The 230,686-nt window shown below is 41.7% G+C and carries 176 protein-coding genes, 1 tRNA gene and 2 pseudogenes (1 of these 179 running past the window's edge); 104 read left to right on the top strand and 75 right to left on the bottom strand.

The features are described 5' to 3' along the window. The first annotated feature begins 1 nt into the window (after window position 1). The 3 genes and pseudogenes from Q0465_RS05215 (at window position 2) to Q0465_RS05205 (ending at window position 3,544) form a co-directional block, all read left to right on the top strand. Window positions 2–814: a sulfide/dihydroorotate dehydrogenase-like FAD/NAD-binding protein gene (locus tag Q0465_RS05215; protein WP_367274301.1), complete on the top strand. Its 813-nt coding sequence runs from the start codon at window positions 2–4 to the stop codon at window positions 812–814. A gap of 163 nt (window positions 815–977) precedes the next feature. Further along, window positions 978–2,438: pseudogene (gene gltA / locus Q0465_RS05210) on the top strand (NADPH-dependent glutamate synthase); the annotation flags it as partial. A gap of 461 nt (window positions 2,439–2,899) precedes the next feature. After that, window positions 2,900–3,544 carry a porin family protein gene (locus tag Q0465_RS05205; RefSeq protein ID WP_298613734.1) on the top strand — a complete coding sequence of 215 codons (645 nt, stop codon included), beginning with the start codon at window positions 2,900–2,902 and terminating at the stop codon, window positions 3,542–3,544. 78 nt (window positions 3,545–3,622) lie between these two features. Here the strand turns inward: Q0465_RS05205 and Q0465_RS05200 are convergent, their stop codons facing one another. The 6 genes from Q0465_RS05200 to Q0465_RS05175 all read right to left on the bottom strand — a co-directional run bounded on the left by Q0465_RS05200 (window position 3,623) and on the right by Q0465_RS05175 (window position 13,498). Beyond that, window positions 3,623–4,813, bottom strand: coding sequence for an FprA family A-type flavoprotein (locus Q0465_RS05200; RefSeq protein WP_298613732.1), 1,191 nt, complete (start codon window positions 4,811–4,813; stop codon window positions 3,623–3,625). A gap of 206 nt (window positions 4,814–5,019) precedes the next feature. Further along, window positions 5,020–6,225 carry a C1 family peptidase gene (locus Q0465_RS05195; RefSeq protein WP_298613730.1) on the bottom strand — a complete coding sequence of 402 codons (1,206 nt, stop codon included), beginning with the start codon at window positions 6,223–6,225 and terminating at the stop codon, window positions 5,020–5,022. A 51-nt stretch (window positions 6,226–6,276) separates the two neighbouring features. Next, a complete protein-coding gene (locus Q0465_RS05190; RefSeq protein WP_298613728.1) occupies window positions 6,277–7,170 on the bottom strand; it encodes a CPBP family intramembrane glutamic endopeptidase in 894 nt (297 codons plus the stop codon). A gap of 18 nt (window positions 7,171–7,188) precedes the next feature. Further along, window positions 7,189–9,744, bottom strand: coding sequence for a DNA translocase FtsK (locus Q0465_RS05185; protein WP_298613726.1), 2,556 nt, complete (start codon window positions 9,742–9,744; stop codon window positions 7,189–7,191). Between the two features lie 270 nt (window positions 9,745–10,014). After that, on the bottom strand, window positions 10,015–11,661 hold the full coding sequence (locus Q0465_RS05180; protein WP_298613724.1) for an AMP-binding protein: 1,647 nt from the start codon (window positions 11,659–11,661) through the stop codon (window positions 10,015–10,017). 190 nt (window positions 11,662–11,851) lie between these two features. Next, window positions 11,852–13,498: an AMP-binding protein gene (locus Q0465_RS05175; RefSeq protein WP_298613722.1), complete on the bottom strand. Its 1,647-nt coding sequence runs from the start codon at window positions 13,496–13,498 to the stop codon at window positions 11,852–11,854. Between the two features lie 208 nt (window positions 13,499–13,706). On the opposite strand from Q0465_RS05175, the gene Q0465_RS05170 reads away from it, so the two are divergent. Both Q0465_RS05170 and Q0465_RS05165 read left to right on the top strand, forming a co-directional pair. Further along, a complete protein-coding gene (locus Q0465_RS05170) occupies window positions 13,707–15,107 on the top strand; it encodes a glutamate decarboxylase (protein ID WP_298613720.1) in 1,401 nt (466 codons plus the stop codon). A 542-nt stretch (window positions 15,108–15,649) separates the two neighbouring features. Continuing rightward, window positions 15,650–16,534: a carbohydrate kinase gene (locus Q0465_RS05165; protein WP_298613718.1), complete on the top strand. Its 885-nt coding sequence runs from the start codon at window positions 15,650–15,652 to the stop codon at window positions 16,532–16,534. A 544-nt stretch (window positions 16,535–17,078) separates the two neighbouring features. On the opposite strand, the gene Q0465_RS05160 is transcribed toward Q0465_RS05165, so the two are convergent. The 3 genes from Q0465_RS05160 to Q0465_RS05150 all read right to left on the bottom strand — a co-directional run bounded on the left by Q0465_RS05160 (window position 17,079) and on the right by Q0465_RS05150 (window position 19,939). Next, complete coding sequence (locus Q0465_RS05160; RefSeq protein WP_298613981.1) at window positions 17,079–17,699, bottom strand: CatB-related O-acetyltransferase; 621 nt, start codon at window positions 17,697–17,699, stop codon at window positions 17,079–17,081. Next, window positions 17,693–18,988, bottom strand: coding sequence for an MATE family efflux transporter (locus tag Q0465_RS05155; protein WP_298613717.1), 1,296 nt, complete (start codon window positions 18,986–18,988; stop codon window positions 17,693–17,695). The genes Q0465_RS05160 and Q0465_RS05155 overlap by 7 nt, the downstream gene beginning before the upstream one ends. A 279-nt stretch (window positions 18,989–19,267) precedes the next feature. After that, window positions 19,268–19,939 carry a hypothetical protein gene (locus Q0465_RS05150; protein ID WP_298613715.1) on the bottom strand — a complete coding sequence of 224 codons (672 nt, stop codon included), beginning with the start codon at window positions 19,937–19,939 and terminating at the stop codon, window positions 19,268–19,270. A 605-nt stretch (window positions 19,940–20,544) separates the two neighbouring features. Between Q0465_RS05150 and Q0465_RS05145 the strand changes: the two genes are divergently transcribed. The 5 genes from Q0465_RS05145 (at window position 20,545) to Q0465_RS05125 (ending at window position 24,216) form a co-directional block, all read left to right on the top strand. Then, complete coding sequence (locus tag Q0465_RS05145) at window positions 20,545–20,844, top strand: RNA-binding protein (protein WP_298613713.1); 300 nt, start codon at window positions 20,545–20,547, stop codon at window positions 20,842–20,844. 327 nt (window positions 20,845–21,171) lie between these two features. Beyond that, entirely contained in the window at window positions 21,172–22,242 is a 1,071-nt protein-coding gene (locus tag Q0465_RS05140) for a nitronate monooxygenase family protein (RefSeq protein ID WP_298613711.1), read from the top strand. 53 nt (window positions 22,243–22,295) lie between these two features. Next, window positions 22,296–23,420, top strand: a complete 1,125-nt coding sequence (locus Q0465_RS05135) for a DEAD/DEAH box helicase (protein WP_298613709.1) — start codon at window positions 22,296–22,298, stop codon at window positions 23,418–23,420. A 73-nt stretch (window positions 23,421–23,493) separates the two neighbouring features. After that, a complete protein-coding gene (locus tag Q0465_RS05130) occupies window positions 23,494–23,946 on the top strand; it encodes a cold-shock protein (RefSeq protein ID WP_298613707.1) in 453 nt (150 codons plus the stop codon). A gap of 60 nt (window positions 23,947–24,006) precedes the next feature. Further along, window positions 24,007–24,216: a hypothetical protein gene (locus tag Q0465_RS05125; protein ID WP_298613706.1), complete on the top strand. Its 210-nt coding sequence runs from the start codon at window positions 24,007–24,009 to the stop codon at window positions 24,214–24,216. A gap of 157 nt (window positions 24,217–24,373) precedes the next feature. Here Q0465_RS05125 and Q0465_RS05120 read toward each other — a convergent pair whose 3' ends face one another. Both Q0465_RS05120 and Q0465_RS05115 read right to left on the bottom strand, forming a co-directional pair. Beyond that, window positions 24,374–26,089: an alginate export family protein gene (locus Q0465_RS05120; protein ID WP_298613705.1), complete on the bottom strand. Its 1,716-nt coding sequence runs from the start codon at window positions 26,087–26,089 to the stop codon at window positions 24,374–24,376. Window positions 26,090–26,167: 78 nt separating this feature from the next. Beyond that, a complete protein-coding gene (locus Q0465_RS05115) occupies window positions 26,168–27,154 on the bottom strand; it encodes an SDR family NAD(P)-dependent oxidoreductase (protein ID WP_298613703.1) in 987 nt (328 codons plus the stop codon). A gap of 427 nt (window positions 27,155–27,581) precedes the next feature. On the opposite strand from Q0465_RS05115, the gene Q0465_RS05110 reads away from it, so the two are divergent. The 6 genes from Q0465_RS05110 to Q0465_RS05085 all read left to right on the top strand — a co-directional run bounded on the left by Q0465_RS05110 (window position 27,582) and on the right by Q0465_RS05085 (window position 33,826). Then, window positions 27,582–28,094, top strand: coding sequence for a ferritin-like domain-containing protein (locus Q0465_RS05110; RefSeq protein ID WP_298613701.1), 513 nt, complete (start codon window positions 27,582–27,584; stop codon window positions 28,092–28,094). Between the two features lie 685 nt (window positions 28,095–28,779). Continuing rightward, on the top strand, window positions 28,780–29,904 hold the full coding sequence (locus tag Q0465_RS05105; RefSeq protein WP_298613699.1) for a helix-turn-helix domain-containing protein: 1,125 nt from the start codon (window positions 28,780–28,782) through the stop codon (window positions 29,902–29,904). A gap of 129 nt (window positions 29,905–30,033) precedes the next feature. After that, window positions 30,034–30,489 carry a hypothetical protein gene (locus Q0465_RS05100; RefSeq protein WP_298613697.1) on the top strand — a complete coding sequence of 152 codons (456 nt, stop codon included), beginning with the start codon at window positions 30,034–30,036 and terminating at the stop codon, window positions 30,487–30,489. A 153-nt stretch (window positions 30,490–30,642) separates the two neighbouring features. Next, window positions 30,643–32,127: a radical SAM protein gene (locus Q0465_RS05095; protein ID WP_298613695.1), complete on the top strand. Its 1,485-nt coding sequence runs from the start codon at window positions 30,643–30,645 to the stop codon at window positions 32,125–32,127. A 12-nt stretch (window positions 32,128–32,139) separates the two neighbouring features. Then, window positions 32,140–33,420, top strand: a complete 1,281-nt coding sequence (locus Q0465_RS05090; RefSeq protein ID WP_298613693.1) for a radical SAM protein — start codon at window positions 32,140–32,142, stop codon at window positions 33,418–33,420. A gap of 259 nt (window positions 33,421–33,679) precedes the next feature. Then, on the top strand, window positions 33,680–33,826 hold the full coding sequence (locus Q0465_RS05085) for a hypothetical protein (protein ID WP_298613691.1): 147 nt from the start codon (window positions 33,680–33,682) through the stop codon (window positions 33,824–33,826). A 1-nt stretch (window position 33,827) separates the two neighbouring features. Here the strand turns inward: Q0465_RS05085 and Q0465_RS05080 are convergent, their stop codons facing one another. From Q0465_RS05080 to Q0465_RS05065, 4 genes are all read right to left on the bottom strand, one after another. After that, window positions 33,828–34,514: an ion channel gene (locus Q0465_RS05080; protein ID WP_298613689.1), complete on the bottom strand. Its 687-nt coding sequence runs from the start codon at window positions 34,512–34,514 to the stop codon at window positions 33,828–33,830. A 146-nt stretch (window positions 34,515–34,660) separates the two neighbouring features. Then, window positions 34,661–35,623, bottom strand: coding sequence for a glutaminase A (glsA, locus tag Q0465_RS05075; RefSeq protein ID WP_298613687.1), 963 nt, complete (start codon window positions 35,621–35,623; stop codon window positions 34,661–34,663). 5 nt (window positions 35,624–35,628) lie between these two features. Further along, window positions 35,629–37,398, bottom strand: coding sequence for a putative glutamine/gamma-aminobutyrate antiporter GadC (gene gadC / locus Q0465_RS05070; RefSeq protein ID WP_298613685.1), 1,770 nt, complete (start codon window positions 37,396–37,398; stop codon window positions 35,629–35,631). A 106-nt stretch (window positions 37,399–37,504) separates the two neighbouring features. Next, entirely contained in the window at window positions 37,505–38,707 is a 1,203-nt protein-coding gene (locus tag Q0465_RS05065) for an MFS transporter (RefSeq protein WP_298613684.1), read from the bottom strand. Window positions 38,708–38,920: 213 nt separating this feature from the next. On the opposite strand from Q0465_RS05065, the gene Q0465_RS05060 reads away from it, so the two are divergent. Together Q0465_RS05060 and Q0465_RS05055 are read left to right on the top strand one after the other, a co-directional pair. Next, window positions 38,921–40,387 (top strand): bifunctional UDP-sugar hydrolase/5'-nucleotidase, encoded by a 1,467-nt coding sequence (locus Q0465_RS05060; protein WP_298613682.1) that lies wholly within the window; start codon window positions 38,921–38,923, stop codon window positions 40,385–40,387. Between the two features lie 349 nt (window positions 40,388–40,736). After that, window positions 40,737–42,239 (top strand): radical SAM protein, encoded by a 1,503-nt coding sequence (locus tag Q0465_RS05055; RefSeq protein ID WP_298613680.1) that lies wholly within the window; start codon window positions 40,737–40,739, stop codon window positions 42,237–42,239. Here Q0465_RS05055 and Q0465_RS05050 read toward each other — a convergent pair. After that, the gene (locus Q0465_RS05050; protein WP_298613678.1) at window positions 42,236–43,450 is read right to left on the bottom strand and encodes an SAM-dependent methyltransferase; all 1,215 of its coding nucleotides are present in this window, start codon (window positions 43,448–43,450) and stop codon (window positions 42,236–42,238) included. The two genes, Q0465_RS05055 and Q0465_RS05050, sit on opposite strands and share 4 nt — an antisense overlap. A gap of 74 nt (window positions 43,451–43,524) precedes the next feature. Continuing rightward, entirely contained in the window at window positions 43,525–44,940 is a 1,416-nt protein-coding gene (gene nhaD / locus Q0465_RS05045; RefSeq protein WP_298613676.1) for a sodium:proton antiporter NhaD, read from the bottom strand. Window positions 44,941–45,064: 124 nt separating this feature from the next. Here nhaD and Q0465_RS05040 point away from each other — a divergent pair, with 124 nt between their 5' ends. Both Q0465_RS05040 and Q0465_RS05035 read left to right on the top strand, forming a co-directional pair. Further along, on the top strand, window positions 45,065–45,457 hold the full coding sequence (locus Q0465_RS05040; RefSeq protein ID WP_298613674.1) for a hypothetical protein: 393 nt from the start codon (window positions 45,065–45,067) through the stop codon (window positions 45,455–45,457). Window positions 45,458–45,580: 123 nt separating this feature from the next. Continuing rightward, window positions 45,581–46,111, top strand: a complete 531-nt coding sequence (locus Q0465_RS05035; RefSeq protein WP_298613673.1) for a hypothetical protein — start codon at window positions 45,581–45,583, stop codon at window positions 46,109–46,111. Between the two features lie 92 nt (window positions 46,112–46,203). Here Q0465_RS05035 and Q0465_RS05030 read toward each other — a convergent pair whose 3' ends face one another. Beyond that, a complete protein-coding gene (locus Q0465_RS05030) occupies window positions 46,204–46,584 on the bottom strand; it encodes a helix-turn-helix transcriptional regulator (RefSeq protein ID WP_298613671.1) in 381 nt (126 codons plus the stop codon). A 553-nt stretch (window positions 46,585–47,137) separates the two neighbouring features. Between Q0465_RS05030 and trxB the strand changes: the two genes are divergently transcribed. Beyond that, window positions 47,138–48,106, top strand: coding sequence for a thioredoxin-disulfide reductase (gene trxB / locus Q0465_RS05025; protein ID WP_298613669.1), 969 nt, complete (start codon window positions 47,138–47,140; stop codon window positions 48,104–48,106). A 547-nt stretch (window positions 48,107–48,653) separates the two neighbouring features. After that, window positions 48,654–50,432, top strand: a complete 1,779-nt coding sequence (locus Q0465_RS05020; protein ID WP_298613667.1) for a BACON domain-containing carbohydrate-binding protein — start codon at window positions 48,654–48,656, stop codon at window positions 50,430–50,432. 77 nt (window positions 50,433–50,509) lie between these two features. Here Q0465_RS05020 and Q0465_RS05015 read toward each other — a convergent pair whose 3' ends face one another. Beyond that, entirely contained in the window at window positions 50,510–51,496 is a 987-nt protein-coding gene (locus tag Q0465_RS05015) for a DUF2027 domain-containing protein (protein ID WP_298613665.1), read from the bottom strand. A 141-nt stretch (window positions 51,497–51,637) separates the two neighbouring features. Between Q0465_RS05015 and Q0465_RS05010 the strand changes: the two genes are divergently transcribed. Together Q0465_RS05010 and Q0465_RS05005 are read left to right on the top strand one after the other, a co-directional pair. Beyond that, entirely contained in the window at window positions 51,638–52,486 is an 849-nt protein-coding gene (locus Q0465_RS05010) for a phospholipase A (RefSeq protein ID WP_298613663.1), read from the top strand. A gap of 331 nt (window positions 52,487–52,817) precedes the next feature. Continuing rightward, the gene (locus Q0465_RS05005) at window positions 52,818–54,827 is read left to right on the top strand and encodes a urocanate hydratase (protein WP_298613661.1); all 2,010 of its coding nucleotides are present in this window, start codon (window positions 52,818–52,820) and stop codon (window positions 54,825–54,827) included. Window positions 54,828–54,988: 161 nt separating this feature from the next. On the opposite strand, the gene Q0465_RS05000 is transcribed toward Q0465_RS05005, so the two are convergent. From Q0465_RS05000 to Q0465_RS04975, 6 genes are all read right to left on the bottom strand, one after another. After that, entirely contained in the window at window positions 54,989–55,516 is a 528-nt protein-coding gene (locus Q0465_RS05000; protein WP_298613978.1) for a DUF4113 domain-containing protein, read from the bottom strand. Between the two features lie 57 nt (window positions 55,517–55,573). Then, complete coding sequence (locus Q0465_RS04995) at window positions 55,574–55,759, bottom strand: hypothetical protein (protein ID WP_298613659.1); 186 nt, start codon at window positions 55,757–55,759, stop codon at window positions 55,574–55,576. Between the two features lie 242 nt (window positions 55,760–56,001). Beyond that, a tRNA-Gln gene (locus tag Q0465_RS04990) sits at window positions 56,002–56,072 on the bottom strand. Window positions 56,073–56,162: 90 nt separating this feature from the next. Next, a complete protein-coding gene (locus tag Q0465_RS04985; protein WP_298613657.1) occupies window positions 56,163–58,109 on the bottom strand; it encodes a SpoIIE family protein phosphatase in 1,947 nt (648 codons plus the stop codon). Between the two features lie 100 nt (window positions 58,110–58,209). Next, window positions 58,210–58,998 carry a creatininase family protein gene (locus Q0465_RS04980; RefSeq protein ID WP_298613655.1) on the bottom strand — a complete coding sequence of 263 codons (789 nt, stop codon included), beginning with the start codon at window positions 58,996–58,998 and terminating at the stop codon, window positions 58,210–58,212. Window positions 58,999–59,309: 311 nt separating this feature from the next. Continuing rightward, window positions 59,310–61,070 carry a peptide MFS transporter gene (locus Q0465_RS04975; protein WP_298613653.1) on the bottom strand — a complete coding sequence of 587 codons (1,761 nt, stop codon included), beginning with the start codon at window positions 61,068–61,070 and terminating at the stop codon, window positions 59,310–59,312. A 91-nt stretch (window positions 61,071–61,161) separates the two neighbouring features. On the opposite strand from Q0465_RS04975, the gene Q0465_RS04970 reads away from it, so the two are divergent. From Q0465_RS04970 to Q0465_RS04950, 5 genes are all read left to right on the top strand, one after another. Next, entirely contained in the window at window positions 61,162–62,670 is a 1,509-nt protein-coding gene (locus Q0465_RS04970; protein WP_298613651.1) for an NAD(P)H-hydrate dehydratase, read from the top strand. Between the two features lie 91 nt (window positions 62,671–62,761). Beyond that, complete coding sequence (locus Q0465_RS04965) at window positions 62,762–63,898, top strand: DUF4831 family protein (RefSeq protein WP_298613649.1); 1,137 nt, start codon at window positions 62,762–62,764, stop codon at window positions 63,896–63,898. 65 nt (window positions 63,899–63,963) lie between these two features. Beyond that, window positions 63,964–65,742, top strand: coding sequence for a chloride channel protein (locus tag Q0465_RS04960; protein ID WP_298613648.1), 1,779 nt, complete (start codon window positions 63,964–63,966; stop codon window positions 65,740–65,742). A 62-nt stretch (window positions 65,743–65,804) separates the two neighbouring features. Next, the gene (locus Q0465_RS04955; RefSeq protein ID WP_298613646.1) at window positions 65,805–66,665 is read left to right on the top strand and encodes a cation diffusion facilitator family transporter; all 861 of its coding nucleotides are present in this window, start codon (window positions 65,805–65,807) and stop codon (window positions 66,663–66,665) included. A 127-nt stretch (window positions 66,666–66,792) separates the two neighbouring features. Then, the gene (locus Q0465_RS04950) at window positions 66,793–67,014 is read left to right on the top strand and encodes a DUF2795 domain-containing protein (RefSeq protein WP_009135471.1); all 222 of its coding nucleotides are present in this window, start codon (window positions 66,793–66,795) and stop codon (window positions 67,012–67,014) included. A 389-nt stretch (window positions 67,015–67,403) separates the two neighbouring features. Here Q0465_RS04950 and Q0465_RS04945 read toward each other — a convergent pair whose 3' ends face one another. Next, the gene (locus tag Q0465_RS04945; RefSeq protein ID WP_298613642.1) at window positions 67,404–68,195 is read right to left on the bottom strand and encodes a DUF5106 domain-containing protein; all 792 of its coding nucleotides are present in this window, start codon (window positions 68,193–68,195) and stop codon (window positions 67,404–67,406) included. A 472-nt stretch (window positions 68,196–68,667) separates the two neighbouring features. Here Q0465_RS04945 and Q0465_RS04940 point away from each other — a divergent pair, with 472 nt between their 5' ends. The 9 genes from Q0465_RS04940 (at window position 68,668) to Q0465_RS04900 (ending at window position 88,483) form a co-directional block, all read left to right on the top strand. After that, window positions 68,668–69,153, top strand: a complete 486-nt coding sequence (locus Q0465_RS04940) for a hypothetical protein (protein ID WP_298613639.1) — start codon at window positions 68,668–68,670, stop codon at window positions 69,151–69,153. Between the two features lie 285 nt (window positions 69,154–69,438). Then, a complete protein-coding gene (locus tag Q0465_RS04935) occupies window positions 69,439–71,655 on the top strand; it encodes a TonB-dependent receptor (protein ID WP_298613635.1) in 2,217 nt (738 codons plus the stop codon). A gap of 24 nt (window positions 71,656–71,679) precedes the next feature. Then, complete coding sequence (locus Q0465_RS04930; protein WP_298613632.1) at window positions 71,680–72,483, top strand: heavy-metal-associated domain-containing protein; 804 nt, start codon at window positions 71,680–71,682, stop codon at window positions 72,481–72,483. A gap of 154 nt (window positions 72,484–72,637) precedes the next feature. Next, entirely contained in the window at window positions 72,638–75,775 is a 3,138-nt protein-coding gene (locus Q0465_RS04925) for a TonB-dependent receptor (RefSeq protein WP_298613629.1), read from the top strand. Between the two features lie 11 nt (window positions 75,776–75,786). Next, window positions 75,787–77,259 carry a RagB/SusD family nutrient uptake outer membrane protein gene (locus tag Q0465_RS04920; RefSeq protein ID WP_298613626.1) on the top strand — a complete coding sequence of 491 codons (1,473 nt, stop codon included), beginning with the start codon at window positions 75,787–75,789 and terminating at the stop codon, window positions 77,257–77,259. Window positions 77,260–77,281: 22 nt separating this feature from the next. After that, window positions 77,282–79,705, top strand: coding sequence for a zinc-dependent metalloprotease (locus Q0465_RS04915; protein WP_298613623.1), 2,424 nt, complete (start codon window positions 77,282–77,284; stop codon window positions 79,703–79,705). A gap of 820 nt (window positions 79,706–80,525) precedes the next feature. Further along, a complete protein-coding gene (locus Q0465_RS04910) occupies window positions 80,526–83,279 on the top strand; it encodes a M64 family metallopeptidase (protein ID WP_298613621.1) in 2,754 nt (917 codons plus the stop codon). Window positions 83,280–83,727: 448 nt separating this feature from the next. Next, entirely contained in the window at window positions 83,728–86,481 is a 2,754-nt protein-coding gene (locus Q0465_RS04905; protein WP_298613618.1) for a M64 family metallopeptidase, read from the top strand. Window positions 86,482–86,542: 61 nt separating this feature from the next. Beyond that, the gene (locus Q0465_RS04900) at window positions 86,543–88,483 is read left to right on the top strand and encodes a hypothetical protein (protein WP_298613615.1); all 1,941 of its coding nucleotides are present in this window, start codon (window positions 86,543–86,545) and stop codon (window positions 88,481–88,483) included. A gap of 70 nt (window positions 88,484–88,553) precedes the next feature. On the opposite strand, the gene Q0465_RS04895 is transcribed toward Q0465_RS04900, so the two are convergent. Continuing rightward, window positions 88,554–91,373 (bottom strand): PD-(D/E)XK nuclease family protein, encoded by a 2,820-nt coding sequence (locus Q0465_RS04895; protein ID WP_298613612.1) that lies wholly within the window; start codon window positions 91,371–91,373, stop codon window positions 88,554–88,556. A gap of 149 nt (window positions 91,374–91,522) precedes the next feature. On the opposite strand from Q0465_RS04895, the gene Q0465_RS04890 reads away from it, so the two are divergent. Beyond that, complete coding sequence (locus Q0465_RS04890; protein ID WP_298613610.1) at window positions 91,523–92,086, top strand: nitroreductase family protein; 564 nt, start codon at window positions 91,523–91,525, stop codon at window positions 92,084–92,086. Window positions 92,087–92,101: 15 nt separating this feature from the next. After that, window positions 92,102–92,668, top strand: coding sequence for a fumarylacetoacetate hydrolase (locus tag Q0465_RS04885; RefSeq protein WP_298613607.1), 567 nt, complete (start codon window positions 92,102–92,104; stop codon window positions 92,666–92,668). Between the two features lie 179 nt (window positions 92,669–92,847). Here Q0465_RS04885 and Q0465_RS04880 read toward each other — a convergent pair whose 3' ends face one another. The 4 genes from Q0465_RS04880 to Q0465_RS04865 form a co-directional block, all read right to left on the bottom strand. Then, the gene (locus Q0465_RS04880) at window positions 92,848–94,530 is read right to left on the bottom strand and encodes an AMP-binding protein (RefSeq protein WP_298613604.1); all 1,683 of its coding nucleotides are present in this window, start codon (window positions 94,528–94,530) and stop codon (window positions 92,848–92,850) included. A gap of 241 nt (window positions 94,531–94,771) precedes the next feature. After that, a complete protein-coding gene (locus tag Q0465_RS04875; protein ID WP_298613601.1) occupies window positions 94,772–96,232 on the bottom strand; it encodes an aminoacyl-histidine dipeptidase in 1,461 nt (486 codons plus the stop codon). A 19-nt stretch (window positions 96,233–96,251) separates the two neighbouring features. Then, complete coding sequence (locus Q0465_RS04870; RefSeq protein WP_298613598.1) at window positions 96,252–96,653, bottom strand: four helix bundle protein; 402 nt, start codon at window positions 96,651–96,653, stop codon at window positions 96,252–96,254. 95 nt (window positions 96,654–96,748) lie between these two features. Then, window positions 96,749–98,959: a S9 family peptidase gene (locus tag Q0465_RS04865; RefSeq protein WP_298613595.1), complete on the bottom strand. Its 2,211-nt coding sequence runs from the start codon at window positions 98,957–98,959 to the stop codon at window positions 96,749–96,751. Window positions 98,960–99,173: 214 nt separating this feature from the next. Between Q0465_RS04865 and tgt the strand changes: the two genes are divergently transcribed. The 10 genes from tgt (at window position 99,174) to Q0465_RS04815 (ending at window position 112,781) form a co-directional block, all read left to right on the top strand. Next, window positions 99,174–100,304 carry a tRNA guanosine(34) transglycosylase Tgt gene (tgt, locus tag Q0465_RS04860; RefSeq protein ID WP_298613593.1) on the top strand — a complete coding sequence of 377 codons (1,131 nt, stop codon included), beginning with the start codon at window positions 99,174–99,176 and terminating at the stop codon, window positions 100,302–100,304. A 78-nt stretch (window positions 100,305–100,382) separates the two neighbouring features. Further along, window positions 100,383–101,462, top strand: a complete 1,080-nt coding sequence (locus tag Q0465_RS04855) for an LptF/LptG family permease (protein ID WP_298613588.1) — start codon at window positions 100,383–100,385, stop codon at window positions 101,460–101,462. A gap of 187 nt (window positions 101,463–101,649) precedes the next feature. Next, complete coding sequence (locus Q0465_RS04850) at window positions 101,650–102,939, top strand: pseudouridine synthase (RefSeq protein ID WP_298613585.1); 1,290 nt, start codon at window positions 101,650–101,652, stop codon at window positions 102,937–102,939. A 297-nt stretch (window positions 102,940–103,236) separates the two neighbouring features. Next, window positions 103,237–104,112 carry a glucose-1-phosphate thymidylyltransferase RfbA gene (rfbA, locus tag Q0465_RS04845; protein WP_298613582.1) on the top strand — a complete coding sequence of 292 codons (876 nt, stop codon included), beginning with the start codon at window positions 103,237–103,239 and terminating at the stop codon, window positions 104,110–104,112. 84 nt (window positions 104,113–104,196) lie between these two features. After that, window positions 104,197–104,742 (top strand): dTDP-4-dehydrorhamnose 3,5-epimerase, encoded by a 546-nt coding sequence (gene rfbC / locus Q0465_RS04840; RefSeq protein ID WP_298613579.1) that lies wholly within the window; start codon window positions 104,197–104,199, stop codon window positions 104,740–104,742. Between the two features lie 90 nt (window positions 104,743–104,832). Then, window positions 104,833–105,897: a dTDP-glucose 4,6-dehydratase gene (gene rfbB / locus Q0465_RS04835; RefSeq protein ID WP_298613576.1), complete on the top strand. Its 1,065-nt coding sequence runs from the start codon at window positions 104,833–104,835 to the stop codon at window positions 105,895–105,897. A gap of 36 nt (window positions 105,898–105,933) precedes the next feature. Continuing rightward, window positions 105,934–106,806, top strand: coding sequence for a dTDP-4-dehydrorhamnose reductase (gene rfbD / locus Q0465_RS04830; protein ID WP_298613573.1), 873 nt, complete (start codon window positions 105,934–105,936; stop codon window positions 106,804–106,806). 118 nt (window positions 106,807–106,924) lie between these two features. After that, entirely contained in the window at window positions 106,925–108,541 is a 1,617-nt protein-coding gene (locus tag Q0465_RS04825) for an ABC-F family ATP-binding cassette domain-containing protein (protein WP_298613570.1), read from the top strand. Window positions 108,542–108,892: 351 nt separating this feature from the next. Then, window positions 108,893–110,344 carry a putative Ig domain-containing protein gene (locus Q0465_RS04820; protein WP_298613976.1) on the top strand — a complete coding sequence of 484 codons (1,452 nt, stop codon included), beginning with the start codon at window positions 108,893–108,895 and terminating at the stop codon, window positions 110,342–110,344. 130 nt (window positions 110,345–110,474) lie between these two features. After that, a complete protein-coding gene (locus Q0465_RS04815; RefSeq protein WP_298613567.1) occupies window positions 110,475–112,781 on the top strand; it encodes an ATP-binding cassette domain-containing protein in 2,307 nt (768 codons plus the stop codon). 7 nt (window positions 112,782–112,788) lie between these two features. Here Q0465_RS04815 and Q0465_RS04810 read toward each other — a convergent pair whose 3' ends face one another. Further along, window positions 112,789–113,361, bottom strand: coding sequence for a Crp/Fnr family transcriptional regulator (locus Q0465_RS04810; RefSeq protein WP_298613564.1), 573 nt, complete (start codon window positions 113,359–113,361; stop codon window positions 112,789–112,791). A gap of 37 nt (window positions 113,362–113,398) precedes the next feature. Beyond that, window positions 113,399–114,751, bottom strand: a complete 1,353-nt coding sequence (locus Q0465_RS04805; protein ID WP_298613974.1) for an MATE family efflux transporter — start codon at window positions 114,749–114,751, stop codon at window positions 113,399–113,401. Between the two features lie 426 nt (window positions 114,752–115,177). On the opposite strand from Q0465_RS04805, the gene Q0465_RS04800 reads away from it, so the two are divergent. The 3 genes from Q0465_RS04800 to Q0465_RS04790 all read left to right on the top strand — a co-directional run bounded on the left by Q0465_RS04800 (window position 115,178) and on the right by Q0465_RS04790 (window position 117,213). Further along, a complete protein-coding gene (locus Q0465_RS04800; RefSeq protein ID WP_298613561.1) occupies window positions 115,178–116,245 on the top strand; it encodes a winged helix DNA-binding domain-containing protein in 1,068 nt (355 codons plus the stop codon). 53 nt (window positions 116,246–116,298) lie between these two features. Further along, complete coding sequence (locus Q0465_RS04795) at window positions 116,299–116,598, top strand: nitrous oxide-stimulated promoter family protein (RefSeq protein WP_298613558.1); 300 nt, start codon at window positions 116,299–116,301, stop codon at window positions 116,596–116,598. 267 nt (window positions 116,599–116,865) lie between these two features. Continuing rightward, the gene (locus Q0465_RS04790) at window positions 116,866–117,213 is read left to right on the top strand and encodes a Spx/MgsR family RNA polymerase-binding regulatory protein (RefSeq protein WP_298613555.1); all 348 of its coding nucleotides are present in this window, start codon (window positions 116,866–116,868) and stop codon (window positions 117,211–117,213) included. A gap of 76 nt (window positions 117,214–117,289) precedes the next feature. On the opposite strand, the gene Q0465_RS04785 is transcribed toward Q0465_RS04790, so the two are convergent. Further along, the gene (locus tag Q0465_RS04785; RefSeq protein ID WP_298613552.1) at window positions 117,290–117,817 is read right to left on the bottom strand and encodes a DJ-1/PfpI family protein; all 528 of its coding nucleotides are present in this window, start codon (window positions 117,815–117,817) and stop codon (window positions 117,290–117,292) included. Between the two features lie 167 nt (window positions 117,818–117,984). Between Q0465_RS04785 and Q0465_RS04780 the strand changes: the two genes are divergently transcribed. From Q0465_RS04780 to Q0465_RS04770, 3 genes are all read left to right on the top strand, one after another. Then, the gene (locus tag Q0465_RS04780; protein WP_298613550.1) at window positions 117,985–118,341 is read left to right on the top strand and encodes a helix-turn-helix domain-containing protein; all 357 of its coding nucleotides are present in this window, start codon (window positions 117,985–117,987) and stop codon (window positions 118,339–118,341) included. Window positions 118,342–118,401: 60 nt separating this feature from the next. After that, complete coding sequence (locus Q0465_RS04775; RefSeq protein ID WP_298613548.1) at window positions 118,402–118,860, top strand: GNAT family N-acetyltransferase; 459 nt, start codon at window positions 118,402–118,404, stop codon at window positions 118,858–118,860. Between the two features lie 207 nt (window positions 118,861–119,067). Next, window positions 119,068–119,931: a nitroreductase family protein gene (locus tag Q0465_RS04770; protein WP_298613972.1), complete on the top strand. Its 864-nt coding sequence runs from the start codon at window positions 119,068–119,070 to the stop codon at window positions 119,929–119,931. Window positions 119,932–119,989: 58 nt separating this feature from the next. Here Q0465_RS04770 and Q0465_RS04765 read toward each other — a convergent pair whose 3' ends face one another. From Q0465_RS04765 to Q0465_RS04745, 5 genes are read right to left on the bottom strand one after another with little or no spacing between them, the layout of a single operon-like run. Next, entirely contained in the window at window positions 119,990–121,468 is a 1,479-nt protein-coding gene (locus Q0465_RS04765) for an NAD(P)/FAD-dependent oxidoreductase (protein WP_298613545.1), read from the bottom strand. Further along, complete coding sequence (locus Q0465_RS04760; RefSeq protein ID WP_298613542.1) at window positions 121,465–122,574, bottom strand: glycosyltransferase family 2 protein; 1,110 nt, start codon at window positions 122,572–122,574, stop codon at window positions 121,465–121,467. The genes Q0465_RS04765 and Q0465_RS04760 overlap by 4 nt, the downstream gene beginning before the upstream one ends. Before the next feature lie 3 nt (window positions 122,575–122,577). Then, the gene (locus Q0465_RS04755; protein WP_298613539.1) at window positions 122,578–123,240 is read right to left on the bottom strand and encodes a carotenoid biosynthesis protein; all 663 of its coding nucleotides are present in this window, start codon (window positions 123,238–123,240) and stop codon (window positions 122,578–122,580) included. 13 nt (window positions 123,241–123,253) lie between these two features. Next, window positions 123,254–123,781, bottom strand: coding sequence for an isopentenyl-diphosphate Delta-isomerase (gene idi / locus Q0465_RS04750; RefSeq protein WP_298613535.1), 528 nt, complete (start codon window positions 123,779–123,781; stop codon window positions 123,254–123,256). A gap of 1 nt (window position 123,782) precedes the next feature. Next, entirely contained in the window at window positions 123,783–124,622 is an 840-nt protein-coding gene (locus Q0465_RS04745) for a phytoene/squalene synthase family protein (protein ID WP_298613533.1), read from the bottom strand. A 790-nt stretch (window positions 124,623–125,412) separates the two neighbouring features. Here Q0465_RS04745 and Q0465_RS04740 point away from each other — a divergent pair. Further along, the gene (locus tag Q0465_RS04740) at window positions 125,413–125,994 is read left to right on the top strand and encodes a GNAT family N-acetyltransferase (RefSeq protein WP_298613531.1); all 582 of its coding nucleotides are present in this window, start codon (window positions 125,413–125,415) and stop codon (window positions 125,992–125,994) included. A gap of 577 nt (window positions 125,995–126,571) precedes the next feature. On the opposite strand, the gene ung is transcribed toward Q0465_RS04740, so the two are convergent. Further along, complete coding sequence (gene ung / locus Q0465_RS04735) at window positions 126,572–127,234, bottom strand: uracil-DNA glycosylase (RefSeq protein ID WP_298613528.1); 663 nt, start codon at window positions 127,232–127,234, stop codon at window positions 126,572–126,574. A gap of 31 nt (window positions 127,235–127,265) precedes the next feature. Beyond that, window positions 127,266–127,868 (bottom strand): GNAT family protein, encoded by a 603-nt coding sequence (locus tag Q0465_RS04730; RefSeq protein WP_298613525.1) that lies wholly within the window; start codon window positions 127,866–127,868, stop codon window positions 127,266–127,268. A gap of 482 nt (window positions 127,869–128,350) precedes the next feature. On the opposite strand from Q0465_RS04730, the gene Q0465_RS04725 reads away from it, so the two are divergent. Next, window positions 128,351–129,592, top strand: coding sequence for an LruC domain-containing protein (locus tag Q0465_RS04725; protein WP_298613522.1), 1,242 nt, complete (start codon window positions 128,351–128,353; stop codon window positions 129,590–129,592). Window positions 129,593–129,666: 74 nt separating this feature from the next. On the opposite strand, the gene Q0465_RS04720 is transcribed toward Q0465_RS04725, so the two are convergent. Next, window positions 129,667–130,572, bottom strand: coding sequence for a helix-turn-helix domain-containing protein (locus tag Q0465_RS04720; protein ID WP_298613519.1), 906 nt, complete (start codon window positions 130,570–130,572; stop codon window positions 129,667–129,669). A 152-nt stretch (window positions 130,573–130,724) separates the two neighbouring features. Between Q0465_RS04720 and Q0465_RS04715 the strand changes: the two genes are divergently transcribed. Beyond that, window positions 130,725–131,966 carry a multidrug effflux MFS transporter gene (locus tag Q0465_RS04715; RefSeq protein WP_298613516.1) on the top strand — a complete coding sequence of 414 codons (1,242 nt, stop codon included), beginning with the start codon at window positions 130,725–130,727 and terminating at the stop codon, window positions 131,964–131,966. 46 nt (window positions 131,967–132,012) lie between these two features. Here the strand turns inward: Q0465_RS04715 and Q0465_RS04710 are convergent. Continuing rightward, window positions 132,013–132,854 (bottom strand): annotated as a pseudogene (locus Q0465_RS04710) (endonuclease VIII). Between the two features lie 370 nt (window positions 132,855–133,224). Between Q0465_RS04710 and purL the strand changes: the two are divergent. From purL to xpt, 4 genes are all read left to right on the top strand, one after another. Further along, window positions 133,225–136,923, top strand: coding sequence for a phosphoribosylformylglycinamidine synthase (purL, locus tag Q0465_RS04705; RefSeq protein WP_298613513.1), 3,699 nt, complete (start codon window positions 133,225–133,227; stop codon window positions 136,921–136,923). A 120-nt stretch (window positions 136,924–137,043) separates the two neighbouring features. Then, on the top strand, window positions 137,044–137,556 hold the full coding sequence (locus Q0465_RS04700; protein WP_298613510.1) for a GNAT family N-acetyltransferase: 513 nt from the start codon (window positions 137,044–137,046) through the stop codon (window positions 137,554–137,556). Between the two features lie 168 nt (window positions 137,557–137,724). Next, window positions 137,725–138,426, top strand: coding sequence for an SIMPL domain-containing protein (locus Q0465_RS04695; RefSeq protein ID WP_298613507.1), 702 nt, complete (start codon window positions 137,725–137,727; stop codon window positions 138,424–138,426). A gap of 55 nt (window positions 138,427–138,481) precedes the next feature. Then, window positions 138,482–139,051, top strand: coding sequence for a xanthine phosphoribosyltransferase (xpt, locus tag Q0465_RS04690; RefSeq protein ID WP_298613504.1), 570 nt, complete (start codon window positions 138,482–138,484; stop codon window positions 139,049–139,051). A gap of 1 nt (window position 139,052) precedes the next feature. Here xpt and Q0465_RS04685 read toward each other — a convergent pair whose 3' ends face one another. Continuing rightward, a complete protein-coding gene (locus tag Q0465_RS04685; RefSeq protein WP_298613501.1) occupies window positions 139,053–140,084 on the bottom strand; it encodes an HPP family protein in 1,032 nt (343 codons plus the stop codon). A gap of 249 nt (window positions 140,085–140,333) precedes the next feature. Between Q0465_RS04685 and Q0465_RS04680 the strand changes: the two genes are divergently transcribed. The 8 genes from Q0465_RS04680 (at window position 140,334) to Q0465_RS04645 (ending at window position 146,605) form a co-directional block, all read left to right on the top strand. Next, on the top strand, window positions 140,334–140,792 hold the full coding sequence (locus tag Q0465_RS04680; RefSeq protein WP_298613498.1) for a DUF302 domain-containing protein: 459 nt from the start codon (window positions 140,334–140,336) through the stop codon (window positions 140,790–140,792). A 115-nt stretch (window positions 140,793–140,907) separates the two neighbouring features. Further along, window positions 140,908–141,357: a thioredoxin gene (gene trxA / locus Q0465_RS04675; protein WP_298613495.1), complete on the top strand. Its 450-nt coding sequence runs from the start codon at window positions 140,908–140,910 to the stop codon at window positions 141,355–141,357. 68 nt (window positions 141,358–141,425) lie between these two features. Then, a complete protein-coding gene (locus tag Q0465_RS04670) occupies window positions 141,426–142,265 on the top strand; it encodes a helix-turn-helix domain-containing protein (RefSeq protein WP_298613492.1) in 840 nt (279 codons plus the stop codon). A gap of 86 nt (window positions 142,266–142,351) precedes the next feature. After that, the gene (locus Q0465_RS04665) at window positions 142,352–142,933 is read left to right on the top strand and encodes a DUF417 family protein (RefSeq protein ID WP_298613489.1); all 582 of its coding nucleotides are present in this window, start codon (window positions 142,352–142,354) and stop codon (window positions 142,931–142,933) included. Between the two features lie 63 nt (window positions 142,934–142,996). Continuing rightward, on the top strand, window positions 142,997–144,367 hold the full coding sequence (locus Q0465_RS04660) for an FAD-dependent oxidoreductase (RefSeq protein ID WP_298613486.1): 1,371 nt from the start codon (window positions 142,997–142,999) through the stop codon (window positions 144,365–144,367). 230 nt (window positions 144,368–144,597) lie between these two features. After that, window positions 144,598–145,506: a J domain-containing protein gene (locus tag Q0465_RS04655; RefSeq protein WP_298613483.1), complete on the top strand. Its 909-nt coding sequence runs from the start codon at window positions 144,598–144,600 to the stop codon at window positions 145,504–145,506. Between the two features lie 11 nt (window positions 145,507–145,517). After that, window positions 145,518–145,835 (top strand): chaperone modulator CbpM, encoded by a 318-nt coding sequence (locus tag Q0465_RS04650; RefSeq protein WP_298613481.1) that lies wholly within the window; start codon window positions 145,518–145,520, stop codon window positions 145,833–145,835. A 218-nt stretch (window positions 145,836–146,053) separates the two neighbouring features. Further along, window positions 146,054–146,605, top strand: coding sequence for a DJ-1 family glyoxalase III (locus tag Q0465_RS04645; protein WP_298613478.1), 552 nt, complete (start codon window positions 146,054–146,056; stop codon window positions 146,603–146,605). Window positions 146,606–146,775: 170 nt separating this feature from the next. On the opposite strand, the gene Q0465_RS04640 is transcribed toward Q0465_RS04645, so the two are convergent. Further along, window positions 146,776–149,970, bottom strand: coding sequence for an ATP-binding protein (locus tag Q0465_RS04640; RefSeq protein WP_298613475.1), 3,195 nt, complete (start codon window positions 149,968–149,970; stop codon window positions 146,776–146,778). A 253-nt stretch (window positions 149,971–150,223) separates the two neighbouring features. Beyond that, window positions 150,224–150,928: a peroxiredoxin gene (locus tag Q0465_RS04635; RefSeq protein ID WP_298613472.1), complete on the bottom strand. Its 705-nt coding sequence runs from the start codon at window positions 150,926–150,928 to the stop codon at window positions 150,224–150,226. Between the two features lie 285 nt (window positions 150,929–151,213). Between Q0465_RS04635 and Q0465_RS04630 the strand changes: the two genes are divergently transcribed. Beyond that, complete coding sequence (locus Q0465_RS04630) at window positions 151,214–151,819, top strand: MarC family protein (protein ID WP_298613470.1); 606 nt, start codon at window positions 151,214–151,216, stop codon at window positions 151,817–151,819. A gap of 60 nt (window positions 151,820–151,879) precedes the next feature. Beyond that, the gene (locus tag Q0465_RS04625; RefSeq protein ID WP_298613468.1) at window positions 151,880–153,037 is read left to right on the top strand and encodes a M20 family metallopeptidase; all 1,158 of its coding nucleotides are present in this window, start codon (window positions 151,880–151,882) and stop codon (window positions 153,035–153,037) included. Window positions 153,038–153,049: 12 nt separating this feature from the next. Here the strand turns inward: Q0465_RS04625 and Q0465_RS04620 are convergent, their stop codons facing one another. After that, entirely contained in the window at window positions 153,050–155,830 is a 2,781-nt protein-coding gene (locus Q0465_RS04620; RefSeq protein WP_298613465.1) for a SusC/RagA family TonB-linked outer membrane protein, read from the bottom strand. 393 nt (window positions 155,831–156,223) lie between these two features. Here Q0465_RS04620 and Q0465_RS04615 point away from each other — a divergent pair, with 393 nt between their 5' ends. The 3 genes from Q0465_RS04615 to Q0465_RS04605 all read left to right on the top strand — a co-directional run bounded on the left by Q0465_RS04615 (window position 156,224) and on the right by Q0465_RS04605 (window position 161,679). Next, window positions 156,224–158,257, top strand: a complete 2,034-nt coding sequence (locus tag Q0465_RS04615; protein ID WP_298613462.1) for a M13 family metallopeptidase — start codon at window positions 156,224–156,226, stop codon at window positions 158,255–158,257. 386 nt (window positions 158,258–158,643) lie between these two features. Continuing rightward, window positions 158,644–159,999 (top strand): MATE family efflux transporter, encoded by a 1,356-nt coding sequence (locus Q0465_RS04610; protein ID WP_298613459.1) that lies wholly within the window; start codon window positions 158,644–158,646, stop codon window positions 159,997–159,999. A 489-nt stretch (window positions 160,000–160,488) separates the two neighbouring features. Then, window positions 160,489–161,679 (top strand): OmpA family protein, encoded by a 1,191-nt coding sequence (locus tag Q0465_RS04605; RefSeq protein ID WP_298613456.1) that lies wholly within the window; start codon window positions 160,489–160,491, stop codon window positions 161,677–161,679. Window positions 161,680–161,788: 109 nt separating this feature from the next. Here Q0465_RS04605 and Q0465_RS04600 read toward each other — a convergent pair whose 3' ends face one another. From Q0465_RS04600 to Q0465_RS04580, 5 genes are all read right to left on the bottom strand, one after another. Further along, window positions 161,789–162,781 carry a PCMD domain-containing protein gene (locus tag Q0465_RS04600; RefSeq protein WP_298613454.1) on the bottom strand — a complete coding sequence of 331 codons (993 nt, stop codon included), beginning with the start codon at window positions 162,779–162,781 and terminating at the stop codon, window positions 161,789–161,791. Between the two features lie 79 nt (window positions 162,782–162,860). Then, entirely contained in the window at window positions 162,861–164,057 is a 1,197-nt protein-coding gene (locus Q0465_RS04595) for a dicarboxylate/amino acid:cation symporter (RefSeq protein ID WP_298613451.1), read from the bottom strand. A 117-nt stretch (window positions 164,058–164,174) separates the two neighbouring features. Beyond that, window positions 164,175–166,313: a S41 family peptidase gene (locus Q0465_RS04590; protein ID WP_298613448.1), complete on the bottom strand. Its 2,139-nt coding sequence runs from the start codon at window positions 166,311–166,313 to the stop codon at window positions 164,175–164,177. A gap of 494 nt (window positions 166,314–166,807) precedes the next feature. After that, window positions 166,808–167,011, bottom strand: a complete 204-nt coding sequence (locus tag Q0465_RS04585) for a hypothetical protein (RefSeq protein WP_298613446.1) — start codon at window positions 167,009–167,011, stop codon at window positions 166,808–166,810. An 8-nt stretch (window positions 167,012–167,019) separates the two neighbouring features. Further along, window positions 167,020–167,334: a cupin domain-containing protein gene (locus Q0465_RS04580; RefSeq protein ID WP_298613443.1), complete on the bottom strand. Its 315-nt coding sequence runs from the start codon at window positions 167,332–167,334 to the stop codon at window positions 167,020–167,022. A 247-nt stretch (window positions 167,335–167,581) separates the two neighbouring features. On the opposite strand from Q0465_RS04580, the gene Q0465_RS04575 reads away from it, so the two are divergent. From Q0465_RS04575 to Q0465_RS04475, 21 genes are all read left to right on the top strand, one after another. Then, the gene (locus Q0465_RS04575) at window positions 167,582–168,196 is read left to right on the top strand and encodes a TetR/AcrR family transcriptional regulator (protein WP_298613440.1); all 615 of its coding nucleotides are present in this window, start codon (window positions 167,582–167,584) and stop codon (window positions 168,194–168,196) included. 41 nt (window positions 168,197–168,237) lie between these two features. After that, on the top strand, window positions 168,238–169,287 hold the full coding sequence (locus tag Q0465_RS04570) for an efflux RND transporter periplasmic adaptor subunit (protein ID WP_298613970.1): 1,050 nt from the start codon (window positions 168,238–168,240) through the stop codon (window positions 169,285–169,287). 9 nt (window positions 169,288–169,296) lie between these two features. Continuing rightward, window positions 169,297–172,341, top strand: coding sequence for an efflux RND transporter permease subunit (locus tag Q0465_RS04565; RefSeq protein WP_298613437.1), 3,045 nt, complete (start codon window positions 169,297–169,299; stop codon window positions 172,339–172,341). 63 nt (window positions 172,342–172,404) lie between these two features. After that, on the top strand, window positions 172,405–173,679 hold the full coding sequence (locus tag Q0465_RS04560) for a TolC family protein (RefSeq protein WP_298613434.1): 1,275 nt from the start codon (window positions 172,405–172,407) through the stop codon (window positions 173,677–173,679). 118 nt (window positions 173,680–173,797) lie between these two features. Beyond that, window positions 173,798–175,981, top strand: coding sequence for a patatin-like phospholipase family protein (locus tag Q0465_RS04555; protein WP_298613432.1), 2,184 nt, complete (start codon window positions 173,798–173,800; stop codon window positions 175,979–175,981). Between the two features lie 788 nt (window positions 175,982–176,769). Continuing rightward, a complete protein-coding gene (locus Q0465_RS04550) occupies window positions 176,770–177,180 on the top strand; it encodes a type II secretion system protein (RefSeq protein WP_298613429.1) in 411 nt (136 codons plus the stop codon). Window positions 177,181–177,183: 3 nt separating this feature from the next. Continuing rightward, window positions 177,184–177,648 carry a hypothetical protein gene (locus Q0465_RS04545; RefSeq protein WP_298613426.1) on the top strand — a complete coding sequence of 155 codons (465 nt, stop codon included), beginning with the start codon at window positions 177,184–177,186 and terminating at the stop codon, window positions 177,646–177,648. After that, window positions 177,641–179,068: a GspE/PulE family protein gene (locus Q0465_RS04540; protein ID WP_298613423.1), complete on the top strand. Its 1,428-nt coding sequence runs from the start codon at window positions 177,641–177,643 to the stop codon at window positions 179,066–179,068. Before Q0465_RS04545 ends, Q0465_RS04540 begins: the two co-directional genes overlap by 8 nt. Window positions 179,069–179,195: 127 nt before the next feature. Further along, a complete protein-coding gene (locus Q0465_RS04535) occupies window positions 179,196–181,082 on the top strand; it encodes a type II secretion system protein GspD (protein WP_298613421.1) in 1,887 nt (628 codons plus the stop codon). 43 nt (window positions 181,083–181,125) lie between these two features. Next, window positions 181,126–182,124: a hypothetical protein gene (locus tag Q0465_RS04530; RefSeq protein ID WP_298613418.1), complete on the top strand. Its 999-nt coding sequence runs from the start codon at window positions 181,126–181,128 to the stop codon at window positions 182,122–182,124. Beyond that, the gene (locus tag Q0465_RS04525; protein WP_298613415.1) at window positions 182,117–182,617 is read left to right on the top strand and encodes a hypothetical protein; all 501 of its coding nucleotides are present in this window, start codon (window positions 182,117–182,119) and stop codon (window positions 182,615–182,617) included. Before Q0465_RS04530 ends, Q0465_RS04525 begins: the two co-directional genes overlap by 8 nt. Window positions 182,618–182,650: 33 nt before the next feature. After that, window positions 182,651–183,028 carry a hypothetical protein gene (locus Q0465_RS04520; RefSeq protein WP_298613412.1) on the top strand — a complete coding sequence of 126 codons (378 nt, stop codon included), beginning with the start codon at window positions 182,651–182,653 and terminating at the stop codon, window positions 183,026–183,028. Continuing rightward, window positions 183,025–183,489: a hypothetical protein gene (locus tag Q0465_RS04515; protein ID WP_298613410.1), complete on the top strand. Its 465-nt coding sequence runs from the start codon at window positions 183,025–183,027 to the stop codon at window positions 183,487–183,489. Before Q0465_RS04520 ends, Q0465_RS04515 begins: the two co-directional genes overlap by 4 nt. Further along, window positions 183,473–184,741: a hypothetical protein gene (locus Q0465_RS04510; protein ID WP_298613407.1), complete on the top strand. Its 1,269-nt coding sequence runs from the start codon at window positions 183,473–183,475 to the stop codon at window positions 184,739–184,741. Before Q0465_RS04515 ends, Q0465_RS04510 begins: the two co-directional genes overlap by 17 nt. Next, window positions 184,729–185,076, top strand: a complete 348-nt coding sequence (locus Q0465_RS04505; protein WP_298613405.1) for a hypothetical protein — start codon at window positions 184,729–184,731, stop codon at window positions 185,074–185,076. Before Q0465_RS04510 ends, Q0465_RS04505 begins: the two co-directional genes overlap by 13 nt. Further along, window positions 185,073–185,594 (top strand): hypothetical protein, encoded by a 522-nt coding sequence (locus Q0465_RS04500; protein WP_298613402.1) that lies wholly within the window; start codon window positions 185,073–185,075, stop codon window positions 185,592–185,594. Before Q0465_RS04505 ends, Q0465_RS04500 begins: the two co-directional genes overlap by 4 nt. A gap of 46 nt (window positions 185,595–185,640) precedes the next feature. Then, window positions 185,641–186,687, top strand: a complete 1,047-nt coding sequence (locus Q0465_RS04495; protein WP_298613399.1) for a type II secretion system F family protein — start codon at window positions 185,641–185,643, stop codon at window positions 186,685–186,687. Between the two features lie 115 nt (window positions 186,688–186,802). Then, on the top strand, window positions 186,803–189,724 hold the full coding sequence (locus tag Q0465_RS04490) for an RHS repeat domain-containing protein (protein WP_298613396.1): 2,922 nt from the start codon (window positions 186,803–186,805) through the stop codon (window positions 189,722–189,724). Window positions 189,725–189,735: 11 nt separating this feature from the next. Further along, entirely contained in the window at window positions 189,736–193,917 is a 4,182-nt protein-coding gene (locus tag Q0465_RS04485; protein ID WP_298613393.1) for a DUF6443 domain-containing protein, read from the top strand. Further along, window positions 193,914–194,174 carry a hypothetical protein gene (locus Q0465_RS04480; protein WP_298613390.1) on the top strand — a complete coding sequence of 87 codons (261 nt, stop codon included), beginning with the start codon at window positions 193,914–193,916 and terminating at the stop codon, window positions 194,172–194,174. Before Q0465_RS04485 ends, Q0465_RS04480 begins: the two co-directional genes overlap by 4 nt. A 540-nt stretch (window positions 194,175–194,714) precedes the next feature. Next, window positions 194,715–195,071, top strand: a complete 357-nt coding sequence (locus Q0465_RS04475) for a hypothetical protein (protein WP_298613388.1) — start codon at window positions 194,715–194,717, stop codon at window positions 195,069–195,071. A 212-nt stretch (window positions 195,072–195,283) separates the two neighbouring features. Here the strand turns inward: Q0465_RS04475 and tpiA are convergent, their stop codons facing one another. From tpiA to Q0465_RS04460, 3 genes are all read right to left on the bottom strand, one after another. After that, window positions 195,284–196,051 (bottom strand): triose-phosphate isomerase, encoded by a 768-nt coding sequence (gene tpiA, locus Q0465_RS04470; protein WP_298613386.1) that lies wholly within the window; start codon window positions 196,049–196,051, stop codon window positions 195,284–195,286. A gap of 39 nt (window positions 196,052–196,090) precedes the next feature. Then, window positions 196,091–197,338: a BT_3928 family protein gene (locus tag Q0465_RS04465; RefSeq protein ID WP_298613383.1), complete on the bottom strand. Its 1,248-nt coding sequence runs from the start codon at window positions 197,336–197,338 to the stop codon at window positions 196,091–196,093. 106 nt (window positions 197,339–197,444) lie between these two features. After that, entirely contained in the window at window positions 197,445–198,017 is a 573-nt protein-coding gene (locus Q0465_RS04460; RefSeq protein ID WP_298613381.1) for a DUF1599 domain-containing protein, read from the bottom strand. 114 nt (window positions 198,018–198,131) lie between these two features. Here Q0465_RS04460 and folP point away from each other — a divergent pair, with 114 nt between their 5' ends. Beyond that, window positions 198,132–198,968: a dihydropteroate synthase gene (gene folP, locus Q0465_RS04455; protein WP_298613378.1), complete on the top strand. Its 837-nt coding sequence runs from the start codon at window positions 198,132–198,134 to the stop codon at window positions 198,966–198,968. Between the two features lie 170 nt (window positions 198,969–199,138). On the opposite strand, the gene Q0465_RS04450 is transcribed toward folP, so the two are convergent. The 4 genes from Q0465_RS04450 to Q0465_RS04435 all read right to left on the bottom strand — a co-directional run bounded on the left by Q0465_RS04450 (window position 199,139) and on the right by Q0465_RS04435 (window position 204,196). Then, entirely contained in the window at window positions 199,139–199,699 is a 561-nt protein-coding gene (locus tag Q0465_RS04450) for an RNA methyltransferase (RefSeq protein ID WP_298613375.1), read from the bottom strand. Between the two features lie 10 nt (window positions 199,700–199,709). After that, entirely contained in the window at window positions 199,710–201,032 is a 1,323-nt protein-coding gene (miaB, locus tag Q0465_RS04445) for a tRNA (N6-isopentenyl adenosine(37)-C2)-methylthiotransferase MiaB (protein ID WP_298613372.1), read from the bottom strand. A gap of 156 nt (window positions 201,033–201,188) precedes the next feature. Next, entirely contained in the window at window positions 201,189–202,700 is a 1,512-nt protein-coding gene (locus tag Q0465_RS04440; RefSeq protein WP_298613370.1) for an OmpP1/FadL family transporter, read from the bottom strand. Between the two features lie 29 nt (window positions 202,701–202,729). Then, on the bottom strand, window positions 202,730–204,196 hold the full coding sequence (locus Q0465_RS04435) for a hypothetical protein (protein WP_298613367.1): 1,467 nt from the start codon (window positions 204,194–204,196) through the stop codon (window positions 202,730–202,732). 378 nt (window positions 204,197–204,574) lie between these two features. On the opposite strand from Q0465_RS04435, the gene proS reads away from it, so the two are divergent. The 4 genes from proS to Q0465_RS04415 all read left to right on the top strand — a co-directional run bounded on the left by proS (window position 204,575) and on the right by Q0465_RS04415 (window position 210,949). After that, complete coding sequence (gene proS / locus Q0465_RS04430) at window positions 204,575–206,050, top strand: proline--tRNA ligase (protein WP_298613364.1); 1,476 nt, start codon at window positions 204,575–204,577, stop codon at window positions 206,048–206,050. 120 nt (window positions 206,051–206,170) lie between these two features. Continuing rightward, window positions 206,171–207,391 (top strand): peptidase T, encoded by a 1,221-nt coding sequence (pepT, locus tag Q0465_RS04425; protein WP_298613361.1) that lies wholly within the window; start codon window positions 206,171–206,173, stop codon window positions 207,389–207,391. 23 nt (window positions 207,392–207,414) lie between these two features. Beyond that, entirely contained in the window at window positions 207,415–208,497 is a 1,083-nt protein-coding gene (gene mutY, locus Q0465_RS04420) for an A/G-specific adenine glycosylase (RefSeq protein WP_298613968.1), read from the top strand. A gap of 289 nt (window positions 208,498–208,786) precedes the next feature. Continuing rightward, window positions 208,787–210,949, top strand: coding sequence for a bifunctional alpha,alpha-trehalose-phosphate synthase (UDP-forming)/trehalose-phosphatase (locus Q0465_RS04415; RefSeq protein ID WP_298613358.1), 2,163 nt, complete (start codon window positions 208,787–208,789; stop codon window positions 210,947–210,949). Window positions 210,950–210,971: 22 nt separating this feature from the next. On the opposite strand, the gene Q0465_RS04410 is transcribed toward Q0465_RS04415, so the two are convergent. Further along, window positions 210,972–212,765 carry a glycoside hydrolase family 15 protein gene (locus tag Q0465_RS04410; RefSeq protein WP_298613355.1) on the bottom strand — a complete coding sequence of 598 codons (1,794 nt, stop codon included), beginning with the start codon at window positions 212,763–212,765 and terminating at the stop codon, window positions 210,972–210,974. 175 nt (window positions 212,766–212,940) lie between these two features. Here Q0465_RS04410 and Q0465_RS04405 point away from each other — a divergent pair, with 175 nt between their 5' ends. Together Q0465_RS04405 and Q0465_RS04400 are read left to right on the top strand one after the other, a co-directional pair. After that, window positions 212,941–214,524 carry a sulfatase gene (locus Q0465_RS04405; RefSeq protein WP_298613352.1) on the top strand — a complete coding sequence of 528 codons (1,584 nt, stop codon included), beginning with the start codon at window positions 212,941–212,943 and terminating at the stop codon, window positions 214,522–214,524. A gap of 200 nt (window positions 214,525–214,724) precedes the next feature. Beyond that, the gene (locus Q0465_RS04400; RefSeq protein ID WP_298613350.1) at window positions 214,725–216,266 is read left to right on the top strand and encodes a sulfatase; all 1,542 of its coding nucleotides are present in this window, start codon (window positions 214,725–214,727) and stop codon (window positions 216,264–216,266) included. A 114-nt stretch (window positions 216,267–216,380) separates the two neighbouring features. Here the strand turns inward: Q0465_RS04400 and Q0465_RS04395 are convergent, their stop codons facing one another. The 15 genes from Q0465_RS04395 to Q0465_RS04325 form a co-directional block, all read right to left on the bottom strand. Then, window positions 216,381–217,316: an alpha/beta fold hydrolase gene (locus Q0465_RS04395; RefSeq protein ID WP_298613348.1), complete on the bottom strand. Its 936-nt coding sequence runs from the start codon at window positions 217,314–217,316 to the stop codon at window positions 216,381–216,383. A 44-nt stretch (window positions 217,317–217,360) separates the two neighbouring features. Further along, window positions 217,361–217,957 carry a hypothetical protein gene (locus Q0465_RS04390; protein ID WP_298613345.1) on the bottom strand — a complete coding sequence of 199 codons (597 nt, stop codon included), beginning with the start codon at window positions 217,955–217,957 and terminating at the stop codon, window positions 217,361–217,363. Between the two features lie 10 nt (window positions 217,958–217,967). Continuing rightward, window positions 217,968–218,225, bottom strand: a complete 258-nt coding sequence (locus Q0465_RS04385) for a DUF2089 family protein (protein ID WP_298613342.1) — start codon at window positions 218,223–218,225, stop codon at window positions 217,968–217,970. Between the two features lie 139 nt (window positions 218,226–218,364). Next, complete coding sequence (locus tag Q0465_RS04380; protein WP_298613340.1) at window positions 218,365–219,222, bottom strand: ion channel; 858 nt, start codon at window positions 219,220–219,222, stop codon at window positions 218,365–218,367. Window positions 219,223–219,233: 11 nt separating this feature from the next. Further along, a complete protein-coding gene (locus Q0465_RS04375) occupies window positions 219,234–220,013 on the bottom strand; it encodes a hypothetical protein (RefSeq protein ID WP_298613337.1) in 780 nt (259 codons plus the stop codon). Between the two features lie 283 nt (window positions 220,014–220,296). Beyond that, on the bottom strand, window positions 220,297–222,342 hold the full coding sequence (locus Q0465_RS04370; protein ID WP_298613334.1) for an LruC domain-containing protein: 2,046 nt from the start codon (window positions 222,340–222,342) through the stop codon (window positions 220,297–220,299). Window positions 222,343–222,682: 340 nt separating this feature from the next. Then, window positions 222,683–223,399 carry an SOS response-associated peptidase gene (locus Q0465_RS04365; RefSeq protein ID WP_298613332.1) on the bottom strand — a complete coding sequence of 239 codons (717 nt, stop codon included), beginning with the start codon at window positions 223,397–223,399 and terminating at the stop codon, window positions 222,683–222,685. Between the two features lie 274 nt (window positions 223,400–223,673). Next, window positions 223,674–224,150, bottom strand: coding sequence for an NADH-quinone oxidoreductase subunit NuoE (gene nuoE / locus Q0465_RS04360; RefSeq protein ID WP_298613329.1), 477 nt, complete (start codon window positions 224,148–224,150; stop codon window positions 223,674–223,676). 64 nt (window positions 224,151–224,214) lie between these two features. Continuing rightward, window positions 224,215–225,975, bottom strand: coding sequence for an NADH-dependent [FeFe] hydrogenase, group A6 (locus tag Q0465_RS04355; protein ID WP_298613966.1), 1,761 nt, complete (start codon window positions 225,973–225,975; stop codon window positions 224,215–224,217). Between the two features lie 57 nt (window positions 225,976–226,032). Further along, on the bottom strand, window positions 226,033–227,823 hold the full coding sequence (gene nuoF / locus Q0465_RS04350; protein WP_298613326.1) for an NADH-quinone oxidoreductase subunit NuoF: 1,791 nt from the start codon (window positions 227,821–227,823) through the stop codon (window positions 226,033–226,035). A gap of 45 nt (window positions 227,824–227,868) precedes the next feature. Next, window positions 227,869–228,264, bottom strand: a complete 396-nt coding sequence (locus Q0465_RS04345; RefSeq protein ID WP_298613323.1) for a (2Fe-2S) ferredoxin domain-containing protein — start codon at window positions 228,262–228,264, stop codon at window positions 227,869–227,871. A gap of 207 nt (window positions 228,265–228,471) precedes the next feature. Next, window positions 228,472–229,017, bottom strand: coding sequence for an ATP-binding protein (locus tag Q0465_RS04340; RefSeq protein WP_298613320.1), 546 nt, complete (start codon window positions 229,015–229,017; stop codon window positions 228,472–228,474). 138 nt (window positions 229,018–229,155) lie between these two features. Beyond that, window positions 229,156–229,881, bottom strand: coding sequence for a PHP domain-containing protein (locus tag Q0465_RS04335; protein ID WP_298613317.1), 726 nt, complete (start codon window positions 229,879–229,881; stop codon window positions 229,156–229,158). Between the two features lie 6 nt (window positions 229,882–229,887). Next, a complete protein-coding gene (locus Q0465_RS04330) occupies window positions 229,888–230,229 on the bottom strand; it encodes a DRTGG domain-containing protein (protein ID WP_298613314.1) in 342 nt (113 codons plus the stop codon). A gap of 49 nt (window positions 230,230–230,278) precedes the next feature. Continuing rightward, window positions 230,279–230,686: the 3' end of a [Fe-Fe] hydrogenase large subunit C-terminal domain-containing protein gene (locus tag Q0465_RS04325; protein WP_298613311.1), read on the bottom strand. 942 nt of this gene lie beyond the right edge of the window; 408 of the gene's 1,350 nt are visible here — the last part of the coding sequence; its start codon lies beyond the right edge, outside the window; the stop codon is at window positions 230,279–230,281.

The following is a 230,686-nucleotide window of genomic DNA, read 5'->3' as shown; positions in this document are numbered from 1 at the left end:
TATGAATAAAATACTGAAGAAAAGGTATTTTTCGGACAGGGTGGTGCAAATGGAAGTAGAAGCTCCTTTAATTGCGAAGGCCCGTAAACCGGGGAATTTTGTAATCGTAAGGGTTGGAGAGAAAGGAGAGCGGATTCCATTGACGATTTCTGAAGCCGATATTCGCAGGGGAAGTATTACTTTGGTTATTCAGAAAATGGGGGTTTCTTCCACAAAATTGTGTGAGTTGGAAGAAGGTGATTACATTACGGATTTGGTTGGTCCTTTGGGAAAGGCAACGCATATAGAAAAGGTGGGTACTGTACTGGCTTGTGGGGGAGGGGTCGGAGTAGCGCCTTTATTGCCTATTGTGCAGGGTTTTAAAGAAGCGGGGAATAGAGTTGTTTCGGTAATTGCTGCCCGGACGAAGGAGTTGGTTATTCTGGAAAAAGAGATAAGCCGGTATTCTGATGAGGTGATCGTTATGACGGACGATGGCAGTTACGGGCGGAAAGGCTTGGTGACAGAAGGTATGGAAGAAGTGATTGGACGTGAAAAAATAGATATGGCTGTGACGATCGGGCCTGCTGTCATGATGAAATTTTGTTCGCTGTTGACAAAGAAATATGCTATTCCCACTATTGCAAGTTTAAATGCTATTATGGTAGACGGTACGGGTATGTGCGGGGCTTGCCGGGTGACAGTAGGAGGGAAGACGCGCTTTACTTGTATAGACGGACCGGAATTTGATGCGCATCAAATAGATTTCGATGAGATGATGTCGCGGTTAAGCGGGTATAAAAATATAGAAACGGAGAAAATGAGTCATCTGTAACTTTCTCCTGTACGGGAATAGGGAAGAAGTACAGAAGGAAGGAAATTTGGAAAGGAATTAAAGAGACCTCTTATTTCCGAAAAGATAGAAAGAATGGAAGGCCGGAATGAGGGGAGCAATAAAATAGAAGTTAGTAATAAATTGAGATATGGCTGTAAGTGACAGGAATACAGATTGGAGAAAAAAACTCCGGGAAGAAGTGAAGGGAAAAGAAAGGACAGGTATCGGACGGGTGAAGATGCCGGAATTGGAACCGGCAGAAAGGATAAAGAGCCAGCGTTTGGAAGTGAATACGGGACTTACGCGGGAAATGGCTTTGTTGGAAGCTAAGAGGTGTATGGATTGCGTAAATCCGACCTGTATGGAAGGGTGTCCGGTTGGAATTGATATTCCGGGTTTTATCAAGCATATTGAAAGGGGAGCATTTGGAGAAGCTGCAGCTATCTTAAAACAGACCAGTGCTCTGCCGGCTGTTTGCGGAAGAGTATGTCCCCAGGAAAAGCAGTGTGAAGCGAAGTGTTTTTATATACAAAAACTGAAGAAAGAACCGGTAGCTATCGGTTATTTGGAAAGGTTTGCCGCCGATTATGAGCGGGAATCCGGGCAAATAGCTGTACCGGCGGTAGCTGCTTCAAATGGTATACGGGTGGCTGCAATCGGGTCGGGACCTTCGGGTTTATCTTTTGCCGGGGATATGGTGAAATTGGGTTATGATGTTACTGTCTTTGAGGCTTTACATGAAATAGGAGGCGTATTAAAATATGGGATCCCTGAATTCCGTTTACCGAATAAAGTAGTAGATGTGGAGGTGGACAATTTACGGAAAATGGGGGTGAAGTTTGTGACTAACTTTATTGTGGGACTGACTGAGTCGATAGAAGGTTTAAAAGCGGAAGGCTTTAAGGGATTTTACGTCGGTTCCGGAGCAGGATTACCCCGTTTTATGAATATACCGGGGGAAAATGCGAACGGAATATTATCTTCGAATGAATACCTGACGCGGGTAAATTTGATGGGAGCTGATCAGGAAGATGCAGATACGCCGGTTTTCCGCGGGAAAAACGTAGTAGTGGTAGGAGGCGGAAACACGGCTATGGATTCTGTACGTACAGCGAAACGTTTAGGGGCAGAAAGGGCCATTATCGTTTACAGGCGTAGCGAAGCGGAAATGCCTGCCCGTATTGAAGAGGTAAAACATGCGAAAGAGGAAGGATGTGAGTTTATTACTTTGACGAATCCGGTTGAATATATTGTCAATGAACAAGGGAGAGTCAGGCAGGTAAAAGTGCAGAAAATGGCTTTGGGGGAACCGGATGAAAGCGGAAGAAGGAGCCCCGTACCGGTAGAGGGGTCCGATTATCGGATAGATGCGGACGTTGTAGTGGTGGCAGTAGGAGTATCTCCAAATCCGATTATTCCGCATTCCGTATCCGGATTGGAAGTTTCCAGGAGAGGGACGATTATTGTGAATGAAAATACGATGCAATCTAATATTCCTGGATTATATGCCGGAGGAGATATTGTAAGGGGAGGAGCCACCGTTATCCTGGCAATGGGAGATGGACGACGGGCCGCCCGTTATATGGATGAATATTTGAAAAATGCCGGAACCGGGCAGGAATGAGGCCCCCATGATTCGGTTTTTTAGGTGTATGCAACTGTCTGAAAGGAAAGCCGGAAAGTATTATTTTGTATATTTCTGTTGATAGGCTGATAGTTGAATCCTGTACTTGTGTAAATAAAACGAATTTGTCATTTTAAATTAGGGGAACAGTAAAATGTTCAGTCCTTTCGAGGGATAAGACGTTTGGCCGTTGCCCCGGAAGGGAAGTTGTATGCTTTTTTAGCATCCCCTTACCGGATGTTTTCTCTGGAATAATTTCCGAGATTGAAACATCAGCCGTTTTTTGTAAAATTTATTTTTTAAACTATATTAAAAATATTGTATAAATTTAAATAATTTTTTATGTTTGTACACGACTGCTTGCAGACGGATACAATCGGATTCGCTCGTGTGTGGTAACAGGAATGCAGGTGTGAGCTGTAAATCAATTTTTATAAAAGGAAAAATAAATTTTGTATGTTATGAGAAGGTTTTTATTTTTTATTTTGATTCTTATCGGTATTTCCGGAGAAGTGTTGGCACAGGAAAATTTCTATTGGGGATTCCGCGGGGGATTAAACATATCCCATGCAGTACAGAAGTCAGATGCCGGAGCTGATTTGGATTATAAAAGTAAACCGGGTTTCCGGGTTGGAATGGTGTTGGGAACGGGAATTGTAAAAAACTTATCGCTGGAGACGGGTTTGTATTTTACTACACTGGGGATGAAAAATAAGTTAATAACGGATGAAGTCAAATTCAATATCAATTATATACAACTTCCCATTCAGTTTGCTTTCCGGCCGGAGTTGGGAAAAAAGCTTCGGTTGCATGTCGGAGCAGGACCTTATGTTGCCTGCGGGGTAGGGGGCAAAATAGAGAATAGGTCGGAAAATATAGATGTATACGGAGACAAGGATTATTTTAAGAGATTTGATGCAGGAATGTCTGTATCCGGGGGATTGTGCATCGGTAAATTTTTTATCGGTTTAGGGTATGATTGGGGGTTGATTGATATATTCACTACCCAATTTAAGACGGATATCGGAATGATTGGGGGAGGAGGTTCTGAGGGACGAAAACTACATAACCGGAATTTTTGGGTAGGAATAGGTATTAATATTTGATAATTCTTTTATATCCATTAATCAATCAGAGGGAGCCGGAAAGCTCCCTCTCATTATTTTTCCGTATCCCGGTAGAAGTTATTCTTTTAATTTTTCGGCCATGGCATAAGCTATTTTCCGGCAATCTTCTACATCCTGAAATTTGGGAGAGCCGGAAGCATCGGCATGCGGAGCTACGATTTCCCATTTCATTTTGTCTGCAAATTGAGTAAAACGGGGAAGTGCACCTCCTGCCCAGGTTTTATTGGCAAAGAACGCCAGATAATGATTTTTGACACCTATATTTTCCAGTTCACTTAAAAGGGTTTCCATGGTTGGGAAAATTCCCCCGTTATAGGAACAGCTTCCTAAAATAACTCCTTTGTAACGGAAAATATCATTGATCATATAAGAAGGATGGGTCTTGGACGTATCGTGTATTCTGATCTTTTTGACCCCTTTTTCTGCCAGGAAACGCCCGATCAGATCGGCCATTTTTTCAGTATGTCCGTACATACTGCTAAAAGCGATGACGACGCCTTCGTCGGTTTCGTATTTACTCCATTTATCGTATTTCGCTATGATTTCAGGAATATGACTCCGCCAGATGGGACCGTGTGTGGCACAAATTGTACTGACCGCGAGACCTCCTAGTTTTTTCAGTGCAGATTGTGCGGGCATGCCGTATTTCCCTACGATATTGGAATAATAACGGCTGATCTCTTCTTCCAGATAATCCAGGTCTAACTGATCGTCGAAAATTCCGCCGTCTAAGGTACCAAAAGCTCCAAATACGTCCCCACTGAACAGTAATTGTGCTTTCGGCAAATAGGTAACCATTGTTTCCGGCCAGTGGAGCATAGGTACCATATAAAAATTCAGTTGTTGTTCTCCGAGATCCAGGCAACTTCCTTCTTTTGCTTCCAGTAAGTTCGTGTGAATGCCGTAATAATTTTCCAGCATGGGAAAAGTTTTACTGTTGCCCACCAGGGTCAGCTCCGGATAATGACAGAGGAGGGCTTTTATTGCTCCGGAATGATCCGGTTCCATATGGTTGATAATCAAATAATCTACTTTTCTTCCGTTTAAGGTTGCCTCTAGGCTTTCCAGATAGTCGTCCATACGACTTCTTTCGACAGTATCGATGACAGCTACTTTTTCGTCTACGATGACATAAGAATTATAAGCTACGCCTTTGGGAAGAGGCCAATAATTTTCAAATAGGTGGGTTCTGCGATCGTTTACCCCGATCCAGAAAATGTTTTTTTTAATCTCAATTGCCTGATTCATATAAATTGTATTTATAATTAGATTTATTATTTTCTTACTTCGTTTATTTTCAAAGGACCGAAGAACAGCATATTCCTGAAACAGGAAATATTTTCAGGCATCTGATAGCAGTTCTGAAAACTACAATTCTCCTTTATCGGTATGCAAAGGTAAAAAAAAGTCGTCATATAACGTATGACGACCTTTTTAAACTCATATGCTGTAAATTATTTAATGCCTAATTTATCTTTCAATGCCTGAGGAAGAGCATCTTTATGAATCATAATGGAAGTCGTTTTGTAAGCTACAAAAGGATAAGAAGCATATAAATAACCGTGATATTGGTTATAATCTCCCCAGGAATTTTTTACGATAAAATATTTATTTCCATTTTGGTCTACGGCTTTTCCTACGGCATGCATACCATGATCATCCGTGGTTTGAAAATTGTCAAAAGCCTCCTGGCGCATTTCCTGCGTAATGGTTTTTTCTTTTCCCGGTTTCTCCAATAATTTAGCTTGTTTGTCTTCTTTTTTCATTTTTACCCATTTTGCAATTTCTGCATCACTGGTCTCTGTGTTTTCAATATCCGGGATAATCGCAATGCCGTCTCTCAAAAATCCGACTTCAGAAACATCTGATCCCCAGGAAAAAGTATATCCCTTGTCGATAGCTTTGTCCAGAACATCCATCAATTCATCCAGGGGAAGATTGTAACTTTCCTCTCCGATCCAATTGTCGGGAACTTCCAAAGCAAATTTTGTGTAGAAAGGATGATGAGTGAAAGAAGTGAGACTTATATAGTCGTCCATATTCAGGCCGGTAGACTGATAAAAGGACATGGGGGTATATTCCTGTCCCCGGAAGGTGAATTTTTCCGGTTTTGCACCCAGATAGGCATCTAAAATACCGTCGAATCCTTTTTTCCAGGCTGTACTGAGTTTTTTGTTCGGATTGGATACGATAACTCTTAAATAAGCACCGAGTACACCATCCAATTCAGCATGAACATGTACATTTTCTCCGTAATTTAATCCGCTGTAGATTTCCAGAGGAACAATACCGTAGTTTTTGATTGCCCAGGTTACATCGGCAGAAGCTCCTCCCTGTGCGAAATTCATACAACCCTGCATGCGGACGTATTTATCGGCTTTTTCATTATAAGTATTCCACACAATATACATGGGTGCTAAACTGACACTGTCTTTACCGAGGCGCATCATTTCTGATTCCAGTAAGGAAATGGTCGACCAGGACCAGCAAGTACCTGCTCTGTCCTGAGATTTTACGGAAGTTGCAGGCAAACGTCTGAGTTCTGTAAACTGATAACCTTGTTTTTCTTCTTCTTTTTTCTTTTTCTTGCTGTTACCTGCTGTTGCAACGGTTGCGAAAGCCAGCAACAGGCTAAACATTAAAAGTACGGTTTTTCTCATTTCAAAATTATTTTAAGTTTTAGATTAAATTTGCGGGTAAAGATAATGATTTTATTCAATAGGATGAATTTCGTCTTTAAGAAACCGGTATTTCCAGTTGCAAATAGCAATAAAAATGACACCGGCTATTAACATAATCAATGTATCCAGATAGGAAGCTGACGGATGCAGATCTTTGAATAAAGCATGGGTTTGCAGGGCAGAAGCGTCCGAAGTAAACATCACGGCTGCTAGAAAATTATTTGCCAGGTGTAATCCGATAGCTAATTCCAGTCCGTCGTCTTTTATGGCAACAAAACCCAGTATCAGTCCCATAGTAAGGTATTGGGGAAGGGCTACTTCTACACCGAAAGCTTTGATTTCGGGATTACTGATATGCATTAACGCGAAAAGGATAGCGATTAAAAGAAAAGCCATCCATTTGGATTTAATAAGGAGAGTCGTTCCTTGCATCAGATAGCCCCGGAAAAGAATTTCTTCAAAGGCTGTTTGTATAGGAAGGAAAATCAGGGAAATAATGACGAGTATAAAGAAATTCACCGGATCGAACTGAAACAGGATATCCGAATTGTCCGAAGATAAAATGGTGATTGCAAAAGTAATCAGCGTGAGTACACCCCATATCGCCGCTCCGAAACCCAGGCGTTTCCAGTCAAATTTCGAACGACCGGTGACAATGTCCAGATAATTTTTTTTTTGCAGGAACCGAATGCAGGCGAACAAAGCTACAAAGCCACCTGCAAAAGTGAATAAAGTAAGGGCAAGACCGGTATTTGTGGACGTCAGGGGACCGATATTTCCTTGCATGGCTGCTTCCGGGTTTTGTATCAGCAGATACAGAGCCAGCGGCAGACTTGCTATTTGTATGGCAACGAAGACAATGAGAAGGGTAAGGACATACAATGTCCAGTTATTCCTTCCTTTATAAGCTTTTTCCAGAAACATGGTATTGGATTTAAAAAGTTAAAATTTATCTCCTAAGTTTTTTAATAATAATTCCAGGCTATATTCGTCTGCTACCAGCACCTGGCGGGCTTTACTTCCTTCGAAAGGACCGACAATTCCGGCGGCTTCCAGCTGGTCTACAATACGTCCGGCCCGGTTATAACCGATGGAAAAGCGGCGCTGGATAGAAGAAGTGGAGCCTTGCTGAGAATTGACAACTAGTTTGGCTGCTTCTTCAAATAAAGGGTCTTTTACGCCCAGATCAGCTTCCTGAATACTCGTGTTACCCTCATTTTCGGGGATATATTCCGGTAATGCAAACGCAGAAGGATAGGATTGCTGGGAAGCTATAAAATGAGTGACAGCGTCGATCTCGGGAGTATCGACAAAGGCACATTGTACACGCGTCATTTCGTTTCCTACAGAGATTAACAAATCTCCGCGCCCGATCAGTTGGTTGGCTCCGGGGGAATCCAGAATAGTACGGGAGTCGATCATAGAAGCTACTTTAAAAGCAATACGGGCCGGAAAGTTTGCTTTAATGACACCTGTAATAATATTGGTGGAAGGGCGTTGTGTAGCAATGATCATGTGTATTCCTACGGCCCGTGCTAATTGGGCTATCCGGGCGATAGGCTGCTCTACATCTTTCCCTGCAGTCATAATCAGGTCGGCGAATTCATCCACGACGACAACAATATAAGGCAGGTATTTATGCCCTTTGGAAGGGTTAAGCTGACGTTTTATAAATTTCTCATTGTATTCTTTAATATTCCGGACCTGGGCCTCTTTTAACAGATCATACCGGTTGTCCATTTCGATACAAAGAGAATTGAGGGTATTGATCACTTTAGTGGTTTCCGTAATAATTGCATCTTCTTCGTCGGGCAGTTTTGCCAGAAAATGTTTTTCAATGATCGAATAGATACTCAGTTCTACTTTTTTAGGGTCGACCATCACAAATTTTAACTGGGAAGGATGCTTCTTATACAGGAGAGAAGTGATGATGGCATTTAATCCCACGGATTTACCTTGACCGGTTGCTCCGGCTACTAACAAATGAGGCATTTTAGCCAGATCGAAAGTATAGGTTTCGTTTGAGATGGTACGTCCTAAAGCTACCGGCAGGGCATATTTGGATTCCTGGAATTTTTTGGATGCCAGTATTCCCCGCATGGAAACGATTTCCGGATTTTGGTTCGGGACTTCTATACCGATCGTGCCTGCACCGGGAATGGGGGCTATAATACGGATACCTAAAGCAGCAAGACTTAATGCGATATCGTCTTCCAAATTTTTGATCTTGGAAATTTTAACGCCTGGAGCCGGAATAATTTCGTAAAGGGTGACAGTCGGACCAATCGTAGCTTTTATTTTGACAATTTCAATCTTGTAATTTCTGAGTGTTTCGACAATTTTATTTTTATTTTCGTCCAATTCATTTTGAGTTACCTTTGGGTTTCCGCTAGAGTGTTCTTCCAGCAGGTCGAGGGTCGGGTAACAATAATGTGATAAGTCGAGAGTGGGGTCATAGTCCTCTTCCGGTTGCAGGTTCTTATTGACCGTTTCCTCTTTCTTTTCGTTGTTAATAGTGAGTTCTACATTTTCTTTTTCTCCGTTTTTTCCCGGGTCGTTAAAAGATAAGTCTTCCGGTTGTTCTTCCGTAGGAACAGTTTTGTGAAACATATTCAGTTCTGTCGGGAATTCTATATCTATGGTAGAAAGGGAAGAGGACGGTATATCCTCCGTTGTTTCTTCCTTTATCCGGATAAAGTCTTTACCGGGATTGAACTCCTCCTCTATAGTAATGACCGGCGGGAAGATATTGTTTTCTTCGTTTTTTTCTTTAGGGTCAGTTGTGTTCTGCTTTTCATTGTTGTCATCGGTTTCCGTATTTTCGCCGGCTTTAGCAATTTCTGAAACCTTTTCCGGTTTTCGGGGGATAAGGTTTTTGATACAAAGGACACATTTAGCGAAGGCTTTTTCAAATCCGAAGAACAGAAGAATGGCAAAAGTCAGTATAAGCAGGAAAAATGTTCCGATTCCGCCGATCAGGGAATTAAGCCATTGAGTGACAAAATATCCGTGTGCTCCCCCCGGATAGAGATAAGATCTTTTTAAATCCAGCAGCGAATAAAATAAATCGGAAATATAACCTAAAAATAAAGAGAGCCATATTATGAACACAATGCCGAAAAAAATCTTTTTCGGATAAGCGGTAATTTTTTTCCCTGCAATTTGAATACCAGATAGAATCAGCAGATAACAAAAGATAAAAGAAGATATGCCAAACCATCGGTTGATCAGCAGGTCCGACCACCAGGCTCCCAGCGTACCGGCCGGATTTCCGGCTGTGATTTCCGGGTTACTGACTATTTGCCGGAGTCCTTTATCAATAAGGCTTTGATCGATTCCTCCGGTAAAAAAGAAGCCGATAAAAGAAAATAATAGATAAAGGGAAAATAATATTAAAGCCATCCCCATAATAAAACGGGTACGGGGTTCTTTTAAAAATGACAAGGCGGATTCGGACTGTTTTTTTTCATAAGCCCGTCGATTTATACTTTTTTTCATTCGTAAACGCTTCTCTAAGGTAAAGGTAATAATATAAATATCTTATACTAAAATACTTAATAAAATGGAATAAGAATTTGCCAGATTTCAATTTTGCCTTTGCAAGATACAAATTAATTGAAAACTGAAAATTGAAAACTGAAAATTATTTTGTGAAAGGGGAGAAGAATCTTAAAATTATACCCAGGTATTTCTTTGTTCTGGCATTTACCGAAAAAGAAAATTCTTTTTCAGTAAATGGAGGAAGCTTACTTGGGTAAAATATAAGAATTATTGGTAGAGAAATCGCTTTATACTTCTTTTCGGTGTTTTTTCAAATTCTTCATTGTAAATTTTGATTTTAGAGATTTGGCTGTAGGCCGGTAATTGCTGGTTTAACTGTTTGAGATTTTCATCCATGATTTTCTGTAAATCATTTTCATGGATGCGATCGTTACCGGCAGCTTCAAAATCGGGATAAACAAGTGCTATCAATTTTCCTTCTTGTTCGATGACAATGGATTCTGTAACATAGATCATATTATTCAGTTTATCTTCGATTTCTTCCGGGTATATGTTTTGTCCGCTGGGACCTAATAACATATTTTTACTGCGTCCTTTAATGAAAAGGTTACCTTCTGTATCAATCAAACCGAGATCGCCCGTATGCAACCAACCGTCCTCGTCGATGGCTGCAGCTGTCGCTTCCGGATTTTTATAATACCCTTTCATAACACAATCCCCTTTTGCCATAATTTCTCCTACGATATGCTGGGGATCTTCAGAATCGATTTTTAATTGTACCCGGTTAACTGCTTTCCCGCAGGAACCCTGACGAAAATATTTCCAGTCTTCATAACTTAAAAGAGGCCCGCATTCCGTCATTCCGTATCCTACCGTATAGGGAAAATGAATGGATCTCAGGAAATTTTCCACTTCTTTATTCAAGGCTGCACCTCCGATAATCAGTTGCTTGAATTTACCGCCCAAAGCGTCCATGAGTTTTTGGCGGATGGTATCCCTGATTTTATCATTGATAACCGGTATATTCATTAACAGGCGGATATGCGGCTTTTCAATGGCCGGAAATATTTTTTTCCGTATAATTTTTTCGATGATTAACGGTACGGTAATAATTAAATCCGGTTTTACCTCTGCAAAAGCATCTGCGATGATTTTGGGGGAGGGAGTGCGGGAAAGGAAATGAATATGCGTTCCGTTTACAAACTGATAGATAAATTCGAAGGCCAGTCCGTACATGTGTGCCATCGGTAACATGCATACGATTTGTTCACCCGGATTATAACCCAATACTTCAATACCGAATTTCATATTCGTCCACAGACTCCGGTAGGGAAGCATGACCCCTTTTGAAAAACTGGTTGTACCGGATGTGTAATTGATAACTGCCAGGTCTTCCAGACAATCGTATTCATATTTTACGTTTTCAGCCTGGAAGCGTTCAGGGTATTTTTTGCCGAACAATTCATTTAAACGTTCCCGGGCTTCTGTCAGGGATTTTTTATTCGAATGCCGTAAAGAATAGTCTTCAATACGTAGGATACCATCCAAACCGGGCATTGCATTTTCGTCTAAATTTTCCCATACAATATCCCCGGCAAAGAGAAGACGGGCTTCTGAATGATTGACAATATGGTGAATATTGTCCGGTTTGAATTCATTTAAAATGGGAACAGCCACAGCCCCATAAGTCAGGGTGGCTAAAAAAGCGATTCCCCAGCTTGACATATTGCGGCTGCATAAAGCAATTTTATCGCCTTTTTTAATACCGCTATGTTCAAAAAGAATATGTAATTTTTCGATTTTCCGGGCGACATCTTTATAGGAAGAAGTAGCCCCCTTAAAGTCGGTAAGAGAAGGTCTGTCCCAATTCTTTTTTATACTTTCTTCAATGTATTGTATAAAGTTTTCTTCCATGATGATTTATTTAGCGGTCTCAAATATAACTCTTTATACATTAATATGGAAGGAAAACAGGAAATTTAGGTTTTATACAGGAAGGATAAAGAAAAGTGAGGAAAGTAAATAAAAATTATAGAATTAAAGTAAAGTCAGACGAGAATACTGAATCTTTTGTTGACTTTACTTATTTATCTGTATTTCAGAATTATTGATATAAATATCGTTTTATGCTTCTTTTCGGTGTTTTTTCAAATTCTTCATGCCGGATGCGGATTCTGCTGATCTGGCTGTATCCGGGGAGAATTTCATTGAGTTGTTTCCGGTTGTGGTCCAATTGTTTTGTCAGTGCTTCGTCTGAAAGTTTCGCAGCTTTCGCGGCCTCGAAGTCCGGGTAAATGAGGGCAACTAACTTTCCGTCTTGTTCAATGACCAGGGATTCGGCCACAAAAGGCATGACATTTAATTTGTCTTCGATTTCTTCCGGATATATGTTTTGTCCACTGGGACCTAATATCATATTTTTATTCCTGCCTTTGATATACAAGTAATTGTCTTTGTCCAGAATACCTAGGTCTCCTGTATGCAACCAGCCGTCTTCATCCAAAGCAGCAGCAGTTGCTTCCGGATTTTTGTAATATCCTTTCATTACATTGGTGCCTCGCACCAGGATTTCCCCTACGATCCGGTGAGGATCGGAAGAATCGATCTGTATCTCTATACGATCGACAGCTTTTCCGCAGGAACCGAGACGGAAAGTCAGCCAATCGTCGAAAGAAATTCCGGGTCCGCATTCCGTCATTCCGTAACCTACTGTATAGGGGAAACGGATGTCTGCCAGAAAAGCTTCTACTTCATGATTTAAAGCAGCTCCTCCAACGGCTAATAGTTTAAACTGTCCTCCGAAAGCGTCCAGTACTTTCTGGCGGATAGAAGCCTTTATCCGTTTGTTTACATAAGGAATCCGGAGGAAAAGGCGGATGGAAGGACGGTTAATTTGGGGAAAAACTCCCTTCCGGATAATTTTCTCAATAATTAACGGAACGGCTACGATCAAATTCGGACGAATACTGGTGAATACTTCACTGATTACACGCGGAGAAGGAATCTTGGAGAGGAAAAATACTTGTGTACCACTGGCGAAAGGATAAATAAATTCGAAAGCTAATCCATACATATGAGCCATGGTAAGTATACTCACCAGTTTTTCTCCCGGATGGTAACCCATTTTATCTAAGGCGAAACGTAAATTCGACCACATGCTCCGGTAAGGCAGTAATACACCTTTGGAAGCACTGGTTGTGCCCGAAGTATAATTGATAAGAGCAATGTCTTCCGGATGGTCGGGAGCATATTTTACATCTTCAACTGTGAATCGGTCCGGATATTTTTGTCCGAAAAGTTCATTGACTTTTTTACGTGCTTCTGTCAACAGGGAATTATTGGCATGCCGGATGGAGTAGTCTTCCATGCGGATCACCCCGTCCAGATAAGGCATATGATTGTGATCCAGGTTTTCCCAGACCGAATCCCCTACAAACAATAGTTTGCATTCCGAATGATTGATAATGTGATGGATATTGTCGGGTTTAAATTCGTGTAAGATCGGGACAGCAATTGCTCCGTAGGTGACTATTGCCAAAAAAGCGATTCCCCAGTGAGAAGCATTCCGGCTGCATAAAGCAATTTTATCTGCTTTTTTTATCCCACTGTTTTCAAATAGCAAATGGAGTTTTTCAATTTTCCGGGCAATATCTTTGTAAGTATAAGTTACTCCTTTATAATCCGTTAATGCGGGTAATTCCCAATGTTCCTTAATACTGTATTCAAGTAAATATATAAAACTGTTTTCCATATTTGTCAGATTATCCTTATTCGTATTTATACTATGAATACCTTTAAAAAGTTAAAGTAGAAGCTGTTAAAAGAGGGTTATAGGTTGTCTTTCAAAGTTAAATAATGTGAGGAGTTGAAACTTTAGTAAGCCAGTGTCGTAAGTAAAAACGAGCAATTGAAGTTGTTTACTATTTTGTTAAGTTTCAATATTTTAAACCAAATTAATTATGAAAAAGACAGAAAATCCAAACACGCCTATTTTTGGTACATCTGAAGAAGCACGGGTCGCTCCGAAATTTGAGTTGGCTGATAACTCTATGCCGGGAGAAGTGGCTTATCAGATGGTACATGACGAAGCTATGCTGGACGGGAATTCCCGTTTGAATTTAGCTACGTTCGTTACAACCTGGATGGACGATTATGCCCGCCGGGTGATGACTGAAAATATGGATAAGAATATGATCGATAAAACGGAATACCCGCAAACGGCAGAAATAGAAAGACGTTGTGTAAATATTTTGGCTAAATTGTGGAATTCCCCTGAAGACCCTTATTGTACCGGAACAAGTACGGTAGGTTCTTCCGAAGCTTGTATGTTGGGAGGGATTGCCGCTTTGAAACGCTGGCAAAAACGTCGCAGGGCAAAAGGTCTGCCTACTGATAAACCCAATTTTATTATTTCCAGCTGTATGCAAGTTGTATGGGAGAAGTTTGCCGTATACTGGGATGTAGAAATGCGTATGGTTCCGGTAACTTATGATAAGATAACACTGGATCCGGACGATGTTGTCAGAATGTGTGATGAAAACACGATTTGCGTCGTTCCTATTCAGGGAGTAACCATTACAGGTTTGAATGACGACGTAAAAGCCATTAACGATGCCTTGGATAAATTGAATGCTGAAAAAGGTTGGGAGATCTGCATACACGTAGATGCAGCCACCGGCGGTTTTATACATCCGTTTATCGATCCGGAAACAGAATGGGATTTCCGTTTGAAATGGGTACTTTCTATCAGTACTTCCGGTCATAAATTCGGTTTGGTATACCCGGGTGTAGGCTGGGTGGTATGGAAGGATAAACAATATTTGCCGCAGGATATGAACTTTGCCGTGAATTATTTGGGAGCAGATATTCCGAGTATTTCAATTAACTTCTCCCGTCCGGGAAATCAGGTATTGGCTCAGTATTACCAGTTCCTGCGTCTGGGTAAGGAAGGATATCGACAGATTCAGCAAAATTGCCTGGACGTATGTACTTATCTGAGAAAACAGCTGGATGAAATGGGTATTTTTGAGTTCCTGAGTGATGAAAACCCAAATCCGTTGTTTATATGGAAATTGAAAGATGATCCGGACCGGAAATGGACGCTGTACGATCTGTCGGACGCATTGCATGTGGAAGGCTGGCAAGTTCCGGCTTATACCATGCCCAAAGCAATGGAAGATGTCGTTATTATGCGGGTTGTGGTTCGTCAGGGGACAGGCATTGATCTGGCCGATTTGCTGATGCAGGATATGCGCCGTAATATCGAAATCCTGGATAAATTAATGGAGCCGACCAATAGTGCTATCCAATGGAGAAATAAGATTCCGCAGAAACCGAGAGGATTTAACCATGCACGTTGATCCTTAGTGTAGATAAATAAAAAAGCCGGGCGAAGATTTTTTCGTCCGGTTTTTTGTGAAAAATATTTCTTTGTAAAGTTTTGAAATTTGTCGTTGTGTTCAACCTGGAAATACAAGTCGTTTTTGTTCACTGACAATAGATCTGAAATCTTATTATACAATCCCGGATTGGAAGAGAGAATTCCCGTAATTTCTCTCTTCTTCGTTTGCTTAAATGATAACAATAGCGTATAGAACAAAAAAAATCGTTTTTTTAAAGAGCTTGACATTTTTGATATTATTAAAAATAAATTATCTTTAACCAACTAAAATAGAGCAGTCTTATTCTTTGCATTCGATTCCTGACAGAGGAAGTAGTAGTAGGAGTACAACTACAGGGAGACGTATTTTATTCCTGTAATTTCTGTAAGAGTAATTTATTGATTATTTTATTTGTAAGAGGAACCATTTATATAACATTTAAAATTTTAGATGAATATATGATTGGGGAAGAGATGAATTATTCAATGAAAAATAAAATTTAGTAAACTTAAAAAATGTATATGAATACTATTGTTATCGGGATAGGAGAAGCCCTGTGGGATATACTACCGGAAGAGAAAAAAATCGGTGGGGCGCCTGCTAATTATGCTTATCATGTATCGCAATTCGGACTGGACAGCCGGGTTGTAAGTGCGGTTGGGAACGATCAGCTGGGAAACGGGATTTTAAAAGGTTTTGAAGAAAAACGATTGAAGTACCATATTGATCGGGTTCCTTATCCCACGGGGAGCGTTGTGGTGGAATTGGACGGTCGCGGGGAACCCTGTTATGAGATCAAAGAGGGAGTGGCTTGGGATAATATACCTTACACAGAGTCGTTAGAAGAATTAGCGCATAATACACGTTGTGTATGTTTTGGATCATTAGCGCAACGGAGTAAGGTGTCACGGACGACTATTACTCATTTTTTGGACGCAATGCCCGACGGGGAGGGACAGTATAAGATTTTTGATGTCAATCTCCGTCAGGAATTTTATACGAAAGAAGTGATCTGTGATTCCCTGCTCCGTTGTAATGTTTTAAAATTGAATGCGGGAGAATTGGTATTCCTGAGTCAGATGTTCGGTTTTTCTGACATTGCTCTGGAAGATAAATGCTGGATACTGCTAGGCAAATATAACCTGAAGATACTGATACTTACCTGCGGGATAAATGGCAGTTATGTATTTACGCCGGGGGCTGTATCATTTGTTGAAACTCCGTGCGTAAAGGTGGCAGATGCGGTGGGAGCAGGAGATTCTTTTACGGCAGCTTTTTCTGCTTCTGTTTTGAAAGGACATACAATTGAAGAGGCTCATCATCTGGCAGTAGATGTTGCTGCTTTTGTCTGTACGCAAAAAGGAGCAATGCCTGTACTTCCTCCGGAATTGAAAAACCGTTTATAATCCAGGGAGATCGTTTGGGAAAGGGAATATTAATTGTAAATTTTTGTTCAGGGGGAATTTAGTGATTTGTCTGTAAGTAAAAAATATTTATATATTGTTGATTATCAGATTTATATTAGAGATTTATTTCAAAAATTATATTTAAAAAAATATACAATTTGTTTCCCGGTTGGGTGATTTTCAGAAAACAGAAACAAAAGTTCATCGGCAGGAGGATAACTTAAAGGATGAACTTTTATAGCTGTTTTTCCAGCTTTTCAGTTACCTGAAAGCAGAGTGATGAATTTTTCTCCGTGAAAAGTGGATTGAAAGACATCTTGTTGTTTCCCCTTATTGTACCTGGATCGTTTTTATAAATGTAATCTGCATTTAGTCCTTATCGATCCGTAGCAAGCAGTTTCCTGCATGCAGGAAGTTCGGGTTGCCTCTGTTTTCTTCCCAGACGGATAGGACTGTATCCTACTTCCCGCCAAAACCTATATTCATTATATGGGGGAAGGAGTATAATATATTTTTGTGTTTTATAAGTTTATAAAATACTCAATTAAGTTAATTTGTTTATTTCTCCTTGCTGAATGAAAGGCAGATTCTCCCGTATTTTAGTGACAGGCCAGTTCCACCATTGCAAATTTTCCAGACGGGCTATTGTTTTGGCATCGAAACGTTTCCTGATTTTTTTTGCAGGTACACCTCCTGCAATGGTATAAGGCTCTACATCTTTAGTAACGACAGCCCTTGCCCCGATGATTGCTCCATTGCCGATATGTACTCCCGAGAGAATAACGGCTTCGTAACCAATCCAGACGTCATTGCCGATAACAATATCTCCCCGGTTATCCCAGGCTTGAAGTATATTCTTTTTTTCTAAATTCCACTCTTCCCAGAATAGCGGGAAAGTATAGGAGGATAAAGACGACAGGGAGTGGTTGGCACAGTTAAATAGAAATTTTGCCCCACAGGCAATGGAACAAAATTTACCGATGATCAGTTTTTCTGAATGCAGGGGGTAATGATAAAGTACATTATTTTTTTCAAAATGCAGGGGATCGCATACGAAGTCATTGTATATGGTATAGTCACCGACCTGAATGCTAGGGTCTTTTACGACTGCTTTCAGATAAACAGTCTGCCGGTCTTGAGAACGGGGGTAAATTTTTTTCATGATTTGAATTGTTTTTTAAGATAAAGCACAGATTGGATCATCAACAGCATGACAAACAGGTATTCAGCAGTCATATATGCAGTTAAAGTTGCTTTTAGCCACTGGCTTAAAAAATAGAGATAAATAAGATAGAATACGATTGTAAGGACTTGAAACAGAAAGGCTATTTTCGTATTCCCTGTCCCTGTGACAGCATTGATATAAACATAGGCGGGCAGGGCAAAAATGTAATTCAACAGCATGATGCTATAGGGTGCAATCGCTTGTTGAATCAGTATTTCATTAGGGGTATAGAAATGGATTATTGTACGGCGGCAAAGCAAGGCCGTTATTACTAATGGAATACCTACGGCATAGCCCAATTTCACTATCCGGCGACAGACCGGAAAAAGTTGGCGGGACTGTTTAGCACCGAACAGATTGCTGATGAGAGAACCTGTTGTAGATGCAAAAGAGTTCACAATGACAAAAAACAGGGTAGAAACGCTACGGGTAATATTGGAGACAGCTAGTTCCGTTTTTCCCAGGTGTTCTATGGCAATAAAAAAAAGAAACCAGGGACTAACGCTGATAAAGGCATGCAGCATACTCCATACTGACAGTTGAAATATTTTTGAAAGCAGCCTGCCCTCATAAACCGCCTTTAAACCGTATTTTGCAGGATCGGTTTTCTGATATAAATAAACGGCAAGTAGGAAAAAGGAAGCTGCTTCGGACAGGGAGGAAGCCATCGCTGCTCCCGATATACCTTGACCCAGTATAAATATCAATAGATAATTGAGCGGTATATTGATACTGAAGGCGAAAAGGGCAGCAATAGACAATGCTTTGGTTTGTGTAATACCTGTCAAAAAAGCACGTAAGGCCAGAAATGGAAACGAGAATAATAAGCCGGTACTTCTCCAGTAAAGATAGTCGACGACTGCTTGATAAATTTCAGCCGAGGAGATCAGTTGTTTCAGTATAAAAGGTGAGAGCAGGTTTATAAACAGACAAAGCAGGATAGCTAGCAGGACTAGGAAATACAATCCCTGAAAAAAAGTCCGTCCGGTCTGTTTATAATTTTGTTCTCCGTTTCGACGGGCAATCATAACTTGCAGTCCGGTACTGAAACCAAAACCGAGCATATAGCTGGCCAGGTAATAAATTCCGCCCAGGGCAGATGCTCCGAGTTCCGTTTCGCCGACGTGCCCGAGGAATAGGGCATCCGTGATATTGATTAATTGTTCCGTAAGGATGCTCATCATCACCGGGAAATTGATGAGCCAGATTTGTTTATAATTATAATTCATTACTCAACAGATATCTATAGAAACATATCCTGAATAAACAGATACATTTCTGAAAACGATAAATACAGGATAATAAAACGCTGTGCCAGATTAGAATAACCTGTCAGTTGCTTGAATAGCTTTGCGATTGATAAGTACTATTCGTGAAGAAGAGCTATATACAGCGTTGGCTTTTCATGAGTGGAACAAACAAATTTTGATATTTCAGGGGATAAAGATAATATTTTTTAATTGAAATAACACCCGGGGCCGGGGGAAGGTGTCATCTGTACCCGCGACTTATTCTTTTGTAACCCTTACTTTCAGAGGTTCGCTGAAGTTGTCCAATATGTCAATTTTATACTCTTTCCATTTGCTTACAGTTGCCTGTTCCCCTTTTTCGGCAGTGCTCTCGTAGCTGAAAATAACGATCTTTTCATCTTCAAATTCTGATAACCGGAATGAATGGCAGACAATGCAACCGCCGAAACTGCCATCCGGTTGGATACTATTGCCACTCCAGCCGGAATCATAAGTGATTTTAAATCTGTCTATGATAGCGCTCATCTTATTTCTGGTATCGATTATAAAAGCGTCCCCGAATTTCAAGGTATCGGTTCGCAAATATACACGACCCTCTTCTGTCTCAAGACTAAAAAGATATTTCCCGATAGCCTGCGGTAAATTATTTTGCTGTAATATGTCCTCTTTTTCATAATAAATCAGAAACGATTGATGTACTGTGTCCGGTGTTGTGATTCTGATTTCCAGTTGCAGGTGAGGAGATCGGTCATTCCATGGCTTTGGTTGAATATACAGATTAACGGGTTCTATCGTCATGTCGTCAAAACGAACAGCAGGATTGTTATTATATCCTTGTTTTAGCAGGATTCTCCTATTATTTTGTGCATTCATAGTGTCGGTTGTCAAAAACAGCAGGAAAAACATTAATATTTTTTGATACCCTTTCATACAATAATGGATTAATCCTGAATGGTGTTCAGTCCTTTCATATTTCGCTACGAATATAGTTATAATAATTTAAAGGGCCGGGGGAATGTGTCTTTTGGTTTTTGTTTAAAAGGGTAGGATGTCTTTATTCTTTTTTGTAATTATAAAAAGCATAAATTTCCGGATTACAGCTAAGACAGTCAGGTCTGGTAACGAATATAACCTGAGGTTTCAGGAGCTCCTTGTCCAGCATTGAAAAAGATAATGCAAAACTCCCGTTCCTCTTTGTCGATAAGCAGTGTTACCGGCATGAATACGGGAAATTACCGTTCAGCAGAAGTTGTGAAAAAAGGAAATTCAAGCTGGCGGGCAAAGAACATTCGAGTCATCATAAGTGAGACAATCTTTTCGGAAAAGATTAGGTATTAATAGATATAAATAAAACACAATTATTATTTAATATCTGTAAATCACAAAATAAATATTGTTTATCTGATTTATTGTATTACCTTTGTCTGCGGTTAGAGTTACGAATCGTTATCGACAAAGTTCTTCTTTATTTAATAAGCAAGTCTCTCCTTTAATTATCCTCTCTCTAATTAGTATTAATTTTTATTTTATTTCAGATGAACATTTACATTTCAGGTTTAAGCTATGGCACAAATGATGCAGACTTAAACGAGCTATTTACAGAGTTTGGAGAAGTTTCTTCAGCAAAAGTTATTTCAGACAGGGAAACCGGTAGATCCAGAGGATTCGGGTTTGTCGAAATGAATAATGATACAGAAGGACAAAAGGCAATTGATGAACTGAATGGTGTGGAATACGACAAGAAAGTGATTACAGTAAGTATTGCTCGTCCCCGTACCGAAAGACCTTCTAACGGAGGATACCGTGACAGGAATTACAATTCCAGACGATATTAATATTCCGAACATATAAAACAGGAGATTCTCCTGTTTTATAATTATTTTATTTTGCTTTTCGGGTGATTCATTTGCGGGTCCGGCTAAATAAAGTAAAACACTTAGCAATTAAGTTCGATTTATTCTTACTCCTCAATGTAATATCAGGTACTTATCAATCCTGAAACTTTCCATTTCAGAAACAGATCTATTAAACTTTTTTGTAATCCGGACTCTGAATGAAACAGAGTAAAAAGTTTAATTTTTTATGTTCAACAGGCGGTTGATATTTGAGTAAAGCTGATGCCCGAAGGCTTTCTTTGTTTACCGTTTTGTATACAAAAAGTTATGAAATCATTTTTTATTGGAAATATAGAGATAAAGCTGCCTATTATACAGGGCGGCATGGGGGTAGGAATCTCACTGTCCGGATTGGCTTCGGCTGTTGCGAATGAGGGCGGCATAGGGGTTATATCGGCTGCCGGGCTAGGTTTATTATACCCGGGGGGAGAAGGTTACGCTCAAAACTGTATCCGGGGATTGAAAGAAGAGATCCGGAAAGCACGCCGGAAAACAAATGGAATAATCGGAGTGAACATTATGGTAGCACTTTCCAATTATGCCGATATGGTACGTACGTCTATACGGGAAAAAATAGATGTGATTTTTTCCGGTGCAGGCTTACCTTTTGATTTGCCGTCTTATCTGACAGCGGACAGTACGACTAAGCTGGTACCGATAGTCTCTTCAGCCAGGGCAGCAAAGATCATTTGTGAGAAATGGCTGAAAAATTACAACTATCTGCCCGATGCCGTTGTGGTGGAGGGGCCCAAAGCAGGTGGCCACCTGGGATTTAAAAAGGAACAATTGGAAGATCAGAACTACGCTCTGGAGTCGCTGATTCCGGCAGTAGTAAAAGCTGTAGCCGGCTACCAGGAAACCAAAAAAATACCGGTTATTGCTGCAGGAGGTATTTCTAGCGGGGAGGACATAGCCCGGTTTATGGAATTGGGAGCTTCGGCAGTACAGATGGGGAGTATTTTTGTCACCACACTGGAATGTGATGCTTCCCCTGATTTTAAAGAGGTATACATTCATTCAAAACCCGAGGACATGCTGATTATCGACAGTCCGGTAGGGATGCCCGGACGGGCCATTGACGGGGAATTTATCCGGCAGGTGAAGGATGGGCTGGAGAAACCCCAAAATTGTCCTTTCCATTGTATTAAAACCTGTGATTATACCCGTAGTCCTTATTGTATTATCAAAGCGTTGTATAATGCAGCCAGGGGAAATATGAAAAGGGGCTATGCCTTTGCAGGCAGTAATGCTTTTCTGGCAGACAAAATAAGGAGTGTAAAGGAAGTGGTCAACGCCTTGAAGGACGAATTTCTTTTGGCTACTCATCGTCTGGCATAAAGCCGGACGCAAATAACCGCTGTTTTACGACAGCAAATAATGATAAATAATAGATGACATTTAAAGAATTAAATATTATTGAGCCGATTTTAAAGGCTATTAAAGAAAAAGGATATATTATACCGACCCCGATTCAGGAAAAAGCTATTCCTGCGGCATTGGCCCGCAGGGATGTATTGGGATGTGCGCAAACCGGAACCGGAAAAACAGCTTCGTTTGCCATTCCTATTATCCAGCTTTTACAGTTGGAGCCGGATACGGCCGGCCGTAAAAGTATTAAGGCATTGATTCTGACACCGACTCGTGAACTGGCTTTACAGATCAGTGAATGTATTGATGAATATGCACATTATACCCGGATCCGTCACGGAGTAATATTCGGGGGGGTAAATCAACGTCCGCAGGTAAATATGTTACAAAAGGGGGTCGATATTCTGGTAGCTACTCCCGGACGTTTACTCGATCTGATGAATCAGGGATATCTCCGTTTGGACCGGGTGAAATATTTCGTCCTCGACGAAGCCGACCGGATGTTGGATATGGGATTTATTCATGATATCAAACGAATATTACCGAGGCTTCCGAAAGAGAAACAAACCTTGTTTTTTTCAGCAACTTTGCCGGAAACTATTGTTTCGCTGACTGCTTCATTATTGAAAAATCCGGTGAAAATCACTATTACCCCGGATTCTCCGGCAGTGGATGCCATTGAACAATATATCTATTTTGTAGAGAAGGCGGAAAAAGGGCATTTGTTGATTTCTTTACTGCGTGAGGCAAAAGGCCAGTCTGTACTGATCTTTTCCCGTACCAAACACAATGCCGACCGGATTGTACGGGTATTGGGAAAGGCCGGTATCGGAAGCCAGGCCATTCACGGAAACAAAAGCCAGTCGGCCAGACAATCCGCTTTAGGGAATTTCAAGTCGGGCAGGACCCGGGTGATGGTAGCTACCGATATTGCAGCCAGAGGCATTGACATCAATGAACTGCCCCTGGTAATAAATTACGATTTGCCGGATGTGCCTGAAACTTATGTCCATCGTATCGGGCGTACGGGCAGGGCAGGAAATACCGGGACAGCCCTTACTTTTTGCTCGCAGGAGGAACGTAAACTGGTGAATGACATTCAAAAATTGACAGGAAAAAAACTCTGCAGGGCTGAATTTTCAGCTTAAACCTTACTGAGCCCTGGATTGTGATTTCAACCAGGGCTTTTTTACAAACAATACATAAAATTAAAAATAGTACATGGCAAAACCCCAGACTTTTAGTAAAAAAGAAAACGAAAAGAAAAAACAAGCCCGAAGAATAGAAAAACAAAACCGGAAGGAAGAAAGGAAATTATCCGGTAAAGCGAATAGTTTTGATGATATGATTGCTTATGTTGATGAAAACGGCCGGATTACCTCAACCCCTCCTGAAATGAATCGCAAAAGAGAAGAAGTTAATCAAGCCGAGATACCCGTCTCAACGCCAAAGCAAGAAGCTCCCGTTGTCCGGAAAGGACGTGTGGAACATTTTAATGTAGCTAAAGGCTATGGATTTATCAAGGATCTGACCGGAACCGACAAATATTTTTTTCATGTGCATAATGTACTGGACGATATTGTTGAAAATGATATTGTAACCTTTGATTTGGAGCGGGGTAAAAGGGGACTGAATGCCATTCATATTTGTGCGCTGAGTCAGACTGCTGTCTGACCTTTTCCGGATTCGTCTGAGGGAAAATAACAAAAGGAACAGGAAATAAAATATTTTAATATGCAAAACGACCGTATTATTCATTCAGAAAAACAATCTTCTGCCCAGCAGATTGAATCCGTATTAAAAGAGTATAAGAAAAGAGTGGGAGAAGTTGTGCATGTTTCGGTCAGTAACCGGACTACTTTTGAATTCCCTGCTGACCTTTCTCAGGAAGAAAGAGAAATCCGGATTGCGAATTATTTGAAACGTCATAAACCGATCGTTTAAGAGGAAAAATAGCCCTAGTGCCCGTATGACAGTTGCGCCATGTAATAAGGATCGGTTTTACGGCTTTACTTATAAAAAATTCGGTTTCCTCCAATTCACAGGGGAAGGGAGAGAAGTCTTCCGGTAGTGGAATAGCAGTTTTGCCTTGTTCCGGGGGCTATAGGGAGAATCTAACGAAGGCCATCAGACAAAACCAGTTCTTGGGAGAGGGGAGGGCATTTCGGATAGCATTCCCGGGCAGGGTCAGGGCGGTGTTGAGGTGGAAATACCAGTGTTGTGAATGATAATATTTTACGGTGAGGTTAATCTCCGAACCGTAATAATGTGATTCGAGAGTGGAAAGTCTTGGATTACCACCGAGGTTGTTTTTTTCCGGTGCAAGGAAAGACCAGAGTTGGGTAACCGTTTGTACTTTTTTCAGGGGTGAGTAAACCAATTGCAGGAGGTGTGTCATTTCGTTAGTATTTTGTACCAACTTATACATATTTGATCCCTGAACCCATTGTTCTCCGTTTCCTCCGGTATAGAGGGCATCCCAGCGTTCATAGGTGCGGGTGCTTGCTTTATCGCCTGAAAAATAGGCAAAGCGGTAGCTCAGGGCAGGTTTCCCCCGCTTAGCGGCGAAATTCCAGCCCAGGTGAGTATACCAGGCGTAAGCCCGCATCCGGAAATGTTTATTCGTTTGATATCCGGCTTCTGCTTTATAAAAAAGTCCCGGGTTTCCGCTATGCGGGTTTCCGAAGAGGCGGAGGTTGTATACCCACAAACCACGGCGTTGATAAACGGTGCCGTCCGGAAGGTAATACTTTGCTCCGGACCGGGGAACAAAAAGTATACTGCCGCCGATTTGGAGCCGGTTATTGTTGTCGTATTCCACATTCAGTCCGTTGATAATGGTATGGCTGTTGAGAATCGTCAGTTCGTCCGGGCGTAACTGAAAAGTTTGCAGCGTGAGTTTGTCCCAGCGTGCCCCCATTTGGAACAGTCGGCGTGCTGCCACCCGCGGATTAAGCTGTAAGGCTGCCCTTTCTTCTCCGTTCATGCCGGTATTGACGATCAACCAGCCGTTTCCCAGTACGAATTGTTTACGTCCGTAAAGGATGTTGAAAGCGTAGTCGTGTTCGGGCGCATAACGTTTTCCACCGACCAGTCCTGCAAAAGCGTCTTCCACTGCGATATGAAAACGGCTTTGGTCAGTAAATAACTCTCTTCCTGCGCTGAAAGTGACGATATAACCCACTCCGCCATAGAAATGCAAATTCCCCCATTCCGTCAGACGTGTGATCCCGTATAATCCCTGCATAACATAGCCTTCGATCCAGCCGGTATATCCTTCGCCGGCAGGGTGGCCGGCCAGCGGATTTCCTGCAAGTAACTGTTCCGGACAGGCAAACCAGGCATTGGAATTTGAATATGCCATTTCCGAAGCGGCTACACGGAAAGTTAGGAAAGTCCGGTGGTTACTGTATACTACCGGAAAATTCCTGGGATTTTGGAATAAATTGCGGGTGACCACTTTTCCCGGTTGGGCCGTCATCAGGCCGACGTAGACCTTTACGTTAACACCTCCGTCCCCCGTAGGGATAACTTCCAGACGGGCGTCCCGGACAAACGGCAGATTACGCACCCTTGAGAGATAATAATCTGTCATCATTTGGTTGAAATGCGTATAAGGATATATAGCGAACGTATTTTCCGTTGCTTGCATCATTCTTATTGTAGCCAATGAGTCGGCAGGTAATCCGGTGTAGCTGAAACGTACCGTTTGAATCCGTTCCCCTTCGAATACGGATAGAGGGTTGTTGCTTTGGGCAGAGAGCGTCTCAATGCGAAACGGGATAGTAAGGCAAAAGAGAAGGCAGAAAGTTCTCATGCAGGAAATATTGATATTTCATTTTGAATATACCGGATCAGCTTCAGCCTAATCGGATTATCGGTCAGAAATTGCCGATCAAAATGCCGTCCAGCCTCCGTCTGTAGCAATGATTGCCCCTGTCAGAGCAGAAGCTTCGTCTGAGATCAGGTAGAGCATATTGGAAGCCTGTTCCCAGGGAAAAGCCCCCCGGTGTTCAGAATCGCAATAAGCCATTAAACTCATGGTTTTTACTTTCCCCATTCCGAAACCGACTCCGGCTTTTTCCTGGGCTTCGACAAATTCGTAAGCGCGGGTGACCATAGGGGTATACGTTTGTGCCATATTCACCGAATTGACCCGTATACCGTAAGGGGCATAGTCTACGGCGGCACTGCGTACCAGTCCGTTTACAGCATGTTTACTGGCGAGATAAGCCGGATTGCCTGCTAACCCGGTCATTCCGGCAATGGACGAGACGACAACCACGGCTCCCCCCTGTGCCTGGTTAACCAGTTGTCTCAGTACTGCACGCAATGATTTGAACGTTCCGGTGGCGTTGGTAGCCATCACCCCTTCCCAATATTCATCTGTAGCGTCAGTGATCATCGCAGGCATCAGTTTCCGCTGTTCGTCGTATTCAAAAGGAGCGCCAGAATATACGGCATCCATTACCCCGGCGTTAAGGATTGCATAATCCAGTTTGCCGTAAACCTTTATGGTCGTGTCTATCATTCGCTGACAGTCTTCGTCTTTTTGAATATTACCGTATACAAATAGGGCTTTTCCGCCGAAACTGCAAATCGAATCGGCCGTATGTTGTCCTTCTTTACGCAGCCAGTCGAGAATCACTACATTGGCTCCTTCCCTGGCTGCCCGGACGGCTGCCCATTTGCCCATTCCCCTGGCTGCTCCGGTAATGATGATAGTCTTGCCGTCAAAACGGTGCGGAATATAATAATCTTTCGACAGCCGGTTTACGTCGTGGCGTTTTGCTTGTTCAATAGGTGCCCCGGTTTCCTGGGACAAGGCTGGAAGTACGCATACGACTCCCAGGAATAAAATCAATAAAATACGGTTTCTCATTTTTTTAGTTTTTATCATTTCTATTTATTAAACGAAAGGAGAGAGGGAAGGTTATATACCCTAAAAGACCTGGTGTTTGTAATCTATCCCCGGTAGCCGGCTTTTGATAAGGCTCTTAGGGCAGGTTCAGACGGTTTGGAAAATCGCTGAAACCTGTCCGATTTATTTATACATCGCTGATAAGCAGAAGATCAGAAACAGATCCTTCCGGTATAAAATTTCCCACCTGACATATCATATGTTTTTTGCAAAAAGGGGGAAAAGAAGTCCGTATACTTTAAGGAACCCTTCCACAGTTTTAACACTTTTACCCCTTCCCTTTGTATGATCAGTGGAAACCCTTGTTAAAATTACAGACCGCTCAAACAAAAAGTTTTTTAGTCCGTTATACATATAAATAAAACAAAATTAACTAAACACTAAAATTATGGCTAAAGAAAGTGTAGAAATCCTAAAAGGAAAATTAGATGTAGAAAATTTAATTTCACAATTGAACGCTGCATTGTCTGAAGAATGGTTAGCGTACTACCAGTACTGGGTAGGGGCGTTAGTTGTGGAAGGCGCTATGCGTGCTAACGTACAAAGTGAGTTTGAAGAACATGCTGAAGAAGAACGTAAACATGCCCAAATGATCGCCAAACGTATCATCGAACTGGAAGGGGTACCTGTTCTGGACCCTCAGAAATGGTTTGAACTGGCAAGATGTAAATACGATACTCCCCAGGATTTCGGTTCGGTCAGCTTACTAAAAGACAATGTAGCTTCTGAACGCTGTGCTATTCTGAGGTACCAGGAAATTGCCGATTTTACAGACGGAAAAGACTATACTACTTGTGATATCGTGAAAAAAATTCTGGCTGAAGAAGAAGAACATGAGCAGGACCTTCAGGATTACCTGACCGATATTGACAGAATGAAAAAATCCCTTCTTGAAAAGTGATTTTTAATTGGAAGATTATCACTCGAAAAAAGTCTGCTTAACAAAATTGAGGCAGACCTTTTATAAAACCACAGGGGACGGGGGTGTTGTATCAAAAATTTTTGACACAACACCCCCGCCTTTCCGGTATAAGAATACCATTGAGCAGAGCGGCCAAACGCTTTTGGAAACCGACTAACAGTAAGGTGTCCGGAATAATTTCCGCTATCGTATCCTTCCAGGCAACTAATGGCAATAAAGCTTTGGGGAGTCAAGGCAATAATCTTACGGTATAAGTGGTAAAATTTCCCATATTGGCCTAAACTACGTTTCCGCTTCCCGATAAAGGAAACTATAACCCAAAACGGTCTGCGGTTCCTGAAAAACATCCGGGAGCAATAACAAAGTGTGCAAATAAAGAAATATAATCTCTTTTTTTGGGATTTATCCGCCTCAAAAGCTGTAAAAACAGCTTATACCCTATTATCATACCCCTATTTTGTTGCTGATGTTTGCAGAACCGTCCCATTTGTAGAATTATATCCTACCTGATAGGTAAGAATTTGTACCTCTCATTTTTATTATACAACTTATGGGAATATTTTTTAGTGGTGTCGTAATTTTAAAGAAATTAAAGATAAAGTATTAATTTTATATTATATTTATTACTGTTTACTGATAAATTATTTTATGTAAATTTTGATAAATGAATCATATTATTATTTATTCTTTTGAGATATATACCTGTTTGGTGATGGGTATATTGTTATTCTCCTGTCATTTTATATCTTATCCCCTTCACAAACTGTATTATCAGGAGAAAATTTATTTAGGGATAGCTTCCCTTATTGTAGGAACAGGAAAAGTGCTCACGGTTTATTTTCGTGGAACTGATCTTCCTGAAATTTTTTCGGTACCTACGCTTTTTATTGCTAGTACACAAGCGTGTATATTCAGTTTTTTGTCGATTTATTTATTTCATTCTACTTATGTCAATAAGAAAAATGTGGTAAAACATTTGTTACCGACTGTTATTTATATGATTCTTTATTTCGGTATTATTATGATGTATACTGACAAGAAAGTATACTCCTGGAAGGAGTTTTTACAATATAGGAACCATCCGGCTTTGCTTTTCCGGTTATTATTTGCACTCACTTATTTTATACAAATAATAGTATACACCTTTTTATTTTTTAGGGAAAGGCATATTTTTATAAAAAAGTTGAATAATATCTTCTCCGATATTGACCGGTTTCATCTTCATTGGGGAACACGGTTATTTTTTGAGGCTGGCATATTAGGAATCATAGTTTTGTTTTTCTCTTCCTATCCTTCTTATTGGGGAGATATTATTTTTTCTACTTTTCTTCCTGTTTTTTATTTTGTTTTTGTAATCCGGTATATTAACTACCAAAGCCGTCTTTCTGATATACTGGTAATCGTAAAGAGAGCGGATAAACGGCCGCCTGCAAATAAGCCTGTAACTCAACCGGCTTTTCATATTCTGGAAGACAAATTAAATGCTTTCATACAATCTAAAAAACCTTATTTGACTCCGGGGATAGTAATTGCTGATATTGCTTCGTGTCTGAATGTTCCTGACCGTGAGTTATCTTATTTTATCAAATATACTTATAATCAAAATTTTAATACCTGGGTGAATGCTTTAAGAATTGAACATGCAAAACATTTGATGGCTGAGTTTCCGACGATGAGTTTTGCGGAGATTGCAGAACAATCGGGCTTTTCGGATAAAACAAAATTTAGTCGCGTATTCAAAGAAATAACCGGTATTTTATACAGTGACTATAAAAAGCAGCTCTGTTGATGATTTTGTACGGAAATTATTAACAAAATATCATTATTTGTTTTATAGCTTTACCATTATACAGGAATTCTGTAGTTTATGATATAGAGTTTGGCTGTATAATTAATGTATTAATTAAAAAATAAGGTTATGAAAGAGGTAAATGATGCTGCTTTAAAGGAATTGAATTCCTGGATTCTGTCTATGAAAAACGAACAGTTTCAGATCGGTGAAGCCCGGAATGTTTCTGACCGGGAAATGAAAGCCAAATGGCTTGATAAAGTTGAGGAATTGCGAAAAGAAAATCCGGAAATGACGGACGCATTCATAGAACGTATCCAGAAAAATGCCCAGCCCATCCGGGAAGCCATTGGTAAATTGATTTATGAAGGAAAATTGAATGAAGAAGAAATCCGGCAAGTGCTTGTAGAGCATAAGGTGTTAAACGATGGCAAGTCAGTGGATAATTGCTGTCCTACCTGTACGGTTTGTGTTGCTTGTTCTACTTGTATTTCCTGTGCTGTATGCGTCATGACAGGTGTGGCAGTAGCTGTTTTTTCAGCTTCTATTACCTCCACGGCTTCTGCTGCTTCGACTGCTTCATAAACGGTGGGAGTTTGGGGTAAGAGCGAATCAGGATTATTACGGAATACTGGGATTATTTCGATTATCACCGGATCATTTCCGGACGGAATACCCGGTTTATTATGAATGGACAAAATAGTTTTTAGGAAACCGGATCACAAAAATAAATAGATCATGGATAGTGATTTTTTGTTATTTGTAACTGAAAAGGATAGCCGGTATTTGTATGATGCGAATACGAATACGGTCCATCCTCTGTCTGAAAGGATAGAAGAGAATTTTGTAAACCAGATATATAATTCAACTTCTGACGATGAATTGAATCGTCTTATTGATTTATATCCGGAACATAAAGATTTTCTGCGATATGTACGAATTTGGAGGACGCATAGTGATGCTTTCAGGCGTAAGTCCCGGTCCGGAAAAATATTTCTAAAAAGTGTAGAAGAAGCCCAGAATACCCAATTGCTGACAAGTTTGGCGTGGGATTTGATTCTGGTTACTACGGAACAGTGTAATATGCGGTGTTTGTATTGTGTATATGAGGAAGGGTTGTATCCTAATCGCCGGTCGCACCATTCTCGTTATATGACTGCGGAAAGTACTAAAAAGGCGATAGATCTTTATTTACAGCTGAATCGGCAGGAGAAAGTGTTACCTTTCAAAAACAGGGCTTTGAACGTATCTTTTTACGGGGGCGAGGCACTATTGAACTGGCCTGTCGTAAAGGAAGGGATTGCTTATGTCCGGAATCAGTATCAGGGACCTTTTGAATTGCATATAGGGATCAGTACAAATCTCACTCTATTAAAAAAAGAATGGCTGCCTTTTTTAAGGGATAACTGCGTTTTTCTGAATGTCAGTATTGACGGACCTGAAAAGGAACATGACAGATACCGTCGTCTGAAAGATGGCCGTCCTTCTTTTCGATTGGTGGAAAAGAAATTAAAGGAAATATATTATTTTGATCAGGATTATTACAATAAGTATGTGAAAGCTAACGTCACCACCAATGGAAATACGGATTTTTTAGAGGTTACCGATTTTTTTGAAAAAAATGATATAGCCCCTCATGTACAGAATGCTTCTATGTTAAAGGATTTAGAGATTTCTGATTTTCACCGGATTCATCCGTATGAACCGGAGCGTTTTAGAAATTCTCTGATACAATTGAAGCAGGCATACGAAGATCTTTGTCTGAAAGGACGGCAGTTCCAGCGGGGAGAGGTCTTCTATGCCTTTAATTACGATGCTCAGAGCACTTTTTTTAACGTGCCTCATTGTTTAAGGAGTGAAAAGAATTGGTATACCGGTATTTGTGCTTCGGGTAGGAAATTATGTGTTACTCCGGATGAACGCATCTATATGTGTGAACGCATTGGGAATGACCGGCCGATTGGATCATTGGATAGCGGGGTAGATGAAAATAAATTACTGGATTATTTCAATGATTTTTTTAAATCGACCGAGGAATGCCCTTCTTGTGTGGCACGCAATCATTGTCATATATGTCCGGCAGAAGTGGATAGTGGCAGAGAAGATTATTTTGAGAATCGTTGTGAAAAGGCAAGGGAATTACTGGTAAAAAATTTGACTAATCTGTACTCCCTTTTGGAGAAAAAGCCTGATTTGTTTAAAAGAGAATATGAATATTTTTAATGGTGTATGGTTATGAACTATTTTGTCCTTCATAATTATTGTTATATCAGTTGGGGAGCCTGTAAAGCTGCTGTTTATGATGTTTTGCAAAAAAGGATTTTCTGGATTGAAGATCCGGAGCATCAGCTTTTTTTGAAACAATCTCAACAGGGAATGAGTATAGAAGAAATTAGCAGGAGTTTCGGTTTAGAAGAGAACGAATTGTTTCAATATACGGATTTACTCAGACAATTGGATTTGGGAACTATATATGACCGGCCTAAAGTAAGTACTAAATTTCGTCCTTTTGTCCATAATCATCTGGTAGAAAAAAATGGTTATTACAGACCTTTGAGTACAGTTACTATTGAAATGGCATCAGAGTGTAAGAAGAATTGCAGTTTTTGTGATTTTAAAAAACGTTTTGCTACACTGGAATGTGCCTGTGGGTGTTATTCGGACACCACAAGAATTACTTATAATATTGCCGGTCTACTGAAAAGTCTGAGTTTTGCCAAACCCGGCAGGTTGGAACTTATGGGAGGAGATCCCTTTACACATAAGGAAGATTTATATGAAATTTTGAAATATGCTTCAGAATTTCATATTCCTGTTACAGTTAAAACTTCCGGTATGCTTGTAGAGGAGACAGATATTAAACAATTAAAACGAAATCAGGTTCATTTATCATTGATCGTAACAGGGTTTAATCCGGCCAAAGGGAGAGAGGAAGTATCCGGATTAATGAGAATTTTAGGTTGGGCTGCTAAATATGATTTTACAGACTTGGATATTGTTTTACTATTGGATGAGCATCAGCTGAAAAATAGAGATGAAATACAACAATGGTTGTCGGAGTATTATCTGACAGTAAGTTGTATGAGTTGTTGTTATCCAATGGAAATGATTGTCCCGGAAAAATCTGCGCAATTGGAGCATTTAAGCCCTTTCCTGTTCACCAGGCATTATCATTTTGCCATCGATATAGACGGTCTGGCCCGGCAGTTAAACGGGCATTCCTGCTGGCAGGACCGGATTTGTATTATGCAGGATGGAGAAGTACGTCCTTGTATCGCTGCATCGGATATAAGTTATGGAAATGTAAACGAAAAAAATATCCTTAATATTATCCGTGAAGGCCGGTCAACTGAAGTGATAAAAGAAAGAAATTGTTCAGTTGAGTCATGTTCCGGGTGTGAGTTTGCATTGGGATGTTCTTCCTGTGTGATCGCTACACGAAAAATCCGGGGAAGTTATCAATCTAAAGCCTGGAATTGTACCTATCAGCCGGAATCAGGAAAATTCGGGAAATAAGCTGAATAGAAAGGGGTGGACAGACGTTTTCCAACTGTAAATCGGAGAGATCATTTGTTTCTGTATATCTTCAGGCATTTGTGTTCTTTTCTGTTTGTCTTGTAGTGACCAATATAAAGATTCAGGGTTGGAGAATCAAGCGTTTAGAAAAGCAAGGTAGCATCGTCTTTATTCCGATGAGAAGGTATCCCATTCGTTTGCCAGTAAGGATCGTATTGATGCTCAGATAAGGGAGGGTAAGATTTTTAGGTATAAGTGGGTGCATGAAAATGAAAGGGAAGAAGCTGACCGGAAAAATCTGGATGTATTGTTTGCCAATATCGAGTATCCTGCTCAGGCTATGGAATTTGCCGGAGATAATATCATTTCCGGTCAGGGAGATTTTGCCAATAAGACATTGGTATGATTTAATTACTTAATTGCCCTTCTGCTTCTTTCCGCTTTTTCTGGAACTTGTCCACCACAAAGGCGGTGAAAATCGGGAAGAAAATCATGCCGGAGGCGGCGAGGATGACGGCCAGGGATTGGCCGAGTTTGGTGACGCCGAAGATGTTGGAACCGACGGTGGTGACATTCATGAGCGACCAGTTGAAGGCATCCCAGTAATCTTTGACCATAGGATTGGGGCCGTGTTCCATAAAAAAGAATATTATGCTGGAAAAATAAATGATAATGAAGAGAATCGTCAGATAAGTAACGAACAGATTGGTGACTTTGCTGAGGGTCATCCAGCTTACGATCAATGAAACTCCGTAAATTCCCCGGGCCAGCGGAATAAGGCGCAGGGCTACCCATGCTCCGTGGGAGAGGTCGGGCACAAAGGCATAAACAATGTTGAGATAAGGAATAGAAACCAAGAAGAAAAATAGATTGCGCCACATAAAACGCCAACCTTGTCCGCTGTAAAACCAGCGTACAAAAAAGTCAAGCAGGAAGATAAAACAGACAATTAAATGAGTATTCAGAATAAAAGATTCACTTAAAACGGGTCTTAACGACAACAGTTCTATGGATACGATGACAATAATAAACAAACTTCCCAGTAAAACCAGAATGTTCAGAAACTTTTCAAATATTCTATTTTCTTGTTTCATATGCTGGAGGATAAGGAGAAGGGATATCCGGAAAATCCGTTTTCCGGATATCCGCTTCTCTTATTAGAGGAAGCGTCCTGAATATTACTTTATACCTTTCATTATCAGAATAAGAGAAAGCAATAAACAGGGCCTGTTCCTGATTTTTACATTTCTATTTCTATATTGTTGTTCCGGAATATGTTCAAGCCCAATTTCTGAGTGATATATTTGATTACGGCCTGGGCTTTTACGGAATTACCTGCATCGTCCAGAGGGGGTGCAAATGCTGCGATACCGAAAGCTCCGGGCATAATTCCGAGTACTCCTCCTCCGACTCCGCTTTTAGCGGGGATTCCACTGGTATACAGCCAGTCGCCAGTATGTTCATAGAATCCGACAGTTGCCACTAAGGACGTAATTTTAGGTGCCAGTTCCGGTTCAAAAACCTGTTCTTGAGTCACCGGATTCAGACCGTCGTTGGCCATCGTACAGGCTGCAATAGCCAGTTGTTTGGCTGTTACCCCCATCGAACATTGGCGGGTATAGAGGTCCAATGACATATCGGGATCGTCATAAATGCGGTTGTAATTTTTCAACAGCCAGGCAATCGAGCGGTTATTGAAATTGGTGGCTGTTTCCGATTCGTATAACTCGTCTAATAAAACCAATTCGCTTCCGCTCAGGGCTGCCATATTATCTGTAATCGCTCCCCATTTGCCGTTGCTGTCGCCCAATGGTTTTACCATGCTGTCGGCAGTAATTGCTCCGGCATTGACCAAGGGAGTACTGGGGTGATCTTTTTCCAGTAAGATCGCCATTATCGAATTAAAAGGCAAACCGGTAGCATCGGCCCCGATTTTATTCAATATTTCTTCAGCTCCGTATTGTTTCAGGACCAACACGGCTGTATAGACTTTTGATACGGATTCGATACCGAACACGAAATCTGTATCACCCGCTTCTATGACTTCTCCGGTGGGCAGGCAAACTGCCACACCGAAAAGTTTGGGATCTATTTTGGCGAGAAAAGGAATATAATCGGCATTTTTACCTCCTTCCATGGTTTTGACTTTTTCATAAGCCTCTTTTACGACATTCCGGAGATCCTCTATTTTTATTTTATTCATGTTGTTTATTTTTTAGAGTTAGTGTTATCTGTATTATTATGAGATGTATTACCCGGTTTGTTTTGATTGGAGTTTGCTGACTTATTTGCCGGGGGTGTTTTGGTATCCTTACTGGGTGTTTTCTGTCCGGCATGCTGGCTTTGTTGATAACCTTGTTTATCGGCTTCACTAACGGTCGTATTCCGTGTATTGGAAGCTGTCCCTGACGTTACATTGGAAGCAATTGTATTAGCAGGGGAGCTGCTTATATGCTGGGCTGCTGGTCCGGCGTTATCTACGGGAGCTGCTGCTTGTGCTGCTGTAACGGGGGAGGTTTCCCAATGGAAAGGTTCAATTTTTGCATTCGGGTCTTTCCAGGACGGTTTACGTAAAGAATAAATAATCAATGGAATAGCTACGAAGATTACACATCCTATAATGAGGACAGTAAACCAAACGGTGTTGCTTCCGGTATTGATTTGGGAAGGCGGAATAAAGCTCAGGATGAAGGCCAATAAAGCTCCCAGGAAACCGATTCCGGCAACGATCCAGATCAGTCCGTTCCCGTTCCGTCCAATGGCAAAGGGACGGTCTGCTTTCGGCATCCGGTAACGTAAAGCTATAGCTGCGGTAAACATCAGCATATACATGATCAGGTAAAGCAATACCGTCAATTGAGAAAGCATCTGGTAGAAAGACTGTACGGAGGGCATTACCACGAATAACAGGGATAATAAAGTAACAATACATCCTTGTATGATCAGAATATTTTTTTGTACGCCGACTTTATTGGTTTTTTGGAAGAAACGGGGAAGGTAACCGGCTTTCCCGACAGCGAAAATACCTTTTGAAGGACCTGCTACCCATGTAAGTACACCGGCCAATACTCCGAACATTAAAGCGATAGCGATAATAGGAGAAGCCCAATGGAGGTGGAGGTAATTCAGGTAATTATCAAAACCTACCAATAAACTTTGGGTAAGGTTAATGTCTTTTGCGGGAATGATCAATCCCAGCGAGAAAGTTCCTAATATAAAAATTACGACGATGATAATGGCACCGATAAAAATAGCTTTCGGATAGTTTTTACTGGCAGGGGGTTGTACGTCCATAACGTGGATACCCGACATTTCCATACCTGCATAAAACAGGAAAATACTGGAGGCTAAAACAAGATTGTTAAAATTTGATAAATCGGGGAAAAATCCTTGGCTCATATCCATATTATTATGTCCTCCTGTAGCCAGATAGATAATACCGAATAAGATAAGAAGACCGGCGGGTATAATTGTACCTACCGTCGCTCCGATTTTGGAAATTTTACTTACCCATCCCAGCCCTTTTAAAGATATGAAAGTAGCTACCCAATAAATTACCAATACGGTAACCAGGGTGAAGACTTTATTGGAAGCCATTAAAGCATCTTCAGAAGTATTCATTCCGATATAAGCGATAGATACTGCACCGAATGTCAGCACCGTAGGATACCAGATTGTACTTTCAATCCATTGCAGAAAAATAGCCAGGAATCCGTAACGTTTACCATAGGCTTCTCCGACCCAGCGGAATACACCACCTTCTTTATTAGAGAACATTGCAGCCAGTTCGGCGGCCACCAAAGAGGTTGGTATCAAAAATACAATAGCTGCAAAGAGGTAATAAAATGCCGAGCTAAGTCCGTATACGGCCTCTGCTGGAAGTCCCCTAAGGCTGACTACGGCGGCGACGTTCATAATCGCGAGCGTCATCACGCCTAGCTTTGCCACGGTACTTGTTTTTTTCAAGTTTGTTGCCATAATTTGATTTAGATTTAGTTTATAGGTTCAGAATATTATATAATTATTTTCATCTTCATTACCGGGTAAGTACGTAAGAGCTGGTTTTAATGTTTATATCCTTACATTATTTAACGTTATCGTCTTCCTGTATTTGTTTCATACCCAGTGTTTTACTATTGAGACGAAAGAATGCGAATACGGTAAATGCCGATCCTAAAATCAGGCAGAGGATAAAAGGAAAATAGGCAGAATCCATTGAAAGCCAGCTTAAAATAAAGGGATAAGTAATAATGGCTATGTAATTCATGACCATTACGAGCGAAAGGGCATACGTAGCATCGGCGGCAGGTACTTTATTGGCTGTTTTATCGTAGATAATGGGCTGCATTATACCGTATCCCAATCCGGTCAGGATAACACCTAAAGTGAGAAGTAAAATTCCGCTTTTGAAAACAAATAATGCTAGGCCTGCCGAAATGGCTGCAAGGGAGATAACATTCGTATACCCTTTGAACCAGGAGATTACCCGGTTAATATCGAATCCCGGTAAGGTGACAGCTAAAAAGAAAATGGAAATAAGGGTACCGGATTTTTCAGCATTCCCGATGTGTAAATTTTGCATATACAGCGAAAGGTTAAAGGGAACGGTGAGTACAATAAAGGTAATAAAATAATACAATAGCATAATTTTTACCGGCCATTTCAGCCGGGAGTGTGAAGCCGTTAGCGGTTTTGAACGGGCGGTTTGTACATAGGGAGGAGTATTGTCCAGAAAAAAAGCAAAGAAAAGAGAAATCCCGGAGAAACAGTATACCAAAAACGAATAATGCCAGTCAATACCGGCTAAAAATCCGGAAAGTAAAGTAGCTAAAACGAGGGTCAGATTATTGATGGCGGAGGCGATACCTAACTGACGTGTGCGGTAGGATCCTGTAAAATAATCAGCAATGAGCCCTGTTGAGAAGGGGATCACCATGCCGGCTCCGATACCTAAAAAAGCACTGACGACCAAAAGTAAATTCAGGGTATGGACAAAAGGATAAATAATACTGCATATAAAAAAGATGGCGAGTCCTGCAATTAACAGTTTCTTTTTATTTAACCGCAGAGAAAGCCGTCCTGCTATCAGAATAAAGGGGACAATAATAAAAGAAGGGAGTGATTCAAGCATCTGTAGATGGAGATTGCTGGCTTTCCGGAATACCGTTTCCAGATCGCCGAGAATAGGAGAAATAGCTAAGCCTGGAAGGGATGTGACCATGGAAATAGAATAAATAGCTAATAAAACCGTTATTCCGATTGTACCTCGTCCTGTTTTTATTTTCATGCTTAAGTGTATGATTTTTAACGAATTCATTCGTTTTATAAAAGAAAATACAAGCCTCTTCTCTAAAATTCCTGTGTGTGGAATTTTCGTATTGTATAACTTTTAATAAAATGCCGCTAATTTTATTTACCGGCACAGACATATACGCGAAAAAAGCGGGAAAAGTTGATTTTTTATTATTACTTTCGAGGAGTAAAATAGAAATTATATATTATGTTATACAGAAAAATTTATTTTGTCGTTTTTATCCTGCTTTTTACAGTATTTTCAGCCTGTCAGTCAGATAAAAACATGACTTCCGGTACCACCCGGGTGGTGATCATTTCGACGAATGATATTCATGCTCAGATTGACCATTTCCCGAAATTTGCGACTTTTTTAAAGCAAATCAGGGCAGAAAATCCTCATGTGCTTTTGGTAGACGGGGGAGACCGTTTTTCGGGAAATGTGTATGTGGATAATGCTAAAGAAAAGGGAAAACCGATGTTTGATTTAATGGGTAAGCTGGGATATAATGTCGCTACTTTCGGAAACCATGAATTCGATTACGGGGAAGCTGAATTGAATAAAAGAATTTCGGAATCTTCTTTTCCGGTTATTTGTGCAAATATACAGACGAAGGGAACTCCTTTGGAACAACCGGATCCTTTCCGGATTCTGGAGGTTGCCGGTATTAGATTTTGTTTTTTGGGACTGTTGGAGACGAATGCTGTAACCCGTATCCCGGCTACAAACCCTGATAATGTAAAAGGGATTACATTCCGCTACCATAAGGCTGTTGCCCTTGAACATAAAAAATTAAAGAATCAATGCGATGTATTTATCGGTTTAACGCATATCGGGTTTACTGCCGATTCCTTACTGGCGGTAGCTATGCCTGAACTGGATGTCATCATTGGAGGGCATTCCCACACTTTGATCGAAGATCCCCGGGTAATTAATAATGTGTTGGTGAGCCAGACCGGTTCGAATTTACGGTATGCCGGAGTAACCTATTTAGATTTCAAAGGAAAAAAATTGATAAATAAGACTTATAAAGCTGTCAAACTGGATGATTTCGGTGAGGATGCAGACATGGAGGCTATGGTCCGGGAGATTTCTAACCATCCGGAATTTAAAGAGAAAATCGGTATCACTTCGAAAGGATTAAAATATAAAGAGAATGTGGCTAATCTGGTTACCGATGCGATGAGTGAAGCTGCGGGCTGTGATTTTGCTTTTTACAATAGCGGAGGGGTGCGTTACAATTCTATACCTGCAGGAGATATTACCCGGGAAACAATCTACCGGATAGAGCCTTTTAATAATTATATTGTCAGGCAGAGGCTGACACTGAACGAGATCAAAGAATTGATATTGAACCGTTTTAACGGTTTGAAAAACCGGGAAAACCGGCGGATTGATTTATTTGTTTCCCGGGGAAGGTATACGATTCTGAAAGATGAAAACGGGGATGGCGTAGATGTGGTATTTGTTGATAAAAACGGCAATAAACTAAAAGATCCCCAGCAGGAATTTACGATAGGTTTGAGTAATTATGTAAACAGTGCGTATGACTTTGCGGGAAAAGGGAAAGGGGAGAATACACATATTTATATAGTGGAAGCCATAGAGAAATTCGTTAAAGCCCGGGGAGATGTGAATTACCAGGAAAGGAGAACCTTTATCAATAAAAAGTAAATTCCCGTTGACTTAAAAATACAAGTGCTCAAAGAGCAGCTATAAGATGATATTTATTCTAAAGATTAACGGCATTTCCGGTAAGCTGAATATCCTTCCTGTCCGGATGAAGGGTAAATCCGTTCTGAAATGCCGTTAATCCTTTTTATATAGGGAGCAATCTTCCGGTAAACAATTGATGTATACCTTTTTCATTCCCTGTTTATGAAAAACTTTAATTTTGACGAAACAGGGGAAGACGTTTGTTTTTCGCTTGGGGCTCGTATGAATAGATGAAACTTATTTGTGGTTTATGCGTTTATAGGAAAAATTAGGAAGACAGATTTAACTATAAATAAATTCACTACTAATGAAGACATTTAAGACACAAATGCAAGCCTTTGCGATGAAGAAATTGCTCAAATATGTAGAGAAAGATCCGGAACAAAACGCATCCAAGGCTTTAAAATGGATTAAAAAGATTGATACGGACGGCACTTACGGTTCATCATGGGATACTTTGGCCGAGTGCTTGAAAGATCCCCAAAATAACTGGACCCGTTTGGTTATGAAAGCGTACAACGAATGGGACCCCTATGTAAGGAGAAAACTCTTTGAAGCGCTGATTTGTAATGCAGCCATTATCGGGAACAGTGCGATAAAGATTACCAGTAAGAAATACGGTGTGAGCGTTCCCTGGACAATTTTAATGGATCCCACATCGGCCTGTAATTTGAAATGTACCGGATGCTGGGCGGCGGAGTACGGTCACCGGATGTCTATGGATTTTGAGACTTTAGACAGGATAATTGCGGAAGCAAAAGATTTGGGGGTATATATGTTTATTTTTTCCGGAGGCGAACCTCTGGTAAGAAAAAATGATATCATTCGTCTTTGTGAAAAGCATCCGGAGTGTTATTTTCTGGCTTTTACCAACGGGACTCTGATTGATGAAGCTTTCGCTGACGAGATGCTGAGGGTGGGAAATTTCGCTCCGGCAATCAGTGTAGAAGGTTATGAAGAAGAGACGGATATGCGGAGAGGAAAAGGTACCTATCAGGCTGTGATGAGGGCTATGAAAATCCTCAAGGAAAAACGTTTGGTATTTGGCATGTCTACCTGTTATCACCGGAAAAATGTAGACGTAGTAGGATCGTCCGAGTATATGGATTTTATGATCGATAAAGGGGCCGCTTTTGTTTGGTATTTTACCTATATGCCGGTAGGGAATGATGCTATTCCCGAATTGATGGTAACGGCGGAACAACGTAAATTCATGTATAATCAGGTGAGGATGTTCCGGAAAACGAAGCCTATTTTTGCAATGGATTTTTGGAACGACGGAGAATACGTGAACGGTTGTATAGCTGGCGGGCGTTATTATTTCCATATTAATGCTAACGGAGATGTAGAGCCTTGTGCCTTTATCCATTATTCCAATGTAAACATAAAAAATATGTCTTTATTGGAGGCCTTGCGTTCTCCTTTGTTTAAGGCTTATCAGCAAAGGCAGCCCTTTAATAAAAACCATTTGCGTCCCTGTCCTTTACTGGACAATCCGGACAGTTTAAAAGAAGTGGTACATGCTTCGGGTGCCCGTTCAACAGATATGCTGAAACCGGAAGACGTAGATGTCTTGACGGATAAATGTCAGGATACTTCCAGAAAATGGGGACATGTGGCAGATAAAATTTGGTATGAACGTCCTGATGTACAAAAAGAAATGAAAAAGGAAGGAGAAGTAACCCCCTTTTATAATGGGGAGACAGACAAGAGAAAAGTAACCGAAATTCCTGAAATTCCGAAAGAAAATCCAGGTAAAACGGAAAAGATTAAAAAAGAAGAGCCTATTGAAATTGAAATCAAAGGTTAGGCTTTTTTACATTCGATGAGAATACGCCGGGCATTCCCGATGGTGGTAGCTAAAAGATACAAATCGCCTCCGTCGGCAATGCCCGAATTTTTTCGGATTTCTGCGACGCTCATGGGAAAATTCCGGACGCTGATATTGGCCTGTGTATATTGCTTTCCCAATTGCCTTAGCTTTTTACGGGAAAATTCCACGACCTGCTTGACCTGAAAAATGCGTCCCGGAAAATGGTTTATTTTTTGATTGGAGGTATAAAGATGACTGTGTATATGCAATTTTTCAATTGAAAACCGATGGCTGACCAGTTTAAAAGCTCCGCTTTTCAAGAGGGCACTATTGGGCTCATACAGGTAGTTTTTCACTGTTTCCGTCAAATGGCAACCGGTTTTTATTTCTTCTCCCCATTGAAAGGAAAAAATTTGAGGGTCTTCCTGAGCAGGGAAATTTACCGTTATGACTTTTACACTTGTATCGGACAATATTTCCCTATTTTCCAATATCAGTAATATTTCCTTGCAGTCGTTTTTAACTGCCAGAATATGAATTTCGACAATCTCCGGAATAAGCTTTATTGTCTCTGCGAGATCTGCCATAGGAGAAATTTTGACGATTATCCGCCGGGATTTTTTTAAAAGCTCGTTTTTTAACTGCAGAATATCCGGTTCGCAGTCTGTCAAAGCGAATAAACGTTTATTACTGCCTGATCTGCGGGCGGGATCGAGATAAAAAGTATCTGCCTGCAGAGAAGGGATGAGTTTTCTTACGTCTGCTTCTATGATTTGAATATTAGGGACATTTAAAAAGGCAAAATTAGAGGCAGCTGCTTTGCAATATTCCGGAAATCGTTCGATATACGTCACTTTTTGGGCTACCTGTGAAAAATACCAACTGTCTATTCCCAGGCCTCCTGTCAGGTCGCATACTGTTTCTCCGCTTAGGAGCGGTTGCTTATAGCGGGCTGTCAATTCCGAAGAACATTGTTCTGCAGCAAGACGGGAAGGGAAAATAAGGTCCGGCAGATTAAACCAGCCCGGCAGTTTTTCCTTGATATGTCTTCTTGCCAATATTTGATCTACAGCGAATGACATGGGGATATCGCTGTACTGCCTGGCATTCAGTAATAACTTGTCGGTATTGTCCCGTAAATGGGTTGCAATGAAATTTTTTAGCTCAGGGGTTAAGACCATGCCGCTTACTGATTTTTCTTCAGGCAAAGATAATAAATTTTGAAACCGGAATTTCTTTATGTAATCCGGAAATAGCCGCTCCTATTTGAGTTGCGGAAATTTTAAAGGGATTTTTGCAGGATATAAATTCCGATACCGGCTAAAAATCCTGCAATAGCGAGCCAGGAGATGTGTTTTACGTACCACATGAAATTGATTTTTTCCAGTCCCATTACCACGACTCCTGCAGCTGAACCGATGATTAGAATACTGCCTCCTGTTCCCGCGCAATAGGCAATTAATTCCCAGAATGTACCGTCCTGTACGAAATTAGACATATAAGCTGCTTCGGGCATGGCTGCTGCTGCTTGCGGGCTGAGTACGGGATACATGCCCATAGAAGCTGCCACTAAAGGGACATTGTCGATAACGGAAGAGAGGAAGCCGATAATAATACTGACAATATATACATTGTGCACTTTCCGGTCCAGAAAAACTGATAGGTCATCCAGTATTCCTATCGCTTCCAATGCTGCTACGGCCATTAAGATGCCGAAAAAGAAAAGAATAGTCGAAAAATCTATTTTGGATAACACCTCGGGAAGCCGGAATTGCCGGTCTGCCGGTATATTTTTTCTGCGGTTATAAAAGATATCCATATAAATCCATAGCAAGCCCAGTGTCAGCAAAATACCGGCGAAGGGGGGCAAGTGTGTGAGTGATTTAAAAACGGGTACAAACAAAAGACAGAGAATACCCAATATAAAAATAGTATTCCGTTCTTTCCGGATTATGGGACTTCCGTTTTCTTCCTTAGCTGCACCGGAAACGGAGGCAATATTTCCCTTTAATTGCAGAGAAACGATCCAGAGCGGCAGGGCAAGGGCTGCTATGCTGGGAAAGAATAAGGACCGCATAATGTTTCCGGAAGTAATATTATCATTGATCCACAACATAATGGTTGTAACATCCCCTATAGGAGTCCAGGCTCCCCCTGCATTGGCTGCAATGATGACAATGCTCCCGAAAATCCATCTTTCCTGGGGGTTGTCAAGCAATTTTTGTAAAAGCATTATCATCACGATGGCAGAAGTCATATTGTCCAGTACGGAAGACATGAAAAAAGTGATAAATCCGATCAGCCACAGTAATTTCTTTTTATTACGGGTTGTAATCTGTCCGGTGATTCCTTCAAAACCTTTGTGTACATCGATGAGTTCCACAATTGTCATTGCTCCCAGCAAATAAAAAAGTATTTCACTGACGTCTCCCAGATGGTCGATAATCTGGAGATTTACAATGTATTTTATGACTTGCTCCGGTTTGGAAAGGGAGAGGTATTCCTTGTGGGCAGCTAAAAATTCGCTGAAAGAAGCAGAATTGGCTTGAATAACTGTGCCTGCGCCGGAAAAGATAAAGAGGGTCCATAAAAGCATGCCTAGTATTAAAGCCACGGCTGCTTTGTTAATACCTGTTTTATTTTCCAAAGCTATGAAGACATAGCCCAGAATAAAAATGACGATCATTATAGTAACCATAGTCAATATATTTGGTCTTTCTCTATACGGAATAGAAAAAGGGGACGTTACAACAGTTTATTTCAAATCTTCTATTTTTTCTTTTATGCAAAATATTTGTATATTTGTTCTATCTTTGCAGAAAATGAAACGTTTGGTTTTGTATATATTATTCGTTTTGGCGGCCGTGTGTTTTTCGGATACGGCTCAGGGGAATAATGGGACATACCCGGATGCATTTAAGGCTGAATTATCTTCGGAGAAGCAGGAGTCTGCAAGCTTATGGGAGTTTATTGCTTCAAATGATGCAGCTGATATCTCTCTTCAGCAACACAATCCTTTTAGTCAGAATAACACTCTGAGGCGAAATCTGCAAATACGGATTTTGCAAGCGAAGTTATTATTTTATTTATCTGAGGACTTAAGATCTTTTTCGTTAGAAGCTTTTCGTACTTCTCTTTCTCTCTACCGGAATTATTTTGCGCAACAGAAAATGTGCGGATATTACATTTACGGGTTGTGCAAAATCATTATTTAGTTTTTTAAAATCATTTCCTTTTATTTTAGTAAACTGAATTTTAATATTTTCCGAATATCTGTTCCGGGATTACTATGGGTAAATTCCGGGAAGGATACCGGACAAACCTTAACGAATCTGAAGATGTCAAAATATAAAACAATAACAGAAGATATAGAAACTGTAACAAACAAAGAAGTTGTTAAACAGAATAAAGTTTCCCTGATCGCTTTGGGACTGGTAACGGTTGCCATCTTGTTTACGGTGGGAGGATGGTCGATCGATGATCCGAACTCGTCCATGTCTACTTTTTTATATACTGCGGCCGTTTTTCTTTTTTTAGGAGGAATCATTAAATTTTTTATGGGGAGAGAATCCTATCTTTTCCGTCCTACAGGCAGTCATTTACAAAAAATGACAGTCTATTTTGATTCCAAAGAAAGTCAGCCTTTACAATACTGTATTGAAGAGAAAAGATTTGAAGATTTGAAGCAATTGAAAAGGCAGATCAATACGGGCGTAAAATTGGACGTTATGATTGCCGGCGACAAAAAATTTGCTGCCGTACAACTTTCGGAATACGTTCCTTATGCTTACGAAGCTATTTCTCCTGTCATTTGCTATTATGGGGAAGAAGCGAAGAATTTTTCCCGATATTTGGGGAATTGTAAATAAGCCGGTAAGTTAAATCCAAAAGCCTGAAAAATTTTTTAATTTTTCAGGCTTTTGGTATAGAATAAACTATTGAATCGGATAAAGGAACGTTTTTAATTCTGAGAAGGAATATCGGGGATTTTCCGGATTAACAGTGTAATTTGCATATCTTTTTCGCGTATACTTTCATGCTGACTTTCCAATAGATTGATTAATTTCCGGATCATCTGCTTGTCATCGATATCTGTTGTCGTACGGTTATAAGTAGTCTGGGGTTCTTCGGTAATGTATTTGGGACCGTCACCGGTTTGCAGCCATGCTTTATTGACTCCCAAAAGTTTACAGAGTACAGTTAATTTCGTAGAATCAGGTTTTGTTTTTCCTTTGATATAATTGGATACAGTACTGGCAGATATATCGATGGCTTTAGCGATTTTATACTTGGATATACGCTGTTCCTCAATAATACTTTGTAAACGTTCTGGAAATCCCATAATTCTTCAAATTAGATTAAATATAAAATTCAATGAAAATAATCCAATATTTATTTGCATGTAAACAAATATTGTATTATATTTGTAAATTGCTTATATACAAATATAGTTATAAACAGTTATATTTTCAATAACTGGAGGGATTTCAATTGCATAATTAATATCAACTGTTTGATTTATAATTTTTTTGAAAATTTTTTTTTATTTATCATAATAGATTTGGCAGGCAATTAGAGGTTGTATTCTCTCTTAATTTATGTATTTTAAATCGTATTTAATCTTTTTATAAATATTCTTTTCTAATCCAAAATTGGATGATTTGTAAAGTGTTTTTCCAGAATTTTATTTCATTTTTCTGTCTTTCTCTTTTCTTTTTCATTTTCTTTGGATATTTCGCATTGTTTTCATATTTTAGGGGAAAAGCGGGGGAAGGAGTACGGCTTTTCACTTTTTAACTTTTTTTTAAAAGGTATACCGGAAAAGAAAAATGGGATTCAGATTTTAAATTAATAGTTTTGTATGACTGAAATAACAAATCATAAATAAAAGAAATATGTCACTAGAAAATCCGATAGAAGAGGTTAAATGTTTGATCATAGGTTCTGGTCCGGCAGGCTATACAGCTGCCATATATGCTGCCCGTGCGAATTTGAAACCTGTATTGTATACGGGAATACAAATGGGGGGGCAACTGACGACGACGACTGAAGTGGAGAATTTTCCTGGGTACCCGGAAGGGATTACGGGGCCGGTAATGATGGAGGATATGCGTCGGCAGGCAGAACGTTTCGGAACGGATATACGTTTCGGAGTGGTGGATGAAGTTGATTTTTCAGCCCCTCCTTACCGGATAGTGGTCGATGGTGAAAAGCAGTTGTTGGCAGAAGCGGTCATCATAGCTACCGGTGCTACTGCCAAATACCTTGGAATTCCTGCTGAAGAGCGTTTCAAAGGGGTAGGTGTCAGTGCTTGTGCAACCTGTGACGGATTTTTTTACAAAGGAAAGGACGTCGCTGTAGTGGGCGGGGGAGATACGGCTTGTGAAGAAGCTACTTATTTAGCCGGTATATGCAGGAAAGTCTATATGATTGTCCGGAAAAATTACCTGAGGGCTTCCAAAGCCATGCAGCAAAGAGTCAGTAAAACCCCCAATATTGAAATATTATACGAGCATAATACCAGAGATTTGTATGGAACAGATATGGGATTGGAAGGGGCTCGGTTGATTTACAAAATGGGTACTCCGGAAGAAAAAGAACACGATATAAAGATTGATGGGTTTTTCCTGGCTATCGGACATACTCCAAATACCGGAATATTCAAAAAATATATACATACGGACGAGCAGGGATATATACTGACAGAAGGAAAAACTTCTAAAACCAATGTCCCGGGAGTCTTTGCAGCCGGCGATGTCATGGACCCCGAATACCGTCAGGGGATAACTTCTGCCGGGGCAGGTTGCCGGGCTGCCATAGATGCGGAGAGATATCTGGCTGATTTGGAAATTAAAAACTTATAAACGGTTGTAGCAGCATATTTACAAACGAATTTACAGAAAAGAAAAGATCCTTACGGATCTTTTTTATCCTACCGATCAAATTATAAAAATAATATAAATATTATTTATTTTTACTAATTAATATAAAGCGAATACGGCATATATTTGATTTTTAGTTATTAATAATGGATATAAATAATCTGGCTAACTCGTTTATTCTGACGAATAAAAAGAAAGGAAGGGGGAAATCTTAGTGAACAAATCAGAACAAAAACTTTAAAAAAGTAAAAAGTAGGCGGAAGAATAGGGAAAAGGAGGGCCGGAATTGGAAGAGAAGTGCATTTTTTTAATATAATTATTTCTTTAGATTTGTGAAGAGGATAGAATCAAGGGCAGAAATAGTTACTAATTATAATATTCCGGCTGAAATTTCTAATAAAAAGAAAATCAGAAGGGAGTTGTTAATAAAAAAGCAGAAGAGAGGAAAGGATTGTTTCCAGGGGATTTTAGAAAAAAGGTAAAACTTAATCTTTTTATAAATTATTTGTCTAATTAAAACCTAACCGTTATGAAAAAATTGTACGTAATTTTTATTTTACTTTTCGCTTTTATTGCCTGCGAGGACGATGATAAAGATACTCCTTTGTTTATACAACTTACTAGTGAAGACGGGTCGGTGGAGATTGGTCCGGACGGAACTTCTGCTTCTTTTACCATTGCTGCTGCGGGGGGATCGGTTGTATTCAGGTTAAATACCAATATTGTTGAAGGAATTACGGTTTATTCGGATGGGAATGCATGGTGTCAGGCTTCTCTTTCCGGGGATATTTTTACCGTCACTGTAAATGCGCTGATCGGGGAAGAAGAGCGGAGTTGTAAAATGCAAATTATGTATAAAGGGGAAATAAAGGCTACGATTTCGGTTACACAAACTGTAGCAGCCCGCTTGACTTTGAGCCGGGAGGGGGTTCGGTTTTCCGATATGGGCGGTTCGGAAGAAGTAATGGTACGGACCAATCAGGCAAAATGGGAAGTTATCAATGAGAATACCTGGCTGACAGTGGAGAAAAAGGATACGGTATTAACTTTAACTGCGGCTGCGAATGCGACAGGTGAAGAGTTGAACGGTACAGTAACGGTCAGGGCCGGAGAAGGTACGGACATCGTTGAAGCTGTAATAACCGTGGTTCAAAGTAGTGGAAACATGATTTTAGAATATACTCTTCCTCTGGATGGGGCAACCGTGAAATTGCCTTTTGAAAATGCGTTTAAAGCTACTGTTGATTGGGGAGACGGGACAAAGGAAGAATTCGATATGGTTATTAATCCTCTCTCCACTCCTGCACCTACTCATAATTATACGGCAAAGGGAGTATATAATGTAAGTATTTCCGGTACTGCGGAAAAAATGTACAGTGTTTTGGGATTTACTACGGAAATGACGACCTATCTTACTGCGGTAAAACAATGGGGAAATTTGGGACTTACTTCTTTGGAAGACGGGTTTTATGACAATTCGAATCTGAGGTATATTGCTGACAATCCGGGAAATGCTTTTACGGAAGTGGTTTCTTTTAAGAATGCTTTTAAAAATTGTGTGGCTCTGGAATCTGTTCCGGCCAGTCTGTTCAAAAATTGTACGAAATTGGAAGATGTCGGATTTTGTTTTACCGGATGTAAATCCTTGACAGAATTTCCGGAAAAACTGTTTAAAGACTGTCCTGAAATTACAATCTTCCGGAGTTTTTCTGCTTCCAATACGGCTCTTACTACTATTCCGGCTGATTTATTTGCTTATTCTCCCGAAGCAGTGGAGTTTAGTAATGTATTTTCCGGTTGTACGGCTTTAACAGAGGTCCCCGGCGAGCTGTTTAAGTATTCCACTAAAGCGACGAAGTTTACGTACTGTTTTTACGGTTGTAAAAAATTGGAAAAAGTTCCTGCCGGTTTATATGCAGAATGCGTTGCAGCGGAAGATTTTACAAGTGCTTTTTTTGGTTGTGATGTTTTGGAAACGGTGGAAGAAGGGGCATTTACCAATTGTACCTCTGTGACTTCTTATAAATGGCTTTTTGCCAACTGTAAGCAATTGAAAACTGTTCCGGTCAATATCTTTGACAATAGTAAAAAGGTAGCTGATTTCTCCGGCACTTTCCGGGATTGTGAATCCTGGACAGGAGAATCTCCCTACACGCTTGTCGGCGGAGTCAAAGTGCATTTATATGAAAGGGAGAAGTATACAGCTGTTTTTACAGCTCCTAAAAGTTATTCTACCTGTTTCCGGAAATGTACTCATTTATCGGATTATGCGGCTATAGAAAGTTCCTATGTGAATTGGACAAAATAAAACAGGAATATTTATTCTGAAATGAATGCGTATTGAGCCAGATTGCCGCTTCCCGGGAGAAGCGGTAATCTGATTTACTATTTAATGGTTACCAGCGTTGCGCCGTATCCGTATTGTTTAAAAGAAGCATCCTGATGGCGGAAACGTTTATATTTGGTTTGAAGTTCCCATAATATACGCTGGCGGAGAACTCCGTCCCCTTTTCCGTGAATGAATACGATTTTTTGTCCTTTCCGCAATTTATATTCATCCAAAGTCTTATGAAAAACATCCAATTGATATTCAAGTATATCTTTATTTTCCATGCCGGTAGTGGTTTCTAATAATTCATGGATATGTAAATCGACCTCAATTATATTGTTTACGGTCTGTTTCTGTGGTTTAGAGGCGGGAGCCGTTTCTTTTTTTTCTTTTAACGCCTGGGTAATATCCGTATCTTCTACTTCTTTATGGATGGGGATTTCCTTATCCAGGGGGCGTATGAAGGCCATATTTTCAAACCATTTGGTGTGTTGGTAACTCCCTGCCTTGCAGAGGGAGGTTTGCGAATACCGGATTTGGGTGTCAATGGCTTTCCGGGGAATATATTTCCCTTTTTGGTAAAAAATAACCTGGATATGAAAAGCTTTTATCTGGTCCAGGTCTTTGCGGCTGTACAGCCCCAGCGAAAGAGTAGCTTCCGGTCCGCAGTTACCTGCCGAAATCGCCGAATACTGTTCTCCGTTGTAGGTGCCTGCACTATAGAGGCAAGTCAGGGAAGTGTCGTTTATAAAATACACTTCGTATTTACTTTCCGGAAGGTTTTGGAAATTTTCAGGTACCCAGGCCAGGTACAGACTATCTGTTGATTCTGTTCTGATCGCTTTGGCGGACGAGCGGGCGTTACTTTCCGATGCTGTATTGAAATCGGATTGAATGACCACCAGGTCGTTCAGGGAAGCCGGAATTTCAAATCCGTATTCTTCACAATATACATTCACTGTGTTCCGGTCGATCAGTCCCGTTACTTTGCCCTCCAGTTTCTCAGAAATAAATCTGACAATATCACCGATTCTTATATTCATGATGTAAAACGTTATTCTTTTGTTTCCCTATTGAGGTCTGTTTTTCTAAATGAGTTACAAAGTTAGTGTTTTTGGAAAGAATTTCCGCTATAACTTTCTTGCTTTTCAAACGTAAACCTTTTGTCTGTTTAAGTTAAAAATATGGGAAATAAGTTTTTAATTCTCTGTCTTTTAGGATGGCTTGCCGGGAGTGTCACTGTTTATGCCCAGCAGCGGAAATTTTTTTCACAAGGGAACGTATCCCGGGACAGCATTGCGGACGATCTGGGAACCATACCGGCTTTTACGATTTATAAAGACAATTATTTGATTACGGGAACAAATTTTTCCGGCGGGAAAATTACAAAATACAATTCCGATGCCAAACTGCAAATCAGTTTGCGGCACCGGCTTTATAAAAGCATGTTGCCCTGGAGGATTTATTTGTTTTTTACGTATACACAGAAATCTTTCTGGGATATATACCGGAAATCGGCCCCGTTTACGGAAACAAATTATAATCCGACATTGGGATTCGGGCACAATTTCGTTCAGGATAAACGAATTGCTGCGGTGGCATTTCTTCAGTTTGAGCATGAATCCAACGGAAGGGACAGTATTTGGTCCAGGAGCTGGAATAAAATCAGTTTTATGGGTTTGTACGCTTTTAAGCGGAATTATACCTTGCAAGCTAAATTCTGGATTCCGATTATGGTAGCGAAAGAGAATAAGAGTCTGCCCCGTTATGCCGGAATCGGACTCGTGGCCGCTACTTATACCAGTAATAACGAGCGGTTTAATTGCTCTGTCGTAATGATGAAGAGGGGAGAATGGAATTTAAGCGCTAACTGGAAAGTAGAACTGGCATATAAAATTTTCAGGCTGGATAATCAATATGTTTTTCTGCAATTTTACAATGGTTATGGAGAAAGTATGATCGAATATAAATATTTTCAACGTTGCGTACGTGTCGGGATTGTGATTAAACCCAATTCTTTTACTATTTTTTGATTTCCTGAAAAAGTATTCTTCCATGCTTACGGCTTTATTGAAAGGTTTCTGTGTAAAAAAAGTCACTGCCGGAGGTCATCCCAGGCCGCATAAATATTGCACTGCTGACCTGTCGTAACGAGTCTGGCTTTCTGATCCGAATCCTTACCGGAAAACCGGAAAAACTTTTACATCTTTAAGCACCCCTCTTTTCTCCTTCCTTATTTATCCCTTTGAACATTCGAATATTTACACCTTCCCGAAGAGATTTTCCGGAAAATCGGTCGTTTCTTTTCCGGAATCGTTTGAAAATATTAAATTAGCACATTAAAAGAACTTAATGAATATTTATATGACTTTAGAAGAATTTCAGCAATCGATTCGGGAGGGGATCCCTACGGAATTACCAGCTCCCCGGCCTTACGATCCGGAAATCAACCATGCTCCTAAGCGGAAGGATATTTTGAAGCGGGAAGAAAAGCAATTGGCTGTCCGGAATGCTTTACGATATTTTGATCCCCGGCATCATGCCGTATTGGCTCCGGAATTTGCGGAAGAACTGGAAAAATACGGGCGTATTTATATGTACCGTTTCCGTCCGGCCTATGAGATGCATGCCCGTAATATAATGGATTATCCGCATAAGAGTTTACAGGCGGCAGCTATTATGGTAATGATTCAGAACAACCTGGATAAAGCAGTAGCCCAGCATCCTCACGAACTGATAACCTATGGTGGGAACGGAGCCGCATTCCAGAATTGGGCCCAGTACCGGCTGACGATGAAATATTTGTCGGAGATGACGGACGAACAGACTCTGGTTTTATATTCCGGTCATCCGATGGGATTGTTCCCTTCCCATAAGGAAGCTCCCCGGCTGGTGATTACCAATGGAATGGTCATTCCTAATTACTCCAGACCCGATGATTGGGAAAGATTTAATGCGCTGGGAGTTTCCCAGTACGGGCAGATGACAGCCGGATCTTTTATGTATATTGGTCCTCAGGGTATAGTACACGGGACCACCATTACTGTTTTAAATGCGGGACGCAAAATAGCCAAACACGGAGAAAGTCTGGCAGGTAAGCTGTTTGTCACCGCAGGACTGGGGGGAATGTCGGGAGCACAGCCCAAGGCAGGTAATATCGCCGGTTGTGTCAGTATCACGGCGGAAATCAATCCGAAAGCGACCCAGACCCGTTACAGGCAGAAATGGGTAGACGAGGTGATAGAGGATCTGGAGGTGCTGATGCAGAGGGTAAAGAAGGCTAAAGCGGAGAAAGAAATTGTTTCCATTGCCTATCAGGGGAATGTGGTCGATTTGTGGGAACGTTTGGCGGAGAGTGATATTACAGTTGAATTAGGGTCGGATCAGACTTCTTTGCATAATCCCTGGGCGGGCGGATACTATCCGGTAGGGCAGAGTTTTGAAGAGAGTAAACGTATGATGGCGGAAGAGCCTGAGTTATTTAAAGAAAAAGTACAGGCTTCCCTGAGGCGGCATGTAGCTGCCATCAATAAATGTGTGGACCGTTTCGGTACTTATTTCTTTGACTATGGGAATGCTTTCTTACTGGAGTCTTCGCGGGCAGGAGCAGCTATTTTAAAGCCCAATGGAGATTTTAAATATTCTTCTTATGTGCAGGATATTATGGGGCCGATGTGTTTTGATTATGGTTTCGGACCTTTCCGCTGGGTATGTACAAGCGGCAAACCGGAAGATCTGGCTAAAACAGATGCTTTGGCCGCTGAAGTTTTGGAGAAGCTGGCCCTGGAGGCTCCCCGGGAAATTCAACAGCAAATGCAGGATAATATCCGCTGGATAAAGGCAGCCGGGGAAAATCATCTGGTAGTCGGTTCGCAGGCTCGTATACTGTATGCGGATGCTGTAGGACGTATTCAGATTGCAGAAGCTTTTAACCGGGCGATTGCTGAAGGACAATTATCTGCTCCGGTAGTGCTGGGACGGGATCATCACGACGTATCGGGGACGGATTCTCCTTACCGGGAAACTTCTAATATATACGACGGTTCCAAATTTACTGCCGATATGGCTATCCAGAATGTTATAGGTGATTCTTTCCGTGGAGCGACTTGGGTGTCTATTCACAACGGAGGCGGAGTCGGTTGGGGAGAAGTCATTAACGGCGGTTTTGGAATGGTACTCGACGGTTCCCGGGAAGCAGAAAGGCGCTTGAAGAATATGTTGTTTTGGGATGTCAATAATGGTATTTCCCGGCGGAGCTGGGCTCGCAATGAAGGGGCTGTGTTTGCCATAAAACGAGCCATGCAGGAGAATCCTTCCCTTAAAGTGACATTACCTCATCCCGCTGACGATCGTCTGATCGAAAGCTTATTTTGACGGGTAAAAGATAAAATAAGCGGGGAGCGCTTGTTTTGAGCGTAAATGATACAGAGAACAGGAATAAATTAACGTTTCGCTGATTAATGAACTGACATTTCTGATTAAATTTCATTCGTCAGGAGTAAAAATTCATTAATCAACGGCTCATGGGAGCGGAATTATTTTATTTCTATTAATTCATCCCAACGGGTAGTGTAACGTTTGGATAAATATTGATTTTTTAATTTCCATTTTTCATCATTTCCCTGTATGCTAAGTTTTATGGTATCGGGACCTTCTTTCCGGTTTATGGTATCCATTTCATGGTCTAGTATACGATATCGCCGCCTGTTTTCCGCAGCGAAAAGATTTCCCTGGATTTCACACTGAGGTACAATATCTGTTACGATAACTCCTGCTTTTTTGTATTGATATCCAGGGATGTATACTTTTTTCAGGACACTTAAAGCTGCAGATATTATTTCTCCGGTGATATTTGTTTCGGTAGCTAACTTTATTTTCTCACTTTTATGATATTGTGCCAGATCGTCCCTGAAGGGATTGGTCAGGATAAAAACGATAAGGCTTCCGGCAGCCGTTCCTTCTTTGCGGAGTTTGAGAGCACATGCTGCTGCAAAATTGGCCACGGCTTCGCATAGGATCCCATAATTTCCGATCATACCTGAAAAACTTCGGGCAGTACAGATACTTTTTTTCTTCCTGTTTTCTTCTTTGGGAATACAGAGGATGCCTTGTAATTCTTTCTAGGTCCTGACGCCCGTGACTTTCAGGTTCCGGCTTACCCAGCTCTCCGGTTGTTGGATAAAGTCGAAAGCTGTTTTAATACCCTGATGACTCAGAAATTTTTCATATTGTTTTCCTATGCCCCAGATTTCTTCTGTCGGAAAAAGTTTTAAAGCCTTCTCTCTTTTTGCCTCCGTATCAATCATACAGACACTGTGGTAGCTAGGATTCCTTTTGGCGAATTTACTGGCTACTTTGGCTAGTGTCTTTGTAGCAGCAATCCCGAGACTGGTTGGAATTCCGGTGTTTTGTTTTAGGATTATTTACGTTAAAACCGGAACTGACGAGCGGTTTGCCCGGACGGTATGAAATTTTTGATAGAGAGGAAGAGAAAGTTCAAACGAAAAAACCACTGAAATTTCAGTGGTTTTTTGTTTCAGAAAGTGTGTTGTTCAACAAGGATTCGAACCTTGACTAACAGGACCAGAATCTGTTGTGCTGCCATTACACCATTGAACAATGGTTGTGCCTTATTTCAACGGCACAAAAGTAATCTTTTTTTTTATTCTGACAAAGAACGGAATTATTTTTTCGGAACAAAATTTAAAGTTAAGATTCTTTTTTCTCCGGCAGGTTCCATTCTTCTCCATATATAAGCGTAAAAAGGGTCAGGTCGTCACTTTGTTCGTAAGTTTGTACGTGTGATTGTATATCGGTTATAATCCTCTGAAGAAATTCACGGGGGTGTTGGGCCCGGTTTTGGTGGATAATCTGTAGCAGCCGTTCTTTTGTGTAAAAGGCTCCTTTTGCATTTTCAGCTTCTGTGACACCGTCTGTATACAAGAGTATGCCTGAACCGGAGGAAAAGGTATAGGTGTATTCCTGATAGGGATAATCTTTCAGTATTCCCAGGGGGAGTTCAGCATGTATGTCGAAGAAAGACGAAGTCCGGTCCGGGTAAGTGATGACAGGGGGCATATGTCCGGCATTACAATATTTGAGTTTCCCGGTTTTTAAATTGAGAATTCCTATAAAAAAAGTAACAAACATATCGGCTTCATTTCTTTCCGTAATTCGGTTATTCAGAAAACGGGCAATCTCGGAAGAAGAGGCCGGTTTGGAAGAGAAGGAACGCAGCAGGCTGATGGTATAAGACATGAGTAAAGAAGCCGGAATCCCTTTACCGGAGACATCTCCGATGGCAAAATAGAGATCGTCTCCCGATATAAAGAAGTCGTAAAAATCTCCGCCTACCTGTCGTGCCGGATGAATAATTGCATAAAAATCGATATTGGAATGTTCCGGAAAAGGGGGAAAATCTTTAGGTAGCATACTCATTTGGATGTCGTGGGCAATGCGGAGTTCACTTTCCATTTTTTCCTTTACGGCCGTTGTCTTTTCCAGGTTGTGCATATAATTGGCCAGCCTTTTTTGCATTTCACTAAAAGCGGAATGTAATTCCTGCATCTCGTCTTTCGATCGGATCGGGGGCAGGGGGGTATTGAAATTTCCCTCGGCAATGGAAGCTGTCGTCAGGGCAAAATTTTTTAATGGTTTGGTGATTCTCCGGACGGTAAGTGTACAGATCAGGCAAACTAAAATCAGAAAACATACGAAGAGCAAAGAGATAATCAGATTAAAACGGTTTAAGCCCTCATAAACATGTTTGTAAGGACATATAGTTGCCATACACCATTCTGTACCGATTACCGGAGAATAAAAAATATAGGATTTATCGTTATGATCAAAAAAAGTTGCTTTCCCTTTTTCGCCACTGGCGATCCGTTTGGATATACCGATAATAGAAGTATCCGGCATTTGATAAGCCTGATTAAAAATATTGTCTTCCAGACCGGTTTGCAGTGAATCCTGATGATGAAGAATAAAACGTCCTTCCCGGTTGATGATAATGATGTAACTGTCCGGATAGGGTTTAATGGAATCGATTAATTCCGTCAGCCAGTTCAGGGAGAGATCTACCGAAAAAATACCGATGATCTGATCTTTGGAATCCCGTAAGGGTACGGAGTATGTAGAGGTAATGATATTCGCTGAAGACAGTTCGTGGTAAGGGCGTGTCCATCGGGACTGGTTTCTTTCTTTGGAAAGTTTGTACCAGTTTTTCTGATAATAATCGTAATTATTCCCGATAAGGGTAGTCACTACACTGTCTCCTTTCATATAAGAGTAAGGAGCGAAGTGAGCCCCTTTGGAAGGGAAATAGTTCGGTTCAAAGGCTATTGCGCACCCGAATACCTCACTGTTATTTTTTACAACCTGACGGGTAATACTGAATATAGAATCCGGATGTGTTACATAGGTTGGAAGTAAACGGCCCAGATTTTCCGGGATCTTTTCAATTGTACGCATAAGGCGGGATACACGGAAATTGATTTCGTCTGCTTGCGTGGATATTTTCTGATAGGTTTGTTTTTCAATATATTGGGAGGCGACATGATAAAATGTACCAAATCCTGCTATAAATAATGCAATCAGAAAAGATAGAATATATAAATTTAGCTTTGCAGCAAAGGAATGTGCAATTTTTAAGAACATACTTCTCCTTTCGTTATTTTGCAAATATAGTAAACTGGGCAAATAATACAAATTTTCTCCCGGAGTTACGGCTGTATCTGCATCTGCTTTGCTTATTTCGTTAAAATGCAGAAGGAAAACCTCCTGAATAGATATCTTCCGCCTGTGCCAGTTCCGTAAAAAGCTGTCTCAGCTTTCCGGTGACAGCTTGGGCATAACGTTTCCCTTTTGCTGCGGTAGCTTTCCCCGGATTCCCGATACCTGTATCTGTGGTTACCCTCTGCCAGTTGCGGGGAACCCAGGCTATTTTTTCATTGAGGGAGGGCAGGGAAAAAGGATAACTTTCCCCTGTACCGGCTAATTCCATATTTACCCATTCTGGATGATAATGCAGCATAACAGAAGTTTCCAGTTCACCCGCATGATCGTCTTTTTCTTCAAAGAAGGAATCCGGTGGCACAATAGTAAACCACTCGGTGGTGGCAATGAGGAAATCCGGATAGTCTACTGCCAGATCCCGGATCATGTTTTTAAAGTTGTTGCCTCCGTGTCCGTTGAGGATAAGCATTTTGCGTAATCCCTGCTGACGAAGGGAGGCTACGATATCGGTTAAAATAGCCTTTTGTGTTTCATAACGGGAGTGGATACAAAACAATAAGTCCCGTTGACCCGGATTTTGTGAACCCATCCATACGGGAGGCAGGACCATACAGCTGATTTGCCGGGCCTCCCATACTTGCTGTGCCGTATCTACGGCTAGCGCATGAGACAGAATACAATCTGTCAGATACGGAAGATGTTGGTTGTGAGGTTCTGTCGCTCCCCAGGGCAAAATGACCAGGGGATAGACATTCTTCTTCACTTCCCCATAACAAGATCTACTGAGATCGATATTTCCTTTCTTTTCCATAACAGAATCCATTAAATTTTTCCTCCTCCCGTTGTGGGTATCCTTTTTACCTTAAGCCCCCTCTTCCTTCCTGTATTTCAACTCATAAAAGAGATGACGGAAATCCTGAATCCGTCCGGGAATTAGCTCAGGGTATAAAACAGAAGGAGTATATACGTCTGCTTCTCCGGTTCGTTGGTTTATTATTGCAAGTATTGCCGGAAAATTTAATTTCCCGGCAAAGAAATATTTATTGTTCCGCTTTTAGCTCCTGACAGAACAATCTGCTAAAGCTGAAAAAAGCGGCCTGAAGACCGCTTTTTTACCGTTTTTTATTTTTTATTTTTATTTCTCTGTGCTTCTTCTGCAGCTTTTAATTGCTCTTCCGATTCCCGGGTTACTTTTTCCAGTCGTTTCATGATAGAGAAAATGAACAGGGCTGAAACAGCACAACAGGCAATCAGGATACCCCACAAGGTCACCAGACTTACTTTTTCCCAGAGGTAACCGATAAGGCTGACGAGATAGTTCCCTACGGCAGTAGCTGCAAACCAGAAACCTTGCATTAAACCTTTGTATTTGGGAGGTGCAACTTTAGAAACAAAAGAGATCCCCATCGGGCTCAGGAATAATTCAGCACACGTCAGTACGAGGTAAGTATTGATTAGCCAGTAAGGGGATACCCGGGTGGCATCTGTCATGGGATCGGCAGCAAGACCGGAAGGAGCTGTAAGCCCTATGGAGCCGACTAACATAACAACGAATCCGATGGCTGCAATAATCATACCGTAACCAATCTTCCGGGGTGCGGACGGTTCTTTTTTCCTGCTGTTGAGCCAACTGAAAAGACCGACAAATACAGGTGTCAGAATGATGATAAACATCGGGTTAAACTGCTGGAAGATTTGAGGTGTGATGGGGGTAGCCACCAGAGCGCCCGTTGAAGTAACAAACATATTGTGGTATACAAAATAGAGGATGATGCCGAAGGCAGCAATCATGGCAATACCAATCGGCTTCAGTGTTTTCTTTCCCGTAATTAATGCATACAGGCCGTAGAATATCAGAATAATGGGCAGAGAGCCGTATAAGGTAAACAGAAGGTTGGTCGGACCGGTTACACTGGATACCGTATAGTCGCGGGCAAAGAATGTCAGGGTTAATCCGTTCTGATGGAATGACATCCAGAAGAAAATCACGGCTGCAAAAACAAGCCCGAGGGCCGTAAGGCGTTCTTTGGTCTGTTTAGGAGTCAATTCGATAATAACAGAATCCTTATCGCCTTTACCGGCGGCTTTTTGCTTTTCAGTAGCATCTGCCGATTTATATAATTTTTTGAAACCCAAGAAGATGGCCAGTGAAGCGATCAGACTGAAACAGGCAACGGCAAAACCGTAATTGTAGGACTGGCAAAGTACATCAATATAATGATGGGCAAATTCAGTCAGACTATTTACGTCTGTAATCTGAGCTCCCTGCGAAAGGGCAAATTCAGTTAAATCTTTGTATCCGGTAGAATCTATCGGAAGTTTGCCGTCAAAAAGTTGATGGGCAAGAGCCGGAATGGTACCGTTGTATACCAGGTTTTCTTTCCCCATAACCCAGTTGGTGATGGCGTCGGCCATACTGGGAGCAAAGAAGGCACCGATATTGATACACATATAGAAAATACTGAAAGCTAAATCCCGGTTTTTGCTGTATTTGGGATTGTCGTAGAGATTTCCGACTAATGCCTGCAGGTTCCCTTTGAAAAAACCGGTACCGATAGCGATCAGTGCCAGGGCACCAAACATAGCCATTTCCTGTTTGCCGAACATGGCCAGCAAAAGATAACCGACAAACATGATGACCGTTCCGATGGTAATGGTTTTTCCGTATCCCCAAAACTTGTCGGCGATAATACCGCCTAATACCGGTAAAAAATAAACTGCGGCAAGAAAAATTCCGAATACTTGCGAGGTCGCTGCCGAAGTCCAGCCGAAGCGAGCTTGCATGTATAAGGCGAAAATGGCAAGCATCGTATAATATCCGAAACGTTCTCCGGTATTAGCAGCTGCCAGCACAAATAACCCTTTAGGATGTCCATTTAACATAGTAGCGTGTATTTAAATTAATATTATTTTTCAGCGGGAGCAAATATAAGAAATTTTCTTTATTTTTAATGTTTAAAACGTTTGAGTAACTATGAGGAAGATGTTAAATCCGATATTTAAAACAGCGCAGGTTGGGGCAATGGATCGATATACAATTGAACATGAGCCGATAAAGCCGATCGATCTGATGGAAAGGGCTGCCCGGAACTGCGTGGGAAGAATGTTAGAAAAATATCCGTTTGCCCGGAAATTCTGTATTGTGGCGGGGAGCGGCAACAATGGGGGAGATGGGTTTGCCATAGCCCGCCTGCTACAGGAAAAAGGAAAAGAGGTGAGGGTGTATCAGCCGGCTCATTCCGGGATGAGTCCGGATTGTGCAGAAAACCGGAATCGCTGGAAGGGGGCTTACCTGGAAATAAAAAGTCCGGAGGAAATGGAATTTAAAGAAGGGGAAATGATCATTGACGCTATTTTCGGTTCCGGACTGAACCGGAAGGTGGAAGGATTGGCGGCCGGGGTAATCAGGAAAATCAATAAAAGTCCGAATCCAGTGATTGCAGTGGATATCCCTTCCGGACTGCTGGGAGAGGATAATTCCCGGAACGATAGGGAGACGATTGTCCGGGCGGATTATACATTTACATTTCAGTTTCCGAAACTGGCTTTTATGCTTCCGGAAAATTATCCTTTTGTGGGAGAATGGGAAGTCGTCGATATCGGTTTGTGCCCGGAAATTATCCGCTCTGTTCCGACAGATTATTTTTATTTATCGGAAGATTTGATTTCAGGAATACTCCCCCGTCCCGGAAAATTTGACCACAAAGGGACGAACGGGCACGGGCTTTTGATTGCTGGAAAAGCTGGAATGATGGGGGCATCTGTGCTGGCTTCTAAGGCTGCAATACGTTCCGGCATCGGATTGTTGAGTTGCCATGTTCCGTTCCGGGAAAGGGAAATCTTACAGATAGCAGTACCGGAAGCTTTGCTGGAGACCGATCGTTCAGACAAGTGTTTTTCCGGAGTGGATAATTTGGATAAATATACGGCTATAGCCATAGGACCCGGGATAGGAAAAGAACCGGAAACTGTAAATGGAATAAAGGAATTGCTTACTCGTTGGAGAGGAAAGACAATATGGGATGCAGATGCTTTAAATATTTTGGCGGAAAACAGTTATTTACTGGATTTGCTTCCCGAGAATAGTTTGCTTACCCCTCATCCGAAAGAATTTGAGAGATTAGTGGGAAAAAGTGAAAATGATTTTGAGAGATTAAATAAATTGAGCATTTTTGCAGACCGTTACCGGGTATATATCGTGTTGAAAGGAGCTCATACCGTGGTGGTGGCACCGGGCGGGAAATATTGGTTCAATACTTCCGGAAATCCGGGTATGGCAAAAGGGGGAATGGGAGATGTTCTGACGGGAGTGTTATTAGGCTTGGTATCCGGCGGTATCCCTCCTTTAGAATCGGCCCTGATCGGAGTGTATGCTCACGGGATGGCAGCGGATATACTGGCTTCGGAAAAAGGAAAGAGGGGAGTGTGTGCAGGGGAAGTGACAGAAGGGATGGGAAAAGCCTGGCGTATCCTGGAAAAATGAGCGTTTCGGAGTAAGATTTGCAGGCCGGGGAGCCGGTTTTTAATTATAAAACCAAGCTATACATAGAACGGGAATTCAAAATGATAAGAGTATGAAAAGGTTTATTTTAATTTTTATAGCGGTGATGGGGATTTATGTTTCCCTTTTTGCCCAGAAAAGAAAAGAAATTAGTACACCGGTTACTGTAGACTATTGTTTACCCAAAGTAAGTTATCTGTTAAAGGTAAAAATGGAATATACCAAGTTTATTCCGGGACCGTTTCAGCAGTATGCTGAAAAAGAACTGGGCGTAAAGCCGGAAATAACGACACCCCGCGAACAATGGGATATTATCAGTATAAACATTGAACCCCGTTATGTGGCGGATGAGAGTGCTTCTTATTCCCTGTCGGCGAGCGGGGATTATAATCCGGTACTGTTGAGTTTGAGTCCGGAAGGTTTTCTGGCCGGAGTGGGGGCGGGACCTTTAGCGATGAAGGTTGCAGACCCGGAGGTCACTTATAAGGCTTTTAAACGGGATGTGCAGGACGAGGTGGACATCACGGCTTTGAATACCTATAATCCGTTAAAAGAGGTGCTGGATACCAATTATACCTACCAGGAAATTGACGGGGTCATGAAGAAAATTTGGGATCCGATCATTCGTTATACTTCCAAAACAGAATCGGATGTCATGAATGAAGCGGTGAAGGAGATCTTCCGGATCCGTTCCGAACGGGTCCGGCTGATCGCTGCGGAGAATGAGGTAGCGGACGGAAAGTCGTTGGAGGTTATTCTGAAAGAGTTCGACCGTATGGAAAAAGATTATCTCAGTCTGTTTATGGGAAAGAGTGTGCATCAGTTGGTGGAACGTAGTTTTCTCGTATCCCCGGAAAAGGAAAATACGCCTGTTTTGGCTTTTCGTTTCAGTGAAACGGAAGGGATAGCTGCGAAGAAAAATGTTTCTGCTACCGCGTACAGTCTGGTCGTAGAAAATCTCTTTATCCCTTATAAGAAAGCTGAAGAGACGGCGACGGCGGTTTCTCCGGTTGTGGGAATACAATATCGGATACCGGCTGTGGGGGATGTGAAATTAATACGGGCGAATGAAGAATTACAGCGTTTCAGGGCTGTCATTCCCCAATTGGGCGTCATAAAAACTTTTCCGGTTGACGTCATCGGAAACGAAGGATTAATACTGGAATTTTATCCGGAATACGGTTCTTTAAAAAGTGTGAGTAGAAAATAAAGGACGGATTGCCGGTTGGACAGCGGCAAAAGGGGTCCTGTAACCTATGAAAGTATATTGGTGTTATGGCATGGTGGAGTAACTGGTTCGGTCGTTTTTTAATCTGGCGGATACGCTACGTTAAGGAAAGGAATTTTATTCTTTTTCTCAGCTTGCTTGTCGGTATTGTATCCGGTTTGGCTGCCGTGCTTTTGAAAAACATGGTCCATTATACCCATCTTTTCTTTACGGAACGTTTGCAGGTCGACAGTGGCAGTTTATTGTTTTTTATTTATCCTTTTATCGGGATATGGCTGACTTCCCTTTTCGTCAAATATTTTGTGCACGAAGACATCAGTCATGGAGTTACAAAAGTTTTATATGCTATTTCCAGGCGTAATAGTATGATTAAGCCGCATAATAATTATTCCTCCATGATTGCCAGTACGATCACCATTGGATTTGGTGGTTCTGTGGGAACAGAAGCGACGATTGTATTGACGGGAGCCTCTATCGGCTCGAACCTGGCTCGTTTTTTCCGGATGAACTACAAGGTGATGACTTTGATGATCGGTTGCGGCGCGGCAGGAGCCATTGCCGGTATTTTTAAAGCTCCGATTGCCGGCATTGTCTTTACCTTGGAAGTTTTGATGCTGGACCTGACCATGGCCTCTTTGATTCCTTTGATGATCTCGGCCATATCGTCCTACGTATTGGTTTATTTTTTAATGGGAGATGGGATTGTACTCGATTTTGCCGTACACGAACATTTTGCATTGTCGAATGTGCCCTATTATATTATTTTAGGAGTATTCTGCGGATTTTTGTCTGTCTATTTTATTCGGATGAATATCCGGATCGAGCATTTCGTAACGAAAATAAAGAATCCTTTCCGCAGAGTATTGGTGGGAGGTGCTTTATTGGGATTATTGATTTATATTTTCCCGCCTTTATACGGGGAAGGATATACTTCGCTTCAGGATTTGCTGACAGATAATGCGGACAATATTTTGAATAACACTTACTTCTTTAGTTTGAAGGACAGTGCTTTTATGGTCTTTTTATATATTGTCGGACTGGTTTTTATAAAAGTGATTGCGACGGCTTTGACGAACGGTAGCGGAGGAGTAGGCGGAGTTTTTGCCCCTTGTCTGTTTACAGGAGGAGTAGGCGGATTTTTGATTGCCAATCTGATTAATTTGTCCGGAATCGTGACTGTACCGGTGAGTTATTTTGTATTGGCGGGTATGGCCGGTGTTATGTCAGGAGTCATGAATTCCCCTTTGACTGCTATGTTTTTGATTGCGGAGATTACAGGGGGCTATTCTTTGCTGGTCCCTCTGATGCTGACTTCCGTGGTTGCCCATCTTACGGGGGGAGGAATGGAACCTCATTCCATTTATGCCAGGCGGTTGGCAATGAAAGGGGATTTAATCACTCACAATAAGGATAAAGCTGTTTTGACCCTGATGAAACTCGATAAGGTTATCGAAACCGATCTGAAGACGATACCTGTGGATGCAACTTTAGGGGATTTGGTGAAGGTCGTGTCCCGTTCTTCACGGAATATATTTCCTGTGATCGATTCCAAAGGGGAATTGCTGGGTATTGTGCTTCTGGACGATATTCGTAAGATTATGTTTAATCAGGATTTGTACGAGGTCACCTATGTGAGGGATTATATGACGACTCCTCCGACTGTCGTGGATGTGACAGATCCTATGGATGCGGTTATGAAAAAATTTGAAGAGACAGGTGCGTGGAATCTTCCTGTCATTCAGGATGAAAAATATATCGGCTTTGTTTCTAAGGCTAAGATTTTTAATACATACCGAAGGGTGTTGCAACACTTCTCAGACGAATAAGCGGTTCCGGAAAACTGTCCGGATCCGGCTTTGGAGATTAGAATATCTAAAGAGAAGAGGGTATGAATGCGAATAATAAACTCGGATACCGGGAAGGTGTCGTTTCCGTGGTATTGAATTTACTGCTTTTCCTGTTGAAATATTATGCGGGGGTTGTCTCTTTTTCTGTAGCCCTTGTTGCAGACGCATGGCATACGCTTTCGGATTCCCTTACTTCTCTGGTTGTGATTTTCGGTATCCGGATGTCTTCCCGCAAACCGGATAAGGAGCATCCGTTCGGACACGGACGCTGGGAACAGATTTCAGCTATTATTATCGCTCTATTGTTGTCTGTGGTGGGTTTGGAGTTTGTAAAGGATTCAATAGGGCGCTTGCATTCCCATGAAACGGCTTATTTTGGGTGGTGGGCTTACGGAGTGACGCTTGTTTCCATTGCGGTAAAAGAGGGACTGGCCCGATACGCTTTCCGGATAGCCCGTATCACGGGTAATGCTTCTGTAAAAGCGGATGGCTGGCATCACCGTAGTGATGCTTTGTCTTCTCTTGTCGTTTTGGGCGGTTTGTTTTTAAGTCCTTATGTCTGGTGGGTTGACAGTGCTTTGGGAATCGTGATTTCCATACTGTTGTTTTATGCTGCTTATGGCATTATCCGGGAAGCTGTCAATAAAATTTTAGGGGAAGAACCTTCAGAAGAACTCCTTTTGCAGGTAAAGGGAATCGTCAGGCAGGAGATGGGGGAAATTGCTTACCCCCATCATTTTCACATTCATAATTACGGGGAGTATGCCGAGTTTATTTTTCACGTAAAAGTTCCGGGTCACCAAACGGTAAAGGAAGCTCATGAGCTTGCAACGAAAATTGAGAACCGGATAGAGAAGGAATTGCACCTGACAACAACTATACATGTGGAACCATTAGATTAAATAATTGTAAATCAGAAAATTGGTGATTATTGTATATGAATGTTAATTTATGCTCTAAGCCTTGTTTTTTAATGTAAAAGCTTTACTTTTGCGGAAATTTTAGGAAAACGGTTAAACACAATATATTATGTACTGGACTCTAGAACTTGCGTCGAAATTGGAAGATGCGCCATGGCCTGCATCAAAAGACGAATTGATAGATTATGCTATCCGTTCCGGCGCGCCAATGGAAGTGATTGAAAATCTTCAGGATATCGAAGACGATGAGGAGATTTTTGAGAGTATTGAAGATATTTGGCCGGATTATCCGAGTAAGGATGATTTTTTCTTCAACGAGGACGAGTATTGATAGAACATGCGCTAAAATTTGCTGAAACAATGAATTACGCAAGGAAGGACCACTGCTGAAACGGTGGTCTTTCCCGTTTTTTAGCGGAAGGGTACCCGTTTTATTTCACAGAAATGCTCTGTTCAGAAAAATAAGGCTGTATGATATAACTATTTTTCAGCATCACCGGAACGGGTGGAGCTATAGGGAAGGCTCTTGGAAAAGCCTGAAAAGAATAAAAGCCTGTTGTCCTGTACTCTAACAGAAACAGGCGAAGAGATGAGCAAAGTGGAGTACTGAAGAAGGGAAGAGGGTAAAAGGGCTATCCATTTGTGAAGTGCCCCCCAAAAGTTAGACATAAAACTTTTGGGGGGCACTTCATTTGCCGGTAGCCCTTATTTTTTAAGCTACTAAAAATGTAAATAGGCCTCTATGGCTTGCCAGGGGGCGTCCTTTAAAATTACTTTTTTATTTTGATCCAGTAAATAAAGGGTGGGGATAGCATTTAAGTTGTAAAGATTCTGATGGGTAATTTTCTGTCCTGCGTCGTATGCTACAATCCAGGTAGAAGGTATTTCAGACAATTTATTCCGCCACAGCGTCAGATCTGCGTCGGGATATACAGCTAATATCTGCAATTTCTTTTCCTTCAATAGAGTGCGGATAAGGGGAGAAGCGGAGAGCTGTTCTACTGTGTGTTTGCATTCCGGGCAGTCGGGATTGTAAAAAATCAGAAGGGTATAAGTTGCGGTAATTCCAGCTAAACGACCGGTTTTACCGGAAGGAAGGGTATAAATAAAATCCGTAGCTTTATTTCCCGGGCGGTTTTTTTTCGCAATTTCCAATTGATGGCGGGGACGGATTTTAGTTACTTCCTCCAGGGCATCTGAGTGGAGAAGGTATTCCAATACGGGAATATAAAGTTCCTCATTCCGTACGGGGGAATTCGGGTCGTAAAGGTATTTCTCGTACAGGCCTGCGATATAAGAAAGCATAGCAGGTGAGCCGGCTTGTGCTTTGCGGAGCATGGAATTGATGGCTTTTTGCTGGGTGGGCTGGTCGACGTATAATAAGATTTGCAGGTAATTGGCCAGAGCCTGTTCGCTGACTTCTGGCAAATGAAGAAGAGTACTATCTTGAAAATCAAAATGATCCCAATAATGAATAACCAGGTATTTGGTTCTCTCTTCCGAATTAACCATAACGGAGGGGATTTCCGGTAATTGAAATGTTTTTTTCATAGGAATGTCCCGGGACTGTCCTTGAAGGGAAAGAGAAGAACATACTAAAATAAAGCAGAAGAATAATGTGAAAAATTTCATATCTATTTATTTGTCAAATTTCGTTTGTATTGGACTACGATACAAATATAGGAATATAATGTAGAATTTTGGATTTAAGAGTTTAAAAGATTGACGGTCCTTTGTGCCGGATTAATGCCCGTTATCTTTGGATTAACGCTCGTCACCCGCCTCTCTGATTCGGAACCTTCGGTTCTGACGAAGGGATAAATGCGGAACAAAAGTTCCTTTAATCCGTTTCTGTCAAGAAGCAATAATCTTTTAATCCTTCATCTTTTTAATTAAAATTTTGTTTTTTATTTATAAAAAGTTTGTATAATTAAAAAAATATATTAGATTTGCAACAACCGATAATCTAAAGTTTGAATACCCCATGAAACTTTGTAGATACATATTAGTTGTTTTTTTATCGACTCAGATAATATTGTTGGGGGTAGGGCAGACCCGTATTCTTTATCGGTGTATTAAATGTGCCAAATCCACGAACAATATTTTTGTACGGGTAGAAACGGGTGTTTATAATGACGGAAGTTGTGTTTGTGGGGTGGGGGATTGTTCCTGTGATGAAGGGGGTTGTTGTGCTTGCGGGGAGCAGGGAACGGAAAAGGAAGATTCTTCTCATTCTTGCGGGAGCACGGGATGTGCTACGATGAAAGTTCATAAGCTAGAGATGCCTACTTTAGCTGAATCTCTTAGTTTAGATCATATATATTTTTCTACGGTTCAGTTCTGTTATGATCCGTATATTTCTATTTTAACTTCAGCTTTGCCCGAAAGGCAGCAAAATCTTCTCTATTACAATACGGCAGCTCCACTGCCACGGGGTTATCTGCATAAGATATGCGTACTGCTGATTTGATTCCTGTTTTTTTATGTAACGTCCATTTGTAGGAAGAGTACAGAGGATAGAATGACATTTTGTCTGGTAGAAGATGCGGTGCGTTGTTTTATATCGCATCCGGCATCCTATAAAATATTCGGATGGAGTTTTGGTGAAGCTCCGGAAGACAGTTCGAGTGGTGTATGACAGGGATTTACTGAATAATCACGGATTTCCTTGTTGATTTTCAATAGGATAAAAATATTGTGCTCTGTCTTTATCCGAAATTGTTAGATAGAAATATCCATTTAAAAGAAAATTCAAATGAGATTTTTAAGTATAGTTTTTTTTATATGTCTTGTTATGCCGTCTTATGCTCAGGTAAAGGGAACGGTAAAGGACACAAAAGGGAATCCCATTTTTATGGCTAATGTTTTTTGGTTAGGGGCCACAGAGGGGACAAGTACAACTGAAGACGGTTCTTTTTCCATTAAAAAATCGTCAGAATCAAATATGTTGATAGCCAGTTTTATTGGCTACGTAAATGATACAATTATCGTAAAAGGTAAAAATGCAACGGTGAATTTTGTATTAAAAGAAGGTGTAATGTTGGAAGAGTCTACTGTAGTCGCTCGAAAATTAGGACTGATTAAAGTTCGTTCCAGTGTGTTGAATGAAGAAATGATTTCCAGTAGCGAATTATTGCGGGCAGCCTGTTGCAACTTAGGGGAGAGTTTTACAACCAATCCTTCAGTTGACGTCAGTTATTCGGATGCAGCTACCGGAGCCAAACAAATCAGGCTGTTGGGCTTGTCGGGAACGTATGTACAAATGCTGACGGAAAACTTCCCGAATTACCGGGGGGCTGCCGCTCCTTTCTCTTTGGGTTATGTGCCGGGACCCTGGATGCAGAGCATCCAGGTTTCCAAAGGGAGCTCTTCAGTGAAAAACGGTTATGAATCCATTACCGGTCAGATTAATATAGAGTTTAAAAAGCCACAGGTTCCTGAAAATCACTTATATCTGAATGTTTTTGCAAATCATAAGGAAAGGTATGAGGGAAATATCGATGGGAATGTGCATATTAATAAAAGACTGAGTACTTCCGTATTAGCGCATTATGAAAATGAAACAAAAACACATGACGACAATGGGGATGGTTTTTTGGACATGCCCAGGATAGAACAGTACAATATTCAGAACCGCTGGGCCTGGATGGGCGATCATTATGTCTTCCAGGCTGCTGTCAAAGCATTGAAAGAGGACAGAAGCAGCGGACAATCTACCCATGTTCACGGGGATGCTGCCGTGCCGGAAGGGGAGCTTTATACCATCGGTTTGAAGACAAAGCGTTATGAAGCTTTTACAAAAAATGCCTATATTTTTAATAAAGAGAAAAGTACCAATGTTGCTTTGATCCTTTCCGGTTCTATCCACCAATTGGACGCGCTGTATGGGCATAAATTCTATAATGTAAACCAAAAGAATCTTTATGCTTCCCTGATGTTTGAGTCGAATATCACGAAGGAACACAATATTTCCACCGGCCTGAGTTTGAATCATGACTATTACGATCAGGATTATCGCCTGACGAATAATACTGATGAAGGGGGAATTACGGTTAAGGAAAAAGAAACGGTTCCGGGTGCTTATGTACAGTATACTTTTAATTGGAATGATAAAATCGTTTTAATGGGAGGAATTCGGGCCGATCACAGTAGTGAATATGGCTTTTTCGTAACTCCCCGTGCCCATTTGAAATACAACCCGAATGAGATTATTAATTTCCGGTTTTCTGTAGGTAAAGGATACCGCACCAATCACGTACTGGCTGAAAACAATTTCTTATTGGCCAGCGGGCGTAAAGTCATCATTGACGATCACTTAAAACAGGAAGAAGCCTGGAATTACGGAGCCAGTATGGCTACTTATATTCCTCTTTTCGGACATACTTTGAATATTAACGCAGAGTATTACTATACCCGTTTTCAGAATCAGTTAGTGGTAGATCTGGATTCCGATCCGCATCAGATACATTTTGCCAATCTGGATGGAAAATCGTATTCCCATACTTTTCAGGTAGAAGTGAACTATCCCTTTTTCCGGGGATTTAATCTGATGGGGGCTTATCGTCTGACCGATGTACAGACGACGATTCACGAAAAACTGATGAAAAAGCCGCTTACCGGGCGGTATAAAGCTTTGCTGACAGCAACTTACAAAACTCCTTTGGATAAATGGCAGTTCGATGTCACATTGCAGTTTAATGGTGGCGGACGTATGCCGACTCCTTATAGGTTAGAAGATGGAACGGCTTCCTGGGAGGCAAATTATCATTCTTACCGTCAACTCAGTGCACAGGTTTCCCGCTTCTTCAAACACTGGTCTGTCTATATCGGTGGAGAAAATATGACGAATTTCAAACAAAAGAATCCGATTATAGGTGCGGAACATCCCTGGAGTGATCATTTCGATTCTACGATGATTTGGGGACCTGTACACGGTTCCATCTATTATATGGGTGTCAGAGTAAATATATAGTTTATTAACTTTTAATTTTAGATTATGAAAACAGTGAAAAATTTTAGTGTATTGGCTGTGCTGCTGATGTTTACAGTGTCCTGTATGGCCAAAGAAATCAAAACCGTGGTGTTTAAAACCAGTCCTGAAATGCATTGTGCAAATTGTGAAGACCGGATTAAATCGAATCTCCGTTTTGAGAAAGGGGTGAAAGATATACAGACCAATTTGGAGGATAAAACAGTGACAATCAAGTACGATTCCGATAAGACAACTGTAGCTCAGTTGATTGCCGGTTTCAAGAAAATTGATTATGTGGCTACTGTTTATGAGGGAGGAACGTCTGCAACAGGAGAAAATTCTTTAAAATCGACAGGTAGTTGTTGTGAAAAACCGGCAGAAGGGCTGGCTACGGTTTGCTTTAAGGCAGCACAGATGGGATGCGGGGGATGTGTAGCTAAAGTTCAGAATAATATGAAAAATGAAGCAGGTGTTAAAAAAGTGGTGTGTGATCTGCCGACTAAATCTGTGAAAATTGAATACGATCCTACAATAACAAATGTGGATAAATTGAAAGAAGGTTTTCAGAAATTTGAATATGCAGTTACACAGTATTATCCGGAAGAAAATATGGCTTATGTTTTCTTTAAGGCCAATCAGATGAATTGTGGAGGATGTGCGAGGATGGTAAAAGAAAAAATAGGAGCCGAACCCGGTGTAAAAGAAGTAACGGTCTGTTTGTCGACTAAAGTTGTTTGTATCGCTTATGATTCAAAAATCAGTAGTGTTGAAAAACTGGTGGATGGATTCAAAAAATTCAATTATGATGTAACTGAATGTTATAATTAATAAGCGGTTCAGGCATACAGTTAGACAAATATAGTCGGAAAACTCTATCTACGATTGACGGAGGGGGAAGGGGAAGGACTTCCTTCCGTACTTTTTCCTTTCCGTTAACCCTTATCCGGTGTACCGGGAATTTACTAACTTTAAACAGACTTCTATGAAAAAAAGACTATTATTATCTACACTGTTTTTCGTCTTCGCGATAAAACTGTTGATGGCACAGAATATTACGGTAAAAGGTACTGTGCTGGCAGAAGAAGATAATCAGCCCTTGGCTGATGTAACCATTCTGGTAAAAAATACCACTATCGGAACCATCACGGATAAAAAAGGGCATTTCAAATTAGATGTTCCGGCTTCTGCAACGACTTTGATCATTTCCTATGTGGGCTATCAAATGCAGGAAGTCCGGATAGAAAAGAATATAAAGGTGTATATGAAAAGCGAGGCTGCTTTAATCGAAGAGGTAGTCGTCGTGGCTTATGGGACACAGAAAAAGAATGCTTTGACAGGTGCTGTTTCCGCACTTCGTTCCGATGAGTTCGAGACCCGTCCTTTATCCAATCCGATAGCGGCTTTGGAAGGGAATATATCCGGAGTACAAATGGCCGGTGCCAGTGGCAAACCCGGTACGGTTCCCGATATCCGGATCCGCGGATTCAGTTCGGTAAATGCTTCCAATGCTCCCATCTACGTGGTAGACGGTGCTATTTTTAACCGTAGTACCGGGGATTTGAATGTAAATGACATCGAATCGATCAGTATTCTGAAAGATGCTGCTTCCGCTTCTTTATATGGGTCCAGTGCAGGAAATGGAGTCGTATTGATTACTACGAAAAAAGCCAAAAAGAACGGAAATACCATCAACCTCAACATCAGTCAGGGATTTTCCAGCCGGGGAATCCGGGAATATGAAAGAGTGAATGTATGGGAATATTATCCTTTGCAATGGGAGATGTTGAAAAATCACTATTACTCTTACGGATACCAGGGCGGAGACGGACAAGAGGCAGCGGAATGGGCTTCTAATACCCTTGTCAGTTCTTACCTGATGTATAATCCTTTCAAAGGAGTGGGAGATACGGAAGTTGTCGGTTTGGATGGCAAGCTGAATCCGAATGCGACCACTTTATTGTGGGGAGATGATATGGACTGGTTTGGTAAAGCAGAGCGGTTGGGATACAGGAGTGAATATAATTTCTCCTACAGTATTAAAAACGACCGTTCTGATACTTATGTATCGCTGGGGTATCTGAAAGATGACGGATATATGAAACGGGCCACCATGAACAGGTACAATGCCCGTGTCAATGTGAATTTTTATCCGGTTCACTGGTTTACAACCGGCGTAAATATTGCCGGAAATAAAGTGGAATCCAATCCGGGATTTCCGGGAGGTGTGGGAAATCCTTTTTATTTCTCCAGACTGATCGGGCCGATTTATCCGGTTTATAAACACGATCCTGAAACCGGTGAATATTTGCTGGACGGAAGCGGAAACAAACAATACGATTATGACGGAACCCGGGGAACAGGTGCTATGAGTCGCCGGCATTCCCTGGCAGAAATGAACCTGAACGATTATACCAATGTGCGGGATGCTATGGATGCCCGTATTTATATGAGTTTGTATCTGTTTAACGGTTTAAAATTCACCGTAAATGCTTCCATGGAGTCCTCGAATACCAATAGCAGTACGTATAACAACCGTTATACCAGTGATAGTTCTCCCGGAGGAGCATTGACTAAATCCACCAACCGGCTGTATTCCTATACGGTAAACGAACTTTTATCTTATGTACAGCAGTTCGGGGAGCATCATCTGGATGTGATGCTGGGACACGAAGCTTATGCATTAAAGAATAAGTACTCTAATATCACTAAAAACGGGGAGATTATGGACGGTTTGCATGAGCTTTCCAATTTCCTCACGACCGGTACCACTGATTCGTATACCGATACTTATCGCAAAGAAGGGTATTTCGGGCGGATCAGTTACGATTATGCCAACCGGTATTATGCTTCTTTCTCTTACCGGCACGATGGTTCTTCTTGTTTTTCGAAAGATACCCGCTGGGGAAATTTTATGGCTTTCGGTTTATCCTGGAGAATTGATCAGGAACCTTTTATGGCCGATGTAAAATGGATGGATCAGTTAAAGTTAAGGGCTTCTTACGGGGAGACCGGAAATGATTCCGGAATCGGTTATTATCCTTACCAGACTTTATATGAATTGGGAAAAAACAATTCTTCGGAAGAGGGTATTTTATTTAAAAGTAAAGGAAATGAAGGATTGAAGTGGGAGACTCAGATCACAAAAGACATTGCTTTGGAATTTGGCTTTTTCGATGTGGTGAGCGGATCGGTAGAGGTTTTTTTCAAGCAATCCAAAGATCTGTTGTTTGATGTGCCCCAGATGGTTTCTTCCGGGATTACTTCTATTTGGGAAAATATCGGTAAAGTAAATAACAATGGAGTAGAATTCGATTTGAATTTCAAACTGATTCATACAAAAGACTGGCGTTGGAATTTAGGCTTGAATGCTACGACTGTAAAGAATAAAGTCAAGCGGTTTCCGGAGGGGGTGACAGAGATCATTAAAGACAGGAAACGGGTGGCAGTCGGCCGTTCGATTTATGACTTCTGGCTGAAAGAATATATGGGAGTAGATCCTGCTGACGGAGCTGCTTTATATCGCTTTGACAGAGAAGGAGGAGCCGTGTGGTCGGACGAGGACTGCCGGCTTGTAAACGGAATTGAAATGACGACCAAACAGGCGAAAGCCAAATATCACTATGCAGGCAGTGCTATTCCGGACTGGTATGGCGGGATTAATACTTCCCTGGGATACGGGAACTGGGAACTTTCCGCTTTATTTTCTTACGGGATCGGGGGAAAAGTTTACGATTACAGCTATATGATGCTGATGTCTGTGGGACAGTATGGTAGGGCTATGCATGCGGATATGAAAAAAAGATGGCAGAAACCGGGAGATATCACGAATGTGCCCCGTTTGGACGGCTATTATGTGACGGATTTTAATGCAGAGTCCGATCGCTGGCTGGTAGATGCGGATTATTTTAGTATGAAATCCCTGACTTTGGGATATACTTTACCGATGCGTTGGATTTCAAAAATTGGAATAAAATCAGCGAAATTGTCTGTAACGGGCGAAAATTTATTTGTATTGAATCATCGCCGGGGCATGAATACCCAGGAAGCCTATACGGGTAATTTGTCGGCCGGCTGGCTTCCCGCTCGTACTTGTACATTCAGGTTAAATGTAACTTTTTAAATTCAACGGCTATGAGAAAAATAATATATTCTATACTTCTGGGAAGTATATGCCTCTCTGCTTGCAAATCCGACTTTCTGGATACTTCACCGACGGATCAGATCGGACAGAAGGTTGTGTTGAATTCTTTAGATAATTTGTATAAAGCACTTAATGGAATTCATCGGGTAATGATTGCGCAGTACAGTAAAAGACCTTGTGGTGGTGAACCGACTATGGGATTATATAAAGATACTATGGGAGAAGATCTGGTGATGACGAATAGCAGTTCGTCCTTTGCAAATGCTTTGGGATGGATAGAGCACCGGGACCCTTCTTCCGGATTATGCCTGTTTGGTTTTGAAATGTATTATAAATTTATTCTGAATGCCAATCAATTGCTGGAAAATGTGGATATTGTGCCGAACACCGATCCGGTTTTACACGATGGGATAAAAGGGGAAGCTTTGTGCTTCCGGGCTTGGTCGCATTTTCAATTGGTGCAGTTATACGGCGCCCGCTATCAGGCCGGTGTAGAAAATTCTCAATCGGGAGTCCCTTACCGGAAGCAGTCTACTACGGAAGCTATGTCCCGAAATACTGTGGAAGAATGTTATACCTATATCCATGAAGATCTGGATGAGGCTATTGCTTTACTGGAAAATTATAAAGCCGCTGCGGTAACACATTTTTCCCTGAAGGTCGCCTACGGAATAAAAGCCCGGGTGCTATTGGCCCAGCAGAATTATAAAGAAGCTGCTAAATATGCGGATTTAGCCATTCAGACAGCTGAAAGAGAAGGATTTAAACTGATGGAAGAGAATCAGTTGCTTTGTGGATTTTACAATTTGCTGACCGAAACGAAAGAGACAATTTGGGGAGCCCATCCTTTGGAAGATCAGTCCATCTGGTGGTGGTCTTATTATGCTTTTATGGGCTGGGATATCGATAATGAAAGGGAGGTGTATTGTATTAATTCCAAACTCTATAATACGATAAGTGAGACCGATATCCGGAGAAACTGGTGGGATCCCAGCGGGGAAGCAGAACGGCCTTCCTGGGTAATTGTATCGGCTCCCTACCAGCACCGCAAATTTAAAGCCAGGGAAGCGGAAATTACAATAGGGGATTTTCCGTATATGCGCCTGGCCGAATTGTATTTGATGAAAGCCGAAGCCCTGGCCCGTCAGGGAGGGCGTGATGGAGAGGCACAGGCAACTTTGACTGCTTTTGCTTTGACAAGAGATCCCGCATATACTCCTAAATCGGGTACGAATGCCGATTTGATAGAAGAAATTATGTGCCAGCGGAGGGTTGAATTGTGGGGAGAGGGATTCCGTTTTACAGACTTGAAGCGGTTGAATCAGCCCTTGGACAGACTTAATAGTAATCATAAAACGGATGTTTCCAGGGTGATGTCTGTTCCGGCAGGCGACTTGCAATGGCAATTTCTGATCCCGACTTCAGAATTGAATACCAATTCTTTAATGGTACAAAATCCTTAGTCTTTTATCAAAAAAACGGATTATGAAAAAATTTAGTTTAATCGTGTGTGCCCTTTTGCTAGGAATAACAGTGCCGGCTTTGGCAAAAGACCGGAAAAAAACAGTTTTACCGGATAAAAATGCGGAGAAATATACTGAACTTATTCCGCCGGATGCAAAAGTGAAGACCGGACTTTTTACGGTTTATCAGGCCGGGGAAAAGTGGTATTTCGAAATTCCGGATAGTTTGTTGAACCGTTTAATACTTTCTGTGACCCGTTTTGCTTCGGCTCCGGCTAATCCGAATTTTTTCGGAGGAGAAGTTGCTAACCAGCAAGTGGTGTATTGGGAAAAGGCTACCGGAAAATTACTGTTGCGTGCTTATTCGGTTTATTCATCTTCCGATCAGAAAGGGGAAATCCGCAAAGCCGTAGCGGTAAATAACGAAAGTCCGGTTTTAGCGTGTTTCCCGATAGAAGCAGTACGGAATTCTGCTTCTTTAATTGATATAACTGAATTTATTGAAAAGGATATACAGGCTTTTTCAATTCGTCCGGGTTTAAAAAGCCGTTTTGAAATTTCAGGTTATCAGAAAGACAAGTCTTTTATAAAACAGATCCGGACTTTCCCCCTCAATACAGAGATGCGGATGGTCCGGACTTATCTGGTCAGATTGGATGAAAGCGGAGAGAAGGAGTGTATTTTCCCCCTGGCAGAAACGACCGGATTGGTGACGGCGGAACTGAATACTTCTTTTATTTTGTTGCCCAAAGAACCGATGAAAAGGCGTTTGTATGATTTACGGGTGGGGTATTTTGCCCATCAGTATGAGTTCTATGGGGATGAGCAACAGATGGCGGCAAATAAAAAATTTATCTGCCGCTGGCGACTGGAACCCCGTCCGGAAGATATCGGAAAAATGAAACGGGGCGAATTAGTGGAACCCCGGAAACCGATAGTATTTTATATTGATCCGGCTACTCCTGAAAAATGGAGGAAATACATGATAAAAGCGGTGGAAGACTGGCAGCCGGCTTTTGAGAAAGCCGGGTTTAAAAACGCCATTTATGCAAAAGAATGGCCGGAGAACGATCCGGATATGGACCGGGAAGATATCCGCTATTCTATTATTCATTACATCGCTTCGCCCATTGCCAATTCCAATGGGCACCAGATCAGCGACCCCCGGAGCGGGGAAATTATTCAGGCCCGGGTCGGCTGGCACCACAATGTCATGAAACTTGTACACGATTGGTATATGATACAGGCCGGGATAAATGATCCGCAGGGACGAAAAATGTATGTGGACGACGAACTTATGGGACGCTTGATTGAGTTTATATGCGCCCACGAAGTTGGACATACTTTGGGTTTACGTCACAACTTGGGAGCGAGCCGGCAAACTCCGGTGGAAAAACTGAGGGATAGAAAGTGGCTGGAAGAAAACGGGCATACGGTGTCCATTATGGATTATGCCCGTTTTAATTATGTTGCGCAACCGGAAGACAGCGTGAGTGTGGATGCACTTTTCCCCAGGATCGGTATCTATGATGAGTGGGCCATTCAGTGGGGATATATGCCTGTCTGGGGTACTTCCGATGACGAGGAAGAGCGGCTGGTGCTGAACGAACTGATCCGGAAGAAGCAAAAGGAAAATAAACGGCTTTGGTTTGGAGCGGAAGGGTTTAACCGCGATCCCAGATGCCAGCGGGAAGATCTGGGAGATAATCCTGTGATAGCAGCTGAATACGGAATACGGAACCTGAAAAGAGTGATGAAAGCTTTACCGGAATGGACATACGAAAAGGGGGATTTTAATACTCATTTACTGGATATGCACCGGTCGGTAATCGATCAGTATCGTCGTTTCCTTATCCATGCTGCGGTTCATATCGGCGGTATTTACCGGAATTTTAAAGTTGCCGAGGAAGAAGGAATCGTCTACGAACCGGTAGAACGGGAGGTACAGCGACAGGCTTTGCAATTTTTAGGAGATTATTTTTTTACTCCTCCCGATTGGCTGTTTGGAGAAAAGTATTTGTACCGGATTTACGAATCACCTCAACGGGAGCTACATAAAATCGTAGATGATGTACTGAGCCCGGAACTCTATCCTTTATTAGATCCGGAAACCTTACTGGGCATGAAAGATTATGCAGCCGATCATGAAGATTGTTATACGGTCGAAGAATACCTGGCCGATTTAAAGCATATTCTTTTCAGTGAGTTACAGGGCCGTCAGCCTATTGGAAATTTCAGGCGGCATGCTCAGCAAGTCTGTGTTGAATCTATGATTTCTCTTTTAAATAATGAGAAATATAAAAAAACAGATGTGCCGGTTATTGCCCGGTATTTTTTGACCGGATTGGCAGAGGATATTAAGAAGAATGAGAGTTATTTTAAAGACAGGATTTCCCGGGAACATTTGGTTTATCTGTATGCTAAAATTCAAAAGCAGTTGGAATAAAGTAAACTGTAAAATGATTTCTGTTCTCTGCTTCTTTTTCATGAAGGTATTTCGGTTTTGACAGACTGAGAAGTATGTTGACGTAGTGTTTAACGGATGCCTGTATACAAAGGCAAAGAGAGTTGTATGAGGTCAGAATGAGACTATTTTCACGTTTTCTAGTAACTCAACTATCCGATATAATTGATAAATTTACCAATAACTTTTTTCTGGCAATTATGAGGTTATACAAATAGTTAAATCATTCTTTTCAGGATCGGATATTGGGTCGTAACCTTACGGAAGGTTACGTATAAATCGAGGGTACCCCGGTATATGTGGGAATACCCTCGATTTTTTGTCTAAAAGGCCGTTTTTCAATTCCGGGATAATATCAGCTACTTGTTTTTGGGTGGTTTTATTGTTCCTTTGGGGAAAGGAGGGTCAATGAATAGCTGGATTCGCTGATCGGAGGATATATTTTAGAAATGCCAAACCGTATGGGAAACAATTTCGGTATATTAATAGCCGTCGAGTCTGTAAATCCAGTATACCGGATAAAGGTATTCTCTCTTTAAATCGGAGCATGATTCAGGTAAAGGAGCCGTCTGAAGGCTTGGTAGAACAGGTTTTAAATAGGGATTCCTACAAAATCTGTTTATATAAAAATAAATTATATGTTTCAGGATTGTAATTGTCTTTATTAAAAGAAGTTATAAAAATAATAAAGAATTCAATAGACTAAAATAAATTTAATGTTTGTATAAATAATTTATTTTTAATATATTTAAACAATTTCAGTTAAGCATAACTTTTTCGATTATTTTTAAATGGTGAAAGTATGTCAAGAGTTGTAAAAATCCTCTTTTTCGTTTTTCCGGCAATTCTGGTTGCCTGTTTGTTTTTGGGCTGTAGTGAAGACAGGAAGGTGGATATTCCTCCCCCTGTGGAACCTTACCTGAAGATAGAAACCGGCCTTTTGCCTTTGAGTTCGCATGGAGAACGGGCAGAACTTGTATTTTCGACCAATGAGTCGTGGGACATTGTAACGGAAACGGAGGATAAAGAAAAGGATTGGTACCGTGTCCTTCCTCTTTCCGGGGATGCGGGTGATGATATCCGCGTAACGGTAGAGGTGGATAGCAATAATGCTTATACGGACCGTACGTTTAGCCTGGTTCTCAAAAGTGAATCCCTTGACGAGCGTATAGAAGTGAGGCAACTGAAAAAGAATGTTATCCTGCTTGGAGAAAACCGTTATGAAATATCCTTCGAGGAGCAGACGTTGACGGTAGAGGTACGTTCGAATGTATCCTACCTTGTTGAAATCGGAGCGGGTGCTGACTGGATGCGTGAAGAAGCCCGTTTACATTCCGGTGAACTGAACCGTTCATCCCATTGTTTCCGAATCTCCCGGAACGAATCAGAGTCCGCCCGTACAGGCGTTATTGTTTTTACCGATCCTTCTTCGGCCCTGAGTGATGAATTGTTTGTAGTTCAGTCAGGTTGGGAAGATCCGACTCCGGAGCTTACAGCCTTGAAATCGATCTACGAATCTGCAGGTGGCCCGGGCTGGACGCATCGTGATAACTGGTGCAGCGATGCTCCCCTTTCAGATTGGTACGGAGTGGAAACGGATGCCGATGGTCATGTAACCGGTCTTCGTTTAAGTCGTAATAACCTGAGTGGTATTATTTCAGAAAAGATCTCCCAGCTAATCTATTTGCAACACCTTGACCTGAGCTGGAACGATCTTAGGGGAGAGATAAGTACCAATGTTAATGGACATATGCGCAGTGCTTTGGACGACTTGTTGGAATTGGAAACGATAGATTTTAGTCATAACCGTTTTGAAGGATTCCTTCCTGATAATTGGTATAAATTTGAGAAACTCCACTACCTGAATTTATCGTTTAACCAGATTAAAAGCTGGATGTCGACTCTGTGGGATCCGATGTTTACAAATGGTCGTACGGTCGACCTGATTTTAAACAACAACTATTTATACGGAGAAATACCTGCTGCGATTCAGAATCATCCGGAATGGAACCGTCTAGCCCTCCAGATGATCCGTCAGAACCGTACAGGAAGTGGAGGTCTCCACTATGATAAGGCCGTATACCTTCCCGATTTTACCTTTACCGATCTTTCAGACGGTTCGGAGCGTAGTATGCGTGAAGTATACAGTAACAGCAAACTGACCATGCTATTGCATTGGGACCCGTTGCAGTCCTCATCGGGAGAGTTTATCTCGACGACCGTCCGCCGGCTCCATACCTTGTTTGGCGGTCAGGGTTTTTCCGTCGTGGGGATTACGCCCGAAGGAGATGAATACCGTGAAGCTGCCCGGCGCTATATCCGAGAACACAATATTACCTGGACTGCTGTTACAGATTACCGAGATGCTGAAGGTCGCCGGCTTGTACTGCCGGATTATCCTTATCCGAGTTACCTTTTGATAGACGGTTCTGGTAAATTACAGATGGATATGTTTAACGGTCAGTATTTCCCTTCAGAAGGTGAACTGGGAGAATCCTCGGTAATGGATTTGCTTACCTTTATCCATGCAGATTATGTAAATCGTTTTTTTAAGGATCTTTTTGGAGAGAGTAGTTATGAAAGCAGGGATTATACGATGGACAAGCAATACGAGACATTGCAGAGGTCCAGTAAGGGATCCGGTATCGATATAGTGGTTGTAGGAGAGGCTTTCACGGATATTGATATTGAGACAGGCTTTTATCGTGATGTTATGAAATTTGCTTTGGAATCTTTTTTTTCGATTGAGCCGGCTAAGACATACCGCGATTACTTTAATGTTTATATGGTTTATGCTGTTTCGCGTAAGGCTTATATCGGAGATGACCGCGATCAGGTTGCATTAGGTACAATTGTCGATCTGGATCAGATGATAGATAACAGGCTGGATAAATTGCCCGATTATGTATACCGTCCTGTTGTATCCGGAAATACCCCTTTTGTTTCTGTTGTCATTAACAATCATTCAGCCGGTTTGACATGGATGGGAAAGCCTTATATACGTCCGAGTTATTCTTTTTCGGGATATCCACCCGGTAGCCGGCGCTATTTAAGAGGAAATTTACTCCATGAAACCATTGGACACGGATTCGGTTTACTTGGTGATGAATATTCGGATGGATATGTGACAGGAGAGATTCCCGACTATAGAAAAGACGAATTGAGAGCTTCCCAAAAGAAAGGTTGGTGTTATAACGTTTCCTTGACAAATGATCCTCATTCTGTATACTGGTCGCATTTGATCGGTCATGCGCGTTATCCTTATGTAGGTATTTATCAGGGAGGTTATTATTATGACCTGGGGGTCTGGAGATCCGAGGATAAAAGTGTAATGCGCGACTCAAAATCGAATTTATATTTTAATGCTATTTGCCGGGAGTTGATCGTAAAACGTATTTTAGAGCTTTCCGGAGAGGAATATACCTTTGAAAAGTTTCTGGAAAAGGACAGCGATGAGGGTCGTCCCGGAGGAGGTTCATCTGGTTTCGGTTTGTTTCGTTCTAAAGAAACCGGATATGTTCATCATCCGCCAATTGTAATGGATGAATTTAACTAAGAATAAACAGGTGTTTAGGATTTTAATGTTTATTGTAGACTGATACTCTTTAAGTAGTAATTATTAATATTTTATTGAATCTCATTCGAATGTTCTGCCCGAAATACTACCTTGAATAGGGGAAGAACTTCCGTTGCAGATATATTTTTCTTTTTTATTCGTATATAATAATAAATAAATTTTATCAGGCCGGATTTGTCTGAAGAATCCCGTTTTATCTGTATAAGATGGATACTGACACCCTAAAGTTAAGGCTTGTTGTGCTTTTACCTTTGAATAGAAATCTATTTTAATTACTGTTGAAACTGGCTTTATTTTTTAAAAAGTTACATAATTATATATTATATTTAAATTAGTTAAATTAATATTTTGAAGTATAATTTTTTATTAATATATTTGATCGATCAAAATAAATATAATGTTTTGATTGCTTTTAACTGTAAAGAATATGTTACGAATTGCAAAAATCCTCTTCTCCTTTTTTCCGGCAATTCTGGTTGCCTGTTTGTTTTTGGGCTGTAGTGAAGACAGGAAGGTGGATATTCCTCCCCCTGTGGAACCTTACCTGAAGATAGAAACCGGCCTTTTGCCTTTGAGTTCGCATGGAGAACGGGCAGAACTTGTATTTTCGACCAATGAGTCGTGGGACATTGTAACGGAAACGGAGGATAAAGAAAAGGATTGGTACCGTGTCCTTCCTCTTTCCGGGGATGCGGGTGATGATATCCGCGTAACGGTAGAGGTGGATAGCAATAATGCTTATACGGACCGTACGTTTAGCCTGGTTCTCAAAAGTGAATCCCTTGACGAGCGTATAGAAGTGAGGCAACTGAAAAAGAATGTTATCCTGCTTGGAGAAAACCGTTATGAAATATCCTTCGAGGAGCAGACGTTGACGGTAGAGGTACGTTCGAATGTATCCTACCTTGTTGAAATCGGAGCGGGTGCTGACTGGATGCGTGAAGAAGCCCGTTTACATTCCGGTGAACTGAACCGTTCATCCCATTGTTTCCGAATCTCCCGGAACGAATCAGAGTCCGCCCGTACAGGCGTTATTGTTTTTACCGATCCTTCTTCGGCCCTGAGTGATGAATTGTTTGTAGTTCAGTCAGGTTGGGAAGATCCGACTCCGGAGCTTACAGCCTTGAAATCGATCTACGAATCTGCAGGTGGCCCGGGCTGGACGCATCGTGATAACTGGTGCAGCGATGCTCCCCTTTCAGATTGGTACGGAGTGGAAACGGATGCCGATGGTCATGTAACCGGTCTTCGTTTAAGTCGTAATAACCTGAGTGGTATTATTTCAGAAAAGATCTCCCAGCTAATCTATTTGCAACACCTTGACCTGAGCTGGAACGATCTTAGGGGAGAGATAAGTACCAATGTTAATGGACATATGCGCAGTGCTTTGGACGACTTGTTGGAATTGGAAACGATAGATTTTAGTCATAACCGTTTTGAAGGATTCCTTCCTGATAATTGGTATAAATTTGAGAAACTCCACTACCTGAATTTATCGTTTAACCAGATTAAAAGCTGGATGTCGACTCTGTGGGATCCGATGTTTACAAATGGTCGTACGGTCGACCTGATTTTAAACAACAACTATTTATACGGAGAAATACCTGCTGCGATTCAGAATCATCCGGAATGGAACCGTCTAGCCCTCCAGATGATCCGTCAGAACCGTACAGGAAGTGGAGGTCTCCACTATGATAAGGCCGTATACCTTCCCGATTTTACCTTTACCGATCTTTCAGACGGTTCGGAGCGTAGTATGCGTGAAGTATACAGTAACAGCAAACTGACCATGCTATTGCATTGGGACCCGTTGCAGTCCTCATCGGGAGAGTTTATCTCGACGACCGTCCGCCGGCTCCATACCTTGTTTGGCGGTCAGGGTTTTTCCGTCGTGGGGATTACGCCCGAAGGAGATGAATACCGTGAAGCTGCCCGGCGCTATATCCGAGAACACAATATTACCTGGACTGCTGTTACAGATTACCGAGATGCTGAAGGTCGCCGGCTTGTACTGCCGGATTATCCTTATCCGAGTTACCTTTTGATAGACGGTTCTGGTAAATTACAGATGGATATGTTTAACGGTCAGTATTTCCCTTCAGAAGGTGAACTGGGAGAATCCTCGGTAATGGATTTGCTTACCTTTATCCATGCAGATTATGTAAATCGTTTTTTTAAGGATCTTTTTGGAGAGAGCAGTTATGAAAGCAGGGATTATACGATGGATAAGCAATACGAGACATTGCAGAGGTCCAGTAAGGGGTCAGGTATCGATATCGTGTTTATAGGAGACGCTTTTACAGATATCGATATAGAGACAGGCTTTTATCGTGATGTTATGAAATTTGCTCTGGAATCTTTTTTTTCGATTGAGCCGGCTAAGACATACCGTGATTACTTTAATGCTTACATGGTTTATGCTGTTTCACGTAAGGCTTATATCGGAGACGACCGCGATCAGACGGCTTTGGGAACAGTAAAGGATGAAACTAATGGAATCGACAATAGATTGGATATATTGCGTGACTATATTAATCTTCCCCTTGTTGGTGAACATATACCCTATCCTTCGATAGTTGTGAATGATAATAACTCAGGTCTTACTTTTATGAAGGGAACGGGTGTCATTAATTCAAATTATTCTTTTTCGGGTTATCCCTATGGAGAATGTGGAATACTAAAAAGTACTGTTATTCATGAATCTGTCGGTCATGGTTTTGGTTTACTTGCAGATGAATATATAGATGGTCGTTTTGGTGAAGAAATACCCGAAAGCAATAAGAACAGGTTAAAATTGGATCAAGCGAAGGGCTTGGCTCTTAACGTTTCGCTGACGAATGATCCCAAATCTGTATACTGGTCGCATCTGATCGGTCACCCGCGTTATCCTTATGTAAGTTTATATGAAGGAGGTTATTATTATGGTAAGGGAGTCTGGAGATCGGAGTACGAAAGTGTGATGCGAACTTCAGGAGAGTATTTATATTTTAATGCTATCAGCCGGGAGTTGATCGTAAAACGTATTTTAGAGCTTTCCGGAGAAGGTTATAGTTTTGAAAAGTTTCTGGAAAAGGACAGCGATGAGGGTCGTCCCGGAGGTGGCTCATCTGGTTTGGGTCTGTTTCGTTCTAAAGGAACCGGATGGGTTCATCATCCGCCAATCATAATAGATGAATTATAATAAAATAAGCTTGTATATGTTGCAGGAATGAAATCTTAATTACACATTAAAAAACACAATTATGAAAAAATTATGGTTAATAACAGCAGTGTTGCTTATACTTTGCGGGTGTAGCAATGAAGATAAGTTCAATTTAGGACAAGAGGATAATGAAACAGAAGCTTTTGTTCCATATTTCTATGGAGCGGCGAGGTTGGAAAATCCGGTTGTGGGAACACGAGGGGTGGCAAATACCTTGAAAGTATGGAGTAAACCGATGGCAGAAGAAAATCTTACTGTAAAATTCCTCAATGGTACAGAGAGTTATCGGAAGTTTGTCAAAGAAGTTGTCAAAGAGTGGGAAAAGGTTGCAGGTGTGAGGTTTAATTTTGTTAAAGATAATGAGAATGCTATGATTCGTATCGGTTTCGATTATGTTCCGGGAATGATGTCGAGTTGGGCGATAACAGGAACCGACCATCTGCAGTTATACAGTCGGCAAACAGAGCCTACAGTTCATTTTGCGCGTTGGCGTCGGATTGCTAATACACTTAAACGTAGCGACGTATTAAGGGCTTTCGGACAAGTACTGGGTTTAGAACTGGAATTTCGTCATCCGAATTTCAATCCCGGATGGATTACCGACGAAAATGGTAATGTGGATGAAACAGCGATCAGGGATTATTGGGAAAATGAACTGGGAAATTATATCACTTGGGAAGAACTGAAGAAGGTTGTATTGGATCCACTTCAGGATCAGACTTTCTTAATAACCAAAACTGAATCTTATGATAAAGAATCAATAATGACGTGGCCTTTTTATGAGATGATTGCAAATAATATTCCACCTATTGAATTTGAAGAGTATAAAACCGAATTATCAGTTCAGGATAAAGAATTTATTCAGCAAATATATGGACCTACTTTGGGGGACTTACTTACGAAAGATAGATATTTGGATTTAATAGAATTTGATTATACAGGTACAGCTTTAGAGTTTGCTTTGACAACAACTAAAAATCTTGCGGTCATTTGGGATGAAGACGCTAAGGATGTTACAAATTACTATTTACCTACTGATACAACGACTGTATATAAATTCACTGCTACTCATACTTTTACCGAAAGTAAAAAGCACAGAATCATTATAGCCGAAATTTTGGATAAGGGTGTAGTACGTCCCAATGAAAGCACGGCATTAACTGCGTTTGACTTGAAGACTGGAGTGGGAGCTGATAATTTTGATATAAAGTTACTGAATAAAGCTTTAGGATATATTCGGATTTGGGGAGGAGGAGGTTTTATAAGTCAGAATTTTAATTTCACGAATTATAATAACCTGAAAGAACTGTATTTGGTTGAGGTGCTGGATTCCAAAGTGACGCTGGATGGATGCAAGAATCTGGAGATTTTTGCTACAAGTCGGTTTATTTATAAACCAGAGAGTGTAAGTGGTCCTCAAGTGACGACACCTGTAGGTAGTCCTATAAATAATATATATGAGATAGTGGAGGGACCGATTGCAGAATGGCCCATTGAAGGCGTTCCTTTTGCAGAATGGCCTAAGTGTGCAGAATGGAATTATTCATTAAGTGATTTGAACGGGGCAGGATTAACGATTAGAAATTGCGACAAGCTTAAAGAGATTAGTCTGGAAAACACCCAGATTATTGATATCGATTTCAGTAATCTTTCCCAATTGGAATACGTTTATCTTTCATCTACCCAGGATTATCTGGTAGGCGGTGGTAGGGAGGAAATTATGAATTACAGCGGAGACTATTTAAATACGGCATTTAGTACTTTAAATACACGACCAAGTAATAATCCCGGTTTAATTGTATTGCGCGGTGTAACCAAGAATACTGAGATTTATCCGCGGGACTTTGTTAAAGTAGGTATAAATGTCGATCAGCTAGAGAAAATCAATAGGCAAATCGAAGCTAAAAACTGGACGGTTGTCTGGGATTCCGGAATTACTCTTTATATGTCGGCTATTCCTGTGCCTGAAAAGAGTGAATGATAAGAAGCCTCTTTTTCAAGAGAACTGATAGCTGGAAAAGGACAGCATAAAGGATAATTATTTATTATTTTTATTTTCTACAAATGCCGGAATATTGACAAGTCCGGCATTTTTTTTCGCTAGGAGCTTGCGTAAAGGACTGTTCCGGCGAAAAAAGACGGCTTAATAAAGCTGTGAGCAGTTGGTAGAATTCTTCCTGATAAGCATTAAAATCGGTAATATAGGTATTGTCACATTTCAATTTGTAATTATAATCGTTCCCGAAAAGTAATTTTATACTGTATATTCCGGGTATAATGGCAGAAGCGGGAGGACAGTGCTGTTTAAACATAAGGCAGTAAAGCATGGTTTGAAAAGCAGCTTTATTGCGTTGGGGATTGGAAGAGTCGAATACGGAACTAATGTTTTTACACTGGGTATTGTCTGCTCCGGTTTTATAGTCGATTACCCTTATGGTGTCCCCGATTTGATCCACCCGGTCGATAATTCCTCCGATAAATACCGGCTGTGTGCCTGCTGGGGTCTGAACCGGAACCGGGATACAGTATTTTTTCTCTGTTGAAATGATGCGGAAAGGGCAAAGCGTTTTGTCGTATTGAAACATTTGCCGGATGTATTTTTTGATGATTTCCAGGATCAGTTCATTGCTTCCGCTATCCATTAATTTACTCGTTTGCTGATTGTAAACGTGAAGGTAAGAACGATATACATGCTCTTCCAGTAACGATTGATTGGATAAAAGGGAATCGATGATACGGGAAGTGATTTCCTGTTCTCCAACAGTAGCATATAAGGATTGCACGGATTCGTGGAAAATGTTTCCAAGCAGGCGGTGATCCAGTTCTTCGGTCATCTCTTCTTTTTCTTTGATACCGGCTATATATTTGAAATAAAATTTCAGGGGACAATCTATATAGGTATTTAAGGCGGAAGGGGACAGGGCTGTTTCTTCAGAAAGCGTATACCCTTCCAGCCGCCGCAGGATACTTTCGTTTTTGGGAATATGGATTTCTTTTTCTTCTTCCAGGGAGATGCGGTTCTGGAAATTTTGTTCTTTTACCGTCAGACCTGATTCGTATTTAATCTGGTGGAGATAACGGCTCATTTCTCCTCCGTTCAGATTCTGAATCACCGAAGTATAAAGGATTTTGACATTCTGGGCCCTTTGTAGCAGGCGGTAAAAGTTATAGGCAAAAAGAGCTTCTCGTTGTTCGGGAGTAGGCAAACGGAAACCTACCCGCAGATTATAAGGAATAAAAGAAGAAGGAATATTGGTCTTTGGCAAAATTCCTTCATTGGCAGAGAAAATAATCAGATTTTTAAAATCGAGCATACGGGTTTCCAGTAACCCCATGATTTGCAGTCCTTCTAAAGGTTCCCCGGAAAAGGGAATACTGACAGATCCCAATACTTTGTAGATCATTTGCAGATAAAGTTTACTTTCGGGTTCAATCTGTTCTTCCTCGAATGTATTTTTAAGGTTTTGGATACAGAGGTAAAGGGTAAAAATAAATTCCTTCTCAATGGCATAACTTTTTTCTTTTTCGATATCGAAAGTTTGGGTCAGTAATTTCAGAATCCGGAGTAAATAATCCGGTATTTTTTCTTCTTTCCCCTCAAATATAGCTTGGGTAACCGCATTAAAATACAGCGATTGGGCCGGTATATAGATTATATTTTTTTGGCGGATGTTGTCGAGAGTTTTATCGATATCTTCAGGGCAGCAATTCCGGAGTAACTTATGGTTCAGCAGGGCGATAACGGGCTTATAGTAATAATAGGTTTCCTCTCCTGCTGTTTTGGTGTAATTTTTCAGCTCTCCCAGCATATAAATGAGAGCGGCGGCGGAAGTGTTACGGGCGGGGTATCCCATCGTAATGTTTATTTTCCGGATATCTTCCGGGATGGAGTGCATGACCGGTATGAGCAGGCGTTCGTCGCACAGGACCAGAGCGGTTTGTATATTGTCTTTTTCGGGTAAATTCTCCAGTAATTTGGGAATCAATTTTGCCTGTCCGATAGAGGAAGGGACAGAAATGTACTCGATCTGTTTCCGGTTGTATTTGAAATTGTTGAAATGTTCCTGTCCGAGTTCATTGGGAAAAAGTTTCAGATTTTCCCGGATATAACGGCCGGCTTCATGATACTCTTCGGTAGAATAATAAATATCGTAATCCCAGTAAAAATGGGCTTTCCGGTTTAAATAGTAAAAAGTGAAGATTTGTTTTTCGCACGGACTTAAAGCATTAAAACCGGCGAAAACGATCGGTTGCTCCCGGGAATAGGCTTCGAGGTGTTCATAAAAATGACGTTCGCCCATTCCTTCGTAACAGATACCCTCTGCCGTAAGTTGTTTTTTAAAACGGGTATAAGTGGAATAAAGATTGTTCCAAATTTTTAAAAATTCTTCCTGTTCTTTACTGTATTTTTCCGGATTAAAACTGTTCCAGAAATTTTGGATGACAGTGATTTGTTCGGGAGTCAGGTATGAAAATCCGGATTCCAGCTCTTTGAGAGAAACGATATTGGAGAATAATGTTTTCGGATCTATCAGATATTTATCAATATCGTCGAAGTCTTCCAATAACAAATTTCCCCAGAAATAGAAATCTTCGAATTTTTCGTTTGTTCCCGAAGCTTTCAGGTAGGCTTTATACAGTTTAATGGTAAGGGTGATGTTCTCTGCTTTTTTTATTCCGGTCTGCTGTTCTATAAATTCATGGAAGGTAAAAATTTCAGGCATCCAGGTCGGTTTTTCCACTAATTCGGAGAGAGCATCCGCCAGAAAAAGTCCGGCCCGTTTATTGGGAAAAACAACCGTCAGGTCTTTAAGGTTATATTGATATTTTGTAATAAGGTCCTTAGCTACTAATTGAATAAATGATGCCATACAAATTTGTACCTGATAGATGATTTGAATTTACGCCTGTCGAAATAATCTTTCCGGATAAAAAACAAAATCTTGTTCTTAACCTGCTTTTTTGTTATTAATTTTGCTTGGCAAAGCTACAATTTAAAATTTATAATTGAAATTCATTTATGTTAAAGGATTTATTGCAGAGAAACAGGAGTTATCGTCGTTTTGACCACAGTGTAAAATTATCTCGGGAAGATTTGTCGGAATGGGTGGAGCTAACCCGCTTTTGTGCTTCTGCCCGCAATGCACAGGCTTTGAAATACAGGCTTGTTACGGATGAGGCAGAAGGGGCAAAGGTATTTGAAACTTTAGCCTGGGCCGGTTATCTGAAAGATTGGGCCGGACCGCAGGAAGAGGAAAGGCCTGTGGCTTACCTGATTCAATTGCTGGATACCCGGATTGAGGAGAACTGTCTGTGCGATGACGGCATTCAGGCGCAGACTATTCTGCTGGGGGCTGTGGAAAAAGGTTTCGGAGGGTGTATTATAAAGGCTTTTAAGAATGAGGCCCTGCGCAGAATTTTAGAATTGCCCGGATATATGAAGATTATGTATGTAATCGCTCTGGGAAAACCGGTGGAAAAGGTTGTCATAGAAGAGATGAAAGCAGGAAATTATGAGTATTGGCGGGATGCGGAAGGGACGCATTATGTACCCAAACGGTCGCTGCATGAATTAATATTTTAAAGGCTGCAGCGGATTATGAAACTGATTTGTGCAGAATACAGTACGAAAGGGGAAATGTCGGTAGGTGTCGTCGGGGACAACGCTTTACTGCGGAATAACAATGATTTTTATTTCCCTGCTTTTACGCAGGAACTCAGTTGTGTGCCTCAGCTTGTTTTCCGGGCCTGTAAATTGGGAAAAGGAATTTCGGAACGTTTTTCCCGGCGGTATTACGATGCGGTAGGCGTCGGACTGAGGTTTTATGCTGATACCCTGGAGCGGAATTTGCAGGAGCAGGGATTACCTTCAGGATTATCCGCTTCTTTTGACGATTCTGCCGCTATAAGTGAGTTGTCGGACTATACGGGAGAGGATGTAAAATATATGTTGCAGATTGACGAAAAGGTAGTTTTTGACGGCAATATGAGGGGATTATCCGTTTCTGTAGATCGCTTTGTAGCAAAAGCTTCCGGATTTTTTATGATTAAAATCGGAGATTTCTTTTTTTGTGGAAATCCGTTTCGTTATAAAGGACTGCAAATAAATACCCGTATCCGGATGTATTTGAACGAGGTGTGCCGGATGGATTTTTATGTAAGGTGAGGGAATGTTGAATGTTTGAAGGTTTAAGAGTGGAAAGGAGTAAGGGCACTTCGCGCCTGATTCAGGCCCGCCACTCGCCCCGCTGATTAATGAACCTTCGGTTTAGATAAAGGGATTAATCAAAAGCGGGGGTTGGTTAATCGTTTCTGTTCAGAAACAATAATACTTTAATTTCACTTTCAAACCTGGATATTATTGTACAGAAAACGTTTGATTTTTTGGGTGGGCGTTTTTTCGAAAGGCTCACTTTGAATCATTACCAATTGTAACTTTGAGAAATTATTTACCCGACTGTTTACGTATTCAAAAAGCTCTTTTTTCTGTTCTTCAATAATTTCGTTTAAATGAGCTTTGTAATTACCTGCCTGGGTTTTCAGTTTTTGGTATTGTTTTTCCAATTCTTCCATATTGAAATGAACCATAGCGACCAGTTTTCCTTTGCTTTCCACCACTAAAGATTCGTTTACGAAACGGAAGTTATTGATTATCGATTCGATTTCTTCGGGATAAATGTTTTCTCCGGAAGCTCCTAAAATCATTGTTTTGATGCGTCCTCGTATGGAAAGGCGGCCTTTCTTGTCGAGATATCCCAGATCCCCTGTCTTAAACCATCCGTCTTCCGTCATCACTTCTTTTGTCAATTCCGGTTTTTTGTAATACCCTTTCATGACATGGGGGCCTTTGATCCAGATTTCTCCTTCTCCTTTCCGGTCCGGTTCATTGATTTTCATACTTACTCCTTCCATCACAGGGCCTACGCCTTGTAAAAAGGTAGCAGAGGGATTACTGCCGGCGCTCATGGGAGCCGTTTCCGTAAGGCCGTATCCGATAGCATAAGGGAATTTGGCTTCGTGCAAAAACCTTTCCACTGTAGGGTCCAGTTTCGAACCCCCTATTCCAAAGAACAAAAGTTCTCCTCCGAAGGTTTTCATCAATTTTTTCCCGGCTAAGCGGTTGAAAAATTTCCGGGCAGGTGTGAATTTATACAAATTACGCATCAGGGCGGAAGAGTTAAACCGGGGTATAATCTGAGTTTTATAAATTTTTTCTATAACCAGGGGCACAGAAAGAATAACTGTCGGACGGATCTTTTGCATAGCCGGTACCAATAACTTAGGAGTCGGTACGCGGTCAAGATAAAAGATCTGGGCTCCGAACATTAAGGGAAGCAATAAACCTAAGGTATTTTCGTATGTATGGGCCAATGGCAATATGCTCAGGAAGCGGTCTGTTTCTCCCACATGTTGTATTGTCCTGCATTGACGGGCATTCCAAACCAGGTTTCTGTGCGTGAGTTCCACTCCTTTTGAAAATCCTGTGGTTCCCGAAGTATAAATGATGGAAGCAGTATCTTCTTCCTCTATATTTATACCGGAAACCGGTTTAAAATTATGGAGGGGAATATCGGATTCCAGTTTTTCAATTGCTTCTACCTCATATCCTTCAGGAATATGGGCAAAATTATTCATCAGGATTTTGTGTTTCAAAAAATCGGTTTTTATCGGGGCAACCAGTTTATAGAGCAATTTTGAAACAAAAATAATCTTCGCTTCCGCATGCTCTAATATATTCTGAATTTCCATGCCACTGAAGCCCGGAAGTATAGGTACGGATATGGCACCAATCTGTGCAATCGCAAATTGAGTGATCCCCCAGTTGGGCATATTGGCACTTAAAATGGCTACTTTATCGCCTTTTTGAATCCCTAAATCTAATAAATGATTGGATATGGAAAGGACTTCGTTGTACAAATTCTGATAAGTTCTGTTTCCTGACTGAACAAAGTTTAAAGATAAATTATTTTTAAACTGGGAACAACTGTTTTTGAGCAGTTCCGGTAAAGTCAACTTCTTTAAGATCATCGTAAAAATTATTCACTAATACTTTACAAAGATACTATGAATTTTTGATATGCGGGTTAAATAAGCCTAAAAAGTAAGAGAAAAATGGTTAAATCCTTAGGATAAAATTAAAAATACCTGTGCTTCGGAATCGCTTACAGGGGATTCATAGGGAAGAAGAAAAGCCTTCAGAATTTTGTTTTATGGTTATTCTTCACGCTTTCCGGAAAAAGCGTGAAGAGTATTACAAAAATGTTGTCTTTTATTTTGCAGGTACTTCTTTCAGTACTTCTTTCAGATAATCCCAGAATTTTCCGACAGAAGCGATGTTCACTTTTTCGTCGGGAGAGTGGGGATGACAGATTGTCGGTCCGAAAGAGATCATATCCCAGTTGGGGTATTTGGCTCCCAGAATACCGCATTCCAGTCCGGCATGTACGGCCATGATTTCAGGTTCTTTCTGGTACATTTTTTGGTAAACGTCCAGCATGAGTTTCAGAATTGCTGAATTCGGATTGGGTTTCCAGCCCGGATAAGCTCCGTCAAAGAGAATACGGTCGGCTTTTGCCAGTTCAAAAACGGCTTGCAGGGAATCGGCTAAATAATCTTTTGCGGTCTCTACGGACGAGCGCATAAGGGTATTGATGACGATCTTGTCTTCTGTTGTTTTTACAATAGCCAGGTTGTTGGAGGTTTCCACTGTTCCCGGCATAGAGTCGATCATCCGTACCGTACCATTGGGACACCCCATGATAGAGTCGATAAGCCGTTCCTGTAAATCTGCATCCATAACCCGGGCCGGAAGAGCTGCTTCTTCCATTAATAATTTGACGTCCGGATCTTTTTCAATTAGTTCTGCCTTATAGATGGCGGAAGCTTCAGCTACTTTTGACTGTAGTTTGCCGGCATTCTTACTGGGAACGGTCACGAGGGCAAAAGATTCTCTGGGAATGGCATTGCGTAATGTACCTCCGTTTACGGAAGCCAGTCTCAACTCCAGTTCTTTGGCATTGGCTTTTAAGAAACGGAACAACAGTTTATTGGAGTTCCCGCGTCCGAGGTTGATATCCATTCCTGAATGTCCGCCTTTCAGCCCTTTTAAAGATAATTTAAAGGCTTTACTGTCAGCGGGCACAGGAGCTTCCTGATAATTGAATTCTATTGTAGAATCCAAACCGCCGGCGCATCCTACATACAGTTCTCCTTCGGTTTCGGAATCCAGATTTAATAAAATATCCCCTTTTAATACGCCGGGTTTCAAGCCGTTTGCACCGTCCATACCGGTTTCTTCCGTAGCTGTAATCAATACTTCAATCGGTCCGTGAGGAATGTCGGTAGCTGTTAATACGGCCATACCTGCAGATACTCCCATGCCGTTGTCAGCTCCTAAAGTCGTTCCTTTTGCCCGTACCCACTCGCCGTCTACATAGGCTTGAATAGGGTCTTTGGTAAAATCGTGTTCCGTATCTTCATTTTTCTGAGGAACCATATCCAAATGTCCCTGAAGAATAATGCCTTTCCGGTTTTCCATACCCGGAGTAGCCGGTTTTCTCATGATGATGTTTCCGGCTTCGTCCATACTGGCATCAATCTGATTTTCTTTTGCCCAGTTCATCATAAATTCCCTGGCTTTCTCTTCATGATTGGACGGTCTCGGTACCTGGGTTAATTTGTAAAAATTCTCCCAAATTGCTTTTGGTTGAAGGTCTTTGATTGTATTCATATTATTTAAATTTAAAAGTTCAAGAATGTAAATGTTTAGTTAAAAGGGTGGGAGGGCAGGGTATATTATCATTTTTGAGATATAGGATTAATTTAGGAATAGAAACAGCTAAATATTGACATTGAGCAATTAAAGTTTTAGCTGTTGTTTTTTCTGTATAATGTAAATCAATGCCTGTATGTAGCATACTTCTGACTGCACCACAACTCCCTTTAGCTATAAAAAGATATTTTTTAAACATCGTTTTGCTTCCACTTTCATAACTTTCTGCTATATTATTCATAACTGATAATACTGCTCTTTGAATCTGATCGCAAAGACCGGAATCTTTTAACATAGAAGTGTACCTGTTTATTTGATTAATTACTTTTCCCGCTTCCTGCCGGATAATCAAATCTTCAAAACATGTAACAGCTCCCATACTATTGTGATTATAATCCTTATTATTCCTTTTTCCCCTCAGATTTTTAAATTCTCACTCATTTAAAAGCATTTATATTCTTGAACGTTTGAACATTATTTCATATTTTTATTTAAAAAGTTTACGAATTTAGTGTACAGTTGCAAACTGGTGTTTCCGCCGTAGATACTGTGATTACGGTTGGTATAGATGCCCATGTCAAATTGTTTGCCGGCCTGAACCAGGCGTTCGGCCAGTTCGTATGTATTCTGTACGTGTACATTGTCGTCAGCTGTTCCGTGACAGAGCAGGAGATTGCCTTGGAGCTTGCCGGCCCAGTTCAGAGGTGCGTTTTCGTTATAACCTTTTTCATTTTCCCGGGGGGTACGCATGTATCTTTCCGTATAAATGGAATCGTAAAATTTATAATGGGTGACAGGAGCTACAGCTATGGCCGTACTGAAAACGTCATTGCCTTTCATAATGCAGAGTGAGGACATAAATCCTCCGTAACTCCATCCCCAGATCCCGACTTTTTTGCTGTCGACATACGGTTTTTCGGCCAGCCATTTGGCGGCTGCAATCATGTCGTCGCTCTCCAGTTTTCCCAATTGCATATAAGTACATTTGCGGAATTCTTCCCCTCTGGCAGCTGTGCCCCGGGGGTCAATACAGGCGACGATATAACCTTCCTGAGTAAGATAATGTAACCAGTTGATGCCTCCCCAGCTGTTTTTTACTTGCTGGGAATTGGGACCGCTGTATTGGGTGATCAGTAAAGGATAAGTTTTGTCGGGATCAAAATCTACCGGTTTCATGATCCAGGCATTTAACAGGGTCTGGTGGTCTGCGGCCGGAATTTGTATGAATTCTTTCGGAGAGATGGCGTAATCTTGCATCACTTCCTTGAGCTGATGATTATCTTCTAACACTCTTACAGGCTTTACTTTGGCGTTATATAAACGGATTACCGGAGGGTTTTCTGCATTGGAAACCGTGTTGATATAGTAATTGTATGTTTTACTGAAATTTACTTCATTCCAGCCTTTTTCCGGTGTAAGTTTTCTTTTTTTCCCTTTGCTGTCTACTGCATATACATATTTTTCCAGAGGGGATTCTTCATAAGAAGAATAATAGTACGTTTTTCTGACCGGATCGTATCCGTAAAAATCCGCAATGTCGTACGGACCGGAAGTAAGGGCTTTTTTCTCATGCCCCGCCATATCATACAGGTAGAGGTGCATAAATCCGCTCTTCTCACTGGTGATGATAAAATGTTGTCCGTCTGCTGTGAAAAACAGATTGTCGAAATTGCTTTCGTCTATATAATATTTATTGTCTTCCCGGTACAGCACATTCGATTCACCGGTACGGGCGTTGGCCAGCAGTACTTCCATTCTGTTCTGTAAACGATTTAACCGGATAATGGCGAGTTTTTTCGGATCTCTGGTCCACCGTATACGGGGGATATAGATGTCGGTTTCCTCCCCTATATCCATTTTTAGTGTGGTTTTATCCTGGATGTCGTATACGTGAACCGATACAACTGAATTGGCTTCTCCGGCTTTGGGGTATTTATAACTGTATACGGAGGGATAATTATCATTTTCTTTTAAAGCAGGAGCTTGTCCTTCAAACATATTCATCGGAAATTCCTTTACATCGGTTTCATCGAACCGGATAAAAGCGATGGCTGATCCGTCCGGTGCCCATTCAAATGCCCGGTTAAAAGCAAATTCCTCTTCGTACACCCAGTCCGGAGCTCCATTGATGATGTGGTTGTATTTGCCGTCGAAAGTAATTTGACGTTCTGTTTTAAAGCGGATATCGTATATAAATAAATTATTGTCCCGCATAAAGGCAATCCGCAATCCGTCGGGGGAAAAGGTGGCTAAACGTTGTTTCCCGTTTTCAGAAAGGGGATTCAGTTCTTTATTTTTAAAATCGAACAGGTAATAATCAGCGGTAAAAGAACGGCGGTAAATGGGGCTGACGTTCGTACTGATCAACAGGCGGCTTTCGTCGGCATTGAATTGATAATCCGATATGTATTTTACTTTGTTATTTCCTTCAACCGTTTCCAGATCCAGTAAAACGGCCACGGGTTGTCCGGTCTTGTAACTGTATTTGACAATCTTTTTCCCTCCGTTTTCCAGAACCGTATAGTGTTCTCCGTCGTTCATGGAGCGTATTCCGTACACTCCTTTACTCCGGAACGTTCCGTCCTTGAAAAAATCGTTCAGACTTAACTGTTTGGATTGGGCCATTACTTGCACTCCCGCACTCACCAGAATCAATAAAATTAAAATGTGATATATTCTTTTCATCGTTTAAAATTATTTGGTAATTCAATCGTGCCTCAAAGGTTTAAAAAAAAACTTTGTTTTCAAAGGATTTTTTCTGTCAAAGTTAACATTCCTTTCTTTTCCTTTTCCTTTTTATCTTCTCTTGTTAATCTTGCACATTGATCGATAATCTCTAAAAAAAATATATCTTTGCAGTTCATTAATTAGTGACGTTTAATTTGTTCGGTTTCCGCCCATGCATTATACCCTTATAGCGAAAGATAAAAACAGTGAGGCCCGTTGTGGCGTATTGACGACAGCTCACGGAGAAATTCATACTCCTATTTTTATGCCTGTAGGGACGGTGGGGACAGTGAAAGCAGTGCATACACGGGAATTGAAAGAAGATATCCGGGCGGAAATTATTCTGGGGAATACTTATCATTTGTATTTAAGGCCGGGGACAGAGGTATTGCAGGCGGCCGGAGGATTACATAAATTCAATGCCTGGGACAGGCCTATCCTTACAGATAGTGGAGGATTTCAGGTCTTTTCGCTGACGGAAAACCGGAAAATTACGGAAGAAGGCGTGATATTCCGCTCTCATATAGACGGTTCAAAACATATCTTTACTCCGGAAAACGTGATGGATATTCAGCGGAAAATCGGTTCGGATATTGTCATGGCTTTCGACGAGTGCCCGCCGGGTACAAGTGAGTATGGATATGCAAAAAAGTCTTTGGAATTAACCCAAAAGTGGTTGGAACGTTGTGTGTCCCGCTTTGACGCTACAGCACCCCTCTATGGATATGAACAAAATTTGTTTCCGATCGTACAGGGATGTGTATATAAAGAGCTGAGGGAGAAATCTGCGGAACATGCCGTTGCCTTAAACCGGGCCGGTTACGCTATTGGCGGATTGGCTGTAGGAGAACCGGCTGAAGACATGTATGCCATGATAGAAGTGGTTAACCGGATTTTGCCTCCGGACAAACCCCGTTACCTCATGGGAGTCGGTACGCCTGAAAATATTCTGGAGGCCATTGCTTTGGGAGTAGATATGTTCGACTGCGTAATGCCGACGCGAAACGGAAGAAACGGAATGCTGTTCACTACGGAAGGGATTATCAATATAAAAAACCGGAAGTGGGAAAAAGATTTTTCTCCCCTTGATCCGGCCGGGTTGTGTTATGCAGATACAGATTATTCTAAGGCTTATTTGAGACATCTTATTAAAGCAAATGAAATTTTAGGGTTACAAATCTGTTCTGTCCATAATTTGGCTTTTTATTTATGGCTGGTAAGGGAAGCTCGCAGACACATAACAGAAGGCGATTTTCTGGATTGGAAAAACCGTATGATCAGAAAAGTAACCACCCGTTTATAAATGAAGATAAAATTAAGAAGAGATATAAAGCAGAAATCAGATTATTCCGGCCACTGATAAACTGTCAGAAGAGGTATTATGAAAAAGCTCGATTTATATATTATACGAAAATTTTTAGGGACATTCTTTTTTTCCCTGGCACTTATTCTTTGCATTGTAGTCGTATTTGACGTGTCGGAACGTTTGGAAAAGTTTATCGAATATGAGGCTCCGTTACGGGCGATTGTATTTGACTATTATATGAATTTTATTCCTTATTTCGCCAATGTTTTTTCGGCTTTGTTTACCTTTATATCTGTTATTTTCTTTACTTCTAAGATGGCTTATGACAGTGAAATTATTGCCATCCTGAGCACGGGCATCAGTTTCAATCGTTTTTTGGTCCCTTATTTGATTTCCGCCACTATTATTGCCCTATTGTCGTTTTTCCTGAGTGCTTTTGTTATTCCGAATGCCAACCAGACCCGGATCCAGTTTCAGAAAGAATATATGGGGAAAAAATATGCGAACCGGGAAGCGAATATCCACCGGCAAATAGCACCGGGAGTGTATATTTATATGTCCAACTACTCCGTGGCTTCTAATATCGGATATGATTTTTCGCTGGAGAATTTTCAGGGGGATACGCTGGTGAGTAAACTTACTTCTACCCGGATAAGCTGGGATAAAGAAAAGGAGAAATGGATCATTAATAACTGGAAATTGAGAGAGTTGGAAGGAGATAAAGAGATTTATACTACAGGGCGGGAATTGGATACCTTGTTGAATTTTATGCCTTCTGAGTTTTCGGAAGATCCGAGTAAAATTAAAGAACAGCTGACTTTGCCGGAATTGAATGAATATATTGAGCGTATGCGATTAAGGGGAAGTTCGAATGTGACTGAATTTCAGATTGAAAAATACAAGGTCTGGTCCAATGCTTTTGCTACCTTTATTCTGACCATTATAGGGGCTTGTATTTCTTCCCGGAAAATCAGGGGAGGAATGGGCTTACATTTGGGTTTGGGACTTTTGCTCAGTTTTTCGTATATATTATTTATGCAATTTTCAACTGTTTTTGCAACAAATGGAAATATGAATCCGTTATTATCTGTGTGGCTGCCGAATATATTGTTTACGGTGATCGCTTTGTTTGTATACAGGACGGCTCCTAAATAATAATAGAAAGGATAAAAGATTTATTCGGAAATTTAAGATAAAAACGTGTGATAAAAGCCGTTGAACAGATCTTGTTTGTATGCATTTCCGGATACCAGGCTTTCAAAATGTTGGATGTTAAAAATATAAAATAAAATACCGGGGGAAAGGGAGAGTGCATGTATCGGGGCGTGATTAAAATTGAACTATGGAAAGAAATTATAATAGAAAAGAGAACGGTGGAAACCGAAAACCGGCCGGCCGCAATTTTTATAAGGGAAATTACGGCGGAAATTTCAGTAACGAAAAGAGAGAACGTCAGGACGGGGAAAAAAGGGAACGGAAAAGTTATGAGCGAGAACGTTTCAGTAGTGAAAGACGCGTTTCTGCTGAGAATAAAGAAACGTCCCGGGAGTCGGCTCCGCGGTTCCGGAAGCGGGAGAGAATCGGGGGAAATGACCGTCGGGAAAGCCGGGAATATGTAAAAAAAGATTATTATAATCCGGAAGCCCGGAGGGAAGTTGCTTCCGGACAGGAAAAACGTACAGACAGAAGGGAAAGGAAAGAATTCCGGAATACGGATACCTCCCGTTCCCCCCGGGAAAATGCCTATAAACGGGAAAACCGGACTGATTTTTATGAAAGAAGGCGTTCGGATTCTTTCGATCGCAGACCCCGTTTGGGACAGCGGGAAGAGATCAGCGAAGATAAAAAGGAAGAACTTCGGAAAAAACATTATAGCAAAAAGAAACAGCTCATCCACCAACAGAAAAAAGCGGATGAAAATGCTCTGATCCGTTTGAATCGTTATATTTCTATGGGAGGTATATGTTCCCGCCGGGATGCAGATGCGCTCATCGTAGCCGGAAGGGTGAAAGTAAACGGGGAAGTGGTGGATGCCGTTGGAGTGAAAGTAAAGAGAACAGATAAAGTGGAAGTGGACGACACTATAATAACGCCGGAGAAAAAGGTGTATCTGGTTTTGAATAAACCGAAAGATTATGTTACGACCGTAGAAGATCCGCTGGAACGGAAGACGGTGATGAGTTTAATTGAAAATGCCTGTAAAGAACGCATTTATCCTATCGGCCGTCTGGACAGGCAAACCACCGGAGTACTTCTTTTTACCAATGACGGAGATTTGGCCAAGAAGCTGACGCATCCTAAATACGAACATAAAAAGATTTATCATGTATTTTTAGACCGGCCTCTGGAAGAAAAAGATCTGGAAAAAATTGCTTCCGGCATCGAATTGGAAGACGGTTTTATAAAAGCCGATGAGATTAATTACACTTCGCCTGACGGCACTCAGATCGGAATTGAGATACATTCCGGACGGAACCGGATTGTAAGGCGGATATTTGAAAATCTGAATTATCAGATTGTCAAACTGGACCGGGTATATTTTGCCGGAATTACCAAGAAAAATTTACCCCGTGGCAAATGGAGATTCCTTACCCTTCAGGAAGTGAAAATTCTCAAAGTGTATAATGTTTAAGCATGAAAATGTTTAAATGTTTCGTTTTTTAGAAGTTTAAGTGGGAAGTGTATAAAAAGAATAAAAGGCAATCTGTAGCGGGTAAAGGTTTTGCGCCGGACAGGCTGACGGACGGACTTATGGTTCTGAGGGAGAGATGGTAAAACGGAATTTCCGTTCCATTCGCTGGAAAAGCGTTCATCCGTTTCGGAAGGAAATTTTAGCTTTATCTTATGCGGTAAATTTTCAATTTATCTGTAGAGGCATTTTCAAATGTGGGTTTGAGGATAAAAAAGTAAAAACCAAGGAAATAAAATTATGAAGGGAATTGTTTTAGCCGGAGGATCCGGTACCCGTTTATATCCTATAACAAAGGGCGTGTCAAAGCAATTGTTGCCTGTTTACGATAAGCCCATGATTTATTATCCGCTTTCCGTATTGATGTTGGCAGGCATACGGGAGATTCTGATTATTTCTACCCCTCAGGACCTTCCGGGATTTCGCAGGCTACTGGGAGACGGTGCGGAATACGGAGTTTATCTGGAATATGCGGAACAACCCCGGCCGGAAGGATTGGCACAGGCATTTCTTATCGGAGAAAAATTTGTCGGGGAGGATTCCGTATGTCTGGTGTTGGGGGATAATATCTTCTATGGGCAGTCGTTTACGCGCATGTTGAGAGAAGCTGTGGAAACCGCTGAGAAAGAGAAAAAAGCGACAGTATTCGGGTATTATGTGAATGATCCGGAAAGATATGGGGTGGCCGAATTTGATGCTGCGGGAAATGTGTTGAGTATTGAAGAAAAACCGGCTGTACCCAAATCGAATTATGCCGTGGTAGGGTTGTATTTTTATCCCAACAGTGTCCTTTCTGTTGCCAAAGGAGTACGGCCTTCGGAGCGGGGGGAACTGGAAATCACAACAGTTAACCAGCAGTTTTTAAAAAATGAAGCCTTGAAGGTGCAGTTACTGGGGCGTGGGTTTGCCTGGTTGGATACGGGTACTCACGATTCTTTGTCAGAGGCTTCTACGTTTATCGAAGTAATCGAAAAGCGTCAGGGATTAAAAATAGCATGCCTGGAGGAAATTGCTTATAAACAAGGATGGATTGATGCAAAGAAAGTAAAAGAAGTGGCTGCATCTATGGATAAAAATGAATACGGACATTATTTATTGGGATTGGTGGAAGCTTAGGAAGACTTACCTTGCTGATGGAAATACAGCAAGATTCAGGGAAGTGCAGATCGCGGTAACGGTAAAAATATAAGGCTAAAGAGAATGAATCTGATTAAAACAGCAATAGAAGGGGTCGTCATTTTGGAACCCCGTTTATTCAGGGACGAGAGGGGATACTTTTTTGAAAGCTTTTCCCAACGGGAATTTGAAGAAAAAGTAGGAAACGTACATTTTGTACAGGATAATGAATCCAGGTCTGTATACGGGGTAATCAGGGGATTACACTATCAGCTTCCTCCTTATGGGCAGTCTAAATTAGTGAGGGTGGTGAAAGGGAATGTTTTGGATGTAAACGTGGATTTGCGGAAAGGTTCCCCTACATTTGGCAAACACGTTGCAGTGGAGTTGAGCGGAGAAAACAAACGGCAATTGTTTATTCCAAGAGGATTTGCGCATGGATTTGCCGTATTGAGTACAGAAGTCATTTTTCAGTACAAATGCGACAATTATTATGCTCCCGGCCGGGAAGGGGGGATTCGTTTTGATGATCCCGAATTGGGAATAGATTGGCGTATTCCGCCGGAAGATATGCTTTGTTCGGAAAAAGACAGACAGTTGAAATCATTCCGCGAATGTTTTGTCTTCTGAGGTTCTTAATAGAAGGATATTCAATTAGGGAGATCAGGTTTAGAATAATTTTTTTGCGGAATTTTATTTGCGGATGTAATATAAGGGCGTATGAAGACTATTTTGATCACAGGAGGAGCCGGTTTTATCGGTTCGCATTTGGTAAGACATATGTTGAATAAATATCCGGATTACCGGGTTATTAATCTGGATAAACTGACCTATGCCGGGAATCTGGAAAATTTACGGGATATAGAGCAGAAGCCGAATTATGAATTTGTACGGGCGGATATTTGCGATTATCCCCGTATGCAGTATGTATTTGAACATTATCGGGTAGATGGGGTAATCCATTTGGCTGCGGAAAGTCATGTAGACCGTTCTATAAAAGATCCTTTTGCATTTGCCCAGACGAATATTATGGGCACGCTGAGTTTGTTGCAGGCAGCTAAGGGAGCCTGGGAAGGGGCCTGGGAAGATAAGTTATTCTATCATGTATCGACGGATGAAGTATATGGGTCTTTGCGGGAAGGGAGGGATTTATTTACAGAAGTTACCCGCTATGATCCGCATTCTCCCTATTCCGCTTCCAAAGCTTCTTCCGATCATTTTGTCAGGGCTTATCAGGATACTTACGGTTTGCCTGTAAAAATTTCGAATTGTTCAAATAATTATGGGTCTTATCAGTTTCCTGAAAAATTAATTCCGTTGTTTATCAATAACATTCGCTATAACAGACCGTTACCGGTGTACGGAAAAGGGCAGAATGTACGGGACTGGTTATTTGTAGAAGACCATGTCGGGGCTATTGATTTGATTTTTCATAAGGGAAAGATAGGCGATACCTATAATATCGGCGGTTTTAATGAATGGAAAAATATCGATTTGATCCGGTTGTTAGTGCAGATTACCGACCGTTTGCTCGGACGCCCGGAGGGAACGTCCGAGAAATTGATAACCTACGTGGAAGACCGGGCAGGTCATGATGTACGTTATGCTATAGATTCGACGAAGCTGAAGAATGAGTTGGGGTGGGAGCCTTCTTTACAATTTGAGGAGGGACTGGAGAAAACGGTGAGGTGGTATCTGGAAAACCAAAAGTGGCTGGACCGTGTGACCAGCGGAGAATATCAACAGTATTACGAGAAGATGTACGGTTCCCGGAAAACGATATAATCCGGATTTCTCCGGAGAAAATTAAAGAGCAGCATTATGGCAAATATATTAGTTACCGGTTCTAAAGGACAATTGGGTTCTGAACTTCAAAAAATAGGATTTACGCTTTTGGATGACGTTTTTTATACGGATCTGCCGGAGCTGGATATTACCGATGAGCAGGCCGTAGGAAAATTTGTGAGGGAAAAGGAAATCGATACGATCATCAATTGTGCTGCTTATACAGCGGTGGATAAAGCTGAGGAAGAGAAAGAAAAAGCGGCTTTAATCAATACGGCAGCAGTGGCAAATTTGGCTAAAGTTGCGGCTGCTGAAGATTGTCTGTTGATTCATATCTCTACGGATTATGTTTTTGACGGAACAGCTACGGTTCCTTATACGGAAAAAGACCGCCCCCATCCCCAGAGTGTATACGGTATGACAAAATGGGAGGGGGAACGGGCGATTCAAAAATCTGGTTGTTTGGCAATTATTCTCCGGACGGCCTGGCTGTATGCTGCGGAAGGTAATAATTTTGTAAAGACAATTCTTCGCCTGGCTGCTGAGAAGGGAGAAATCCATGTGGTGGCCGACCAGACCGGAACGCCTACTTATGCGGCTGATTTAGCCAGGGTGATTGTGAAAATAGTGACCGATAATGAGCTGGGGGATAATGTGGAAATTTATCATTATACCAATGAAGGGGTATGCAGTTGGTATGAATTTGCCCGGGAAATTGTAAAGCAGAGTGGGATAAAATGTGAAGTTTATCCTTTGACAACGGCTCAGTATCCGACAAAAGCCAGACGCCCTGCCTATTCCGTATTGGATAAAAGCAAGCTCAAACAAAGGTATGGAATAGAAATTCCTGTGTGGCAGGAGGCCTTGGGAAGATGCCTTGCGGCTATGTCTGACACGGAGAAAGGATGATTTGCGCCTGCAGGCGCGGATGCCGGAAGACGGTTGCAGGAACCAAAATAAAGTTGTAAATTCGCGCTCGTTTTGAAGAAAGGAAAATATTGACTATCAGTAAAAAGTATATTGAATAATGATTACAGTTTCGAATTTAGAGATTCAGTTTGGAAAACGTATTTTGTTTCAGGATGTAAATTTAAAATTCACTCCCGGAAATTGTTATGGTGTCATTGGGGCGAATGGGGCTGGTAAATCGACATTGTTACGGATTTTAAGCGGGGAGTTGGAGCCGACACGGGGGACTGTACTGTTTGGTCCGGGGGAACGTCTGTCCGTATTGAAACAGGATCACTTTGCTTATAATGAATGTACGGTATTGGACACTGTAATGCAAGGTCATACGGATTTGTGGGAGGTAATGAAGGAGAAGGATGCTTTATATGCTAAACCTGATTTTTCGGATGAGGACGGGGTCCGTGCAGCGGAACTGGAGGAAAAATTTGCTGAGATGGACGGGTGGAACGCAGAAAGTGATGCGGCTTCTTTATTAAGCGGTTTGGGTATAAAAGAAGAACTCCATTCTTTTTTGATGAAAGATTTGAGCGGTAAGCAAAAAGTGCGGGTATTACTGGCTCAGGCTTTGTTTGGAAAACCGGACAATTTACTGTTGGATGAGCCGACCAATGATTTGGATATTGAAACGGTTATGTGGTTGGAAAATTATCTGTCAAATTATGAAAATACGGTATTGGTGGTATCGCACGACCGTCATTTTTTGGATGCTGTAAGTACACATACTGTAGATATTGATTTTGGTAAAATCCAGTTATTTGCCGGTAATTATAGTTTCTGGTACGAATCCAGCCAGTTAGCTTTGCGTCAGGCGCAGGCAAAGAACAAGAAAGCCGAAGAGAAGAAAAAAGAACTGATGGAATTTATCCAGCGCTTTAGTGCCAATGTGGCGAAGTCAAAGCAGACGACCAGCCGTAAAAAAATGCTGGAGAAATTGAATGTGGAAGAAATTATGCCTTCTACCCGTAAATATCCGGGTATTATTTTTACTCCGGAACGGGAAGTAGGAGATAAGATATTAGAAGTGAGAGGATTGAGTAAACAAATAGAAGGAGAATGTTTGTTCCGGGATGTGGAATTTTCGGTAGAGAAAGGGGATAAAATTGTATTCTGGTCGAAAGATCCGAGGGCTATGACAGCTTTTTTGGAAATTATTACTGACAATATGAAGCCCGACGAAGGCAGTTACAGCTGGGGGGTGACGGTGACAACTGCTTATTTGCCGATAGATAATTCAGCTTATTTTGATACGGATATGAAGCTGATCGATTGGCTGGGACAGTTTTCGAATGATACAAGCGAGACTTTTCTCCGGGGATTTTTGGGAAAAATGTTGTTTTCGGGAGAAGATATTTACAAAAACGTTAAGGTGTTGTCGGGAGGTGAGAGGATGCGGTGTATGATTGCCCGAATGATGTTGAAGAATGCCAATGTGCTGGTGCTGGATTCTCCGGCCAATCATTTGGATCTGGAATCCATCCAGGCGTTCAATAATATGCTGGTATCCTTTAAAGGTATTGTGCTGATGAACTCGCACGACCATGAATTTATTCAGACAGTTTGTAACCGGATTATCGAGTTGACCCCTCAGGGGACCATTGATAAGCGTATGGATTTCGACGACTATATTACAAGTGAAACAATACGTGAACAGTCGGCAAGAATGTATAAGTCGTGAACTCGGGATCGGTTAAAGATAGAAAATAATTCTGATGTCCGGTTTCCGGAGAATAATTCGGAAGACCGGATTTTGTGAGGGGACTATTCGAAAAGTTTATTCCTTAAAATAAAAGGTTGATACTTCTTTGCGCAAGTGGGGTAACGTTTTTTGCTGGACGGCGCGGGTGTTTCTGAACCTTTGGGATTGGTCAGAAACGAAGGGGTGTGAACGGATATCAGGTTGGCGGACTTTAATCAGGTGCGGAATGTCATTAATCCCGGAGGGAGGAGTTTGCGGATAGTCATTTACATATGGGGTAATTTTAATTTAAACGATATGTGTATGAAAAGTATATTCTATTTCTTTTGTATGCTGTCTGTTCTGGGCTGTGCCAAAACGGAAGAAAAGGTTGAAGGCGTATTTGAAGGGGCTCCCCGGATAAATGCTCCTTATGTAACAGGTAATTATCCTCATACGGAATTTGTCTTTGCCGTGCCCACCTCAGGGGAACGTCCTATGAGCTGGAAGGCGGAGCATTTACCTGAAGGTTTGTTTCTGGATTCTGAAACCGGGATTATACGGGGAGTTGTAAAAGAAGCTGGAGATTATAAGGTAAAGATTACAGCAGAGAATGCCAAAGGAAAGAAAGAAAGCGAATTAAACATTAAAATTGGGAATGAACTGGCCCTTACACCGGTTATGGGTTGGAACAGCTGGAATACATTTGGTCCGGAGCTTACGGAAGCTTTGGTGATCGAAACAGCCGAGGCTATGATTGCCAACGGGATGCGGGATTTGGGATACCAGTATATTAATATTGACGATTACTGGCAGTTAAAAGACAGAGGAGCGGATGGGCATATTCAGATCAATAAAGAAAAGTTTCCCCGGGGGATAAAATATGTAGCCGATTATTTACATGAAAGGGGATTCCGTTTGGGAATTTATTCCGATGCTTCCCGTTATACTTGCGGTGGGGTATGCGGAAGTTACGGTTATGAAGATGTGGATGCACAGGATTTCGCTTCCTGGGGAGTAGATTTATTGAAATACGATTATTGCGGGGCTCCGGAAGAACGGGATACCGCAATTGTCAGATACCGGAAAATGGGAGAAGCCTTGCGGGCTACGGATCGTTCTATCGTATTCAGCGTATGCGAATGGGGTGGACGGGAGCCCTGGACCTGGGCCAAAGAAGTGGGAGGACATTATTGGCGGACAACAGGGGATATACGGGATAAATGGAGTACGGATAATAAGAATTTTTTGGGGATAGTCAATATAATCGACCGGAATAAGGATCTGGCAGATTATGCCGGACCGGGGGCCTGGAATGATCCGGATATGCTGACAGTGGGAATTTTTGGCAAAAGCTATAGCATTAATGACGGACGGAAAGATTTCGGATGTACTTTGGAAGAATACAGAAGTCATATGAGTTTGTGGTGTATGATGGCTGCTCCTTTGTTAAGCGGGAATGATGTCCGTACAATGGCCGATTCCGTGAAAGATATTCTTTTAAACGAAGAGGTTATAGCCTTAAATCAGGATAAATTGGGTAAGCAGGCTGTAGTTGTAAAGACCGCCGGAAATTGTGAAATATGGCGAAAACCTCTGGTGGATGGTATGGCAATAGCTGTTTTAAACCGGGGAGAAGTACCGGAAACTGTAATACTCGATTTTGAAGAAATAGGGGTAAAAGGAAAAGTAAAGGTAAGGGATGTGTGGAAGCATGAGAATTTGGGCGCTATAAAGACCTTGAACGTATCTCCCCGGGGCCACGGTGCAGAGGTGTATCGTTTGACTTTTCAGCATAAATAGTTCCCCGGCTTAAAATTTTGTAATCCAAAGGAGAAATTATACGTAAAAGATTACAACAGGAAGGAGATTTTCTGTTATAGAGAGTTCGTTAGAAAAGGAAGGTTTGATTTCCGGCTGTACTGGATTGAATATGGACAATTTAACTGAGGAATATATTATTGTAGAGGGGGCTGATGAAAATAATCTGAAACATGTCTCTTTGAAAATTCCCAAAAAACAGGTCACTGTTTTTACGGGTGTATCCGGTTCGGGTAAATCCTCTTTGGTACTGGATACAATTGCTGCCAAATCGCGCCGGGAATTGAATGAGACTTTCCCCAGTTTTGTCCAGCAATATTTGCCCAAATACGGTCGTCCGCATGTAGAGCGGATTGAGAATTTGCCTGTAGCTATCGTTATAGATCAGCGGAAGCCTGCTCCTAATGCCCGTTCGACAGTGGGTACCTATACCGATATTTATGCATTGCTGCGCCTGTTATTTTCCCGGGTCGGCAAGCCTTTTACCGGTTATTCCGATACTTTTTCTTTTAATCACCCACAGGGACGTTGCACGCGTTGTGACGGTCTGGGAGAGGTTACGGAAGTGGATGTTCATAAACTGGTAGATTTTAATAAATCCCTGAATGAGGAAGGGGTGATTCATTATGCTGCTTTTAAGCCGGGAGAATGGCGTTGGATCCGTTATGCCTGCAGCGGTTTATTCGATACAGATAAAAAGATACGCGATTATACACCTGAAGAATTGGAATTATTTTTATATTCTCCTCAGATACGGTTGAAAAACCCTCCTGCAGAATGGCCTAAAACTGCTAAATATGAGGGGTTGATGACGCGTATGTACCGGAGTATTATTCATTCGGAAGAAGGGAAATTACACCGGAAATTACTGGATCCCATGACGACAAGGGGGATTTGTCCGGATTGTAAGGGAAGCCGGCTGAATCCGGCTGTATTGTCTTGCCGTATTGAAGGGAAGAATATTGCTGAGGTGACGGCTATGGCTATTCCGGATAGTATTGTCTGGCTGAAAAACATAAAGGATTCTCTGGCTGAAGATTTAAAACAGGCTCTCTGCGGACGCCTGGAAGCCTTGGTAGAAATCGGGCTGGGATATCTGACACTCGACCGGGGTATGGGGACTCTTTCCGGAGGAGAAGCACAAAGGTGTAAGATTGCCAAATATATCAATTCTTCTTTGTCCGATATTTTATATGTATTGGATGAGCCCAGTGTGGGCCTGCACAGTCTGGATATTCACCTGTTGAAAGAATCGGTACGGAAATTGCGCGATCACGGAAATACGGTATTGTTGGTGGAACATCACAAAGAAATGATCAAAATTGCCGACCATATTGTCGATATGGGACCCGGTTCCGGCATGAGCGGAGGTTATATCCTGTACGAAGGCAGTTATGAGGGGTTGCTTCAGAGCGGGACGGAAACCGGTAACCGGATGACGGAAAAATTACCGTTGAAATCCGGCGTACGCAAGCCCCGGGAATGGTTCCGGATAGAGCATGCCTGTTTGCATAACCTGAAGGATCTCTCTGTAGATATGCCGATGGGAGTGTTGGCTGTGATTGCTGGGGTAGCCGGATCGGGGAAGAGTTCTTTGATGGAATGTTTCAGGCGGGACTTTTCAGAACGGAATGAAGGTTCGGAAATCATATATATCAGTCAGAAAAATATAGGGGTCAGTTTGCGCTCTACACCGGCAACTTACTTAGGAGTAGCGGATGATATCCGGAAGATTTTCGGTCAGAAGAGCGGAATGGGCATGAGCCTGTTTGCCTTTAATGGAAATGGGGGATGTCCGGTTTGCGGAGGCAAGGGAGTTATTGTGTCGGATATGGCTTTTATGGACGCTATTGAAACAGTCTGTGAAGCTTGCGGAGGATTGCGTTATTCTGCCGGGGCTCTGCAGTATAAAGTGGATGGATATACCATTGCGGATGTAATGGATCTGACTGTCAGAAAAGCTGCTTTGCAATTTGCCGGAACTGTCATAGAAAAAAAATTACAGCCCTTGCTGGATGTAGGTTTGGGATATTTGCATTTGAATCAGTCGCTTTCTACCTTATCGGGAGGAGAATTGCAGCGGATGAAACTGGCCTCTTATCTGGGGTGTAAAGGAAAAGTTTTTGTAGTGGATGAACCTACCGATGGATTGCATGTCAAGGACATTTATCAAATGATAGAACTTTTCGAATCTATGGTTGAAAAGGGAAATGCTGTGTTTTTAGTGGAACACAACCTGGATGTACTGAAGGCGGCGGATTATGTAATTGAACTGGGGCCCGGAGGAGGGCAGACGGGCGGAAAACTGCTTTATGCCGGTACGCCTGCGGGAATGTTGACCTGCCGGGATTCCGTTACAGCTTCTTTTCTGGCAAGGGAATTACCGGAAGAAGGGAAAAATATCTGTTATAAAAGCTGAATTTCCCTTAGGATCCGGATTTTATTCTGGCCCGGATGCGGCTCAGGGATTGAGGAGTAATCATGAGGTAAGAAGCAATGTGTTTTTGGGGTACATATTTCAGTAATTCCGGAGTTTCCCGGATCAGGGTCAGGTAGCGCTCCCGGGCACGCGGGCTGCCGCTGATTAACCAGTTTTCGGTAGAAAGTAATTGCTGTTCCATTAATTTTCGTCCTAAATTGGCTAATTCAATGGAAGAAGAATAAAGCTGATTCAGATCCTTTCCGGAAATACAATAGACCATACTGTCACAGCACGTTTCTATGGAAATATGGGATGTCGAATTGTCGGTATACCCCCAGACGGAAAAAGCAACTTCTCCTGCTGAAGCAAACCAGATGGTGGTATCTACTCCGTCTTTCAGATAATGACCCCGCCAGATTCCCTGCTTGATAAGGTAGAGATTCGTATTTTTTTCTCCTTCTTGGACCACAATTTCTTTCTTTTTAAAATGTATTTCCTGCATACGCCCGATGAGCTGCTGCAGATTATCTTTCGATATGTGGTATCTTTTCTGGAATTTTTCTATAAATGTTTCCATACTCCTGAACTTTCAGATTAATATTCGCAAATATCTATCATCTGCGTGCTGTTAGGCGATCCCTGGCATAAATTCCTCCGATAAAAAGTAACGTCAGCAGTTCTGCCAGAGGTACAGCTAACCAAATGCCTTTTATGTCCCATAATAGAGGGAGCAGTAAGAAACCTGCCGACATGAACACGATTCCGCGTAAAAGAGTTATGATGATTGCCCGCCGGGCTTTTTCGATGCTTTGATAATAACCGATGCCGACCATATTTAAGGCAAAGAAGATAAACCCGAAAGCAAAATACGGCAGACCATTTACTGCAATTTGATATGCGGAATAACTTTCATTTATAAATAAAGCGACAATTTGCCGGCTGAAAAGTGCGGTACTCATAAAAAAACAGATTCCGCTGGCCAGAGCAGCCTTTATCATAAGCATGACCGTACGGGAAATGCGTTCCCGATTCCGTATCCCGAAATTATAACTGATGATGGGTTGGCCCGACTGCGCAATGGCATTATACACCATGAAAATAATCGGGAAAAAGTAACAGGCAATACTGAAAGCTGCAACTCCATCTTCGCCCAGATAGCGGATGAACACATAATTCCCCAGAAACATCATATAAGCTATAGATGCTTCGCTGATAAAAGCCGAGGACCCGAGTTTTCCCATGCGGACAATATTAGCGTAAGTAAGTTGCAGGCTTTTCCGATTGATGATTATCCGGCAAAGCCGTAGTTTTTGCGAAAGGCGTGTCAGGTAAAGTAAGGTCATCAGTCCCCCTAACAGAGTCCCCAAACTGGTAGCAAAAGCCGCTCCCATCAGTCCCCAACCGAACCGGAAGATAAAGATATAATCCAGTATGACGTTCGTGACAGCTGCAACGACATTGCATAGCATGGCATAATTGGGAGAACCGTCCAGCCGGATAAAAAACATCCCTGCACTGAGTAACAGATAGGCAACCAGAAAAGGAATATACCATTTCATGTATTCGGTTACATCCGGAAGCAGTCGTTCCGAACTGCCCAATAATTTGCCTACCGGTTCTATAAATATGCAACATACAGCCGACAGCAGTATAATCAGTAAGGAGGAAACTGTCAGGGCCTGTGTTATATTGATATTGGCTGCTTTAATTTTACCCCGGGAAAGATGAATCGAAGCTACGACAGAAGCTCCTACCCCGAACATTAATCCTATTCCGGTGGTGATCATAAACAAAGGGGCTGTAATATTGACAGCGGCCAGGGCATCACTGCCTATGCCTTTCCCGACAAATATTCCGTCTGTAATGACAAAGACAGCAGAAAAAACCATACCCAGTACAGTCGGAATTAATAATTTCCAGAATAATTTGGAAATATCTGTACGTCCGAAATCAATACTATCTCTCATCATCTTTCATTTTTGTTTAACAAGGGTACAAAGGTAAGGCATTCGTGAAAAAATAAAATTACCAATTGGTAATTTCTTTAAGCTGAAAAGAGGTTTTGGAAAAGGATAGCGGAAAAAAGGTTTATGTTATTCAGGCTAAAATGCTTTTTTATGAAAATTACAGGTGCTGTAGGTAAATATAGAAAGTACAACTGCCGTTCTAAAGCAAGAAGGTTATAACAGGAGACATAAAAATCAGTTTATCGGGAAAGAGTTATTTCCAGTAAAATTGGAAAGGAAATTTTGTGTTATTAAAAGTAATTTTACCAAATTGCGGAAAAATTATAGCTAACCGTTCAGCGTGAAAAATCTTTTCCCTGACCTTATTTTTTGAAAAATTTGTAGAGGTAAATGGTTCGTTTTGGAAACGGAAAAGATTCAGAGGATATGAAATTAGAAGATAAAATTGCAGATATTCGTTTGGTTTCCCAGCAATTGGCCCTTCCGGATTTTGAAAGGCCGGAGGAGTTGGTATCCTGGATGGGTGCTGTACAGGCACAGGATTATACAATGTCGAAATGGGCGATTGGAGTAAGAATAAAGTCGGGTACACTCCGGCAAATCGATGAGGCGATAAGGAAAGGGGAAATTGTGCGGGCGCATGTGATGCGTCCGACCTGGCATTTTGTGGCAGGAAAGGATTTACGGTGGATGCAGCAGCTTACTGCTCCGCGTATAAAAAAGACCGTTGATGCCTGGGTAAAGGCAAGCGGAATGGTTATACCGGAAAGTATGTATACGAAATGCAATGATCTGATCGGTAAAATGTTGTCGGGTCACCGCTGTCTTACCCGGGAAGAGATTGAGCAGGAGTTAGACCGGGCAGGGATGCCGACGGCAGACGACCGTGTCAGGCGCTATCTTCTGCGTGCGGAGACCGAGGGACTTGTTTGTAATGGTGCAGACCGGGCAGGCAAGCCTGCTTATACTTTAGTGGATGAGCATATCCCTTTCAGCCGGAAATTGCAGCGGGAAGAAGCTTTAGCTGAATTGGCACTTCGTTATTTCCGCAGCCATTCGCCGGCAACTGTAAAAGATTTTGTATGGTGGTCCGGGTTGACTGTAAGCGAAGCAAAGCAGGCCATCGGGTTGATACAGGGACAGCTGGTCCGGGAAATTTCCGGTTCACAGGAATTGTGGTGTTATGCTTTTTATAAAGAAAGAAAAGGGAAAGAAGTATTGCATTTTTTGCCGCCTTATGATGAATACCTGGTGAGTTATAAGGACAGAACCCCGGTACTTTTGCAAAAATATCACCCCAAAGCGTTTAACAGATGGGGAATTTTTTATCCTGTCGTTCTCTATAACGGGCAGATTGTCGGAAATTGGAAAAAGATATCTGAAAAGGGAGAACTTCAGTGTGCAACTTCCTTTTTTGAGTCTGAACCGGAAGTAGATGCCGGAATGATAAGAAAAGCTGAGGAAAGCTATCGGAATTTTTTAAGAATGAAATAGGAAGACTGTTCAGCAAATAATTGTTCAGGACGTATGGATTTAAATTTGGAAGAATGGGGATGACACGTATCGGATGGGAGAAAAAAGTGGTGGGTATTATGATTCGGCTCTATTGCCGTAAAAAAGAAGGAAATGAGCAATTGTGCGGAAATTGCAAACGCTTGTTGGCGTATGCCTGCGCGCGGCTGGACCATTGTCCTTTCGGAGAACGGAAAACGGTTTGTAAACATTGTCCTGTACATTGCTATAAACCGGAATTACGGCAGCAGATGCGGGACGTCATGCGTTTTGCCGGTCCCCGTATGTTGTTTTATCATCCCTTAACGGCTTTGCGACATTTACTGAAAAGGTGAAAAAACTGGATCTGCAAAAAGGGAAAAATACTGTTTCAGGTATAGAGAAATAAACAGAAAAATTTTTCGCAATGCCGGGATAGAAAGAGTGGACCGGACCTGCTCCCCCTCCGTGCAGTATGCTTCCTCTGTATACGTTTGGCGGATCGTGCAGACAGATGGGAAGAGAAACTTTTATTTTTGACGGAAACAGAAGACTGTGTAAGAATAAGGTCTTTAATAAAGGAGAGAAGCATGATATTTTTTGATTTTTATTTATAGCAAAAAATGAAAAAATATTTATTTATAGCATATCCGGGTTGCAGTACTTGCCGGGCTGCCCGAAAATGGCTGGAAGAACATCAGATAGAATTTGAAGAACGGCATATTGCGGAACGAAAACCTACCGAAGAAGAGCTGTTAATGTGGGTGGCAAACAGTGGCCTGGCTGTAGAAAAATTTTTTAATACCGGTGGATGGGTATATAAATCCTTACAATTAAAAAATAAATTGTTAGAGATGAATGAAAGGGAAAAAATTCATCTGTTGGCGACAGACAGTATGTTAATCAAACGTCCGTTATTGGTGGGGAAAGATCGGGTATGGGTCGGTTTTAAACCGGAAAACTGGTCTTAGGAAGTGCTGTAGCGGCTGAAATTGAGGCGATATTTTTCTTATTAAATACCGCCTCTCTTGTCGATATACTTCTATATTATTGCAGGGCTTCCAATAATCGGGGCATCAGGTCCGGGAGGGTATGTTCACATTGTGCCGTATAGAAATTGTCATCTACGGTAGCGGTATCGTCGGTGGCTATGCCTTTTTGAATAGCTGGTTTGGCTAACGGATGGATAGACAATTTTTTACCTTCCGTGATGCCTGCAATTTCAAATATTAGGCCGGCAGCACAATGTCCCGCCATAATTTTATGTTTCCCGGCAAATTCCCGGATTACTTCTAATAGATCGGTATTGAAGGGTTTTGCCGCATTGTTCTGGAAAACAGGTACCGCATCCCCGCAGGAAAATACTAAAGCATCATAGGATTCAGACTGACCTTTCAAATGAGCAATTACATCGTCTGACTGTAAAACAATTCCTGAATTTGTTGAAATCGTTTTGCTATCGGAAACAGCGAAAACTTTGTAAGAAACCCCTTTTTCATAAAAAGTTTCGAGATACTGGAATAAACCAAATCCGTTTACCGGATTTACCGCTAATACTGCTACTCGTTTTGCCATAATTGTAAATTTATAATTGAAACAATAGTTCTTTTTAGTAAGTTTATTACTTTTGTAATGTAAAGGTAGGGGCTATTTTTAGCATAAACAAGAACGGACATGAAGATAAGCTACTTACCTCCGTGTAACTAATATTGAAAAACAATCGGATAGATATTTGTTAAAAAATGCAAAAATTTCATCATGCCACCCTGTGTCCTGTCCGGGATATACTTAGCCGTTTGAGTAGCAAATGGGCTATGTTAATTTTGATCACCTTGAATGCGAATAAAACGATGCGTTTCAGTGATATTCAGAAAAGCATAGGGGATATTTCCCAACGTATGCTGACAGTTTCTTTGCGGACTTTGGAAGCCGATGGTCTGATCAGTCGCGAGGTTTTTCCGGAAGTTCCTCCCCGGGTAGAGTATTGTCTGACGGAAAGAGGATATAGTTTAATTCCTTATATTCAAGGGTTAGTGGATTGGGCATTGTCGAATATGCCGCAAATTCTGAATGAACGGCAGGGGAAGGAATTTTTGTAAAGGGAAACCCTGTTATGGGAGGGGGAGGAAATCAGAAATAGGTAAAAATTCAGAGCAGCAATGGAGAAAATCGTTTCGGAAAGAAGTATCATCCCGGCCTGTACGGGCCGGAAAGGTGAATTGCTTGCCCTGTGGGAGCAGTCGGTGAGGACCACTCATACTTTTCTGAAAGAGGCGGACATAAAAGCGTTATTTCCCTTTGTCAGCGAAGCTTTGGAAAAGGTCGGAAGACTTCTTTGCATTTGTAATGAGGCCGGACAGGCGGAAGCTTTTATGGGAGTTGACGGGGATAAACTCGAGATGTTATTTGTGCATCCCCTTAGCCGGGGAAAAGGAATAGGAAAAGTACTCGTCAGGCATGCCATACAGAATCTGGGGGTATGTTATGTCGATGTAAATGAGCAAAATCTTTTGGCTCTCGGTTTTTATCAGTATATGGGATTCCGGGTATACGATCGTTCCGCTTTGGATGGGCAGGGGAACCCCTTTCCCATTTTGCACATGAAACTGAAAAAGTAAGGCAGGTGAACGATAATATGCCGGCCGGGCAGAAAAGTTTTACCGGTTTGAATAAAGGATGGGAATTGAAAAATTCTTATCTTTAAAGATTGTAAGATAAAGGAGAGCGGGGAATGTTGTAGGAAGTTTTTTGTACAAGTAAGATGAAAAAACAGGGGAAGGATAGGGAACAGAAAAATAGTACATGAATTCAATTGAGAAAAAATGATGGAATTGACTTTGAATATTAATCCGGAAAAATGTATCCGTTGTGGAAAATGTGTCCGGATTTGTCCTTCTCTGATCTTGCGGCAGCAAGACCGGGGAGGAGAGGTGGAGGTGAGGGAATTGCAAAATTGCATTGTTTGCGGGCATTGCGTTGCTGTGTGCCCGGAAGCAGCAGTGGAACATTCTGCCTTTCCGCCGGCAAAAGTACATGCATTTGACTATAAGGATTACCCTACTGCAGAGCAAATGTTGCTGTTGTGTAAGGCAAGGCGTTCGAACCGGGCTTTTTCGGATAAGCCGGTCCCGGAGGAAATGTTAAGGCAAATTGTGGAAGCTGCTCACCGGGCTCCGACAGCCAGTAATGCACAGGAGCTGATGTATACGGTAGTGACGGATCCCGTAAAATTACGTTCTGTGACGGAGTTTACATTAGGTGTATTCCGTTCGGCCTTAAAGAAAATGCAAAATCCCTTGTTGTCTCCTTTGGTAAAATGGCTGATGCCGGAAGCTTTTCGTTATGTTCCCGTATTCGAGCGGTTGTTGGGAGAAGATGCCAGGGGAAACGACTTGATTTTGCGGAAAGCGAAGGCTGTCGTTTTCATACATGCTCCTAAAGAAAGCCGGTTTGGCTGTCAGGATGCTAATCTGGCCTATCAGAATGGTTCATTGATGGCCGAATGTCTGGGGGTGAGTCAATTCTATACCGGATTTGTTTGTTCGGCAATTGAGCAGGAGAAAAAGGGGAGTTTGGAAAAAATGTTGGGAATAGAGGGAAAAATTTATGCCGGAATGGCTTTAGGCATGCCGGCGTTCCGGTATATCCGCTACATTGACCGGCAAGAGACCGGGATCAAAAAGTTGTAAATCTGTCCGGATAAGCGGCAGAAAAATGAGCGGACAATTTTGTTTGTAAAAGATAAAATTACGGGATAATTTTTTCTTCGATTCTTTCTACGGTCAATTTTGAGCCGATAATGGCCATGGGCAGGCCTGTACCGGGAACGGTGGAAGCTCCGACATAAAATACATTGGGGAAAATCTCGTCGTAATTGCGGGGACGGAAAGCTCCTACCTGCATCATATCGTGTGCTAATCCGAGTCCGCTGCCCCGGTAGAGGTTAAAGCGGCTTTCCCAATCGAGTGGAGTATAGATGGTGCGGCTGATAATATGGGGGTGAACATTCAGGCCAATGCGGGCAGAAAAGTCGGCAAGTATATTGTCGGCAAGTGCGTCACGGTCGTCCCAGTGCGGCTTGAATCGCAAATCCGGTACCGGAACGACGAAAAAAAGGGCTTCTGCATTTTCGGGGGCGCAACCGAGGTTATGCCGGGAGATAACATTTACATAATAATAGGGCGTTTCGGAGGTTTGAGGTTGGCGGAATACTTTTCCGGCATATTCGCGGAAATTATTGCCGAGATAATAATTGTGGAGTTGTATTTGGGGCAGTTTACAGTCGATGCCGATATACATAGTCATCACCCCCATTGTCCAGCCCATCCGGTCGAGGCGTTTCTCATTAAAAGCCCGGCGTTTGAAAATTTTGCCCCGGAATGCGGCCGCATCTGCGTTTATGACGTAAAGGTCAGCGCTATGGGAAATATTATTTTGGTCTGTGAGGGCAGTCAAACGGTTTCCCTTATATTTTGCATTTACAATTTCTGTGTTATAGGTGATTTTCACACCGGCTTTGTGGAGTTCGTTCACTAAACCTTCGATGATTTTATACATACCCCCTTCGACGTTGAAATAACCGTCGTGCCGGAATTCAGTATAGGAAAGCAGCGAGTAGACAGCACTGGTATCAAAAGGGGTGCGTCCGAGAAAGAAAGATACCAGGGAAATGATTTGCCGGGCTTCATCCGATGAAAAATAATGGCTGATATGGCGCCAGAAAGTGGAGAATAGCACAGGGAGCAAGACGGGATTGACCTTCATTAACTTGGAAAAATAATCCCGTAATGAACCGAAATTTTGTTTTACTACAATGTCAATTGTAGAATCGAAAATTTCGCGGCTTTTTTCGAGATAACGTTCCATTTTTACGGCAAAATCCGGTTCGGTATCTTTGAATTGTTCAGCTAAACGGTTGATATCCCGGTAAAGCTGGAAAGTACGGGAAGGATTGCGGAAGTTTACAGTATAAAGGGGATCGACAGTATGGTAGTGAAAAGGCAGCTGAATATTACAGTCGCGGGCAAATGCTTCGAATTCGTAAGACATACTGAAAAAACTGGGACCGGTATCGAATGTAAAACCGTCTTTACGGATCCGGTTTACACGTCCTCCGGCCTGGGGATTTTTTTCCAGGATTTCTACAGCATAATTTCTTTTTGCTAAGCGCAGGGCTGTCGCTAATCCGCCGATTCCAGCCCCTACGATGAGTACATTTCGTTTCATTTGTGTTTTACGTTTAAAATGTTCCTTCCTTTCCATTCCTGATGTTTTCTTCTGCGGCCGAGAAAGGCGCGAAATAAGATGAAGCCCATATTCCATTGTTGGGCTATTGATCCGATTAGATTTACGGCCAGGGATTGATGGCAGGTCCTGGCGACAAGTATGCGCACAATTGCTCTTAGTCCGAAATAGAAAAATAGGATTTTCCAGCCGAATGCCAGTCCGGTAATGAGCCATCCCCAGCCGGTGAATACCCAGAATAGGAAACCTAATATAAGGCTGTCCCCGAAAAATCCGGCTATATTGCGGGCAAAACCGTCTATCGCCTGATGGCGTGAAGTATACATGCGGCAGGAAATATCCCGTATGCCTGTCAGGCAGGCGACACGCATTCCGGCTTTTTTGTACAAACGTGAAATGGCAATGTCTTCCACAGCATTGTCGCGTACTTCCCGATGAGGTTGGAGCCGGTGATAGCTATCGGCTTGAAATAACATAAACTGACCGTTTGCGGCGGCTAGTGCGCTCTGGTCCGCTATTTTATATACCAAGGATAAAGGCAGTAATGTCAGCAGGATATAAGTCATCAGAGGTACAGTCGCTTTTTCACCGTTTGTTTGCATAATCTGACGGGGAAAAACGGATAGCAGTCCTGCTTGTAATTCCTGGGCTACACGGAGTAGGGGATCCATTCCGTCCTTGCCGATCCGGACATCTGCATCCAGAAAGAGCAGATAATTTCCCCGGGCCTGACGAGCAAGCTGATAGCAGGCAAAATTTTTTCCCAACCAGCCGTCTGGCAGTTCTGCACTACGGAATATCCGGATGTTGGGATGTTGGGTAGCCAGTTGATTCACAACAGAATAGGTATCATCTTCCGAATGGTCGTCGCAAATAATGATTTCCAGAGGCGGGTAGGCTTGTTTTAAGAGGTCGCTGAGCAATAAGGGAAGGGTTTTTTCTTCATTGCGGGCAGGAATCAGTATGGAGGTCTGACGGATAATTTGCCGGCCGTTTTGAGGTAAAGGCTTTTGGCTTAACCAATTAGACAAAGCTACCCCTAATTGTATAAAAAGAAAACCGATAACGATACCTGCCAGGATTTCCATAGTTTATTGAATATAAAGGATGACACAGATATACATGATAATTTGGAGCAATAGCAGAGGGAGGGCCATATTGTTGCGGGTGATAAGCTGATTGCGGTGGATGAGCCACTGAAAAATCAAGGCTAATACGAACCAGCTTATGTAATTTCCGAAAGGGATATGGCCTTTTTCCCAATACCACAGCTGCATATACGGAGCTGCCTGTTCGAGTAACAAATCATAGGCGAGCATACCGAGGGCTGCATAGACAATCCGGTAAGCAGGGGCTGAGGCTGTATTATGCACCACTGCTGCCCAGGCATAACTGAGAAAAAGCCAATTGATACCGATGAGGGGAGGAGTTCCTCCCCAACGGATTCCAAAATGGTCTGTATAGTGATAATTACCGAAAATCCAGCCCGTTTGTATTCCGATCCACTCCACCAGAAAACCTGAAATCGTAATGAGAATAAAAATGACTATCATTCGGCGGGTATAAACGGTTTGAGCGAAAAATAAAAGGACAAAAGTTGTAATGAGGAGGGCTACCGGTGTTAAACGAAGAGCTTCTTCCCGGGTATTGGGGGTAAGTATACTGATGATCCCCATCCCGTATACAAAAAAAGCGACGAGTATCCAACTGATAAAGAGAACAGATTTGCGGGAGATAAATTCCAGTCGTTTCATCAGGCGGAAAGATTTAGTGATGTTTGAGAATTTCAGGAAAAATTTTTCGGAACCAAACCGTATAATATCCGGGATGAGCTTCTATATCCCGGATAAGGAAATCGGAGTTGAAATATCCCCATTCTCTGACTTCGGCAGGATTAATCTCCGGTAGTTCGGTGGTAATTCCCGTAAATACATGATCGTATTCATATTCTGTTAACCCGTGGTCCAGGGCAGTTTTATAAAGGAAACAAAATCGTTTTTCAAGCGGGCAGGCCAATCCCAGTTCTTCCCGGGTCCGCCTTCGAGCTGCTGTATCCGGTGCTTCCTCGGGATAGGGATGGGTGCAGCAGGCATTTGACCAGAGTCCTCCGGAATGATACTTATGGAGGGCGCGTCTTTGTAAGAGCCATTCTCCGTGTGAATTAAAAAGGAATACCGATACGGCCCGGTGGAGCAAACCTTGCCGGTGAACTTCCATTTTTTCCATATAACCGATAGGCTGATCGTGCAGATCTACAAGGACAATTTGCGAAGAGAGAGGGCCGGGATTTTTCATTTCAGATTAAGTTTATCTTGTGGAGGATTAAAGTCCTTGAAAGTAATATGACTTTACTTAGATTCGGTATACGGATACGATGCTTAACCAATTTGCGGGCCGGTGTTTTTTTGATTTTTTGAAGCAGTTTAGTATAGTAAATATAAGCAACAAATACGCCCAGACGAGCGTTAGAAGGTAATTGACGTATACCTTCGTAAGCTTCTGCGAATTCTGCTTCTATTTCTGTAATGATTTGTTGTTTGTGTTTTTCATTGAAATGCCGGCATTTCAATTCCGGGAAATAATTGCGGTTTAATATTTCCAGATCGGTATGCAAATCCCGTAAAAAATTTACTTTTTGAAACGCTGAACCCAATTTAATGGCAGGTTGTTGTAATTTTTCGTAGAGGGCCTCGTCTTTTCCCGTGAATACCCGGAGGCACATCAGGCCTACAGCCGAAGCTGAACCGTAAATATATTCTTCGGCATCGCTCTTGCTGGTATAATCGGACAGGGTAAGATCCGCCCGCATGCTGTTTAGAAAAGCTTTTACAAGATGCCGGTCGATGTGATATTTTCTGACAGTTATCTCAAAAGCATTGATGACAGGATTCGTACTTATGCCATAGTGACTGGCCTCGGTATATTCTTCTTCAAAACGGTTTAGCAGTTTAGTCCGGTCGTACTCTGTAAAGCTGTCTACAATTTCATCCGCTAAACGCACAAATCCATAAATACTGAAAATGGCCTCCCGGATATTTTTGTGTAATAGATTAGCGGCTGAAAAAAAGGAAGTGCTGTAGTTACTGGTAATTGTACGTGATATATCGAATCCGGTACGGGCATATAAACTATCCATAGAATTTCTGCTTTTATCAGATTTACGTAAGGGGAGAAAGAAAGTTACTTTTTAAAAGTATTTAAAAAAAGTGTTGTTAAAAAAGTAAAGAATAGCGAAATGATGAAAATCGTTTCGGGGTCTTTAAAAAGATAAACAAATAGCAAAAAGACAAATCAAGTAACGGAAAACATGGAAAAAAGCCATTCGACGGCTTATTCCTTACCTTTTTATGGGGTTATCGATTTCCTAAACGCATAATAGAGGAATGTAAGGGTCTGGCCATGATAACTGTAAATTGTCCGTCCAAGTAAGGGAAGGTGTGAAAACATACGCAAAGAAATCGAAAAAGGTGGGGCTTTAAGCAAACAGGCATACCCTATTGAACGCCTTACCTTTCCGGCTTCGCTAATTTCCCCTTTGGACAAGTATGTATTTTTTAGGAATAAGAGGTATGTTTTGGCTTACCCAAACCACCTTGCGTCACATACAGCTGTGAGGATACGGTATGCCCGTGAATTGTACGAATAAATAACATTTCTCCCTTCATTCCGCCAATATTTTTTTTAATGTCATAACTGTACAGGAACCTTAACGCAGCTCAGTATTGCAAAAAATCCCTTCCGGATAAGAGGATATTCTCCTTAACCCTTTCAAAAGTATGTTATTGAACAGATCTCCGGGAAACCGGAATCAAGCCTTATGCCACATTTCCGATTAATTTCCTATATTTACAACTGTACAAAAAATAAATATAAAACTTTGTATATATGAATGCCGTGCAAAAAGACCTTCGGAAATATACATGTAAATGCAGAATTATGAAAGCTTTATGGATATAAAAAACTTTCGCTACAAACATATTACAGAAATAGATAAACAGTCATTGGAAAGTTTGCTTTGTATTACTTGGGGAAATATGAGTGGGAAGGATATTCATCCTCAAGAAATGAATGTCATGTCGTTCTGTGCTGTAGAGAATAAAAAAATTATCGGCTATTTAGGAGTTGTTTCCTGGAATATTAATGTAAGGAATAAAACCTTTAAAATGTGCGGATTGAGTTGCGTATGCACACATCCGAAGTATAGAAGAAGGGGGATTGGTACTATTCTGGTGAAAGAAGCAACAGAATGGATAATGCAATGTAAAATATTTGATATAGGTCTGTTTACCTGTTCACAGAAAAATACACCTTTTTATGAGAACATGGGTTTGTGGCAAAAATGTCCGGATTTAGTTCTGAAAGAAAGCGATAGAGAAGATGCATATAAGAGTGATTTACTTCGGCTAAATGTATTTAAATTATTAATTTCCCCCAAAGCTAAACATTGTGCCGGCTATTTCGAAAATTCCGTTATTACTCTGAATTTCCCTGAAGGAAAATTTATTTAGAGTGTTTGGTTGTAGTTTTTCAAAGAAATGGAGAAATGAAATACAAAAAGCGATATGAGGAAACGAAAAGGAAAATATTCCGGAACTTTATTTAAAAAAATTGTAGATTTCTTTTGTCACCTTTTTCTTCGGTCTATTGTATTTGCCGCTCCGGTGCTCCGTTCGCTTTTTCATAATTCGTCCTGCCTTTAACGCCGGTATATTCTCCTTTTCGTTCCCCTCTGTATGATTAGCGTCAGTTAAGCAATCCGGCGTTTTTTAACATCCCGGACTTCAGACGAGAAAACGCTCATTCCCGTAAGTAGCGGCAGATACAGCAAACCTCCGCTTCTGAACGGACTGTCCTGAATACCGGTTATTCAAATCCCGGACTGTTTCTCCAAAGTTTTGTTTTGTCCGGAAAGCCTGGCAGGCGAAGCGTGATAGCGTATGGGGTGGCTGCAATACCGGCTTGTCCGTTTTCTCCCATACTATACTAAAGCAAAGACTATTCCAGTAGCTAAACAAATCAGTCCCTGCTGGAGATAAGGAGTTGGTGAAAATCTGCTGAATATAAATTTGTTTTTATTCCCGTCGCTCACCACTCTATCTCCGGAATTCCCTTTTCCCGGAAATAGGCATTTGCTTTGCTAAAATGCCTACATCCGAAAAATCCCCGATCGGCCGATAAAGGTGAAGGATGTGGAGCACACAAAACACAGTGGCGGGTACGATCGATAAAAGCTCCTTTCCGCTGTGCATAAGCCCCCCATAACATAAATACAATATTTTCCCGTTCTTCATTCAAATGGCGGATTATAGCATCGGTAAATTCTTCCCAACCTTTTCCCCGATGCGATCCGGCCTGATGAGCCCTAACCGTCAAGATAGCATTGATTAAAAGCACTCCCTGTTCCGCCCACCTTTCTAAACGTCCGGATACTGGCATAGGCTTTCCCAAATCATTTTCTATTTCTTTAAAAATATTTACTAAGGAAGGGGGAAACGGAACCCCGTCCAATACAGAAAAACACAGTCCGTAATATTGACCGGGTTCATGATAGGGATCCTGCCCCAAGATGACTACTTTTACTTGTTCGAACGGACAAGTATTAAAAGCATGAAAAATCCGTCCTCCCGGAGGAAATACAGTATATCTTGCGTATTCTTCTTTTATAAAATGTACTAACCGTTCAAAATAAGGTTTATCAAACTCTTCCTGTAATCGTTGCCGCCAGCTCTCTTCAATCTGTACCTTCATGTTAATTATCTTTTAACAAATTTTATTTTCGTTATTTTTCCCAGTTTTCAATTTCACTTTTTAAAATACTGTAAACATTCAAATCTGCATATTTACCTGACGTCAACCATTCTCCTTCACGCTCTGTCCCCTCAAAGATAAAATTAAGTCGCTGCGGGATGGCATTACTGGGGTGATTACCGACGGCACAACGAATCTGTATCCTATTCATTCCCCTTTCCCTGATGGCCCATTCACACAAATGACGAACGCAACGGGTCATCAACCCCGCTCCCCGGTATTTAGGAATAAGCCAATAGCCTATTTCCGTCCGGTGATTGAGATTATCGGTAGTAACGAAACCTATCAGACCACAAATTTCAGGACCATGGTTAATAACAAACACAATATTTCGTTCTTCATACGGAACAGACAGTTGACATTCCAAAAATTTTTCTTCATCGGCCACTTCTCTCAAATTATCGACAAATGGCAGCCAAGTACGCAGGTCATCCCGGTTCTCAAAAATTGTTTGCCAAATTTCGGCGGCATCTTCCAGAGTGGCTTCCCGAAGAAAGAAATCCGGTTCTATACGAACAAAATGCCCCTGATATTCCTTCTCCTGTTCTTCTGTATTTTTTATTTGTCTTTTCATAAATCCTTTATTAAATGATTGAATACAATTAAAAAATAATTTAAAGTATCTGTTTTTTTCCGCACATTATTCAATTCATTATTCTTCATTACAGGAAGTTTTGTTTAATCATAATACAATTTTTGTTTTGTTTAAAAAAATCGTGATTTACGTTTTATTACAATTACTTTTATTCCGCTATTTAAAATAATTCGCCTTTAGAAACAATAAATTCATTGCAATTTATTTTCTGAGCCAATATTTATGATATACAAATCTTACAGATTCTGCATCTGGTGTAAAATTACAAGAACAATTTTCAAGTTAAAAAAAATTATTTATTTTAAAGCAAGTGAATGAGCATTTAAAGTTAACTGCAATCCTCTAAAAGGATTATTTCCGGGAAAAAAGTATAAGGCAAATATTTATTTATAAAAAATTCTGTTTCGGGAAAAATATTATATAAATAATATGTAATTTTGTAACTCCAAAAAATAAGAGTTATGAGAAAAATTGAGGTTAAAGTTTTAATGTTATTTATAACATGCTTTTTGGGAGTATTAACTTCCTGTCAAAAAGATTCTAATCTATATGATTCGTCTAATCATACATCTGCTTTGGAAATTCCGAAGGGATTTACGTGGTCGATGACGAAAACTGAATCTTTTACAATACGTTCTCTTGTAGAAACGGGGGTTTCTATTTATCTGGATGAGTCTTGCACTGAAAGTCAGCTTATTGCTAAAATAGCTGTGACAAAGGAATCACGTGATTTTTCTCTAGAGTTGCCAGCGGGTACAGAACGGGTATATGTACAATATCCGGTACAAGGTGGGAAAAGTGCTGTTTTACCGGTAGAATGCCAGGGAACAAGGGCAAGTGTAAATATTATCCTTCCGGATAACGCTGCATGGGACTGGAAACCGGACGATGATTATGGGATGCAACTGGACCATTACCTTTATAAAGGTACAGTTATGTTTGAAGATCAGTGGCCGGAAATAGGAGACTATGATTTTAATGATTTTGTTGTCTATTATGAAACGGATGGCCGAATCAGTAGAGGCGGAGAAGGCCTCGTTCCGGAAGTGTATGAAAAAGAAGGGATAACTGTTTCTGTACAGTTCAGAGCTATCGGAGGAGTTTATCCTTATCGGCTGGGCCTTCAATTGGATTCTTTGCCTTCTAAATTTATCGATGAGTTTACTGCACATAATAATGGAGGAATAGAGGTGAAATTACTGAATCCCAATTCAGAAAAACCGGCAGTTTTTGTTTTTGAAGGTTCAGAAAAGCTAAAGGGTTTAAATGGAGCAAATTATTACAATACAGAGAAAGGGTTTGAAATAAGCCGGAATGATTTGATAACAGTAACATTCGATCTGAAAGTTAATTGTTATAATAAAATCAATAAAAACAGAGCATTAAGTTATTCCTGTGCTCCTTTGGGACAGAATTTTTTTATCACGTCTAATAAAGAAATTCATTTAAGAGGGTACGCTCCTACTGCTTATTATCAGAATTACGAAAATGACGCGAAGGAATTGATGTCTTCTGCTATATCTTATTATAGTAAGGAAGGATTTGTCTGGGGAATAAAACTTCCTGCTGATACTCCGCATGCTATAGAGAAAATCGATTTTATCGAAGCTTATCCGGAATTTAAGGAATGGGTAGTGAGCGGTGGAGTAAAAAATACAAATTGGTATGAACACCCGAATTCAAATAAAATAATTCAATTTTGAATGATTTTAAAATTACAAGGATACCCGGTTGTTAAGATCGGGTATTTTTTGTATTAAATTCTTATATTTGAATATCATAATCCCCTGTGATTAAGCATTTTTTTCCGAAATTCAACAGGAGATAAACCGGAATGTTTTTTGAAAAATTTTCCAAATGCCGACTGGTCGGAGAAACACAATTGTTCTGAAATCTCTTTAATAGATAAGTCAGGACGATTGAGTAAAGTCCGGGCTTCACAGTAAAGCCTTTCGAAAATAAACTGACTGGAAGTACGTCCTGTGAGCCTTTTAATAATAAGGGATAGATATTGGGGACTGATATTCAGTTGATCCGCATAATAAGGAACTAAATGTTCTTTCCGGAAATTTAGTATCAACAAATCCATAAAGTTTTTTAGAATGTATTCATAGCGTATTTGCTGGTATTCTTTCAACACATCCCAATGGTTCTCGATCCAGATATTACTGATTTCCAGTAAAAAGGTTACCAGTACATTTTGGACAATCTCATGCCGCAGGTGATGATGGTCCAGCCGTAATTTGTTTCGAATCTGCTGGATACTTTCAGATAAAACCAATCGCTGTGATTCATTTAAAGGATTTACCTGCCGTTGTCGGAGCATTACTTTGGCGATATGTTTGTACATACTGTCGGAGGCCGGTAAAGTGTCCAGAAAATATTTGGAAACAATCAGTATGTCACATTGAAAATCAGAATTTGTATGGGATAGTTGGCCCGTATACTCAGGGGCATACACCACTAAAGTGGATGGGAAGACGGAATATGTTTTATCGTTAATAGTAAAAATTGCGGTTCCGCTCTCCACCAGCATATAGAAAAAAACGTTCGAATAAGTCAGTACTTTTGCTTGTAATTCCTTCCCTGAAACAGAAAAAGAGAGAATACCTTCTTCCGGAATAGTTTTTTTATCCGGATAGAAATGATTTCCTGTAAGATTCGTTTTGCTGTGATTTTTCATAAGGTAAAAATAGGATTAATTTGTTTAAACGGGAAGGGAATTAAGTGTTTAATTGTTCAAATGGGCAGAGGGGTAAAAAGGGAAAGGCGGAGGAGGTTTAAAGAGAAGTTGGGGGAAAAAATTATTTTCAAATAAAACCAATTGCATAGAAAATGAAACTTTGGAAAACAGGTAAATCGGAGGAACTTTGCGCTGTGATTTTATTTAAAGAGGATATGCAGAATTCAAAGACATTTTTATTAATTGTATTAGGCATTTTAGCTGCTTTCGGACCTTTTGTTACGGATATGTATTTGCCTGGACTTCCCTTTATGACCAGTTATTTTAAGACTACAGCTTCTATGGTGCAGCTGGGGATTACAACGGCAATGTTGGGACTGGCTTTTGGGCAAATCATTGTCGGACCGTTGAGCGATAAATACGGCCGCCGAACCCCTCTTTTGTTTTCGTTATGGTTATTTTTCTTTGCCACTATCGGTTGTATTTTTTCCTGGAATGCGGAGGTTTTTATTGTTTTCCGTTTCATACAAGGAATAGCGGGAGCCGGGGGAATCGTAATTTCCCGTTCGGTAGCTACGGATTGTTATTCAGGCAAGGAACTGGCTAAGGCATTTGCTATGATTTCAGCTGTAAACGGATTAGCTCCTATTATCGCTCCTATTGTGGGAGGGGTAATGCTGAAATTTACCAGTTGGCAGGGGATTTTTTTCGCCTTACTGTTACTGGGGATAGTGTTGTTATTGCTTTGTTACCGGTTAAAGGAATCTTTACCGCGGGAAAACAGAATTGTTACATCTGCTTTTTCCTCTTTCCGGGCTTTTTTGCCGCTTTTGGTAAAACGTAAATTTATGGGGTACGTTTGGGTACAATCGTTGATTTTAGGTGTAATCTTTGCCTATATTTCTTCTTCTCCTTTTATTTTGCAGGAACATTATCAGTTATCTCCTCTTCTGTACAGCTTTTGTTTTGCCGGAAATGCCATTGCCCTGATTATGGGGACAACCTGGGCCGGTTATTTTCGTTCTATGCAAAAAGGAATATGGATAGGGGCTGGCGGTTCTTCCCTGCTCTCCGTGATAACGGCTCTGACACTGTGGTATGAGATGCCTATTTTATATTTCGAGACGGCTCTTTTTTTCACTTTGATTTTCAGCGGACTTGTGTTACCTACTTCTACGACATTGGCTTTGGATGCAGAGCGGCAGAAAGCCGGTACGGCCTCCGCTGTTTTGGGAGCTGCCGGATTTTTGGTCGGAGGAATTGTCTCTCCTTTGGTCGGCCTAGGAAATATACTGCATTCTACTGCTATTGTCATGATCATTTGTTCATTTCTGGCATTGGGATTTGTGTTTACGAATTCAAAGGTCCGGAAACTTAATCTTCAACAGGTTTGAGTATCTGAAAGTATACAAACTAAATTCCCACAGCAGAAATAATAATTTAAAACGGGTTTACTATCGGAAGGGGCTGACATTGGGGGCAATAATAGACGCTACCTCCTAAATAAGCTTCGCGTATAATTTCCTGTCCGCAAAGGGGACAAGGTTTTTTGAACGTTTTTTTGGATAATAACACCCGGTATCCTCCCCAATTTCCCCAGAAATCCTTTTCCGTATCCCGTCCGCCCAACTCAATCATACGGTTTAGAGTCCCCTTTATACTGTACAATAAATCTGCTTTTTCCAGTCCGTTGAGGGTAAATATCTTACGTTTGGGATGTATGCCGGCATGAAAGAGGATATCCTGAAGGACTCCATTTCCCAAACCCGGAATACGTTGTTCCGTAGCTAATAAAGCTTTAGCCGATATTGTTTTTTTAGTATTTCCGATCATAGCTTCGAAATATGCCTCGTCAAAACGTTGGTCCAGCGGGCTCAATTTGTGAATACTTCCCTGGTAATAAGGATTAGCATATTCCCCCTGAAATGCATAAATACCACCGTACATAACCACTGTAAAAACCAAAAAGCTGCCGTCGTCCAGAAGGATTAATTGTTGATATTTTCCCGGGCAGTTTTCTTCTGGAGAATAATACCTCATTATCGTCCCGTCCCGATTAATAAATGGGTATCCCGGTCCATAATCAGGTCTACAAAAGCTCCGTAACCTTTTACCGTTTCGATCCGCCGGCCTGTCAAAAGAGAGGGATAATTAGCCGGATTTCCGTTGTACCAGGTAAATTTATGCGGACTGTTTGCAGGAAGCACTTGTACTATTTTTCTTCCGCTCAGGATACTGTCTGCCTGACGGCTGATAATTGTAGATTCCGGGATTTCGAGCATAGCATTTAGTTGAATGGTCTGAATAAGTTTCTTGACTTACTTTACTGTTTTCCAGTCTTTTTCAGAAAGACGATTACAAACTTCAAATGTATAATTATTTTTTGACCGGTTATTTATAAAATCATATTTAGAGATAGAAAATATATCCGGTTTCCGGGGAGGAGTTTTATTCCATTCGCTGTAAAGGAAATGAGATGGGAAAAGAGTATGTTTCTCATTTATACAGCCTGCAATGCCCTTTTGTGTAAATGAAAAACAGGGGAGACAAAGTGCGGTTCGTAAGGCGCGAATTTTGGGCTTTTATGCAGAAGATAGGGGTAAAATGATTATCTTTGCGTACTTAAATACATGAAATAAATAGGTATAAAGCATGAGTATAGTTTTCTATCAGCAGGGCGGAACGGTATTTGCCGTACAATATAAAACGTCCGAAAATCCTCTTGATATTAATAAGCTGGAATGGTTGTTCAGTGGTGCTAAACGGGTGCAGGACGACGCCTTGGGCGGGTATTTTATCGGTCCCCGGCGGGAGATGATTACTCCCTGGAGTACAAATGCCGTTGAGATCACACAGAATATGGGAATCAGCGGCATTTTACGTATTGAAGAGTTTATAAAGGCGGAGAATGAGAAAACGCCTTTTGATCCCATGCTGAAAGCTTTTTATAAAGGACTGGACCAGGATATTTTTACCATTGATAAAAAACCGGATCCCATTATTTATATTGAAAATATAAGGGAATATAATAGACAGGAAGGGTTGGCCCTAAATGAGGATGAGATTACTTATCTTGAGAATTTGACTCAAAAACTGGGACGTTCCTTGACAGATTCGGAAGTTTTCGGTTTTTCTCAGGTCAATTCGGAACATTGCCGCCATAAGATTTTTAACGGTACTTTTATCCTGGACGGGGAGGAGAAAGAGAGTTCTCTTTTTAAACTGATAAAAAAGACATCGCAGGAAAATCCCAACCGGATTGTTTCTGCTTACAAAGATAACTGCGCTTTTATCGAAGGACCAAAAACCGTGCAATTTGCACCCCATACGCAGGATAAACCCGATTTTTATGAGATGAGGGAAATTGATACGGTCATTTCTCTGAAAGCAGAAACGCATAATTTCCCGACGACGGTAGAACCTTTTAACGGAGCAGCTACGGGTACAGGCGGGGAAATACGCGACCGTATTGCCGGGGGACAGGCTGCTTTGCCATTGGCCGGAACAGCAGTATATATGACTTCTTATCCGCGTCTGGATGCCGGACGGATGTGGGAGGAAAATATTGATCCGCGGAAGTGGTTATATCAGACGCCGCAAGACATTCTGATTAAGGCATCGAACGGTGCTTCGGATTTCGGCAATAAATTCGGACAGCCGCTGATTTGCGGTTCCTTATTGACGTTTGAACACGAGGAGGACGGCCGGACGTACGGATATGATAAAGTAATCATGCAGGCGGGGGGAGTCGGCTTTGGCAACCGGGAGCAGGCGATGAAACAGAAGCCGGAAGTAGGAGATAAAGTCGTATTATTAGGAGGAGACAATTACCGGATTGGTATGGGAGGAGGAGCTGTTTCTTCTGTAGATACCGGAGTATATGCCGGCGCTATAGAGCTGAATGCCGTACAGCGTTCAAACCCGGAGATGCAAAAGCGGGTAAACAATGCCATCCGGGCTATGGCTGAAAGTGAGGTGAATCCCATTGTTTCCATCCACGACCATGGGGCAGGCGGGCATTTAAACTGTTTATCGGAATTGGTGGAGGAAACAGGAGGGGAGATTCATATGGAAAAATTACCGGTAGGAGATCCCACTTTGTCGGCTAAAGAGATTGTCGGAAATGAGTCGCAGGAACGCATGGGATTGGTGATGAAGGAGAAAGACGTAGCTGCCTTGCAGAGAATTGCCGATCGGGAGCGGGCTCCTATGTACGTTATCGGAGAGACGACCGGAGATATGAAGTTTACCTTTGAGAATGCCAGGACGGGAGAAAAACCAATCGATTTGGAATTAAAAGATATGTTCGGAAATCCACCCAAAACGGTTATGGAGGACAAGACCATAAAGGAGGATTATACGGACTTAGACTATTCTGCGGATAAACTGGAAGAATATATCGAACAAGTATTACAGATAGAAGCTGTCGCTTCAAAGGATTGGCTGACGAACAAAGCAGACCGTTCTGTTTCCGGACGTATTGCCCGTCAGCAATGTGTGGGACCTTTACAATTGCCTTTGAGTGACGTTGCTGCAGTGATGATGGATTATGAAGGACATAAAGGGATTGCTACTTCCATCGGACATGCACCGGTTGCTGCCATGGCGGATGCTTCTGCCGGTTCCCGTCTGGCAATTGCCGAAGCGCTCACAAATTTGGTATGGGCCCCTGTTGAAAAAGGACTAAAAGGCGTTTCCCTTTCGGCCAACTGGATGTGGCCTTGCCGGAATCCGGGAGAGGATGCCCGTTTATATCAGGCTGTGCAGGCCGCCAGTGATTTTGCAATAGAGTTAGGCGTGAATATCCCTACGGGAAAAGATTCCTTGTCGATGACTCAAAAATACGGAGATAAAAAGGTGTATGCTCCCGGGACAGTTATTATTTCTACAGTAGGAGAAGTAAAAGATGTGCGTCAAATCGTAACGCCTGTATTGAAAGCCGATCCGGCTACAGAAATACTCTATATAGATTTCTCTTTTGACAAATTGAAATTGGGAGGGTCCAGTTTTGCACAAACGTTGAATAAAGTAGGAAAAGAAACTCCCGACGTGAAAGATAGCAGTTATTTTGTAAAGGCTTTTACTGTTCTGCAGGAGTTGGTGGAGCGTCGTCTGGTTTTGGCGGGTCATGATATTTCTGCAGGAGGTATGATTACGGCTTTACTGGAAATGTGTTTTGCCGGTAATCAGCTGGGACTGGATATCGATTTGTCGTTTTTGGCTGAAAAAGATATCGTTAAACTTTTGTTTGCTGAAAATCCCGGGGTATTGATTCAGATCCGGGACGAAAAGGCAAAACAGGTAGCTTCCCTCTTGGATCAGGCGGGTATAGCTTACGGGTTTATCGGTAAACCGGGAAAAGCAGGAAAATTAAACCTCAAAAAAGATACCGCTCAGTGGTCGCTGGATATTCCTTCTTTGCGGGATCTCTGGTATAAGACTTCTTATTTGCTGGATCGCCGGCAAAGTGGGGAAGAAAAAGCTTTGGAACGTTATAAAAGTTATAAACACAGTGAACTGAAGTTTAAGTTCCCGAAAGAGTTTACCGGTAAACTGGCTGATTTAGGGCTGGAGTTACACCGGACGAAACCTTCCCGGGCGAAAGCGGCGATTATACGGGAGAAAGGTTGCCAATGTGAGCGGGAAACGGCCTGGGCTTTGCATTTGGCCGGATTTGATGTAAAGGATGTGCATATGACTGATTTGGTTGCCGGACGGGAGACTTTGGAAGATGTGAATATGATTGCTTTTGTCGGGGGGTTCTCTAATTCGGATGTATTGGGGTCTGCCAAAGGATGGGCCGGAGCTTTCAAATACAATGAAAAGGCCCGGCAGGCTCTGGAAAATTTCTACAAACGGGAAGATACTTTAAGTGTTGGTATATGTAATGGTTGTCAGCTGATGGTCGAATTGGGACTGATTTATCCGGAACAGGCAGATAAGCCTAAAATGCTTCACAACGATTCGCATAAATTTGAGTCCGGGTTTGTAAATGTGACAATACAGCCGAACAATTCAGTGATGTTGAAATCATTGGCGGGAGCCCGCCTGGGCGTGTGGATTGCTCACGGGGAGGGAAAATTCTGTCTTCCGTATGCTGAAAGTGAATATGCTATTCCGCTTAAATACAGTTATGATGTTTACCCGGCCAATCCCAATGGTTCACCTTATGCGGCAGCAGCTATCTGCAGTAAAGACGGACGGCATTTGGCGATTATGCCTCATACGGAACGGACTATTTTCCCCTGGAACTGGGCTTATTATGCGGAAGGAAGGGAAGCAGATGAAGTGAGTCCCTGGATTATGGCTTTTGTAAATGCCCGGAAATGGGTAGAAGAACAGATGAAATAAAACGGAATTCGGGCAGATATTTTTGAGGGATTTCATTTGGAAGGGTACGGGAGTGGAATGCCTTAGAGGCAGGAAATATTGCTGTTCCGGTTAAGTGTAAGTTTAGTTAGTCGTTGGGAGATGCAAGAGAAAATTATTTTCCGGAAAGCGATCGAAACAGATACGGAAGAAATAGGGCAAATTATCCTGGATGCTAAAGAACAAATGCGTTTGAGGAATAGCCGGCAATGGCAGAACGGCTATCCTGCTTCCGAAGATATTGACAGGGATATTCAATCGGGTTACGGGTATGTATTGTGTGAGGGGAACCGGGTTGTGGCTTACGGTGCAGTAATTTTTGACGGGGAACCGGCATACCGTTTGATTCAGGGGAAGTGGCATACAGAGGATCCTTATGTGGCTGTACACCGTTTGGCTGTTTCTGTTAAGAGGGTGAAATGCGGTTTAGCTACCCGGTTTATGCAGGAGGTGGAAAAATTGAGTTGCCGGAAGGAAATTTACAGTTTCAGAGTGGATACGAATTTCGATAATTTATATATGCTCAGGCTATTAACAACTTTGGGATTTAATTATTGCGGGGAGATTCGGTACGATAAAGAGGTGCGTAAAGCGTATGATAAAAACTTGAGGTGAGAAGGGATTTGTGTGGATAATGAAGTACTCAGGGGGAGAGAAGAATAAGCCGGCGTTCAAAATGATTACATCTTACGGGAACATAAGGGACTTTGTAAAAGAAGAGTAGGAAAACAGTAAAAGGCCGGCAGACTTCGTTTGTTTTTTAGGAATAAAATGGGATAAAATATGAAAACGTTGTGTATTGTTTGTAGTTTGCTTTTCGGGAGTTTTATGGCTGTGGCACAAACGGGGGAAAAGAATTTCATCGATCAGAATTATATAGAAGTAACGGGGACGGCAGAAATGGAAATTGTACCGGATCAGATTTATCTGAGTATTGTGATCAGTGAAAAAGATAAAGGGAAGAGGACCGTGGAACAGCAGGAGAAAGCGATGGTTGCGATACTGCAGGAGTTGGGAATAGATAGCCGTAAAGATCTCTTGATAAAAGATGTATCCAGTAATTTTAAGTCCTATTTTTTGAAGAGGACTGCTATCCAAACGGAAAAAGAATACCAGCTTTGTTTGCACGGAGCAGATAAAATGGGACAGTTGCTACCGGCTTTAGAAGCTGCTGGTATTTCAAATATTTCAGTTAGCCGGGTGGATCATTCACGGTTGGATCAATACCGGCAAGAGGTGAAAATCCAGGCTGTTAAAATTGCAAAAGCAAAGGCTGCAGCTTTTGCAGAGGCCGTCGGGCAGCAGGCCGGACGTGCCCTATATATCGGAGAATCGGAAAGTTCCTATTTTATTCGTCAGAATGCAATGAGTTCGAATATACGGGTGAGAGGAACGGGTGCTGTGACAGATACGGGGGCCCCTCTCATTGATTTTGAAAAAATTCCTTTAAAATCTTCCGTATTGGTTCGGTTTGAATTAAAGTGATCTGACAGAGAGGAAGCAGCGTAAACAAAGAAAGGGTAAAAGTGCAGAAATCGATATGGAATTGCTAAAAAAACGGATTCTTCAGGATGGAAAATGTTTTCCGGGAGGGATATTGAAAGTGGATAGTTTTATCAATCACCAAATGGATCCCATCCTTATGAAGTCGGTTGCCGTAGAGTTTGTGAAACGGTTTGCCGGACAGGACTTCAATAAAGTGATGACGATAGAAGCCAGTGGAATTGCGCCGGCTATCATGGTGGGATATCTGTTGGAGTTGCCCGTTGTTTTTGCCAAGAAAAAACAGCCGAAAACGATGGAAAATATGCTGTCAACGGTTGTACGCTCTTTTACAAAAGACCGGGAATATACCGTTTGTATCAGTCATGATTTTTTAAATCCGGGGGACCGGGTTCTGTTTATTGACGATTTCCTGGCTAATGGAAATGCAGCGAAAGGGTGTATGGATTTAGTCATACAGGCGGGAGCTGAATTGGTAGGAATGGGGTTTATTATAGAGAAATCTTTTCAACCCGGAGGCAGAATATTGCGGGAAAAAGGGATAAAGGTGGAGTCGCTGGTTATCATTGAGAGTCTGGAAGATTGTAAAATTCAAATCAAAGACTGATTTATTTGTTTTGCTTTTGATGTCTGCCGGAAGTATTCCTCAGAAAATCCGGTACCAAACATACAATCAGATGAGATTTCGGCCATTTATAGCATTTTAGAAAAAGCAACATGGCTGTTGTAATGAAAAAGACCGATCCGATACAGACTTGTAAAGGAAATATCCAAAGATCACTTTTAGGGATAATCAGGGGGAGCAAAGCGATAGCACAGGCCGGAGCAAATAATTTGTTTGTATATATAAATAAACTGAACAGGCCGGCAAAGATCAAAAGAGCCACCAGACATTCCGGTATTCCCCAATAATAATGTAAGAGTCCTTGTAACGCTGTTCCCCAAAGGGCCGCTGCTCCCAGCGTCAGGAAGATCTGAACCGGCCGGTTCCGGAAACCGGCCTTTGAATTTGCAAATTCTACGTAGGTAACGATTAGGGGAGGAGCGATGACGTACAGAGTGGAACTGTAGAGGGGGAGGGCTAGGAAAAGGAATAGGCTTCCACCAATCTTTCCCCACAGCTTTATTTCCTGCTTTCCTCTCCGGGCAACAGGTGCATACACAAGCTTTTGGCGAAGCCCTTTTTTCTCCATAAAGAACTGTCCGCCGACAATTATAACAGACAGCAGACAAACAGCCAGCGGATAGATCCAGCTTTCGGTTTGTAGCAAGACCGGTAACATACAGGCTGAGATCAGCGGTATCAAAGTTGTCCTGGAAAAAATCAGACAAAAAGCGGCAAAAGTAAAAGCCAGGGGAAGATTTACCGGCATGGGAAAAGGCGAATAACGCACCAGACAGATTCCGAAAATGGCTCCGAGCGTCATCAGGGGAACAAATTGAAGTTTACTGATTTGCCATACCCGTTTGTCCACAATCCACATACCTGTTGAGAGAGCAGCCATTTCCGGAAAAATAATTTCTTTTTCGCCCGTTCCTTCTGCGATAGCTACCATGACGAAAATCATCAGTAAAGTATAGATATACCTTTTTTCTTTATACGGATCAGCGGGTTGTTTGGTGTTTTTTAGCTCAGGCATAGGGAAACCGGAATAGTTGAATTGTTTTGATCGGGGGACAAAGATAATTTTTTTACTTCAATCGGGAAGGAAAAAATAAAAAAGGGAAAAATTGACAACTTATCCGGTAAAATTGTCATTTCTTTTCTCCTTAAAAGAAACGAAATTTGTACTATTCAAGTAAAATAGAAAAAAATGAAGTTATATTATTTTGTCTTACCGTTTTTATTTTTAACGGGCAGCTTAATTGCACAGGAAAAGGAGGTAATTATGGAGAAATTGGAAAATAATTCTTCTGCAGACAGGAAGGATAATTTGGCTTTCGCAGCGGATACTGTGAACCGGAGCGATGAATTTTTCGTTATGGCAAGCCGGTTTGAGGTGGAAAAAACCGTCAGCCGGCTGAAACAGTATTTAAAAGCAAGGGACATTCCTGTTTTCGCTTTGTTTGATCATGGCGAAAATGCCCGTAAAGCCGGTTTAGATTTGCGGCCAACCCAGGTCCTTGTATTCGGATCTCCTATGGTAGGTACCGCATTAATGCAGGAGAATCAGCTTATTGCTTTGGAATTACCTTTGAAAATTGCTGTTTGGGAAGATAAAGACGGAAAAGTATGGGCCGGTTTTCTGCAAATGGAAAAATTAGCCCGGCAATACGGTTTGCAACATCATCCGGTAATCGCTAAAATGCAGGTTTTGTTAGAAGATCTGGTAAGACAATCCGTTTGAGAAAGAGGGATAAAGGACAGGGACGGGCTACAAAACGTCCGTATAGCCGAAAAATGAAACAAGCGGAAAAAGTTTAAAATGAACTTATTTTAATACAATTTAAATACAAATAGACATGAAATTATTGAAAATGATGGTATTAAGTGTAATGGTGTTACCGGTGCTCAACGTTTATGCTTCGGGGGAAGAGAACCAAAAGCAGGGGGAAGTGAAGGAATTAACAAAGGCGGAATTCCTGAAACAAGTTTACAATTATGAAGTTAATCCGGAAGAATGGAAGTTTGAAGGCGATAAACCTTGTATAGTCGACTTTTATGCTAGCTGGTGTGGTCCGTGCCGTATGCTTTCTCCTCTATTGAAAGAGATGGCAAAGGAATATGAAGGAAAAATACACGTTTTTAAAGTAGATGTCGATAAAGAAAAGGCTTTGGCTTCCGATTTTCATATTCAGAGTATTCCTGCTTTGTTATGGTGTGCGCCGGGCCGGGAACCTGTAATTACTACCGGTGTCTTATCCAAAGGAGAATTGAAGAAGCTTATAGAAGAGAAACTACTGAAAAAATAGAAAAGGGATACAAAAAGGGATTCCGGATTTAATAATGTTTATATTTACAAAAATTTAAATCCTTTTTTATGGAATACTATTTTAGGACCCGTTTAAAAGGGAGTATTATACTTACTCCCTCTTTTCATCGTAATATAGTCCTTCAGAGGGATAAAACCCTGTATAAATTTATCTGGGTGCAAAAAGGGAAGTTAACTTTGGAAGTGGACCATATCCAAATTGTATTGAATGAAGACGAGATACTGCCCCTGACGCCTATACATCATATTGTCCTCCGGAAAATCGAAGGAGATTATCTGGCTCTCCTGTTTAATAGCAATTTTTATTGTATTTACGGGCATGATAATGAAGTATCCTGTAACGGTTTTCTGTTTAATGGCACTTCCAATGTCATGCGCCTTCAGTTGTCCGCTCAGCAGTCGGCCGTACTGCATGAGATCACGGATAAATTTGCCGGGGAATACCATATTAAAGATAATTTGCAGGAAGAGATGCTGCGTATTCTGTTGAAACGTTTTATTATTACCTGTACCCGCATAGCCCGGGAAAAATTTTTGATCAGCAATGAAAAAGAAAAGAGTTTCGATATTATTCGTCAATTTTATGTATTAGTGGATAATCATTTCCGGGAAAAGAAAATGGTACAGGAATATGCAGATATGTTGCACCGGTCTCCGAAAACGCTTACGAATCTTTTCTCTGCTTATCAATTGCCTTCTCCGCTGCGGATAATTCATGAACGCTTGGAAGCTGAAGCGAAGCGTTTATTGCTGTATTCATCAAAAAATGCTAAAGAAATTGCTGATATATTGGGATTTGAAGACCTTTCCGCTTTCAGTCGCTTTTTTAAGAACATGACGGGAGAAAGTATTTCGGAGTACAGAAAACGGGAAAACGGGAAGAATTGACAACTTATCCGGAAAAATAGCCATTTATTTTCGTTTAGAAAGCTTCGATCTTTGTAGCGTAAGTTTAACTGTTAAAACGAAATAAAATGATGACCCGATTAAACACTTTATTTGATCAATTTTTGAATGTTGCAGCTTCAGCCCGGAAACTCGGAATTAATCTGATCCGTATAGCTATTTTGATTATTTTTGTTTGGATAGGAGGCCTGAAATTTTGGAATTATGAAGCCGAAGGAATTGTTCCTTTTGTTGCCAATAGCCCTTTTATGAGTTTTTTTTACACGAATGCCGCTCCTGAGTATAAAGATTATAAGTTGAAAGAAGGAGAAAAAGATGAAGTCAAACAGGAATGGCATAGGGGAAATAATACTTATGGTTTTTCAAAAGGGTTAGGGATTCTCATTATGAGTATCGGAATTCTTGTATTTTTAGGGATGTTTTTTCCGAAAGTAGGATTGATTGGCGCTTTACTGGCCATTGTCATGACCTTAGGAACCCTCTCTTTTCTGGTAACAACCCCGGAAGTATGGGTGCCTGATTTAGGAAGCGGGGAACACGGCTTTCCTTTGCTAAGTGGTGCCGGACGACTGGTTATTAAGGATACGGCTATTCTGGCCGGAGCAATTGTCGTCCTTTCTGAATCGGCACAACGGATTTTGAAAAAATAATGCAGTGTATATCCTTCCGCAGGATCAAAAAGGAGTAGAGTACAGACTTTAAAAATTAAAAATATGAAACGAGTTGATGCAATTATAATAGGATTTGGCAAAGGTGGAAAAATTCTGGCAGCCGACCTGGCAAAAAGAAATTGGAAAGTGGCGATGATAGAGCGTTCCGATAAGATGTATGGAGGAACTTGTATTAATATCGGATGTATTCCGACCAAGACATTGGTACATGAGGCGCAACAGGTAGCAAAGCGGGAAGATTTGTCTTTTGAGGAAAAGCGGGAATTTTACCGTCAGGCTGTTTCGCGGAAAGAAGAGGTGACCTCTTTTCTGAGGGAAAAGAATTATAAAAACCTGGCGGATTCAGAAAATGTGACTGTCTATACGGGAGAGGGTTCTTTTGTTGCAGCAGATACTGTACAGGTACGGCTGGACAAGGAGAATATTTTACTGCAATCGGATTATATTTTTATCAATACAGGTGCAGAAACCATTATTCCTCCCATAGACGGCATTCAGGGAAATCCCTATATATATACCAGTACTTCCTTAATGGAACTACAGGATCTTCCCCGGCGGATGGTGATTGTGGGAGGGGGATATATCGGATTGGAATTTGCTTCAATGTACGCTTCCTTCGGTTCAGAAGTAATTGTATTGGAAGGATATTCGGAACTCATCCCCAGGGAGGACCGGGATATTGCTGCCCGAGTGAAGGAAGTATTGGAAAAAAAGGGAATTTCTTTCCGGATGAATGCAAAAGTAACTGCTGTGAGGCAAATGGAGCATGGAGTAAAAGTATCGTATGAGGATAGTCTGTATAAACGAACTGTAGAAATAGAAGCGGAGGCTGTATTACTGGCTACGGGCAGGCGTCCGAACACTGCCGGGTTGAATTTGGATAAGGCTGGAGTTGAAGTGGATGAGAGGGGAGCCATACGGGTAGATGAATATTTAAAAACGACTAATCCCCATATCCGGGCGATAGGGGATGTAAAAGGAGGATTGCAGTTTACTTATATATCCCAGGACGACTACCGGATTATCCGGGAAGATTTGTTTGGGGAGAAAGGACGGAATGTGAAAGACCGGGAGCCTGTCAGTTATTCCGTCTTTATAGATCCTCCTTTGGCCCGTATAGGTATGAATGAAGAGGAAGCTTTAAAACAGCAACTGGATGTGAAGGTAAATAAATTGGCTGTGGCAGCTATACCCCGGGCTCATACTTTAGGACAGACAGAGGGGGTATTCAAGGCCGTTATTGATAAACAGACGGGTAAAATAATAGGATGTACCTTATTTGGCCCGGAAGCCAGTGAAATTATAAATATTGTTGCCTTAGCTATGAAATCGGGGCAGCAGGCTGCTTTCCTCCGGGATTTTATCTTTACACATCCCAGTATGAGTGAAGCCTTAAATGAATTATTCAGCTAGGCAGGATCCTAAGGGTTGACTGTCAAAATGACGTGAAGAGAGAATTTGTAGTTACAGGGATAAAGAAAGGAGCAGCGCCCTTTAAAGGACAGATAGAAAAAGAAATAGAGAATTATTATTATTTTTGAAAATCTTTTTAGGATTTTGGCCGTAAAATTGATATTACATTTACAAGAGTAGCTTGTGAAAGGACGATAAGTTCTCTTTAAGCAATTAAACGTAATAAAAATATGGCATACATAGACTATTACAAAATTTTAGGAGTCAATAAGAATGCTTCTCAGGAGGATATTAAGAAGGCGTATAAAAAATTGGCCCGGAAACATCATCCTGATTTGAATCCCAGTGATCCGGATGCTCAACGGCGGTTTCAGGAAATCAATGAGGCCAATGAGGTACTGAGTGATCCGGAAAAGCGTAAAAAGTATGACCAGTACGGAGAGAATTGGAAACACGCGGAGGAATTTGAAAAACAACGGCAACAGTACGGTCAGTATCAGGGACAGGGCGGGGCCGGAGGAGGAGGATACTGGTCGTCGGGAGGAGGATTTTCAGGTGATGGTGAATTTTCTGACTTTTTTGAATCTCTTTTCGGATCACAGGGCAGAAGGCGTACAAGAAGTACAGGTTTCCGGGGACAAGATTATAATGCAGAGTTACAATTGTCTTTGAGGGAGGCCGCCGAAACGCATAAACAGGTATTGACCGTAAATAATAAAAAAATCCGGATTACCATTCCTGCAGGAGTGGAAGACGGACAAACCATAAAATTGGGCGGTCAGGGAGGACCCGGTGTGAACGGAGGACCCGCGGGGGACCTTTACATAACTTTTGTCATTCCGGAAGATCCTGTTTTCAAACGGGAAGGAAATAATTTGTATGTGACAGCGCCTTTGGATTTATATACGGCTATTTTAGGGGGAGAGCAGGTTGTAGAAACGCTGGATGGAAAAGTGAAACTGAAAGTGAAACCGGAGACGCAGAACAATACAAAAGTTCGGTTAAAGGGAAAGGGATTTCCTGTTTATAAACAAGAGGGACAATATGGGGATTTGATTGTCACTTGGTCGGTGAAAATCCCTACAGGCTTATCGGATAAGCAAAAAGAATTGTTCCGGGAATTACAACGTTCACATTAAAAGTAAGGGCCATGGAAACAGATTTGATTATTGTCAGTGATTATTGCCGCGAAAGTCATATTGAACAGTCGTTTGTCGTATTGTTGTGGAAAGAAGGATTGATTGACATTAGGCAGGAACAAGGCCGGGATTATTTATTCGTTTCCCAGTTGCGGGATTTGGAACGGTATTCCCGGATGTATTATGATTTGTCTATCAATATTGAAGGAATTGATGCCATCCGGAATTTGTTGGACCGCATGGAAATTATGCGGAGTGAGATCAACCGTCTGAGAGGAAGATTGAAGCGGTTTGAGACAGGAGAAAGTTATCTGGAGTATTATGAATGATTTGCAACTGACAACAGAAGAGAAAACGGGTAATATAATCTTTTGAGTGCTGAAGTTTCTGTAAACTTTATTTTCAAAAGATGTGGTGCCGGATATAGCTATTATTTACTGAAGTCCACCGACTGCTTTACTGTTTTCGTAATTTCTTTTTATAAAGGCCATTACGATACTGAAACGGAGAATTAATTTTGATCAGTTACTTATTTAATTTAAGCTTTATGAAAAAACTATTTTTATTTCTGGCTGACGGTTTTGAAGAAATCGAGGCTTTAGGTACTGTAGATGTATTGCGCCGGGGAGGCGTAGAAGTTAAAACAGTTTCGGTATACGATCGGAAAGAAGTAAAAGGAGCTCATGAGGTGACGGTTGTTGCGGATTGTTTACTGAGGGAAATAAAAGAAGAGGAGGCAGAATTGCTGATTTTTCCCGGGGGAATGCCGGGAGCTTTGAATTTATCTGAATGTAAACCTTTGATGGAAATGCTGGGAAAACATTTTGATCAGCAAAAACCGGTTGCTGCTATATGTGCCGCTCCTGCTCTGGTGTTGGGAAAATTACCTTTGAAGAAAGAGATTCACATGACTTGCTATCCCGGTTTTGAGAAATATTTACCCGGGATTCAGGTTTCGGCTGAAGGAGTTGTAGTGGATGGCAATATCATAACCGGAAGAGGACCTGGTTTTACTTTTGCCTTTGGATTGAAAATACTGGCTTATTTGAAGGGGTGTGAATGTGCAGCGGAGGAGGTTGCTGAAGGAATGTTGTTGTAAGCGGGCGAAAAAAGACAGTTGTCCTGAAAGACGTATTTGCGTGAAAACCCGGGCCTGACAAAGGCCCGTTTCCGGTTTGCTGAAGAAAGAATTTAAGGTTCTGACTTCCGGAAGCAAAGGTTTTTTCGTTAACCGGCGAAATCGTAAACAACTTCCAGGAAAACAGCCGGTTAGCTCAAATATTTTTTTAAAGTCTCTCTCAGTAATTGGGGTGAAATGGGTTTGGTGAGGTAATCGCTGCAACCCGCTTGTAAAGAATTTTGCCGGTCGCTGTCGAAGGCAAAAGCGGTAATGGCAATAATGGGAATCTGGGCATTGAGGGCTCTGATTTGCCGTGTCGCTTCCAAACCGTCCATATTGGGCATTTTAATATCCATAAGGATAAGGTTAGGGGAAAGTGCTTTATATTTCTCTACGGCTTCATTGCCATCGCAAGCCCGTACGATTTCGTATTCTTTTTTCAATATAGTTGAAATCAGGAGAAAGTTACTGTCTGTATCTTCGGCTACTAAGATAAGAGCACGTTCCTGTGATCTTTCTGGATTATTTTCAGCAGTATTCATGAGAGCGAGTGTATTTTCGTTATTTTTATATGGAACATAAGGCAAGGAGAACCAAAAACAAGAACCTTTTCCTTCTTCTGATTCCACCCCGATCTGTCCTCCCATCTGTTCTGCCAGGCTTTTACAGATAGAAAGACCTAATCCGGTACCGGGTATAAAGGTATTAAGTTTTACAAACCGATCAAAAATATTTTTTTGTTTTTCCGGGGGAATCCCGATCCCTGTGTCTGTAACGGAAAATTTTATAAATCCTTCGGAAACTGTATAAGCTAGCGTAATGCTACCGGAAGTGGTAAATTTTAAAGCATTATTGATAAAATTGCCAATAATCTGGGTCAGGCGGTTTTTGTCACTTTTTACAATACATTCCGGTAAATGAGCACCCAATCGTAATTCTACTCCTGCAGCCGCTTTTACTGAAAATGTTTGAATAATTTCTGTACATAAATTGTTAATATCGATTTCTCCGTAGGTGAATTCAAATATGCCGGATTCTATTTTCGAAAGGTCCAGTATATCGGAGATCAGCTGTAACAATAAATCGCTGTTCTTTTGTATAATGGAAAGATATTCCTGTTGTTCCTGACTGTCCGGGGAGTCTACCAATAAGCTGGAAAAACCGATGATCGCATTGAGGGGCGTCCGTATTTCATGACTCATATTGGCTAAAAAGGCAGATTTGAGCTTATCCAACGTTTCTGCTTTATTTTTAGCTTCTATTAGTTCGGTTTCAATCTCTTTGGTTTCTGTGATGTCGAAATTTACGCCGATTAAGTCGATATTCTTTTTAACAGGATCGTATTCTTTGGCTGTAATATGACAATGAAGCCATCTGATATTGCCGGAGGGTGTGATAACCCGGATTTGTTTTTTAAGACTGGTAATTCTGCCGGCTATCATATCGGTATAAGCCTGTGTCAGAATTTGGGCATCTTCCGGATGCAGATGGGAATAAACTCCTATAATCTCTTCCATAGGAGTTGTGTTTTCCTCATTCAGATTTTTGTACCACTGATCGATAGCGAATCCTTCTTTTGTTAAAGGATTCCATTTGAAATATCCTATTTTGGCAAATCCGGCTATCAGGGAGAAAAAATTTTCGAAATTCTGGATCCGGTTATGGGCACTCAATGTATCCGTATTATCAATGATGATCAACAGATAATTTTCGAAATCCCCTTTTTCGTCGTATAAAGGTTTTGCTCTGACCACTAGGTTTTTAATTCCCTTTTGCCGGGAAGTATAATAGTTTTTTAAATTTGAAAAGTCGTATTTTAATTCAAAATCCATATCTTCCTTATTCTGGAATTGTTGTATCAATTCAGAGGGAAAATTCGGATTTTCAAATAGATTGACACCCAGGGCTTCTTTTTTTTCCTTCAGCCCGAAAATACTCATGTCTTTTTCATTGAGATCGATCAGGGTACCGTTTTTATCGTAAATCTCAATTCCTACCGGGATATTTATAAACAGATTTTGAAGTGTTTTTTCGCTATGTTCCAAAGCTTTATGAGCTTTAAACGTTTCGGTAATATCGGAGAAAAAGCAAATTACTTCATCGGCAGAAGCTGCATAAAGAATGACCCGGAAATATAAGTTTTCAGTTTTATTCTGATAAGTCATTTGCGAATAACCACTCTCTTCAATAATTTTTTGAAGATAAATGATCTGAGTAGGGAAAGGTATATTGAGATAACATTCACTGCCTTTTCGGTGCAAATACTCGTGAATCGGTCGCCCTGTCAGTTTCTCAAATGCAGGATTCAAATCGATAAACCGGTAATCTTTCAATTGGTGATTTGAGTCGTAAAGCAATTTGAAACGTATATAAGCAATGGGCATATGTACATAAAGATCTCGGAAATACTCCCTTTCCTGCCGGGCTTCTTTTTCCGATTCCAGCAATTTCAAACAGAGGCTGATGATATTGGCAAGGGAAGCAAACCACTGATAATCTTCGTTTTGCCATTCCTGGTAGCGGTCGACAATGTCAATGCCTAAATAACCATAGGTTTTGTCTCCGGAAACCATCGGAACCACCATAATGGATTTAATGCCTTGGGGCAAAAGGATGTCTTTTTCTTTCCTGGCTTCTGACGGAAGGTCATTTAAAGAATAAAGTATAATGGGTCTTTGTGCCCTCAATTCTTTTGTCCACCAGGGCGTATCTTTCATTTTCAGATCCTGCAGCTGATCCTGCTGGGGGGAAACGTGAGGAGAGACAACTTCATAAATACAATCCTGGCTTGCTTTCTCTTCATTGTAATGGAAAATATAGACCCGGCTTCCCTGAAAATGTATCAATATGTCTTCTAATATTTTCCGGACGACCTTTTGAATGTCTTTGGTTTGCATGAAAGAAAGAAGCGAACGGGAGATACTGTGTTGTCTGTATAATAATTCATTTATTTGCTGAATAGAGGAATACTGAGCTTCAGGTGTCTCTATACACTGGATAAATCCGTAAGCAATGATTTGTCCGTTTTCCGCTTTCTCTTTGCGATACATTTTGGAATGTATCCATTTTTCGCCGTAATGAGTGAGAATAGGAAAAGATTGCTCGTATATTTCCTGGTCTTTGATAGTAGAAAATTCACTGCTGATTCTGGCTTTATAATCATCTCTTATGAAATGATAAAAATCCCAGAAAGGAAGAATCTCCGATTTTAATCCTAAAAGATCTTGTAAAAAGTCAGAACAAATATAGATACCTTTTTGGAAATCTGCTTTCCACCACCCTATATTAGCTGCCTTCAGGATTCTTTGTATTTCGTTTCGTTCAAATTCGTCTTTTACTGCCATCTTGGAGTTTTATTTTTACTGACCACCTCAGTTATCCAAATGCATGAATTGCTCCGAATATTTATTTTTATAGCAAAAGTAATAATTATTTTGAGAGGGAAGACGAATTTATAAAGTTTAGGCTGATTTTACTTGATACAGGAATAAAAAACTGAAAAATCCGGTAACTACAATTGAAAACAATAAATAGAAACGGATTTTTCAGTCAAATTAAAACAGATACTGCATAAAGAATATTAAATATTTATTTCATTTATTTCCGAAGGGCTTTATCTATTTTTTCAAGGGGTAAGGGTTTTGTACACAGGAACCAGTCATAGCATTTTATCCCTTCGCTTTCCTCCTCCACTCTTTCAGCAGCTTTTTCCATGGAATCCGGGGTGGGAGCAATTACGTCATCTCCCGGTTGCCAATCGGCCGGGAGGGCAACTCCAAAATGATCAATGGTTTGCAGTCCGATTAAAACCCGTTTGATTTCTTTAAAATTCCGTCCCAGAGCCATAGGGTAGTAAAGTATAGTCCGGATTATACCTTCCGGATCGATGAAGAATACGGCTCTTACCGCTTGAGTTTTGCTTTCTCCCGGTTGTAACATACCGTAGGTCTTTGCAACATTCATCCCTACATCGTCGATCAGAGGAAAACAAATGGTGATATTTTTCATTCCCTTATAATCGATTTTTTCTTGAATTGTTCTTAACCAGGCTATATGACTATTCACTCCGTCAATAGAAAGACCGACCAGTTGGCAATTGAGTTTTTCAAATTCTTCCGCCATACTGCCGAAAGTGATGAATTCGGTTGTACAAACCGGAGTAAAATCTCCCGGATGACTGAATAAAATGATCCATTTTCCCTGATAGTCATCCGGAAAGTTAATTTCTCCACGGGTCGTCATTGCTTTAAAGACAGGAGCTTCATCTCCTATGCGAGGCATTGCATGTGTGTCGTTTTCCATAATCTATGCTTTAAATTTATTTAATTCCCAGAATGAAATCCTTTGTCCTTAACAGAGTAAGGTTTTCCTCTTTTTCGTTTTGTTGTTTACGGGGAAGACAGAGAATTGTTCGGTCGCTTTGAAGAGCAGGGGTAAAAGGAGGAGAATAAAAAGAGAGAGGAATAAATGGAAGAAAATGGTATAAAAAGCCGTTTTTTATATTTTTTCTCGCTTAAAACCTTTACTTTTGTAAATAAGATGGAAAGGCCGGAGGAGTGCGGGGTATCAGACTGAATCCGAATTGAAATGAATCTGAAAATCATTCTGGGGTGTATCGTAGCATTATTGGCTTTGGTAAATCCGATACAGAAAATATTAATCGTTACTTCTTTGCAAGAGCGGTTCTCACGGGAAGAATTGCGGTATATTTCAGTAAAGTCAACTATTACTGCAGCTATAATATTAATATTTTTTTTATTTTTAGGAGAATTGACCTTTTCTTATGTATTCCGGGTAGAGCTTTATTCTTTTCAGATTACTTGCGGTGCTGTTTTGATTTACAACGGTTTGTCAGGTTTGTTAAAAGGCTTTTTCTTAAAAGTTGACGAGCATATTAAATTGGCCGATTTGACAGCAGTGCCTATTGCGATTCCGATGATTGCAGGGCCTGCAACCATTACTGCAGCGGTTACTTTCCCGGTACAGTACGGACGGGAAATCACCATTATTGCCATACTTATAGCTTTGGCTATTAATTTATTTTGTATGTTGCAGGCCCGGAGAATTGGAAACTTTCTGATCAAATACAATTTTATGAATCCGTTAATCCGGATTATCGGGCTTATTGTGGCCACTATCGGTTTACAAATGGTATTTGACGGGATTACTTTATTTATTCGTTCTTTAGTTTAAAGTGGAACAAAGAGAATTGTTTGCTGAAAGGGAAATATGAATGCTGAAAATCAATCCGGAATGCTGAGTCAAAAGTTAGATCAGGACGAAATTTACCACCTTGCCGTGGAATTCCGGCGGCATTTTCACCGCTGCCCGGAAATTTCGGAACAGGAATGGGAGACACAGACTTTTATAACCGGACAGCTGGATCGGTATGGAATTCCCTATATTACAGTCGGTACGGGTGTTGTGGCCGTGTTGGGAAAGGGAGAAAAATGCGTGGCAATACGTGGAGAAATGGATGCCTTACCGGTGAAAGAAGAGACCGGGCTTGCTTATGCCTCTGCCCGTGAGGGAATTATGCATGCTTGCGGGCACGATATGCATTTAGCTATGGTACTGGCAGTTGCGGTAGCTTTAAAAAAGCTGGAGGCCGGATTGGATAAAGTTGTCAAAATTATTTTCCAGCCTAGTGAGGAAAAACGTCCGGGAGGAGCCCGTTTCCTATTGCCTGCCGTATTAAAGCCACCTGTACCGGAGGCGATTTTTGCCCAGCATGTTTACCCGGAGCTCCCTACAGGCAGCGTCGGTATTCGTCCGGGAGCTTTTTTTGCTTCTTCCGATAATATTCTTTTTTCGGTAGAGGGACAGGGAACGCATGCAGCTATGCCACAAAAAGGCTCCGATCCTATATTGGCAACGGCTTGTTTAATTCAGTTTTATCAGACATTAATCACGAAATTCCGGAATCCTTTTATACCGGCTGTGTTGTCTATTACGGCCGTACACGGCGGAGGGGCCAACAATGTCATCCCGGACCGGGTAGAGGTAAGAGGTACAATGCGGACTCACGACAATGCTTTGCGGGACCGCCTGTTCGCTTATTTAGATGAGAAATCGGAAACCATCTGCGGTCTGTATGCTTGCCAGTTTAAACGGGACAGAACAGCCAACGGATTGCCTGTACTGGTGAATGACAAAAACTTAACGACGGATTTTATCAAAAGGGCTTCTTTTTTGATAGGAAAAGAAAACGTACAATTGGTAGATCCTCTTGCATTAGGAGAAGATTTCGCCATTTACCTGCAGCATATACCCGGTATTATCTGGTTACTGGGAGTCCGTCCTCCACAGGCAGAAAGCATGCCTCCCCTGCATAGTCCCAAATTTGCACCGGATGAAAATGCCATGCGAACCGGGATTAAATTATTACTGGAATCGGTTTTACAGGCATAGGAATTTCCCTGCCTATATACCGATATCAATGCCCAATGACAAAATGCGGGCGGGTCCGTATATACTTTTTATTTTGCCATCGAAATTTTGTTGAGGATCAAGCCCTTTTCGCTTACTGATCAGAAAGAGATTTTCTCCGTTTGCATAAAAAGTCAGGTGACTGAGTTTTATTTTGTTTAACCACTTTTCAGGAAAATCCCAGGAAAGGGAGATACTTTTCATCGTCAGATAAGAAGCATCGGTTAGCCAACGGTCAGAATTCTCCTGAGGCCAGTTTTTTATGGCATTTATACTGGGTACTGAAGTCTGATCGCCCGGATTCTGCCAGCGTTTTAGTATATCAGGGTGGAAATTAGTAATCATTCCCGGCGTCATGAGCGTTAAATAAGTATAATCATATACTTTTCCCCCTTTTTGAAAAGCAAACAGAAAGGATAATTCCAGGTTTTTCCATCTGAAACGGTGATCCATTGTACCGTAAAAATCCGGAACCGGACTACCGCAGTACGAAGTACTGGATTCATACACACCTTCTCCCGTTAGCTGATTGACTCCCTCAAATTTATTGAGGATAAAAGCAGAACGGGGATGCCCGGTCCTGGTATCCCGGAAAGGAGCTATTCCTCCTTTTAGATAATCGATCTTATTCTGAGGGAAGGTCAGATTTAATCCGATCTTCCAATAAAATTTTCCGGTTTGGATCGCCTGGCCGTTTAAACTGAGTTCCCAGCCGGAATTTGTCATTTTACCATACCAGCTTTCTTCTGAAATCACCTGTTCGTTTCCGATAATGGTACTCTGGGAATTATTGGCCGGATCCGTCAGGTAACCTTTGTGACTTTTGGAATAATATTCCAGTGTTCCCTCTAGGTGGTCCCATAAATTGAAATCCAATCCGATACTCCAATGATTTATTCTTTTGTTTCCGGTTAAGTAGGGAGGAATGGAAGATTGAAAATATAATGTATTCAAAGGGGGAGTGATACCGTAATTATAGCCTTTTCCAAAAGACGTCCGCCATTTTAACTCTTTTAATGTGTTTTGATTTCTCAAGAAATCTTCCTGTCCCATTCTCCAGGCTATACCGGCCGCATAAAAGTCTTTACGGTTGCTCGTCTGCTCCTTTATTTTCAATATGTCTTTGGTGTAAGAAACGGTTATAAAATATTTTTGATTATAGTGGTAATTTACTTGCCCCTTATAATTAAAACTACGGAATTGACTATTTTCGAAAGCTTTCTGATATGCCAGATAATTTTTAGAAGGGAAATAATTCTCCGGATCCCTTATTACCGGGACGTAATATCTGGCATTTCTGATGGATTTTGAGGTGGAGTAATTATATCCGGTCAACACATTGAAAAAATGTTTGCCGGCTGTAAATTGATAGGCTGCCCATAAATCCAACATTTTGTTTTTTTGCGTATAATCTGTGGTATCTGTTTTTTCGTAAGAATGAAATTGATAGTAAGCATAACGGTTAAGCCCTTTTTTATCATTCTTCAACCGTTCGAAAGCATATTCTGCGTGTAAAGTCAGCCCTTTTAGGGGAAAGAATTCAGTAAAGAAGGTATAAAGTTGCTCTTTTTTTTTCCATTTATTGGAACTATTTTTCAGTTCGTTTACTACATTCCGGGAAAAATATTCCGACGTATAATATTTGAGTCTTCCATTTTCCTCAATCGTAAAATTTCCGTTTTCGTCGTATTCATGTATGGGAATCCAGGGTGCAATCGTATTTATAGTTTTAAACGGATTTGTATTATTGGAGAAAAGGTCGTTTATATAATCATGTTCACTGTATTCCTCTAACTGATAGGAGGAAGAAGCGATATTGGCGCTGATACCGGCTTGAAACCATTCCAGAGGATGTAAATCGAGACATGCATAGCCCGTATACCGTTTTAGTCCGGTTTCGATTAAATATCCGTCTTCAGAAAGAAAATTACCGGAAAGGTAGAGAGAAGCCCAGCGGTTCCCGTAACCGGTAGACAGATTTAGATCCGTCCGGTTGGCCGTTCGCAACAAAGCATCTTCCCAATTACAATCTTCCGGATGGATTAACCGGACTTCCGGATGAAGAGTTCCGTCGGGATTTACAATGTCTTCTGCCGTAAAAGGACTCAGATTGTAATTTCTTCGGAAATAGGAATCTGTTAAAGTAAACCGTTTTGCAGGTATTCCGGCCATAGAGGCTGCTGCGGCCTGGAATACTTGTAAGTAATCATTTACATTTAATTGCTCATAAGCAGGGATTTCCCGTACAGACATACCCTGATTTAATTGTAAATTGATAAACCCGTTCCGTCCGGACTGTTTTTTTGTTTCAATGAAAATAACCCCTGAAGTCGACTTCCCACCATAAAGAGAAGCGCCGACGGCATCTTTAAGAACGATAATACTTTCAATATCGTGAGGGTTTAAACTGCTTAAATTCAGAGAAGTCTGCATTCCGTTTATAACGAACAGAGGAGTCCTCTCCCAGGCATTTGCATCATAGCCCCGTATACTGATATCTTGGGTCATCCCCGCTTGCCCGAATCCGGAAGTGAATTGGATTCCGCTGCCTTTCCCTTCCAATGCTTTTAAGAAGTTCGTGAGGGCACGTTTTTCCAGATCCCCGGAAGTGATCCGTACCACAGAACCTGTATAAAAAAGAGGATTTACTTTTCCAAATGGGAATTGCAATTGAGAACCAGAGGAATCAGTATGAAGAGTCCCTTCCGTATGTGTAAGCCCGTTAGTTTTCAAACTTAGAAGAAGGAAGAAAAGGATATAAAGCACATTTTTCATACAAGCGGGATTAAACGTTTATTTTATATAAAAATAGATAACAAAAATAGTGAAAAAATGTTATTTTAATTCTATTTTTTTAATATTTATAAAAATATGTATATTATTCTTTCAAGAATTGTAAATAGAGGAAATAGTAATTAATTAAAAAGGCAAAAGAAAAGTCCGAACGGAATTTTTATTTAGGGGACTTTGGAATAGAACAGGAATTAAAAGTAATTTCCCTTATGTGAAAACAGATTGCTTCCGGAATTCTATTTTACGCTTTTGATCAAACAGTATTCGCTATACACATGAATAATTTGATATAGAATATAAAATATATGTTTATTAATCCTTATCTTTGTGTTACTTCTGAGGGGAAAATTCGATAAAATTATTAAGAACAAGAGTATGAATAAAAAATTGTGTTTGCCTATGATTGCTTTAGCATTAGCTTTGGCAGCCTGTAGTGGGAATAAGGATGCCGTCTGCACTACGGGGATTAAAATCGAAAATCTGGATAAGACAGCTTTGCCGGGTGCAGATTTTTATCAGTATGCGTGCGGAGGATGGATAAAAGCCAATCCTTTGAGTCCGGAATATGCCCGTTTCGGGACTTTCGACCAGTTAGCGGAGAACAACAGACAGCAATTGAAAGAACTCATAGAAGAGTTGTCTGTACAGGAATCGGCTCCGGGGACAATTGCACAGAAAATAGGAGACATCTATAATATGGCTATGGATTCTGTAAAATTGAACGCAGAAGGAGTAGCGCCCATACGGGCTGAGTTGGATAAAATTGCAGCTTTGAAAGCTAACGGAAACATGGCCGGATTTGTGGCCGAAATGCGTAGGAAAGGATTTGATCCTTATTTTGCTTTATATGTAGGGCCTGATGATAAGAACAGTAAAATGAATATTGCCGTTACGATGCAAAGTGGATTGAGCCTGGGTGAACGCGAGTATTATCTGGAAGAGGATGAGCACATGAAAGATATTCGGGATAAGTATAAAATGCATGTCGGAAAAATGTTTCAGCTGGCAGGAGCTTCGGAGTTGGAAGCTCAGAAGGCTGCCAATGATGTTTTGGAAATTGAAACCCGTCTGGCAAAAGCTGCTTATGATAATGTAAAACTCCGTGATCCGCAATTGAATTATCATAAAATGACGGTGGCCGATTTGAAAAAGGCATTTCCGGGGATCGATTGGAATACTTATTTTAAGGTCGTCGGATTGGAGGGACTTCAGGAAATCAATGTGGGTCAGCCGGAGACGTTGAAAGAAGTTGCTGAAATATGGAAGACAGTACCTTTGGACATACAAAAATCTTATTTGCAATGGAAAGTACTGGATGCGGCAGCCTCTTATCTGAGTGATGATTTTGTAAATCAGAATTTTGATTTTTATGGAAAAACATTATCCGGAACTCCGGAATTAAAGGCCAGGTGGAAACGGGCTGTCGGTACAGTAAACGGTGTTTTGGGGGAGGCTGTAGGACAAATGTATGTGGAAAAATATTTCCCGGCTGCAGCCAAAGAGAGAATGGTAACACTTGTACAAAATTTACAGACAGCTTTGGGAGAAAGAATTAAAAATTTAAGCTGGATGAGTGAGGATACGAAGGTAAAGGCTTTGGAAAAACTTTCTACTATCTATATAAAGGTCGGGTATCCGGATAAATGGCGGGATTATTCCGGTTTGGAAATTAAAGACGATTCTTACTGGAATAATATTGTACGTTCTAATGAATTCGATTTCGATTACATGATTGCGGATGCCGGCAAACCGGTTGACAGGGATAAATGGTATATGACTCCTCAGACCGTAAATGCATATTATAGTCCGACGACGAACGAAATTTGTTTCCCGGCAGGTATTTTGCAAAGTCCGTTCTTTGATATGAATGCAGATGATGCTTTTAATTACGGAGCTATCGGGGTGGTAATCGGTCACGAAATGACCCATGGATTTGATGATCAGGGAAGGCAATACGATAAGGAAGGAAATTTGTCGGATTGGTGGACCGTCGCAGATGCAGAAAGCTTTGTCAACCGGGCTCAGGTGATGGTAAATCATTTCGATAATATTGAAGTTTTACCGGGATTGAACGGAAATGGAAAATTGACATTGGGAGAAAATATTGCCGACCATGGGGGACTACAGGTTGCTTACACGGCTTTTCAGGAAGCTACGGCTGCACAACCGTTGCCTGTAGCGGAAGGATTTACTCCCGAACAGCGTTTCTTCTTGGCTTATGCTAATTTATGGGCAGCTAATATACGGGATGAACAAATTCGTTTGCTGACGAAATCAGATCCTCATTCTTTGGGACGTTGGCGGGTTAATGGGGCATTGCCTCATATAAATGCCTGGTATGAAGCTTTTCATATACAGGAAAGCGATCCTCTTTATCTGGCTCCTGAAGAGAGAGTTTCGATCTGGTAAGAGATAGTTCAGGCCCTTTGAGCGTATCCGTTTTCGCTCTCTTTCCATTTTTATTTCAGAAAATCGCAATAAAATTTTTTATTGCGATTTTCTGATTTAAAGAGGAGTTTTGGGGAAAGGGTTGTTTAAATGTATAATTGCTCAACTGTTTGGGGATAAAAAGGGAAGGGGCTTTTTTGTCGGATTCCCGGATGAATATTTAACGGATGGATAAAAGTAATGCTTCCGGGAAAAAGATTGCCCGGTGTGATGTGCTTTTATGTTTTGGAATTTATATGTAGCTGTCCCTTTGAATGTATTTTTTCATTACGGATGAGGTTCATTTGTTTGTAACTATTTGGACAGGACTGTATATCTCTCAGTTTTTATCCTTACTTTTGTCCATCATGGAGAAGGCGATACAAAATATAAAGGAATTAGAAGAGATGAATATTAAACGTCTGTTGTGGAAGTATTTCCTTCCGGCTTTTACAGGCGTAGTTGTAAATGCATTGTATAATATTGTAGACCGGATATTTATCGGTAGAGGAGTGGATGCGCTTGCTTTATCCGGTTTGAGTGCAGTTTTCCCCCTTATGTTGATTATTTTCGCTTTTGGGATGCTGGTTGCTATCGGTGCCAATGTACGGATTTCCATTAATATGGGAAAAAAGGATTATAAAAGGGCCGAACGGGTGTTGGGAAATGCTGTCACTTTAGGCATTATTATTTCGGCTTTACTCACTTTGTTCGGCTATATTTACCGTTATCCCCTCCTTAAAATGTTTGGAGCAGGAGAGGGAGCTCTCCCTTATGCTCTGGAATATTTCAAATATATTCTTTTTGCCAATGTATTTGCAACTATCGGTTTTATCCTGAATAATGCCTGCCGGGCTGAGGGAAATCCGAAAACGGCCATGTATTCTCTCTTTATTTCGGCTGGTACGAATACGGTACTGGACCCCATTTTTATCTTTGGACTCGGAATGGGAGTGAAGGGGGCTGCTATTGCAACGATTATTTCTCAATTTGTACTCTGTATCTGGGTGGTGGCCCATTTCTACAGTAAACGGTCGGCTCTCAAATTGCATTTCGCTAATTTAAGATTAAACGGGCAGATTATTTATTATATACTGACCATTGGTTTTGCTCCTTTTTCCATGCAATTGGCAGCCAGTGCTGTACAAGCGGTGTTAAATACACAGTTGATCCGTTATGGGGGAGAACTGGCCGTGGGAGCCATGGGAATTATTAATAGCGTGGCCCAGTTGCTGGTAATGAGTATTATAGCTATCAATATGGCTTCCCAACCGATCATTGGGTTTAATTTTGGTGCAAAACAATACAAGCGTGTACGCGATACTTTGATTACGTGTATCTGGGCAGCTTCTTTAATTGCTGTAGGAGGTTTTCTCATTACACAACTTTTTCCAGGGGCAATTGTACGTATTTTTAATAATGATAATCCGGAATTATTTGAATTGGGACGAAAGGGATTACAAATCTTTACGTTGTTTTTCCCGATAGTCGGTTTTCAAATCATCACAGGAAATTATTATCAATCTATAGGAAAAGCCGGTATTGCAGCTTTCCTTTCTTTATTGCGTCAGGTCATTATTCTCATTCCCATGCTTTACATCCTTCCGCCTTTTACCCAGTTGTGGGGGGTTTGGTTTGCCAATCCGCTTTCTGATTTGCTGGCCGGTATTATTTCTGCTCTTTTTTTAATAAGAGCACTGAAAAAACTGAAAATGAGTATCTGAATCAGAATACCCTTTCCATCGGTTCTGTCGGGCGTATATAGGGAAAGTGGCCGACAGGAGGAATATTTGGTTTGGAAGGTTGCCCTTCAGGCGACTTGCTGATCGCTTCATTTCTTTTTCCAAAAACAAAGCTTTATCCGTTTCTGTAATAAGTGAGAACCGGCTCTTAAAACAGAAGTTTGAAAAGCGGAATCATCAAAAAACCATATTAAACATAAAATTTCTTTTTTTTATTTAAGTGTTAAAATTTGCAGGTGGAAGTACCTTGTGTTTTTTTAATATATACTGTTAGTCAAATAGATATATAAAAAATCTTATTCTTTGTAAAGATATAGGGCAACTGAAGAAAGGAAGAAAATAATTTTCAGAAGCCAATAATCCGAACAAATCTTTTTTTCACCCGTACTATATCTGTAAAAAATGTTCTTTGGAAAGAAACCATTAATTCGGAAGTAACGTTATAATTGAAAACTAAATTAAAGAAGAGAGATGAAAAAAACATTCGTAATGCTGTTAATTATTGCGTCGACACCGTTATTGTCGTTCGCACAGGAAAGAACAGAAATAGTCGTACAGGAAAAGAACACCGGCTGGAGCGGATATGTGACCAATCGTTTTTGGGATAACTGGTTTATTTCCATAGGAGCTGGCGCTCAAGTGTATTTCGGACAAACTGATGCAAGAGGTAAGTTTGGAAAACGGATTGCACCTGCTTTTGACTTTTCTGTAGGTAAATGGTTTATGCCCTCGTTGGGTTTACGGGCTCAGGCAAGTGGATTCAGACTGAAAGGTTTCACGCACGACCCGAATAATATGTATGTGAAGGGAGGACCAAATCACAATGGCCTTTATAAACAAAGCTGGCAACAGTTTAATGTTCATGGCGATATCCTGATCAATTTATCCAACTGGATAGGAGGATATCGTGTCGATCGTTTTTATGAGGCTGTACCTTATATCGGTTTTGGAATTATGCATGCCTGCCGGGCTGCTGATAACAATGAACTTACCGTAAATGCCGGTTTGATTAATAAAATGCGTTTGTCAGATGCTTTTGATTTGAATATAGAAATTAAGGGTTCTGTTTTCAGAAATAAATTCTCAGGAGAGTCCGGAGGTAAAAGAGCAAATGGTATCGTAGCCGTGACAGCTGGTTTTACTTACAAATTCAATCAACGCCATTTCGAACGCAGTGTAGCTCCGGTGGTAATGGCCGAAGACATTGCTTTGGCAGCAACAGCCCAGCAATTGGAAGAAACCCGTGCTGCATTGGCTCAACAGCAAGCTTATAACCGTGATTTGCGGGCTGAATTGAATGAAGTGAAAAACCTGAAACGGGAAGTGAAAGTGGAAAAAGAAGTTGTAGTAGCTCCCCGCGCTATCTTCTTCACTATCAACAAAGCCAATATTACGGCAAAAGATAAAGTAAACCTGAAATACCTGGCCGACCAGATTAAACAAAACCCGAACAAGCAATATACAATTGTAGGTTATGCAGATAAGGCTACCGGAACCCCGGAATTCAATATGCAACTGAGCCGGAAACGGGCTGAAAATGTATTTAACGTGTTGACAAAAGATTTCGGCGTAAATCCGAGTCAGCTGAAAGTAGAAGCGAAAGGCGGCGTATCCGATTTGTTTGATAGCAACCCACTTAACCGTGTAACTATCGTAGAATAATCGGTTTTAAAGATTCCCTTTTGTTATTTTGCCGGAAATAAACTTTTCAATACAAGTTTGTTTCCGGCAAAGTATTTTTTAGGTAAGGTTCCTCGTTTCCGGTTCTGTTCTACTTAATCTGATCTTCTTTTTCATAGACTAATCCGACATTATCGACCCAGAATTTACTGTCTATGCTGCCGATATAAGCTCCTCCGTTACTGGAAGAAATACGGAGAACGATATGGGTAACGGCTTCTTCGGGTTCTGCCCAACCGATTTCCTGAATAGGGACCATTTTCCCTTTACTGTTCCGTGTATAATAGACGCCTTCCCCGTTTATCAGTCCCATATAAGGTTTGTAAAAAGAGGAGGAGGAGATGTCTCCGTAACGTATCGGCAACCGGTGCCCGTTTTGCCATTCTGTCACGGATTGCTCAAAACATTCCCAGGCTGTACCTACTCTTTTGGCAAAAACGTTTCCCTCTTCATCTTCCCATCGATGTTGCAGTAATAGGCAGGTTTCCGCCATATCACGGTCTGTACGGGATTCCGGTTTCCCAAAACCGGAGGCATAGGTACGCAATCCTCCGGTAACGACTTTGTAATCGTATGTCAAAGCCTGAGGCCGTTTGGTAAAAGGAATACCACTGATCAGCTTGCCCTGGGGGTTTTTAGTATCTGTTATCGGTTCTACCATTTCTCCAAGAAAAATAGTTCCACCGGCAACGACCCGTATATTAAATAAGCCCAGTACTTTACAATGTTCCATCCGGGTTTCCAGGCGGGCACAATATCCTTCCCCGCGTGCTTCGGGGAAGACCGTAATACTCGTTTTAACTACCCCGCTCACCCGGGCCATTACGGAGGAAGTTCCCCAGGGAGAATCCGTGTTTTTATAAGGCGTATTGTTTTTTAAAGTATCCCCTGTTGTCAATTCATACAGATATTTGGTGTTCCCTCCGATAATAAAGGATTCTTTTACTTCCCTTACCATCCAACGGTCCATATCCCCGTATTCAATCGGTTCTATGATTTCAGTCTGGGCCTTTAGCGGGAGGATGAAAAAAAATCCGCACCCTATTGCCAGCATAGATTTCAGCTTTAAAGGAAATAAATTCATATCATCAATATTTTAATTTTATTAAAAATACTTGAGATATGCAAAAATAATGCCAAACAGCGAAGGGAGCATGGAAAAGTCAGGATCCGATGTTTTCTGTTTTTTGCTGAGTTTTTATTTCCAGTTTGCTTTCAATTTTTGTCAATATAAGGGTTAAGGCCCCGTCTCCGGTGATATTACAGGCTGTTCCGAAGCTGTCTTGCAAGGCAAAGATGGTGAGTAGCAGGGCTGTACCGGCTTCATTAAAACCCAGTACTGAAATAACGATTCCCAGTGAGGCGATTACAGTACCTCCCGGAACACCCGGGGCTCCGATGGCAAATATACCCAATAGTAAAATAAATACTACCATTACAGACATAGCCGGAAGAGTGCCGTACAATAAAAGCGAAACCGTCATAACGAAAAATACCTCGGTCAGGATAGAACCACAAAGATGTACATTGGAAAAGAGAGGGATGGCAAAGTCTACTACTTCTCCTTTCAGTACCGGACTTTTCCGGGCGCACTTTAAGGCTACTGCCAGCGTAGCAGCTGAAGACATCGTCCCTACGGCTGTGAAGTAAGCTGGTCCGTAGTATTTTAAAACCTGCCATGGATTTTTACGGCTGAAGGCTCCTGCCATAAGATAAAGAAAGGTCAGCCAGATAAAATGGGCTATCAGTACAATGCCCATGACCCCTATAAATATGGGTAATTGCCGGGTGATCGCTCCTTCGTAACTGAGTGCACAGAAATTGGCCGCAATAAAAAAAGGAAGGACAGGAATTAAAATCCGGTTGATTAATAATAATACCATTTTTTGAAAATGGTCTAATAAAGTAACAAACAATCCGGATTTTGTCCAAACGGTTGCCAGACCGATCATTACTGAAAGCACCAAGGCTGTCATGACACTCATGACCGGTGGTATATCCAGCCGGAATACCAAAGCTGGAATTTCTTTCAGGCCCTCGGTTGCCGGTTTTATAGAAAGCAGCGGAATCAGCCAGTATCCCAGAAACATCGCAAAAAAAGCAGCCCCTACAGAGGACAGGTATGCTAAACCCAAAGCACTTCCCAACATACCGGAAGCGTTTCCTTTCATTTTTGCAATGGAAGAAGAAACAAACCCCAAAATAATTAAAGGGACCATAAAGAAAATGAGTTGTCCGAGTATGTATTTGACCGTCACTACTACGTTCATAAAACCTTCTCCTACTACAAATCCCAGGAAAATACCGATAAAAACTGCCAGTAATAATTTGAAAATTGTACTTTTCAGAAAATGTATCATTTCAGTTGTATCTTAACTATTCTTTGACTTTTTTTTATAAAGTGTTTTGAATATACGTAATTGCCAGGATTTTGGATAGGAAGATCAGAAAAAAATAAGGCCGTTCGAATTTCAGGACTATTTTTTTCTGCGCAGGAACCAGAACAATCCTCCCATGAAAACGATAACCGCTGCGATCAAAGCAAATAGCTGGCAGTGGCAGGCCGGACGTTCGGTTACGGCGAACGGATCCTCACCGAGGTATTCGCCCCGCTCAATGAGTGCGAGCGTATAGTTGAGGATCGAGTCGCCCCGCACGGAATAGATCTCGTCGAGCGAAAGAGTTATTTCATGATCCGGAAGCACCCCGCGCCCGTAGGGAATACGGGGATTTCCGGTCGTGTCAAAAACACAGCGCACCAAGGGCACGCGTACCGTAAGCCACGAATGGGGCAGGCGGATATCGGCGAATTTCAGCGCGTTCATAAAGTGGTAAGCCGTGGCCGTTTCGCGTCCCACGATCATGCCCCGGTGATTGCGAAGGATCATCGCGGGGAATATCGTCGCGGCGGAGCATGAATTCTCGTTGATAAGCACGTAAAGCCGGCCTCCGTAATGGGTCGTAGTATCGGGCAGAATTTCAGTATCCTCATAGGAATAAAAGCCCTCGCGTCCTTCTTCGGGCTGATAAATGGCAAAAATATCCTGATCGGCCATATAATTCATGCAATGAACGAATGATTTGTAATGGCCCTGCTTGGGAACCATCTGATAGCTGTTCAGCTTCACGTAAGGCTTGTCGGTAAAATAGGACAATAACTCGTTGACTACTTTCACTTCGCCGCCGCCGTTGTTGCGCACGTCGAAAATCAGGTTTGGTTTGTCGGCTATGGAGCGGATGAACGAAGCGATTGAATCGATCTCGGTACGGTTCAACTGGAAGGTTGAAAGTCCGATATAGGCTGTCGAATCGTCGAATTGTCTGAGGGCGAAGTTATCTTTAGGATAGTAATTGATCCGCATGAAACCGGTCCAGTTGGGTCCCAGTCCCCGGGTATCCCCTCCTCCTTTATAAGTCCAGCCCTTGAGTGACAGTTTCTCGCCATCCTCGAATTCGAGGGTTACATCACATTTACGCGACGCTTGGGGAACGACGTCGAAATAGAGATTCGAAAGACTCAGGGCGAGGAAATAGTTTTTTAGACTCTGCACTTTGCAGTCGTATCTTCCAATATACGGAATTACCATCCCTGGAAGTGAGTCGGCGGGAATTCCATCGACTGAACGGATGCGGCGGCCGTAATAGGCGGCATAGGGTTTTGTCGTGCGAACGGCAATCATCGCGCTGTCTACCCATCCGAAGTATATCTCCGGCAGGTCTATGCTCCGGCGTTGGCGTTCGCTTTCAAGCGGATAGAGGTATAAATGGCTGTCGTGAAGCGTGCCCACCGTACGTTTCATGGCATAATAAAAATCGCGTATCGGCATTTTCTCGGGAAACGACGCAAGCGTCTTGTGGCAGAACTCTTCCAGCTCTTCGGGTGTCAGTACGTCGTACAGACCCGGATAGGCTTCGCGAAGAACTTCCATCAGCACTGTAAAATCCTCGCGGGCCTGATCCCCGGTCATTTCGGTGATCGCCGGCATTTCGGCAAGCGCGATAAAGGTCGAGGGAATACCGAAAGGCGTCATCGGATCGGCGGATTTCCCGCGGGGATCGGAGATGCTCAGTATAATTGACGGCTCCTTCACCTTGTGATAGCTATACCAAACCGTACCGAGCAATTGTCCGCGTGTCACTTTTTCGCCTGTTTTGAACACCCTGCCGCTCTTCAGGCCGCTGAGATATATTTTTCGGCCGTCGGCCAACCGGATTCCGACCGTAATATGGATAAAACGGGGATCTTCCTTGTCTTTCAGTTTTTTGGCAAATTCATTAATCTCTTTTACCACATCGGCTCCGGCATCTATCTGTGAGTAGATTTGATAGGTAAGTGAAGACATATAAGTCAGGCCGAACGTCTCGATTATCCCGTCCGCAGGCGATACGACAGGAGTACCTTCGGGTGCAGTGATAAAAATATTGTCGAAATTCAGTTCTCCGCCGATATAACTTTGCGGTGTATAGAGAATTCCAAGCCTGGACCGGAAATCCCCGGATTTATCGGTCGGAGAGTCCGTTTCCGACACGGGCCAAAGCATGGGGTTGGTCTGAGCGGTATTACACAGCGGAAGCAGTACAAAAGCAGCAATCAATAGGAGGAAACTCTTTTTCATGGCAACGGAGGTATGGGTTTTGATACAAATATATAACTAGTATTTTAGTTGTACAAGCTATCGATCAAATTAAAACAAGGGGATAATTTAGCCGGCGACCAGATACGGTTTTCAGAATTCCAATCCTCGGTGATTTTATGATACTGGTTCTTTAGCCCGGACAGGGTTTTGTTCTTTTTGCGGTAAGGTACTGTTTTTGAAGGCTTGATCATTCCGATCTCTGGCCGGACCGGAAATATTCAGCACTTTGGTTATACGGGCATAACCGGTTTTGAAAATAATCCTTTCAGGTTTGATCCTTTTCGGTCTTTAGGGTTTGCTTTTCCTTTGATATTGATTGTGACATAGAAAATAAAGTTTAACATTCATTTCGGATTACTGTTTTGACGGTCAAAAGACCCATCGTAACAGCCTGCACAGGAATAGGACTTCCCTCCGGAGAAGGTTTATTTAATGCTAAACTCTGTCAGTACATCTAAAAACAGAGACTTACATCAGCTATTGATGTAAGTCTCGTCCACGGAGGCAATCCCTATTTTTGCCTTGATCTTTTTGCGGTTGTATACTTTTTTCGATACATGCACCCTGTGCTGAAGCAACGGATGTCCGTGTTGTGCAATTTCTTCCTCCCGGCTCAGTTTCCGGTTCATCCGGATAATGTCCTGAAGGGTGATTTTCCGTTTCCCTTTCTGCTTCATCTTGGTGTTTATTCGATCGAAAAGAAACAAAGCCAGATACATACCGGCTCAACACTTGTCTTTTCAATGCGGTGTTTACAATTTTTGGGCAAAAACATATAGTCGCCCGCTTTCATATCTATGAGTTTATCCTCTACTTCCAGTGTTGCTTTTCCCTGTACTAACAGAATCCATTCGTCATCTTCCTGATCGTACCAGAATCCCTGAGGAGAACTGTGTCCGGAAGAAACAATACGGTCGATGCGGTAATGAGTCCCTTTCATCAATAAATCGAATTGTTCTTCTTCTCCTACTTCTGCTATTCCATCGAATATATTTTTCATTTTAGCTTCGTTTTCTTATGATTTGGAATACAAAATTATAAAAAACTTCCGGTTTGAAAGAATGAATCGGCAATTACTTCTGAAATAGTATGAAACGCGAGTTTTAATTAAAACAAGGATGGATTTGAATTTTTTAAATAAAATGGTTTTGTGGTTTTATAGATTTAAATTTATTTCAGCAAAAATTAGAAAACTTTTTTGGTTTTAAAAGTTTTCGCTTTATATTTGCCGCGCTAAATAAACAGGTATGTATGCGGAATTAGAACAAAGAATTATTGCGAAGGCTTCCGAATTATTTCTTTTACATGGAATTAAAACGATAACAATGGATTATCTGGCGGCTGAAATGGGTATTTCAAAACGCACTTTATATGAAAAATTTACAGATAAGGAAACTTTGTTATTGAAGACATTGGAATATCAGGAAACCAAAGCAGGAGAGGAGCGGGCACGTTTGGCCGGAGAGTTTACAAATCCACTGGAATTGAATCTGATGGAATATAAATCCATTTCCGATTCTCTCAGAAGAATAAACCGGAATTATATGCGGGATTTACAAAAGTATCATCCCCAGATTGCAGATTTTTTGGCTAAAAAACGGGAGGCAGATATGGAACGGGTGGTACAGGTCATGGAAAAAAGTATTCAGCAAGGGTATATCCGGGCAGAATTAAATCCCCGGATTTTGGCTTTACTATTACGGGTACAGCTGGAAGTATTGATTCATTCAGAAGAAATAGAAAAGAATCGTTTTTCCTATACAGACGTTTTTGAGACCATTGTATTGAATTACGCGCGGGGAATTGCGACTCCAAAGGGATTGAAGCAGATAGAAGAATTCGTGGAGAAAATGAATCATTAGGGAAGGATGGATAAGTGAAATAAATAATATAATTTAAAATGATGCGTGGTAAAATTTTATTGGTGTTAGTGGGCGCAGTGTGTATAGCGTCGTGTAAGCAACCGGAAGTAAAGGAGAGTGGTCCCCGTTCAGTAAAAGTAGCAAAAGCATTGCCTTTGAATGTGGTAGAAAAATCTTTCAGTGGAGTCGTTTCTCCGGATCAGTTCAGTGATCTCGCTTTTAAAATGTCCGGTCCTTTGATTGTATTGAATGTAGAAGAGGGACAACGGGTAAAAAAAGGACAAATTGTGGCAGAAATTGATCCGCTGGACTATCGTTTACAATATGAAGCTAAAAAATCTTCTTACCTGACGGCGAAGTCTCAGATGGAGCGGTCTGAAAATTTAATTCGTAAACAAGCCATATCCCGTCAGGATTATGAATCTACCCAGGCCAATTATGCCAATGCAAAAGCTGCTTATGAAAATGCGGAAAATACGCTCGAAGAGACAAAGCTGGTAGCTCCTTTTGATGGGTTTATTCAAAAAAAATATGTGGAAAATTACCAGAAAGTGCAGGCAGGGGAAGGAATTGTCTGTTTGATTAATCCGGATAAGTTACTGGTCAGGTTTACTCTTCCCGAAAATAATATGCAATATTTGCTTTCCAGTCCTCAGATTTATATTGAATTTGAGAATTATAAAGGTAAGTTGTTCCGGGCCAGAATTAAGGAGTTTGTAGAAGCTTCCCAGGATGGTTCCGGTGTCCCGGTGTCTCTGTATGTGGATGATCCTGCTTTTAATCTGGAAGATTATAAGGTAGCTACGGGCTTTTCTTGCCGGGTTATATTAAAAATTACACAGGAAGGTTTTGAAAATTATGTATTGGTTCCTTTGACGGCTCTGTTTCCCGATCCGGTTACCAAAGAATTAAATGTTTTCGTCTATCAGGATGCGACTCAAAAGCTGGAAAAACGGAGAGTCAAAGAGGGCGGACTGCTGGAGCGGGATCAGGTGATTATCGTCGAAGGACTCCAGGCGGGAGAGACGGTGGTAATTGCCGGAACGACCCGTTTGGTTGACGGACAGTTCGTAAATGTATTAACAGATTAATTGCAGCGTATGAATCTTCCAAAATATTCGTTAGAGCATACGAAAGTGATTTACTTCTTTTTGGCTATTATGCTGATAGGAGGTGTCATTTCGTTTTTTAAATTGCCTAAAAAAGAAGATGCACCCTTTGTTATTAAACAGGCTGTGCTGATTACCCAATATCCGGGAGCAACTTCCCGGGAAGTTGAAAAGCTGGTGACAGAACCCATTGAACGGGAAATTCAATCCATGTCGGAAGTGAAACAGATCAAATCGGAATCTTATTTTGGTCTTTCTAAAATTACAATTGAGCTCAAGCCTACAATTAAAGGGGGCCGCATGCCTGTTAAATGGGATGAACTCAGGCGTAAAGTTTTGAATATACAATCCAAACTGCCTCAGGGAGCCTCTTCTATTACAGTAAATGACGATTTCGGGGATGTATACGGGATTTATTATGCCTTGACGATAGATGAAGGGTTTTCGTATAAAGAGTTACGGGATTGGGCCCAGAAGATAAAAACTGAGCTGACACCGATTGAGGGGGTACAGAAGGTACAGCTTTTCGGAGAACAGACAGAAGTGGTGAATGTATTGTTTTCTGTGCCGAAATTATCCGCACTTGGTATTGATCCCAATACCATTGCACAAATCCTGCAAACCCAGAATTTGCAGGTGAATACCGGAGAAATTAATGCCGGGAGTTACCAGTTGAAAGTCCTGGCTGACGGTACTTATAAAAGTTTGGAGGATATCCGCAATCAGCTGATTATAACAAAAGGGGGAAATGAAGTTCGTTTAGGAGATATCGCTGTCATCGAAAGGGGATATCTGGATCCGCCCTCTAATTTAATGCGGGTAGACGGAAAAAGAGCCATCGGGATTGGAGTGGCTTCGGGAGCAGAAGACGATGTCGTGGCTGTCGGGGATTTAGTAGCCGAACGTTTACGGGAAATTGAGAAATTGATACCTGTAGGTATGGATCTGGTTTCTATTTATCCGGAAAATACGATTGCCCAGGAAGCGAATAACGGTTTTATCCTGAATCTGATCGAATCTTTGCTGATTGTAATCGCCATTATTTTTATTGTCATGGGTGCCCGTGCAGGTATGCTGATCGGAAGTTCTTTGCTATTTTCTGTAACCGGTACTTTGCTGATTATGCTGTTCCTGGGAGTAGGACTTAACCGGACTTCTCTGGCTGCTTTTATTATTGCTATGGGAATGCTGGTGGACAATGCTATTGTGGTTACAGATAATGCCCAGATTGGTATTAAAAGAGGGATGTCCCGTTATCAGGCTTTAATTACGGGAGCTACTGTCCCGCAATGGGGATTACTGGGGGCCACTTTTATCGCAGTGTGTTCGTTTTTGCCTATGTTTATGGCACCCGATTCAATGGCCGAAATCGTAAAACCTTTGTTTATTGTACTGGCTGTTTCTTTGGGACTGAGCTGGGTCCTGGCTTTGACCCAGACAACAACTTTCGGAAATTTTATCCTGAAGGAGAATACTTCTGCCGTGACAGCAGATCCCTATGATACCAGGTTATACCATAAGTTTGAACGGATGCTGACCGAATTGATCCATCACCGGTATATCACGTTGTTTTCCGTAATCGGTATTCTGGTATTTTCTTTGGTGGTAATGGCACTGATGCCTCAGAGTTTTTTCCCTTTAATGAATAAACCTTATATGCGTGCCGACCTGATTTTTCCGAATGGTTATGGGATCCGGGATGTAGAACAGAATGTTTTTCAGATTGAGGAATACCTGAAGCAGAATCCTAAGGTGAAGTCTTTTTCTGTTACTATGGGAGGGTCGCCGATACGTTATTATCTGGCCAGTTCTTCTTTTGGTCCCCTACCGAATTTTGCCAACGTATTGGTAGAAACCCACGATCCTAAGGACTCACCGGCTATGGAAGAGGAATTTTACAATTACATGCTGAAGAATTATCCCAATGTCTTGACCCGTTCCTCTCTTTTTATGCTTTCCCCTGTACCGGATGCTACGATAGAAATCGGCTTTATCGGAGAGAATGCTGATACATTGGTCGCCTTGACGGAACGGGCAAAGGAAATTGCCCGGAAATGCCATTTGGTGATGGAGGTAAGGAGTAGTTGGGGAACTCCCGTTCCGGTATGGAAACCGATGTTTTCACAGGAAAAAGGATTGAGGCTGGGAATTACCCGCCAACAAGTAGCTTATTCTTTAAAGGCTGCTACTAACGGGATTGCATTGGGAGAATACCGGGAGGGCGATTTGTTCATGCCTATTTTGATGAAAGTAGCGGATAGGAATTCAATAGATCCGCAGGATATCCGGACTTTGCCTGTATTTAGTTCAAAAGGAAAATCCGTAAAAGTAGAACAGGTAACCGATAACTTTAAATTGGAATACGATTATGACGTTATTAAACGTTATAACCGGGAACGCTGTTTGATGATGCAATGTGAACCCAAACGGGGCGCAAATGCCATAGCTGCTTTCAAAGAAGTGCTGACAGCCGTGAAAGCAGGAGTAAAGATACCGGAAGGATATAAAATGAAATATTTCGGGGACCAGGATCAGCACGATACTTCTATGGCTGCTTTGGGAAAAAATATTCCCCTGATGTTTTTACTGATTTATTTGACTCTTTTGCTGTTGTTCCCGAAAAATTACCGCAGTCCGGTAGTCATTATGCTGATGTTACCCCTGATTTTTATCGGTGTAGTATGGGGATTGATCGGATTTGGAAAATCTATGGACTTTTTTGCCATGCTGGGGATGCTGGGATTGATCGGTATGAATATTAAAAATGCAATTGTATTGGTGGATCAGATTGGTATAGACCTGAATAGCGGAATTACACCCCTTCAGGCCGTGATTCAAGCGACCAAAAGCAGGATTGTTCCCGTCACAATGGCTTCCGGAACGACGATTCTCGGTATGCTGCCTTTGTTGTGGGACGCCATGTTTGCCGGAATGGCAGCAACGATTATGGGAGGTTTGTTTGTTGCGACGATGTTAACCCTGTTTGTATTACCGGTTACGTATTGTATTTTTTATAAAATCCGGTCGGATAGATAAAGGGTCTGGCAGGTTTCGAAATACCGGAAGTTGAAATAGAAATGGTAAATAAAGAGTAGAAGTATGAAAAAATTAGTATTATATAGTTGTTGCTTATTGTCGGCTTTACCTTTATCGGCTCAGCCAACAGTTCTGTCAGTTACAGCATATAAGCAGAAAGTGCTCGATTATAGTCAGCAGATCAAACAGAGCGCAGAGCAGCGTATTGCTATGCAGGAAGCCATGAGAACGGCTAAGGCTGCTTACTTCCCGAAACTGGATTTTTCCGGAAGCGCCCAGTACCGGATCAATGATTACGATATGGACTTCGGAGGGACAAAGATCCCGATGGAAAATGAGACGTATAGTCTGGAAGCCGGATTCACTCAGAATTTATATAGTGGAGGAGCTGTACATCATAGTTTTAAAGCAGCTGAAATACAAAGAGATATCGCTGTTAAGGCCGAAGAGTTGACCGTGGATAATATTGTTTATGCTGCTGATATAAATTATTGGTCGACGGTAGCGAAAAAGGATTTGTATCTTGTCATGAAGCAGTATGTGAATATAATTCAGGAATTGGAAAGGGTTTTGACCGACCGTTTTAAGGACGGATATATCAGTAAGACAGATTTGTTACAGGTACAAGCCCGTCTGAAAGATGCTGAATTACAGAGAAGTAATGCTTTTAAGCAATATCAGATAGCCCTCCAGAATCTGAATGTTTTGATGGGAATGTCCCCCGTAGCTGAGGTGGAAGTGTCAGATTCAATTAATAGGATACAACCTTTGCCTCCGCAAATTGGAGTGGAAGCCGCTTTTGTGAACCGTCCGGATTATGCTATGGCCGGTTTGAATGTAGAATACCAAAAGCGACAGCTTAAACTGACTCAAAGTAAGTATTTGCCTGCTTTGTCAATAGGGTTGAAAGAAAACTGGGGAACCCAGATGTTGAATCTGGATGGTGCTACCATGTGGAATACTATTGCTTTTGCTTCCCTTAATATTCCGGTTTTTCACTGGGGGGCCAGAAGTAAGGAAGTGAACCGGCAAAGGGCTGTGTTGAGAAGTACAGAATACGATTTGCAGATTACAAAAGATCAGATTACAAAGGAAATTAGTAATGCCTGGACAAATCTGACAGAAAATACCAAGCAGATTACGGTGGCGGAAGAAGCTTGTAAAATTGCAGAGGAGAATCTGGATTTAAATACGTTTAGTTATACCGAAGGAAAATTACCGATTATCGATGTTCTGTCGGCTCAGGTGACCTGGATTCAGTCATATAGTAGTCTGATTCAGACATGGTTGCAACAAAAGGAATCTTTGGCGGCGTATCATAAAGCCATTAGCCGGTAGTTTTAGCACCTTCCCCCGTCCCCGGGAGTCCGGAATTTTTATTAATTTGCTTCGGGTTTTATAGAAGAGATTGGCATAATTTTTGTCCGTTTCTGAAGACAAAAGTGGATTATTTTTTATGAAAAGATGTTTCGTTTGGTTATTATTGGTTTTGTTTCTGTGTCCGTCTCTGATGGCGGAACGGAAGAAGGTGGGATTAGTGCTGAGCGGTGGCGGAGCAAAGGGAATTGCTCATATCGGGGTTATTGAGGTATTGGAAAAAGCCGGGATCCCGGTGGATTATATTGTGGGGACTAGCATGGGATCGATTGTGGGGGGATTGTATGCGATCGGATATGATATGCAGGTATTGGACAGTATGGTCCGGAATCAGAATTGGCCTTTTCTGTTGAGTGATAAGGTTTATCGGGATAATCTTTCTTTTTCGGATAAAGAGGCGACGGAGAAGTATATTCTTTCTTTTCCTTTCGGGAGGGGAAAGGACAATCGTATGCCTGCTGGTTTTGTCAGCGGTCAGAATGTCTATAATTTGTTTACCGACTTAACGATAGGTTTCCACGATTCTTTGAATTTTGCGGAGTTGCCTGTTCCGTTTGCTTGTGTAGCTGCCAATATTGTGGACGGTAAGGAGGTGGTGTTAAAGGAAGGGAATTTGGTGCAGTCTATGCGGGCCAGTATGGCTATTCCGGGTGTGTTTACTCCGGTACATATGGATAGTTTGATATTGGTGGACGGAGGAATTGTAAATAATTTCCCCGTAGATGTGGCGAAAGCGATGGGAGCGGATATCATTATCGGAGTGGATGTACAGTCCGATCTCAAAAAAGCCGAGCAACTGAATTCTTTACCGGGCGTTGTGGGGCAGATGATTCATTTGCTATGTATGAATAAGTTTGAGGAGAATCTGAAATTGACAGATTTATATATCAAGCCGGAGCTCAATGAATATTCAGCTGCCAGTTTTAATCCGGATGCTATCGATACGATGATCTATAGGGGGAAGCAGGCTGCCGAAGCTCAGTGGGACCAGTTGATCGCTTTAAAAAAGCAAATCGGTGTGGAAGAAGAGGGAACAGTCGTGCGGGAGAAAAGAGTTTTTGCCGATACTTTCTTTATCCGCCGGATTTATTTAAAAGGGATATCTGAAGACGAAGAAAAATGGCTGAGGCGGACCATTCGTTTAAAAGAGAACCGGAAGATAACCAAGGATGAGATTCACCGGGCTATCGCATCTTTGTACGGAACAAAAGCTTTTGCCAGTGTTAGTTATCGTTTATTGGGCGGACCGGAATACGATCTGGAATTGAGTTTAAAGGAAAGTGACAGGAGTATTATCAATCTGGGCTTCCGTTTTGATTCGGAGGAAATGGCAGCCATTCTGCTGAACCTGAAGCTAAATTACCGGCCTCTAAAGGGTTTTCGGTCCGGTATTACAGCCCGTTTAAGCAAAAATCCGTTTATCCGTTTGGATTATTCCCTGGAAAATCCTTTGATCCGTAAGCTCAATTTAGCTTATATGTTTAAATACAATGATTTTAATATTTACGACGAAGGAGATAAGATCAATGCCGTAACGTATCGTTATCACCTGGGAGAGTTGAGTTTAACGGATATTTATTTGCGGAATTTTAAATTCCAGCTCGGGTTGCGTTATGAGTATTTCGATTATGATCCTTTCCTCTTTAAGGATGATAACCAAACGATAAATGTAAAATCGGAAGGTTTTATCAGTTATTTTGCTTTGGCTGAAGTAGAGACTTTCGACAGACGTTATTATCCTACAAGAGGGCTGTCTTTTACCGCTGCTTATTCGGTGTATACAGATAATTTTACTCAGTATGACGGGAGTTTGCCTTTTTCTGCTTTAAGCGCTAATTTCATCGGTGTCATACCGATTACAAACCGTTTTAAAATGTTGCCTTCCGTATATGGACGGGTACTGATCGGGAAAAATATTCCCTATCCTTATTTGAATTATATGGGGGGACAAGTATTTGGACGCTATATGCAACAGCAATTGCCTTTTGAAGGAATTAGCCGGGTGGAAGTATTCGAAAATTCCTTGCTGGTAGCACGGCTTCATTTCCGGCAACGCATGGGAAGCCGGCATTATGTTTCCTTTATCGGAAATTATGCTCTACAAGATGATAATTTTTTTGATATTCTGGGAAACCGGGGGATCTGGGGAGGAAGTGTCGGATACTCTTATGATACAGCCTTGGGACCTATTGATGTAGTTTTCAATATGTCAGATTGGACCAAAAAACTGGGTTTCTATTTCAACCTGGGATTTTATTTTTAGATGGTTGAATGTTTAAGTGTTTAAGGGATACGGAACGGTGGTGCCGGATAAATGTTCTTTTCAGTTTGTGGGTAACCGAACGGGGGAAGAATGAAATAATAAAGTATAGTTTTAGTTTCCTGAAGTGATGAAAATGAGTCCTTTTCTGCGGTAAACCTTTTTTCTCTTTCGGTTCTCCTTGCTTCTTTCCCTGCATGTATTTTCAATTCCGTTTAAATAAAACCTTCTCCTCTTTCTATAATTTATACATTTTCACTTTTTTCACACTCAAACATTTTTATACTTGTACATTTTTACTTTTTCTCCGGTTTTATAAAAAATACGCTTTTTTTTACTTATAAAATTGGGGAAAAAAGGGACAAAAAAGGTCTTGTTCAGATTTTTAAAAAAAATGATATTGATTATCAGGTTATTAAAAACCGCTTGTTCAGATTTTTTTTTACCCGCCTATTGGATTTTTCAATTTTTATGCTATAATTTTATTAACAGAAAACCCGAAAGGATTAAATAGAAAAAGGAATTTTCAGTGCAAAAAGTAAAGTGAATTTCTAAAGTCCGTTTTTTGTATGGATTTTTCTGCGGATTCCGGGTAAGGAGGATAGGGAAGTAAACTTCGGGTATTTATAAATCTATTTGATTGATTGTAAGATATTTATTGAACGACGAGCAGTCGTATAGGGGATTCATATGCCTATTGGGAGCTTAAAGTATGGAGGATAAGCTTTGTCAAAGGGGAGAGGGTGCAGATGTAAACATTCGGAATTTTGAAAATAAATAATGTATAGCGTATGAAAAAAAGAGTAAAAATGAGTGTGAAAGCGTTTTCTCTGCCGGAATTGTTAGTGGTATTGGTAATTATCGGGATTCTGGTATTAATCGCTTTGCCCAATCTGATGCCTTTGATTTCAAGGGCTAAAAGTACAGAGGCACAGCAACAGTTAGTATTTCTCCATACCTTGGAAAGAAGTCATTTTTATATGTATTCCCGGTATTCGCCATCCTTGGAGGAATTGGGTTTTGAGCAGCAAAAGCTGGTGACAGAAGGGGGAAATGCCAATTATCAGATAAATATTACAGAAGCAGATGAGAAAGGGTTTAAGGCAAGGGCGACGGCAGTTGTGGATTTTGACGGAGATGGCATTTTCAACGTATGGGAAATCAATCAGGATAAGGAATTGAAAGAAGTTACAAAAGATTAGTCTATGGAATTGCTCCTCTTTATTCCGTTAAGCCGTCTGATATGGTACGACTATAAAAAAAGACGGGTTAAGATAGCGGATCTTTTGTTGTTTGGCGGATTACAGTTTCTGATCGTCTGGATAGGAGAGGGATGGAAAGAGTTGGTTTTCCGGCTGGGGGTGAATTTGGGGGTGGTAATATGGATGGCGGGTGGTTTGGTTTTATATGATTTAATCCGTTACAGACAATGGGAACGGCTATTGAAACGACAAGCCGGTATCGGGGATTTATGGTTCTGTCTCCTGTTGGCACCGGCCTTTACGCTGAGGGCCTATGTATTCTTTCTGACCTTTGCCTTTTTCTTAACGCTCTGTATATGGCGAATATACGGCAGAAGGAGCCGGAGGAGGGTAACGATCCCTTTAGTGAGCGGGGTAGGCTTGCTATATATGGTTTTTCTTACAATTCGTTTTTGTAACCATGGATGAATTACGGATTCCCGTTGAAGTCATCGGTTTTTTTACTCCGGAGGAAGCCCGGGTGTACGGTTTACTCCCGTTTGAAAAACGGGAGGAGAAACTTGATTGTTATGGAGAAAAGGGCCGGAATTATGAAGCTGTGGTGCAGGAAATTGAAATTATACGAGGGGTAAAAGTGGGTATAGAATACCTCCCCCCTGAGGAGTTCAGACGGCTAATAAGACAATATTACCGGGAAGGGGTTGCGGATTCCGGAAAGAGGACGCAGACAGCCGTATCTGCCGGTGAAGAGCGGGATTTTTTAAGTCGTTTGATAGAGGAGGCATACCGGACCTATGCCAGTGATATACATTTCGAAGCTTATGAGGAGAGATGCAGGGTACGTTTCCGGATCGACGGCCGGTTGCTGGAAAGGTATGGTATTGATAAGGAGAATTACGCAGCTTTGGTCAATCAGGTCAAAATTCTGGCGAATTTGGATATATCTGAAAAGCGTTTGCCCCAGGACGGCCGTATCTTTTTTCACAGGGGCGATTGTAAGTTCGATGTGCGGGTGTCTTGTTTACCGGCTATTCACGGGGAAAAGATCGTTTTACGTTTACTTACCCGGCATGCTGAATTGTTAGAACTGGGGAATCTGGGATTTAGCGGGCGGCAATTAAACGATTACCGTGAAGCTGTAAGTAAACCGCACGGATTGGTTTTGATCAGCGGGCCAACAGGATCAGGGAAAAGTACGACCCTCTATGCAACCTTACGTCTGCTAAACCGGGAAGATAATAATATACTGACGATTGAAGATCCTGTCGAATATACCTTGGAAGGAGTTAATCAGGTACAGTTGAAGGAAGAAATCGGTTTGACTTTCGGGAGTGCTTTGCGTACTTTTTTACGCCAGGATCCGGATATTATTATGTTGGGAGAAATCCGGGATACCGAAACAGCCCGTATGGCTGTCAGGAGTTCTTTGACAGGACACCTGATTTTTTCTACCATACATACCAATAGCGCCTGGGGATGTGTAGCCCGTCTGGCTGATATGGGATTGCATCCCTATCTGATTTCCGACACTTTACTGTTGTGTATGGCCCAACGGCTGGTAAGGGTGTTATGTCCTCATTGTAAAAGAGAAACAGAGGAACAGTTTCCTTTAAATATTCCCTGGAAGGGAGAGGGAAAGCCCGCTCGTTTTTACCGGGCAGAAGGATGTGAAGCTTGTTATTATACGGGCTACAGCGGTCGTAAAGCGATTTATGAAGTCATTCCTATCGACTCCCGCTTGTCGGCAGCAGTACGGAATCAGGAAGCCGATATAAGTGCTTTGTTAAAAGAAAGGGGAATTCAAACCTTACGGGAAACGGCTATAGGACTACTACGGGAAGGACTTACTTCCCCGGAAGAGATATTGCCTTTATTAAATGAATCCTGAATATACAGAACTTTTTCCGGAAAGGGGATGCTTTTCCGATGGTTCAGACAAGGGATTCCGGAAATGAAAAAACAGTTGTAGAATTATATAGAAAGGTTAGAGACGGTTTAAAGTTAAAAATGGACATATGAAATTGATTTTTTTAGCCTTTTGTGTGTTATTACCGTATTGTTTGAGTGCCCGGACAGTTACCGATTCTGTTCGCAATGAACAGCTGGACGGATTGAGAAGTATTTTCGATAGTTTGGGGAGGGTGGATCCGGCCTATTTGCAGGAGACGGATCTTTCAGTAGGGAATATAAAGCTTTCGGAATTATTGCGGAGTATTGCTACCGTCAACCGGGTCAATTTATGCGTAAAGGCGACGCAGGATCCTTTGGTTGCCTGTAATTTTAACCGGGCCAGGATTACTGATTTACTCTATTTCCTTTGCCGGGAGTATGGCTTGGAAGCGGATGTATGCGGGAATATTGTCACTTTAAGTTCCCCTGTCCTGACAGAATCTCTTGCGCCCGAACCTTTTGTCAGTTATGATTCGGTCCGGGCCCTGCTTTCTTTTGATTTCCGGGAGGCTGCCCTGGCAGATATCGGACGACGGGTTACCCGGCTGACGGGAACGAATGTGATTGTGCCTCAGTCTATCTATACTTTCCGGGTTTCCTCTTATTTGGAAAACTTACCTTTACCGGAAGCCCTGGAAGCTTTGGCTTCCGCCAACGGCCTGGTGATAAACAGAGGGGAGGGAGGGGTGTGGGGATTTGAAATGCCGGGAGGACACGAAACTACAGCGGCTACGCTTGGAACCGGTTTCCGGAGACGTTTGTTTCCGGCTGATCATCTCTCTGTGGATAGTTTAAGACGCGTAAGTGCACACATTACTTCCGGAAAACTGGAAGATATTCTGGCAGAGACCTGTGAGCTGCTTGGGGAAGATTATTTCTTTGCCGCTCCGGTAAAAGGGCAGACTTCCATATATGTAAAAGATATCGACAGCCGGACTTTTTTTGATGTGATTTTGGGGGGCACGGGAGTTAGTTGCGGGGAGTACGATGGGGTATTTGTATTTGGAGATAAAGGGAAGGAGGGGGCAATGGTAACAACCCGGGTTATGCCTTTGCGTTTCCGCGCTGCTGCTGCCTTACCGGAATTGATTCCCGAGGCTTTGAAAAAAGAGGTACAAGTACAACTCTTTCCGGATCTGAATAGCTTGATTGTCAGTGGAGAAAGCCGGAAAGTTTCGGCAATATGCCGCTTCCTGGAGACTGTAGACAAACGGATTCCCTTGATTACAATCGACGTGATTATTGCCGACGTGACAAAGAGTACTATACGGGAAGCCGGTATAGAGGCCGGGTTGGGAAATGCTCCGTCTGCTACTTCCGGAACACTTTCAGCCGGAATCGATATGAAATTAAATGCAGCCTCCATTAATAAATTGATTAACAGCTTCAATGGTTTTGGTTCCATTAATCTCGGAAGGGTTACTCCGGATTTTTATATGAATCTGAAATTTCTGGAAGAGGCCGGAGATATTGAATTGCGGTCTACGCCTAAGCTTTCTACTTTGAATGGACATGAGGCGACTTTGAAAAGCGGAGAGACACGCCATTATAAAGAGGTCGCCAGTAATATTATTGGTACCCAGAATCCTATTCAGAGCGATTCTTATACCTGGAAGAGTATAGATGCTAATTTGAGTCTACGGATAGTGCCTTATGTCGGGCAGGATAATAATATAACACTGGAAGTGGAGATTGAGCAGAGTGAATTCACCGGGAAGGAAGAAAAAGATGCACCACCTACTACGGCTACCCGGAGTTTTAAGTCCCTGATCCGGGTGAAAGACGGTGAAATGGTATTGCTGGGAGGAATTGAACGGAACAGCCGGGAACGGACTAGCCGGGGTTTGCCTTTTATCAGCCGTATTCCGGTATTGAAATGGTTGTTCGGATCTACCAAAAATAATAAGGTCAGTCAGAAACTGAATATTTTTATTAAGCCTACTGTGCTTTAGCGGGAAAAAGTATGTTTTGGAAATTCAATAATTGGAATCAAAAATGAAATTACCTGAAATATTAATTGGGAAAGTGCAGGTTGTCCGGGCCTGGGCAGGACCTGCAGAGGATTTACAGACTACTTTGTTCGTTTGGAAGAAAGGGAAATATATACCTGTGGAAACAGGGCGGATCCGGACAGATTGGCCTTTGTTTATTTTGGTTAGCGGAGAGGGGATACTTAAAAAGGAATACCGGACAGAAGAAGAGGGAATGCGCCGGATTACCGAAAATCCGGATTTGTTATATGAACGGGAAGACCTGGAAGAGGACCGGGTTGTCCTGAAATTTATGCGGAGAGAAAAGCTGGATCATTTTTTACAGGCACAGCAGGGAGTAAGGGTGGATGGAATACGTTTTTTTGAAGGGAAAGAAACAGACTTTCTCTCTTCTGCCTCTGGATTTTCAGCTACAGTAAAGGCTTTACGGGAACAGGAATTGAGCCTGAAACGGTTGTTTCAACCGGATGAAGGCGGGCAACGCTTGGCAAACCGGATGTTCCGGCGTTTGAAATTACCCGTTTTAGGAATCTGCCTGGGGTTATTGATGCTGAATTTTTTCGTTGCTTCCGGGTTGGAAGAACATTGCCGGGAATTACAACAGTTATTGACTGAACGGCAACAATTGCAAAGAGGCAGGAATCAGGAGTCCGAACGCATGCGGGAATTAACGGGAAAAATCCGGGAAAGGGGAATGGAGGGATGCGCGATATTGTTCGACCGTTTGGCGCATTGTGTTCCGGAAGCGGTGAATTTATCCGCTTTGACCCTGGCCCCCCTTACGGAAAAAATGGAAAATGGTAAGTTACCGCTGACAGATTCAGACATTATACTTCTGAAAGGAGAGACATTTCAGCCGGTGCAGATTAATCAGTTGTGTAAACAGTTGTCCAGGGAATCTTTTTGTAAGGAAGTAAAGCTTACCCGGATGAGCCGGGTAAAAGACAGTAAAACATACCGGTTTGAAATGGAAGTGGAACTGAAAAGAAGAGGGAATGGATAAAAAATATACGGGAATATTAAAATTAGGAGTCTTGCTTTTGGTTATGCCTCTGGTGGTGTGGGGATGGGGACTTCGCAGGACAGTGGATTTATGGGGTAATTATACTTCTGTGAAAAAACGGTTAGAGCAAATTCCCGCAAAAGGTTTGATACGGCAATCGACGGATTGGACTGATACTTCTCAGGACTTGTTATTACCGGACGGACGTTTACTGGAGGTAATGGCTGCAGATTTCCGGAAAAGGAAGATTGTAGTTATCGGGTTTACTCCTTTTCTGGCACAGGAAGAAAGCGGTTTTGCATTGTATACGGGAGAATTGCTGTTATCAGGAAGCTATATCCCTTTGGTGCGTTCGGTTTATGAAATGGAAAAGCGGTATTCTGCCGTGAAAATTATCTCCGCAGATTTTCAGTTGTATCGGGAAAATCAGAAAGATCCTCCCCAGTTGCGGTTGCGGTTGATTGTCATGCAATTGGGGAAAAAGAGTAAATAAAAGCTGGGATTTAAAAAGGAAACATATAAACACATGAAAAAGAAATGCTTGTTATTGATTTGTCTGGGAATCTGTGCCTGTGAGGATATTTTTGAGAAAAATATCAGTTGCAGGCAGGTAGAGGTGATAGCTCCTCCTTCCGGTTTGGTGACAACCCGGACTTCCCTCACTTTTGTATGGAACCCGATGAAAGGAGCATCGGATTACAGACTGATTGTTGTCTCTCCAGCTTTTAAATGGATTGAAAGTTACCTGCTCGATACGGTAGTGGAAACTTGCCGTTTTTCACTGGATTTACCGGAAGGGGAATACGAATGGACGGTCAGGGGACTTAATTCCGCTTATGAATCCCTGGATACCCTTTCATTTTTCAGCATTATTCCGCCGGGGGAGGGAGGGACAGAGCCATGAAAAATAAGAAGTTTACTTTGTTTTTGATTTTTGTTGCACTGATCGTATGGGGGATAATCATCTGGCGTTTGCTGCTCCCTATGCGAGCGCCGGCTGAAGGAAAGGAAGGTTTTGTTCCGGCTGTACACCTGCAGCTCAGTAGTGCAGACAGCCTTCTGGCAGATTATCCTGATCCTTTTTTGGGGAAACGGTTTACGGAACAAGAAGAAAAACCGGAACAAAAGGTAAAGCCCGCAGTCTTTTTTAAAGATCCGCAGTCCTCCCCTCCTGCAGAATTCCCGCCGTTTTTATTCCGGGGACGGCTTCGTCAGGGTAAAAGGGAATTTGTTTTGCTGGAAAGGACTGGTTGTCAGTATATCGTGGCTGTCGGAGCACGGATTGAAGGTTACCGGGTGAAAAAAAGTACTGACGATTCGGTGGTATTGTCGAAGAAACAGGAGAGCTATGTTTTATATAAATAAAAAATTACCCCCTTTATCTGTTGAGAGGAATGGTTGCGGGAAAACAGTCAGGGCCTCTGTCTTGGCTTCCGTATTGGTGGTAGCAGTACTGATGTTGTTGGTCATCAGTGGTCTGATACTGGTAAAAGACCATTACGACTCTGGCTTTTACCGCCTGCGGGAGCAGAAGCAGTGGCAAATGTGGCTGGATTCCGGTTTTTTGCTTTACTGCCGGGATACTGTCGGAATGTTGAGAGATACGGCGGGTTATATACTTTTTCCGGAAGATAAGCGTTCCCGGATCCGGGTGGAAACGTTTCCCTGGGGTTTGTATGAGACCGTTACGGTTACTGCCGGCCGGACTTCTTCTGTACGTTTATTGGGAAGGACTCAGGTTGGCCGTCAGCCGGTTCTGTTGTATGCTTGCGATCGGGGAGGGATTTTTTCTTTGGCCGGTCGTACACAGATCAGAGGAAAGGCTTGCCTGCCTGCTGGAGGCGTTAGCTATACGGCTGTACATGCTGAATTCTTTGACGGTATTCCTTTACCCGTTTCCTGTATCAGCCGGAGCGGGACAGCTTTACCTCCCCCGGGGAAGGAGGTAAGGCAGAGGATAGAAGATTATTGCTGTCTGAAGGAAGGAACAGTTTATTCAGCCCCTCTCCCGGAAGTGTGGAAACAGCCTTTCCGGGAAACGACCCTCATTTTTCCGGTGGGAGGCGTGGTGAAGGGAAAATATAGCGGGAAACTGATTTTATATAGTGAAACACCGGTATATCTGGGAGAAGAATGCCAATTGGAATCTGTGCTGCTGATAGCCCCTTCAGTTGTGATCGGATCCGGTTTCCGGGGTTCCCTTCAGGTGTTTGCACGCGATACGGTGGTGGTTAAAGAAAAAGCGCAACTCGAATATCCTTCCGGGATTTATTTATTGCCGCTTAATCCACAAAGGAGGGTCGAGATCCGGGATGAGGCAGTGGTGAACGGGTATGTGATTGTAGACGGAACAAGCGGGGAGGTGCAAAAAAGAGAACTTAATTACAGGCAGTTCCTTTCTGCCAGGGTAAGAGGATTGGTATATGTAGATGGGATCGCACAGGTACAGGGCATTATTTCCGGTGCTTTGTATGTAAGAGACAGCTATTATTTTTCTGAAAGCGGGTATTATTCCGGATTGTTGTACAATGCTGTGCTTATAGAAAATCCGGATATGGTATGGCCTTATTGGCTGGAAGGTAATTCAGAAAGGAGGATCATCCGATGGCTCGAATAAAAAGGAATGCTAAAGCAACTTCTTTGGCAGAGACGATAGTGGCAGCCCTTATCCTGCTGGTTACTTTTATGATAACTATGGAAACTTTGAGCCAGCTGATGGTCAGAGAGGGAAACGGGAAAGGCTGTATGGACAGCATAGTTGCTCTGCAGCAATGTCGTCAGGAAAGTCTGAGTGCTTTTTCCCCGGATCAGCCGGAAAGTCAGGAATATGAATGGGGAGAATTGCAGGTGAGTGTGACACCTTATGCTTATGGGTTGTATCAAGTGACTTTAAAGGTAAAACTCCGGGAAGGTGGACGAGAAATTGGATTTACTTATCTCAAAGAAGAATGAAAGCAAGAAAAAAATCAAAGAGAGAGCTGAAAGCAATGACCTTACCGGAGTTGATGATCGTCCTGATCGTGGGAGGAATGCTGTTTATTGCCCTTTTTGAAGGCTGGAACACGGTCAGATGGTGCAGTATCGATTTATGGAAAAAATGGGAAAAAGGATCTTTAACTTTTTCCGGAATTGAAAGGCTGGAAACTTTGTTTGTTATTTCCGACAGTATCCTCCCTGTAGGTCAGGCGGTTGTTTTTTTACGCGGAGATACTGTCTTGGGGAGGCTGGAATGCTCCCGGCAACTGTTGATTTTCGAATGGGACGGCCGGGAGGAAAAAGGAAAGGATACTTTATTAAGGGGAGTACAGGCTGTGGTACCTGTAATTTCCATTGCCGGCAGAAGCCGTCAGGACAGCCTTTATGTCACTTTAAAAAACGAAAATAAATCCTGGTATCTGGGATTTGGCAAACGGCCGCTGGAAGAAGAAGAACGGGTAAGGCGGTTTGAACTTTTAGAAACGAAACATTAACTATTTCGGAAACGGTGCTTTTTCCGGAAGGATAAAATAAGCGGTAATGAAAGATTTAAAATGGAAAGATGTTAAAAAAGAAACCTTTTTTTCGGAACTGGCTTCCCTTTTGGCTTCAGGATTGGATTTCAGCCGTTCTTTCCGCCTGTTGACAGAAGGGGAAACGAATAAGAACATAAAATCCCTATTGGAAACGATTCATCGTTCTGTGGTGGAGGGAAGCGCCCTCTGGCAAAGCCTGGCCCGGAATGCTCATTTTACCCCCTTGGATTATGGGGTGGTACGCATTGGAGAGGAAACCGGGCAGTTGAGCCGTTCGCTTTCGTTTTTATCGGAATATTACCGGAAACGGATCGCCCGCCGCCGGATGATTTCAGGGGCTGTCAGTTATCCCCTTATTGTATTGGCAACGGCCGTTATTGTGTTGGTATTTATGATACTTATGGTCGTACCGATGTTTGAGCAGGTTTATGCCCGTATGGGAGGAGACTTGCCGGCTATGACCCGGTATATGATTGCTTTTTCCCAGGATTTTCCGTATTGGCTGGGTGGTATAGGAACAGGATTGCTTTGCTGTATTTTATTTTTCCGTTTTTATGGGAAGCGCCCTACTGTACAACGTTTTTCGGCGGCCTTGTTGCTTCGGATTCCTCTTGTAGGAAGCCTTATCCGCCGGAATTGCCAGGCCCGTTTTTGTAGTTTACTATGGCTGCTGTATACTTCCGGCGTACCACTCTTGCGGAGTATCAGTCTGTTGGATGGAATTATCTCTTTTTATCCTTACCGGATGTCTTTCGCTTCTGTCTGTGAAGGGTTGCGGAAAGGAGATTTGTTCGCTGACTGTCTGGGACGATATCCTTCCCTCTATGACAGAAAGCTGGTTACGCTATTACAAGTCGGGGAAGAAACCAATCGTTTGGGAGAAATGCTGGCCCGGGAAGGAGAGGAACTGAGCCAGCAGCTCGAACACGACCTCAAGCAAGCCGGGAATTTGCTGGAGCCTTTACTTGTATTGGGAGTTGGGGCATTGGTCGCCTTGGTATTAATATCTATGTATTTACCGATGTTTAAGCTTGGTACAACAATTCACTGAGTTTTAACCTTAAATGTTTTTGCCTATGAGAACAGAAAATTGAACATTCGGATCCGGACCTGCCGGAAAATGCAGGGAGCAGCTTTATAAAATTTTTAATTTAAAATTTTGCATGATGAAAAGAATAGCAATCTTCAACTTTAATCTAAAGACAATAGGGGTACTTTGGGGATTAGTAGGGCTGGGGTTGTCCGGATATGCGCAATCGGAAGAGACGACTGCCCGTCCTTCTGCGGACGTATGGGAATTTGTCAAATACGGAAGTATACCTGTAAATTTATATTCCGGTACGGTGAATCTGACGATACCGCTCTATCAGTACAAGGATAAGGATTTTAACATTCCGGTTTCTTTGGGGTATGCTTCAAACGGTTGTTTACCCAACCGCTTGCAGGGAAGTTTGAGTCCCGGCTGGTATCTGACGGGAGGCGGATGTATTACCAGGCAGATCCGGGGTGTCCCGGATGAAGAAGACGGCGTACTGCGCAGAAGGTATACGGAATATTTTCGGGTGAGTACGGACGAAAGTACGGCGGATTTGTTTCAGTTTTATCCCGGACAAGGTTGTATAAATACTTATTCCCTTTACCTTTCTCCCTCTTCTTCCTTGTCTGCTACAGGGTATGACCCTCTACCGGATATTTTTTATTTTAACTTTATGGGGTATAGCGGATCGTTTCAACTGGGACGAAAGAACCAGATACATGTATATAATAGCAATGTACCGGCAGGAGAAATTAAAATAAATATCAAACCGGGAGAAGAATATAGTGATATGAGTGCTTTCTCGGTTACGACCGGGGACGGTATGGTTTATTATTTCGGAGAATATCAGGATGAAAATGACGTTGCTACCCGGGAATATACTGAAATATTGAGGCGGTCAGACAGTCGTACGGAAAGTCAGACTACTTCCTGGATGCTTACCCGGGTTGTAGCTCCTGACGGAAGAGAAATAAAGTTTAAATACCGGGAGGGAAGAATACAGATGGATCCGATTCTGACGGCTAATGTGGAACAGAATAGGGTAAGTAACCCGATGAATCAAATGAATTGGAATGCTTCTTACAGGACGGTATCGGGAAGCAATGAGTTTTTCTTTGAAACAGCCCGTGTGTTTCCTCTGATACTGGAAGAAATGGTGGTCGATAATCAATTGCAGATCAAATATTTCCACTCGGATCATCCCAGTGATTATTGTCTGGATTCTTTAAAAGTCACACATTTGAAAACCGGCCGGGAATTGAAAAAATGCCGTTTTTCTTATCTCTGGAAAGGAAGTATGTCCCGTTTTCTGCAGAATGTAGAAATTTCCGGAGAAGGAAATTATCAGATGGAATATTATAACCAGGATCAGACACCTCCTTACCGTAGCCTGAGTGTTGATCATTGGGGATTTTATAACGGTAAGTCCGGTGCTTCGTTTACCTTTTTGCCGCAAGTAAGCGTAAACGCTGATTTTGAAGAGACAATTACCGGAACGAGCCGGAATCCGGATGCAGCTTATGGAGTATTCGGGATGCTGAAAAAGATTACCTATCCGACAGGCGGCTATTCCGAATTCGATTATCAAGGCAATGATTATGCCCGGGCTATCCGCCGGGACAAGTCGTCTCTTTTTCTGCCTTATCTCAAGCCGGAAAATGCTACTCAACCAGCCGGAGGCGTACGGGTGTGGAAAATCCGGGATGTCACCCCTGAAGGACAGACAATCAGCCGGGAATTCACTTACCGGAACGAAAATAATTTGAGTAGCGGTATTTTATTAAAATATCCCCGCTATTATGTACATTATAAGGGAATGAGTACGGACGGAAATTATTATTACTTGCGGGAATGTTCCAGTTATTCTTCTTTACACAATAGTGTTTATACTCTGGATGAAGGACATTTGGGATATAGCCGGGTAATTGAAAAAAGAGAAGACAATTCTACTATTGAATATGTATATAGCGATTATGTCACTTGTCCGGACGATGAAACCGGTATTGTAAATAACGGAAATGGAGCTTATCAGATCGAGTCTTCATTGCGTACTTATGTCAGCAATTTGTATAGCAGCTTAAACTCCCGACACAGGGACCGTGGAAAATTACTTTGCAAAAAAATGAAGGATAGCGAAGGAAAATTGGTTTATCAGGAAAAATATATATATGATACCCGGGCGCTTCCTTATTTTGAGGATATCAATCTCTGCGGAGATGTTTTCCGTAAAACCCGGATTTATACAGCCGATCATCTTTTGAACCAAGTAGTGAAAACCAATTATTACGGAAACGATTCGGTCGTATCTGCTACTACATATGCCTATAATGTTTTAGGGGAAAAAATTGCTACCGAGACTCAGGATAGCCGCGGTATGGTTTACAAAGAGCAAACCCAGTATGTAAATGATATTGCTGCAGGGAACCGGACAAGCGTAGAGACGGTAATGATCGACCGGAATATTTTGGCTTCCCCCTTAAAAACTGAAAGACGCTTCCGGAACGCAAACGGGACAGAAAAACTTTTCGGAGGAGAACAAACGGAATTTGGCTTATTCAATAATCTGATATTGCCGTCTGCTGTCCGGAAAGCCAGATTTGACCAACCTATATCCGCCTCTCTTTTTCAGCCTTCCCTTTATACAGACACGGAATTGACGTATGATTTATACGATAAACAGGGGAATATTCTGCAGACTACTGATAAGGAAAGAAAAAAGACGGTTTATATCTGGGGTTATGGTGGATTATACCTGATCGGAAAAGTAGAAAACGCCAGCCTGACAAATGTTAAGAAGATTTCAGGATTGTCTACGCTCGAAAAGACTCCTTTAACCGGAACCCTTTCAAACCTTCAGGAAATGGAACTCCGGAAACTGGCGGGGACTTTAGTCACCACTTACGACTATCTGCCTTATGTCGGGATAATCTCGGTTACAGATCCCGCCGGCATAAAAGTGCAGTACCAATACGATAGTTACGGACGCTTGAAAAATGTGACCGATGGACAAGGCTATCTGAAAGAGAACTACGAATACCATGTCCAACAATAAACAGATGTGCCATGAAAAAATTGATTATTCTTATATTCTTATTTTGTTGCAGGGTCGGAATTGTATATTCCGATTCGGTAATTTTTTTGGGAGAATTTTATCTGGTGTTTCCGTCTGCCCATACTTCTGCTTTTGAGCCCAAGGTACCGGTCGGATTCGACGAAACGTTTGTTTCTTTTAAAATTGGGGCTTATTCGGCTTATACGGTTGTGGAAGACAAGGAGGAAATTGTTGATACTTGTGTTGCTGTGGAAGATACCCTTTTGTTATTACCCGAAATAACAGATTTGACAACGAATGTTCAGGCCAGGTTACTTTCGGATCCCATTCCGGTAGAACCGGTCGATCCTATAGAACCGGAAAAACTGATTCGTTTTGAGTTTGTCCGTTTTGAGGATAGCGGTGGGCAAATTAACTCTATTTCTTGTCATTACGGTCCCAGTCATGTCAGTTTTAAACCGAATTATACGAACGCCATTATCGAGGGGAAAGTGGTGATTCACTATAATACGGTTTATCTGAATGAAAACGGACAGATACACTCAGATGGGAGTTATACGGAGAGACGCTGTGAACGGACGATGAAATTCTTTTATTCCCAGCAACCTTATGTTGCTTTAGAAGCGGGAACGATACCTGCGGTTCAGTATTTTTCAGAGGGGGCTTCTTCCTGTAAGTTGGAGGGATGTGAGGCAAAAGGAGGAAGAGGAAGTTATTATTATACCTGGCAGCAATATACTTCTGGAGGCTGGAAAAGTATAGGGAATGCCTATAAAAAAGATTATACTGTCAATACACCTGCTGAAAATATGTATTTCCGGAGAATGGTCAGTAGCGGGACGCAGACCGCTTATAGTAATGTCTGTATCCTGAAAAAGGATGTTTTCGGAAACCGGAATTATATTCTGAAAACGACGGCCTTAAAGAATGAAAGTACTGATCCGGAAGATTATTATCGTTCTACTATTACCTATTACGACGGACTGGGACGGAAAGCTCAGGAAATCGGGATAGAGGCTGCACCGGACGGCAGCGATTTAATAATGCCTGTCTATTATGATGAATTAGGCAGAGAAGATGCCAGAACGTATTTGCCTTATGCTCTTGCCGCTAATAAGGGGAGATACGATCCGGAAGCTTTAGGGCATCAGTCTTCTTTTTATGCTGCTTTATATCCGGGCGAAGGAGCATATACCTATGCAGAAAAAAAGTATGAAGCTTCACCTTTAGAGCGGGTCTTATATTCTTATAATACAGGAAAAATTTTCCGGGAAAAAGATAAAAAAACAATTTATCGTTATGCTACGAATGCGGCGAATGAAGTTTTTCGGTTTATGGTAAATAACGACGGAAGCTTTAAAGTGGAAGGATATTATCCGGCACATTCTCTGCATAAAACTGTAATAACAGACGCAGACGGCCGCACCTCGGAAAGCTTTACGGATATTTCAGGTAAGGTTGTATTGCTGCGGCAAATAGGAGAAGGAAGGGATAAAGCGGATACTTATTCTGTATTCGATGATCAGGGAAGGGTGGCAGCCGTTATTTCTCCGGAGGGTTCTGCCTTGCTGAGCAGCGGGCTGACCGTGGGCCGGACCCATATCATAGCTACTCAGTATAGTTATCTTTATACTTACGATAAATACGACCGCCTGATCGGAAGAAAATTACCCGGAATGTCAGAAGAGTATTCTGTTTATGATAAAGGGAACCGGGTAGTAATGTGGCAGAACGGAAACTTAAGGGCTTCCAACCGTTGGAAATTGAACCGCTATGATGTTTTGGGGCGGTTGACAGAAGTGAAGCTGATTTCCCATACTTCTGCCCGTTCTGCTTTACAGAATCTTTTCGATACGGGAAATACAAATTCTCTCTACCTGACAAGCGGGATTTTATTGCAAGAATGTGCTTACGACAGTTATCGTCTGTTGTCTCCCACTCTCTTTGCCCTGGACGATTCTTCTGTGCCTTTGTTGCCGGACAAGGTACCTATTGTTGAAAAGAAAAATTCCAAGAGTCTTACTGCCCCAAAAGGATTGTTAACCTGGGAAAAACTGGCGATTATGGAGAATGATAATACCGTTTCCCATTATATAGAAAAAGCATATACTTACGATAAAGAAGGACGGATCCTGGAAGTCAAGGAGAAAAATCCGGAAGAGTTAACAAGTACTCTTTCCAAAGCATATGATTTCGTCGGAAATGAAATTCAGGTGCAGGAACAATCTGCTGTGGAAACTTCTGTTACTTCAACTTTAATGACTACAAATACCTATGATCGTCAGGGAAGACTGTTAAGTGCAGAGACGGTTCTGAACGGGGAGGGGAAAGGGCAGCTAGAGTATCAGTACGATCGTCTGGGGCAGCTTTCAAAACGGGTTTACGGACAGACAGCCTGTACTGAATCGTTTACGTATACCCTTCAGGGTTGGCTGGACAGCCGGATCTCAGCTTCTTTTTCCATGTACCTCCGTTACGGACAGCCTTTGAAAAGCGGTTCGACGGCTGCTTATACCGGAAATATCAGCGAATGGGAATGGACACAGGGAAGTGGAAATTCTTTTACTTATGCCATAGATTATGATGTTTACGGACGCTTTAAAGGGGCTCGTTCCTTCAGCGGTAATACGTTGGATAACCGGAATACAGAACAAGAGATTACTTATGATTTAAATGGAAATATAAAGACGTTACGGCGGACCGGCACGACAGCTGCTGTCGTAGATAACTTGGTGTATACTTATACCGGAAATCAATTGACGGCGCTTGCCGAAAATGCTGCGCCGGTTTCCGGAGATATTTATGCAAGGGGAAATGAGGTGGCAGGAGCGTATACGTATGATGCAGACGGAAATTTGCAGACAGATACGCGGCAGGGCTTGAATTATCAATATAATTATTTAAATTTGTTGAGACAGGTCACTTCTGCCAATAATTTAAAAGCTACGTATCGCTATGCTTATAATGGCAATAAAGTAGGCGTAAAGGGTGCAGACGGCCGGGGATGGGATTACCGGGGAAGTTTTGTATATACCCGTAATGGAAGTTCTTTGACACTGGAAAGTGCCCTTTTCGGAGGTGGCCGTATCGTTTCAGGTACAAATGGATACGAGGTTTATTATTATCTGACAGATCATTTAGGGAGCGTACGTGCTGTAGTCGACGCTGACGGGAAGGTCCGGGAGCGTAATGATTACTACCTTTTCGGAACCCGTCAGCTGAAAGAAAATTATCCTCAACTGACTGTAAACCGGGAGAAATTCAGTGGTAAGGAATGTCAGACAGTAGGCAATCTGGGATTGTTGGATTATGGAGCGAGGATGTACGATGCCTCTTTGGGAAAATGGATGACTGTTGATCCGATGGCGGAGAAAAATTATGCTTTGACCCCTTACCATTATTGCGGAAATAATCCCGTCACCCGGGTCGATGCAGACGGTATGCTGGACGATTGGTATGCTTCGGGTAGTGGAGCCCTTCTCTGGCTGGATCGTCAGGATAAACAAGTGGTTCTTAACGGAGAGACCTTTTCAAATATCGGGACTTCTGTTTCTGTCGGTCAGATAGATGGTTCTTACATAAATTACTATCAGAATGTACCCATTTCGATCTCTAACGTACCGAAAAGTGCCAGTTTCAGAGTTTTGAATGATCCTTCTTTGTCCGCTCAGTTATTGAACAGGCGAAGCCCTCTTTCTCTTAAGAGTCAGGTAGGACTAATGCAATCTTTGGTCAATAAAGGCCGCGAGGATTTTATTCGTCATCCGGTCACTCAAGGAGTTATGAATGCTGCTGTTTTTTTGACTACCGGTGGAATTGAAGGAATAGTTGCTCTGGGAAATATTGGTAAATTTTTTGTCAAACCAGCTGCTTCCCAACTTACACGCGTATTCTGGTCGGGAGGTGTTCTAGAAGAAGCAATGAATTTTGCCAAAGCAAATGGTATGACTACTTTAGAGATGACACGTGCGGGGCGAAATCTAAGCGAATTGACCAAAAATATGTCTTGGGAAGAAGCTAAGCCCCTTTGGGAACGTTTGTCAGCCACCTACGCGAAAGGAGCGAAAGGACCAGTCCATGTGTTCCAAAATGCCAAAAATGGAATAAGTATAGAGAGTGTTTGGAGTACTGTAGAGTATCCTATTTTAAATGGGAAAAATCCAATTATTTATCATAATGTTATACCTAAATGATTACACAAAAAAAGTTAGAAATTTATAATTCATTCCATGGTGATGTCGATACATGGTGTCGGATGACGATGGGAACTGATTCTTCTTACGAAATGAAAAGAGAAGATTGGTATTTAATTGAAAATTTGCTTCAAGAACTTTCTTTGATGAAGAAAGGAGTCGTTTCTAAAGAATATGAGATAAAAATCCGAAAAGAATTAAAAGATAATTGCGATTCAGATGAAACAATCCGTCAATTGGTGAAATTGGTAAATTGAGTTTCTAAATAAGAGAGGCTGTTGATTATATATATCAAGATTTATGATAAAATTTTGTAAAAAAATAAAGATAGCCTCTCTATTTTTCAATATTAAAAAAAATTCTCAATTTAAATAATTTTATTTTTTTATCTTTATTGTCAGTTAATTAACAAAATATATTATAAATATTATTAGTATATCATTATATGATAATAAAGTAAATAGAATTGTATTAAAAGAATATTTCAAAATGTAAATGTAAAGTTTTGTATTTTCATATTATAATTTATGAAAATTAACTTACATAATATGAGAAAATGTTTATTTAATACATTTGATTTGAGAAGTTACAGAAAAAGTGAAGTCTGGAAATTGTTCAAAAAAAAATGGAAAAAGTTTTGCTTCCCTGCTTTGGCATTATTTAAAAAGAGGAAGATTACAAAAGAGTTAAAAAAAAGAGATTCAGAAGTAATGCTGATTTTTTTCCGTAAGTTATTAAATATTTTGATTTTTTATAAAGGTTCTAAAGAGGAATGTTTTCGGAAAGTTTATGTTTTAATGGAACAAAATCTGGTTTCAGATGCGGGCCGGAAATTGTGGTGTGATTTAATCAATTATTGCTATTATGGGATTGTGGACGAGATTCGCAGGTGTCATTCGGATCTAAGAGAGGAAGATATCGAATTTGTCTGTTTTGTTGGAGTCGGTTTTACAGTAGAGGAGTTGAGTTTTATTTACGAATTGTCGAACAAAGGTTCTGTTTACACTAAATCCTATCGGATCCGGAAACAAATGGGCCTGACTTGTTCCCTTGACATTTATATTCGAAAAAAAATAGAGTACCTGAAAAACAGTGACAAGGGGACGGTTCTTTTGTCACCATTTCATTTATTTAATTTGAGCCGGAAGTTTTGAATTTTTCTATTTATACAATAAATGGCAAGCTACTGTTGAGGAAAGTACAGAATTTTCCATAACGTAAGCCAGAAGCGATTTATTCGAAATAAATCCGAGCTATAATAAGTATAGGTTCGTTTTATGTAAAGTTTGGCTTGTATAGAAGTAGGAGGTTAATTGGGATTTGCAATGGTGACAAAAGAACCGTCCCCTTGTCACCATTTCTTGCTTTAGTGGTTGGCGCGGGCGGCTATGATAATAGAAAAGTCCTCGGCTTTCAGAGAAGCTCCGCCGATAAGGCCTCCGTCTACGTCCGGATTGGCGAACAGTTCGTCGGCATTTTTGGCATTACAGCTTCCTCCGTAAAGGATAGAGGTGTTTTCTGCTATTTCTTTGCCGTATTTTTCCGTCAGTACATTGCGGATAAAAGCATGCATTTCCTGTGCCTGGGCAGAAGTGGCTGTTTTTCCAGTTCCGATAGCCCAAACCGGTTCATAGGCCAAAATGATGTGGGAAAATTCCTCAGGAGAAAGCTGGAAAAGTCCGTTTATCAATTGGGATTTTACCACTTCAAAATGTTTTCCGGCTTCCCGTTCGGCCAATACTTCTCCTATACAGAAGATAACGTCCAGTTGATTGTTTAATGCCTGTGCTACTTTTTTTACCAGAACGGCATCGGTTTCTCCGTAATAACTTCTTCTTTCGGAATGCCCCAGTATGACATAAGTACTGTCAGTGGAAGCTATCATGGCAGCGGACACTTCGCCTGTATAAGCTCCGGAAGCTTCTGTGGCACAATTTTGAGCAGAAACGGATACAATTGCAGGATCGATGACCTTGTTTACTTCAGCCAAATGGATAAAAGGGGGAGCAAGGATGACTTTTATGTGCGGAACGTTTAAAGCCTTTACTTTTTCATTTACTTCTTTAGCTAACTGAATACCTTCAGGAAGCGTTTTATTCATTTTCCAGTTACCTGCTACAATTTTTTTTCTCATGTCAGTGATTTATTATTAAAGTTTACAGAATTTCGTCGTTTATCTTCCTCCCTTTTTATACTTCTTCAAGGTGTAGAAAGTTAGAAGGAACAGGAATAATAAGGCGAGGGAATAGAGAACGTAACGGTTGGTAATCCGCTGTTGTTCTGTCAGGCAATAAGCGAGGGGATCTTTCCCTGCGAGCTTGTCTACGGAAGGAATATCTCGGTATCCCCATTTATCGATAATTGTGCCTTTTTTCAATAAGAGAAGCCCTGGATTCGAGCGGATTATAGTCTTTAATTGTATTTCGTCCGTCGTGCAAAAATCAAAATGCAAGGGGTGGCCTGACTGAAGCTGCCGGATTTCTTCCGGATCGGATGCAGTCAATCCGTAAAACCGGTACCCTTTGGCCCGGGCATAATCAGCCAGTTCGTTGAGCCGATCCAAAGCAGAGGGGGCAATTTTGTCTATCTGATAAGATACGGCTAAAAAAGTATAATTGTCGTCCTGTAACACTTCTTCCGTAATGTCTCCCCATTCGGGATGTTCAATTACAAAATCGTGTATGGGAGTCTGATAGCCTTTTTGAATCAATTTTTGTTCTGAACTGTGGAATTCCCAATTTAGGGTATCTTGCCAAGGATAATTCTGTTCGTCGAATTCCTGTAGTTCCCCTGTATTTTTATTCCGGTATTTTAACAAAATCCGGTATTGATCGTGGGGAGCATCTGCCGGTATGTCCATACTTTCCGGGATATTGGTCCCGATGGCATAGGGGCGGAAATCGATAATCGGTAAGTGGCGGTAGCTGTAGCCTTCCACACAGCCTATAAAAATAACAGATCCGAGGAACAGCACTGTTTGTTCGAGAAAATTATATATGGGTTTAAAATGCTTCCTCCGGCGGAATACCAGATAAGCCATAAATAAGAGAATAATATTTTTCCAGAATGTCTGCCAATTACTCAGTGTGATGGCGTCCCCAAAACAGCCGCAATCGGTCACCGGATTCCGCACGGCCAGAATAAGGGTGATAAAGGTGAATATCAGCATAAACAACCAGGCTCCCCAAGCCCCCCATTTGGTTTTAATATTCAGGAGAAGACAAATTCCGATCACAAACTCCAATCCCGACAAAAGGAAAGAAAAAAACAGGGCAGTAGCATTGAGTCCTCCTATTCCGAAAGCATTGAAATAATCGATAAATTTATATTCGGAACCCAACGGATCAATCCCTTTTACAAAGCCTGAAAAGATGAATACCAACCCTAAAAGTATCCGGAAAAGATTTGCAATAAATTTCATAAGTGTATCATTTTGCTGTTATGTAGTGTGTTATTCTGGGTACGGGTACACTTACCTCTTTGAGTGAACGGTCAGTTGGAGCACTAATACCGGGTAACGCAAGGCATCAACTCCTTACTTCCGGGACTGCCGGCTCTGTTTCTTCTTTTTCCACAAGGAGCCGTATCAATGCGAATACTGCATAATTGATCATATCGTAATAGTTTGCATCTATCCCCTCCGATATCCAGGTATCTCCCTGATGATCTTCGATTTGCTTGGTGCGTTTAATTTTCATCAGAATCAGGTCTGTATAGGAACTGATTCGCATATACCGCCAGGCTTCGTCGTAATCATGATTTTTATCTGCCATTAACTGTTTGGCTTTTTGAAAATAAAGGTCGTACAATTCTGTAATTTTTTCAGCAGGCAGTTCTGTTTCACTTTTTTGTTCCAATTGAATTAACCCCATGAGAGCATAATTGACAATGCCGATAAATTCAGAACTTATCCCTTCGTGTATTTTGGAAATACCTTTTTCTTCAATGCAACGGATGCGGTTGGCTTTGATAAATATCTGGTCGGTCAAGGATGTCGGTCGTAAAATTCGCCAGGCGGTTCCGTAATCGTGCATTTTTTTTATAAAAATGTCACGGCATATCTGGATCACCTTATCGTATTCTTGTGCTGTATTCGCCATAAATTTGTCCCCTTACATTATGAAATGTAAAAAACTCGTTGTTACTTTGAACGTGTAAAATTAATAAATAGAATTGATAATCCTTCATTTTCAATTCTCAAATTTAACAGTACTATGTTGAAATTTCCTTTGTTAGGAGGACATCCCCTCGATTTATCCCGTCCCTGGGTAATGGGTATATTAAACGTGACACCGGATTCTTTTTACGATGGGGGAAAATACGTCAGTGAATTAAAAGTGATCGGGCGTATTCACCAGATTATGGAGGAGGGAGCGGATATAATTGATGTGGGGGCTTATTCTACCCGCCCCGGCGCTGCTTTCGTCGATGAAAAAGAAGAGACGGCCCGTCTGATGCCTGCCGTGGAATTGATTCGGAAATATTATCCGGATACCCTCGTTTCTATCGATACATTCCGGGCTTCTGTAGCAGAAGAAGTCAATACCTGTATGGGACCGGTTATCATAAACGACATTTCCGGAGGAACGATGGATGAGAAAATGTTCGATTTTGTGGCCCGGACCGGTATCCCTTATATCCTGATGCATATACAGGGAACGCCGCAAACAATGCAAAAAAATCCGGTGTACCGGGATGTTGTAGAAGATGTCCGGGATTTTTTTATCAGTCGTATCGGACAATTGAACCGGAAAGGATTCGACAATATTATACTGGACCCGGGGTTCGGGTTCGGGAAGACGATACGGCACAATTTCCAGTTGTTGAACGGAATGTATCAGTACCGGGATTTAGGCTATCCCTTGTTGGTGGGAATTTCCCGGAAGACAACAATATGGAAAACGTTGGGAATTACTCCGGCTGAAGCCTTAAACGGAACGACGGTTCTAAATACAGTTGCTTTGTTAAAAGGAGCGGATATTTTACGGGTACACGATGTCAAAGAGGCTGTGGAAGCTGTGAAACTGATCGGGCAATTGAAAGAATCCTGAGCGGACTATTGTTTACGGATAAACGCTTGTTGCAGAAACAGATTCACCTTTCGCTAATAAACAAAATTGAGGTTACGGAAGGATTATTTTCTCTGAACCAAAGGTTTGGTAAGGAATGAACTGTCAGACGAATTTGAATCGAATACAAAGAGCTGTCCGTTTGAAATATTTTATTTTTCTGTCCGTTTGCAGACTTCCTTAATACGGGGGTGAATCAATTCCCAGAGAACAATGCCGGCGCTGACAGAAATGTTAAATGAATGCTTGGTACCGTATTGGGGAATTTCAATACAGCCTTCTGCTTCGTCTATAATCTCCTGCTGTACGCCTTTCACTTCGTTTCCGAAAATCAGGGCATATTTCTCTTCCGGAGAAAGGGAAAAATTTTCCAGGGAAATGCTGTTTTCCGCTTGTTCTACCGCATAGACTTTATAGCCTTGGGCTTTCAATCCGGCAACGACAGGCAGGGTATCTTTACTGTATTCCCAGTCGACACTATCTTCGGCTCCCAATGCTGTTTTATGGATTTCCCGGTTGGGCGGAGTAGCTGTAATGCCGCATAAGTAAATTTTTTCAATCCGGAAAGCGTCGGAAGTACGGAAGACGGATCCTACATTATTCAGGCTGCGCACATTGTCCAGTAAGAGGACAACGGGCATTTTCGATGCTGATTTAAAAGCGTCCGGGCTTATCCGGTGGAGTTCTTCGTTCTGGCGTTTTTTATACTTCATAAAAAAGATTTTAGACAAGTTCCCCAATTAAAGTTGCTGAAGTACAGTCTTTCACTCTTACCCGGACCAGATCTCCTGTGCAGGTAGTAGTGGAAGGAAACACGATCACTTTATTCTGGCTACTGCGTCCGAACATTTCGTCCGGGCTTTTTTTAGAGGTTCCTTCAACCAATACTTCAAAGGTTTTTCCGATATCTTTCCGGTTGCTTTCGAGCGACCAGCCGATTTGCAGGTCGATGAGTTCCTGAAGCCGGCGCCCTTTGGTTTCTTCGTCGATATTATCCGGCAAACGTTTGGAAGCTACCGTACCGGGGCGTTCGGAATATTTAAACATATAGGCCAAGTCGAATTTCACTTCTTCCATGAGGGAAAGGGTTTCCCGGAAATCGGCTTCACTTTCGTTGTGAAAACCGACAAATACGTCGGTAGAGATTCCGCAATCCGGGATGATTTGCCGGATGGCCGCAATCCGGTTCAGATACCATTCCCGGGTATACTTCCGGTTCATATTTTTTAGTACCGGATTGCTTCCGGATTGTACCGGTAAATGGATTGCTTTACAAATGTTAGGATAACGGGCAATCGTTTCCAGCGTCTGATTACTCATATCTTTGGGATGAGAAGTGGCAAAACGGATACGCATGGAAGGAACTGTGCGGGCTACCAGAGCCAGTAAGGCAGGAAAGTCCACGCTTGTTTTTTCGTCTTTATACCAGTATGAATTGACATTCTGTCCCAGTAGGGTCACTTCTTTGAACCCCCGTTTCTGTAAATCGATTACTTCACCGATAATACTGTGCGGACTGCGGCTGCGTTCGCGTCCCCTTGTATAGGGAACAATACAGTAAGTACAAAAATTATTACATCCGCGCATGATGGACACGAAACCGGAAATAGAGGTTTCATCAATACGCGAAGGACAAATGTCCTTGTAAGTTTCCGTTTCGGAAAGCTGGATATTGATTGCTTTTTCCCCCCGGTTTGCTTTTTCGATCAATAACGGCAAATCCATATAGGCGTCCGGTCCTACTACAATATTGACGTTTTTTTCCTGTTCGAACAGTTTTTCTCCCAGCCGTTCAGCCATACATCCCATTACTCCGATCAGTAAACGGGGATTTTGTTTCCGGATTTCAGAAAATCCCTGTACCCTTCCTCTTACTCTTTGTTCTGCGTTTTCCCGTACCGAACAAGTATTTACCAGAATGATGTCCGCTCTGTTTTTATCTTTGACGTGTTCGAATCCTTTGGCGGTCAGAATGGCTGCTACCACTTCGCTGTCCGCTACATTCATCTGGCAACCGTACGTTTCTATATAGAATTTTTTTCCCATAAAAAAATATTACTTTTGAAGGACAAAAGTAATATTTTCAAAAGGATAAATTTTTAAAAAACGGTAAACTTTCGCAGCTTTTCTATAATTTATCCCTTTTATAAAGCCTATGAGTATTATTTCATTCAGCTGCGGGACCCGGTAACACTTTCTGTTTTAGAATTTCATCCCCACGGATACCTTCGCAATATGATTATTGTATTTGTTATTGATCGGTTCTGCGATAACATCGTATTCCGGATCTTCATCATAATAGCTGTAAAAACGTGTTATATCTTTGGAAAATTTATAAATATAAGCTGCGTCGCAGTAAAATTGACCGAAATTGAGACCGAAGCCACAGGATAAGGTTTGTATTTTATTCAGATCTTTATTGTCTTTATAAGGGCTGGCATAGAATGAATAACCTCCTCTCACACTAACCATGCTGTTTATCCGGTATTCGGCTCCTAACCTGAAATTATGGGTGGAACTCAGATAATCTTTGATCTGGTTATTTACACCGCTGCCGTCGGGTTCGTAATAATCATATCCGTCTGCTCCGTTTTTTAGCCGGGCTGAACTGTAATTTACATATTCGTAATCGAAACTGATAATTGCTTTTTGCTGAATCACTCCGGCAATACTTAAGATGGCTTTCCAGGGAGTTTTTAGATCATAGTCATACTTATAATAAGAAGGACCGCCATAATACTCTGTTTGTCCGTCTACAGGGGTTTTGTATTTAGTATACATCCCTACATCGTAAGTATCGGTCATCGAGTAATAAGTCGGGGTGTGAATCGTCGCTCCCAGCCGTAATTCGGGAATCGGCCGGTAAATAACACCGAATTTAAAGTTGGTTCCCACTCCTGTTGTTTTGAGGTGTTCTTCAAAATTAAAACGTTCCAATTCGTAGGGATTGTCCTGGTCCGGAGTTTCGGAGTATACTGATTTCATTTTATAATAAATATTCTGTAGACCGATCGTTATTCCTAAATAGAGTTTGTCTTTATAGTTTGTACCGAAAGAAAAGGCATATTCTCCCTGATAGCCGTCTTCTTTTATGATTTTTTTCTGGTTGGCACCGATAATGGCAGGTTCGAAATAAGGATTATCCTTGTTTTCGTTATCAGAAAGTATAAAATTGCTTTCAATCCCCAGCCATTGCAGTTCGCTGAAATAATCTGCCAGGTCTGCTGTCGGATTCTGACTGAGAACGTAGGCTATTAAAGCGTTGATGTCCTGTGCCAGATATTGGGAAAAAGAATTGGGGGATTTGGCGATGGCTTGAGTCGTATGCCGGTTAAAGTTATTCATATTGGTATAATTGATCCCGAAATTAATCCCTCTCCAATCAAAATTGGGATTATATAATGAGATAACGACCCCGATATCTCCCATCTGAAAAGAGTTGTCGTGTGCTGTTTGGCCTCCGGCTTTGGTATTCCCGAAATCCGGCGAAAGGGTAATGCTGGCTTCCGATTTCCGGAATACACCTATACCTGCCGGATTTACGTTTAAAGTAGAGATGTCACCACCCAGTGCTCCGAAAGCTCCGCTCATGGCTGCCGAACGGGCGGTACCGAGGGGAAGGGTTCTGGAGAATCTCAATACGTCGGCATCTGTTTGTGCAAATGCGATGCCGGAGGTTAAAAACAAGGCAACTAGTACGTATAACTTTTTCATGGCATGTCGACTGTTTTGTTAAACTTTCGTTATCTTCTTCCTCCTGAACGGGTTGATCTCGAAGGGCTTACGGATGACCTGTTGGTCCCGGTTGAGCGGGAGGGAGAATAAGTTGAGCTGCGTGTAGGCGTTCTTTGATAACTGCTGCTATTTCTCGTTGGAGAAGCAGAACGGTTACTGTTATAACTTGGCCGGTAGTTATTATACGACCGGTTGTATGTCCGGGTTGTACTACGGTTTATGCTATTGTTCGTGTTCGGTCTTACGTTGGGCCTGGTATACCGGTTTGTTCCGGTAGAACTGTTACTGGGGCGTGTATACCGGTTTGTACCGGTAGAGGAGGTTCCCGGACGCGTATATTTGTTTGTCGGCCGGGTTGTGCTGGGCCGGGTCGTTACCGACGGCCGGGTGGAGGTGCCTGTAGACGGCCGGGTGTTTACTCCCGTTGAAGGTCTGGAAGTACTGTAATTCGGCCGGGTGTTTACGTTTGGCCGGGTAACGGACGTATTGGGACGTCCTGTTACATTCGGGCGGGTATTTGTTCCCGGCCGGTTGTTCGGGCGTAAACCAATGGAACCCCCTCCGTAATTGGGCCGCAGATTACCTGGCCGGTGTGAAGGAATATTTCCGCCCGGGTGGTGATTTCCGCCGCCCCAGTGAGGCGGGTAATGTCCGTGCGGGGGACCCCAGCCCGGATATCCCCAACCGGGGTAATATCCCCACCAGGGATCGTACCAGCCACTCCAGTAAGGTCCGTACCAACCGTTATACCAAGGACGGTAAAAACCGGAATTCCAGCCGAATCCGAAATTCCATCCGGGACTTCCCCAGCCAATGTTTAGTCCGAAATTAAACTGATTGTCGAAAGCGATCACGTCGTAACGCGGATCTTCCCAGACTACCGTCCAGATATACTCAGGATAGGTTCCGAATAAAAGAGTGGAATAAAGTTTCACGTTGGTATAAGAGGGGAACCACCAATAACGACCGTTATCGGTATAAACGTTCCAATCCGGGCTAAAGGATAAATTCAAGGCAATTTCTTCTCCGTTAGCAATATACCCAAATCCGTCCGGATAACGGGCTATAATCCGTGCCGCTTCCTTCAGGTCGCTATCGCTGCCTTTAAAACCACCGATCCAGTAACCCGTATTTTCGTAAAGCGTTTCATTGACCTCCTCCGATTCGGCTAAACGTTGTTCTGCCCTGGATGTCAGGGTACTTGTACTGATTTCTTCTGTTGTACCTTGCCGGCGATTGATGACAAGTGCACTGTTCCCGGCGGTATTTTTATCCAGGGAAGGAGCAGACTGACGATTACCTGAAGTCAGGGGAATACTTTGTCCGGTGACGTTTTCCACTTCCTGTACCAGAAGCGGCTTACTGCCGGGAACAAAATATATATCGTCTTCTATCGTGTTGTTCAGACTGCGGGTAGAAGCGCAGGATGAAAATAAGATAGCCGAAACTAAAATGATATAGAAAATAATTTTCATGTAATATTCGTTTAGTTGTTTTTTATATTCTATCAAAAAGTATACCAAATTCCTGAAGAATCCTGTTTCTCTTTTAGAATTTAGACTATTCTCCTGCTGAAAGGTTTAACAGGAGCTGCGATTAAAATCAGACAATTTTGCAGGTGGGAATTATAAAATTTACGTGGATAGAACGCCGTTTTTTACTTCTGTCGTACTGTTTATATTTACTTTCCCTTCTCAGTCTGCGGGCAGGTAATAGATCCGGGACGTTTTTTCTGCATTTTATAGCTCCCTGAATTGAATATTTTATTCTCAGCTCTGTAAAAATAGTGATTTCAGATTATATATCTTAGTTTTTTGCTTAAATTTGCAGCTGTTTTATCAAAAAATAAGAAGATGGCCAAGTTTTTAACATCAAGAAATGAAGATTATTCTCAATGGTATAACGAATTAGTGACCAAGGCAGGTTTGGCGGAGCCGGCTGCTGTTAGAGGATGTATGGTGATTAAACCGTACGGATATGCAATTTGGGAAAAAATGCAACATCAATTGGATCAAATGTTTAAAGATACCGGGCATGTAAATGCTTATTTCCCCTTGCTGATACCGAAATCATTCTTTTCAAAAGAAGCTGACCATGTAGAAGGATTTGCCAAGGAATGTGCTGTAGTTACCCATTACCGTTTGAAAAACGATCCGAACGGGAAAGGAGTGGTTGTCGATCCGGAGGCAAAATTGGAAGAAGAATATATTATCCGTCCCACTTCGGAGACCATTATATGGAATACTTACCGCAATTGGATTCAGTCTTACCGGGATTTGCCTATACTTTGTAATCAATGGGCCAACGTTATGCGTTGGGAAATGAGGACGCGTATGTTTTTACGTACGGCTGAATTTTTGTGGCAGGAAGGGCATACGGCTCATGCGACAAAGGAGGAGGCGGTTGCCGAAGCCAATCAGATGGTAAGGATATATGCTGAATTTGCAGAAAAATGGATGGCTGTGCCGGTGATTATGGGTTCTAAGAGTGAGAGTGAGCGTTTTGCCGGAGCTTTGGATACCTATACGATCGAGGCCCTGATGCAGGACGGAAAAGCTTTACAGGCAGGAACTTCCCATTTTCTGGGACAGAATTTTGCGAAAGCTTTCGACGTACTGTTTACAAATCAAGCCGGAGAGCGGGATTATGTATGGGCTACTTCCTGGGGAGTTTCGACCCGGCTGATGGGTGCCCTGATTATGGCTCATTCGGATGATAACGGTTTGGTATTACCTCCGAAACTGGCCCCTTTACAGGTGGTAATTGTGCCGATTTACAAGAGCGCGGAAGGTTTGCAACGGATCAGCAAACAGGTAAGCGGGATCGTAGAGGCTTTGAAAGCGAAGGGTATTACTGTTCAATACGATGACCGGGATACTCAGAAACCGGGTTGGAAATTCGCTGATTACGAATTAAAAGGAGTACCTGTGCGTTTGGCTATGGGGGAACGGGATTTGGAAAATCATACCATTGAAGTAGCCCGGCGGGATACACTCACTAAGGAAACTTTGCCGTTGGAAGGAATTGCTGAGCATGTAGAAAAGTTATTGGATGATATTCAGGAAAATATTTACCGGAAAGCCCTTAACTTCCGTAATAATATGATTACAAAAGTTGATACTTACGAAGAATTCAAAGAATTACTGGAAACGAAAGGCGGATTTTTCCTTTGTCATTGGGACGGGACTGCGGAGACGGAAGAAAAGATCAAAGCAGATACGAAGGCGACGATCCGTTGTATTCCTTTTGACAGTCCGGAGGAAGAAGGAAAATGTATGGTTACCGGAAAACCTTCTCATCGCAGAGTCTTGATTGCAAAAGCTTATTAAGCTGTAAAATACGAAGTTAATATTTTCTGACTGGTACTTCTTCCAGTCGGAAAATAAACGGGAAATAACCTTTTTTCAGTTCTTCGGTAACGAAGCAGCAAAACCAGAATGCTTCCTTTTATGTCAGTTACGGAACGTTTTTTGAAATATGTCCAATACGACACTCAGTCGGATCCTGCTTCAGAGACATGCCCCAGCAGTCCCGGACAGCTGGTGTTTGCACATGCATTGGCTGAGGAGATGAAGGAGTTGGGACTGGAGGAAGTCGGAATTGACGAATACGGCTATTTAGGCGGTTATCTGCCTTCGAATGCGGAACGGGAGACCCAGGCTGTCGGATTTATTGCGCATTTGGACACGAGCCCGGATATGTGCGGGAGAAATGTAAAGCCTAAGATCGTCAGAGAATATACGGGGAATAATATTATCCTGGATAAACAGGAAGATATTGTCCTGACAGTGGAGAGTTCACCCGAATTGTCTAATTATGTCGGACAGGATTTAATTGTAACGGACGGGCATACTTTGCTTGGAGCTGATGATAAAGCCGGAATAGCTGAGATTTTGACGGCTATCGAATACTTGAAGAAGCATCCGGAAATAAAGCACGGAAAAATCTGTATCTGCTTTACGCCGGACGAGGAAATCGGGAGAGGAGCCGATCATTTTGATATCCGGGCATTCGGAGCCCGTTTTGCTTATACTTTGGATGGAGGTGAAATAGGAGGATTGGAATTCGAGAATTTCAATGCTGCTCAGGCAAAATTAATTTTTAAAGGCCGGAATGCTCATCCGGGGTATGCAAAAAATAAGATGGTGAATTCGATAGCCATTGCTAATGATTTTCTGAATAGTCTTCCTAAAAAAGAGATTCCTGAGCTTACTTCCGGTTATGACGGCTTTTTTCATGTGACCTCACTAAAGGGAAGTGTAGAAGAGACAGAGATGGAAATATTGATCCGCGATTTTGGGCGGGAACGTTTTGAATGGAGAAAAAGTACTGTTGAAAACGGGGTAAGGGATTTCTCTAAAAAATACGGATTGAATATTGAACTGGAAATGACCGATCAGTATTACAATATGAGGGAAAGGATAGAGCCGGCCCGTTTTGTGGTGGATATTGCCCGCCAAGCTATGGAAGAAGTAAAGGTAAAACCCCGGATTTCTCCTATCCGGGGAGGTACGGACGGGGCCAATTTATCTTATAGAGGACTGCCGACACCCAACTTATTTACCGGTGGACATAATTTCCACAGCCGGTACGAATATATCCCTGTATCTTCTATGGAAAAGGCTGTAGAGGTTTTGGTGAAAATTATGGAGCTTTGTGCGAAAATATAGGAAACGGAAAGGATGTTTGGGATATGGTAAATAATCCGGACAAGGATAAGGAATTCCGCCTGGGGCGTGTGCTGATGGATTGGTATCAGGAACATGGGCGGGAATTGCCGTGGAGAGAGACGAAAGATCCTTATTTAATCTGGATTTCTGAAGTTATTTTGCAGCAGACCCGGGTGGCTCAGGGGCTGGATTATTTCCGGCGGTTTGTCGGCCGTTTCCCGGATGTTTTGTCCTTGGCCGAAGCGGAAGAAGATGAAGTCCTGAAATATTGGCAGGGACTGGGGTATTACAGCCGGGCCCGTAATTTACATACTGCTGCCCGGGATATACGGGATCGTTTCGAGGGAAAATTTCCGGACGATTATACTGCTGTCTTGTCTTTAAAAGGAATAGGAGAATATACGGCTGCGGCCGTTTGTTCCTTTGCTTGGAACCAGCCTTATGCTGTCGTCGATGGAAATGTTTACCGGGTTTTGTCCCGGGTATTGGGTATAAATATTCCTATTGACAGTCCGGGAGGCAAGAAATATTTTGCAGAACTGGCCAAACAATTACTGCCTGTAAATCAACCGGCCTTGTACAATCAGGCCATTATGGATTTTGGAGCGGTTCAATGCGTTCCTAAGTCGCCTGCCTGTCTGTTTTGTCCCTTGCGTGACTGTTGTGTCGCTTTCGCCAGCGGACAGGTCGGACGCTTGCCGGTCAAAGCGGGAAAAACGGTTATAAAGCCCCGCTATTTCAATTATTTTCATGTCCGGTACGGAAAGGACACCCTTATCGCTCAGCGTACCGCAAAAGATATCTGGCAGAATTTATACGAATTTCCACTAATCGAGACTGAAAGGGAAATGGAATTGGAATCCCTTGCTTTGCTGCCGGATTTTAAACGTTTATTTGAAGATACCGGAGAAATCCGGCTGATCCGTCGTACGGAAACTTTTAAACATGTGCTTTCCCACCGCATTATCTATGCCCGTTTTTACGAAATAAAAGTGGAAAAATTGTCTTCTGCTTTACAACAGTACAGAATTATTCCGGAAACTGCTTTTGAAAATTATGCCGTTTCCCGTCTGATCAGTCTGTATTGGGAAGGACGGGAAAAATAGAGGTGCATTCCCGTCTGATGAGTAACTGTCTGACAATTTAATGACACATGAACTGTGGGTTCTGAAAGCGAATGAATTACCCGTTTTAATTCCCCTTGCCGATTTTCAGAAGTCTTTTTCAGCTGATTCAGCAATAAACCCTCTTCCTCTTCCCGCCGTTGTCCATCCTCTCATTCTTACATTTGAACACTTAAACATTTTCACATTTCTCCAGTCCCCCTTAAACCTTCGAATCCTATTCCCGTATATAGGGAGAAGCAGAGATCGATAAGACAGAGGAGGGAAGGGGATGAGGCTTTTTATCATTTCAAACCGATTACCATTAAAAGCTCAAAAAACAGGAAAAGAATTCAAATTTACGCGGAGTGAAGGAGGTTTAGCTACGGGCTTGGATTCTTTGGAGATGTCTTTGGAGAAATATTGGATTGGTTGGCCGGGTGTATATGCAGAAAATGAAAAGGAAAGAGAAAAAATTCGGACTTATCTGGAAAAATTTCATTACTTTCCCGTCTTTCTTTCTCCGGCACAGATACGTGATTATTATGAAGGGTATAGCAATAGCACTGTGTGGCCGCTCTGTCATTATTTTTTCTCTTACGTACAATATGACCGTAGTTTCTGGGAGGCTTACCGCCAGGTGAATCAGTTATTTTGTGAAATAGCTGTTCCGCTGATCCGGCCGGACGATATTGTCTGGGTACAGGATTACCAGTTGATGTTGCTCCCCGCTTTGTTGAGGAAACATTTCCCCTCTGTGAGTATCGGCTATTTTCATCATATTCCTTTTCCTTCTTATGAATTGTTCCGGGTATTACCGGAGAAAGCGGAGGTATTAAAGGGCTTGTTGGGAGCGGACCTGATCGCTTTTCATACTCACGACTATATGCGGCATTTTAGTATAGCAGTCCAACGGGTGTGTAATTTGAATTTCTGCTTCGGAGAAGTACGGTTGGTGAACCGTGTCGCACACGTGGATGCTTTTCCGATGGGAATCAATTATCCCTTGTATTATGACTGCATTTTAAGGCCGGAAGTGGAAAGTGCCTTTTGCCGGCTAAGCCAGAATTTGGGGAAATATAAGCTGATCCTGACAGTGGATCGTTTGGATTACAGTAAAGGAATTTTACATCGGCTGAGGGGATTTGAACTTTTTTTAGAAAAGCATCCGGAGTATAGGGAAAAAGTATCTCTGGTCATGATCGTCGTACCTTCCCGGGATCAAGTAAAAAAATATGCTGATTTAAAAATGAAAATGGAAGAAATGCTCGGTGCGGTTAATGGAAGATATGCCACTTTGAACTGGACTCCCATTCATTATTTTTATCATGGATTCCCTTTTGAAGAATTGGTGGCTTTATATCACCTGGCGGACGTTGCTTTGGTGACACCCTTACGGGACGGCATGAATTTGGTAGCGAAAGAATATGTGGCGGCAAAACGGGAGCGGACAGGGGTACTGATACTGAGTGAGATGGCAGGTGCTGCTATCGAGTTGCCGGAAGCTATTCTGATCAACCCCAATGATATCAATGAAATTGAGAAAGCCCTTTGTAAAGCGTTACAAATGCCGGAACAGGAACAATTGAAGAAAATAAAGCGGATGCAGCAAGTTATTTCCCGTCAGACCGTTAATAAATGGGCATCCGATTTTGTTACAGAACTTCGTACAATCCGTCAGAGAAATGATGTTTTGTGCCGGAAACTGATCGAATCCGGCTTAAAGGACCGAATCCGGGCAGCCTATCATAGGGCTTTACACCGGCTGATTATGTTGGATTACGACGGTACCCTGGTGGGTTTTACGGAAGAACCTCAGGATGCTGTCCCCGGTACGGAATTATATGAAATACTTCGGAGACTGGTAGAGGACCGGAAAAATAAAGTAGTGATATGCAGCGGAAGGGATCAGGAAACCCTGGAGCGTTGGTTCGGGTATTTGCCGTTGGAAATAGCTGCAGAACACGGAGCTTTTTACAAAGCTCAGGGGCACTGGATACAGAATATACACGGAGAATTGTGGAACCAGGAGATTGTAAGCCTTTTACAACAGATGATTGATAAAACTCCCGGTTCTATTCTGGAAATCAAACGGACTTCAATGGTATGGCACTACCGGAATGTCAATAACTGGTTGGCAGGAGTAAGAGAGAAACAACTGGTCAATTTTTTAAAAGAACCTTGTGCCCGGTTGGGATTACAGATAATGCGCGGAAATAAAATCATAGAGATCAAGTCTCCGGTTTGTACGAAAGGAGCTGTCGTTCAGAAATTGTTGGAAAAGGAAGATTATGATTTTATGATGGCTGTAGGAGATGATACAACCGATGAAGATATGTTCCGGGCTATGCCTTCCGGAGCCATTACGATAAAAATAGGGGAATTGTCGGAAAATGCCCGTTATAATCTGGCAAAACAATCTCAGACTTTGCCTTTCCTGAAAGATTTATTGTAAAAATAACACTTATTCCGGATCTTTAAGGCATTAAAAATTTGGATGCAGGGATTTCCTGGGAAAATAAAAGGGCCGTATTAATGAGAGCCAGGTGGGAATAAGCTTGGGGAAGATTTCCCAGTGAAGTTTTCGTGTCGAAATTCAGATCTTCGCTGAATAGGCCGACGGAATTGGAATATGTAACTATCCGTTCGAAAATTGCTTGGGCTTCTTCTTTTTCTCCGATGACATACAACGCCCGGATCAGCCAGAAAGTACAGATGGTAAAAGCAGAAGAAGGGGTTCCAAAATCATCATGAGCTGTATACCGGTACATCAGGCCTTTGTGGTAGAGAGCGGCTTGTACAGCCTTTACCGTTTTCCGGTAACGGACATCCTGAGCAGAAATAAAACCGTATTTTTCCATGAGGAGTAGAGAAGAATCGAATTCCAGATTGTCGTATGCCTGAGAGAAACTTTGTAATTCTTCTTTCCAGCCTTTTTCCATTACGTCCTTTTGAATCAGTTCAGCTTCTTTTCCCCAGCGTTCGGCATATTTTTTCTCATTGAGAATATTTGCAATTTTGTAAGCCCGGTTTAAAGCTACCCAACACATGACTTTGGAGAAAACAAAATGCTCTTTCCGGTTGCGGATTTCCCAAATTCCTTCGTCGGGTTTCCGCCAATCCTTTGTAATCGTGTAGGCGATAATTTTTACAATAGCCCATACTTCTTCCACCTCATCCTGGGTTCCCGGATCAAAACGGTAATATTTGTATATGACATCCATCAGATAACCGTATGAATCGTTTTGTTTTTGATTGTAGGCTCCGTTTCCGATACGGACGGGACGGGAGTTTTCAAAACCGGCTAAATGAGGTAAAATTTCTTCAGTAAGAACTTTTTCTCCCCGGATCCCATACATAATCTGGAAATCTCCGTATTCCGACTTGATGATCCGGCGGATAAAGCCGATAAACCGTTTGGCTCCTTCTTTGTGCCCCGTCTCCAGTAAAGTTTCGATCGACATGGAAGCATCCCTCAGCCAGCAAAAGCGATAATCCCAGTTCCGTACGTCTCCTATGGTTTCCGGGATACTGGTTGTTACGGCTGCTAAAACGGCTCCCGTATACTGATACGACATCAATTTCAACACCAGCATACTGCGTATGATCAGGTCGTTGTAGAGGGTATAGTTTTTGGAACGGTTGTTCCAGTTGAGCCAATATACTTTTGTCCGCTCAAATTCCAGACATACGAGTTCTAAATTTACCGGAATAAGCTTTTGATGAGCAGAGAGTAAGATATATTGATCCTGAGAGAGGGTAATTTCTGCTGATTGTTGAATGGTTGTCAACGAAAATCCGGTATAGAGATAAATGGCTTTGTTTTCGTCTGTTGCAGCATAAGATTTGATATATTTTCCCGTATTTTCGTGTGTAACCGGGTCCCGGGCATAATTAGGAGCTGGTTGGTAACGGATACGGAATTTCGGAGCCCCTTGCTTATACCGGATATAGCGGTAAATTTCCGGGGCCAGGTAATAATCGTGATCGGAAGTTTTATAGCGGGGCATAAAGTCCAGTACTTCAAACCAGTCTTCTGCCCGTTTGTAAACCGTTGAGAGAATATTGGTGTTATCCAGGTATTGTTGAGTAATGGTGTAATCGTCCGGTACAATCAGTTCACAACATCCTCCCTTTTCTTCGTCCAGAATACGGGCAAAGACAGAAGGAGAATCGAAATCCGGAAAGCAACACCAATCGACGCTCCCTTTGGCGGATATTAATGCTGCTGTCCGGCAATTTCCAATAACACCGTAGTCTAATGTTTTCATTGTTTTTCAATTGAACTTATCTTCATACTACTGTTTTACCGGCTTTTTTGTTTCGTTTTGGAAGGAGGATTGAAGTTTCAGGTATTTTATACCTTATCCTTAAAACTGTAAAATATTTTAAGTAATTTTTTATAATTTTGAAACCGTTCTTTCGTAAAAATATAAAAGTAAACTTATGGTAAATTCTTATTCTTACCTGGTTCCTGTAGCCGGCTTAGTCGCTTTGCAGGGTTGCCAGTCCAAAGCCCAAAGAAAGCAGGAAGATCGTAAACCATTGAATATCGTGTATATCATGACAGATGATCATGCACAGCAGACGATAAGTTGTTATGATAAACGGTATATTCATACCCCGAATCTCGACCGGATAGCCCGGGAGGGGGTGAAGTTTACGAACAGTTTTGTCTGTAATTCACTTTCCGGGCCAAGCCGGGCCGTATTGTTGACCGGGAAGCACAGTCATAAAAATGGTTATACCGATAATACAGACGGAGCTGTGTTTGATGGCGGGCAACAGACTGTGCAGGAATTGTTACAGGCAGGCGGCTATCAGACGGCAATGATCGGAAAATGGCATCTGGGAGGTATTCCGACTCATTTTGATTACTGGACAATTCTGCCGGGGCAGGGAGATTATTATAATCCGGATTTTATCACTCCGGAAGGAAAAGTACGGTACGAAGGGTATGTGACGGATATTATTACGGATATGGGAATTGACTGGCTGCGTACAAAGAGGGATACCACAAAACCTTTTTGTCTGTTTGTCCACCATAAAGCAATACATCGGAATTGGATGGCTGACACTGCTGATCTGGCATTGTTTGAAGATAAGACTTTTGAGTTACCTGCCAATTTCCGTGACGATTATCAGGGGAGAATAGCAGCCGGCAGACAGGAAATGAGTATTGATAAAGATATGACATTGATTTATGACCTGAAAATGCTGGATGATCAGGTGGAAGACCACTACCGGACGTTGTATCTGCGCCAGAAGGATACATTGGGGACTTACGGGCGGATGAATGCGGCACAGAAGGCGGTCTGGGATCGTCATTATCAACCTATAATAAAGCAGTTTAAAGAGGCAAAGCTGAAGGGTAAAGCTTTGGCGGAATGGAAGTTCCAACGGTATATGCGGGATTATTTGAAAGTGGTGAAATCTCTGGACGAGAATGTGGGACGATTGTTGGAGGAATTGGAAAAAGAAGGATTATTGGAAAATACAGTGGTGGTTTATGATTCAGATCAGGGATTTTATATGGGAGAACACGGTTGGTTTGACAAGCGTTTTATGTATGAAGAATCTATGAGAACTCCTTTGATTATGCGGCTTCCGAAAGGATTTGAACGGAGGGGGGATATCCCGCAGTTAGTGCAGAATATCGATTATGCTCCCACTTTTCTGGATCTGGCGGGTTTACCGATACCGGAAGATATGCAAGGGGTATCCCTCCTGCCTCTGTTAAAAGGGGAAAATCCGGCTGATTGGCGAAAATCTTTGTATTATCATTATTATGAATATCCGGCCGAACATTCAGTATGCCGGCATTATGGAGTTCGTACTGAACGTTATAAATTAATACATTTTTACAAGGATATCGATAGTTGGGAATTATTTGATTTGCAGGAAGATCCTACGGAAATGCATAATTTATACGGACAACCGGGTACAACAGAAATTACACAGGAGTTAAAGGCCGAATTGGAGCGTTTACAAATTCAATACGATGATCCTATCCGGAGATTGAATAATTAAAGTGATTTTTCCGTAGAGAAATGCTGGTGACGTAGGCGGAGACAATTATTCAAACCGGTGAAATTCAGGGGAGTCCGGTTGAGGATAACCCCCATTATTGATATGCTGCTGGTTTCGGGTTTAAGAGTGTCGGAGAAGGAAAGGGTAAATGCCGGGTCACTTGTGTTTGTAAGTGTTTGATAATTGAAAACTTTTGATATATGTATAAAAAACGATGGTTGTCATTGGCTGTAGTTCCTTTGGCTGGTTGGGGGAGTATAGAAGCTGCCCAGCCGGAAAAGCGTCCCAATATCATTTTGTTTCTGGTAGATGATATGGGTTGGCAGGATACGTCTGTTCCCTTCGGGAAACAGCGCACTGTGGCGAATGACAAATTTGAGACACCCAATATGGAACGTTTGGCTGCAGAGGGAGTTAAGTTTACTCAGGCCTATGCATGCAGTATCAGTTCTCCCAGTCGTTGTAGTTTGTTCTCCGGAATGAATGCGGCCCGGCATAGGGTCACCAACTGGACTTATCCTAAAAATGAAACAACTGACAGGAAAAGCGGGGTTTTACAATTGCCCGAATGGAATATGAACGGTATTTGCCAGGTAGCGGGCATTGAACATACCTGTCAGGTGACTTCTCTGGCACAAGTACTGAAAGATAACGGCTATCATACGATTCATTGCGGCAAGGCTCATTTCGGGGCATTGGATACTCCCGGGGAAAATCCATGTCACATGGGGTTTGAAGTGAATATAGCGGGGCATGCAGGAGGAGCTCCTGCTTCTTATTTGAGTGATAAAAATTATGGTAACCGTACCGATGGAAAACCTAATTCGTGGTTTGCCGTGCCCGGACTGGAATCCTATTGGGGAAAAGATATTTTTTTATCGGAAGCTTTAACCCTTGAAGCTGAAAAGGCTTTGGACAAAGCCCGCCAATATGATCAGCCTTTTTTCTTGTATATGGCCCATTATGCTGTACATGTGCCCATTGATAAAGACCGGCGCTTTTATCAGAAATACCTGGATAAAGGACTGGATCCCAGAGAAGCTGCTTATGCTTCTTTAGTTGAAGGAATGGACAAAAGTTTAGGCGATTTGATGGATTATCTGGAAAAGTATAAGCTGGCGGATAATACGATTATTCTGTTTATGTCGGATAATGGAGGTCTGGCTTCGGAGCCGGAGTGGAGGGATGGTAAGCTGCATACTCAGAATGCTCCTCTGAACAGCGGGAAAGGATCTGCATATGAAGGAGGTATACGGGAACCGATGATAGTGAAATGGCCGGGGGTTACAAAAGCCGGAACAGTTTGCGATAAACCGTTGATTATCGAAGATTTTTATCCTACTATTCTGGAAATGGCCGGAATAAAGCACTATAAAACAGTTCAGAAAGTCGACGGACTGAGTTTTGTACCCTTATTGAATACGACGGGAGATCCTTCAAAAGGTCGTAATTTTTATTGGAATTTTCCGAATTTATGGGGAAATACAGGCCCTGGAATCGGTCCTACGGCTACTATACGAAAAGGGGATTGGAAGCTGGTTTATTATTATGACAGTGGGAAAAAAGAATTATTTAATATCAAAGAAGATATAGGAGAAGCGTACAACCGTAAAGGGCAATACCCTAGATTGGTTAAAAGGCTTTCAAAAGAGCTGGGGAATTATTTGCGGAAGGTGGGGGCTCAGCGTCCTGCTTATAAGGCAACGGGTAAACCGGTTCCCTGGCCGGATGAAGTGAAGTGAGGAGACTGACTGGAAGAGAAGGATAGTCCCGGACAACCGGGCATTCAACCGGGTTTGTATAAAACCGGAAGTTGTAGAAAAAAGACAATTTCAGCTACAGCTTCCGGTTAATTTTTACTTTTTAATAAAGCGGATGATCATTTCTCCGAATGAGGTATTTAAGGGAAGATCGGGTTTCGTATAAACCTGCTCAACTTGTGTAAATTTATCCATAGTGTCGCAGTCCTTCATAAGATGGCTCATGCCCGGAATAATATGCATTTCTGCCTGAGGGCAGGCTTTTGCCAGTGCTTTCGCATCTTCTACGGAACATTGAATATCATGGTCTCCCTGGAGAATCAAAACCGGAATATGCAAACGGCTGATTTCCTGACGGGGATTGTATTTATAACAGGAAATCAGATAGGGCTGTACGGAAGGGCGGAAAAGGGCATATACAAAAGGGGAGGGATTGGCTACGGTATCTCCCTTTTCCAATTTGTCGATAATCGGCGTACAAATATCTTGGATCTGTTGGGGCTGTGAGGTTAATTGCCTGCGGAGCAGGTCCGACATTTTTTCTCCGCTTCCGGCTATGGAAATAAATTGGGAGACTGAAGGATTACCGATGGCGGCTAACATACCGATCAGAGAACCTTCACTATGTCCGGCCAGAATAATTTTACTGAACCTTTTATCTGCCTTTAAAAAAACGACCCAGGCTTTTACATCGTTTACATAATCTTCAAAACGGATGTCCGCTTCTTCACTACCGGCAGCAGCGCTGGCAGCAATCCCGCGTTTATCATACCGCAAAGATGCAATTCCGTTTCGGGCTAATAATTCGGCCAGCATTTTTAAAGAATTGTTTGTCATCATCGGATTGTTCCCGTTCCGGTCAGTGGGACCAGAGCCGGCAATGAGAAGGACAACCGGAACAGTATTGTCTTGTGAAGGGATAAGGAGGGTTCCGTAGATTTCTCCAGTTGGTGTTTTTAACACGGCAGCTTCTTCCTGGGCCATTACGTTGTGAAGTCCCAGACAAAGTATTAAAGAAAAAAGAATTTTCATAAGCTATAGATTAAAAGTGTATGGAGCTCTTTAGGGCATTTTATTTATATATAAAACAGATGAATCAAATACACAGCTGCAATATCTCCTAGAATAACGGACAAAGTATAAGTGATTCCGAGTCGTGCACCTTTGAGATTACAAGAGATTTTCAGTGCTTTGAACATCCAGATTAAAGTCCAGATCAGAAAGAGAGTCGCGATCAGGATAAGAATAATTCCTGTAAGGATCTCCGGACGGGTAATCCATTCCGGCGTAATGTCTGACGGCTGAATATGCATCAAACCTTGAACGGACGGGAAAAAACCGAAAATGCCTATTCCCAGTAGAGGAAGCTGTGCAAAAGCTGTAGTCCCTCCTACGTCTACTACTCTTATTTTTGAACGGGAAAAGAGTATCCCTGAGAGATAAAACAAAAGAGCGGGTACAAGCCAGATGATCAGATGCTCTGCAAAAAATACTCCGAAGGTATCTGCAGGAGCAGGACCCAGATGAAGTAAACCTTGAAAGTGAAGGCCTGTCAACCAGCACAAAACGGCATTCAGACAGATTCCTGACAGTCCGGTCCACAAGGCTGTTCCCCCTGCAATCCATATAAACGGATTTTGTAGTTTTTGCCAAAAGGTAAAATGTTTTTCCATAAGAGATCATTTAAGCTAGTTTGTCAATCAGATCGTCCAATAAATTGCGGACTGTAGGGTAACTCAGATTCATGTTTTTAGCCATCTCTTTCAAACTTCCTCCTGCCCGGATAAAATCAATGATAAAATTTTGTTCTTTTTCAGATAAACGGATTAAAGGCGGAAGTTCAAAAGATCCGCATACTTCTGTGTTACATTGAGCACAGTGAAGTTTACTTACTTTCAGAGATGCATTACATCCGGGGCATTTTACAGGTAGTTTAGACATTCATCGTTGTTTTATTTATTCTATCGACAAATATAAGAAGATGTTCTCTATTATTCAATTTATTTTGAATAATATTCACTATTAATTCAATAAAATTTATTTTTTAATAATTTAAATTGAAAAAATAATTTGTATTAAATCAATTTTTACCCCATTGCTGAATATATTCTTTTATTTCATTGACAATTTTTGTTCTATCGTCTTCCGAGTAGTATATGAGTTCATTCAGATTTGGGTAACATATTTTAGTTCGCTTTATTTTCTGATTTTCTACAATATATTCATAGAGAAGCTTACTGTCTTTAGCAAATTCTATATCTTTGAGGAAGTAGTCTTTTTCTACCATAAAAGAATCCCCGAATTTCCCGAATTTTCCAAATATTAAAATAGATATCTTTCCGTTTTGGTTCACTTCATTTTTATCTAAAACAGATTCCAGAAATGTTTTCGGAAATTTATTTAATTCAAAAGAAAAACGGAATGTTTTTTCGATATAAGGTATATTTTGAGAGAACTTGGTTTCACCATTCCGGGTATAGGTATTATTTAAATTCTTATAATAAAAATAAATCAACTGGCAATTAAGATCGTATAGTTTTGATGTATTTTTATTTGCAATTTTCACAGATAAAGTGAGTAATCCATTGCATCCATCGCTGGTTCGTTTTCTGATTATTAATTTATCAGGAAACAGGATTCGTGGGGGACGGTTCAGTATAAAATAAAAAATTATGCCCGTTAAGACTGGAAGGAGTATACTGACAATAAGGTATTGAATGACAATAACGATGCGCATTTCTTTTACGGGTATTATTTCACCGTAATTGATTGCTGCAAAATTCATTTGTGCAAAATACCACCAACTTAAAAAATCCGTTTGTTTTGCGTTATATTGATTGGCCAGTTCATAGTAAATAAATCCGAAAATAATATTTAATACAATGAATATAAGTAGGTATATAAAAATAACTTTTATTAAATTCTTGTTGAAACGCATGGAAGACTATTTTAATGGATATTGATAATGATCACAGCTTTATCATCACTTCGTTTTGGTGTTGTAGATGAAGATTCAATCTGGATTGTGGATTCTATTATATGCTGAGGAGTTGTTTCAGCGATTATGGCGGTGTTTTTTGAATCAAAATAGGGATTAAGGCCATCTGAAGCCAGTATTAGCTTGTCTCCGGCTTGTAATTCCAGTTTTCCATATTCGATGAGATCTAGGGCTTGGGGTTGTCCGTTAAAAACACCGTAACAGTACGGATGTTTTTTATTATTGACAATTTCATTCCGGATATAATCGGAAGAAAATTCATGGAGATGTTTGTGAATCCTTTCTGTTTGGGAATGAGTGAATAAATAAATGTTCGAATTCCGAATGAGTCTTCCGCTACAGTCTCCGTTATAAGCATAGTAAAACGTACCGTCTTTAATGATTGAAATAATGCCTACTGTTCCAGGCAAAAAACTCCAATTGTTTTGTTGTTGATTGTAATTTCGGATTTTTTTATTGGCATGGAATATAGAATTCTTTAAAAGTTCGAAATAATCGGAATTTATATATTCTAAGAGTTTTTTATGTACTTCATCCCCGAAAAGCTTTGAAACAATAGCGGATGGACTGGGGTTAGGATATTTACCGTTAATTTTATTTCTCGTAACTCCGTCAAGGAGAATATAGATGTAATGGAGATCATCTTCAATCAAATAATCTTCATTCGGTTTGAAAAATGCTGCTCTGTTTGGGTTAATACCGCTACAACTGGATATATTAAAATTATTCATGTCTTTCTTTTGAGTTAACTTTTTGAAAAATAGTACTTTACAAAGAAGTAAATTTTCAATAGATGAAGAAAGTTTCTACAAATATAAAAATAATAAAGTTCTACAAATAATTTTAATCTTGTAAAATAAAATGTTTACTATTTTTCAGTTATACTTTTCTTGTTCTTATTTTTATAGAGAAGAGATCCCGAACTGATGATTTTTCAGTAAAGCAAATAAAAAATTACACATTAGGGCACGTCCCTAATGTGTAATTTTAGAAAAGGAAGGAAAAAGTTAACTATTACTGATTCGGTCCTTCGTAGTGCAGATACCAGTCTGTGTCCTGGCTCCCTTTTGAATCTGCCCAGGTTTTAAACTTCGGATATTCCTTATCGATAGAAACTCTTTCAGTTACCACGTGGAAATTGGTAATGGGAAGCTGTATAGCGAAAGGATAGGCTCCCTCTTTGTCTAAAAAATAGGCGTCATTCTTTGTTCCGGACAATTCCGGGTTGGCAAATGCTGTGGCCGTTTTTTTAGGCAGGTGAACTTCTGTTCTGTTCCTGCTCTCTTCTTGATAATTGGGAAGTATAAAAGGGTTATAATTTTTCATAATACTGGCCGCGTCATTTGTTTCGTAGGACAAGGGTGACGTAAACTCCCGTGTGACCGAATAGCCGATTCCGGCTTCAACGGCTGATTTTATATCGGTAAATACTAAAAAGGTCGGCAGATTTTGTCCGGCTTCTTCTTTCGTCCCATTGAGGAAAGTAGTTTGCTTAGAGGCCAATGCTTCGGGAATCTGATAACCGAAGGCATTTTTATAAATCGCTCCGTTATGAACGGGTATAAATTTATCAACGATTTTGGTAATTTGGTTTTTGGTATTAAAAGAGACTTCGATTTTATATTCTACCACCACATCATTCATATCGTAGTCCCCGCCGTTTGGCCATATATCTTCGAAAGCCAGGGTGCCTTCTGCAATATTGGTCTGATCGGGAATATTAATATCTTCCTCTCCTTCGTCTATAGAAGGGACTCCCGGTTTTGCCGGATCGACTATTGCTTTGACCGGGTCGGCTTCTACATAGAATAAAATATCTTCATAACTATTATCATTTCCGTCTTCAAAACCGATAATCATTTTTTGGGTAGTTTTATCGAATACAGTTATGCAACGGCTTTTCCCTCCGGAGTTAGCACTTTGATTGGAATAATAGAAGGGTTTCTGGGTATTGATTTTATTGTTGCTGGTATTATAAGCATCCGGCAATATAAACCATCCGATCGAATAGCCGGACGGGAAATTGTCACTGGCCGGTTTATCGTAATTTTCTCCAAAATATTTCAGGCGGATTTTCTGTCCTCTTTCCAAAGGGGCGTTATAATAAGCAGAATTACCATACGATTTATCGTAAGGGTCGTCCCAGCCTTGGGATACATTGGGTAAAATAATATATTTCGGTAAATCTTCAATTTTGATTTTTCCTTCCTTAAAATCTGCTGTATTGTAATAATAGTATCCTAAAGTACTTTTATATCCGGCTCTTTCGTTCAGGTAGACAAAGTCTATGCGGGCTGATTGGATGACTTCGCCGTCAGCGGCAAATTTTGAAATGCTGACATTTGTCAGATCCTCTGTGCTGATGAGATTGGAATTATTTTGTTTCTTATTTAATCCGTCTATAATGCCTCCTAATTTACTTTGCAATCTGGTAAAGAGGGTACCTATTGTTTCATGATTTCCCAGATTTTTAACCGTTTCTGTTATATAATCCGACGGCAAACGTCCGTGATTTCCCCATTCACATAATGAATAAAGACTGTAACTGGCATTAATTGTAAAAGGAAAACCAGTTGTTACGAAGTCTTTGTTTCTGTCATATTGTACGCGGCTTGTCGGGGCTGCCGCCGTACTGTTGGAATAAGTGATTTGTCCGTTGGCTATTTCCAATTCTACACATTCGGGAACAAACAGATAACCGGAACAGAGATATACTTTTTTTACTGCTGTGGGTAAAGTGATCTCTCCTGAATAATTGCAATTCTGATCTGTATAAGCTTTAAAAACAGGAGTTATTCCTTCTTTCAGCGTCCGGATTCCATCTCTATCATCGATGGGATTTTCCGTATAAACGGCTAATAAGGCTTGATAACCCGGGATGTTGTATTGAATATCCAAAGCGACTTTATTATCCGTATTAAAATCAAAATAATTATCAGCCGGAGGAAGTTGTGTACTGTTCGGATCGTACACATCGTGATTTTGACACCCATATAATCCAGCAAATAGTAAAATTATAATTATATGAGCAATGTTTTTTAAAATATGCATTTGTTTCATAAGCTAGTTGTATTTATATATATATCAAAATTAAGTCAAAAGTTAAAAAAATAATACGGATTTTTTTTTTGTCTATTCATTTGTCTATTATTTGGAGGAAATTTAAATTTTTATAAGCCGGTACAATGCTTAAAAGTCCATAGGATTTATTCTAAAAATCTTATGGATATTTTGAGGGTCTGTTTTGCATTTTTAAGTTTCAGCAAAACCGTTTTTTGTTTATAAATAAAAATCTTTTTCACAAAGATAAATATAAAAACAAAATTATAAAAAATAAACTTTATTTCATTATTAGGATTTATATTTTATTAGGAAATAAAGAGAAAAATATAATTTTCATTTAGCCACCCGGGGACGTTTTTCGCGGGAGAAGGATATCCGGATCGTGGGGAGATTTTTTAAGAAAGTTATTATCAATTACATAGGCTTCCATCCGGTTGGAGTCAAAAGGTTGCAAAAACGCTTCAATTGTATTCCGGTTTAATTCCGGGAAGAGCCAATTTTCTTCTTCTTCCCTGCTTAGAAGAGCGGGCATGCGGAAATTTGTATTGTGGATACAGCGCATTAAATCATTGGCTTCTGTCGTAATAATGGAAAAAGTATAGAGAATTTGCTGCGTTTGCGGACATTTCCATTCGGAATAAATTCCGGCCATAGAGAATATTTCTTCCTCTTTTACATAAATGAAATAAGGCGTTTTTTCCCCGTTTTCATGTCTCCAGTCAAACCAGCCGGTAGAAGGGATTAAGCAGCGTTTCGTCGTAATGGAATCGCGAAAGGAAGGTTTGTTGAAAATACTTTCTGCCCGGGCGTTGTACGTTTTGGTTCGAATGGATTCGGCATTTTCCGCTGTTTTTGTCCAAAAGGGGATAAGTCCCCAATGATAAAGCTGGATTTCACGGGAATCGGTAATTACGGGATAAAGGGGATTCGTAAAGGCAGAGACATGATATAGATTTTCTGCGCATTCTGCTTCAGTTTCCGGAAAACCGAGTTTGCGTTGATAACGGTTTGCCAGCTGTTTGGCTTTTTTGGTCATCGAATTGTGAAAACACATAAGTGTCAAATTTTGTTATCGCCTGGGGGAGAATAAACTTTTTATTTTAAAAGTTACCTTCCATTGCCCTTTCTGTCCTTACGGATTTTTGTATATTCGTTTTTATATCCTCCCTGACATTCTGGTTTTAGGGATATTTTATACGTTAGTACGTTAATAGTTTTAAAGAGTTATCCGGCTCCGGAAGTTTTCAAAAAGTAAAAATAGGAACGAAAATTAAAAACCGTTTAAGAAAAAGAGAGTTGCCAGAAAACGGCAACTCTCTTTATTCGGATTAATCTAATTCTTTTAAAATTTTTTCGACATCACCGGGAACAATGCGGCCGTATACTTTTTCTCCGATGAGGACTACGGGGGCTAAACCGCAAGCCCCGACGCAGCGCAGGCTGGAGAGGGAATATTTCCCGTCCGGAGTGGTTTCGCCCACATTGATGCCTAAGACCCGTTTGAATTCATCCAGTACTTTTTCGGCTCCTCTTACGTAGCAGGCCGTACCCATACAAACTGAAACGGGATGTTCGCCTTTGGGCGTCATGGTAAAAAAGGAATAAAAGGTAACAACTCCGTACACTTTGGAAACCGGAATACCTAGCTGACGGGCAATGATTTCCTGCACTTCCCGCGGCAGGTATCCAAAAGTATCCTGAGCCTTATGAAGTATATTGATCAATTCTCCGGGCTGATTTCCATAAGTTTCACATAAGCTTATCAGCTCGTTGACTTTTGTTTCAGATAATTTGATTTCTGACATAATGTATAGTGTATTTGGCTGAGAGGAAGTTCCGGTTTTAAACGGTTCATCCTCTCATTTCTTTTTAATTACTTTTATTGAAATAATGGGTGTGGAGCAAATGGTGTGCTTTTTCACTCATCGGTTTGCCCAGGTATTCTTCGTAAAGTTTCAAAATATACGGGTTTTCGTGAGATTTCCGCAAGGGCTTATTCCTGTCCTCTTCATAAAGAGCATGGGTACGGGCTTTCAATAAACTGGAATTCCCGTGATGGAGTGGCTGCCCGCCTCCGCCGATACATCCGCCGGGGCAAGCCATAATTTCGATGGCGTGGAATTCAGATTTACCTTCTTTGATTTCGTTTAATAGTTTACGGGCATTTCCCAATCCATGTGCAATGCCTACGTGTAATTCCACTCCGTTCAGGCGTACTGTGGCTTTTTTGATATTTTCCAATCCCCTTACGGCTTCGAAATCAACTTTTTCCAGTTTTTGACCGGTATAGAGTTCGTAGGCTGTTCTCAGGGCGGCTTCCATTACTCCTCCCGAGGCACCGAAGATAACGCCGGCTCCGGTGGATTCTCCTAAAGGTTGGTCGAAGTCTTCTTCCGGCAGGCTATTGAAATCGATATTGGCCCGTTTAATCAGGGAGGCCAGTTCCCGGGTAGAAATCGAATAATTTACATCCGGGTCGCCGTTTACTTTAAATTCTTCCCGTCCGCATTCGTATTTCTTAGCCAGACAAGGCATGATGGAAACTACGATGAGATTCTCCCGGGGTATACCCATTTTTTCTGCCCAGTACGTTTTGGCGATAGAGCCGAACATTTGCTGAGGAGAACGGGCAGTAGAAGGGATATCCAGCATATCGGGGAACTGGTGTTCGAAGAAATTCACCCAGGCCGGACAACAGGAAGTCAGTATTGGTAAGCGTACATTTTTATCTCCGTTCAGGTATGCGGTAAGCCGGTTCAGCAGTTCCGTTCCTTCTTCCATAATGGTTAAATCGGCGGCAAAATCGGTGTCAAAAACTTTGGCAAATCCTAGTTGCCGGAGAGCTGCAGCCATTTTCCCGGTGACAGAAGTTCCGGCGGGCAATCCGAATTCTTCTCCCAGAGCTGCCCGTACAGCGGGAGCGGTTTGTACGATAACGGTCTTTTGTGGATTATTTAAGTCATTGATCAGCCGGTTCGTATGATCCATTTCTGTCAAAGCTCCTACAGGGCAAACGGCTACACATTGTCCGCAGAAAGTACATTCTGAAGTGGTGAGCGGTTGTTCGAAAGCGGGAGAAATGATTGCGGCGAATCCCCGGTTTATAGCTCCAAGCGCTCCGACTGTCTGTACTTCATTACACATCATCTCACACCTGCGGCAGAAAATACATTTATTCATATCGCGGATGAGGGAAGGAGAGGTTTCTGCTTTGTACGTACTTTGTTCTCCGGCAAACGGGATCTCTCTGATTTTTAATTTGACGGCCAGGCTTTGCAGTTCGCAGTTTCCGGATTTCGGACAAATCAGGCAGTCGTTCGGATGGTCGGACAAAATGAGTTCCAGTACCGTTTTACGGGCATTCAATACCCGCAGAGTACTGGTGTGGACCTTCATGCCGTTTTCGCAGCGGGTAGCACAAGCCGGGGCCAGGTTTTTCCTTCCTTCGATTTCCACTACGCATATACGGCAGGAAGCCGGAAGATTGGTAATACACATATCCTTCAGATTCATATAGCATAGCGAAGGAATGTTTATGCCCACACCTCTTGCTGCCTCGAGTACGGTAGTTCCCCGGGGTACTTCTACGGTGTGGTGGTCTATTTGTAATATTATATTTGGTTCCATAATTTTTTCTCTCATAGTCAATGGGAATATCCTGTTAAATCGGTTCGCTTTACTAAAATTCTATACAATGCTTATCGCCTTGAATTTACATTTTTCCATACAGGTACCGCATTTTATACATTTCGAAGAATCGATGAAATGTGTTTCTTTCCGTTCTCCGATAATAGCATCTACCGGACAATTCCGGGAACACAGTGTACAGCCTACACACAATTGCGGATCGATACGGTAGGACAGTAAAGCTTTACACCGGCCTGCGGGGCATTTGTGGTCCTGAATGTGAGCGATGTATTCTTCCCGAAAATTTTCAAGGGTAGAAAGTACGGGATTCGGAGAGGTTTGTCCCAGACCACAGAGTGCTGTGTCTTTAATGACCTTACTCAGGTTATACAGCATTTCCAGGTCTTCCATCGTCCCTTTGCCTTCGGTAATGCGTGTCAGAATTTCCAGCAGGCGTTTATTCCCGATCCGGCAGGGAGAGCATTTCCCGCAGGATTCTTCTACAATAAATTCCATATAGAATTTAGCTACGGCTACCATACAATCATCTTCGTCCATAACGATCATACCTCCGGAGCCCATCATAGAACCGGCAGCGATCAGGTTATCGAAATCAATGGGGGTATCGAGGTGTTTTTCTGTCAGGCAGCCGCCGGAAGGCCCTCCGGTCTGGACGGCTTTAAATTTCTTTCCGTTTTTGATGCCTCCGCCGATTTCATAAATTACTTCCCGTAAGGTTGTTCCCATGGGAACCTCAATCAGGCCGACATTATTAATTTTACCTGCCAGGGCAAAAACCTTGGTACCTTTGGATTTTTCGGTCCCGATTTGGTTAAACCAATTTGCTCCCCGGGTGAGAATTACGGGTACATTGGCTAAGGTTTCGACATTATTGACGTTGGTCGGTTTATGCAGATAACCCGATTCAGCAGGGAAAGGAGGTTTCATGGTTGGTTCTCCTCTTTGCCCTTCCATAGAGTGGATAAGTGCCGTTTCTTCTCCGCATACAAAAGCTCCGGCTCCATAGCGGATTTCTATTGTAAAATTGAAGCCGGTATTCAGGATATTTTCTCCCAGTAGGCCGTATTCTTCCGCCTGGCGGATAGCGATGCGGAGGCGTTCGATAGCTAAGGGATATTCGGCCCGGATATAGACCAATCCTTTACTGGCACCAATGCTGTAACCGCAAATAGCCATCGCTTCGATGACGGAATGCGGATCGCCTTCCATAATGGAACGGTCCATGAAAGCTCCCGGATCTCCTTCGTCTGCGTTACAAACGACATATTTCTGATCTGCCTGATATTTCCGGGCAAATTCCCATTTCAGTCCGGTAGGGAAGCCTCCACCTCCTCTTCCTCTTAATCCGGAAAGCTTTACTTCCTGGATTACTTCTTCCGGACTCAATTCCGAAAGACATTTGGCCAGAGCTGAATATCCGTCGCGGCCGATATATTCTTCAATATTTTCAGGATTGATAAAACCGCAATTCCGTAAAGCGATACGCAATTGTTTTTTATAAAATCCCATGTGCTTGGAATCGCTGACTGCGGCTTTCTTTTCCGGATCCTTATACAGCAGTCTTTCAACCTTACGTCCTTTTATAATGTGTTCATTGATAATTTCTTCCGCGTCTTCGGGCTTTACCTGTACATAAAAGGTATTGTCGGGCATAATCTTTACAATCGGTCCTTTTTCGCAGAAGCCGAAACAACCGGTGGCAATGACCTGCACCTCTTCTTCCAGGTTGCGCTCTCTGAGGCATTCTTCCATTCTACTGATGATGCTCTTGCTCGACGAGGCGCGGCAACCCGTACCTCCGCAGACAAGAATATGCATTTTATAACTCATAAATAACTGTATTATTAGGTTCTCAATTTCAATACATGCTCTGGTTTAATCTCCTATCGTTTCGTAATTCACAGGAATGATCCCTTCTACTAATTCATCGTGTTTCAGGTACTTCTGAATAATTTCCTCCGCTTTCTCGCAATTGACATGCCCGAATACGATGGGATCTTTTCCCGGTTTGGTAATTTCGACAGTCGGTTCTGCAAAACAATAGCCCATGCAGCCGGTTTGGGTGACAACAGCAGAAATACCGTTTTCTTCGAGATGATTCAGGAAATAATTCATGGTTTCCTTACTTCCGGCTGCAATACCACAAGTAGCCATAGCCACTTTTATTTGTATCATACTTTCGGGATGTTCGCTTTTTTCTCGTAAATCTATTTTAGCTTGTACATTGTCCCTGATTTTTTTCAGGTCAGCTAACGTCTTTATTTTTTCCATAATTTGTCATTTAAGCCTCCGGGGCAATATTAAAAGTAGTTTTATTGATGATTGTTATTTCTAAAGTTTGTCTTCTGTCTTTTTCTGGTTGTAGGCACCTTTTGCGTTTTTACCGTTTTTTCCTGACGGAAAGAAATTTTTATTTGTTTAGCTGACCTTCCGGTCTATAGCATTTCGAAAACGTTTCCGTTGTTTTGAGTATACAGTTTATATTTCCTTTATCTCTTTTTCGTTCTCCCGTATCATTTCTTCGATGCTTCGTATAATTTCAGGCGTATTAATCGGTACTCCTTCTAAAATGGTTTTTACTTCTTCTGTATCAAAGCAAAATTTCCCTTTGGGAGACAAATAGCTGTATTTAAACCTTATTTCCGGGTTAGCCATTACGAGTAACCCGATTGTTCCGGCAACATCTCCCAAAGGAGGCCGGTCCAGGTGAGTATATCCAAAAGTGGCTTCAATTACTGTACCTTTACCTGCTTCGGAGATAATATTCACTTTCCCGCCTGTACGTTCTGCATTCTGTTGTAAAAGTGGAATACCCAGCCCTACTTTACGGACAGTTCTGCTGGTAAAAAACGGATCCCTTACGCGCTTTAAGGTAGCTTCATCCATTCCGCAACCGTTGTCCCGGATCAGGATAGACAAACGATTTTCGTCCAGATGGCCTTCTATCACAATTTCTATTTCGCTTGCCTTTGCCCTTACAGAATTTTGAGCAATATCCATAATATGCGAAGCCAGATCTTTCACCTGTATCTACTTTCGATTTAACTTATTTAGCACCCGTTTACCTTAAAAATGTTAGAAAACGCTTCAAAATTAATTTAAATTTGAATAATTGCAACGATTGCACCCGAAAGAATCTAAAAATAATGAATTTTCATTCTTTTATATTTTGGGTCTTTTTAGCTGTTGCATTGCAGTGCGGATGGCCGTGAAAGAAATTTCATTCAGATTGAATTGGATAAAGCTTTTTCCTATATCTTGTAAATAATGGGCGTCAGAAGCTTGGGTAAACGAATAGGCTGCTAATTCCGGATGAGCATGGAAAAAGGATACTAAATTACAATGCGGACTGAGTTCCAGGGCTTCACAGGAAAGATCCGGGGGGACAAAACCGAGTTGGGAAAGAATGCTGAACCGGCTTTTATCGATATGAGCAGGGATAAAAATGCCGTCCAGGGAATGTACATATCTTTCTACTTCTTCTATACTTTGGTCCAAAGCAGAGATCAGCAGTTTCTTTTCTTCGTAAAGGATTTGATCTTCCAGATCTACGACCACCTGATAACCGAATTTTCCGGGATTATTCGGAAAATCCGGCAAATGTATATCCAGGTATTTCTGAAACCTGTCCAGACGGGTATCATCGGCGAAAAAAGCCAGGCAATGGGCTTCTTCCTGTGTAGTTACTTCAGCTCCTGTCAATACAAATATGCCGAAATTTTTTCCGGCATCCCGGATGATTTTGGATTGACGCGTAGAATTGTGGTCGGTAATACCGATGATATTCAGATTTTTTTTACAGGCTGTTTCCAAAATGGAAAGAGGACTCATTTCCAGATCTCCGCAAGGAGATAAAACGGTATGGATATGCAAGTCTGCCCGCAGCATGGAATATTATTTTTCTGTACGTAAAAGTTCAAATATTTTTCCTGTAATTTCGAATGTCTGAAGAGGGGTACTTAGGATCGGAATGCCTTCCGTTTCACTTTCAGTTGCCGTATCTTCTTCTGGAGCATATCCTTTTACCAGTATGATGGCCGACAATTCTTTCAGGGAAGCAATAGCCATAATATTTTTATGGGTTTGGAGTGTTATCCAGATATTCCCTTCCCGGGCATTTCCCATAACGTCACTCAGCAGGTCGGAAGTATAACCTCCTTTAATTTCCCGGTCCAGACCTGAAGCTCCGCTACAAACTTTCAGATTTAATTTTTCAATCATGTCCTTTACTTTCATACAGAGGGTGGTTTGAGTTGTATAGATTATTGTTTAATTATGCAGGTATTTATTTATTAAATTTTTCCTCTCCCCATACTTTAGCAGAAAGTTCCATTGATTCTTCCGGGGTGATCAGACCTTCTTTTGTAAGAATTTTCTGCATGAATACACATTGGTTGAGTTTTGCTTTTCCTTGGACGACATCCTGAGCCAAGGTATGGCAGGAGGGGGTACCGCATGCTCCGCAATCAATTTGAGGCAATACTTTCATAATACGGTTGATTTTTTCCATTTTTTCCATGGCCACCAGCATGTTTTCGTCTAATTTTTCAATAGAACGGGGAAGTATTTTTCCTGTCAGCCGGATTTGTTCATTCAGAAAATCCCGGTATTGGGGCATTTTATTGACGGTATGATAATTATTTTTGACGTAATTTTCCATCCTTTTCTGTAAGCGTTCTATGGTCAGAAAACG

It is taken from the genome of uncultured Odoribacter sp. (assembly GCF_937966165.1).
Lineage (GTDB): Bacteria > Bacteroidota > Bacteroidia > Bacteroidales > Marinifilaceae > Culturomica.
The sequence above is the reverse complement of the archived record's forward strand: the minus strand, read 5'-3'. Positions and strand labels throughout refer to the sequence as shown.

What these genes read in the sequence shown, in the direction of transcription:
- Q0465_RS05115 (WP_298613703.1), bottom strand. Translation starts at nt 27,154, where the DNA reads ATGAGAAACCGTATTTTATTGATTTTATTCCTGGGAGTCGTATGCGTA.
- Q0465_RS04975 (WP_298613653.1), bottom strand. Translation starts at nt 61,070, where the DNA reads ATGTTAAATGGACATCCTAAAGGGTTATTTGTGCTGGCAGCTGCTAAT.
- nuoF (WP_298613326.1), bottom strand. Translation starts at nt 227,823, where the DNA reads ATGAGTTATAAAATGCATATTCTTGTCTGCGGAGGTACGGGTTGCCGC.
- Q0465_RS04760 (WP_298613542.1), bottom strand. Translation starts at nt 122,574, where the DNA reads ATGGAAATCCTGGCAGGTATCGTTATCGGTTTTCTTTTTATACAATTA.
- Q0465_RS04575 (WP_298613440.1), top strand. Translation starts at nt 167,582, where the DNA reads ATGTATGCGGAATTAGAACAAAGAATTATTGCGAAGGCTTCCGAATTA.
- Q0465_RS04885 (WP_298613607.1), top strand. Translation starts at nt 92,102, where the DNA reads ATGAAACTGATTTGTGCAGAATACAGTACGAAAGGGGAAATGTCGGTA.
- Q0465_RS04390 (WP_298613345.1), bottom strand. Translation starts at nt 217,957, where the DNA reads ATGGAAAAACATTTTACCTTTTGGCAAAAACTACAAAATCCGTTTATA.
- Q0465_RS04680 (WP_298613498.1), top strand. Translation starts at nt 140,334, where the DNA reads ATGGAGAAATTGGAAAATAATTCTTCTGCAGACAGGAAGGATAATTTG.
- Q0465_RS04720 (WP_298613519.1), bottom strand. Translation starts at nt 130,572, where the DNA reads ATGAAAAATCACAGCAAAACGAATCTTACAGGAAATCATTTCTATCCG.
- Q0465_RS04370 (WP_298613334.1), bottom strand. Translation starts at nt 222,342, where the DNA reads ATGAAACAAATGCATATTTTAAAAAACATTGCTCATATAATTATAATT.
- Q0465_RS05065 (WP_298613684.1), bottom strand. Translation starts at nt 38,707, where the DNA reads ATGAAAATAAAAACAGGACGAGGTACAATCGGAATAACGGTTTTATTA.
- Q0465_RS05140 (WP_298613711.1), top strand. Translation starts at nt 21,172, where the DNA reads ATGAAATCATTTTTTATTGGAAATATAGAGATAAAGCTGCCTATTATA.
- Q0465_RS04650 (WP_298613481.1), top strand. Translation starts at nt 145,518, where the DNA reads ATGGAAACAGATTTGATTATTGTCAGTGATTATTGCCGCGAAAGTCAT.
- Q0465_RS04625 (WP_298613468.1), top strand. Translation starts at nt 151,880, where the DNA reads ATGCTGAGTCAAAAGTTAGATCAGGACGAAATTTACCACCTTGCCGTG.
- Q0465_RS05035 (WP_298613673.1), top strand. Translation starts at nt 45,581, where the DNA reads ATGTCAAAATATAAAACAATAACAGAAGATATAGAAACTGTAACAAAC.
- Q0465_RS05145 (WP_298613713.1), top strand. Translation starts at nt 20,545, where the DNA reads ATGAACATTTACATTTCAGGTTTAAGCTATGGCACAAATGATGCAGAC.
- Q0465_RS05215 (WP_367274301.1), top strand. Translation starts at nt 2, where the DNA reads ATGAATAAAATACTGAAGAAAAGGTATTTTTCGGACAGGGTGGTGCAA.
- Q0465_RS04930 (WP_298613632.1), top strand. Translation starts at nt 71,680, where the DNA reads ATGAAAACAGTGAAAAATTTTAGTGTATTGGCTGTGCTGCTGATGTTT.
- Q0465_RS05100 (WP_298613697.1), top strand. Translation starts at nt 30,034, where the DNA reads ATGAAAGAGGTAAATGATGCTGCTTTAAAGGAATTGAATTCCTGGATT.
- Q0465_RS04605 (WP_298613456.1), top strand. Translation starts at nt 160,489, where the DNA reads ATGAAAAAAACATTCGTAATGCTGTTAATTATTGCGTCGACACCGTTA.
- Q0465_RS04490 (WP_298613396.1), top strand. Translation starts at nt 186,803, where the DNA reads ATGAAAAGAATAGCAATCTTCAACTTTAATCTAAAGACAATAGGGGTA.
- Q0465_RS04580 (WP_298613443.1), bottom strand. Translation starts at nt 167,334, where the DNA reads ATGAAAAATATATTCGATGGAATAGCAGAAGTAGGAGAAGAAGAACAA.
- Q0465_RS04935 (WP_298613635.1), top strand. Translation starts at nt 69,439, where the DNA reads ATGAGATTTTTAAGTATAGTTTTTTTTATATGTCTTGTTATGCCGTCT.
- tgt (WP_298613593.1), top strand. Translation starts at nt 99,174, where the DNA reads ATGCATTATACCCTTATAGCGAAAGATAAAAACAGTGAGGCCCGTTGT.
- Q0465_RS05175 (WP_298613722.1), bottom strand. Translation starts at nt 13,498, where the DNA reads ATGGAAAACAGTTTTATATATTTACTTGAATACAGTATTAAGGAACAT.
- Q0465_RS04610 (WP_298613459.1), top strand. Translation starts at nt 158,644, where the DNA reads ATGGAGAAGGCGATACAAAATATAAAGGAATTAGAAGAGATGAATATT.
- Q0465_RS05020 (WP_298613667.1), top strand. Translation starts at nt 48,654, where the DNA reads ATGAAAAAATTGTACGTAATTTTTATTTTACTTTTCGCTTTTATTGCC.
- Q0465_RS04895 (WP_298613612.1), bottom strand. Translation starts at nt 91,373, where the DNA reads ATGGCATCATTTATTCAATTAGTAGCTAAGGACCTTATTACAAAATAT.
- purL (WP_298613513.1), top strand. Translation starts at nt 133,225, where the DNA reads ATGAGTATAGTTTTCTATCAGCAGGGCGGAACGGTATTTGCCGTACAA.
- Q0465_RS05190 (WP_298613728.1), bottom strand. Translation starts at nt 7,170, where the DNA reads ATGTTTCTGGAAAAAGCTTATAAAGGAAGGAATAACTGGACATTGTAT.
- Q0465_RS04540 (WP_298613423.1), top strand. Translation starts at nt 177,641, where the DNA reads ATGGATGAATTACGGATTCCCGTTGAAGTCATCGGTTTTTTTACTCCG.
- Q0465_RS04855 (WP_298613588.1), top strand. Translation starts at nt 100,383, where the DNA reads ATGAAAAAGCTCGATTTATATATTATACGAAAATTTTTAGGGACATTC.
- Q0465_RS05015 (WP_298613665.1), bottom strand. Translation starts at nt 51,496, where the DNA reads ATGAATATAAGAATCGGTGATATTGTCAGATTTATTTCTGAGAAACTG.
- Q0465_RS05155 (WP_298613717.1), bottom strand. Translation starts at nt 18,988, where the DNA reads ATGAATTATAATTATAAACAAATCTGGCTCATCAATTTCCCGGTGATG.
- Q0465_RS04945 (WP_298613642.1), bottom strand. Translation starts at nt 68,195, where the DNA reads ATGGTTAATTCGGAAGAGAGAACCAAATACCTGGTTATTCATTATTGG.
- Q0465_RS04905 (WP_298613618.1), top strand. Translation starts at nt 83,728, where the DNA reads ATGTTACGAATTGCAAAAATCCTCTTCTCCTTTTTTCCGGCAATTCTG.
- Q0465_RS04530 (WP_298613418.1), top strand. Translation starts at nt 181,126, where the DNA reads ATGAAATTACCTGAAATATTAATTGGGAAAGTGCAGGTTGTCCGGGCC.
- Q0465_RS05095 (WP_298613695.1), top strand. Translation starts at nt 30,643, where the DNA reads ATGGATAGTGATTTTTTGTTATTTGTAACTGAAAAGGATAGCCGGTAT.
- Q0465_RS04795 (WP_298613558.1), top strand. Translation starts at nt 116,299, where the DNA reads ATGGGGATGACACGTATCGGATGGGAGAAAAAAGTGGTGGGTATTATG.
- trxB (WP_298613669.1), top strand. Translation starts at nt 47,138, where the DNA reads ATGTCACTAGAAAATCCGATAGAAGAGGTTAAATGTTTGATCATAGGT.
- nuoE (WP_298613329.1), bottom strand. Translation starts at nt 224,150, where the DNA reads ATGTCAGAAATCAAATTATCTGAAACAAAAGTCAACGAGCTGATAAGC.
- miaB (WP_298613372.1), bottom strand. Translation starts at nt 201,032, where the DNA reads ATGGGAAAAAAATTCTATATAGAAACGTACGGTTGCCAGATGAATGTA.
- gadC (WP_298613685.1), bottom strand. Translation starts at nt 37,398, where the DNA reads ATGGCAACAAACTTGAAAAAAACAAGTACCGTGGCAAAGCTAGGCGTG.
- Q0465_RS05120 (WP_298613705.1), bottom strand. Translation starts at nt 26,089, where the DNA reads ATGAGAACTTTCTGCCTTCTCTTTTGCCTTACTATCCCGTTTCGCATT.
- Q0465_RS04870 (WP_298613598.1), bottom strand. Translation starts at nt 96,653, where the DNA reads ATGGGAGCTGTTACATGTTTTGAAGATTTGATTATCCGGCAGGAAGCG.
- idi (WP_298613535.1), bottom strand. Translation starts at nt 123,781, where the DNA reads ATGAAAAATCCCGGCCCTCTCTCTTCGCAAATTGTCCTTGTAGATCTG.
- Q0465_RS05105 (WP_298613699.1), top strand. Translation starts at nt 28,780, where the DNA reads ATGAATCATATTATTATTTATTCTTTTGAGATATATACCTGTTTGGTG.
- Q0465_RS04995 (WP_298613659.1), bottom strand. Translation starts at nt 55,759, where the DNA reads ATGATTGATACGGAGGCAAAAAGAGAGAAGGCTTTAAAACTTTTTCCG.
- Q0465_RS05125 (WP_298613706.1), top strand. Translation starts at nt 24,007, where the DNA reads ATGCAAAACGACCGTATTATTCATTCAGAAAAACAATCTTCTGCCCAG.
- Q0465_RS04725 (WP_298613522.1), top strand. Translation starts at nt 128,351, where the DNA reads ATGAGAAAAATTGAGGTTAAAGTTTTAATGTTATTTATAACATGCTTT.
- Q0465_RS04375 (WP_298613337.1), bottom strand. Translation starts at nt 220,013, where the DNA reads ATGAATAATTTTAATATATCCAGTTGTAGCGGTATTAACCCAAACAGA.
- Q0465_RS04645 (WP_298613478.1), top strand. Translation starts at nt 146,054, where the DNA reads ATGAAAAAACTATTTTTATTTCTGGCTGACGGTTTTGAAGAAATCGAG.
- mutY (WP_298613968.1), top strand. Translation starts at nt 207,415, where the DNA reads ATGGTAAATAATCCGGACAAGGATAAGGAATTCCGCCTGGGGCGTGTG.
- Q0465_RS04960 (WP_298613648.1), top strand. Translation starts at nt 63,964, where the DNA reads ATGGCATGGTGGAGTAACTGGTTCGGTCGTTTTTTAATCTGGCGGATA.
- Q0465_RS04380 (WP_298613340.1), bottom strand. Translation starts at nt 219,222, where the DNA reads ATGCGTTTCAACAAGAATTTAATAAAAGTTATTTTTATATACCTACTT.
- Q0465_RS04970 (WP_298613651.1), top strand. Translation starts at nt 61,162, where the DNA reads ATGAGGAAGATGTTAAATCCGATATTTAAAACAGCGCAGGTTGGGGCA.
- trxA (WP_298613495.1), top strand. Translation starts at nt 140,908, where the DNA reads ATGAAATTATTGAAAATGATGGTATTAAGTGTAATGGTGTTACCGGTG.
- Q0465_RS04500 (WP_298613402.1), top strand. Translation starts at nt 185,073, where the DNA reads ATGAAAGCAAGAAAAAAATCAAAGAGAGAGCTGAAAGCAATGACCTTA.
- Q0465_RS05010 (WP_298613663.1), top strand. Translation starts at nt 51,638, where the DNA reads ATGGGAAATAAGTTTTTAATTCTCTGTCTTTTAGGATGGCTTGCCGGG.
- Q0465_RS04560 (WP_298613434.1), top strand. Translation starts at nt 172,405, where the DNA reads ATGAAAAAATTAGTATTATATAGTTGTTGCTTATTGTCGGCTTTACCT.
- Q0465_RS04480 (WP_298613390.1), top strand. Translation starts at nt 193,914, where the DNA reads ATGATTACACAAAAAAAGTTAGAAATTTATAATTCATTCCATGGTGAT.
- Q0465_RS05055 (WP_298613680.1), top strand. Translation starts at nt 40,737, where the DNA reads ATGAAGACATTTAAGACACAAATGCAAGCCTTTGCGATGAAGAAATTG.
- Q0465_RS04595 (WP_298613451.1), bottom strand. Translation starts at nt 164,057, where the DNA reads ATGATACATTTTCTGAAAAGTACAATTTTCAAATTATTACTGGCAGTT.
- Q0465_RS04535 (WP_298613421.1), top strand. Translation starts at nt 179,196, where the DNA reads ATGAAATTGATTTTTTTAGCCTTTTGTGTGTTATTACCGTATTGTTTG.
- Q0465_RS04460 (WP_298613381.1), bottom strand. Translation starts at nt 198,017, where the DNA reads ATGGCGAATACAGCACAAGAATACGATAAGGTGATCCAGATATGCCGT.
- Q0465_RS05205 (WP_298613734.1), top strand. Translation starts at nt 2,900, where the DNA reads ATGAGAAGGTTTTTATTTTTTATTTTGATTCTTATCGGTATTTCCGGA.
- Q0465_RS05005 (WP_298613661.1), top strand. Translation starts at nt 52,818, where the DNA reads ATGACTTTAGAAGAATTTCAGCAATCGATTCGGGAGGGGATCCCTACG.
- xpt (WP_298613504.1), top strand. Translation starts at nt 138,482, where the DNA reads ATGGAATTGCTAAAAAAACGGATTCTTCAGGATGGAAAATGTTTTCCG.
- Q0465_RS04815 (WP_298613567.1), top strand. Translation starts at nt 110,475, where the DNA reads ATGGACAATTTAACTGAGGAATATATTATTGTAGAGGGGGCTGATGAA.
- Q0465_RS04510 (WP_298613407.1), top strand. Translation starts at nt 183,473, where the DNA reads ATGTTTTATATAAATAAAAAATTACCCCCTTTATCTGTTGAGAGGAAT.
- Q0465_RS04695 (WP_298613507.1), top strand. Translation starts at nt 137,725, where the DNA reads ATGAAAACGTTGTGTATTGTTTGTAGTTTGCTTTTCGGGAGTTTTATG.
- Q0465_RS04465 (WP_298613383.1), bottom strand. Translation starts at nt 197,338, where the DNA reads ATGAAATTTATTGCAAATCTTTTCCGGATACTTTTAGGGTTGGTATTC.
- Q0465_RS04410 (WP_298613355.1), bottom strand. Translation starts at nt 212,765, where the DNA reads ATGAAAACATTAGACTACGGTGTTATTGGAAATTGCCGGACAGCAGCA.
- Q0465_RS04875 (WP_298613601.1), bottom strand. Translation starts at nt 96,232, where the DNA reads ATGAATACAATCAAAGACCTTCAACCAAAAGCAATTTGGGAGAATTTT.
- rfbA (WP_298613582.1), top strand. Translation starts at nt 103,237, where the DNA reads ATGAAGGGAATTGTTTTAGCCGGAGGATCCGGTACCCGTTTATATCCT.
- Q0465_RS05165 (WP_298613718.1), top strand. Translation starts at nt 15,650, where the DNA reads ATGAATACTATTGTTATCGGGATAGGAGAAGCCCTGTGGGATATACTA.
- Q0465_RS04640 (WP_298613475.1), bottom strand. Translation starts at nt 149,970, where the DNA reads ATGGCAGTAAAAGACGAATTTGAACGAAACGAAATACAAAGAATCCTG.
- rfbB (WP_298613576.1), top strand. Translation starts at nt 104,833, where the DNA reads ATGAAGACTATTTTGATCACAGGAGGAGCCGGTTTTATCGGTTCGCAT.
- tpiA (WP_298613386.1), bottom strand. Translation starts at nt 196,051, where the DNA reads ATGAGAAAAAAAATTGTAGCAGGTAACTGGAAAATGAATAAAACGCTT.
- Q0465_RS05080 (WP_298613689.1), bottom strand. Translation starts at nt 34,514, where the DNA reads ATGAAACAAGAAAATAGAATATTTGAAAAGTTTCTGAACATTCTGGTT.
- rfbC (WP_298613579.1), top strand. Translation starts at nt 104,197, where the DNA reads ATGAATCTGATTAAAACAGCAATAGAAGGGGTCGTCATTTTGGAACCC.
- Q0465_RS05090 (WP_298613693.1), top strand. Translation starts at nt 32,140, where the DNA reads ATGAACTATTTTGTCCTTCATAATTATTGTTATATCAGTTGGGGAGCC.
- Q0465_RS04620 (WP_298613465.1), bottom strand. Translation starts at nt 155,830, where the DNA reads ATGAAAAATGTGCTTTATATCCTTTTCTTCCTTCTTCTAAGTTTGAAA.
- Q0465_RS05170 (WP_298613720.1), top strand. Translation starts at nt 13,707, where the DNA reads ATGAAAAAGACAGAAAATCCAAACACGCCTATTTTTGGTACATCTGAA.
- Q0465_RS04880 (WP_298613604.1), bottom strand. Translation starts at nt 94,530, where the DNA reads ATGATCTTAAAGAAGTTGACTTTACCGGAACTGCTCAAAAACAGTTGT.
- Q0465_RS05030 (WP_298613671.1), bottom strand. Translation starts at nt 46,584, where the DNA reads ATGGGATTTCCAGAACGTTTACAAAGTATTATTGAGGAACAGCGTATA.
- Q0465_RS05110 (WP_298613701.1), top strand. Translation starts at nt 27,582, where the DNA reads ATGGCTAAAGAAAGTGTAGAAATCCTAAAAGGAAAATTAGATGTAGAA.
- Q0465_RS04780 (WP_298613550.1), top strand. Translation starts at nt 117,985, where the DNA reads ATGCAAAAATTTCATCATGCCACCCTGTGTCCTGTCCGGGATATACTT.
- Q0465_RS04900 (WP_298613615.1), top strand. Translation starts at nt 86,543, where the DNA reads ATGAAAAAATTATGGTTAATAACAGCAGTGTTGCTTATACTTTGCGGG.
- Q0465_RS05135 (WP_298613709.1), top strand. Translation starts at nt 22,296, where the DNA reads ATGACATTTAAAGAATTAAATATTATTGAGCCGATTTTAAAGGCTATT.
- folP (WP_298613378.1), top strand. Translation starts at nt 198,132, where the DNA reads ATGTTGAAATTTCCTTTGTTAGGAGGACATCCCCTCGATTTATCCCGT.
- Q0465_RS04785 (WP_298613552.1), bottom strand. Translation starts at nt 117,817, where the DNA reads ATGGCAAAACGAGTAGCAGTATTAGCGGTAAATCCGGTAAACGGATTT.
- Q0465_RS04825 (WP_298613570.1), top strand. Translation starts at nt 106,925, where the DNA reads ATGATTACAGTTTCGAATTTAGAGATTCAGTTTGGAAAACGTATTTTG.
- Q0465_RS04635 (WP_298613472.1), bottom strand. Translation starts at nt 150,928, where the DNA reads ATGGAAAACGACACACATGCAATGCCTCGCATAGGAGATGAAGCTCCT.
- Q0465_RS04660 (WP_298613486.1), top strand. Translation starts at nt 142,997, where the DNA reads ATGAAACGAGTTGATGCAATTATAATAGGATTTGGCAAAGGTGGAAAA.
- Q0465_RS04740 (WP_298613531.1), top strand. Translation starts at nt 125,413, where the DNA reads ATGCAGAATTATGAAAGCTTTATGGATATAAAAAACTTTCGCTACAAA.
- Q0465_RS04505 (WP_298613405.1), top strand. Translation starts at nt 184,729, where the DNA reads ATGGCTCGAATAAAAAGGAATGCTAAAGCAACTTCTTTGGCAGAGACG.
- Q0465_RS04755 (WP_298613539.1), bottom strand. Translation starts at nt 123,240, where the DNA reads ATGAAACGACTGGAATTTATCTCCCGCAAATCTGTTCTCTTTATCAGT.
- Q0465_RS04670 (WP_298613492.1), top strand. Translation starts at nt 141,426, where the DNA reads ATGGAATACTATTTTAGGACCCGTTTAAAAGGGAGTATTATACTTACT.
- Q0465_RS05180 (WP_298613724.1), bottom strand. Translation starts at nt 11,661, where the DNA reads ATGGAAGAAAACTTTATACAATACATTGAAGAAAGTATAAAAAAGAAT.
- Q0465_RS05040 (WP_298613674.1), top strand. Translation starts at nt 45,065, where the DNA reads ATGAAACGTTTGGTTTTGTATATATTATTCGTTTTGGCGGCCGTGTGT.
- Q0465_RS04515 (WP_298613410.1), top strand. Translation starts at nt 183,025, where the DNA reads ATGAAAAATAAGAAGTTTACTTTGTTTTTGATTTTTGTTGCACTGATC.
- Q0465_RS04940 (WP_298613639.1), top strand. Translation starts at nt 68,668, where the DNA reads ATGAAACTTTGTAGATACATATTAGTTGTTTTTTTATCGACTCAGATA.
- Q0465_RS04570 (WP_298613970.1), top strand. Translation starts at nt 168,238, where the DNA reads ATGCGTGGTAAAATTTTATTGGTGTTAGTGGGCGCAGTGTGTATAGCG.
- Q0465_RS04555 (WP_298613432.1), top strand. Translation starts at nt 173,798, where the DNA reads ATGAAAAGATGTTTCGTTTGGTTATTATTGGTTTTGTTTCTGTGTCCG.
- Q0465_RS04950 (WP_009135471.1), top strand. Translation starts at nt 66,793, where the DNA reads ATGTACTGGACTCTAGAACTTGCGTCGAAATTGGAAGATGCGCCATGG.
- Q0465_RS04865 (WP_298613595.1), bottom strand. Translation starts at nt 98,959, where the DNA reads ATGAAAAGAATATATCACATTTTAATTTTATTGATTCTGGTGAGTGCG.
- Q0465_RS04955 (WP_298613646.1), top strand. Translation starts at nt 65,805, where the DNA reads ATGAATGCGAATAATAAACTCGGATACCGGGAAGGTGTCGTTTCCGTG.
- Q0465_RS04440 (WP_298613370.1), bottom strand. Translation starts at nt 202,700, where the DNA reads ATGAAAAAGTTATACGTACTAGTTGCCTTGTTTTTAACCTCCGGCATC.
- Q0465_RS04800 (WP_298613561.1), top strand. Translation starts at nt 115,178, where the DNA reads ATGAAATTAGAAGATAAAATTGCAGATATTCGTTTGGTTTCCCAGCAA.
- Q0465_RS04330 (WP_298613314.1), bottom strand. Translation starts at nt 230,229, where the DNA reads ATGAAAGTAAAGGACATGATTGAAAAATTAAATCTGAAAGTTTGTAGC.
- Q0465_RS04405 (WP_298613352.1), top strand. Translation starts at nt 212,941, where the DNA reads ATGGTAAATTCTTATTCTTACCTGGTTCCTGTAGCCGGCTTAGTCGCT.
- Q0465_RS05200 (WP_298613732.1), bottom strand. Translation starts at nt 4,813, where the DNA reads ATGAATCAGGCAATTGAGATTAAAAAAAACATTTTCTGGATCGGGGTA.
- Q0465_RS04790 (WP_298613555.1), top strand. Translation starts at nt 116,866, where the DNA reads ATGAAAAAATATTTATTTATAGCATATCCGGGTTGCAGTACTTGCCGG.
- Q0465_RS04485 (WP_298613393.1), top strand. Translation starts at nt 189,736, where the DNA reads ATGAAAAAATTGATTATTCTTATATTCTTATTTTGTTGCAGGGTCGGA.
- Q0465_RS05130 (WP_298613707.1), top strand. Translation starts at nt 23,494, where the DNA reads ATGGCAAAACCCCAGACTTTTAGTAAAAAAGAAAACGAAAAGAAAAAA.
- proS (WP_298613364.1), top strand. Translation starts at nt 204,575, where the DNA reads ATGGCCAAGTTTTTAACATCAAGAAATGAAGATTATTCTCAATGGTAT.
- Q0465_RS04805 (WP_298613974.1), bottom strand. Translation starts at nt 114,751, where the DNA reads ATGAGAGATAGTATTGATTTCGGACGTACAGATATTTCCAAATTATTC.
- Q0465_RS04730 (WP_298613525.1), bottom strand. Translation starts at nt 127,868, where the DNA reads ATGAAAAGACAAATAAAAAATACAGAAGAACAGGAGAAGGAATATCAG.
- glsA (WP_298613687.1), bottom strand. Translation starts at nt 35,623, where the DNA reads ATGAATAAAATAAAAATAGAGGATCTCCGGAATGTCGTAAAAGAGGCT.
- Q0465_RS04745 (WP_298613533.1), bottom strand. Translation starts at nt 124,622, where the DNA reads ATGGATAGTTTATATGCCCGTACCGGATTCGATATATCACGTACAATT.
- Q0465_RS04665 (WP_298613489.1), top strand. Translation starts at nt 142,352, where the DNA reads ATGATGACCCGATTAAACACTTTATTTGATCAATTTTTGAATGTTGCA.
- Q0465_RS04395 (WP_298613348.1), bottom strand. Translation starts at nt 217,316, where the DNA reads ATGAAAATTCTTTTTTCTTTAATACTTTGTCTGGGACTTCACAACGTA.
- Q0465_RS04770 (WP_298613972.1), top strand. Translation starts at nt 119,068, where the DNA reads ATGGAATTGACTTTGAATATTAATCCGGAAAAATGTATCCGTTGTGGA.
- Q0465_RS04915 (WP_298613623.1), top strand. Translation starts at nt 77,282, where the DNA reads ATGAAAAAATTTAGTTTAATCGTGTGTGCCCTTTTGCTAGGAATAACA.
- Q0465_RS04810 (WP_298613564.1), bottom strand. Translation starts at nt 113,361, where the DNA reads ATGGAAACATTTATAGAAAAATTCCAGAAAAGATACCACATATCGAAA.
- Q0465_RS04920 (WP_298613626.1), top strand. Translation starts at nt 75,787, where the DNA reads ATGAGAAAAATAATATATTCTATACTTCTGGGAAGTATATGCCTCTCT.
- Q0465_RS05060 (WP_298613682.1), top strand. Translation starts at nt 38,921, where the DNA reads ATGTTATACAGAAAAATTTATTTTGTCGTTTTTATCCTGCTTTTTACA.
- Q0465_RS04475 (WP_298613388.1), top strand. Translation starts at nt 194,715, where the DNA reads ATGGAACAAAATCTGGTTTCAGATGCGGGCCGGAAATTGTGGTGTGAT.
- Q0465_RS04400 (WP_298613350.1), top strand. Translation starts at nt 214,725, where the DNA reads ATGTATAAAAAACGATGGTTGTCATTGGCTGTAGTTCCTTTGGCTGGT.
- Q0465_RS04365 (WP_298613332.1), bottom strand. Translation starts at nt 223,399, where the DNA reads ATGTGTTTTCACAATTCGATGACCAAAAAAGCCAAACAGCTGGCAAAC.
- Q0465_RS04615 (WP_298613462.1), top strand. Translation starts at nt 156,224, where the DNA reads ATGAATAAAAAATTGTGTTTGCCTATGATTGCTTTAGCATTAGCTTTG.
- Q0465_RS05185 (WP_298613726.1), bottom strand. Translation starts at nt 9,744, where the DNA reads ATGAAAAAAAGTATAAATCGACGGGCTTATGAAAAAAAACAGTCCGAA.
- rfbD (WP_298613573.1), top strand. Translation starts at nt 105,934, where the DNA reads ATGGCAAATATATTAGTTACCGGTTCTAAAGGACAATTGGGTTCTGAA.
- Q0465_RS04985 (WP_298613657.1), bottom strand. Translation starts at nt 58,109, where the DNA reads ATGTTCTTAAAAATTGCACATTCCTTTGCTGCAAAGCTAAATTTATAT.
- Q0465_RS04820 (WP_298613976.1), top strand. Translation starts at nt 108,893, where the DNA reads ATGCTGTCTGTTCTGGGCTGTGCCAAAACGGAAGAAAAGGTTGAAGGC.
- pepT (WP_298613361.1), top strand. Translation starts at nt 206,171, where the DNA reads ATGTCAGTTACGGAACGTTTTTTGAAATATGTCCAATACGACACTCAG.
- ung (WP_298613528.1), bottom strand. Translation starts at nt 127,234, where the DNA reads ATGAAGGTACAGATTGAAGAGAGCTGGCGGCAACGATTACAGGAAGAG.
- Q0465_RS04525 (WP_298613415.1), top strand. Translation starts at nt 182,117, where the DNA reads ATGGATAAAAAATATACGGGAATATTAAAATTAGGAGTCTTGCTTTTG.
- Q0465_RS04450 (WP_298613375.1), bottom strand. Translation starts at nt 199,699, where the DNA reads ATGAAGTATAAAAAACGCCAGAACGAAGAACTCCACCGGATAAGCCCG.
- Q0465_RS04630 (WP_298613470.1), top strand. Translation starts at nt 151,214, where the DNA reads ATGAATCTGAAAATCATTCTGGGGTGTATCGTAGCATTATTGGCTTTG.
- Q0465_RS04715 (WP_298613516.1), top strand. Translation starts at nt 130,725, where the DNA reads ATGAAACTTTGGAAAACAGGTAAATCGGAGGAACTTTGCGCTGTGATT.
- Q0465_RS04890 (WP_298613610.1), top strand. Translation starts at nt 91,523, where the DNA reads ATGTTAAAGGATTTATTGCAGAGAAACAGGAGTTATCGTCGTTTTGAC.
- Q0465_RS04520 (WP_298613412.1), top strand. Translation starts at nt 182,651, where the DNA reads ATGAAAAAGAAATGCTTGTTATTGATTTGTCTGGGAATCTGTGCCTGT.
- Q0465_RS04910 (WP_298613621.1), top strand. Translation starts at nt 80,526, where the DNA reads ATGTCAAGAGTTGTAAAAATCCTCTTTTTCGTTTTTCCGGCAATTCTG.
- Q0465_RS04600 (WP_298613454.1), bottom strand. Translation starts at nt 162,781, where the DNA reads ATGAATTTATTTCCTTTAAAGCTGAAATCTATGCTGGCAATAGGGTGC.
- Q0465_RS05195 (WP_298613730.1), bottom strand. Translation starts at nt 6,225, where the DNA reads ATGAGAAAAACCGTACTTTTAATGTTTAGCCTGTTGCTGGCTTTCGCA.
- Q0465_RS04700 (WP_298613510.1), top strand. Translation starts at nt 137,044, where the DNA reads ATGCAAGAGAAAATTATTTTCCGGAAAGCGATCGAAACAGATACGGAA.
- Q0465_RS04385 (WP_298613342.1), bottom strand. Translation starts at nt 218,225, where the DNA reads ATGTCTAAACTACCTGTAAAATGCCCCGGATGTAATGCATCTCTGAAA.
- Q0465_RS04565 (WP_298613437.1), top strand. Translation starts at nt 169,297, where the DNA reads ATGAATCTTCCAAAATATTCGTTAGAGCATACGAAAGTGATTTACTTC.
- Q0465_RS04415 (WP_298613358.1), top strand. Translation starts at nt 208,787, where the DNA reads ATGAGGCTTTTTATCATTTCAAACCGATTACCATTAAAAGCTCAAAAA.
- Q0465_RS04585 (WP_298613446.1), bottom strand. Translation starts at nt 167,011, where the DNA reads ATGAAGCAGAAAGGGAAACGGAAAATCACCCTTCAGGACATTATCCGG.
- Q0465_RS04765 (WP_298613545.1), bottom strand. Translation starts at nt 121,468, where the DNA reads ATGAAACGAAATGTACTCATCGTAGGGGCTGGAATCGGCGGATTAGCG.
- Q0465_RS05150 (WP_298613715.1), bottom strand. Translation starts at nt 19,939, where the DNA reads ATGAAAGGGTATCAAAAAATATTAATGTTTTTCCTGCTGTTTTTGACA.
- Q0465_RS04655 (WP_298613483.1), top strand. Translation starts at nt 144,598, where the DNA reads ATGGCATACATAGACTATTACAAAATTTTAGGAGTCAATAAGAATGCT.
- Q0465_RS04435 (WP_298613367.1), bottom strand. Translation starts at nt 204,196, where the DNA reads ATGAAAATTATTTTCTATATCATTTTAGTTTCGGCTATCTTATTTTCA.
- Q0465_RS04850 (WP_298613585.1), top strand. Translation starts at nt 101,650, where the DNA reads ATGGAAAGAAATTATAATAGAAAAGAGAACGGTGGAAACCGAAAACCG.
- Q0465_RS04335 (WP_298613317.1), bottom strand. Translation starts at nt 229,881, where the DNA reads ATGCTGCGGGCAGACTTGCATATCCATACCGTTTTATCTCCTTGCGGA.
- Q0465_RS04345 (WP_298613323.1), bottom strand. Translation starts at nt 228,264, where the DNA reads ATGGAAAAAATAAAGACGTTAGCTGACCTGAAAAAAATCAGGGACAAT.
- Q0465_RS04925 (WP_298613629.1), top strand. Translation starts at nt 72,638, where the DNA reads ATGAAAAAAAGACTATTATTATCTACACTGTTTTTCGTCTTCGCGATA.
- Q0465_RS04965 (WP_298613649.1), top strand. Translation starts at nt 62,762, where the DNA reads ATGAAAAGGTTTATTTTAATTTTTATAGCGGTGATGGGGATTTATGTT.
- Q0465_RS04545 (WP_298613426.1), top strand. Translation starts at nt 177,184, where the DNA reads ATGGAATTGCTCCTCTTTATTCCGTTAAGCCGTCTGATATGGTACGAC.
- Q0465_RS04980 (WP_298613655.1), bottom strand. Translation starts at nt 58,998, where the DNA reads ATGGAAAAGAAAGGAAATATCGATCTCAGTAGATCTTGTTATGGGGAA.
- Q0465_RS04550 (WP_298613429.1), top strand. Translation starts at nt 176,770, where the DNA reads ATGAAAAAAAGAGTAAAAATGAGTGTGAAAGCGTTTTCTCTGCCGGAA.
- Q0465_RS04685 (WP_298613501.1), bottom strand. Translation starts at nt 140,084, where the DNA reads ATGCCTGAGCTAAAAAACACCAAACAACCCGCTGATCCGTATAAAGAA.
- Q0465_RS04775 (WP_298613548.1), top strand. Translation starts at nt 118,402, where the DNA reads ATGGAGAAAATCGTTTCGGAAAGAAGTATCATCCCGGCCTGTACGGGC.
- nhaD (WP_298613676.1), bottom strand. Translation starts at nt 44,940, where the DNA reads ATGGTTACTATAATGATCGTCATTTTTATTCTGGGCTATGTCTTCATA.
- Q0465_RS04495 (WP_298613399.1), top strand. Translation starts at nt 185,641, where the DNA reads ATGAAAGATTTAAAATGGAAAGATGTTAAAAAAGAAACCTTTTTTTCG.
- Q0465_RS04590 (WP_298613448.1), bottom strand. Translation starts at nt 166,313, where the DNA reads ATGAAAAAGAGTTTCCTCCTATTGATTGCTGCTTTTGTACTGCTTCCG.